The following is a 229,585-nucleotide window of genomic DNA, read 5'->3' on the forward strand; positions in this document are numbered from 1 at the left end:
GCCCCGGTCGTCATAGGGCGTCACGAGGATCCCCGAGATGCCCCGCAGGGCCGCATCCAGATCATGTGCCATCAGTAAATCTCCGGCTCGCCTGCCGCCTCGCCGTGCCCGCGTTCGAGGTAGTCGAGCATCGAGGTGGGCTTGGGAAAGCTCTCGGCCACCGGTAATTTCTTCACGTTGGTCATCGGTTCCCTTCCAAGAACTACTCACTCAAGTATCCAGATTCATATGTCCGCATGCGTGGCGCCTAAGTGGCGCTTCGGGCCATGCCGCTTGCGTTCTCGACGTACTCTGGATGGATTTCGGCGACCATCTCGCCCATTTTTGGCGTGCGCGACATATGCTCGCGCATTGCTGCGGCCGCGGCTTCGCCGTCACCGCCTTCGATGCAATCGACGATCTGATCATGTAATCGCACAACGCGACTCATCCCAAGGCTCGGCAGTGCTAGCAGACGGACGCGATCCAAATGACCGCTTTTGCGCTGCAGAATTTGCCAGACGTCGAGAATGCGTGCGTGGTCGAAGATCGTCCGATGAAACGCCTTGTCTGCCTTCTGGAACTCGGGCGCATCGTTACGGTCGCGCATGATGGAGAGATTCTCGTTAGCAGTGCGCAGCGCGCGAATGATCTCCGGTTGTGGTTTCTCTGCAAGAAGGCGTACGGCGTCAGATTCAATCGCGCGGCGCATGAAGTGGATCTGTCGCGAAAGGCTCATGTCAATCTTTGACACCAGAGTCGCGTGCTGGGGATAGACCGTGATCAGCCCCTCTTCCTCGAGTTTCTGCAGTGCATCGCGAACAGGGGTCTGGCTAAGGCCAAATTGCTGCTGCAGCGCGGCACGAGAGATTGGCGTCCCCGGGACCAGCTCGATCGACATGATTTGCTCGCGCAGATAGTCGGCGATCTGCGGCGCGATGTGGCGCGTCCTGTCGAGGCTCAGGCGTCCACCGGGGCGGGAATCCATGCGAAACTCGCTTTCATCGTAGTGCGGCACATTAATGCACTAGCCTGAGGTGCAGGAAAGTTCCAGTCCACATCGCCATTCTCAAGCGCAAGAGAGGTCCATCCTAGCAGGTGGCGAACGAGCGCTTGACTGGCTAATGCATTAGTGCGCAGGATGACCTTGAGACAGGCGCTTGCGCCACAGCTGCTATGGTGCCGGCCCCGTTGCAGCACAGGGAGGCGGCCGGTTCGGGAGGAGATTACGATGAAGCTTATGCGTCACAGCGCGATTGCTGCGCTGATTGTCGGGACGAGTAGCGTCGGCGGGATGGCGACCGCTCAGGAAGTCACCATCGTCTTGCCGGAGCAACCGGCGAACCTTGAGCCGTGCCGCTCAATCCGCTCCGACATCGGGCGGATCATCAACATGAACATCACCGAAACGCTTACCATAATCGAGCCTGAGACCGGTGGGGTCGCACCCCATCTGGCCACCGAGTGGGAGCAGATCGACGACACGACCTGGCGCTTCAAGCTGCGTGAGGGAGTCGAGTTTCAGGATGGCGCGCCGCTCAACGCGGAGGCGGTGGTCAACTCCATCAATCGCCTGATGAATCCGAACTTGACCTGCGACAGCCGGTCCAAGTTCGGTGACGTGACGCTGACGCCCGAGGTCGTGGATGAGTATACGTTTGACATCAAGTCCGATGTCGCGATTCCGATCATGCCGACCCTAGCCGGCACAATGCAGATCGTTTCTCCGAACATGCCGTTCGATCAGGAGGTGAACGACCCCGTAGGAACCGGCCCCTATACGCTGGCGGAGGCGGACAACGAGCACGTCCTACTGCAGCGCAACGACAATTACTGGGGCGAGACGCCTTCAGTGACCGAAGCGACGTATATGTGGCGCAATGAATCCGCCATTCGCGCCGCCATGGTCGAAACTGGAGAGGCCGACTTGACGCCGGTCATCGCCGTGCAAGACGCCACTGATCCAGAGGCTGATCTTCCATACCTCAACTCCGAAACCACGCGGATGCGCATCGATATGTCCATCCCGCCTCTTGACGACGAGCGGGTGCGCCGGGCACTGAACCTGGCTATCGATTGGGACGGCATGGGCGAAGCTCTGTTCGGTCCGGATGTCCTGCGGGCGACCCAGATGGTTGTGCCAGGCGTGCGCGGCCACAATTCCGAGATCGAGCCATACACCTATGATCCAGAGCGGGCGAAAGCACTGATTGACGAGGCAAGAACCGACGGCGTGCCGGTAGACGAGGAAATCACTCTGATCGGTCGCAACGGGTTCTTCCCGAACTCGTCTGAATCACTTGAAGCGATGCAAGCACTCTGGTCGGAAATCGGCCTGAACGTGACCATCGAGGAACTCGAAGCCTCGGATTGGGCGCGGTACCTGGACAAACCGTTCCCTGAAGGCCGGGGTCCCACGCTGTTCCAGCAGCAGCACGACAACAATACCGGCGACGCAGGTTTCACTGCGCCAGTGATGTACCACAGCGAAGGGCAGTACTCCACGGTCGCAAACGAGGAGCTGGACAAGATCCTCGACGAGGCAGTCTCGGCCACGGGCGACGAGCGGGGGGAGCTGTTCCAACAGGCTTTCTCCAAGGTTTACGAGGACATCATCGGTGACGTCACGATGTATCACATGACTGGTTACGCCAGCGTCGGACCTCGCCTCGACTGGAAGCCCGATCTCAAAACGAACAGTGAGATTCGCCTTTCGGACCTCAAGTTCAAATGACGCCAGTGACCCGGGCGCCTGCCGCGTCCGGGTCAAGGGCCGCCGTGGGGTTGGCCCTCGACCAGTAGGTGCGCCGGAATGTTCAAGTTCGTGTTTCGAAGATCGACGCAAAGCATAGGCGCTATAATCGCGCTTCTTGTTCTGGTTTTCTTTCTCGCAAGGCTGACCGGAGATCCGGCTTATCTCTATTTGCCGCTCGACAGCACTGACGCGCAGCGCCAGGCTTTCAATGCGCTTCACGGCTATGACGACCCTATCTACGTCCAGTTCTTCCGGTATCTCGGTGACCTTACTCAACTCGACTTCGGAATGGCGCTCAGTCGCAACCGTCCTGCGATGGAGGTTGCGCTTGAAGCCTTTCCTGAGACGCTGAAACTTGCTGCTATCGCCATGGCGCTGGCATTGGTTGCCGCCTTGGTGGTGGGCTCATTGGCTGCGGCGCGGCCGGGAGGGCTCTTCGACCGGCTGGCCACGACGAGCTCTCTTGCAGGAGCGAGTGCGCCTGACTTCTGGGTCGCGATCGTCGCCATCCTGATTTTCGCAGTCTCCCTTGGTGTGTTGCCGACGTCGGGAACGGGAACGGCGCTGCACTGGGTCATGCCAATCGGCGTCCTGATGTTGCGGCCATTTGGATTGCTGACTCAAGTCGTTCGAGGATCAATGGTGGGAGTGTTAAGTCAGCCCTACATCAAGACAGCTCGCGCCAAGGGCGTCGGCCGCCGGCGGATAATCTTCGTCCACGCCCTGCGCAACGCGCTGCTCCCGGTGATTACGGTTGCCGGGGATCTCACGGCGAGCCTCGTCAACGGCGCTGTTGTGGTCGAGACTATCTTCGGATGGCCCGGGATCGGCAAGCTCATGATAGATGCTATCGTTCAGCGCGACTTCGCTCTGATCCAGTCCACGATCCTGATCACAGCGATCGCAATCTTCCTGATGAACATTCTCATCGACCTGATCTATGCGGCAGTGGATCCGAGAATTAGGCACCAGCAGGCATGACAATCTTGAAAAAGAGCGTAGACGGCGCCACGCCTAAGGCGGAGCGGCAAGCCGGGCCCTTCCGGCTGGTCTTTCGGGATGGACTGGCCGCTTCCGCCGTAGCTTTTCTCGTTTTCGTGACGCTGTGCGCCGTCTTTGGGCCGATCCTGATTGGAGACTTGGCCACGACGCCGAATTTCCGGGCCCGAAACCAAGAGCCCTTCGACCTTTCTATGGGCGCAGCCTATTTCCTGGGGGCCGACACGCTTGGTCGCAGCCTGCTGGCGCGTCTCGTCGTGGGCGCGCGCAATACACTGGGAATCGCGGCAGCTGCCGTAATCGTTTCCCTCATGTTGGGCGGCATTCTCGGCTTGATCGCCGGCTACTCTCGCGGGCGGCTTAGCGGCCTGATCCTGCGCCTTGCCGATGTGATCATGAGCTTTCCCTCCCTGCTTCTCGCGCTGATTGTGCTCTACAGTCTAGGGCCGTCCATCACGACGTTGATCCTGGTTTTGGCCATCACTCGCATCCCGATCTACCTGCGAACCATGCGTGCCGAGGTCCTGGAGGTTCGCGAGAGGATGTTCGTCAGCGCGGCGACAGCGCTCGGAGCCAATCACAGACGCATCGTCTTTCGTCATATCGCACCCATGGTGATCCCGACCATGCTGACCATCGGCGCCATTGACTTCGCGACCGTGGTGCTGGCCGAATCCTCTCTGAGTTTCCTCGGCCTCGGAATTCAGTCACCGCAGTTCACGTGGGGGTCGATGGTGGCGACGGGCCGCGGTTACCTGGCCACGGCCTGGTGGGTGGCATTCTGGCCGGGCCTGATGATCTTGCTGACTACGCTGTCGCTCAACATTCTATCGACCTGGTGGCGCACCTATTCCGATCCCCATCAGCGGTGGCGTCTGGAGCTGACGCGTAGACTACAGCGGAGGATTCAACGATGAACACGCCCCAACCCCTCCTGACGGTCGAGAACCTGACGGTGGATTTCCACGCGGCCTCCGGTGCATTTCGTGCAGTTGACGACGTGACCTTTCACGTCGATTCCGGCGAGACGCTCGTCATTCTTGGAGAGAGCGGCTCTGGGAAGTCGGTTTCCGCCAGCGCGGTGATGGGACTGATAGATACTCCTCCGGGAGAGATAGTGTCTGGTCGTATTAGCTACCGCGGCACCGACGTGACGCGAATGAGCGAGGACAAGCGCCTGGCCTTCAATGGGTCGAAGGTCGCCATCATCTTCCAAGACCCGCTCTCGCATCTGAATCCAGTCTACACGGTAGGGTGGCAGCTGGCCGAGACCTACGAGGTGCATGGCAAGGCAAGGGGCGCCGAGGCGCGGAGGCTCAGCATCGAGGCGCTGCGCCGCGTAGGTATTCCAGATCCAGAGTCGCGGATCGACTGGTATCCGCATCAGTTCTCCGGCGGTCAACGCCAGCGGATAATGATCGGCATGGCTATCGCACTTGGCCCCGAACTCCTCATTGCGGATGAGCCAACGACCGCGCTCGATGTCAGCGTGCAAGCCCAGATCCTCGATCTCTTGAAGGAACTCCAGCGCGAAGAAGGGCTCGCGATCGTGATGATCACCCACGATCTGGAAGTCGCCGCAAACATGGCTGATCGGGTCATCGTGATGAACGCGGGCAAAATCGTAGAGCAAGGAATTGCGAAGGATGTATTCGCAGACCCGCAGCACGCCTATACGAAGCGGTTGATGAGCGCTCTTCCAGATGAGGCTGATTACCGGGACGGGAAGTCATCCGGAGAGTCCGAACCGATCCTCGAGGTCCGAGACCTGTCCAAGACATTCCTCCTGTCGCCAGGCTTGTTACGACCACCCAAGTCTCTACGAGCGGTGGACTCGGTAAATTTCGATCTGAAGGCGGGTGAGACACTGGGCATCGTGGGAGAGTCGGGATCGGGGAAGTCCACGATCGCCAAGATGCTCCTACGACTGACGGACGCGACTTCGGGAGAAGCCCTTTTCCACGGAAAGGACATCTTCCGGATGAATCCGAAGGAGCTCATGAAATTCCGCCGGCGCGTCCAGATGGTCTTTCAAGATCCTTTCAGCTCCATGAACCCAAGGATGAGCGTGTTTTCGATCATATCGGAGCCCTGGAGTATCCATTCGGACATCCTCGAGAAGTCTCGCTGGCGCGAGCGGGTAATAGAACTTCTCGGCCTGGTCGGTTTAAGGGCCGAGCATGCTGATCGATTCCCGCACCAATTCTCGGGCGGCCAAAGGCAACGGATCGCGATCGCGCGCGCGCTAGCGTGTGATCCCGAACTGATCATCTGCGACGAAGCTGTCTCGGCCCTGGACGTTTCCATCCAGATGCAGATCATCGACCTATTGGCCGACCTGCGCGACCGCCTGGGACTGGCCTATATCTTCATTACCCACGATCTGCCCATCGTGCGCGGTTTTGCAGATCGGATTCTCGTCATGCAATCCGGCCAGACGGTCGAGTTGCAGAGGACGGAAGAGATCTTCCGGCGTCCGCAGAGACCTTACACTCAGATGCTGATCAACGCATCACCGCGGCCCAAGTGGGAACAGTCAAACGCCGCGCACGCCTGAAATGAGCGCAATACCGGCAGCTCTTTTGCTCATGGCCCTCAACGCGGTGATGAGCGCTTTGGACACGGTTTTTGTCCGCCTCGTGGCAGACGAAGTTCATCCTCTGGAAATCGCATTTTTTCGAAATCTCTTCAGTCTGATCACTCTGTTCCTGATCCTGCCGCGTGGCGAGCGAACGCTGAACGGCAACGGGCTATGGCCACTGCATGGAATGCGCGCGGTCCTCAAGCTCGTGGCGATGGTAACCTATTTCCTCGCGATCACCATGCTGCCGCTCGCGCTGGTGACGGCTATTGCCTTCACGATGCCGCTGTTCGTGGTGCTCGGTTCGGTAGTTTTCCTGCACGAGAATCTCGGCCGGCACCGCCTCATCGCGCTGGGGGCGGGCTTTGTCGGAATGCTGGTCATCTTGCGGCCGCCCGGAATGGAGATTGGAACAGGCTTTGCCCTTGCCGTGTTCTCGGCCGTCGCGTTCGCCGGTGGTGCGCTTTTGATGAAGGTAAGTTCTGGCCGCGAGACGCCATTGCGGATTGTATGGTGTAACCTTCTGATTACGGTGCCGATTGCACTCTTGGTCACCATGCCGGTCTGGGTCTGGCCCAGCCCGCAGGCGCTGGCGCTGATGGCGTTACAGGGGATAGGCGGGCTTTTCGCGCAGCTATCCGTCGCGCGGGCGATGAAACTGGCGGACGCATCGATGGTGATCCCGGTGGACTTCCTGCGACTGCCAATCGCGGCCTTGCTGGGACTCGCGCTTTTCGGCGAACCCCTGAAACTTTGGGTACTCCTGGGCGGTACCGTGATCTTTGCGGGCGTGATCTACAGTGCGAGGGCAGAGAGCCGGTTGGCCCGGCTCTCCACCTGAAGTCAGCGGCGTGGAGGCGTCTCTGTCGTCAACTTCGCCACCAGCGCGTCAACCATCGCGTCTCCCATCGCCTGACGCGTCTGCTCTGTGCCACTTCCGATATGCGGTGTCAGAAGCACGCGATCGTCTTGTCGCAGCGCCTCCGGAACCTCAGGTTCTCCGGCGAAAACATCCAGTGCCGCACCGGCTATTGCGTTGCGCGCAAGAGCATCAATCAGCGCCGCCTCGTCCAGGATCGCGCCCCGAGAGATGTTCACGATCCAACCGTCGGGGCCAATTGCCTTGAGAAACTGCTTATCTGCCAAGCCGTACGTATCGGGGGTGAGCGGACAGGTCAGAACAATGACGCGACACTCCCGCGCAAGCGTCCGAGGGTTTTCGTGGTAGGGAAAATCGACAGCTTTCCGGCGGGGGCCGCTGTAGTGGACGTTCGCACCCACAGCCTGAAGACGCGCACCGAGTGCCTGGCCGATCTGGCCGAAACCCACGATGCCGACGTTCATCCCTTGCAACGAGACTTGGAGCGGGTAAGCGCCGTGCGGCCAATGGCCACCACGGACGAACTTGTCGGCGTTCCGTATATCACGCGTTACGACCAGGATCTGGCCGAGCGCAAGATTGGCGACCTCGCCGGCAAGGACATGGGAGGTGTTTGCAACTTCGATCCCGCGGGCGGTGGCGGCTGCCAGATCGACATTCTCCAGCCCCGCGGAATAGCTGGAGATAATTTCCAAGGCTGGAAGCCTGTCGAGCAGCTTCGCGTCGACCAGTGCTTTTCGCAGTGCCATGCCGCGCAGCCGCGGCCCCACATCATTGAAAAGGGCATCTGCCGCACTCTTCTCATAAGGGAGATCATGGACCTCGAACGCGGCCTCAAGCTCGGCATTCGTGCGATCAGACAACTCCGCGGCGCGAAGTATCGCTATCTTTCTCATGTCAGTGGCTCCTCGCCGTGCGCCGGTCACAGAACTCAGTCAACTCATACGTCGGGATTCGAGGACAATGTAGGCGGGTCCAACCACGCACGCTTCGCGCTGACGCCGCGGATGACCGTTCTTGATGGACCGGGTTCCGAGTTCCGCTTGATTTCAGCGTCAACATTGTCGTCATCCTAGAGCGCCCGATACATTGAAGCATTAGTGCACCGGAGGTGTAAAGACCCTAAAGGAGTCGATTGGTATCTCCGGTACATCCGGGGGCGGAGGCCCGTCGAATTTGTCGCCTGAACGTCCGCGACTGGATTGGCGCGGTGGGGGCGAAGACAGCCTATATCGAGCTTGGCTCACCTTGGGAGAACGGCAATTTCGAAAGCTCCAATGCCATGCAGCCCTTCCACCTGCCGCAGCTTCAGGACGATGTCCTCGGGGTTTTCTCGCGTCCCAGTCATTCTCTGGTCCATCCCATCGAGCGAACCACTTCGGAGGGGCATTCCACGCCCTGCTCGGCGCCGCCAAGTCGGCCAGGAGCCACTGCGACAGCGGCCCCGCCTACATGCCGACGAGGAAGAGCAGAAGCGCCTCCGGGTCGCTCGCAGCCGTCGCTTCCCGCAGGATCTGGCCTGTGCGGTTCATCAGACCGTCTTTATCGGTGCCGTTGGTCGGGTGCATGCTTCGAGCAGCGGCATCAGGCGGTATGCTTGTGCTGATGTCTGCTGTTCGCGGCGCGGCGGATTTCCCGGAGCAGGCTGTAGACCGTCGTCCGCGAGGTGCGACCGTTGCCAGAGGATGGCTGGCCTTCGATCTCGACCGTAGCGCGGCAGTCGGGTGATCGCACGTGGTATCGGTGGACGTTGCCCACTGCAGCAGGGTCGGCAATCAGCCGCACGGAGACGGCTTCGAAGCCCGGACCGGCCAGCGCCAGCGCGGCCACCACGTTGGAGTTTCTAGGGAACAGGCGTGCCGCTTCGCGTGCGCCGCCTGTATAGACGGTAAGCGGGCAGGTGAGTGCAGACAAGTCGCCGGCATCCTCGGCAGGGGTGCCGCGCCAGGCGGCCGGGGGCTTGATGCCCACATAAGCGATCTGAACTTCTCCCGACAGCGCCAGAGCCTCCAGCAAATCGAGACCTCCGATCGCGCCGCTGGGAATCAGGAGACGCGCGCCGCCGTGCTGCGCCGCAGTCTGCAGGCGAACGTAAAGACGAGCGTCGGCCAAGGCACCCACCGAGGCCACGACTAGGTTGATGCCGGCGGCGAGGATTGTCTCGCCATGCGCGGCGACAGCTCCGTGTCCGGCGCATTCGACGACCAAATCGGGGGCCGCGTCGATCAGAGCACGCGCCTCTGTCACGACGATGCACCCCTCTGGCGGATCGTCGAGCGGGCGCCGGACAAGAACGACGACCTCCTGCACCAGGTCGGGTCCAAGTAGGTCCAGCAGGGATGCGGCAATGTTGCCGTATCCGATCAGGCCCAAACGCATGGTCTCTTCTCCGTCTGGCGGTTCACGACGTCAGCTCTCGCCGGCTGTCACGCCCCGATACCAGGTCACGATCTGGCGCCGTGCCTCGGGCTCCATCTGTATGGCATTCGGCGGCGGCATCGCGTGGGTCCGGCCCGCCTGAAGATAGATCTGCTGGGCGTGGCGCGCCACATCCGCCTCGGTTTCCAGAACGATGCCCTTCGGGGGCCAGTTCAGGCCCTCCCACGAAGGTTCGCGCCCGTGACACATCGAGCAGTTGCCGATCACCGCATGATAGGCGTCTTCGAAGCTCTCGGCCGACGCGAACTTCTCCTCGTAGGGGGTCAGGCCGCGCGCCTTGCTTTCCTCGTAGGTGTCCATGCCGGGCTGGGTCGAAAGCCATGCGATGACAATCATGATCACCACGGTCACGGGCCAGGTCCAGTTCGGTCCGGCGCCGGTACGGTGCATGGTGTTGAAGTAGTGCCGGATCGTGACGCCGGTCAGGAAGATCAGGGCCCCGATGATCCAGGCGTGCTGCGTGGCGAAGGCCAGCGGGTAGTGGTTCGACAGCATCAGGAAGACCACCGGCAACGTCAGATAGTTGTTATGGGTCGAGCGGACCTTGGCAATCTTGCCGTATTTCGCGTCGGGGGTGCGCCCTGCCTTGAGGTCTTCGACGACGATGCGCTGGTTCGGCATGATCTGGAAGAACACGTTGCCCGTCATGATCGTCGCGGTGAAGGCGCCGAGGTGCAAAAGCGCGGCGCGGCCCGTGAAGATCTGGTGATAGCCCCAGGACATGGCCACAAGGATCACGAAGAGCAGCAGCATCAGCAGGGTCGGGTGATCGGCCAGCTTCGACTTGCACATGGCGTCATAGGCGATCCAGCCGATGGTGAGCGACGCGCCCGAGATCAGGATGCCCTGCCACAGCGCCAAATCGGCCTTGGTCGGGTCGATCAGGAAGAGCTCTCCGCCTAGCCAGTAGATGATCATCAGGAGCGCCGCGCCCGATAACCAGGTCGCGTAGCTCTGCCACTTATGCCATGTCAGGTGTTCCGGCATCTGCGCCGGAGCGACCAGGTATTTCACCGTGTGGTAGAAGCCGCCGCCGTGTACCTCCCATTCCTCGCCATGCGCGCCTTCGGCCATGTTCGGGTTGGGTTTCAGCATCAGGTCGAGCGCGATGAAGTAGAACGACGCGCCGATCCAGGCCATCGCCGTGATGACGTGCAGCCAGCGGACCGAAAAGGCGATCCAGTCCCATATGATTGCGAGATCGTACATGGTTCCCCCTCAGTCACTCGTTGCGGCGACAGTAGCGGAACGGCGTATTCCCTGCTATTTGCAAGAAAAGCCAAGCAGCATCAAAAAAACCTGAACAATGTCCTACTTCGACAACATCCGTACCTTTGTCCGAGTCTATGAACTGGGCAGCATGTCGGCGGCGGGGCGCGATCTGCGCATTTCCTCGGCGGTGACATCATCGCGTATTTCGCAGTTGGAGGAGCACCTCGGCGTGCGCCTGTTCCAGAGGACGACCCGCAGCCTGTCTCCGACCGAACACGGAAAGTCATTTTATCGCGGTGCGACGGGAATCCTGGAAGCGGTCGAGACCGCCGAAGGTCAGATCACCAATGTGACTGAACACCTCAAGGGCGCGCTGTACGTGGCGGCGCCTCTGGGTGTCGGACGGCGGTTGATCGCGCCGCAGATACCGGCTTTCCTGGCGGAGTACCCGGACGTCAGCGTCCGCCTGCGCCTGACGGACCGAAAGGTCGATCTGACGACCGAAGGGCTCGACCTGGCGTTTTTCCTGGGCCAGCCGGAAGACAGCAACCTGCGCATCCGGAAGATTGCCGATGTGCCGCGGGTACTGTGCGCTTCGCCCGATTACATTTCCCGGCGCGGAATGCCGGCAGACGGAGAAGCTTTGATCTCGGAGCGCCACGAATGCCTCAACCTGCGGTTTCCCGGCGTGTCCGAGTTCCAGTGGCGACTGGAGACACCCAGCGGGCCGCGACGGTTCGCGGTGTCTGGCCGCTACGAATCGGATGACGGCGATGTGCTGACCGACTGGGCGGTGGCGGGCCACGGCATCGTGCTGAAACCGGTCTTCGAAGTCGCCGAACACCTGAAGTCCGGCGCGCTGACTCCGGTTGCCACCCGGACTCCCCCCGAAGCGATCCAGATGGCCTGCCTGTTCACCCATCGGCGCAGGCAGGATCCGAAGACCCGGATCTTCATGGAGTTCATCATCGACCGGATCAGCGCGGTCTTTACGCCGGCGGACGGCAGGGGTTGACCGTTCAACTGCCGCGGTAGGTGGAATAGCCGAACGGGGACAGAAGTAGCGGCACATGATAGTGCGACTGTTCCGACATGCCGAAGCGGATCGGAATCACGTCCAGGAAACGCGGGCTTTCGGGCGGGATTCCGCTGGAATCCAGGTAGGCGCCTGTATGAAAGATCAGTTCATACTCGCCCGTTGCAAACTCGGTGGCAGGCAAGATCTGCTCATCCGTGCGCCCGTCGTCGTTCGTAGCGAGCGTCTTGAGGAGCGTGCGTCTGTCGCCTTCGACCCGGAACAGCTCGATCTTCAGGCCCTCGGCGGGGCATCCACGCGCCGTATCAAGCACGTGGGTCGTCAGGTATCCCGTCATGTCGCGATCTCCAGCAGGGTTTGCCCTTCATAATCCGCAGACGGCTGCCAAGACAAAGGCGGAGGAGCGCGAGGCTCCTTCTCGTTTTTCTTCATAATCGCCGGCGATTTTCTGGATTATCACCTCCGCAAACCGGAGGTGTATATTTTGGATCGCTATCCCAGAGACTTGGCGGGCTACGGCCCGCGCATCCCCAAGGCCAACTGGCCGAACGGTGCGAAGATCGCCGTTCAGATCGTCCTGAACTACGAGGAGGGCGGAGAGAACAACGTCCTCCACGGCGACGCGGCCTCCGAGGCGTTCCTGTCCGAGATCACCGGCGCCCACCCCTGGCCTGGGCAGCGGCACTGGAACATGGAAACGATCTACGAGTATGGGTCGCGAGCCGGATTCTGGCGCCTGCATTCCCTGCTCAAGGACGTGCCGATCACCGTTTTCGGGGTCGCTACTGCGCTGGCGCGTGCGCCCGAGCAGGCGAAGGCCATGAAGGATGCGGGCTGGGAAATTGCGAGCCATGGACTGAAATGGGTTGAGCACAAGGACATGCCTGCCGAGGAAGAGCGCGCGCAGATCCGGCAGGCGATCCGTCTCCATACCGAGGTCGTAGGCACGCCGCCGCGCGGCTGGTACACGGGCCGCTGCTCGATGAACACCATCGACCTCGCCGCCGAAGAGGGCGATTTTTCATATATAGCGGACAGTTATGCGGATGACCTGCCCTACTGGATGCGCGCCGGTGGCAAGGATCAGCTAATCGTACCCTACACCATGGACTGCAACGACATGCGCTTTGCGATCCAGGCGGGCTACGCCAGCGGCAACGATTTCGAAACGATGGTGCGCGATGCGTTCGACGTGCTTTACGCCGAAGGGCAGGCGGGCGCGCCCAAGATGCTGTCCATCGGCCTGCACTGCCGCCTGATCGGACGACCCAGCCGCGCGGCGGCCTTGAAGAGGGTCATGGAGTACATGTCCGCCCATGAGGATGTCTGGTTCGCCACGCGAGAACAGATCGCCGATCACTGGGCCGCCAAGCACCCGCCCGTAACGAGGCTACGACCCTCGCAGATGGATCGCGAGACCTTCGTCAAGGAATTCGGTGGCGTGTTCGAGCATAGCGCCTGGATCGCTGAAGGCGCGCATGCCTCGGAGCTGGGACCCTATTCCGACAGCGCCGCGGGCGTGCACAACGCCTTGGCGCGGGTGTTCCGGTCTGCCTCGGAAGAGCAGCGCCTTGATGTCGTTGCTGCGCACCCTGACTTGGCCGGCAAGCTGGCGGCCGCCGGTCGCCTGACCGCCGAATCGACTGCCGAGCAAGCGGGGGCGGGGCTGGACATGCTTTCCGACAAGGAACGCGCGATCTTCACGGACATGAACGACCGATACACGGCCAAGCATGGCTTCGCCTTCATCATTGCTGTGAAAGACAACACCAAGGCGAGCATCCTTCAAGCCTTCCAGCGGCGCATCGAAAACGACCGTGCCACGGAATTCGCAGAAGCTTGCCGCCAGGTCGAACGTATCGCCGAATTGCGCTTGATCGAGAAGCTGGGTCCATGATCAAGATCAGGGCCCAACTATTGACGGCTGAAGCCTTCGCGCCATTCGGTGACGTTTTGGAGGCACGTGGAGCACCCGACAAGCAGATCAATCAAGGTCTCTGCGGCCGCTTCCACGACCGTGCAGCGCTAGACTTCGACGGAGGCCGCGCCGGAATTAGTCTGTTCAAGGCAGAGCCGCGAAAACTTCCCCTGACGCTGGAGATGGTCGAGCGCCACCCGGACGGCAGCCAAGCCTTCCTGCCAATGAGCCAGGACCCTTTCCTGATCGTCGTCGCGCCAGGTGGTGGCGGCAAGCCCGGCAGGCCGACAGCCTTTGTGACTGCGCCCGGTCAGGGCGTGAACTACTTTCGCGGTGTCTGGCACGGTGTCCTTAGCCCGCTTTGCGCGCCGGGACTCTTCGCAGTCGTAGATCGGATAGGAGAGGGTCCGAACCTCGAGGAACACTGGTTCGATGAACCATACATGATCGAGCATTGAACAAGGCAGTCGGGACGGTTTCGCCACCCGCAGAAGTTATTCGCGCACAACGATCACGTCTGAGCGTCCGGCTTCTCCGGAGAGACCTCTCCAATTGTCTGAAGTTGCCCGTCCCAGGCGGCGCGCTCGGATTCTCGTCTGCCTATCGTCGTTAGACTTCCGTCAGTAGGGCGTTGCGACGACCGGTTGAGCCGCCCGGTATCTTTGCATCAAGCATTCCGAGCGCCTGGCAGATGCGGAGATCGATCCATCGTCGGCAGGTGGGTGACTCTTTCGAAAACGCGCTCGCGGAAAGCGTCATCGGCCTGTTCAAATGGTACAACGAGCGTGGGCTCCTGAGTTCGATAGGTTACGTTCCGTCGGCAGAGGCTGAGCGACGACATCTTGATCAGGTCCAACCCCGTGACAAGGATCGCCTGATCCGTTGCACGAAACAGTCTCCGGTAAAGCCGGGATCGTTCAAACTGTTGGAGCCCAGCCTCACTTCTTCCTTCGGCACTGGCCGACCCGATGAACGCGCCCTATCTCCTTGTTCCTTTCGGGCGAGTTCAATGGTGCCTTTTCGCGGTGCTGGACCGGCTCCTCGCGCGACCCTCGTCCGACCTTCGGCAACAAGCTGGTGGCGGCAGCCGTCCGCTGCGCCGTGCGCCGGTGCTTTGACCGCCGCCGTTAGCCTCAGGTGGTCGAGCCGCTCGGCTTCCGCCTTGCCCTGGCGCCGGTGGCCGTGGGGACGGTTGCGCTGGGTTTGGAAGCATAACGGGACTCGCGCGACCTCGGTGGCGGCAGAAGAATAGGTCGCCGGTGCAGGCAAACGCCCCGGCCGTCTCCGGCCGGAGCGCTGTAGCGTGGATCGGGCAGGGTGTCGGTCAGTGACCGCCTTCCGCCTGCATCGCCGTGTGGCGGAGGTCGTCCTCGCTGATCTCGCGGGCGCCGTTGAAAATCACGTTCAGCGCGACCGCGGTGATCGACGCCAGTAGAATGCCAGAGTCGATCAGAGGCTCGATCGCGTGCGGCAGCCACATCGAGAAGTCAGGCGCGATCAGCGGGATCATCCCCATTCCCAGCGAGATCGCGACGATGAGCCCGTTGTAGCGGTTCATCTTGAAGTCGACGCTCCCGAGGATGCGGATGCCGGTGGCCGCCACCATGCCGAACATGACCAGTCCAGCACCGCCCAGGATTGCGACCGGCAGGGCCTCTACCAGCGCACCCATCTTGGGCATCAGCCCCAGCACGATCATGATTGCGCCGCCCATCACGCAGACATAGCGAGAGCGGACGCCGGTTACTCCGACGAGGCCGACGTTCTGGCTGAACGAGGTGTAGGGGAAGGTATTGAACAGGCCGCCGATCAGGGTGCCCAAGCCATCGGTACGCAGGCCGGCAGACAGGGAGGGGCGCTCGATCCGCTTGCCGCAGATGTCGCCCAAAGCCAGGAACATGCCGGTAGATTCGATCATCACGACGATCATGACCAGGGTCATCGTCAGGATCATGATCGGATCGAAGATCGGCAGGCCGAAGCGGAACGGCGTAATCAGCTCGAACCAGTCCGCCTGCCCCACGTGGTCGAAGTGCATGAGGCCCAGCGTCGTGGCAAGAATTGCGCCGACGATGATGCCCAGCAGAACCGAGATGTTCGCCAGAAAGCCGCGGGCGTATTTCATCACCAGGATGATCGTGACCAGTACAACCGCCGAGATCGCCATGTTGAGCGGCGTCGCGTAGTTGACGTTGTCCACGGTGGCGGCCAGTTGCAGGCCTTCGGGCACGGCGGGAACGGTTCCGGCCGGCAGGGTGGCCAGCGACTTCAACCACTCGGCATGCGTGGGGTCCACGACCAAGGGCGCGGTCGGGCCGGCTGGCACGCCGAAGATCCAGTTGATCCCCACCCGCATCAGCGTGACGCCGATGACCAGGATGATCGTCCCGGTCACGACCGGCGGAAAGAAACGCAGCATCCGGCTGACCAGCGGCGCGATCAGCATGGCGATCACGCCGGCGCCGATGATGGAGCCAAAGATCATCCGGGCGCCATCGGTCCCCGGATTGCTTGCGGCGATCGAAACCATCGGTCCAACCGAGGCGAACGTCACGCCCATCATGACCGGCATGCGGATGCCGAACCATCTGGTCGCGCCCATCGACTGGATGATTGTGACCAGACCGCAAACGAACAAATCGGCCGAAATCAGGAAGGCAACCTGTTCCGGCGTCAGTTGAAGAACCCGACCCACGATCAGCGGCACCGCAATGGCGCCCGCGTACATCACCAGGACGTGTTGCAGGCCAAGGGTGAACAGCTTGCCCGCAGGCAGCTTCTCATCGACGGGATCGACCATCGTTACGTCAGACATTGTTTCCTCCTCCAAGGTTTGCCGCCTGCGACGGCGAGGCGCGGCACCTCCTTCGGCACCGCCCCGGATCAACTTCAGCTATAGGTGGCGACGTCGGCGCCTGCCAAGGCGGCGATGTTCAGCAGGCCCCGGGACGTCACGCCCGGGGTCACGATGTGGGCGCGGTTGCCCATGCCCATCAGGATCGGACCGACCTCAAGGCCCCCCGCCGCGCTTTTCAGCAGGTTGCGGGCGGCGCCGGCCGCATCGGTATCCGCGTAGATCAGTACGTTGGCCCGCCCTTCCAGCCGGTTGCCCGGCAAGAGCCGTTTGCGGAGATCCGGGTCGAGCGCCGCGTCGGTGTGCATCTCACCTTCATACTGAAAATCGCGCGGCGCACTGTCCAGGATCCCGAGAGCGCCACGCATGAGGCGCCCCGACCGGCTGTCCAGATTGCCGAATTGCGAGCCCGAGCACAGGGCGATCTTCGGCTCCAGTCCGAAGCGGCGGACATGCCGGGCGGCGGCGACAACTGTCCTGGCCAGCGTCTCGGGCGCCTGGTCGATGTTCACGTGTGTGTCCGCCACGAAGAGCGGACCGTCGTCGAGGATCACCAAGGATAGTGCGCCCGCCGGGGTCAGACTTGGCGTCGACAGCATCTGCGTGACGTAGTTCAGATGCCACTGGTACTGCCCGAAGGTGCCGCAAATCATGCTGTCCGCATCGCCGCGATGCACCATGGTCGCGGCGATTGCGGTGGTATTCGTGCGCATGATCGCCTTCGCCAGATCTGGCGTCACGCCATGGCGCCGCATGACCTTGTGGTAGGTCTGCCAGTACTCGCGGTAGCGCTCGTCATTCTCGGGATTCACGGTCTCGAAGTCTTGGCCGACGACGATCGACAGGCCGGCCCGGTCGATCCGCTGCGCGATGATGTTGGGGCGACCCACGAGTACGGCTCGGTCGGTGCTGTCCTCGCTCATTGCCTGCACGGCGCGCAGCACGCGGTCATCCTCTCCCTCGGCGAAGACGATGCGACGGCAGGACTCGCGAGCGGCTGCAAAGACGCCGCGCATGATCATCGAAGACTTGAAGACCTCGGCTTCAAGGGCCTGCCGGTAGTCCTCCAGGATCAAGACACGTCGGGCGACGCCGGACTCGATGGCCGCTCGCGCCACGGCTACCGCTACCGTGGGCAGCAAGCGCGGGTCGAAGGGCTTGGGGATCAGATAGTCCCGGCCGAAGGTCAGGCGTTCGCCCTCGTAGGCCACACCGACTTCGGCAGAGGTCGTCTGGCGGGCCAGCGACGCGATGGCATCGACGCACGCGAGCTTCATGGCGTCGTTGATCTCGGTCGCCTCGACGTCCAGGGCGCCGCGGAAGATGAACGGAAAGCAGAGCACGTTATTGACCTGATTGGGGTAATCGCTGCGCCCGGTGGCGATCATTGCGCCGGGCGACGCCTCGCGCGCTTCCTCGGGCATGATCTCCGGGACAGGATTGGCCAGGGCGAAGATGATCGGATTCCCGGCCATCTCGCGAACGTTGTCTGCGGGCAGCGCTCCGGGACCGGAGAGTCCGAGGAACATGTCCGCCCCCCTCATGGCCTGGTCGATGGTGATGCCTTCGGCAGCCGTGGCGAATACCATCTGCTCGGCGGCCAGATCCTCGCGCGCGGCATGCAGCACACCGGAACGGTCGAAGACGGTGATGTTTTCGAGCGGCACACCCATCTTGTGCAGCATGGCCAGGCAGGCCACTCCCGCCGCGCCCGCACCGAGGCCGACGATGCGAATGTCCTGCGGCCGCTTGCCGGCAATACGCAGCGCGTTTCGTGCCGCGGCTGCGACCACGATGGCGGTGCCGTGCTGGTCGTCGTGGAAGACCGGGATGCCCATCCGCCCGCGGCAGATGCGCTCGACCGTGAAGCAGTCGGGCGCCTTGATGTCCTCGAGGTTCACCGCGCCGAAGGTCGGTTCCAACCTGCAGACAAGGTCGGCCAGCGCCTCGGGGTCGGATTCGTCCACCTCGATGTCGAAGCAGTCGATCCCGGCGAACTTCTTGAACAGGACGGCCTTGCCCTCCATCACCGGCTTGGACGCCAGCGCGCCGATGTTGCCCAGCCCCAGCACCGCCGTCCCGTTCGAGATCACCGCGACGAGGTTGCGCTTGGCGGTGTAGCGGGTGGCCAGCGCCGGGTCCGCCGCGATCGCGGTGCAGGCCTCGGCCACGCCGGGCGAATAGGCGCGGGAAAGATCACGCGCTGTCTCCATGGGCTTGGTCGGGCGGACCTCCAGCTTTCCGGGGCGCGGAAACTCATGGTAGTTCAGCGCCGCACGCCGTTCGATGTCCTTCCTTGAAGCGTCGAGAGCCATGGTGTCCTCCTCCTCTCATGTCACGCGACCGGATCGGAGCGCGCGGCCATCCGCCGCGCCGTCTCGATCATGCGGGCCGAAAAGCCCCACTCGTTGTCGTACCATCCCAGAAGGCGCAGCTGCCGGGAGCCGATAGTCATGGTTTCGCGAAGTGCCAGCACCAGCGATTCCGGGCGGGCCCGGAAATCGGTTGAGACGCAGGGGTCATCGGTCAATCCGATCAACGGCGAGTCCTCGAAGGCTTCGCGGAGGAATTCGATGACGGGCTGCTGTAAATCCTCGCAGGTTTGGATCACTGCGTCGATTGCCGAAACCGACAGGCAGGGCACCCGCACGGCGGCCATGCTCAAGCGCCCCTGGAATTCCGGCAAGACGCCGATCACCTGCTCGGCGGCGCTTGTCGTGGTCGGGATCATCGATACGGCGGCGGCACGGCTGCGTTCCGGCGACAGGCCGGGCGCGTCCACCGTCGGCTGGCTACCGGTGTAGCAGTGGATCGTGGTGACATGCGCCTTCTCGATGCCAAGCCCGAGGTCGAGCTTCCGCAACAGCGGCGCGATGGCATTCGTGGTGCAGGACGCGTTCGACACGATGCGGGCGGCGCGCAGTTCCTGCTCGTTGACACCCCTCACGACGGTCGTCTCGGCGGCGGGGGAGGGACCCGAGACCAGCACCGCCCGTGCGCCCGCGTCCAGTCCGGCCTCGGCGATCGTTTGTGTGAGCGCCCGCCCGGTGCACTCCAGCACGACGTCGACGCCGGACAGGTCGAGGTCGCGCAGGTCGCGAAGATTGCTGAAGGCGATCCGGTGGTGGTTTAGTTCGATCCAACCCTTGCCGGCGTCCACCTTCGAGGGAAACGGACCGTAAACGCTGTCGTAGCGCAGCAGGTAGGCGCAGATGTCCAGTGAAGCGATATCGTTGATGCCGACGATCTCGAGACCGCTGCCGCCGTACATGATCTGTCGGAACAGGGTTCTTCCGATCCGGCCGAACCCATTGATGAAGACGCGGAACGTGCGGCTCATGAGTGGGTCCCGTACATCAGGAACAGCGCCGGCAGCCAGGCGGTCAGCACGCCGCTGACCAGCGTCGCCAGCGCGGCCTGTCTGCGAAAGGGTATCTGCATCGCCATCGTCAGGAAATACAGGAACCAAAGCGCCGCCCATGCCAGCCAGCACAGGCCCAGCCATGTCTCCATCGGGGTCGAGGCGGCACGCAAGGTCCGAACGGCTTCGGGCAGGATCGAGAACGCCACGAAGAGCGAGAACCATCCCAGGCCGCGCCCGTCCGAGCCGCTGACCCGGTTGAAGGCCACCCACAGGTAGGTCACGCTGAAAAGAAGCGTCATGGCGACGGCGCGCACATCGGCCACATCCTGCGCCTGCACCAGCGATACCGCGGCCACGGCGGCGGTGATCGCGGCGGTGGCGCCATTCATCAGCACGATCTCGCCATCGTCGATGCGACTGGCCATCCAAAGGCCGTTCAGCACCAGCACGGCACCGACAAACAGCAGTGAAAGGGGCAGCAGCATGGATTTGGCCTTTGAATGGAGCCATTGAGCGATTTCGATTGCAACGCGTGCGCCGCAACCGGCCAGATTAACGGGCTGTTCGGGCGGCCTCAGAAATCGACCTCGATACTGATGCCTTTTTCGACAGCAAGGTCGACCACCGCCGCGGCGACGGCGAGATCCTGAAGGCCGACACCCGTGCCGTCGAAGAGCGTGATCTCGTCATCCGAGGTCCTCCCCTCGTGCGAGCCGTTGATCACCCGACCCAACTGGATGATATCCTCGGGTCGCAAACTCAGATCCTGGATGGCGTGCTGTGCCTCGCCAATACTGATCGACTGGGCGACCTCGTCGGTGAAGACCGTGGCGCGTCCCAGCAAGGCGGTCTCGACCTCTTGCTTGCCCTTGGTGTCGGTGCCCATGCAGGCGATATGCGTGCCGGGGCTGACGTGGTCGGCCATCAGCGACGGCGCAAAGGCGGAGGTAATCGTGATGATGACATCGGCTTCGGCCATGCCAGGCAGGTCGACCGCCTCGAAGGGCAGGCCGGCCTCGGTGGCGACCTTCTCGATATTGGGCAGCATCTCCGGGTGATAGTTCCAGCCGATGACCTTTTCGAAGCGGCGCTGCTCCAGCGCGGCGCGTAGCTGGAACGTCGCCTGGTGCCCGGCGCCGATCATGCCGATGACCTTCGCGTCTTCGCGAGCCAAGTGCTTGATCGACACCGAGGACGCGGCAGCAGTGCGCAGCGCGGTCAGCAAGTTCCCACCCACCATGGCCTTGGCCCTGCCGGTGTCCGGATCGAACAGGAAGACGGTGGACTGGTGGTTGATCAGTTCGTGTTTTTCCAGGTTGTGCGGCCAGTAGCCGCCCGCCTTCAGGCCGAGCGTCAGGCCCGCACGGTCGAAGCCGCCCTTGAAGCCGTAAAGCGCATCCTCGTGGCCGATGGCCTCGCGCACGACCGGGAAGTTGCGGGCGTCATCCGACGCCATGGCGGCAAAGACCTTTTCCACGGCGTCGAAGGCAGCTTCACGGGTCATCAGGTTGGCAATCTCGCGCTCGGGCACGATCAACATGTCTCTCTCCCCTTGGTGTTTCGTGCGCCCGTGTGCCACTGCCGGGGGGGGCGGCATACACGACGGGCGACTTCCGGCTCCTCCTGAACCGACCCCCCTGTTCCAGAGCGTCAGTAGGCCTTGCCGCGGGCCGATACCGGCCACACGCATTCGACCTTGCCGTTCCGAACCCCTACGTACCAGTCATGCACGTTTGCGGTCGGATCGCAGTGGCCGGGCACGAGGCGCAGCTTTTCGTTGACCTTCAGAACGCCTTCCGGATCGCTGATCACGCCATGCTCGTCCGAGCACTTGATGTATTCGACATCGTCTCGGCCGTAGACGAAGGGCAGCCCGCTATCGACGGATTGCGCCTTCAGGCCCGCGTCGCAAATCGCCTTGTCGGCCTTTGCATGGGACATGACCGAGGTCAGGATGAAGAAGGCGTTTTCCCACTCGCCCGCGTCGATGCGGTTGCCGTCCTTGTCAAGGATCCGGCCGTAATCCGCGTCCATGAAGGCGTAGGAGCCGCACTGAAGCTCGTTGTAGAGACCCGAGTTTGACTCGAAGTAGTAGGATCCGGTGCCCCCGCCCGAGACCAGCTCGGTCTCGATGTCCTTGGCCTTCAGCGCCTCGACCGCGTCCTTGACCTGCGCAACGGCGGCGTCGATCTTGACCTGACGGTCCGTAAAGCTGTCCATGTGCTGCATCGCGCCCTGGTAGGCCTGGATGCCCTTGTAGGTCAGGTTTTCGGCGGCCTGCACGGCCTCGACGATCTCGACCACCGCCGGGGTCGTGGTGACACCGCAACGGCCGGCGCCGCAGTCGATCTCCACGAAGACGCCCAGCTCGGTGCCGTGTTTCTTGGCCGCTGCCGACAGATCGGCCACGTTGGCCACGTCATCGACGCAGACGATGATGTTTGCGCCGTGCTTCGGCAGCTGGGCCAGACGGTCGATCTTGGCCGGATCGCGGACCTGGTTCGACACCAGCACTTCCTTGATGCCACCGCGCACGAAGACCTCTGCCTCCGACACCTTCTGGCAGCAGACGCCGAGGGCGCCCCCCATCTCCATCTGCAGCTTCAGGACATCCACCGACTTGTGCATCTTGCCGTGGGCGCGGTGGCGCATGTTGTGCGCCTTGGCGTAGTCGCCCATTTTTTTGATGTTGCGCTCCAGCGCATCGAGGTCCAGCACCAGGCAAGGGGTCTGGATGTCGGCTTCATCCATGCCGGGCTTCGCCGGAATGTCGTAGCCCACTTCGTATGCATCGAGGTTGGTCATGTCTTTCATCGCTCGTTTCCTTTGTTCGGTAGGGTGGGGCTTCAACCGGCCATCCACGGCAGGCGGTCGAGGTCGACGTTGCCACCGGTGAGGACGATGCCCACGCGCTTGCCGCGGAAGGGGTCGGGGTTCTTCAGCACGCAGGCCATGGGCACAGCCGAAGACGGCTCCATCACCACGCGCAGGTGCTTCCAGACCAGCTTCATCGCATCGACGATTTCCTGCTCCGACGCCGTGTAGATCTCGCTGACGTGGTTCGACACGAAATGCCAGGTCAGGTCCTTCAGCGGCACCAGCAGCCCGTCGGCGATGGTTTTCGGCGCGTCATCGGCGATGACATGCCCGGCCTTGAAGCTGCGATAGGCGTCGTCGGCCTGCTCGGGTTCGGCGGCGATGACCTGGCACTCGGGTGCCAGCTTCGAGAGGGTCAGGCAGGTGCCCGAGATCATGCCGCCGCCGCCGATAGGCGCGACCACCATGTCCAGCCCGTCGGTCTGCTCGACGAACTCCTTCGAGCAGGTGCCTTGCCCCGCGATGACGCGCGGATCGTTGTAGGGGTGGACGAAGTCGCCCCCGGTGGCCTTCTGCACCTCGGCAAAGGTCGCCTCGCGGCTCGAGGTCGAGGGGTCGCATTCGGTGATCTGTCCGCCGTAGCGGCGCACGGTGTCCTTCTTCGCCTGCGGCGCGGTGCGCGGCATGACCACGTTGCAGGGGATGCCGCGACGCATGGCGGCGTAGCTCAGGCAGGACGCGTGGTTGCCGCTGGAATGCGTCGCCACGCCCTTCTCGGCTTGTTCGTCGTCGAGGCCGAAGACCGCATTGCAGGCGCCGCGGACCTTGAAAGCACCCGGTTCCTGAAAGTTCTCGCACTTGAAGAACAGTTCTGCCCCGGTCACCTCGTTCAGGTAGGCCGATGTCCGCACTTCGGTTCGCCGGATATGGGGCTTGATCCGCTCATGGGCGGCCAGCATGTCCTCGTAGGTCGGGATATACATGGCGTCGTCCTTCATCTCAGGCGGCCGCTTTGTCTGCGTTCAAGCGGTTCCCACGATAGCAGTCCTGAGCAGCGGCGACGCCGGACCCGAGGGTGATATCCAGTCCCAGATCGGCCATGACCATTTCCGCCGTGGCGATGCCCGACAGCGCCATGACGTCGGTCAGGCTGCCCAGGTGGCCGATGCGGAACACCTTTCCCGCGACTTCGCCCAGGCCGGTGCCGAAGGCCACGCCATAGGCGCTGGCGGCGTGGGAAACGATGTCCGTGGCGTTGAAGCCCTCGGGCGTGCGGATCGCGCTGACCGTGTCCGAGTAGACCTCGGGCGAGACGGCGCATAGCTCGAGCCCCCAGGCACCCACCGCGGCGCGTATGCCCTCGGCGATGCGGTGATGGCGGGCAAAGACATTCTCCAGCCCCTCGTCCAGCAGCATCCCGCACGCCTCGTTCAGACCGTTCAGCAGGCCGACGGCAGGCGTGTAGGGATAGGCGTTGTTGGCATAGCCCTTTGCCATGTCCTTCACGTCGAAGAAGGTGCGGGGCAGGGTCGCGGCCTCGGTCGCCATCATGGCCTTGTCGCTGAACGCAGTGATGGCCAGGCCCGGCGCCAGCATGAAACCCTTCTGCGAGCCGGCGACGGCAACGTCGACGCCCCATTCATCGAAACGGAAATCCATCGACGCGATGGAACTGACGCCATCCACGAACAGCATGGCGGGATGACCGGCGGCGTCTAGTGCGCGGCGGACGGCGGCGATGTCGGATTTCACGCCGGTTGCGGTCTCATTGTGCGTGGCTAGAACGACCTTGATCTCATGGTTCTCGTCGGCGGCCAGGATTTCCTCATACCGGTCTGCGGGCACGCCGTGGCCCCAGGGGGTCTCTATGATTTCTACCTTCAGGCCGTGGCGCTGGCACATGTCGATCCAGCGGTGGGAGAACATGCCGTTGCGGGCTGCAAGCACTTTGTCGCCCGCGGACAGGCAATTGGTCAGGGCGGCTTCCCAGCCGCCGGTGCCGGTCGACGGAAAGATGAAGACCTGCGCCGAGTTGCTCTTCAGCACCTTGCGCACCCCCTCGCGGGCCGGGTGCAGGATCTGTCCGAACAGCGGCGAGCGATGGTCGATCGTCGGCATGTCGCACGCCTTGCGCAGGCGCTCGGGAATGTTCGTTGGACCGGGAATGAAAACCGGATTCTGAAAGCTCATGGCGCGTCTCCTTCCGTCATTTGAACCACGATAGGAAGCCGGTCAGCTTCGGGCCATTTTTTTGGGCGGTCCTACTGCGCTGACCAGACAGGGAAATATTCTATTGTTTACAGTGGCTTGTATTTTTCATATGGTGAATGCATCTTTCATTTAATCCCGAAGGCATCTCATGGATTTTCAAGACAATGCCGGGCGGGGGACGCGAAAAGCGCGCGGCCGCCCCCGCGACTGGGACGACAAGACGGCCCAGAACACCATCAAGGCGCTGGACCGGGCGATGGAGGTTTTCGAGTTCCTCAGCGAACGGCAGGGGATGGCGCTGAGTGCCATTTCAGCCGAGATGGGCCAGTCGCCCTCGACGGTCTATCGTGTTCTCGTGACGCTCGAAAACCGGGGGTTGGTGGAGTTCGATGCCGGGGAACAGCTTTGGCACATCGGCCCCCGCGCCTTCATGATCGGAGCGCGCTTCCTGCGCCGCACGAGCTTGGTGGACCGCGCCCGCCCCGTCATGCGCGCGCTGATGGAGGCGACCGGCGAGACTGCCAACCTTGGTGTCGAGAAAGAGGGAATGGTGCTGTTCCTCAGCCAGGTGGAGACCCATGCCAACATTCGCGCCTTCTTTCCGCCCGGCACCCTTTCGGCGATGCACGCCTCGGGGATCGGCAAGGCCCTGCTGGCGCAGATGGACGACGCGCGTCTGGCACGTCGGCTTGGTGACGGGCTCGAGGCCTTCACGAAGAAATCCATAATTGACTATGGCGCCTTGCTGGCGGACCTGCGGGAGACCAGGACGCGCGGCTATTCCTATGACGACGAAGAGCGCAATATCGGGATGCGTTGCATCGCGGCGCCGGTCTTTGACATCAACGGCGAGGCCATCGCCGGGATCTCGGTATCGGGTCCCACCAGCCGCTTGACCGGAGACGGGTTGGAAAGGCTGAGCCGTCCCGTGATGGAAGCGGCCCGAACCCTGACCGAGGCGATCGGAGGATCGATCACTCCGCAGCGGACTTGAGCCTCCGGTCGCGGGGCAGGGCTTGAGCCCCGAGGCGCAGCGACATGTGTCGGTTGACGTCCTTGTATAGCAGGTAGCGGAAGCGGCCCGGCCCTCCCGCATAGCAGGCCTGCGGGCAGAAGGCGCGCAGCCACATGAAGTCGCCGGCCTCGACCTCGACCCAGTCGTTGTTCAGCCTGTAGACGGCCTTGCCCTCCAGCACGTAAAGGCCGTGTTCCATCACGTGCGTCTCCAGGAACGGGATGACCCCGCCCGGCTCGAAGGTGACGACGGTCACGTGCATGTCGTGACGCAGGTCGTCGGGGTCGACGAAGCGAGTGGTGGCCCATGCGCCATTGGTGTCCGGCATCGGAGTCGGCGGAATGTCGTTCTCGTTCAGGATCAGCACGTCGGGCTCTGCCAGCCCCGGCGCGGGATCGTAAGCCTTGCGCACCCAGTGAAAACGCAGCACCTCGTTGCCCCGGTTGTGCAAGGCCCAGTCGGCAGAGGGCGGCAGGTAGGCATACCCGCCGATTGCCAGCGTGTGCGTTTCTCCGTTCACGCTCAATGTCGCCTCGCCCTCGACGACAAAGAGCACGCCTTCGGCCTCGAGATCGGTCTCGGGGGTATCCGAGCCGCCACCCGGCTGCACCTCCATGATGTACTGGCTGAAGGTCTCGGCAAAGCCCGAGAGGGGCCGGGCGATCACCCACAGACGCGTGTCCGTCCAGCCAGGCAGGAAACTGGTGACGATGTCGCGCATCGTTCCCTTGGGGATCACCGCGTAGGCATCGGTGAAGATGGCCCGATCGGTCAGAAGCTGGTCCTGGCCGGGAAGGCCTCCGTGAGGGGCGTAGTATGTGGCGGACATGTCCGGCCTCCTGAAAATCGCGGGCGTCTGCCCAATATGCGTCACCGATATTGCCGCAGAAACCCGGAATGATCTCACATCTCTTTATCGGAAAGATTGAAAGTGCTCCGCTCTCGGGCCTGCGGAAGCACCGATCTGCGAAGCCTTCAGCCGGCTGTCCGGGTGCAGCCGTCGAGGCGATAACGATCCCCGAAACGGGGGACGGGCCGTGCTGCCGTATCTCAAGCCGGTTCGGGCGCTCGGACTTCTGCGCCGGGCATCTTGGCGCGCGTCTTGCGGGGCACTCCGGCGACGTAGACCTCTTCGACGGCGCGGTCGTCGCCCATGACCTGAAGGATGAACAGCTCTTCCGCCAGCGTGCTCGCCCGCTCGGCGCGCAGGGCCATGGCGTCGGTTGCGCGGGCATTCAACACGACGATGTCGGCTTCGGTCCCGGGATCCAGCGTTCCTATGCGGTCCTCCAGGCCAAGCACGGCGGCATTGCCGCGCGTTGCCCAATGGAAAGCCCGCATCGGATGCAGCGCCTGGCCCTGCAATTGCAGCACCTTGTAGCCCTCGTTCAGGGTCTGGAGCATGGAATAGCTGGTCCCGGCGCCCACATCCGTCGCGATGCCGCTGGTAATGCCGCGAGACCGCAGGCGAGCCTCGTCGAACAAACCGCTGCCCAGGAACAGGTTCGACGTGGGGCAGAAGACCGGACGCGCTCCGGTGGCGGCCAGCGCGTCGACCTCGCGCGGGTTCAGGTGGATGGCGTGACCCAGCAGTGTCTTCGGTCCCAGCAGGCCGTGACGCTCGTAGACGTCGAGGTAATCGCGCGCCTCGGGGTAGAGTTCGGCCGTGTAGGCGATCTCGGCGTGGTTCTCCGAGAGGTGGGTCTGGATGTGACAGTCAGGGTGCTCGGCCGCCAGCGCGCCGGCCATGTCCAACTGTTCCGGCGTCGAGGTGATGGCAAAGCGAGGTGTGATGACATAACCGTTCCGGCCTTGTCCGTGCCAGCGCGCGATCAGCGCCGTGCTGTCGTCGTACCCCGTTTGCGGTGTGTCGCGCAGCCCGTCGGGCGCGTTGCGGTCCATCATGACCTTGCCGCCCAGCATCCGCATGTTTCGCCGCGTGGCTTCGGCAAAGAGAGCGTCGGCGCTTGCCGCGTGGACCGAGCAGAACGCGACGGCGGTGGTGGTTCCGTTGTCGGTAAGCTGGTCGAGGAAGGCAGCGGCCATGCGCGCGCAATGGTCCGCGTCGGCGAACCGCGTTTCCTCGGGAAAGGTGTAATGGTTCAGCCAGTCCAGCAGTTGCGCCCCCCAGGAGGCGATGACCTGCACCTGCGGGAAATGGAGGTGCGTGTCGATGAACCCGGCCATCATCAGGTGCGGGCGGTGGTCCACCACCGCGGCTGCGGGCGCGCGAGCCGCGATCTCGGCGTAGGATCCGGCGGCGGCGATCACGCCGTCTTCGATCAAGAGGCCCGCGTCTTCGATGTAGGTATAGGCGTCGGTGTCGGTGGCGTCCGCCGGTTCGCGATGGAACGTCAGCAGGCGTCCGCGCAGTAGGGTCTCGGTCATGTGCGACCTCCGGTCTGTCTGGTGGAATGAGGCGGCGGAGCCGCCGCCCCGGCTTCGTCAGGCCCGCTGCGGAGGCACGTTGTCGAGAAGGTCAGGTTCGTCGGGCACGATTATCCGGTGCTCCAGGTCCTCCTTGGGCGCCACCAGGGGGTAGAGCCAGAGGAACCCGCCGATGATCATGTAGCCCACGGTGATCCCGTCGAACTGCGGCAGTTGCAGTGCTGCGGCATGAACGACCCCGACCGAGGACATCGCCGCTGCCGCCAGGGCAAAGCCGCCCGCCATGCGGAACCGCCCGTCGATCACGTCTGCCACGATGGCGCCCCAGATCAGGCCGGTCAGGACGGCACCCTGGCTCAGCGCTAGGTGGCCGTCATAGTGGGCGCCCTCCATCAGCAAGGCGGCGGTCAGGCTCTCGTCACCCAATGCCGGCAGACCCTCGACGCCCGTGGCGCGCAGAGAATTCATCAGCGACCCCCACTTGGTGATCAACAGGGACGATACATGCGGCAGGATTGCAAAGGTGACCGCCGCCATGTGCGCGGGTTTCACCGCCCAGGCGGTATTGGTGATCAGGCTCACCGCGACGAAGACGAGCACGGGCGCCGCCGCCGCGATCGGGATCAATCCGGCGAGGAAGGAGAGGAAGCCAAGGAAGGCCGCCGCTGCGATCACCACGGCCACGCCGACGATATAGCCCGCGCGCGCGTCCAGCCGCTTGTAAGCGGGATGGCCGATGTACACCGTGGTCGGAAACGGAGAGCCGAAGACAGCGCCGATCATGGTGCCGGCGCCGTCGGTCAACTGGCACAGACCCACCGGATATTGGTCGCCCGCGGCCTCGGCGCTCTCGACGTTGTTCATGGTCTCGATGAAATTGTAGATCTGCACCGGCACCAGGACGAGGAACAGTTCCGGGTTCGCGAAGAGATACGCGATGCCGGCAATCAGGTCTCCGAAATAGGGAACGGGCGGGTAGAAGCCCAGGCCCGAGGTATCAAATCGAGACTCGCCGAGGATGATCGCGATCACCGTGCCCGCCGCGATGGCGACCAGCCCGGCGGGCAGGTTGCCCGGCAGACGAAAGCGGCCGATCAGCCCCCAAAGGATGAACAGAAGCGCCGTGAACCCGATCACCGGGTTCTCGAAGATCTGCGACAGTGGCACCGCGCCGATGAACATCAGCGCGATCCCGCAGAGCGTCCCCAGCATCCCCGCGCGCGGGGTGGTCCGCTTCAGCCAAGGGCCGATGATGGCACCCAGGGCCGCGACGATGCCGCCCATGAAGCCCGCTCCGATGCCGACCTGCCATGCCAGCAGCGGGTCCTGTGTGGCCCAGTAGATCGGGCCGATCACGCCGAACAGGTAGACGAACATCACCGGGGTCGAGATGCCGTATGGCAGGGCGGTCACGTCCCGGCCCTGCCGGGTCGCGGTGACTTTCGCCATGATCGTGTAGACGACGACGCCCGCCAGGATGGCGATCGCGGCACCCGGCACGATGCGGCCGAATACGATCTCGGCAGGCATGCCGAACACGAACTGGCAGATCCCGGACAGGATCAGCAGGTTCACCAGGTTGTCAGTAAACAGTGCCCAGAAGGCGCTGGAATCGCCCCGTGAGAACAGCCGGTAGTTATAGCTCGTCCCGTCCATGACGGTCTCCTCCTCCGCTAAGACCAGACCGCCGTCCCGTTATCGGGCCGTGGCTCCCTCCTGGTCGTGGTGATGGCCCCTTGCGAGGGCATGTCCCGCTTGCGCGGCGCCGTTTGCGGCAGCGTCACGGGTCAGCTCCGCCATGATCTCGGCCACGACGAAGGCCGCGATGAGGCCGGGCCGTTTGTCGCGGCTGCCGCCTGCCCCGATAGGGCAGGTCAGTCGCTCGAAGCATGTCGCGTCGTGGTGCTTGCGCATCCAGTTGCGCAACTTGACACGCTTGGTGGCCGACCCGATCATGCCGACATAGGCCGCATCGCCCCTCTCGAGCGCGGCGGAGGTCAGCAGGAAGTCCAGGCCATGATCGTGGGTCAGCACGATGAAGGCGCTGCCCGGCGGGGCCGTCGCGATGTCCAGCTCGGGGATGGCCGAGACGCGGGTCTCCACCGCCACCGTGCACAGCGCCACTTCCGCGGCGCGCGGATCGACGACGATGCAGCGCACCGGCAAGTGTTGCAGCATTGTGGCGATGGCCCGCCCGACATGTCCTGCGCCCATGACGTAGACATGGGGTAGGGCGGCGGCCTCCATCTCGGCGCGCTCCAGCGCCGCGCGCTTGTCCGAACCGCGCATCCGCGTCAGGGAAAGCTCGACCCGGCCGCCGCAGCACTGCCCGATCTCGGGGCCGAGCGGGACATCGGTGTGCCGGGCCAATTCGCCGTCGTGCAACATCGCGCGGGCGGTCTCGATCGCGCGATGCTCCAGCTGCCCGCCGCCGATGGTGCCGTGAAGCGCCTCGGGCGCCACGAACATCTCTGTGCCCTCGTTGCGGGGCGACGAGCCGCGCACGCGGGCCAGCGCCACACGGATCACGCCGCCATGGCTGTCGAACAAGCCGGCAAGGGTCATCGTCTTTCGCCCCCCGCGCGCAACCGCGCCACCGCCATCAGCACCCGTTCGGGCGTGGCGGGCGCGTCGAGGCGCGGACACTCCCGGTAGCCCGCGACCGAGGCCACCGCCATCGACAGCGCCTCGAAGACCGAGATGCCCAGCATGAAGGGCGGCTCGCCCACCGCCTTCGACCGCTTGATCGTCAGCTCGCGGTTTTCGGACCAGTCGGCGAGGGTCACGTTGAAGATGCGCGGCCGGTCAGAGGCCAGCGGGATCTTGTAGGTCGAGGGCGCGTGGGTACGCAGCCGCCCGGCCTCGTCCCACCAGAGTTCCTCGGTGGTGAGCCAGCCCATGCCCTGAACGAAGGCGCCCTCGACCTGACCCTTGTCCAGCGCCGGGTTCAGCGAGCGACCGACGTCGTGCAGGATGTCCGTGCGCTCGACCCGGTACTCGCCCGTCAGCGTGTCGATCGTCACTTCCGAGCAGGCGGCGCCGTAAGCATAGTAGTAGAAGGGTCGTCCTTGGCCCTTTTGGCGGTCCCAGTGGATCTTGGGCGTCTTGTAGAACCCCGCCGCCGAAAGCTGGACCCGGGCGAGGTAGGCTTGTCGGATGAAGGCGTCGAAGCTCAGGACGTCGTCGCCCACATGCACCCGGTTCGATGCGAAGCGCACCGCCTCGGGCGCAACCTGCCAGCGCTCTGCCGCGAATTCCACCAGTCGCGCCTTGATCTGTTCGACCGCGTTCAGCGCCGCCATGCCATTCAGGTCGGTGCCGCTCGAGGCGGCGGTGGCCGAGGTATTCGGCACCTTCTCGGTCGTGGTCTTCGTGATCTTGATGCGTTCGAAATCGATCTGGAAGGCCTCTGCCACCACCTGCGCGACCTTGGTGTTCAGCCCCTGGCCCATCTCGGTCCCGCCGTGGTTCAGGTGGACCGAGCCGTCATTGTAGACATGCACCAAGGCGCCCGCCTGGTTGTACCAGGTCGCGGTGAAGGAGATGCCGAATTTCACCGGGGTGAGGGCGATACCCTTCTTCAGGACCGGAGAGCCCTCGTTGAAGGCGATGATCCCCGCGCGGCGCTGGCGGTAGGCGCAGCCATGCTCCAGTTCCGTCACCAGCCGGTCGAGGATGTTGTCCTCCACCTCCTGGTGATAGGGGGTCAGGTTGCGTCCTTCGGACCCGTAGAAATTCGCCTTGCGCACGTCCAGCGGGTCCTGACCGGTGGCATAGGCGATCTCCTCGATCATCCGCTCCGCGGCGATCACGCCCTGCGGGCCGCCAAAGCCGCGAAAGGCGGTGTTGGAGACGGTGTTGGTCTTCATCGGGCGGCTGGTCAGCCGGACATTCGGATAGAAGTAGGCGTTGTCCGCATGGAACAGCGCGCGGTCGGTGACCGGGCCGGAGAGATCCGCCGAGAATCCACAGCGCGCCGCAAACGTGCCGCCCACTGCTTGGATGCGCCCCGCGTCATCGAAGCCGACCTCGTAGTCGATCACGAAGTCATGCCGTTTGCCGGTCGCCGTCATGTCCTGGTCGCGATCGGGCCGGATCTTGACGGCACGGTTCCACTTCTTGGCGGCCATGGCGGCGACCGCGGCAAACAGGTTCATCTGGCTTTCCTTGCCGCCGAACCCGCCCCCCATGCGCCGCACGTTCACCACCACCGCGTTGGACGGCACGCCCAGGACATGCGCGACCATGTGCTGCGCCTCCGAAGGGTGCTGGGTCGAGCAGTGCACGACGACGTCGTCATCCTCGCCCGGGACAGCGAAGGCGATATGGCCCTCGAGATACATGTGATCCTGCCCGCCCACGTGCATCCGCCCGGTGATCCGGTGCGGGGCCGAGGCAAAGCCCGCGTCGACATCACCGCGCTCCAGTTTCAGGGGGGAGGCGACATGCGGATAGCCGGCTTCCTGCGCCGCGATCGGGTCCAGCGCGTGGGGCAGGACCTCGCAATCGACGCGCGCCAGTTCCGCCGCGCGGCGGGCGATGTCACGGGTTTCGGCCACCACGGCAAAGAGCGGCTGGCCGTGGAACTGAATCCGGTCGGTGGGAAAGACCGGCTCGTCGTTCTGGCCCGTGGGGCTGATGTCGTTGACACCCGGCACGTCCCTGGCGGTCAGCACGCCGACCACGCCGGGAAAGCTCAGAACATCGGTCAGGTCCAGCCCGTTCAGCCGGGCATGCGCCACGTCCGACACGCCGAGATAGGCGTGCAACGTACCCTCGGGCTGTGCGATGTCGTCGGTGTAATCGGCGCGGCCCGTGACGTGCTTGACGGCGCTGTCGTGGTTGCGGTCGGTATGGGCCGCGATCGTGATGGCCAGAGTGTCCTTCATGGTCGTGCCCTCCCCTCCGACGCAGTTTCAAGTTGGACGGGCGCGGCGGTGCCTGCGTCCTGTTCCAGAAAGAAGCGGCGCAGCAGGTTCTGGGCGGCCATGGTCCGATAGCCGGCCGATGCGCGCCAATCGCTGAACGGGGTGAAATCCTCCGCCAGTGCCTCGGCGGCGGCCTCGAAGCTTTCCGCCGTCCACGGCCGGCCTGTCAGTACCGCCTCTGCGGCGCGCGCGCGTTTCGGAGTCGCAGCCATGCCGCCGAAGGCGAGGCGTGCGAGGGTGATCCGCCCGTCCTCGACCCTGACCCGGATACCCGCCGCGACAGAGGAAATGTCTTCGTCCCGTCGCTTGGAGATCTTGTACGCCGCGTTCCGGTCGTCGGGGCCGGGCAGGGGGATGCGGATGCTTTCCACGAACTCGCCCGCCGCCCGATCCTGCTTGCCGTAGTCGACAAAGAAGTCCTGGAGAGGCAAAGTGCGTCGCTCCGTGCCGCGGCGCAAAACGATTTCTGCTCCGAGCGCGATCAGGACCGGGGGCGTGTCCCCGATGGGCGAGCCATTGGCGATGTTGCCACCGACTGTGCCCATGTTCCGAACCTGCCACCCCGCGATGCGGTGCCAGTACGAGGATAGATGTGGCAGGTGCTCGGACAGGATCGACTGGCACTCGGTGTAGCTGGCACCGGCGCCGAGGAGGAGGGCGTCATCCTGCCGCGTGACGGTCTTCAGCGCATCGAGGTGCCCGGTGAAGATCGCAGGCCCGATGTTGCGCAGGAATTTCGTGACCCAGAGCCCGACATCGGTGGCGCCGGCCACGATGGTCGCGTTCGGCCAGCTCAGCAGGCAATCGGCCAGATCGTCCACGTCCGCAGGCAGGATCGAAAGGTTGTCCCTTGGGCCGGAAACGACGCGGCGGCCATCGCGCAGCGCTGCCAGGCGGGCGGTCATAGCCTCGCGCTCTGCGGTCAGGTGGTCCGAAGCCGGCGTGCCGTAGCGGCTGACGGCCAGGGCGGCGCGGATAATGGGCGCATAGCCGGTGCAACGGCAGAGGTTGCCTTGCAGTGCGGTCTCCACCTGCGCCTCCGTCGGTTCGGGGGTCTCCATCCAAAGCGCATAGAGCGACATCACGAATCCCGGCGTGCAGAAACCGCACTGGCTGCCGTGATGCTCGATCATCGCCTCCTGAACCGGATGAAGCCGCCCTTCCGGTCTCGACAGGTGCTCGACCGTGACGACGTGGCAGCCGTCGACCGAGGCCAGGAACCGGATGCAGGCGTTGCTTGGTGCGTAGACGAGGCCCGTCGCGGACAGGCGTCCAACCAGCACGGTGCAGGCGCCGCAATCACCCTCGGCGCATCCCTCCTTGGTGCCGGTCAGGCGCCGGTCGAGTCGCAGGAAGTCGAGCAGCGTCCGGCTGGCCCCGACGTCGCAAACCGAGATTTCCCTGCCATTGAGGATGAAACGAATGTCGTCGCGATCTGTCATGCAGTCCTCCGCTTGCCCGGGCGGGTGGAACCGGGGCCAGACAGAGCATACGGATCGATACTGGATCGAAAAATCGTGTTAAACGGCAAATACTTTCAACCGTATGTTGAAGATCATCTGATCGAGTGCAAGGCTTCTGCGGTCGCAAAGCTGAGGATGCCACCTGATGTCCTACATCGAGAGCCTTCGAGTCTTTGTGCGCGTGCTGGAGCTGGGCAGCATCACATCCGGCGGCCGAGACCTGCGCCTGACTCCGGCGGTGGCCAGCAAGCGCGTGAAAGAGCTTGAGAAACGCTTGGGCGTGCGCCTCTTCAACCGCACCACGCGATCGATCACGCCGACAGAGGCGGGCCATGTGTTGTATGAAGAAGCGAAGACCGTTCTGCTGGCTCTTGAGAACGCCGAGGCGCGCGTGGCCAGCTTCTCGCAGGTGCCCCGGGGCGCGATCCGTGTGACAGCGCCGTTGGGGGTCGGGCGCCGGATCGTGGCGCCGATGGTGCCCTCCTTTTCCGAGAGTTACCCGGAGACCGAGGTCCGGATGCGGCTGTCGGACCGCAAGGTCGATCTGCTGGCGGACGGGCTCGACATCGCCTTCTTCGTCGGCGAACCGGGCGACTCCAATCTGAAGCTTCGCAAGGTCGCCGATTGCGCACGCGTGCTCTGCGCCGCTCCGGACTACCTTGACCGCCGTGGCACGCCGCGCGTCCCGGAGGACCTGCTGCATGGAGCGCACAATTGCTTGTTGCTGCGTTATCCTCGATCACCCGAGTATTTCTGGACTGTCCAGACGCCGATGGGCCCGCAAAAACTCGAAGTCAGGGGACGGTACGATGCCGATGACGGGGACGTTCTGACCGACTGGGCACTGGCAGGACATGGCGTCGTGAACAAGCCACGTTTCGACGTGCAGGATCATCTTGTTGCCGGACGGCTTGTCGAAGTGCTTCCCGAGACGCCACCGACGCCGACGATCTTCGGCTGTCTGTATCCCCACAAGAAGTTGCAGGATCCAAAGATCCGTCTCTTCGTTGAACATGTCGCGAGGCACAGCAAACCGCTCTTTGCCAGTTCGCGTGCGAAATGACAGGTGAGGTCTGCGATGGAAGTACGTCACCGTGCTTGGCGGAGGGGGAGATCACGGAGCAGCACGTGGGGCTCAAGGGCACCATGAACCAGCTTTTCCCCAAGGAGCTCGGCCAAGCCCGCGGGGGCACGGGCATCCTGGACAACGAACTGTAATATCGGCCGCCTGATCTGGAACCGGCTGCGCTACGTGAAGCACCCCGCCAGCGGCATTCGCGGTTCGCGGCTGAGCCCGAAGACGGGGTGGAATACCCACGATGTGCCCGACCTGCGCATCTTCGAGACGCCATTTGGCAGCGCATGAAGACTCGTTCGGCTCTGGAAGAAACAGAGCGCAAGCTGCAGCATCTCAATGACGCCATCGCGGAGGACTTTCCTCCACGCGAAGATCCATGCCCTGCAAGCAACTTCCCGAACTAGGAGCGCGACCGTCCAGTTCGATCAGTCGCGCGACGGTGCTTCCAGAGGCACGGCGATCCGACCTGCGATCGCGCCTTCCCCCGGATGGCGATGGCAGATCGTCTTCGTCATGGCGCCTTCCATCCATGGAACGTTCTCGGCGAAGGGCCGAGCGCAACGGTCATGGCTCGACGCGCCATGGCGGCGATCCGTCTGCGGAGGTCTGCCGCTTGTATCTGCTACTGCATTGAGTCTCGCGACCTTGGCGAGCGACTATGTAGCGGTCTTCCTACACGCCGCCGCTTTCAGCCTCGCGCAGGTGCTTGCCTGGCTGCCCTTCGTCGCTGCGGCGCGGCTGTGGGAAGATTACAGGCGGAATCATCGCGGCAGCATCCATAACACACGAGTTGTTGGCCGCCTGGAGCAGCGCCCGTCCGCCGTTTCAAGAACCAGGCCGAGCAGCGCGATGCACCGCAATCTCGCAACACCCAGCGGTGAGTTCAAATCAAGACCCGCGACAGCGCAGTGCTGCCACGATCTTCTCGCGCGAGGCAACGTCGCGTGTCGGGAAGGCCGCAAGATAGTCTTCTGCCGTGACATCAGGCTTGAGCCTGCGCGTCTCCCGGTGCCAGCGTGCCGCTTGATCGCGACGGCCGGCCAGTTCGTTCGCCACCAGCGCGATCAGGCGATCAGGTAGTGCGCTCCCGGCGCGGTTGCTGCCCGATCAGCCCAGTCGGCCGCGGCCTGATAGTCCTCTTGCTGCATCAGCATCTGCGCGCGAACTCCTTGTACCCCGTAGAGCAGGGGATCTAGCGGGCTCAGATGCAGCGAGGTTTCCAGAGCTGGATAGGTCGCGTCCGCGTTGCCCGTCAGCATCGCGGTGAAAGCCGCAGCATAAAATCCCTGAGCATAGTTCGGATTCAGAGTCTTCGCCCGCGTCAGCCAATCCGCCGCAACGTCGGGCTCGTTCGTCAGCCAATACGACCGGCCCATGGTGAAATTCGCAGACGGATCGAGCGGGTCGAGTTCCAGGCTGCGCTCCGCGTGCTGCCGCGTCGCGCGCGCCGCGGCCGCGGGATCGGGACCCAGGCGCAGGAAGGCGTTCAAAAAGCTCGTGAAGGACAGGCCGGCATGCGCACGCGCAAAACGCGGATCCGCCGCGACTGCCCGCTTGAAACATGCTTGTGCGACGGCGGTGTCGGTCGCGGTGAACCGGTAGATATGGCGAAGACCGAGATGGTAGTGGGCCCACGCATCCAATCCCTCTGGGCCGTTCAGATGGGCGATCCTCGCCTCGTTGTCAGGAATATGTGTCTCGAGTGCCGACACGATGTGGGCAACGATCCGCACCCTCAGGCCATCGATTTCGTCGAGGGGCGCGGTGAGGCGGTCGGCCCAGAGGACTTCGTGCGAATTGGCGTCGGTCAGCTCCAGCGTCACCGCTATTCTGGGAACCAGCCACCATGCACAGTGCGGATTACCGCTTGCCGCGCTCCGTCGTCCCCGACGGCCTGACGCGCCGAACGGATGCGGCTGGAATCACTCGCGTCGGAGACTGCCGTTCCCCCCCCAGACCGCCGCGACGATCTCGTCCTTCGTGACCATGCAGTCGCGGTGCCGGAGAAGATGAATCAGCAACGAAAGGACCTGCGGCTCGACCTGCACCGGTTCACCGCAATGGCTGAGCTGGAATAGCTCGGCGTCGAGTCGAAACTCTCCGAAAATCCACGTCGTGCGCGAGAACACAGGAAATTTCCGGTCCTCTGCACGATTTCTTCAGGAGTCCGTCAAGCGTTCCCGAAACTGAAGGCGCACGATCAGGGCGCAGCCGCTCGAACACGCGGCATCCCGCCCGAGGAACGGAGAAAGATGATGGAAGTGCGCGCCATCGAAACAAGGCGGTTCGACACGCCCGACGACGTTCTCGACATGAAGGAGCACGGCGGCATCTCCATCGTCAGGATGAGCGACGGAAGCACGGGAATGCTCGCCATCTTCGAACCCGGTTGGACGTGGGATGCGCACGAAAAGCCGCTTCCGGGCTCGCCGCCAGTCTAACTCTACATCTCGGAGGGGACATTGACGATGGAAGATGAAGGCCAGGAACCGCGACAGGTCGGTGTCGGGGAGGCCATTGTCGAACCCCTGAACTCGCCAATGCGGGTGAGCAACGAGGGCGATGAGCCGGTGGAGATCGTCGTTTTCCAGATCAGCCCACCTGAAGGCGAGTTCCTGGAACAGTTGCCGCGGGAACGGTCCCGAGGATCGAGTTGCAAATAGGAGCGCATTCGAGCGTCGGATGCGCTAGGCTTGAGCCAAGCGAAACGCCATGTCTTCGATTCACGAACGGCCCGGGTGATCCCGATCGCGCCAGCTTGAACGCAGCGATCCTGTCCGCGCTCCGTCCGCCCGAGTCTCTCAAAGTCGACTCTTGCTTACGATAACTGTGGATTCCCGGCGATATGGATCGGGCCGCGACGGAGCCGATCCCTTGTGAACAAAGGAGAGAAGCAATGGATGCGATTACAACACGAATGACGCAGGGCCGCGGGAGGGTGTTCGAGAGCATCCTGGAGACGGTCGGAGACACACCGGCGATCAGGATCAACACCCTCGCGCCGGAAGGCGTCGAGATCTACGTCAAGGCCGAGTTCTTCAACCCCGCCGGATCGGTCAAGGACCGGCTGGCGCTCAGCATCATCGAGGAGGCCGAGCGTGACGGACACCTGAGGCCGGGCCAGACCGTCGTCGAGGCGACCTCGGGCAATACCGGCATCGGGCTGGCCATGGTATGCGCGGCCAAGGGCTATCCGCTGGTTGTGACGATGGCCGACAGCTTCTCGGTGGAACGGCGCAAGCTGATGCGGATGATGGGCGCCAAGGTGGTGCTGACGCCGCGGGCAGAGAAGGGCTTCGGCATGTATCGCAAGGCCGTGGAACTGGCCGAGGCGAATGGCTGGTTTCTCGCCCGCCAGTTCGAGACCGAGGCGAACGCCCGCATCCACGAGAACACGACGGCCCGCGAGATCCTCGCCGATTTTCGGGATCGGCGGCTGGACTACTGGGTCACCGGATACGGCACGGGCGGCACGGTGACCGGCGTTGGCCGCGTGATGCGCCGAGAGCGGCCCGATACGAAGATCATCCTGTCCGAACCGGCCAATGCGCAGCTTCTGGGAAGCGGGCACGCACAATCTCGCAATGCCGATCACTCGCCCGCGGAAAGCCACCCTGCCTTCGAGCCGCACCCCATCCAGGGCTGGACGCCGGACTTCATTCCCCATGTCTTGCAGGAGGCCGTCGACGGCGGGCTCTATGACGAGCTGATCCCGGTCTCCGGCCCTGACGGCATCGCTTGGGCGCAGAAGCTCGCGCAGCGCGAGGGCATCCTGACTGGCGTCTCGGGTGGGGCGACATTCGCCGTGGCAATGAAGATCGCCGAACGGGCCGAGAAGGGCAGCGTCGTGCTTTGCATGCTGCCCGACACGGGCGAACGCTACATGTCCACGCCGCTCTTCGAGGCCATCCCGGAAGAGATGACCGACGACGAAGTGGCGCTGTCAAAGTCCACTCCCGGCTACCAGCTGGGCTGAGATGGAGAACCGGCCGGAATCCCTAGATCCCGCCGATTGGGAGCCGGTCCGCACGCTCGCCCGCCGCATCGTCGACCACGCCGTCGACTATACGAGGGACGTGCGTGACCGCCCCGTGTGGCAGGACATGCCGCTCGAGGTGCGAGCCTGCTTTCGAGGTCCCGCACCGCAAGAGGGGCAGCCGCTCGGGCATCGGGGGTCATGCCCGCTTGCGTGATCGCGACCGCCGGAACCGTCAATACCGGCGCCATCGACGATCTCGAGGCGATCGCGAATCTCTGTGCGTCGGAAGGACTTTGGCTGCACGTGGACGGCTGCATCGGCGCGCTTCTGGCCATCGCGCCCCAGAGCAGGACCCTGGTTCGCGGGATCGAGCGGGCAGATTCCATCGCGCTCGACCCGCACAAATGGTTGCACGCTCCGTTCGAGGTTGGATGCGCCCTCGTCCGGGACGCAAAGGCGCATCTCTGCACCTTCAAGGTCACGCCGGAGTATCTGGAGAATGCACCGCAGGGCATCGCGTCAGGAGCGTGGCTGCATGACTTCGGCCTTCAGACATCTCGCGGGTTCCGGGCACTCAAGGTCTGGATGGCCCTGAAGGAACACGGAGTAGCCAAGTTCGGTCGCCTGATCGAACAGGACCTGGCCCATGCCCGCTACCTCACCGAGCAGATCAACGCCGCGCCGCACCTGGAGCTGTGCCTTCCGACCTCCATCAACATAGTCTGTTTCCGTTGCAACCCCGGAGGGCTGTCGGAGCCGGAGCTGAAGAAGCTGAACATCGAGATCATGGTGCGCATGCAGGAAGCGGGTGTCGCTGCGGTATCTGACACGTCGATCCGTGGACGTCATTGCCTGCGCGCCGCAATCAACAATCATCGCACGAGGCGCGTCGATCTTGATATTCTTGTAGACCAAGTCGCGTCCTTGGGACTGGCGCTGAATGCCGGGATAGTTGGTGCTCGGAATTGACCCCGATCGATGCCCTGTGATCGTCTCATTGCCAGACCACCGCAAACATCTGCTTCACCTCGGTTGTCGCCCGATGCATGGCGTAGCGGCGTGTTCGGTGCTGCTCCTCCCGCAGCACCCGTCAGGCCTTGACCGCCATCGGATGACCGCGATCTTGCGAGCCAAGCAACCCCGCCGTGCGCCTCGAACCCTCAGTGCGGGAAGGCATCGCGCCAGCGCTGCGTGAATATTTCGCGTTTGTCGGCATCCATGGCGACCAGAAGTGGCGGGTGAAGACCGATTGGGCGCTCGAGCGCTTCGACCGTCCCCGAAACCTCGACCGGCGCGCCGCTTTCTTCGCCGAGCCGCACGATGAGGTCTTGCGCCTCGAGCTCTGCACGTCCGTCGGGAGATAGAAGATAGTCCAGGAACACGTGTGCCATGCCATTCGAGGGCGCGGCAGCCGGGATCATGGCGGCGCGCGCAAGGATCAGGGTGTAGTCCCCCGGCGCGACGACGCCGAGACGATCGTCGCCGCGCGCCCGCTGCAGGGCATAGGACCCGAGGACGTTGTAGGCCACGAGGTATTCCCCCGAGGCCACGGCGTCGATGATCTCGGCCGAGCAGCAGGTGGCGATGGCGCCGGTGCGGCCGAACGCTTCCATCAACCCGCCGAACGTCGTGGCCTCGAGCGAGTCGCTGAAGGCAAGAAGGAAGCCCAGCCCGGAATCCTCGATGTCGTAGGTCGCGATCCGACCCGCGAAGCGGCTGTCGCTGGGGCGCAGCAGATCTAGAAGATCGAAGCGCGACCGTGGCACCTCGTGCGGGGCCAGAAGGTCGCGGTTGTAGACCATCACGGCGGGCTCGCGGGTGATGCCCCAGAGCTGGTCGCGCCATTTCATCTGCGACGCCAGCGTTGCGGTCGCGGCCGAGGAATGGTTGGCTCCGCACCCCTCGTTGACGAGGGCAACCATGTGATGGACGGCCGAGCTGATGACGAGGTCGGCAGCGGCGTCGCCCTCGGCACAGTCCTTTGCGGTCACCCGGTAGAGGTCGTTCGAACCCCACTGCTCGTAGATGATACGCGTGTCAGGGCGCGTGGTGAGGAAGGCCTCGATCACGGGGCCGAACGCGGCAAGATCGGTCGTGCTGCGGATGGTGGCGGTGCGGGTAGCATTATCGGGGCCGAACGTGGCCGTCACTTCCGACGCCTCGGCCGCGGCGGGCAGCAAGGCTGCGATCAGGGCCAGGAAGCGCCTCATGTCGCGCGCCCCGGCAGTTCGAGCGATACCGTGTAGCGCGCGCCGTCGTGCTGCATGCGGAGCGCTCCGCCATGCCCCTCGGCGACTTCGCGAGCGATGGCAAGGCCGATGCCGCTGCCGCCGTTCCGACCGGCCCTGACGAACCGCGTGCCGCGCGCCGCCGTCACCTCGGCAGGAGCGCCTGCGCCACCGTCGCTGACCCAGAGGCCGGGTCTGTCGCCGCCCGTGACGCCGATGCGGACCGGCGGTTGGCCGTGGCGCAGGGCGTTGGACAGCAGGTTCTTCCCGGCCTCGGCAAGCGACATGGCATCCCCGCGCGTGACGACGGGGCTGTCGGGCAGGACCAGCTCGACCTCGGTTCCGATGCCGAGCGCAAGATCGTCGCAGGCCTCCACGACATCCACGGCGACGTCGCGCAGGTCGAGCGGCGTGGCTGGTTGGCTGTCGGCGCGGTGGACGATCATCGCCCGGCTGAGAAGCTGGTCGAGCAGCCGACCCAGCCCGGAGGCGCGATCATGGATGCGGGCCACGATCATTTCCCGCCGGCCCGGATCGACCTCGTCGGCCGCAAGCTGCGCCTGCGCCCGGATCGCCGCGACGGGGGTGCGAAGCTGATGCGCGGCGTCGGCGATCAGGTTGCCGGTCGCGACGCTCTGCCGTTCGAGCCGCGCCATGAACGCATTCAGCGACACGAGCATTCCCGCAACCTCGCGCGGCGCCGACAGGGACAGGGGCGTCAGGTCCGTTGGTTCGCGCGAGGCCAATGCGGCCCCGATGCGGGGCAGGGGTCGCAGGGCCTGGCTGACGGCGAGCCACGCGAACAGCGCCATGATCGCTCCTGCCGCGCCCAGCACCACCAGCGCGTTCTGCGCGATGTCATGGGCAAGCTCGCGCCGCGCGAGCAGGGTATGGCCGACGATCACGCGGACCGGCCCCGAGAAGCTGCGTTCGGCGAAGCGGCGGGTGAGGGCGACATAGCGCGCGGGTTCGGCGCCGAACTCGCCGTCGAAGAACACGCTTTCGTCGCGGCCGATGGCTTCGGGCAGAGGGGCGGTCGGGTCGCCGGTCAAGGTCGTTCCGTCGGGCGCCACGACGCGGTAGCGGACCCGATCGTCCCGGGCGAGCGAAAGAAGCTCGAAGGCCGAGACCGGCATATCGACCAATGCCGTTCCGTCCCGCACCGTGATCGCCGTCGCGATATCCGCCGCGGCGCCCAGAAGTAGGCGGTCATAGGCCTCGCGCGCCGCCTGACGACCATAGGCAAGTGCCGCGACAAGCACGAGCGCGCCGCCGAGCACCAGAACGGCCGTCACGGCGAGGGCGACGCGGGTCTTCAGCGACAACGTCGCGCGGACCGCCCCGGCGTCAGCCATCTTCCGCGACCAGACGATAGCCGAGGCCGCGATGGGTCTCGATCTTCACGCGCGATCCAGCGAGCTTCTTGCGCAGCCGGGCGACGTAAAGCTCGACCGTGTTCGTCCCGACCTCGGAGCGGTCGAACGAGAAGAGCCCGTCGAAAAGCCTCTCTTTCGAGAGGATCTGGTCGCGATGGGCCAGCATCAGCGACAGGAGCGTCATCTCGCGCCGGGTCATCTGGACCGGAGCGCCGTCGATGCGGACGGTCCTGCCGCTTTCGTCGAAGGCCAAAGCACCGATCGTCATCGCGTTGTCGGCCCGGCCCGTCTCGCGGCGCAGCAGCACGCGCAGCCGCGCCTCGAGCTCGCGCAGGTCGAAGGGTTTCACGAGGTAGTCGTCCGCCCCGCCGTCGAGCGCCTCGACCCGCGCGGTGACCTCGAACTCGGCGGTCAGCATGAGGACGGGGATCTGGTTGCCGCTTCGCCGCAACCCCTTTAGCAGATCGCGTCCGTCGCCATCAGGCAAGTTGATGTCGAGAACGATGGCGTCGTAGGCTTGGACCGCGAGCGCTTCTTCGGCATCGTCGAGCGTCCCGGCAAGGTCACAGGCGAACCCGGCACGCGACAGCGATGTCACGACGGCCTCGCCGACGTCCCGTGTATCCTCGACGATCAGAACGCGCATCGGCCACTCCTTCTCGGAAACGACCGTATTCCGATCAGCGGGTTCGTAAAAGCGCCCAACATGCGGGCATGACAGGTTGATGACAGGTTCAAAGGTTAACGTCGCCGGACGACCGGTGGCGCGGAGGGCTGCCGATCCGAAATCCGTGGAGGGATACATGAAAATCACGACGATCCGTGGCGGCGTTGCAGCCGCCGTTCTGCTGGCCTGCGCGCCCCTGGCGGCTTCGGCCCAGGAATTCACCCCTGAAAGCCCCGAGTGCATCGCACCTGCGAACCCGGGCGGCGGCTGGGACTTCACCTGCCGTCAGGTCGGCAAGTCGCTGCAGGACCTCGGCCTCATTCCGTCCACCATGCAGGTCGTGAACCTGTCGGGCGGCGGTGGCGGCGTGGCCTTCGCCGAAGTTGTCAACAAGCGCAACGAGGACGACGACCTGATCGTGGCCGCCTCGTCGGCCACCGCGACGCGGCTTGCCCAGAACGCGTTTCCCGGCAACACGATGGATCAGGTGCGTTGGATCGGCTCGGTCGGCGCGGATTACGGCGTGATCGCCGTGGCAGACGACAGCGAGATCCAGACGCTTCCCGAGCTGATGGACGCCATCAAGCAAGACCCGACCTCGATCTCGATCGGCGGTGGCTCGGCCGTGGGCGGATGGGATCACCTGAAGGTGCTGAACACCGCGCAGAAAGCCGGGATCGATGACGTGCGCAGCGTGAAGTACATCGCCTTCGCAGGCGGCGGCGAGGCGGTCACGCAGCTTCTGGCGGGTTCGCTGCAGGCGTTCACCGGGGATCTGTCCGAGGCTCGCGGCTTCGTCGAATCCGGTGACATCCGGGTCATCGCACTTCTGTCGCCCGAGCGGCTCGAAGGGGAGTTCTCGGGCTTCCCGACGGCGCGCGAGCAAGGAATCGATGCGGTCGGCGCCAACTGGCGCGGCTTCTACGGCCCGGGCAACATGAGCGACGAGGCCTACGACTACTGGGTCAGCCAGATCGACACGCTCTATGACAGCCCCGAATGGCAGGCGATAATGGAGACCAACGGTCTCGCGCCGCTGGACCTGCAGGGCGAGGAGTTCCAGCAGTTCGTGACGGACTCGGTCCAGAACATCGAGGACCTGTCCCGCGAGATCGGCATCGTTCAGTAACCAACGCCCCCGCGCCCCCGGATCCGTCCGGGGGCGTTCTTCATCGTGCTTATGGGAGGACCCCGCATGAGCGACCGGATCTTTGGCGGGATCGGGCTGATCCTCGCCGTCATCTTCACGTGGCAGGCATCGATCATCCAGGAAAGCTTCCTGACGGATGCCGTCGGCCCCAAGACCTTTCCCTACCTGATCGCCATCGTCATGGGCTTGGCGTCCCTCTACTTCCTGCTCAAGCCCGACCCCGAGCCCGACTGGCCCCGTGCCGGACGCCTTGCCGAGATCGGGTTCGCGGCCCTCGTGATGTTCGCCTATGCGCAGGCGCTGCCCGAGCTGGGGTTCCTGATCGCAACGGCCATCGTCGCCGGCTACCTGACGTGGCGCCTGGGCTCTCGTCCGGTCGAAAGCCTCGTCATCGGCGTCGGCACCTCAGTGGGCATCTACGTCATCTTCCGCCTCCTGCTGGGTCTCAGCCTCGCGCGCGGCCCCTTCGGCTTCTGAGGAGCAACCAATGGAACTGATGTCGAACCTGGCCGACGGTTTCGCCGTCGCGCTGACATGGCAGAACCTGGCGCTTGCGCTGATGGGCTGCTTTCTGGGCACGATCATGGGCGCGCTGCCCGGCCTCGGCCCGTCGAACGGCGTGGCGATCCTGATCCCGCTGGCCTTCACCATGGGGCTGGGGGCGACGCCCTCGCTGATCCTTCTGACGAGCGTCTATTACGGGGCAATGTACGGGGGGCGGATCAGCTCGATCCTGCTGAACATCCCCGGTGACGAGCCGGCCATGATGACATGTCTCGACGGGTATCCCATGGCGCAGCAGGGTCGCGCCGGCGAGGCGCTCGCCCTGTCCGGCATCGCGTCCTTCGTCGGCGCGTTCTTCGCGACCTGTGGCCTTGTCCTTCTGGCCCCCCAACTGGTGAAAGTGGCGCTTCTGTTCGGCCCGGCGGAATACTTCGCGCTCTTTGCGCTGGCCTTCGCGACCCTCGGGGGCATCTCGTCGACCAATCAGGCAAAGTCCGCGTTCGCCGCGGCACTGGGTCTCGGCCTCGCCATGATCGGTGTGGACACCCAGACCGGCGTGCCCCGCTTCACCTTCGGCGAAGTCCATCTTTATGACGGGATCGACTTCCTCGTCGCCATCGTGGGTCTCTTCGCCCTGTCCGAGGTCTTCATCTTCCTCGAGCATCGCGGCACCGACCAGGACATCTCGACCAAGCCGAAGATGGAGATCGGTCGCATCGTGCCGTCTTGGGCCCTGATCCGATACTGCATCCCGACCATGGGCCGCACGACCGTCCTTGGCTTCATCGCAGGTGTCTTGCCCGGAGCGGGGGCATCGCTGGGGTCTTTCATCTCGTACTCGATGGAGAAACGACTGGTCGACAAGGACGGCACCTTCGGCAAGGGCGATCCGCGCGGCGTCGCGGCCCCCGAGGCGGGCAACAACGCGGCAGCGGGCGGTGCGCTGGTGCCGATGCTGGCGCTCGGCGTTCCTGGATCGGGGACGACGGCCGTGCTTCTGGCGGTGCTGCTGTCGCTCAACATCACGCCGGGGCCGCTGTTGTTCACCCAGAACCCGGACGTGGTCTGGGGCCTGATCGCGGCGCTGTTCATCGGCAACTTCATGTTGCTGGCAATGAACATTCCGATGGTTGGTCTGTTTACCCGCGTCCTGCTGGTGCCGCCGCGAATCCTCATGCCGATCGTGGCGATGATCTCGTTCGTGGGGATCTACGGAATCTCGGGGTCCAGCTTCGACCTGATGGTGATGGTGGGCTTCGGCATCCTGGGCTGGGTCTTGCGCAAGCTCGATGTCCCCCTGGTGCCGGTGATCCTCGGCACGCTTCTGGGCAACGAGATGGAGGTCAACTTCCGCCGCGCGGTGAACATTGCGGACGGCGATTATTCAGTCCTCATCTCGTCACCGCTGACGATCCTGCTATGGACCATTGCGGCCATCGGCTTCGTTCTCCCGATCCTTGTGGGCGGCCTGGTGCGCCGACGCATGCGCATGGCGCGCGACGCTGAAGGTGGCGTGCGCGACTGAGGTCAATCTGACCTCATGGCCCGGAGAGCGATTTTCCGGGCCACTTCGGCAGCTACGAGTGGACCTTTGGAGGCGATGTTCGCGCGGACGTGGGCGCTGGCAGTCGGTACGAGTCGGCGATGGGCTGCCGCTGCGAGATGCATAGACGCCGGGACCGCGGTCACAGTCATCGTTCTAATTCATCGACACGTGAAGCGGCCATGCCTGGGCAATTCCGTTTGAACGGCATCGTTCCGCCCGCTCAGCCAAGGAAGACCTTGCTCTGCGGATATCCGATCCGAGGCTTCGAACGGGTCGCCAGGAAGAAGCCCAGAGTCAGCGGACCCACGCGCCCAATAAACATGACGGCAATGATGACGGCCCGTCCAAACTCATCGAGTTCCCCGGTTGCGCCACGTGAAAGGCCGACCGTGCCGAAGGCGGACGTGACCTCGAATGCGAGGTCGAGAAAGTTGCCGTCATGCGAAATCGTGATCAGGAAGATGGCCGTGAATACGGTGAGCATGCTGACCATCGCGAGCGCCAGGACCTTCATCACTTCGTCCGTCCCAAGCCTGCGTCCGAAGACATGAAGCTGCGCCCGACGTCGGAAGAATGCGGTCGTGGCCAGAAGCAACACGATGAAGGTGGTGACCTTGATGCCGCCGGCCGTGGAGGTGCTGCCTCCCCCGATCACCATTAGCGACATGAACATCATGGCGGTGCTGTCGTGGATGGCCGTGATGTCGACAGTGTTGAACCCGGCGGTGCGCGGCGTCACTCCCTGGAACCAACTGGCCCAGAGACGATCCGTGATGCTGTCGAGTCCGCCGAGCGTGCGGGGGTTGGTCCATTCCAATGCTGCGAAGCACAGCACCGACCAGACGATCAGCCCTGACGTGCCTACGATCATCAGCTTGGTGTGAAGCGAGAAGCTCCGCCAAGTGCGCTTGGTATAGAGTTCGGTGACGACGATGAAGCCAAGGCCCCCGAAGATGAAGAGAGCCGGCACTACGAGATTCACGATCGGGTCGCCGACCCATCTTGACAGACCGTCGGGAAAAAGAGTGAAGCCTGCATTGTTGAAGGCAGACACCGTATGAAACAGCGCCTGCCAAAGCCCCTCGGCCACGCCGAACTCGGGGACGAAGACGAAGGACAACAGAGCCACGCCGGCAAGTTCACTGGCCAGGACCACCTTCAGGATCCCGCGCACCAGCAGGAGTAGGTCGTAGATCGAGGTCTGGTTCAGGTCGTCGCGCAGGAAGATGCGTTGCGACATGCTTATCGGCAGGCCCAGCATGGAGAGGACCAGCACGGCGAACGTCATAAGCCCTAGCCCGCCCAGATGGATCAGCACCATCACGACACCCTGACCGAAGATGGTGAGTTGGCTACCGGGATCGAATACGACCAGGCCGGTCACGGTGACGGCCGAGGCAGCGGTGAAGACAGCATCCGACCATGTGATCGGCATCGTGGTGGCGAGCGGCAGCTTCAGCAGCACAGCCCCGGCCACGATCAGCGCCGCGTAGAGCGACGCGAGGATTGCCGGCGGCGGGACGTCGACGCGGATGCGCCCCCTGAGCCACTTGGGGCGCATGGCGCGGCTTAGAGACTGTCGCCGAAGCGACGCAGATTCTCACGCCGCCCCAGCAGAAGCAGCTTGTCGTCGGCGACAAGTTCCGTGCATCCCGTCTCGCAGGAGATGTAATCGCTGCCTCGCATCAAGCCCAGTGGACGCAGTCCGAACCTGTCGCTCAAGCCAACCGCATCCAAGGCCTTCCCGTTTAGACCTTCAGGCACCCTGAAGTCCACGACATGAAACCCGTTGCCGAGGCTTACATAGTCCCGCACCAAAGGGTTGTGCAGCATCTGCGCGATATGCCGGCCGATTTCCTGTTCGGGTTGTATCACGCGGTCAGCGCCAAGCTTGGTGAGGATACGATGGTGCGTTCGGCTCATCGCCTTTACCCACACCGTCGGCACGCCAATGAGCTTGACGTTCATCGTGCACAGGATGTTGGCTTCGAGCTCCTCGCCGATTGCGACCACCGCGACATCGTAGTTGCCCAACCCGGCCTCGCGGAGGGCATGCTCGTCGCGTCCATCTGCGATCATGGCTTCTGCGAGTGTCTCCGCGACGCGCGCGACGTTCCGTTCGACCGTGTCGATCCCCAGAACGTGATTGCCGAACCGCGAAAGTTCAGAGGCGACTGTCGTACCGAATGTCCCAAGGCCTATGACGGCAAAGCTGCGGTGCTTTTGTTTCGACATGACTGCCTCGACTGACCGGCGCGAGGTAGCCGGTTTACCGATCCGGGTCAACGATGTGTGCATATGCGGCACGTCGGTGGCGGTGTTCCGTTGCGTCGTCTGTTCGCCACCCACGGCCTCTTTAGAGCATGTTGCGCGCTTTCACCGGCATGTTCGGTGTGATCGCTGGATGGCCAGCAAGGTATCTGATCGAGCTGCGACTTCGGCGATGAACAAATGAACCCTCGTTGGCCAAGTCCAACGCCGACCTGTCCGAGCTTCTCCAAAAGCACGATCAGGACGCTGTGCTACGCAGCATTGCAAAAGCAGTCTCAAGCTGCCCATCAAGGCCGGACCAGCCCGAGATCCCGAACAAGCGTGTCAAGATATGGGAGCTGTTGCACGCATTGAGCTTTCCGAGGATGGCAGAGACGTGATGGTCGACGTTCCTTGTCGAGACAAAAGGCAGTCCGAGATCTGCCCGTTTGACAAGCCCGTCGCGAGCAGTTCCAGCGCCCGCATTTGCCGCCTAGCCAGCCCGACGGGTTTGCCCCATGTTGCCGCCTGCGGCCCTTCGGGGATCGATCGGATGCCGGCGCTCCGCAAGCTGTGGTGGACCCGGGCGGCGGTCGCTCTTGCGCCGAGGCCATCAAGGGTGTCGAGATCGGCCCGTCCGGCCGCGGCGTCGCCCTCCATGAGGGCAAGCGGTTGCTCGTAGGGCCCCCGGCGCGCAGCCCAGGCACGGGCGGAGTCAGTCCTGCGGCGCGCCGTCGATAGCCGGATGGGCTCCGCCATTCCGTCCGGGCAGATGCCAGCGATCCCAAGCAGATGCGCCCTGAGCCACATCTCCCCCGCCGTCCAAGCGTCGCCGGTGCGCTGGGCGATGGCGACGACGCGGCATTGCGATCGAGCTCATCGAGAACCGAAGGCTATCGCGAAGACCAGCGGTGCTGCTCGTCCACGTTCACGCGGATCCATGACGATGACCATCGCGCTCTACGCGAAGCTCGGCACGCGTGAAGACGTCATGCACTTTGATCCTTCTCTGGACTGACGGCTCATCCTGGCTTTGCCTTCGCTTTCATCGGTGTGAGACAACCCACCCGTAGGCGAGGCGAAGATAGCCACGAGGATCGTGAAAGCTAATCCTACCATTCCGAATGACTTTTGCAGTGGCGGGGTCGATCGGGGCTTGCACCAGACGCGCGGCACACCAAAATTCTTTCTCTCGCTTTGTTCTGCAAAGCACCGCCCGTAGCAAAGGGCGCCCATCCTTGCCGGGCCAGCAAGGGAATTCGTAACGAGCCTTTCCGTGTTCTATTGGCGCCAGATCGACGTCGCTGGTCTTTGGCGCTTTGAGCTGAAATGACCCGGACGCCGAAAGGGGGGTCATCATTGTGTGCCGATTGACACACCGGCATCTCGCGCGTCGCCAATCCTGACGAACGGGTCAGACGGAATCTTCCTTGCTCCGATGCTTTCTCCAAGTCCACTCTCCGTCTATCTCGACTTCGAGCGCGAAGCTCAGGAACGTACGGACCGCTACGACGGCCGCCAGGACGGCGACACTCTGGAGCGTCGGGTCGATGGCAACGGTGTTGATGATGTCGGCCGCGACAAGGAACTCCAGCCCCAACAGGATCGAGCGACCGAGGGAAGACCTGAAGTTGTGATACACGGCCTCCACCGGGCCCTTCTGCATTGTCCGGTAGAGGTAGATCATGGTCGCGGCGACGGCGCCGATGACGATCGTCGCGATCCCGACGATCTCGATGGCCCTGACGGTCCAATGCAGGCCGCTGTCAATCCATCCGGCGACGGGGTCTGATCCTTGGCCGCGCGCGCAGCTAAGTGCGAGAGGTCTTGGCCGACTTCTCCAGAAACGCAAAAAGTCCCGCACCGATAACCGGTGCGAGACAATCCCAACTTAAGCAGGGACCTCTTACGCGAGGCTGATCACATGACGTCGCCGACTTCCTGAATCTCGGCCTCGACATCGTCGCCGTCAAACCAGCCTTCGAAGAAGCCTTCTTCTTCGACGGTGATGACTTGGTTCGTGTCGAGGTCGGCGCTGTCGTAGACGCCTGCGCCGTATTCCTCTTCGCTCAGAAGGGAGTCGTCATCGGCATCCCATTGCGTGTAGTAGCTGCTGTCCCAGGCAGACCCGAACTCGGTGCGATCGATGTAGCCCGACGTATCGGTGTCGTAGTCGGAGAACGGCGTCGCGTAGTCCGTGCCGTACCACCGCTCTGTGCCGGCCGTGTACTCCTCTTCGGTGATCTGAACGTCATTGTCGGTATCCCAGCTTGCGAACATGCCGGTGGCGAATTCGCCTTCGTTGAGACCCGCCTCTTCGTCGCGGTCCCAAGCGTCGAAGGTTCCGCTATCGGAAAGACCGGCGGAAACTTCGGATTCGGTCAGTTCCAGGTTACCGTCGTTGTCCCAATCGGTGTACGTAAACGATTCCGTTTGGCCAAACGAGGCTGCGGGGATCACAAGCGCGGTGGTAAGGATGGCGGTGGGAATATTGAGAAATTTGCTGAACGTCATAGTGAACTCCTTTCGTGTTGCCAGCGTAGCCATAGCCACTTGAGGCTTGTAAGACGAACGGGCAGCATTCAGCTTGGTTCCAAAAATGGGACGGATCTCGCTGCAGCCATTGGTTCCGATGCACTCTCTCGGATCGGAAGCGGGTCGCCTTCTTACGCCAAGCCGGCGACAACCGACTTCGTACCTTCTCAGACAGGCGCGTTTCTCCGCTGCGGGTTATGCCTGCTGCGCAGCCGCAGGCAGGTAACCTGCCTTCCGGCAAAAGAATCGACCATGCCCTGACTGCGGCAGACTGGGACTTCGCTACTTCGCGACCGTCCGGTACGTCGGCCGTGCGTGTGCCTCGCAATGGTGCCGAAGGTCCACTTCCTGCCGCACACTCCCTTGGCACCTCGGCTACGGGCGGTGCTGCGTTAACTTGAGGTCGCGAGAAAGCGCCTCGAGGATCATCTTGGCGGCAAAGGCTGCACCCTCCTCGCTCAGGTGGGCGTCCGGAGCATACAGCGCTGGCGGTGACGGGTAGGCCCAAAATGCGGGAGAAAGGTCCAGGAAATCCGCCCCGGCAGACTCCGCAGCCGCCTGGGCGATTTCCGGGAAGGCGTCATAGGCTTCGGGGAATGACAGTCGACCTACGAACTGGTCCTTCGGGGGCAGGTACACGAGGGTAAGCTCTCCGTTCCACGTCGCAGCCGTCTTGGCCGCTCGGAGGATGATGTCGTCGTAGAGCGCGGGGATCCTCGGTTCGGCGGGGAAGAACACCCCGAGCGCGAGGGATATGCGTTGAAGCGCCATGAAGTTCCGGAACACGGAATTGTCGCCGAGCATTTCGTGCAGCGGCGCCTCGCGAATGCTCCACCACTGCTCCAGCTTTTCGCGTGCGCGATCCAGTTGGACCTGCTCGGGGAGGGGTGAAGTTCCGACGAACGACCCCTCAACCGCCGAGACGAGCCAGGGCAGGTCCAGCGCCCTGGTCAGATTGGCAGCATCATTCCCACCGAAGACAAGCATGACGGTCTGGGGCGGCCTGATGATCGGGCCGAAGCGTTCGAGGATCGCGAGTTCCAGAAGTGGTCCGGCACCGCGGGTCCCGGTGTTCACGATGTTCAGGCCTAGTCCCACCAACTTGGCTGCCAGATGCTCGCCGTCGTGAAGGCAGATGCCCTCGGCGAACGAGTCGCCCAGCAACATGGCCTCGATGGGTTCGTCGTAGATCGCGTCGTCGTTGCGGAAGCCGTAACGGTCGGCCCGGTAGCTCACGGCCTCGCCTGCCTTTCGACACAGTAGGACCTCGCTGTTCGGCAGATTGCCCAGCAAGACGTCGTCGGGCGTTCGCGCCCCGATTTCCTGATTGAGCGCTTTGAGAGTGGATGCCGGAGGCAGTCCAGAGGAGAACCGCTCGACCGCGGTGCCATTGTCCAAGACATTCGCATACAGCCCGGTGCTTCCCGGGAGTGACTTGAACGTCAGGTAGCCTTCCGCCAGAAACAGGCTGCCCAGCACGGCCGAGGCGTATACAGCAGTCAAGACGCGGGTGTCGCTCCGCAGCAGAAGCGCAGCAAGGAATGCCCCAAGCGCCAGAACGCCAGGACCGATGATGTAGCGGATGACGCGATAGATATCGGTCGCATAGGCGTCCGCGTTGAACAGTGCGTAGCCGACGGTAGCCAGGAAGTAAGCGGCGATAAGCACAAGAACGGCGCGTGAGACCATGGGTTTTCCTATCCGGTCGAATCGGAGAGCTGCCGCGGGACCGATTAGTCCAACTCGTATTTTTCGGTGTAATTTTCCTTCAGCGCGGCGTTCTGATCTTCCTTCACGAGCACGCAATCGCCGATGGCGAGCACTTCGATCTCAGTCCCCATGAAGCAGCGGAAGGCGTCCTCGGGGGTGCAGACGATCGGCTCGCCGCGCACGTTGAACGACGTGTTCACCAACACGGGACAGCCCGTCGCCGCCTCGAAGCGGGAAATGAGGGCGTGGTAAAGCGGGTTGGTTTCCGAGTGAACCGTCTGGACGCGGGCTGAGTAGTCGACATGCGTCACGGCAGGGATCGAGGACCGCGGCACGTTCAGCTTGTCGATCCCGAACAGGCGCTCGTCGGCATCCGACATCCTGCGCCGGTGCTCTGGACGCACATCGGCGACGATCAGCATGTAGGGGCTCGGCTCTTCGAGCTCGAACCACTCGTGCACCTTCTCTGCCAAGACCGAGGGAGCGAAGGGGCGGAAGCTCTCGCGGTATTTCACCTTCAGGTTCAGGAGTTTTTGCATTTTCTCGGATCGGGGATCAGCGAGGATCGAGCGTCCACCCAGAGCCCGCGGCCCGAATTCCATTCGGCCCTGGAACCAGCCGACCGCCTTCCCGTCGACCAGCGCCTTCGCCGTCCTGTTCAGCATGTCGTCGGTCGTCAGCCTTTCGAACTGCGCGCCGAGGCGGGAAAGCTGCCGGGCGATCTGGTCGTTGTCGAACGAAGGCCCAAGATAGGCGCCCTGCATCGCGTCGGTGTTCGCCTTCGGCAGTCGCCGGGGCTTGTTCATCTCGCAGTGCCAATAGGCCTGCGCCGCGCCGAGTGCACCTCCGGCGTCCCCCGCAGCGGGCTGCACCCACACGGATTTGAATCGCCCGTCGCGCAGGATTTTTCCGTTCGCCACGCAGTTCAGCGCCACGCCGCCTGCCAGGCACAGGTTGTCCAATGCATATTCCGCATGGGCAGCGCGGGTCATGCGCAGCACGCATTCCTCCGTTACCGCCTGGATCGAGGCGGCGATATCCATGTGAAACTGCGTGATCGGGTCTCTTTCTGGAAGGCGCACGGGCTCTCCGAAGAGCTTGCAGAACTTCCCGTTCACCATCCTTAGCCCGGTCGCGTAGCTGAAATACGACTGGTTCAGCCGGAACGATCCGTCCTCCTTCAGGTCGATGACGTTGTCGAGGATCGTCTGCGCGTATTTCGGCTCTCCGTACGGGGCGAGGCCCATCAGCTTGTATTCGCCCGAGTTCACGCGGAACCCGGTGTAGTAGGTGAAGGCCGAATAGAGAAGGCCAAGCGAATGCGGGAAGTGGATCTCCTTCAGTATCTCCAGCGTGTTTCCCTTCCCATGCGAAAGCGCCGTGGTCGTCCATTCGCCCGCGCCGTCGATCGTGAGAACCAGCGCCTCTTCAAAGGGCGAGGGAAAGAAGGCGCTTGCTGCGTGGCTGACGTGATGCTCGGAGAATTTCAGGCGCGCGGACGTGAAGCGTGGATCAAGTTCCTTCAAACGATCGACGAGGAAGCTCTTGAGAAACAGTTTCTCGCGCAGCCAGATCGGCATTGCCTTCTGGAAGGAAGGAAATCCGAATGGAGCGGTCGCAACATAAGTTTCTAGCAGTCGTTCGAACTTGAGGAATGGCTTGTCGTAGAACACGACCGTCTCCACGTCGGCAAGAACGATGCCCGCGTGCTGGAGCACGAATTCGATGGATCGTTCCGGATAGCCCGAGTCGTGCTTCTTGCGGGTGAAGCGCTCTTCCTGCGCGGCGGCCAAGACTGCTCCGTTGCGCAGGAGCGCTGCGGCGCTGTCATGGTAAAGCGCCGAAATGCCCAGAACATAGGTCATGGTGTTTTCGCTTCAGAACAAGGGGTAAAGGAATGGCGCCACGGCGGAGCCTTGCGCGAGAATGATGAGGCCGCCAAAGAGGCCGAGAACCAGAAGGATCGGGGCGAGCCAGAACTTCCGCCGCGCCCGCATGAACCGCCATAGCTCGAGTGCCGTCGACATGATCGTCTCCTTAGAATTGGTGCGTCATCGTTCCGGGCTGGGTATCCCGGGGAATCCAATAGCTGCTCGCCTCGCAGTCAATGCTGCGCGCAAGTGGGTCGCGCCGCATCGCGCGGAAGGCCAAGCCGATCGGGAAAAAGGTCACCAGGTAGATCAGCAGCATGACGATGGGCGAGATTATGGCATGCAACAGATTGCCGAAGCGGAACCAATACCGGTTCGCCGCCCGGAGCAGCGCAGGCCGGACCAGCGTGACGATAAGGAATACAGCGGTTGACGCTGCCGCAGGCCAGGCGAGAAACCAGTCGTTATGAACGCACCACGCTGTCAGGACCGCGGCCACCACAGTGAATACGAGTCCGAAGGATCGATCGGACCCCATTTCCACTTTTATGCTCGCTGAGATGTCAGACATGCTGGATCATCCTTTGTTCGGCTGCTTCACCAGCAGATTTTTTCGTGTGCCCTTGGCTCTCCGCTGTCGTTTGCGGAAGCAGGGGCCACGAGGCCCAGGTCTCGAGCACGAACCAGAGCCTCTCTCGACCGTCGAGCAGGTCCAGCATCGCGAGGAAAGCCGGAACGTCCCGCGTTTCCGAAACCCGGCAATAGTCGTCCAAATGATCCACCACGCTCTGCGGAATACAAAGGGGTCTGCCTTTTTCATGCAGCAGCACGCGCGCCACACCCGGAAGCGTCATCCGTGTTTGCCTTTCCGGTATGGCCAACTCGTGAACCCATAGATGAGTCGGGAAAAGCTCCGGCTCGAAGTCGGACCGGCCGAGTATCGGAGAAAGCCGCATCTTGCGTCGAAAGGCGCGCGCTGGGACGCCGCGAGAGGACAGGCTGGCCAACGCTTCGCGGCGGCCCGTTGCGGTTACTTCAATTATGGCCCAGCTCGGTGAGCTCATGGGGCACCTGTTGGTTGGCGGAAATCTCATTCCCCAGCCGACCGCAGGACGCTGAAGTGGTCAACTTGGCCGCTTGGGAACCCGTAAGGCTTTAGGATTAGGCGGCGCTGATCTCGTTCGGAGTGAACTCTGGCGGTCACTCGGCCGCGCTGCGTTAGGACCTCCCATGCCAGTGTCGAAACCCTGACGTCAGATCAGAGTAGCTGTGGCGGGTTGGAAATTGGGATCCTCCTCATCACGAGCCATCTGGCAGCGACTTGTGCTCGTCAGACGTTCCGCGGCGCAGCATGGAGCTGAGTCCCAGGCATGGCGGGCAGCGCTGGCCTGGGGGACGAGCATCGCGCTGGCGGAAGAGCGATTCATCATTTCTTATCCTCGATGCCGGTATGCCACGCCCTGGTGTTTCCTTAGAACGAGGACGACTGAACATGCCGAAAGACTTCGCGCTGACCTTCCACGACGATGATCACTTGCATCAAGAGCGTGAGCATCAGCAGGCACAAGACGCAGACCGTCTGGTCCAACTTGCCAAACTCGAGCCGCTGAGCGATGGCGGCCTTCGAACTTCAAAGCTTCTCTTGGAGGCGTTGTCCAAGGCCCCCCATCATCACGAAGCGAAAGTCCTGCTGGATCGGCTCTACCAGTTGTTCGTTCCGCGCTGGCATTTCCCTATGCTCGCGGACAGGGTCCGCAACCGGGCCTATGCCGCGGCCATCGCCGCGAAAGTCAGGCCGGGTGATGTCGTCCTCGACATTGGCTGCGGCGCGGGCCTGACGGCAATGTTGGCGGCCCGTGCCGGCGCGGAACACGTCTATACGTGCGAGCAACATCCCCTGATCGCTCAGGCTGCTGCCCGGGTCATCGAAGAGAACGGGCTCGCGGATCGTATCACGGTCATTCCGAAGCTGTCGCGTAACCTGATCGTCGGTGTGGATCTTCCAGAACCGGCGGATGTCGTGATCTCGGAAATCGTCGACACCATGCTGCTTGGGGAAGGAGCGCTCGCAACGCTTAAGCATGCGATGGAAACGCTGGCAAAGCCCGATGCGCGTGCGATACCTGAACGCGGTAGACTGATGGCCCGATTGGTGGAGAGCGACAAGCTTCTGAACCTCTGGCGCCCTCAGGAGGCAGAGGGTTTCGATCTGTCCGCCTTTCACCATTTCGCGACCGTAGCGCGGATCACGCCGAACGACTTTGCGGCCTGTGGACTGAGATCGCTGGGGCCGGCCAAGGACCTCTTCGGTTTTGACTTCACCAGCCCCGAGATTCTGGCTGGACGTACGACAGAGCAGCTCGACTGCTCCGACGCCGGCACCATGCACGCTGTGTTCGTTTACTTCGAGTTGGACCTAGCCCCGGGGATTCAAGTGACGAATGGCTTGCAGTCCGATGGCCACTGGGGACGAACGGCCTTCCTGCTGAACCAGCCGAGATCTGCAGAGCCAGGAGGCACTCTGACGATCACCGCGCATCATGATACATCCGAGCTGAGCGTGTCAGTGCACGCGGCCGTTGATTGCACGGATGACGCGCATCAGCGGGCCATATTGATGGAGCAGGTTTGGGTTCTCGGAACGCGTTGCGATGACACCTTTCTACCCTCTTCGACATCGCACTACGCCAAGCCCGGCAATGCTCCTGCCAAGGTCGTTGAATTTCAGATATGATGCGCATCGGACGAACGACTGATGCTGACGGCGGCCTTCGCCGCGCCAAGACGAACGGCCGCACTGGCCGTTCGGAGTTCTGAACCGTGCCCCGCGGTCCGACTCCGCAGCGCCTGCTTCCTGTGCGTGGCGGAGTTTCGCGTGACCGCGGCGATGGTCGCTGGATCGGAAGGCCGGGGCCGGGTGGAGACAGGAAAGAAGCGGTCACTCCGTGAAGCGCGCCGCAAGATCGCGGACCACTTCGCGGAAGGCTGCATCACTGTCCTTGCCCGCGGCCAGTGCATCTTCATGGACGCGCCTTTGTCGCTCTGCCGAGGTACCATCGGTCAGCATGCGGCGCAGGCGTTCGACCTCGGCAAGGCACCCGAGTGCCTCGGCGTCCTCGGCAATGAGCGCGATCCATTCCTCGACCAGCTGGTCCATGGACTTGATGGCTCCCGCGCCGAAATCCACCAGCCCACCCTCGGTGCCGTAGCGGCGCGCGCGCCAGCGGTTCTCGCCGATCAGGGCGTTGTCGTAGCTCCGCCAACTGTGCTTCCGGGCGTGCGATCGCCACAGGAAGCGCGAGGTCGCCTGAATTGCTGCGGCGAGCGTCAAGGTCCACTCGACATCCGGGTAGGCTTCGCAGATCCGGGTCTCGATCGTCGGGAACTTGTCCGAGGGGCGGAGGTCCCACCAGATCTTCGACGCGTCCTCGATCAGACCTGCGCCGATCAGCGTGTCGGCAAAGCGGCGGTAGGCCGACCAGCTGTCGAAGCGCGGCGGCAGCCCCGTGCGCGGCAGGGCGTCGAAGACGCCGATCCGGTACGAGGCGAGCCCGGTATCCTGCCCCTGCCAGAACGGAGACGAGCTCGAAAGAGCGAGGAGGTGCGGCAGGAACCACGAGAGCTGGTTCATCACGTCGATCCGCTGGTCCGGGTCTGGCAGGCCGACATGTACATGCATTCCGCAGATCAGCATCCGGTCGCCCACGGCTGCGAGTTCCTCGCGCAGCTGGTTGTAGCGTTCACGGTTGCGGTGGGTCTGATCGGACCAGCGCGCAGTCGGATGGCAGGCCGCGGATATCGGCGTCAGGCCGTGCGCGCGTGCCACATCCGCAATGACGGCCCTGAGGTGGCGAAGTTCACCGCCCGCTTCCGCGATCGACGTGCAGACGCGGGTGCCGACCTCGATCTGACAGCGCAGGAACTCGGGCGAGACCCGGTCGCCGAGCCGGTGCTTGCACTCCCGGATCATGGCTTCGGGAGCTTCCGCCAGATCGAAGCTCGTCGCATCCACGAGGAGATACTCCTCCTCGATGCCGAGGGAGAACGGCGTTCCGTCAGTCATGTCCAAGCGTTCCGAAGTAAAAGCGCAATGCTCCGCATGAGACGAGTGTCAGAACTGCGGACTGCAAACGCCTTTCGGTCGAGATTTTCTGACGTCAAAAGAACTTCCCACTATCCCCATCCCGAAGCGGCGGGATGCGCTGACCAAGCCTCACTTGCTACACGACAAGGCTATGTCGGGGCCGCCTCATCGTCCATGGCTTCCCGCGATCAGAAGGCCATGGAATTCATGCAATCATGCCGAAGCCGTTCCCGATAATCCTCAGTTTCTAACGCTGTGACGTGTTCCCCATCCTCATCGATGCCCGGCCCATCCGCGGTCGTCGGTGAATGCGCGGGCAGGTGAGATTCGGGCAGGCTCATACTCGCCGGGGTCTCCATCCAGCGGGGCGAGCGGCGTGCGGGAGGCCGCCAGAACGATGTTGGTGCGCCCGATGGAGTTCAGGTCGCCTTGCTCCGCTATCACGTATGGATAAAGGCCGCTGAGGATCGCATGGACGCCGCGGGCAAGCGGACCGTTGGGCGCGTCGATCAGGTTCACGTAGACCGGACCGCCGACGATCGACCGGAGGCGCTCGAAGGTTTCGCGCGTGACCAGATGCGCCGGAACCGTGTTGGATGAGAACGCGTCCATCACGACGGCGTCGAATTGGCGCTCCGTCTCGTTGAGGTAAACGCGTCCATCGGCATGCACGATGCCAAGGCGCCCTTCCGCATCCGGATCGTTCCCGGTCGCGATGGTGCCGGTTCGAGCGATCATCTCTCCGGCACGGGGCATGTGCTGCCGGACCACCCGGGTCACCAGCGGGTCGATCTCTACCGCGACTGCCTGCGCCGCGGGGCGCGACGCGAGAAGCTTCGTGGGCAGCGTGTAGCCGCCCCCGCCGACGAACAGGACCGACGGCGCCGGTCCCAGATCACGGTCCATGCGCGCCCAGAGCCACCGCGTGTAAGACAGTGCGAGGTCGGGGGACTCGACGTTGCGGTTGCCGATCCCTTCGGCAGCTTGTGTGATGCCATCCGAATAGAGGCTGACCCGGTCGCCTTCGCGCACGACATGGAGGCATGAAAGCCCGGATTCGTACTCGCATATCCGGCCCCCGGCGAGACCAGCCAGTGCGACGAACGCCGCGGCCCCGACGATGACGCCCGAGCGTGGCTCGTCCGCGCTTTCCCGCGTGCCGCCGCCGGGCGGGGTGCTCCGCACGAACGGCAGACAGAGAAGGGCGGTGGCACCGCACGCGGCGAAGGTTGCCGCCGATCCTGCGAGGGGGAGGGCGACGAAGCCGGCCAGGATCGCGCCCAGGATAGCACCCGTCGAGCCGGCCGCCAGGACCAGCCCCAGCGACGACCCCTCCCGGCCTGGCCTGGCTTCGATTGCGGCCTTGGCGAGGAACGGCGAGGGGAGGCTGACGAAGACCGAGGCAGGGAAGAACGTCAGGACGACGCTCATCAGCATTCCCCCTGTTCCCCGCACGCCCCACGCGTAGAGCAGGCCGAGCGCGCTCGGTGACAGCGCCATCAGAACCGCCGTTGCGACCAGCGCGACGCGGACGTTGCCCACGGCGACGCGGCGTTCGCGTTCGGCCACGAAGCCGCCCATAGCATTGCCGAGCGAGAAGCCGGCCAAGACGGTCGCGATGACGGCGGTCCACGTCAACAACGAGGTGCCGAAGAACGGAGCGAGGACCCGGCCGGCGGCGATCTCGTAGGTCAGCCCCACGGCAGACAGAACAAGTATCAGGCCGATCGTGATCGAGAACCGCATGGCAGCATCCTTGGCGACGGTGCCGAGCCCGCCCTCGCGGAAGGGTGCCGTATGCCGCTCCGGGAGGGAAGGCACTGTCGCGCGCAGATCAAAGGGCACCTCTCGTTCCGGGTGCCTCGGGACAGCAGCCTCAGGGAGGGACTCAGCCCCCGCGGGAAGCAGCGCCGTCAAGTGAACGGCGCCAGTCTGGGGCCGGCGAGCCTAGCTTCCCCATGTCCGGATTGGCCCGGAATCGATGTGCGTGAACGCCGATCCGTAGCGGCCGACGCCACCGACCTGAAGCCATTCGGCCATATCCGCAACCTGCTCCGGCGGAATGCCTTCGAAGCGGATGTCGGCTGCACGTCGCCTCATGTGGTAACTTTTCGAGGCGGCGCCCACTCCACGGTTCTGCAACAGGCGAGTCGTTTGTGGTGTGCGGAACCCCGAGAGCAGCGTGATCTCGCCCGAGTGCCCGTGGCGACGCGCGTTGTCCGAAAGCGCCGCCAGGCTCCAGTAGATCCTGCGGTCCATTTCCGGCGCCTCTCCGTCGCGCCAGTCCCGGAACACCCAGTCGAGCCGACGCAGAGCTCGCCGATTGGCGCGACCGTTTTTCATGAAGCGCACGGACACTCGCTCGTCGGTATGTGCGTTCCTGATTTTCAGATAGCTGTCCCCTCGCACGAAGACGTCGTCCAGCCGGGTCCCGGCGCGCGTGGGCGGGGGCAGTGCTTCGTATCTGCGCCCGCCACAGCCTGACAGGAGCGGCGCGGTCACGCTCGCGCCAAAGGCGCAGAGAAGCCCACGCCGGTTGAAGCGGCCCGCGTCCGGGTTTGCTGTGTTCATCGGTTACCTCATTACTGCTCGGCCCCGTTGACCGGGGTCTCGAAAGAGGTGCTGTCGAAGACGCCCTCTGCTGGCCCAGCATGCGGTCGCCCGACGCCTCCGGCAAGCTCGATCAGCGTCCGCGGCCAAGTGGTCCGTCGGCGCGGCTTCTCGATCACAGACGGGCAACCGAATTGGAACCGCATGTGCTTGGCCGATCAGCCTTGAATCTGAGCGGCAGCGCCACCCTTCGCGACGTTCGAATCGCTATGGCCGAACCACGCCGCGAATCACTTCACGAGATGCTGTCCGCGGAAACGACAATCATCCCGCCCTCCGGAACAACCGGTAGAGAACTCGGTATTAAAGCGAGACAACTTGGGGTTGATGTGCCGCTCAAGAACTACGCTGATTCCGTTCACAAATCTGCCGCCTGCAATCGCGTTAACGGTTGATTATTCATTTGTGTGGACAGAGAAAAAGTTTCCGTATTATGATTATTTTTACGTAGGGGAACCTGGGGAGGGGACTCGTGATCCAGCAACATATAGAACGGTGCCTTTGAGCCCGCTGTCAGGACGTTGGCCAGTACGGCAGCGCTACCTGTAATCTAAAAATTTTATTTCCTGAGAAGATGGCGCGTTCCGATCGATGCGCCAGGCCGGAGATTCTGCGGTCTCTAGATCGATATCACTTCGAAAATTCGCCTGAAGCCGACGACGCATCGTGGTTCGGAAACGAACGCGCATGCGCATAACAAAATATGAATATTTAATACTCCTGGAGGGGACCATGGCCGTTAAATTGAACCAGCACGATCTTCAATTCATCCTTGATCAGATCAAGATTGCCGAAGCACACGTCGCGGGAACGCCGCTCGAGCAGCTGATTGCGCAGCCTCACCTGCCATATGGTCTGCGTACCGTCGACGGCAGCTTCAACAATATCACCCCGGGCCGTGAGCTCTGGGGTGCGGCCGACCAGATCATGCCACGTGCGATGCAGCCCCATTACATGAACGAGGGGGACGACAGCTACCACGGGCCTTTCAACAACGACTACGGCGTTGTTGGGCAGCCGACGAACGGCATGGGTCAGAATGGCGGCCATACCGGCAACGTTGTCGATGCAGATCCGCGGATCATCTCGAACCTGGTTTCCGATCAGACGCTTAACAACCCCGCCGCAATTGCCGCGGCGCTTCAGTATGCGGAATACGAAGGCGATCTTTCGGCCGGCGTTACCGCGGTGCGCGCACTCTACGCCAATTACCTGAACGATCCTGCCGTGGCGGACTTGCAGGTGCTGGGTAGCCAGGTCAATGCGGCGAAGGCCGCCCTTGCCGGGGCAAAAGGTGTGCTGAGGCAAGCTCAGCAAAGCGGTGATCCGGTCGCGATCCAAACCGCTCAAGCGGCCGTGGTTGCGGCAGAGGGTGTGCTGGCTGCGACCGAAGCTACAGTTGCTCCGCTGCGGGATGCATTGCAGCCCGCTCTCGATGCCGCCAAGGAGGCGCTGGACGAGGAGCTGCTTACTTCGTTCGATATCGAGATGGACGGCAACACCATCATGCTGCCGAACGTGGCGCCGGACGAGGGACTCTCGGCACCGTTCAATGGCTGGATGACCTTCTTCGGCCAATTCTTCGACCACGGTCTCGACCTGATCCACAAGGGCGACAACGGCACGATCTACATGCCGCTTTCGCCGGACGATCCGCTGGTCACCCACGGACCTGACGGTATCCCGAACAGCGGCGACGAGGTCGACGTCAACATGCCGCTGGTGCTGACGCGGCTGGCGCCAAGCGCAGGGCCCGGCGCCGATGGTATCCTGGGAACTGCCGACGACACGGCCGAGGCCCGGAACAAGACCACGCCGTTCGTCGACCAGAACCAGACCTACACCTCGCACCCCTCGCACCAGGTGTTCCTGCGCCAGTACGAGATGGTCGACGGCAAGCCCATGGCAACCGGCCGGCTTCTCGATGGCGTGAATGGCGGCTTGGCGACTTGGGCGGATGTCAAGCAACAGGCCCGCGAAATGCTCGGCATCAACCTCGATGACCGGGATGTCTTCGGCGTGCCGCTGATGCTGACGGATCCCTATGGCGAGTTCATCCGGGACGAGAACGGCTACCCGCAGGTCGTCACCAATATCGGACCCGACCTCATTCCGAACACCGCTGACGACGTGACCATCAGCGGCACGGCCGAAAACCCGATCGTGCTTGCAGAGTTGAACGGCGGCCGCGGCCCCGTCCGCACGTCGCACGCCTTCCTCGACGACATCGCGCACAACGCGGTGCCGGTGCTGGTGGCGGGTGCTGCGGGACAGCCGGCAATCCTGATGCCGGACCCGAACTCGGGAACCGACCCGGTCGGCGACCCGATCCCGGTCGATCCGGATACCGGCGCGACCCTTTACGACAACGAATTGCTCGACCAGCACTTCATCGTCGGTGACGGGCGTGGCAACGAGAATATCGGCCTCACGGCGGTCCACCACGTCTTCCACTCCGAACACAACCGCCAGCTCGAAGCGAACAAGAAATATATCCTCGAGCTTGCCGGAAACGGCGATATCGACTTCCTGAACGAGTGGCTGCTGGAGCCGGTCGAGGCCGGTTTCGATGCGGCAACCCTGAACTGGGATGGCGAGCGGCTGTTCCAGACCGCGCGCTTCGCCACCGAGATGCAGTACCAGCACCTCGTCTTCGAAGAGTTCGGTCGCAAGGTTTCGCCGCTGATCGACGTCTTCGTCTTCAACAGCACGACCGACGTCGATCCGTCGATCTATGCCGAGTTCGCCCACACCGTCTATCGGTTCGGCCACTCGATGCTGACCGACCACCTGAAGCTCCTGCCCCTCAACGAGGAAGGCGTTCCGGTCGACGCGGAAGGCAACCCGGTTGCGATTGCCGACTGGGGTGTGGATGTCGGCCTGATCGAAGCCTTCCTGAACCCGGTCCTTTTCGACCACGACGGAACCATCACAGCCGATCAGGCGGCCGGCGCGATCTTCCGCGGCATGACCTACGTGCGCGGCAACGCGATCGACGAGTTCGTGACCGAGTCGCTGCGCAACAACCTCCTGGGCCTTCCTCTCGACCTGCCGGCGATCAACCTCGCCCGCGGCCGGGATGCCGGTGTGCCGTCACTCAACGACGCGCGCGAGCAGCTCTACGCCGCGAGCAACTCGACCTGGCTCAAGCCCTACGAGAGCTGGGCCGATTTTGGCGCCAACCTAAAGACGCCGGCCTCGGTCATCAACTTCATCGCGGCTTACGGCGCGCATGACAGCATTGCCGGCAAGGTCGACAACGGGGTGGGCGGTCTGCGTGACCGGACCCTTGCCGAGAAGCGCGACGCCGCGACCCTCCTGGTGCTCGGTGGCGCAGGCGAACCCGCGGACCGTCACGACTTCCTTCACAGCACGGGGGCGTGGACTGCCGCGAACAGCGGCCTCAACACGGTTGATCTGTGGATCGGTGGTCTCGCCGAGAAGATCATGCCGTTCGGCGGCATGCTTGGCGCGACCTTCAACGCCATCTTCGAATTGCAGCTCGAGAACCTGCAAGAGGGCGACCGCTTCTACTACCTGTCTCGGACCCAGGGCCTCAACCTGCTCAACGAGCTCGAGAACAACGCCTTCACGAAGCTGGTCATGGCCAACACCGACATGGCGTTGCCGGGTGCGGACGGAATTCTCGGCACCGAGGACGACGAGGTGAACTTCCACGTCGGCGTCGACTCTTTCGCCAAGCACGACGTCGTGCTCGAAGTCGACGTGACCAAGCAGATCGCGCTGGACCCGGAAGGGGACGACCCGGTGCTGAACGCAATCCGCGCCAAGGTTCAGCGGGACGACCCTTCGACCCCTGGCGCTGATACGAACTACCTGCGCTTCACCGGCGGCGAACACGCCGTGATGGGCGGCACCGAAGGCAATGACACGATCATCGGCGGCGATGGCGACGACGCCATCTGGGGCGATACCGGCGACGACCGGATCGAGGGCGGCCACGGTGTCGACCTGATCATCGGTGGTGCCGGTGACGACATCATCACCGACATGGGTGACACCGGCGACTTCATAAAGGGTGAAAGCGGCGACGACGTCATCGCCAACTCCAATGGCCTTGACATCATCATGGGCGGTGACGGCAAGGACGTCATCCTCGTCGGCGTCGATGCCACCGAGGTCTTTGCCGGCGAGGGCGACGACTTCATCCTCGGCGGGGCCGACCATGACTTCCTCATGGGCAACGAGGGCGACGACTGGATCGAAGGGGGCGACGGCTTCGACGTCATCTCCGGCGACAACTCGGAGTTGTTCTTCAACTCCACCATCATCGGCCACGACGTGATGTTCGCCGGCGCCAACGAGAATGATTTCGACGCCGAATCCGGTGACGACATCATGGTGCAGGGCGAAAGCGTCATGCGCAACGAGGGCATGTTCGGCTTTGACTGGGCGATCCACAAGGGCAGCGCGGTCGCGGCGGACTCGGACATGGCAATTCCGATCTTCACGACGGCCGAGGACAAGATCCTGCGGGACCGCTTCGACCAGGTCGAAGGGCTGTCCGGATGGCATCACAATGACGTCCTGCGCGGGGATGACCGCGGCAGCAACGAGGAAGTCGAGGCCGAGTTCAACCTCTCCAACCACGGGCTGAGCCAGGCCGGCGTCAACCGGATCGACGGGCTGCGCGAACTGCTTGGCATCAGCATCGAGGATGCCCCGACCGGCGCGGACGTCGATCTCGAAGAGGTCATCGCCTGGGCCGAGGGCAACATCCTGCTCGGCGGTGACGGCAATGACACCTTCGAAGGGCGCGGCGCCGACGACTTCATCCACGGCGATGCCTGGCTGAACGTGCGCATCCGCCTCGTGGGCGTCGGTGATGAAAACACGCCTGAGAACGAACTCGCGACCGTGGACACGCTCAAGCACGTGTTCACCCAAGCCGAGGCGGACGCCCTCGGGCTTCCCGGCGGCTCGGCCGGAAAGGCGCTGAGCGCGCTCTTGCTCAGTGGCGCGATCAAGCCGAACCAGATGCACATCGTCCGCGAGATCAAGTACGCGGAAGATGCCAGCGACGATACCGACACAGCGATCTTCTCGGGCAACCGTGACTGGTACGAGATCACCCATGTCGGCGACCGGACCTATGTCTCTCGGCGAGAGTCCGAGAACATCGATCCGCAGGTCGACGAGGGCACCGACACGCTGATCGGAATCGAACGCATCCAGTTCTCGGACGGGATCTACACGATCCGCGAGACCGGCAACGTCGACCCGACCGGGCGCCTGATGATCGAGGGCCTGCCGGCGCGTGAGGACGAGCCGCTGACCGTCAACCTGGACAACATCCGCGACCTCAACAATCCGGATGGCCGCATCGATCCGACGACCGTGACCATCCGCTGGCAGATCGAGAGGAACGACGGCTCCGGCGACTACATCGACATCCCCAACGTCAGCGGGCCGACCTTCACCCCGAGCGACGAGCATGACGGACTGCGCGTCCGGGTGCTGGGGACCTACTACGATGCCGGCGGCGTCTTCGAAACCGTCTCATCGCAGCCGACCGATCCGGTCGTCGGCGTCAACGACGAGCCGACCGGGCCGCTCCTGATCAGCGACATGTCCCCGACCGAGGGGCAGGAGCTGACCGCGACGGTCGCCTTCACCGATCCCGACGGGATGGCCGACGCCTTCGAAGAGGGTCTGCTCACCTACCAGTGGCAGCACTCGGCAGATGGCTTGAACGGCTGGACGGACGTGCCCGCGGCGGACGGCGGCAATGGCCGCAGCTTCGTACCGGGTTCGCAGCTTGTCGAACAGCACCTGCGCGTCGTGGTCGTCTACTTCGACGATCTGCTCAACGAGCATACGGTCATCTCCGACGTCACGGAGGTCGTCGGCAACTTCATCGAAAGCAATGCGCCGCTGATCGATGTGGACAACGGAGATGACGACGCCGGTACGACCGTCGGGGACGACATGATCATCGCCGGAAGTGGCGACAACGTGATCGATGCCGGAGAAGGCAACGACGTCATCAACGGAGGCGCAGGAAACGACCAGCTCATCGGCAATGTGGGCGACGACACGCTCGACGGCGGTGCCGGAGACGACATCGTCAACGGCGGTCTCGGCAACGACACGATCACCTACGCCAATGGACAAGGCGCCGATACGATCAACGGTCAGGAAGGAAATGACCGGCTCAAGATCGTCGAAGGCATGTTCGACGGCAACGACCAGGTCGAAGTCACGCTGGCTGGCGGCAACATCACCCGTGTCAACCAGACCACGACCGTCACGGGCGTGGAAGCGAACGAGCTCCATCTCGGAGGCGGCACTGACACGCTGACCTACGACACGAGCGAGGGTGTCTCGGTGAACCTGCTCACCGGCGCGGCTACGGGCTTCTCCGTTACCCGCGGCGTCGAGAACGTCACCGGCGGAACCGGCAACGACACGCTTCTGGGCAACAGCCTCGACAACGTGTTCGATGGTCGGGAAGGCGACGACGCACTGCACGGCGGCTTCGGCAACGACGCACTTCAGGGCGGCGAGGGCGATGACGATCTTCGCGGCGATGCCGGGAACGACATCCTTGAAGGCGGCGCAGGAGACGACCGTATCGACGGTGGAGCCGGGATCGATACAGCCTCGTATGCCTCGGCTGGGGCCGCGGTCACGGTCTCGCTGCTCGGACAGGCCGGTCGGGCCAGCTTCGAGGAGCAGGATACGCTCGGCGCGGGCATCGACCGGCTGATCGGTATCGAGAACCTCGAAGGCAGTGCCTTCGCCGATACCCTGACCGGTAACGCGGGTGCCAACGTCATCGACGGCGGCACGGGGGCGGACACCATGACCGGTGGTCTTGGCGACGATACCTACGTGATGGACACCGTCGCTGACGTCATCATCGAGGCAGCGGACGGCGGCAACGACACTGTCCAAACGTCAATCTCGATGAACATGGCCACGCAGTTCGCAGCGGGGATCGAGAACATCGTCCTTACCGGTACGGGCAATATCAGTGGACGTGGTCAGGGCCTCGACAACAGGCTGACAGGCAATGCCGGGAACAACACGCTCAACGGTGCAGCTGGCGTGGACACCCTGGTCCTGGACGGGGCAATCGCAGACTACACCTTCATCGAGCCAGGCGCAGGCCCCAACACCTTCGAAGTCTCCAGCGCTGCCGGCGGCACCGATCGCATCATCAACATCGAGCGCATCGAGGTCGGCGGCCAGAGCTACAACATCGTCCGGGGCAACAACGCAGGCAACACGCTTGCGGGAACGGCGAACGGCGACCTGATGCTGGGGCTTCTCGGTGACGACGTGCTGAACGGCGGAGGCGGCGACGATATCCTTGTCGGCGGCGCTGGCAACGACCAGATGAGCGGCGGTGAAGGCAACGACACCTACCTCGTCACGGAGGCCGGAGACCGCGTCAACGAGGTGGGTGGAAACGGTGTCGACACGATCCTTTCGGAAATCACGCTCGACCTGAACTCGAACCGTGGGCTCCATGTTGCGGGCGATGTCGAACACCTCACGCTGATCGGCACCGGCAATATCGACGGGACCGGCAACAACGGCGACAACATCGTCACCGGAAACTCGGGGCAGAACCACCTCGTGGGTGGTGCCGGCAACGACACCCTCTTCGGGAATGACGGCGATGACCGCCTGTCAGGGTATTCGGGCGACGACGTGCTCGACGGAGGTGCCGGCAACGACATCCTGAACGGCGGCGTCGGCATCGATACGGCGGTGTTTGCCGGGAAGGCCGGTGACTACGCCTTCGAGGCCAATGCAAGCGGCATTGCGACGATGACGCACCTCGAAAGCGGTGATGTCGACAAGCTCTTCAACATCGAGCGGCTTCGGTTCGGTGATGGTGAAGTGCTCGACATCGTCACGAACGGCGGGGGCGGCGTTGCACCATCCGGTCCCTCGCTCATCCTCGGGACCGCTGCTGGCGAAACGATCACCGGCAGCAACGGCAACGACGTCATCATCGGCGGCGCCGGCGACGACACGCTGCAGGGACATGACCTCGCCGACGGTGAGCTGCAACTCGACGACGATACGTTCATCTGGCGTCCCGGCGACGGCATGGACAACATCAACGGTGGTGGTGAAGGTGTCGACGGCGACCTCTTCCAGATCATCGGAAACGGAGAGGCGGAGACCTACCGCATCTACACCTACGACGAAGCGGTGGCGCGCATCGCCTACGCCGGCAGCGACGAGAACGAGATCGTCGTCACCCGCCAGGTGGCAGGCCAGCCAGAAACCGTCATCGCCGAACTGACGGAGATCGAGGAGATCGTCGTCAACGGCGGCGGCGTCAGCGGCGGCGGCCAGTTCGGTGGCGACACCGTCCAGATGTACGGCAGCTTCGACGTCGCCACGAGCCTGAGGCCCAACACGATCACGATCCTGGGCTCGAGCGGCAACGACACCGTCGACATCTCGTCGCTCCTGTCCGAGCACCGGATCGTCTTCAAGGGCGCCGGCGGCAACGACACCATCGTGGGAACCCTGCGTCCGCAGGATGTCGTCCAACTAAAGGCCGGCAAGACCATCGAGGACTACACCACGACCACCAACGAGGATGGGTCCACCACGATTTCCACCGAGGGTCATTCCGTGACCTTCCGCAGCCTGAGCGGCCTGCCCAGCTTCCAGCCCGAAACGAACGAAAGCACAGGGTCCGAGGGCACGGATGGCCAGCAAGCTCCGGCAGAGGACCAGGCGTCGGAGAATGATCAGGCGCAGGGCGGCTCTTCCTCCGGCGACGACACGGAGGAGGTCTCCTCGAACCACGACGACGATGAGGACGAGGACGAGGATGACGACTATGCATCCACCCCCTCATCCTCGACCGGTGTCGGCACGGCTCAGGCGGATGTCCTGACCGGAACCGAGGGCAACGACACGCTTGTCGGGCTCACCGGGAACGACGCAGCGCTCGGCGGCGGTGGCGACGACGCGATCTCCGGCGGCGATGGCAACGACTTCCTCACCGGCGACGCGGGCCGCGACGTCATCTTCGGCGGGTCCGGCAACGACGACATCCTCGGCGGCGATGGGGGCGACATGCTCTACGGCGACGGGGGCAATGACCGGCTCCTTGCTGGATCGGGCGACGATCTGATCAGTGGAGGAAAAGGCAGCGACGTCGTGTTCGGCGGGTCGGGCGACGACACCATCCTGGCCGAAGCAGGTGACGGCAACGACACCTACTACGGCGACGACATGGATGGTGGAAGCGGAAGCGACACTCTCGACATGGCGGCGATCACTGCCAACATCACGGCCGATCTCGGCACGGGTGCAGGCGGCCGTGGCAAGGTCGTGAGCAGCGAGACTGGCACCGACACCCTGCACGGGGTGGAGAACATCGTCACCGGTGCCGGCGACGACCACATCACGGCCTCTCGGGCTGTGAACGTGATGGATGGCGGAGACGGAGACGACATCTTCCGCTTCATGTCGGCAGAGGATGCCGACGGCGACACCATCGCCGGCTTCCAGCCTGGAGACCGGATCGACCTCAGCTGGATCGACGCGGATAGCGGAACCTCCGGCAACCAGAGCTTCACGCTGGTCTCTGGCGGGTTCACCGGGGCGGGGCAGTTGATGGTCTCTGAGGAAGTCAGGGAAGACGGCACCTACACCGTCCTTCGTGGCAGCACCGATGATGACGATGAGGCCGATTTCGAGATCGGCATCAAGGGCAGCCATCAACTCTCTGAAGCCCAGCTTGGCTTCTGAGTGAAACCGACGGCAGGCGGACCATTTACCGCCTGCCGTCGCACTTCCGATTTCACGGTTTCAGGTCAGGAGCATTAGAGATGGCCAATCAAGAGGCGAAAGCGGAAGCGAAGCGAAAGTCGGGTGAGAAACTCACCAAGGGCTTTCGGAGCGTCTTCTTTTTTCTTTTCGGAGTTTCAGGTATTATCAACGTCTTGGCGCTGACCGGTGCCTTTTACATGATGCAGATTTACGATCGCGCATTGTCCAGCGGCAGCATTCCGACATTGCTGGCGATTTCGGTTCTGGCGATCGGCCTCTATTTTTTCCAAGGTCTTTTCGACATCGTGCGATCGCAGATCCTGGTGCGTGTCGGCTCGAAGCTCGACCGGAAGGTCGCGCCTGCCGCGCACCAGGTGGCGATCGACATGCCGCGGTTCGGGTTTTCGACGGCCGAGGCACTTGCACGCGGACGCGACGTCGATACCGTTCGCGGCTTTCTTGGCAGCCAGGGGCCGATGGCCCTCTTCGATCTTCCCTGGGTCCCGCTGTTTCTGGTGTTCGTCTATGTATTGCATCCCGCGTTGGGACTGCTGACCCTAGGCGGCGCCATCGTCCTCACCTCGATGACGCTTGCGGCCGAGATCCTCACCCGCAATCTGAGCACGGCCACCCACGAGGCCTATATCCAGCGAAACTCGATCGCCGACTCCAATGCGCGCAATTCCGAATGTCTGCGGGCCATGGGGATTTCCGGACGGGCGCTGCGCCGTTTCGCTGCGGCGAACGAAGAGCATCTCGATCTGCAGACCCGGACCAACGACATCGTGGGAACTTTCGGCGCGATCTCTCGCGTGCTTCGGATGATCCTGCAATCGGCGGTCCTCGGGCTCGGCGCGTACCTGACCATCCAGGGAAGTCTGTCGGCCGGCGCGATCATCGCGGCATCCGTCGCGTCTGCCCGTGCGCTGGCACCGATCGACCTGGCCATCGGCAACTGGAAGAACGTGGTGGCTGCGCGTGTCGCCTTCGACCGGCTGAAGGGCACCGTCGCGATCCTTGACCAGGCCAAGGCGCATATGAACCTGCCGCGGCCCAAGACGTCACTGAAGGTCGAGAACATCACGGTCGCCGCACCGGGTTCGGGCCGCGTGCTGCTCAGCGATGTCAGCTTCGAAGTTCCGGCAGGCCAGGCGCTTGGCATCATCGGCCCGAGCGGCGGCGGCAAGACCACGTTGGTCCGTGCGCTGACGGGCATCTGGCCCGTGCTGCGCGGCAGCGTGCGCCTCGACGACGCCGAGCTGTCGCAATGGGACGAGGAGGAACTTGGGCGGTTCATGGGGTATCTGCCGCAGGAATACGTCCTGCTCGACGCCACGATCGCGCAGAACATCGCGCGCCTGGAGGAAGATGCGGATCCGGGTCGGATCATCCAGGCGGGTCGCGCCGCGGCGGTGCACGAGATGATCGTCCGCCTTCCGGACGGCTACCACACCGAACTCGGGTCGAGTGGCACGGCGCTTTCGGGCGGCCAGCGGCAGCGGCTGGGATTGGCGCGCGCGCTCTACGGGGAACCCTTCATGGTCATCCTCGACGAACCGAACTCGAACCTCGACGGCGAAGGTGAGGCGGCACTGACCGCCGCGATCGAAGGGGTGAAGGCGCGGGGCGGAATCGTCGTGGTGATCGCCCACAGACCCAGCGCCCTTGCAGCGGTGGACCTGGTGGCGGTCGTCCAAGGCGGCAAGCTCTCGGCCTTCGGACCGCGCGATCAGATCGTGGGCGGCCAGGCTCGGCCCGCGAAGCCGAAGGTGGCGCAGAGTGAGGCGCCCAAGGTTATGGCGACGGCGTCATGATTACCGTCAAAAGCACAAAGGGGCCTGTCGAGACCGGCGATCCGGCGGCGCCATACGTGCAGAAGCCGGTCGAGAGACGGGGCGGGATCGTCAAGGCAGGTGCGTGGCTGGTGGCCGTGGCCGTCTACTTGAAGGCGGCGCTATCGGGAAGAGCCGGCGAAAGCGAGCCGACGACCGAAAGTCCGCAGGAGGATCCCGTCGACGCGCCCAACCTGTCGGTCATCCCAGGCGGCAGGTCAGAGCCGAGCGGGCGCCGCGAAACGGCCGATGGCGACTCCGCCATCATGGCCTCTCAGGTGACGTTCGCGCTTGGTAGCCAGTCTGACACCATCGCGTTTCCAAGCGTAGTGCAGAAGCCCGTTTCGCCGGTCTTCAAGCCGGCGGCCTATGTGCGATCGGAAGCGAACGAGAACGCTTCTCCCGCCGGTGGCGCAGTCCCGTTCGGGCAAGGAGGTGTGCTGACGGCGAGGGTTACCGCTCAACCGAACCACACGCTGCCGAGCCGTTCCGAGAGAGACGATGACCCGGAGGCGAAGCCGGGCGATGAGGACGGAGAGGATCCGAAATCTCCCAATCGTGCGCCTCGCGTGATTGGACCGGTCAAGCTGAACGACATTGCGGGATGCGGCGTTCTGGCGATCGGCCTTGCGGAACTGCTCCGCGGCGCGACCGACCCCGATGGAGACGCCCTCCAGGTGAGCGATCTTTCAGCGTCGTCGGGAAGCCTCACGAAGCGCAGCGACGGTTCCTGGGAATTTGCACCGGACGGCGAGATGGGTCCCGTGACGATCTCGTATCGGATCAGCGACGGCAGCTTGACGGTCGATCAGACGCTCCATTTCGCCGTCACTCCGACACAGGACGTGGTCGGAACCGACGGCGCTGACATGCTCGTCGGAAGCATGTGCGCCGACAGGATCGACGCCGGTGCGGGCGACGATCTGGTGGACGCCCGTGCGGGGGACGACGTCATCCTCGGCGGGGCAGGGAATGATCACATCGTGGCCGGTGCCGGCGATGACTGGGTCCGCGGCGGCGCAGGTGATGACGTGATCTTTGGTGGCCTGGGCGACGACGTGCTCGAGGGCGACGCCGGGAACGATCGCCTGTTCGGCGAAGCCGGCGACGATCGACTTCATGGCGGGCTCGGCGACGACGAGCTTTTCGGCGGCGCCGGAGCGGATACCCTCTTCGGTGAAGAAGGGTCCGACAAACTGCACGGCGGTGCCGGCGACGACCACATTTCGGGCGGCGAAGGCAGCGACCTTATCCTGGGCGAGGACGGTGATGATGTCATTCTCGCAGGATCCGGCGATGATGTCGTCGATGCGGGCGAGGGAGACGACCTTGCCTCGGGCGGTGCCGGGAACGACACCCTCAGTGGAGCGGGTGGCGACGATCACCTGTCAGGCGGCGACGGAGACGACCGCCTGAACGGTGGCACCGGAAGTGATGTCCTTCTCGGGGAGGCGGGCGACGATGTCCTCTGCGGCGACCTGGGCGAAGACGTGGTCCTGGGCGGTGCGGGGGATGACACGATCATCGCGGCGGCCGACGAGGCCAACGACCACTACGACGGAGGAGAAGGGTGCGACACGCTCGATTACTCGGCCGTCGAGAGCGATATCGCGATCGACCTCGTCGCGGGATCCGCGACCGGAGTCGAGATCGGAGCGGATACGATCACGGGCTTCGAGCGGATCATGACCGGGGCCGGCGATGACCTGATCCTTTTCGGAGGAACCTCGGTTTCGATGTCGGGCGGGGAGGGGCGGAACACGTTCGAGTTCAAGGCGCCGGCGCTACAGCCCGAAGCCGGGAGCGCGTCGGTCCACCAGGTGAACTTCGAGATCGGCGACTTCAAGGTCGGGGATCAGCTTCGGCTCTCGAAGTGGGACATCTTCGAAGAGGTTCTCGATGAGCTCGAGGACGATTTCGAGCGCCTGTACGGCGATCGATACGACGAGGATGACGTGCCGATACGTCATCGCACCGAAATGTCGGAAGAGATGCGCGGGACGGTTATCGAAGCGGATCTGGACGGCGATGATTTTTACGAAGTGGCGATTTTTTTCCAAGGGCGCCATGCGCTCGTTTTCCACGAATCGGTTTAACGGTTAGAAATAGGGTGTGGATATGCGTGAACTGTACGTCGAGCCTGGCAAGGAAGCGCGATCTCTCGGGATCGGATCGCGCGTTGTAACAGGTGTCATCCTGGCGGGCCTGCTCGTCGCGGGCGCAGGCGGTTGGGCGGCAACAGCGAAGTTGACGGGCGCCATCATCGCCCAGGGCGTGGTCACCGTCGACGAGGAGCTCAAGGCGATCCAGCATCGCGATGGCGGGATCGTGCGCGAGATCTCGGTACGCGAGGGCGACTCCGTGAAGGAGGGGCAGGTCCTCATCCGCCTCGAGGATGCGCAGACGAAGGCCGAACTCTCGATCATCCGGTCGCAGCTCGTCGAGAACCAGATCCGGAGATCGAGGCTCCTGGCCGAGCGCGACGGCCTCGTGACGATCGAATTCCCCGATAACCTCGATGAGGCTCAGGTGGAAACCGCGAGCCTGGTTCTGGGTGAGACGCGCTTGTTCGAAGGCAACACGAAAAGCCGGGAAAGTCAGAAGCAGCAGCTCGAACTCAGCATCCGTCAGATCCACGACGAGATCCAGGGGTTGGAGGCACAGCGCGCCTCGAAGGACGAAGAGATCGTGTTGGTCGCCGGCGAGGTCACCAAGATGAAGACCTTGTCGGACAAGGGCCTGCTGGAAGAGTCGCGCCTGACCGCGGTCGATCGCGAGCGTGCACGGCTTGCCGGTGAGGCGGGCGAGGTCAGCGCAGAGCTTGCGCGGGCAGCGGCCCGCATCAGCGAGGTGCGCCTCAAGATCCTGGCCATCGACGAGGATGCGCGTACCGAGGCGCAGCGCGAACTGAGCCAGGTCGAGACGCGGCTGTCGGAGCTGAGGGATCGCGAGATGGCGGCGCAGGACCGCCTGTCAAGGATAGACATCCGCGCACCGATCACCGGAAGCGTCAACGAGGTGATGGTGCACACCATCGGGGGCGTCGTGACGCCGGCCGAGGTGCTGGTCACCATCGTGCCCGACGATGCGGATTTGACGGTCGAGGTGAAGCTCGCCCCGATGAGCATCGATCAGGTCGACGAGGGGCATCCGGCACGGATGCGGTTCACGTCCTTCAATCAGCGGATCACCCCGGAGCTTTTCGGGAAGGTGGTTCACGTCTCTCCTGCGACGACCATCGATCCCGCTACCGGCCAGAGCTATTTCGCAGCACAGATCGACGTGTCCGACGCCGAGCTCGCGAAGCTGCCGTCACGCCGTCTTCTGCCGGGGATGCCGGTCGAGGTCTATGTGCAGACTGAGGAACGGACGGCGCTGTCATATCTGGCAAAGCCGGTGACGGACCAGTTCAGCCGCGCGATGCGCGAGCGGTAAGATATTTCAAGTTAGCATTGGGAGGACCCGGAATGGATCACGTGATGACGATTGTAGCAGGGCACCTGGGCGTATTCTGGTGGAGCGCCCAGCAATGGTGGAGCAGTGCGCCGCTCGCGGAGCTTCGAGAACCTTCGGCTGCCATCATGCTGTGCCTGGCATTGCTGGCGGGGATTGTCGGCAGGGACCTGTTCATACTTCTCGGGGCGGCGATATGGGCGGCACTGGGCGTCCACCTGGCATCGCTTCAGGCGCCGGAGGTTCAGTCGTTCGTCGTTGCTGCGACGATTGCCGCTCAGATGTTGATCGTCATTGGGTCCTATCGTCATCACCGCAGGAAGCGGCGCGACCGCTCTGCGGTACGCGCTCTCGAGGTGCAGAAGCAAAATCTGCAGGAAAAGCTGGATCAGGAGATCCTGTGGCGGATAGCCGGGCGGGATCCGGTCAATGCGCCCCATAAGGAAAGCAACGTCGCCGTCTGACCAACCCGTTGGCGCGCAAGCCGGAAGCTGGCCAGCCCGCCAACGATCTGATCCCATCCTATCTGCGCAGGTGGAGACACCGCGTCAGGTTTCTCCGGAAGACGCGGCAGGGGGCGACTTGCGTTCGACCCGGTTCAGGCGGTCGAGGAAACTGGTGCCCCAGTCGAAGATGTCGGTGTCGCGGACGACCTGAAGCAGTGCGGCGTGGCGGGCCTGCCGCTCCTCGCGGGGCATCATGAAGGCGCGCTCGATCGCGTCTCCGACCTCTTCGGCATCGTGAGGATTCACGATCAGCGCCTCGGTCATCTGCTCGGCGGCCCCGGCCGAGCGCGACAGGATGAGCACGCCGGGGTCCTCGGGGTCCTGTGCTGCGACGAATTCCTTTGCGACAAGGTTCATGCCGTCGGCAAGCGGTGTCACCAGCGCGATGTCGGCCAGGCGGTACAGGGGGGCGAGCGTATCGCGCGGCACGCCTCGTTCGATCAGGCGGATCGGCGTCCAGTCCAGTTCGCCGTATCGGCCATTTATCTGACCGACCAGCGCCTCCAGCTCGCGCTTGATGGCTTGATAGGCCGGCACCGTCTCGCGAGAGGGTGGCGTGATCTGGATGAAGGTCGCCCGCGGGGATTCGGGGCTGCGGTTCTCAAGCCATGTGCCGAAGCCCCGGACGCGGTGGGGGATGCCCTTGGAGTAATCCAGCCGGTCGACCCCGAGGATGAGCTTCGCGTTGGCCCGGATATAAACCGGATTATGCGTGATCGGTTTCTGGGCGGTCTCCGTGAAGGTCTTGCCGTCGATGCCGATCGGGAACGACCGGACCTCGAACGCGCGATCGTCGAACTTCACGCGACCGTTGAACAGCATCTCGCCGGAGGGGCGGGCGCGATAGCTGTCGAGGCACCGAGCCACGTCGGCTTCGGTCTGCAGGCCCACCAGGTCGAAGGCCGCGAGCCAGTAGTAGAAGTCATCGCGCTCGGGCAGGGCCTCGATGTCGGGAAGGGTGGGAAAGGGGATGTGCAGGAACAGGCCGATGCGTGCGGTGACGCCGAGTTTCCGCAGCTCGAGCGCGAGCGGGAGGAAATGGTAGTCATGCACCCAGATGACATCTTCGGGCTCGACGATCTGCGCGAGCATCCGCGCAACTCGGGCGTTTACTCGGGCATACCCTTCGGCATATTGCCGATCGAGCGCGATGAGGTCGGTCCGGTGATGGCATAGCGGCCAGAGAACCGAATTGGCGTATCCGAGGTAGAACTCGTTGTATTCGGCTTCGGTCAGATCGAAGATCGCCTTGTCGTATCCCTTGCCGCCCTCGACGGGCTGGAAGCTCTCGGACGGCGTCTCGGCGAAATCATCTCCTGAACCGATCCAGAGACCGCCGCGTTCGGCCAGCAATTCATGGATCGCGACCACCAACCCGCCCGAAGGCGGGCCGCCGGTCGGAATGCGATTGGACAGAACGATCAAGCGACCCGTCATGACGACCTCTCTGAAGTTTCGAGCCAGTTTCGAAGCAGCGCGTGCACCTCGCCGACCCCGCTCAGACGATATTTCGCGGCTGTATCGCCTTCGCCGACCTTGATCGCGTAGCCACCATTGGCATCTGCCGCGCCGAACATGTCCTCGTCGGTGCGGTCGTCGCCGATGGCGACCGGGATCAGGTCTCGCCACTCTTCCAGCAGCCCCAGGACCGCGCGTTCCTTCGAGACGTTCTCGGGCATCAGCTCGACGGCCATCTTGGACGGACGCACCACGAAGCCCGGCATGACCTGCGACAGCGCGGAAAGGATCCCCTCGCAGTCCGATTGCCGATCCGGCGCCTGGCGGTAGTGAAGAACCAGCGAGACCGGCTTTTCCTCCAACAAGACGCCCTCGTAATGCTCGACCCAGGCTCGGAGCATGTCCCGGCTTGCGATGAAGGCGGTGGTTTCGCCCTCGGGCGCAGTCGTGTACGCGCCGTCGATCCGCGATTCCGCGCCATGTGATCCGACGATCACTCCTGGATAGTTCGGCATGATCCGCTCGAGCTCGACCAGGTTGCGACCGGAGACGATGGCGATCCTGCCATTCGTGTGGGCGTGCAGACCGATCAGGACATCCTCCATCCCCGGCTCGAGCCTCACGGCGTCCGGGCGCTCGGCGATCTCTACCAGCGTGCCGTCGAAATCCAGAAACAGCGCGGCGTTGTCCGGGTTCGGCATCTCTGGCGCTTCCGGCCCGCGTGTCATGTCGTTGTCGGGGATGGTCCCTCTCCTTTTCGTGGTCTGAGCGCTCATCTCTTGAGGTAAGGTGATGATCGGATGTGATGTTCCGGAGAAAACGAGCAACTTCGTTTGATCGGCGGAAATCGGGCGCGCCGGAGTGCCGCCCGCTGGTCCGGAATAACGGTTGGAACAAGCGTCGTCGCGCTCACGTTTGTTTTGAGAGAAAACGTATATTCGCCACGGGGTTCCTCTAGCATGTCGTCTGATACCCGAAAAATCTCCAGCAACCTCAAGGAGCTGGCGCAGCATCGGCTGGTCATCGAAGCGGTGTCACCCTTGATCGATGGCGGACGTTTCGCCGCGAAGGCGGTCGAGGGATGGCCCTTTCGCGTGGCGGCGGACATCTTCGGCGACGGACACGAGGTCTTCGCCGCGGCAGTGGTGATGCCGGACGGAACCGAACATCGGATGGCTCTGATCGAGAACGACAGATGGGGCGCCGAGATCGTCTTCGATACGAACGGGCCGTCGCATTTCGCCATCATCGCCTGGCGCGACCTCTGGGGAAGCTGGGCGCGCGACACGCGCAAGAAGATCGACGCGGGGCAGGATGTCTCGGTCGAGATGCAGGAGGCTGCCGACCTGCTGGGGCAGACGAAGGCACCGCGCGGGTCCGCTCCCGCGCTGAAGAAGCTCGTCACCGCCGCGAAGAAGGGGGACGCCGAGGCGCTGCTGACGCCCGAGGCCGCCGAACTGATGGGCCGCATCGGCCCCCGCGCCAACACTACGCGCTACGCGACCGACGTGCCCGTCTGGGTGGACCGCGAGCGGGCGGCGTTTTCAGCGTGGTACGAACTGTTTCCGCGCTCGACCGGGCCGGAGGACCAGCACGGGACGTTCCGCGACGTGATCGACCGGCTCGACTACGTGACGGATCTGGGGTTCGACGTTCTGTATTTCCCGCCGATCCACCCCATCGGCACGACCAATCGCAAGGGCAAGAACAACGCCCTGCGTGCCGAGCCGGAGGATGTCGGCTCGCCCTACGCCATCGGTTCGCCAGAGGGCGGCATGGTGGACGTTCACCCCGAGCTCGGCACGCTCGAGGATTTCGACGCGCTGGTCGAGGCCGCGGCAGGGAAGGGGCTCGAGATCGCGCTGGACATCGCGCTGAACGCCTCGCCCGACCACCCGTGGATCGAGGAGCATCCCGACTGGTTCGAGCGTCGCCCCGACGGAACCATAAAATTCGCCGAGAACCCGCCGAAGAAGTACGAGGACATCGTCAACTTCCGCTACTACAACGAGGACGGCACCCCTAACGCGCCGTTCTGGCAGGCGATCCGGGACCTCTTCCTGTTCTGGGCCGGCCACGGCGTCCTGTCGTTCCGCGTCGACAACCCGCACACCAAGCCGTTTCCCTTCTGGGAATGGATCATCGCCGAGGTTCGCACCAAGTACCCGGGCGCGATCTTCCTCAGCGAGGCGTTCACGCGCCCGAAGGTGATGAAGCGCCTCGCCAAGGTCGGCTTCAACCAGAGCTACACCTACTATACCTGGCGCAACACCAAGGCCGAGCTGACCGAGTACCTGACGGAACTGACGACGGAAGACTGCGCCCACTACATGCGGCCGAACTTCTTCACCAACACGCCCGACATCAATCCGTACTTCAACCATACTTCGGGCCGGCCGGGCTTCCGTACGCGGGCGATCATGGCCGCCTCTCTTTCCGGGAACTGGGGATTGTATTCGGGCTTCGAGCTTTGCGAGGCAGATTGGCTGCCGCCCAAGGACGAGTATCTCAATTCCGAAAAATACGAACTGAAGCACCGCGACTACGACGCGCCGGGTCACATCAAGGACGACATCCGCCTGATCAACCGCATCAGGCAGACCGAGCCCGCGATGCGCGACTTCCGCAACCTGAAGTTCTTCAACGCCTTCGACGACCGCGTGCTCTATTATGGGCGCTTCGACGAGATCACGGGCAGTTACCTGCTGTTCCACGTCCTGATCGACCCGCTGAACCCGGCCGAGTTCGAGTTCGAGGTCCCGATGTGGGAGTTCGGGCAGCCGGATGACGGTGCGATCGACGTGACCGACATGCTGCAGGGCAATTCGTTCGAATGGAGGGGAAAGGCGCACCGGCTGGCGCTCGACCCGCAGAAGCGGCCCTATGCGATCTGGAAGCTCATGCCGACGGGGACTGAATGACCAAGCTAGAACAGGGCCTGACGGCCGTTAAATCGACCAGCGACGCGGCGGACTGGTACAAGGACGCCGTAATCTATCAGCTGCACATCAAGGCGTACCAGGATTCGAACGGCGATGGCGTCGGCGATTTCCGCGGCCTGATGCAACGGCTCGACCATATCCAGGACCTTGGCGCCACCGCGATCTGGGTTCTGCCGTTCTACCCTTCGCCCCTTCGCGACGACGGCTACGACATCTCGGAATACAAGGCGATCAACCCCTCCTACGGCACGATGGAGGATTTCGAGAACCTGGTGGAAGAGGCGCATCGGCGCGGCCTCAAGGTCATCACCGAACTCGTCATCAACCACACCAGCGACCAGCACGAGTGGTTCCAGCGCGCCCGCAACGCGCCCAAGGGCAGCCCCGAGCGGGACTTCTACGTCTGGTCCGACGATCCGCAGAAATGGATGGACAAGACGCGGGTGATCTTCAACGACACCCATGACAGCAACTGGACGTGGGATCCGGTCGCCGGACAATTCTTCTGGCACCGCTTCTTCGATCACCAGCCCGACTTGAACTTCGACAATCCGGCCGTGATGGATGCCGTGCTCGATGCGATGCACTTCTGGCTCGACAAGGGCGTCGACGGTCTGCGGCTCGACGCGATTCCGTACCTGGTCGAGCGGGACGGCACCAACAACGAGAACCTGCCCGAGACCCACGACGTGCTGAAGGCGATCCGCGCCGATCTCGACAAGCACTACGAGGGCAAGATGCTGCTGGCCGAGGCGAACCAGTGGCCCGAGGACACCCGCCCCTATTTCGGCGAGGGTGACGAGTGCCACATGGGCTTCCACTTCCCGCTGATGCCGCGGATGTACATGGCCGTCGCGCAGGAAGACCGCTACCCGATCTCGGACATCATCCGGCAGACGCCCGAGATCCCCGAGGATTGCCAGTGGGCGATCTTCCTGCGCAACCATGACGAGCTGACGCTGGAAATGGTGACGGATCGTGAGCGCGACTACCTGTGGGACTTCTACGCGAGCGACAAGCGCGCGCGGATCAACATGGGCATCCGCCGCCGCCTTGCGCCGCTGTTGCAGAACGACCGGCGCAAGATCGAACTTCTGAACTCGCTCCTGATGTCGATGCCCGGCACGCCCATCGTCTATTACGGCGACGAGATCGGGATGGGCGACAACTACTACCTCGGCGACCGCGATGGCGTGCGCACGCCGATGCAGTGGACCGCCGACCGCAACGCGGGCTTCAGCCGCGCGCTGCCGCAGGAGCTTTACCTGCCGACGATCCAAGACCCCGTCTACGGCTACCAGGCGATCAACGTCGAGGCGCAGCAATCCTCGCCCACCTCGCAATTGAACTGGATCAGGCGGATGATCGCGGTGCGCCAGCGCCACGACGTCTTCGGTCGAGGCGAGATCGAGCTGCTCTACCCCGCCAACCGCAAGGTGCTGGCCTATCTGCGCCGCACCGAAACCGAGACGGTCCTTTGCGTCGCCAACCTGTCGCGCCAGGCGCAGGCGGCCGAGATCGACCTGCACGATTTCCAGGGCCGTGTCCCGATCGAGATGACCGGGCAATCCGCCTTTCCGCCCGTGGGCCAGCTGCCCTACCTGCTGACGCTGCCCGGCTACGGGTTCTATTGGTTCCTGCTGACCGATGCCGACGAGGCTCCGGGCTGGCACACGCCCCACGCGCAGACGCTGCCGGATTTCCTGACGCTGACGACGCGGGACGGAACGCTGACGGGCGCGCTGTCGGACCGTGCGGCAGGGGATTTCGTCTCGCAGACCCTGCGCAACTACCTTCCCCTCCAGCGCTGGTTCGCCGCCAAGGAGAACCGGATCGACGGGGTTTCCTTGCATCAACTGGCCGCGTTGAACGACGGGCAGCACATGCTCTCCGTGGCGGACGTGAAGGTGGGCGGCGGAACCCAGCGCTACTTCCTGCCCCTTTCGGCGGTCTGGGGCGAGGATGCCCTGACCATGTCGCCGCGCCTGCCCGCCACGCTGGCCAAGCTGCGCCGCGCCAACCGCGTGGGCGCGATCCTCGACGGCGCGGTGGACGAGAAGATGGCGATCACGCTGCTCGACACGTTGCGCGAAGGTCGGACGGTCGAGGCCGGTCAGGGCAGCATCGACTTCACGCGGAGCGACCGCCTCGATGAACTGGGCGAGGATCCGGGCGAACCGCGTCTCCTGTCCGCCGAGCAGTCCAACGCCTCGATCGCCTTCTCTGACAAGGTGATCCTGAAGCTCTACCGGCGCCTGCAGGAGGGTGTGCAGCCCGACATCGAAGTGGCCCGATTCCTTACCGAAGAGACCGAGTTCACCGCCAGCCCCGCGCTTCTCGGAACGATCGACTGGACTGCGCCCGATGGCGGCGTCACGACGCTCGCCGCGGCTTCCGAGTTCGTGCGCAATCAGGGCGATGCCTGGACCTACGTCACCGAGGCGCTCGACCGCGACCTCGAACGGCGCGAGATGGGCGGGCGCGAGACCGACCCCGCCGCGCAAGGGGATCAGCCCGTTCTGGGCGGCCCCCTCGATATCGGCAACGTGCTGGGCCGACGCACCGCAGAGCTGCACCAGGCCCTGGCCAGCGGGGCCGACGGCACGGCCTTCTCGCAGGAGCCGTTGACGGCCGAGGTCGTCACGTCGCTGGTCGACACCGTGCGGGGCGAGCTGACGGAGACGCTCGACCGTCTGCAGGATCGTCTCGGATCGTTGCCCGAGGCGAGCCGGCCGGTCGCCGAGGCGGTGCTGGAGCGGCGCGACGCGCTGCTCGGCCGGATCGAGGCCCTCCGCGGCATGGACCCCTCTGGCGGCATCGGGAGGATCCACGGCGATTACCACCTGGGCCAGGTGCTGGTGGTCGAGACCGATGTCATGATCATCGACTTCGAGGGCGAACCCGCCCGATCGCTCGCGGAACGCACGGCCAAGACCTCGCCACTGCGGGACGTGGCGGGTATGATGCGCAGCTTCGACTACGCGCTCTGGTCCACCCTGCGCCGCCGGATCGAGTTCGGCGCAGACCCCGAGCGCACGATGGCACATGTCGAAGGCTGGCGTCGCGCCACGCAAGGCATCTTCCTCGAGGCCTATCGCGAGACCGCGACGAAGACCCCGCTTCACCCCTCGGACCCGGCGTTCGAGCAGGCACTCCTGGACCTCTTCCTGATCCAGAAGGCCGGCTACGAAGTCGGCTACGAGATGGCGATGCGGCCCGACTGGGTGGACATCCCGCTCCGGGGGCTGCTCGCGCTGGCCGAGTCGGCCTCGGGAGAAACGTAGGTTAGCCCGCAGCTCTGAAGTCCCGATGGATGGCCGTGGGAACGTCTGTTTCCCGCAGTCGTTTGAAAAGAGAAACGACGAGGATCAGGCAATGGCTCAGACGACGACGGACCACGACGCAATCCGCAAATGGGCAGAAAAGAAGGGCGGCAAGCCCGCCGCAGTGGAAAGCACCCATTCGGGCGATGATGCAGGCATCATCCGCATCATGTTTCCCGACGCACCGAACTCGGAACACGACTCGCTGGTAGAGATCACCTGGGACGAGTTCTTCAAGGAGTTCGAGGACCGGAAACTCGCGCTCATCCATGAGGAGGACAGCATGTTCTCCAAGCTGGTTTCGCGGGATTCGGCCGACTAGCGAGAGTGCCCCCCGAGACGCCGCCAGGTAAATCAGCTGTCGGTTCGGACGGCAGTCCAGATCGTGTGGCGGCTGCCTCGCTTTGTGCGACCGGCGCGAACGGCGTGCACGTCCGTGTCGAAACCGCACCACGTCAGTCGCTTCGTGAAGGCTGGGTCGGGGGCGGCGGACCAGACGGCGAGAACTCCGCCCGGTGTCAGCGCGCGGCGCGCCGCGAGCAGATCTGCCTCGCCGTAGAGCGCATCGTTGTCGCCGCGGGTCAGGCCATCGGGGCCGTTGTCGACGTCGAGCAGGATCGCATCGAACGCGCCTGCCGCTTCGCTTATCGCGGTGCGGACATCGCCCGTCTTCACCTCGACGCGGGGGTCCTCGAGGCAGTCGCCGAAGACAGCGGCCATGTGCTCCTCGGCCCACTCGACCAGTTCGGGCACGATCTCGGACACGATCAGGCGGGCGCCCGGCGGCGCGACGGATTGAGCGGCGCGCAGCGTGAAGCCCATGCCGAGGCCCCCGATCAGCACGCGCGGCGCGGGTCTGCCGGCCAGAAGATCCAGGGCCAGCGTCGCGAGCGCTTCTTCGGACCCGCCAAGCCGGCTGTTCATCAGTTCGTTCCCGTCTTCAAGACGGATCGAGAACTCATCCCCCCGGCGCAGAAGCCTGAGCGTGTCCCCTTCCGGGGTGCTGGCCGTCGCCAGATGGATCCACGGCAGCATTCAGGCTTTGCCCAGCTCGTTCACCACCGCCAGAAGCTGCGCGACCTCCTGCTCCGTGTTGTAGTGGCACAGCGAGATGCGGATGCAGTCGGGTAGACCGAGGGGGTTCAGGACGTTGCCGCTGTAGTGGTCCGCCTTGCGGGTATGTGTGCGGATGCCCTGCTCGTTCAGGATCGTCACCACCTCCGGTGAGGCCATCCCGTCGACCACGATCGACACCAGCCCTTCGCGGGCGGGGTTGTCCTCGCCGGCCAGGATCGTGACGTGCTCCATATCGCCGAGGCCGGGCAGGTTGCCGGTCCCGTGGATCAGGGCGTCGGTAAGGTGGCTCTCGTAGTCGTGGATCGCGCGTCCGGCGGCCTCGATGCGGGCGCGGGGCGCCGTCTCGTCCGAGACGCGGCCGCCGAGCCAGTCGAAATAGGCGACCACGTCGGACATCGTCGCATAGGCGCCGGTGTCGCGGGTGCCGAACTCCCACCCGGTTGCCGGCGCGTCGATCAGCATGTCGTGGTGCATCGCGCTGAGCTTGTCCGACAGCCATGCGATCCCGAACCCGTGGCGCGAGAATGCCTTGTAGGGCGAGATCGCGTAGCCATCGACCCCGTAGGCATCGAGGTCGATCTGCCCGTGCGCCGCATGCTGGATACCGTCGACGATGATGACGCAGTTCGGCGCAACCGCGCGGATCGCCTTCGAGATCGCCGCCACGTCCATGCCCATGCCGGTCACGGGCGAGGCGTGCAGGATCGTCGCCACCGCCACATCGGGCGTCACCTGCGCCGCGTAGGCCTCTGCGCTCACCGTCCCCGTGGCGTCGTCGTGGCGAACGTTCACGTAGTCGAGGCCGGCGATCCCGGCCCAGCGGCGGGCGGCGCTTCGGCTTGCGGGATGCTCAATGGACGAGCCGATCACCTTGCTGCCCTTCGGGGCGTTGACGCAGGCGGTGCGGATCATGCGGAACAGCAATTCCGTGCCGCTCTCGCCGGCGATGAACTGGCCACCGGCCGCGTTCATGAGGACTGCCATGTCCGCCTTGGCCTTGTCGATCGTGGCGACGAGGGCGTGGGCGGCGGGGTTGTCCCGGCCCTGGTTGTCCGGGATCGCGGCGAACCTGGCCGAAGTCTCGACCACGGATTTCAGCGTCAGCGCGCCTCCGGCGTTCTCGAAGAACACCCGAGGTCCCTGGAAGGGACAGCTGTCCACATGGGCGAAGCGATCGCGGATCTCCGCGATGAGGTCGGGGTTGCCTTGGATCATGGTCTTTCGTCCTTCGTGGCGCGCAGTTCGTCGATCCTATACGGCGCCTCGAGCGGGGTGGACAGATCGTCTGCGGCTCAGGTCACGACCTCAGAAATCCGGCGCTGGCCGTAGAGGATCACGTCGCGCATCGCCTGCTCGGCCAAGGCGGGATCGCGCCCGGCGATCGCATCGACGATCCGCAGGTGGTCCGCAGACACGTCGTTCTGGACGGCGGGTTCGCAGGCGGGCGAACTCAGCCGGAACGTCGTCAACAGGGCCGCTTCGATGAGCGTCCCGACGGACAGCATGAAGACGTTGCCCGAGGCCTGGATGATCGCCCGGTGCAAGGCAAGATCGGCGAGGGCGAAGGACTTGTCGCCGTCGGCCAGACGCATCGCCTCGACATGGGCATAGAACGCCTCGATCTCGTCCGAGGCGGCACGGCGGGCAGCCATCGCGGCGGCCGCAGGCTCCATCGTCAGGCGCATCTCGTAGAGCTGGTCGAGGAACTCCATCCCCGACTGCGTATCCAGGTGCCAGACCAGAAGCTCGGCATCGAAGAGGTTCCAGTCCTGCCGGGGGCGGACGCGGGTGCCGATTCGCGTGCGCGCGACGATCATGCCCTTGGCGGTGAGCGTCTTCATTGCCTCGCGCAACACGGTGCGCGAGACGCCGAACTGGCCGATCAACTCTTCGTCGCGCGGCAGGATGGTGTCGGGCGGGTAGGTCCCGTCGACGATGGCGCGCCCGATGCCTTCGACGACCTGCCCGTGGCTGTTGCGCACGAGCGTCTCGTTCAATGCATCGCGAAGGAGACCGGACATGAGCCCTCCTGACCCTGCTAGGCGCTGACGCGCAGCCGCAAGAGCCCCTTCTGAAGCAGGATGAACATGAGAAGCAAGGCGCCGATCACGATCTTCGTCCACCAGCTCGACAGGCTGCCGTCGAAGACGATGTAGGTCTGGATCAGGCCCATGGTCAGCACGCCTATCAGCGTCCCGAACATGTAGCCGCTGCCCCCCGTCAGAAGGGTGCCGCCGATCACCACCGCGGCAATGGCGTTCAGCTCGACCCCCACCGTGGCAAGCGGATAGCCGGCCGAGGTGTAGACCGAGAAGACGATCCCCGACAGGCCGGCCATGAACCCGGAGAACGCATAGATCGCCACCGTCGTCCGGCCGACCGGCACCCCCATCAGCCGCGCCGTCGCCTCACCGCCGCCGAGCGCATAGACATTGGTGCCGAAGCGCGTCCGGTGCAGCATGATCATCCCTGCGGCGACCGAAGCCAGCATGATCAGTCCGAGCAGCGTCAGCCTCCCCTTGCCCGGCATCAGGTAGTAGGCGTCCTGCATCGTGTCGTAGAACGCGGCGTCGATCGGCACGGAATCGATCGACAGCATGTAGCCGGCCCCGCGCGCCAGGAACATCCCGGCAAGCGTCACGATGAACGGGGGCATCGCCAGCACGTGGATCATCCCGCCCATGGCCGCGCCGAAGACGGTCGTGACGGCCAGCAACAGGGCGAAGACGACCAGCGGATGCAGCGCCGTCTCACGCAGGATCACGGCGATGAACACGCCCGAGAACGCGATGACCGACCCCACGGACAGGTCGATGCCGCCCGAGATGATCACCACCGTCATCCCCACCGCGACGATGCCCAGATAGGCGTTGTCGGTCAGCAGATTGCCGATGACCCGCGTGGACAGCATCGCGGGAAACTGGATGTAGCAGATCAGGTAGGCCAGCAGGAAGATCGCGATCGTCGCGTAAAGCGGGAGGGCCCGGATGGTCATTTGCCTGCCTCCACCGGGGTGCCGGAGGGTTTCTCGTCCCTCTCGCGCCGAAGCCGGATGAACCCCAGTCGCGGCAAGAGCCGTGGCGACTGCAGGACGAGGATGATGATCACCAGGACCGCCTTGATCACCAGGTTGAACTCGGGCGGGAAGCCGGCGAGCAGGATGCCGGTGTTGATCGTCTGGATGATCATTGCACCCAGAAGCGAGGCGAGGATCGAGAAGCGCCCGCCCAGCAGCGAGTTGCCCCCGATCACGACGGCCAGGATTGCGTCGAGCTCCAGCCAGAGGCCGGCGTTGTTGGCGTCCGCCCCCCGGATGTCGGCGGTCGCGATGATGCCCGCCAGCGCGGCGCAGAAGCCCGAGCCCATGTAGACGGCAAGCAGCAGGACGCGGCTGTTGATCCCGGTCAGGGTGCTGGCGCGCAGGTTGATGCCGATGGACTCGATCAACAGACCGAGCGCCGTGCGCCGCACCAGAAGCCCGAAGAGAATCCCTGTCAGGATCCAGGCCAGCGTCGGAACCGGCACCCCGAATACAGCGCCCGATCCAAGGAAGGCGAAGGCTTCGTTGTCGAAGGTCAGGATCGTCCCGCCGGTGATCAGCTGCGCCACCCCACGCCCCGCGACCATCAGGATCAGCGTGGCGACGATCGGCTGGATGCCGAAGAACGCGACGAGGATGCCGTTCCACAGACCGCAGACGAGGCCGGCCGCTCCGGCAAGGCCGAGGGCGGCCCAGAGGCCGAAGCCCTGGTCGATGGACCAGGCCGCCGTGGCCCCGCAGATCGCCATGACGGCACCCACGGACAGGTCGATGCCCCGCGTGGCGATCACCAGCGTCATGCCGATCGCCAGCAAGGCCACGGGCGCGCCGCGCTTGACCACGTCGATCGGGATGCCGACGAGGCGGTCGTTGGCGTAGACGATCTGGTAGAAGTCGGGAAAATAGACGCTGACCAGCAGGATCACGGCGCCAAGCGTCAGAAGCTGCGGCGCGACCCGGCGGAGGACTCTTGCTCCGGTCATGCCACGGCCTCGGCGTCGGGCGCGGCGATGGCGCGAACGATCGTTTCGGTTGTCACGTCAGCTCCTGTCAGTTCCGAGACATGATGTCGGTCGCGCACCACGATGACCCGGTGCGACACGGCGATCAGCTCGTCCAGTTCGGACGAGATCACGAGGATGGACATGCCCTGCGCCACCACGTCCTCGATCAGGCGCAGGATCTCGGCATGGGCGCCCACGTCGATGCCGCGGGTCGGTTCGTCCAGGATCAGGAAGCGCGGGTTCGTCGCGAGCCAGCGGGCCAGGATGACCTTCTGCTGGTTGCCCCCGGACAAGAGGCCCACGGGCTTCTCGGCATCGGGTGTGCGGATATCCAGACGCTCGATATACTCGTCGGCCATGCGCATCTGCTCGGCCTGCGGGATCGGGCGCGCCCATCCGCGCCGCGCCTGAAGGGCCAGGATGATGTTCTCGCGGACGCTCAGTTCGGCGATGATACCGTCGGTCTTGCGGTCCTCGGGGGCGAAGGCGAACCCGGCCGCGATCGCGTTGCGCGGGTTACGCAGGTCCACCGCCCCGTTCGCGTCCTCGACGGTGCCGCTGTCGGCCGGAGTCGCCCCGAACAACACTTCGGCGCTTTCGGTGCGGCCCGAGCCCAGAAGCCCGGCCATGCCGATCACCTCGCCCTTGTGGACGGTCAGGTCGAAGGGCGCGATCTTGCCACGCCGCCCGATGCCCTTGAACCGGATCGCGTCGCCCGTCCCCTCGACCTCTGACGAGAGGCCGCGGTCGGGCTTTTCCTCGTCCAGTTCGTGACCCAGCATCAGCGTGATCAGTTCCATCCGGTCGACCTCAGCCGCGGGGCGGGTCGCGATGTGACAGCCATTGCGCAGGACGGTCAGCGTGTCCGAAATCTCGAACACCTGGTCGAGGAAATGCGAGATGAAGATGATCCCGAGCCCGCGCTTGCGCAGGTCGCCGATCACGTCGAACAGCATCCGCACCTCGCGCGAGTCGAGGCTGGCGGTCGGCTCGTCCAGGATCAGCACCCGGCCGGAAAGATGCACGGCCCGGGCGATGGCGACGATCTGCTGCACCGCAACCGAGTAGGTATCAAGCGAGCGGCGCACGTCGACATCGACGCCATACCCCGCCAGCATCTCTTCGGCCTGCGCCTGCATGGCGCGCGGGCTGATCATGCCGAACCTGCGGGGCTGGTGGCCCAGGGTCAGGTTCTCGGCCACGGTCAGGTTCGGCAGCAGGTTGACCTCCTGGTAGACCGTCCCGATCCCGATCTCCTGCGCCTCGAGGGTGCTTTGCGGAGAGATGGGCTCGCCCTCGAACAGGATGTCGCCCGAGTCGCGGCGGTAGGCACCGGTCAGGCACTTGATGAGCGTGGATTTGCCCGCGCCGTTCTCTCCCAGCAGCGAGTGAACCTCGCCGGCTTTCAGGTCGAAATCGACGGAATCGAGCGCTTTCGTGCCCGGGAATGTCTTGGTCAGGTTTCGGGTCGATAGAAGCATCGCGTGTCTCGCGGATCTCGCGCCGAGGGCACGGGTTCAGACCGCGGCGCCCGGCGCTGCGGTCGGAAATGGCGCCCGAGGCAAAGCCCGGGCGCCGCTTGTCGAAAAGTCAGTAGCCGAGGTCCTTGCGGGCCTCGTACTCAGCCTGCGGATCGTCCTCTTGCGTGTAGAGCTTCGACTCGGTCTGGATGAACTTCTCGGGCATGGTGCCGTCTGCAAGGTATGCCTCGAGCGCGTCGAAGGCCGGTCCGGCCATGTTCGGCGTCAGTTCGACCGTGGCGTTCGCCTCGCCCGCGGCAAGCGCCTGGAAGATGTCCGGCACGGCGTCGATCGACACCACCAGGATATCCTCGCCCGGCTTCAGGCCGGCCTCCTTGATCGCCTGGATTGCGCCGACGGCCATGTCGTCGTTGTGGGCATACAGCGCGCAGATGTCGGCCCCGCCGTTTTCGGCCTGAAGGAAGCTCTCCATCACTTCCTTGCCGCGCGTACGGGTGAAGTCGCCGGTCTGGCTGCGCACGATCTCGATGTTGTCGGCGCTGGCGATGCCTTCCTCGAAGCCCTGCTTGCGGTCGATGGCGGGCGACGAGCCGGTGGTGCCCTGAAGCTCGACCACGCGGCACTCTTCGCCTGCCACGGCCTCGACCAGCCATTCGCCCGCGACGCGGCCTTCATGGACAAGGTCGGACCCGACTGCGGTCAGATACAGCTCGGGCGAGCTGTCGACCATGCGGTCCAGAAGGACCACGGGAATCTCGGCTTCGGCGGCTTCTTCGAGCACCGAATCCCAGCCCGTCGCAACGACCGGCGCCACGAGGATGCCGTCGACGCCCTGGGCGATGAAGGACCGGATGGCGGCGATCTGGTTTTCCTGGCGCTGCTGCGCGTCCGAGAAGCGCAGGTCGATGCCGCGGCGCTCCGCTTCCTGCTGCGTCACGGTCGTTTCAGCGGCGCGCCAGCCGGATTCCGATCCGATCTGCGAAAAGCCGATGGTCTGGGCGCTTGCCGCGGTGGCGCCAAAGCAAAAGACGGCCGCGGTGGCCATCAGAGTTTTCGTAAGCATAGGTTCTCCTCCCAAGTCCCGGGGCCCGTCACGGGCCTGTGAGCAATAAATACTATAATATGGCTTTCGCCAATATAATTTTGCTGCCCCACCAGATGACGTTTGGTGGCAAGGTCCCGCGCGTTCCCTTCGGACGGCGCTGCAAGTGTCATGCTTCGCCGCCGATCCCGGTGCGCGGAACATCCGTCCACCGGGGCGGTTGGCCATGGGAATCCGGCCTTATTCGACGGAATTCGTTGATCATGGGCGGGCACAGGGACAGATCTGCCCCTTGAACCGATAGGAGACACCATGATGCTGAAGCCAATCATCGCCGCCGCCATCGCCACGTTGGGACTGACCGGAGCCTCCGCCGCGCAGGAGGCCGAAACGCTGCGGGTGGGCATGTCCGGGGGCTACTTCCCCTTCACCTTTGTCCAGCAGGACGAGCTGCAGGGCTTCGAAGTCGACGTTATGAACGCCGTGGGCGAGCAAACCGGCCTCGATATCGAGTTCGAGACGATGTCCTTCTCTGGCCTCGTCGGCGCGCTGGACGCCGGCCGGATCGACACGATCGCCAACCAGATCACCATCACCCCCGAACGCGAGGCGGCGTTCGTCTTCACGCAGCCCTACGTGATCGACGGCGCCCAGGTCGTCACCAAGGAAGGCAATGAAGAGATCGAGGGCGTCGAGGATCTGCGGGGCAAGAGCGTCGCGGTAAACCTCGGCTCGAATTTCGAGCAGCTTCTGCGCGACCTGCCCTACGCGGACGAGATCGACATCCGCACCTACGAGTCCAACATCGAACAGGACACGGCACTGGGTCGTGTCGATGCGTTCGTGATGGACCGCGTGTCGTCGGCGCAGGTGATCCAGGAAAGCCCGCTGCCGCTGGAGCTTGCCGGACAGCCGTTTTCCGAGATCCGCAACGCGCTGCCCTTCGCCGATACCGAAGAGGGCCGCGCCCTGCGCGACCGCGTCGACGAGGCGCTGACCGCGCTGAAGGAAGACGGCACGCTGGCCGAAATCTCGCAGAAGTGGTTCGACGCCGACATCACCGCGCCAGCCACCGAGTGAACTGACAGATGCGGGCACTCGACCTCGACTACATGCTGGGTCTTGTGCCCGTGATCCTCGGCTACGTCCCGCTCACGCTGTTCATGGCGGTGGCGGGGATGATCTGCGCCCTCGTCCTCGCCTCGCTCATGGCGGTGGAGCGGGTGATAAAGGTGCCGGGGCTCGACTGGCTGGTGATCCTGTTCATCAGCTTCTTCCGGGGCACGCCGCTTCTGGTGCAGCTGTTCCTGTTCTACTACGGCCTGCCGCAGGTCTTCGCGTTCCTGACCCAGATCGACGGCGTGACGGCCGCGATCATGGGGCTGACCCTGCATTTCTCGGCCTACATGGCGGAAGCGATCCGCGCCGCGATCACCGGCGTGGACCGGTCCCAATGGGAGGCTGCGCAGTCGATCGGCATGACCCAGGCCCAGATGATGCGCCGGATCGTCCTGCCGCAGGCCGCCCGGATCGCGGCGCCGACGCTGGTCAACTACTTCATCGACATGATCAAGGGCACGTCGCTCGCCTTCACGCTGGGCGTGACCGAGATGATGGGGGCCGCGCAGAAAGAGGCCGCCGGCAGCTTCCTTTATTTCGAGGCGTTCCTCGTCGTGGCGCTGATCTACTGGATCATGGTCGAACTTCTGAACCAGGGCCAGAAGGTGCTCGAGACCTACCTGAACAAGGCATATGCACGATGATCCGGATCCGCGGTCTGACCAAGCGTTTCGGCGACACGACGGTGCTGGACGCGATCGACCTCGACATCGAGGCCGGCGAGCGGGTCGTCGTGATCGGGCCGTCGGGGACCGGCAAATCCACGCTGCTGCGGTGCCTGAACTTCCTCGACCGCCCCGAGGCGGGCTCGATCGCGATCGGCGATGTCGAGGTCGACGCGGCGCGTGCGTCGAAGAAGGATATCCTGGCGCTGCGGCGGGCGACCTCGTTCGTCTTCCAGAACTACGCGCTCTTCGCCAACAAGACCGCGAAAGAGAACATCATGGAGGCGCTGGTCATCGTCCAGGGCCAGCCCCGCCAGCAGGCCGAGCAGCGCGCCCTCGATGTGCTTGCCGAGACTGGCCTGGCCGAGAAGGCCGACAGCTATCCCGCGGCACTTTCCGGCGGCCAGCAGCAGCGCGTCGGCATTGGCCGCGCCATGGCGATCGGCGCGGACCTGATGATGTTCGACGAGCCAACCTCGGCGCTCGATCCCGAATGGGTGGGCGAGGTGCTGGACCTGATGCGGCGGGTGGCCGAGCGGCGCCAGACCATGCTGATCGTCACGCACGAGATGCAGTTCGCCCGCGAGATTGCCGACCGCATTCTCTTCATGGAAGGCGGCCGCATCGTCGAGGATGGCCCGCCCGCGCAAATTCTCGACGCGCCCCGGGATGCACGCCTGAAGCAGTTCCTGCGCCGAGTCGCTTGAGAACTGCCTTGCCCGGCGGCAGGGAAAGCAACGCAATTTCGTAGGAAACGACCGCCGTGAGCGAGGTGCCCAGTCGTGCCGGTGAGGCGGTGCAAAATTGGCACAAGGCCGACCATTCAGCGGCAGCGAGTCTTGTCCGACTAAATTGATCGTGTTTACGGAGCGTACCGGTCAGCCGACGCCAGCCACCCCCCACATCGATAGAAAAGAAAGTTAGGGTATGACTCCATCCCGCGCTCGGCTTGTGTCCGGCACCGCCCTCGTTCTGACGTCATTGACGCACTTCACCCCCGCCCTGGCCCAGGTGAGCGATCTGGCCGCAGATTCCGAACTGGTCGAGCCGGCCGTCGGGACCGGTGGGTACGAACTGGGCACGATCGTCCTGACGGCGGAAGAGCAGATCAAGCAGGCGCTCGGCGTCTCGACCATCACCGAAGAGGACATCGAGGAACGCCCGGTCGTGAACGACCTGAGCGAGATCATCCGCAAGATGCCGGGCGTGAACCTGACGGGCACCTCGCCCTCGGGGCAGCGCGGCAACCAGCGCCAGATCGACATTCGCGGCATGGGGCCGGAGAACGTGCTGATCCTGGTCGACGGGCGTCCGGTCCTGTCGCGCACCTCGGTCAAGATGGGCCGCTCGGGCGAGCGGGACAGCCGCGGCGACACGAACTGGGTGCCGCCCGAGATGGTTGCGCGGATCGAGGTCATCCGCGGCCCGGCGGCCGCGCGCTACGGCTCGGGTGCTGCGGGCGGCGTGGTCAACATCATCACGAAACAGCCGGAGTCGGACCTGCTGCAACTCGGCGCCAGCTTCGACGTGCCGGAAAGCGACCTCGAAGGAATGACGCAGCGCTACAACGTGCTGTGGAACAAGCGCGTCACCGAGGACGTCGCCCTGCGCTTCACCGGCAACTACAACCGCAGCGGCGCGGACGAGCCCGAATTGAACGCGGCGGTCGCCGACTGCGCGCCGGACCGGTCCGGCGAGGTGGTCTGCACCTACGACGCCGGCAACGAGGGCGTGATCAACCGCGACGCCACGGTCCTGCTGTCGTGGGAGGCCAACGCAGCGAACACGTTCGGCCTCGAACTGGGCTACTCGCAGCAAGAGAACATCTTCGCCGGCGATACGCAGCTCGGCAGCGGACTGTCCGAGGATGACGACTCGCTCATCGGCCAGCTGGCCGAGGACGGGGAAACCACGAACGAGATGAAGCGCGGCACCTTCGCCCTGACCCACGCGGGCACCTATGGCTGGGGCGACACGAACAGCTACCTGCAATACGAGCGCACCCTGAACCGCCGACTGGGCGAAGGCGCCGCGGGTGGCGGCGAGGGCGCGATCAACTCGACCGAGTGGGACGAGGCGATCCTCGAGGCGGTAACGGGCCGCAGCGAGGCCTATATCGACCACAGCCCGTTCGGCCGCCCCACGGCGCTGACGCTGGGCGCGGAAATCCGGTGGGAGCATCTCGACCTGACGGACTACAACGCGTTCGCGACACTTCAATCGGACGACGGCAGCATCGACACCACGACGGCCGAGGGCACCACGGAGCAGACAACGCTCGGTCTCTACGTCGAAGAGAACATCCAGGCGACCGACCGTCTGACGGTGACGCCGGCCGCGCGGGTCGATTTCGCCGACACGTTCGGGACAACCGTCTCGGGCGGGGTCAACGCGGCCTACGAGCTCACGTCGAACTGGACGGTGAAGGGCGGCATCGCCAAGGCGTTCAAGGCGCCGAACCTCTACCAGCTTTCCGACAAGTACGTGTATGTCACGGGCGGGTTCGGGTGCCCCTATCCCTACTTCGCCGACGGCCCGTGCTACGTTCTGGGCAACTCTGACCTGGACGCCGAAACCTCGATCAACACCGAGATCGGGGTCGCCTACACGAATGATCGCGGCGTGAACGCGACGCTCACCTACTTCCACAACGACTACCGCGACAGGATCCAGTCCGGGACCGAGCAGATCGGCACCGTTCCCGTCCAGTTCCGCGGGGTCCAGGATGCGCGCCTCTACGAGTGGATGAACGTTCCGGAATCCGAGGTCGAGGGCCTGGAGGGCAGCTTCGCCATGCCTGTGGGCTATCGGGCCCGCCTCTCGGTGAACGCGACATACATGATCAACTCCAGCCAGACGATCGAGATCGAGGGCGGCACGAACAGCGACGGAGAGGTCTTTCCGGACGCCGTCATCGAAGTGCCCCTGTCGCTCGTGCCGGACTACACGATCAACGCCGCGTTCGAGTTCGAGGCGACCGAGCAGCTCACGATCATCCCGTCCCTGACCCACTACGGAAAGATCGAGGCGGCCGCATACAGCGCGTCCCGGGCAACGCCGGTGGAAGAGGACGACCTGGAGGATCGCGACCCCTACACGCTGGTCAATCTCGGAATGAACTACGCCTTCGACAACGGCACCAACCTGAAGGCCGGCATCACCAACGTCCTCGACAACCGGATCCTGCGGTCGGGCGAGGGGGCAAACACCTATAACGAACCCGGACGCGCCTTCTACTTCGGCCTGACCAAGACGTTCTGATCGACGACCTGGTTCGTCCCGTCCGGCATGTCCGGGCGGGGCTATTCACCTGACACGAGGAGGCGAGTGGTGGCGAGATTCCGAAATGCGCTGGGCGCCGTACGGCGTCACCCGTTGCGGCGCCGAGGGTTTGGCGCCGCTGCTGTCCGATCTGCAAGCGGAGACCGCGCATGAGGATCAAGGCGTTGCTCCTTTGGATGATGCTTCCCTTCGCGGCGGCGGCGCAGCCCGCGCCCGAGCCCCTGGGGCCGACGATCCTCGACACCGGGTCCGGGCTGTTCGAGACACAGTCCTTTACCCTCGAGGGGCCGGCCGACGGGGCCGCGTACCGGATCGGCGTCCTTACCCCACACCGTGCGCCGCCCGCCGAGGGGTTCCCGGTGCTCTACCTGCTGGACGGGCAGGCGGCGCTCGAGGTGCTGACGCCGGAGCTTCTGGCGATGCTCGGCCCGGAGAGCCTGCCCGTGATCGTCTCGGTCGGCTATGACACCGAGCGCCGCTTTGCCTCGGAAGAGCGGACGCGGGACTATACCCCACCTGACGCCGCGGGCGCGCCGGTCGTGGACCCCCGGGGACGCTCGGGAGGGGGCGGCCCTGCGTTCCTCGACCTTCTGGTGTCGCGGATCATGCCCCAGGCCGAAGCTCTCGCCCCGATCGACGCGAACGACCGCACCCTCTGGGGCCACTCCTATGCCGGGCTCTTCGTGCTTCAGGCCGCCGGCACACCCGACGCCCCCTTCGCCCGTTTCGTCGCCGCCAGCCCCTCCCTTTGGTGGGACGACGCGCGCTACTTCGACCGGCTCGTCGCGCGGATGGAGGGCCGGGACTGGCCGCATCGTCCGCTGGATTTCCACCGGGGCGAATTGGAGCGTGTGCGCGCCAGCAAGCCGGACGATCCCGAGGTGCAGCAACTGCTGCGCATGCGCGCCGCCCTGCCGGAGGACGCATTCCTCACCCTCGTAGCGGCCGCCCGGGCCGCCGGGGTTCCGGGCCAGACCACGATCTTCCCCGGGCTCAGCCATGGCGAGACCTTCAGCGCCTCGATCGCCCATCTGCTGAAAGAGGGACATGGACCGGCGGGAGAATGATGGAAATCCGTAACAGGGAATGCGGGCGGCTTGCCCCGCCTGCGACCCTTCCGAAATCGGGGCTCCGCCCGGCCCCCGCGCGCCGCGTCATGCGGCGCAGCCCAGCCACAGCACCGCTGCAGCCGACGGGTCACACTCAATGCAAGAGGCTGAAGAATGAAACTATCGAATAGACATGCCGTCCTCGGGCGCACCGCGCTTTCGGCGGCGGTGATCCTCGCCGGCACCATGGCCATGGCCGACCCGTTCGAGACGCTCGGGCAGTTCGACGGCCGCATCGGGGCGTCGGGCCCGGACCGGGGTCCGATCGCAGCGGGCACCGAGGCCCAGATCTCCGGTAGCGGATTCGCCTCCGACCAGCCCGTGACTCTGCGCCAGAGCGGCGAGAACCTGACGGACGAGCCGCTGACCACGGATGCCGAGGGCAACCTCAGCACCACGGTGGCGATTCCGGAAAGGGCCGAGCCGGGCCTTTATCCCGTGGTGGTCGAGATGGGCGGGGATGCTCCCCATGCGACGATCTTCGACCTGAAGGTCGTGAAGGTCCTGGGCGAAATCGGGGCCGATCAGTACGACGTCAACTCGGCGACGACCGTGCGCAACCCGTACCAGGTGGCCGTGACGGACGAGGCGATCTACGTCACCGGCGCCGTCGGGCGCCCGCCGGTGTCCGAAAGCGCGCTGGCCAAGCTCGACCCCGCCACGCTCGAGGTGCTGGCCGAGGTCTCCCCTCCCGATGCACCGGCGCGCGAGGATGGCAGCGATGGTGGCGTGTTCGCCGTCTACGGCGTCGGGGTCGCCGAAGAGGTGGGCCAGGTCTGGGTGACGAACACCCGCCAGAACACCGTCGCGGTCTACGCGACCGAGGATCTGAGCCTCATCAAGCAGTTCGAGCCGGGCGTCGTCGGCCACCCGCGCGACGCGGTGGCCCATGACGGCAAGGTCTATGTCAGCGCGACCTTCGAGCCGCTCGTGCACGTGTTCGACACCGAGACGCTGGAAGAGCTGGAGCCGATCGAACTCGCGTCCTCTCGCCGTGGCCAGGTCTTCACCGCGGCGAGTCTGTCGCTGGCGGCAGAGGCCGGAAAGCTCTTCGTCTCGTCCCTGCGGACCGACGAGGTCGCGGTGATCGACCTTGCCACCGACACCCAAAGCGGCGGGTTCACAGTCGAGAACTCGGTCGACACCATCGGGCTTGCCGCCAACTCGGCCGGCACGCGCCTGTATACCGTCGCGCAAGGCAACGACGCGGTGACGATCATCGACGCCCGAACCGGCGAAACGGTGAACCAGGTGAATGTCGGGGCGAACCCGCTGAACGCCGCGGTCGAGCCGACCTCGGGCAACGTGTTCATCGCCCTGCGCGAGGTCGATGCGGTCGCCGTGATCTCGCCCGAGGGCGAGGTGCTGGCGAACCTGCAGATCGGCAGCACGCCGAACCACCTGGCTGTGGACGGCTCTGGCGGCGTGTACGTGGTCAACAAGTCCGGCGGCGAAGACGATCCGACCGCCAACCAGGTGAGCCACATAACCCCCGTCAACTGACGCAACGGGCGACTGCGGGCCTTCTGCGGTCGCCACCACCAGCGATGGACGACCCCGCATGACACCTCTATCCCAGTCCTGGCCCGACGCGTTCTCCGCCCGCTACCGCGACCGCGGCTACTGGCGGGGCGAGACCTTCCCCGCGATGCTGCGGGACCGCGCCGCCGCCTATCCCGACCGCATCGCGATCACCGATGGCGGCCTGCGCTGGAGCTACGCCGAGCTAAACGACCGCGCCCGCCGCTTCGGCGCGGGTCTGCTGGCGCTGGGCTTGCGGCCGGGCGACCGCGTGCTCGTGCAGATGGGCAACATCCCTGCCTTCTTCCCGGCCGTGTTCGGCATCTTCGCGGCCGGGATGATCCCGGTCTACGCCCTTCCCGCGCATCGCCGGACCGAGGTCGCGCATCTTGCTGAGACCTCCGAGGCGGCCGCCATCGTCACCCAGGGTCGGATCGGCGGTTTCGATCACGCGGGGCTTGGGCTGTCTCTGGCCGTGGCGCATGTGATCGTCGCGGGCGACACCCCCGAAGGCGCCATCCCCATGGAGACCGTGGCCGGCGATCCGGCGACGCTGCCCGCGGATCCCGACCCGCAGTCGGTCGCGTTCCTGCAGATCTCGGGCGGCAGCACGGGCTTGCCGAAGCTGATCCCCCGCACCCATGACGACTACATCTACTCTCTGCGCGAAAGCGCCGCGATCTGCGGCCTCGACCGGGAGTCGGTCTTCATGGCGACCCTGCCGGTGGCGCATAACTTCACCATGAGCTCGCCCGGCACGTTCGGCGCGCTCTATGCCGGCGCGCGCGTGGTGCTGTGTCCGTCGCCCCGTCCGGACGTCGCCTTCCCCCTGATCCGGCGCGAAGGCGTGACGATCACCGGCCTTGTGCCGCCGCTGGCGCTTCTGTGGCTCGACGCTGCCGAACGGGAGGCGCCCGGCCTGTCATCCCTGCGGATCGTGCAGGTCGGCGGGGCGAAGTTCCTGCCCGAAAGCGCCCGTCGGGTGGAACCGCTGCTGGGCTGCCGCTTGCAGCAGGTCTTCGGCATGGCCGAGGGGTTGGTCAACTACACCCGCCTCGACGACCCGGACGTGGTCGTCACCGGGACCCAGGGCCGCCCGATCAGCCAGGATGATGAGATCCTGATCCTCGACGACGCGGGCAACCTTGTGCCGGACGGGATGCCCGGCAACCTGCTGACGCGCGGCCCCTACACGATCCGGGCGTACCACGCCGCCCCCTCCGCGAATGCCCGCAGCTTCACCGAGGACGGGTTCTACCGGACGGGCGACATCGTGATCCGCCGTCCCTCGGGCCACCTGGTCGTGCAGGGCCGGGCCAATGACCAGATCAACCGCTCGGGTGAGAAGATCTCGGCCGAAGATGTCGAGGATCTGCTGCTCGGCCATCCGGATGTCTTCGACGCGGTCGTCGTGTCGATCCCCGACTCGCGGCTGGGCGAGCGTGCCTGCGCCTTCATCCGGCCCAAGGGCGCCCCGCCGCGCCCGGCCGACATCCGCCGTTACATGCGCGGCCGCGAGGTCGCGGCCTTCAAGATCCCCGACGAGATCCGGTTCGTCCACGAATTCGCCACGACCGCCGTGGGCAAGATCAGCCGCCGACAGCTGCGCGACATGCTTCGTGACGAGGTGTTGGCGGAAGAGAAACGAAAGCGCGAGGCCATGCCCCGATGACTGGACAGCTGACACTCGAGATCATGCGCCGCGACATCGCCGAAGCGCTGCGGATGCCGCCCGAAGAGATTGCTGATGACAACCACCTGGGCGACCTGGGCCTCGACTCGGTCGCGCTCATGCAGCTTCTGATGCGGTGGGAGGAACTCCAGCCGTCGATCGAACCTGCGCACCTCTACGAGGCCGAGACGCTGGCCGAATGGTGGGCGATCGTGCAGGCCGGCCGCGCATGACCGCGCGCTGGCCGCTGACCGAGGCGCAGGCGGGGATCTGGTACGCGCAACAGCGTGATCCCGGCAGCCCCGTCCTCGTCACCGGGCAGGCCCTGCAAATCGAGGGGCCTCTGGATCCTGCGGCGATGGCTCGCGCCGTCATGGCCATTGGCCGCGAAGCGGAAAGCCTGTCCATGCGGGTGGCTGACGGTCCGGCTGAGCCCGAGCATTGGATCGACCCCGACGGGTCCCCGGCGCTCGTCATCCGGGACCGCACCAGTGCCGATTCTGCGACGGTGGTGGATGAAATCCAAGCCGAGGCGCAAATGCCCATGGACCTCGCTTGCGGGCCGGTGGCCGCGTTCACGCTCTGGCGGCTGGGCCCCACGCACCACATCCTGACCGAGCGCATCCACCACATCGCGGCCGACGGGCAGGCCATGGTGCAGGTCACGCGCCGGCTCGCCGCGCTCTACGATGCCGAGGTGACTGAGGGCGAGCCGGGCGAGGCGCTGGCCCCCTACGCGCGGATTCTGGAAGAGGAGGCCCGCTTCGCCGCCTCGCCCGCCCGCGCCCGCCAGCGGGACTATTGGCTCGGCACGCTCGCCGATCTGCCGCCCGTCGAGAGCATGAGCGCCGGTCCCGCCGGCGGCGACGGGCGCTGGTTCCACCGTGCCGAAGCGCCTCTGCCCGACGACCTTCGCGCAGGGCTCTTGCGGCTGGCCGAGCAGGCGGACGCGGACTGGACCGACGTGCTGACTGCGCTGACGGGAGCCTATGTGGCGCGTCATCTGCCGTCGGCTCCGCTGGCCGAAGCGCCTGAGGTCGTGCTCGGCATCCCGTTGCAGAACCGCATGGGCCGGGTCGCGCGGGTGCCGTCGACGCGGGTCAACGTCCTGCCGCTCCATCTTTCCGTCGACGAGGCCGCACCGCTTGCGGATTGGGTCGGCGGGGTTGCGCAGAAGCTCTCGGCCATGCGGCGCAACGCCGGCTATCGCGGCGAGGCGCTGCAGCGGGAATTGGGGCGGATCGGGGCGGGGCGGCGCTTGTGGGGGCCGTTGGTCAACATCCTGCCCTTCGATGCCTGCCCCGGCTTCCACGGCTGCCGCACGCGGCTTAAGATCCTCGGCGCGGGGTCGGTGGATGACATCACGTTCTGCTACCGGGGCGACCCCGGCGCGGGCCTCGTGATGCAGGTGGACACCAACACGGGGCTCTATTCGGCCGAGGCGACGGCGACCCATGCGCACCGACTTGGGCATTTCCTGAAATCGGCCATGGGCGCAGAGCGGTTGGCCGAAGTGTCGACCCTGACGCAAGCCGAGTTCCAGGCCCATGTCCACGGCCGGAACGCGACCGCGCACCCGGTGCCGGAGACGACCCTTACCGCCCTGATCGAGGCGGGGATGCGCGCGAACCCCGAGGCAGCCGCGCTGATCTTCGGCGACGTGACGCTGAGCCACGCGCGCCTCGACGCCGAGACCCTCGCGCTGGCGCGGCGATTGGCAGCGCTCGGGATCGGGCCGGGCGACACGGTGGCCGTGGCGCTGCCGCGCTCGGTCGATCTGATCGTCGCACTCGTGGGCATCCTGCGCGCGGGGGCGGCATATGTCCCCCTCGACCCGGAAGACCGCAGCGCCCGCCGCGACGGCATCCTGAGCCGCAGCAATCCCGTGGCCGTGCTCGCCGAACCGGGCTTTGCCGCCGGAGGCCTGCCGGTGATCCGCGCCCGCGCGGAGGGTGTCGAGGCCGATCGGGCGGCGGTATCCCCGGACGATCCCGCCTATGTCCTGTTCACCTCGGGTTCGACCGGGACGCCGAAAGGGGTCGTCGTCGAGCATCGGGCCATCGTGAATCGCCTTCTGTGGATGCGCGAGGCCTACGGCATCGGGGCGGGCGACCGCATCCTGCAGAAGACTCCCGCGATCTTCGACGTCTCGGTGTGGGAGTTCTTCCTGCCGATCCTGTCCGGTGCAACCTTGGTCGTTGCACCGCCCGGCGCGCATCGCGACCCGGGCGCGCTGGCCGGCCTGATCCGCAGGCACGCGATCACGGCGATGCACTTCGTGCCGTCGATGCTGGACGTGTTCCTTTCCGCGCCAGTCTCGGACGGGCTGTCGGTCCGGCACGTCTTCGCGAGCGGAGAGGCCCTGCCGACCCGCCTGGCACAGCAGTTTCACGCGCGGATCGAGGGGCGCCTGCACAACCTGTACGGTCCGACCGAGGCGGCGGTCGATGTGACTGCGCACGAGGCGGTCGCGGGCACGGGCGGTGCCAGCGTTCCGATCGGCCGGCCGGTCTGGAACACGCGGTGCTACCTGCTCGACACGGCCGGCCGGCCGGTGCCCGACGGGGTGCCGGGGCGCCTGTACCTTGCCGGGCGTCAGCTGGCCCGCGGGTACCTGGGACAGCCCGAGCTGACGGCCGAGCGGTTCGTCCCGGACCCGTTTCACCCGGGGGAACGGATGTACGACACCGGCGACCTGGCCATATCGGACGGGGCGGGCGGTCTGACCTTCGTCGGGCGCGGAGACGACCAGATCAAGGTGCGCGGCGCCCGCGTCGAACCGGCCGAGATCGAACGCGCGCTGGAGGAAACCGGGCTGGTCGGACGCTCTGCCGTCATCGTGCGCAAGGACCAGCAGGGCGGGGCGCAGCTGGTCGCCTACGTCGTGCCGCGCGGCGATGCCGATCCTGTCGCGATCCGCGCGGCGCTGGCGGAGAGGGTACCGCAGGCGATGGTCCCCGCCCATGTCGTCACGCTGGCGCAGCTGCCGCTTTCGCCGACGGGCAAGCTGGACCGCAAGGCGCTGCCGGCGCCCGCTGCCGCGAATGACGCCTCGGGGCGCAAACCGGCGTCAGAGATGGAACGCCTGCTTGCCCGGCTCTACGCCGAGATCCTGGCGCTCGATTCGCCGGCGCCGGTCGAGACGGATTTCTTCCTTGCGGGCGGGGATTCCCTGCGGGCCGTCCGGCTGACGCTCCGCCTCGAGGAAGAGCTGGGGGTCGATCCGGGCCTCGGGACGATTCTGGAAACGCCGGTGCTCGCCGATCTAGCCAAGGCTCTGTGCGCGCGCAGCACCCCCGACCACGGCCTGGATCCGGTGATCCGCCTGTCGCCCGACCGCGACGTGGCCGCGCCGCTACTCGCCGTGCACCCCGCCGGCGGCCTGGCATGGTGTTACCGCACGCTCGCCCGAGCCTTGCCCGACCGGCCGGTGATTGGGCTGCAATCGCCGCTGCTCGACCCTCAGGCGCCCGATCCCGACAGCCTTTCTGCGCTCGCCCGCGCCTATGTCGACCGGGTGGAGGACATCGCGCCGCAGGGCTTCTCCCTTCTCGGATGGTCTCTCGGGGGGATCATCGCCCATGCGATGACGGCCGAGGCCGAACGGCGCGGGCTGAGGGTCGAACGGCTGGTCCTGCTCGACGCCTACCCGTCGGACTGCTGGCGCGACGAGCCCGAGCCCGACGCGGGGCAGGCCCTGCGCGCGCTGCTCGCCATTGCGGGATATGACCCCGAGGCCCATGTGGAACTCGACACACCCGACGCGATCATGGGCTTCCTGCGGCGCGAGGGGCAGGCGCTGGGCCACCTGCCGGAGGCGGTCCAGCACGGCATCGTCCGATCGGTCCGCGCGACCAACGACCTGGTCCGGCACCACCGCGAAGACCATGTCCGCGCCCCCACCGTGCATGTCGCGGCCCTGTGCGACCAGGTGGGGTCATCGCGTCATGCCGGGTTGTGGGTGCCGTACACGCAGTTGCTTGCCCGGATCGCGGTGGACTGCCGCCATGCGGACCTCGTCTCGCCGAGGATCACGCCCGAGATCGTCCGCGCGATCAGCGCTCCGTGGTCAAGTCTCGTTCCCCGCGACGCAGGGGTCGCCGCCTTGGGCGCGGGCCCTTGCCGCTCTTGACTGGCGGGAGGACGGGATATGTCCCGAGGAGGACGTAGGATGCCGCGGCGGTTTGCCGCGGGGCCGTCAACCCGACGAGGAGCCCCTCATGAATGCCCGATCAACCTTTGCCGCAGCCGCGATGCTGGTCGCACTCCTGGGCCTCGTGGCGTCGATCCACGCGTACCTGACGCCCCGCACGGGCGTCGAGGATACCGCTGGGCCGATCCTGACGGCGCTGGGCCATGCGGGGATGGCAGTGGCAGCCTTGCTGGTTTTGGCGCTTTCACGGGGCCTGGGGCTGTGGGTCACGCTTTTCGTCATCGTCGCCATACTGACGGCCATCGCGGCCTTCCTGCTGCAGCAGCCGATGATCCTGCTCCCCGCGCTCCTGGCTCTCGTGGTCCTGCCGCTTGGTCTTCTTGTCGGAGGTGCCCGATGACCCGCCTGCTCACCGCCGCCCTGTTCCTGACGACCTCCGCTTTGCCGGCCGCTGCCCAGGACACCTGGGACACGTTCCACGGCCAGCTCTCGGCGCAGAAATACGCTCCCGCCGACGAGATCACCGTCGACAATGTCCGCCAGCTCGAGCGGCAATGGACGGTCCACACGGGCGACATGTCGGACGGCTCGGGTGAGCTACCGCCCACGGTGTGGTCGGCCACGCCGATCTACGCCAACGACACGCTGTATCTCGGGACGCCGTTCTACCGGATCTTCGCGCTCGACCCGGCGACGGGGGAACAGAAGTGGGTCTATGACAGCCAATCGCGCCTCGAGGCGCTGACCCAGCCGGCTCTGAAAAGCCGCGGGGTCGCCTATTGGGAGGACCCGAACGCGACCGGACCCTGCGCGAAACGGGTGTATATCGGCACCATGACGGCCACCATGCACGCCGTCGATGCCGACACGGGCGAGCCCTGCATGGATTTCGGCGTGGACGGTATCCTCGACGTGAACCAGTGGAACGTCGAGAATGCGCGCTGGCCGCTCTCGCTGTTGCAGCCGCCCACCGTGGTGGGCGACGTGCTGGTGACCGGCTGGGCGGGCAAGGACTGGGCCACGGCCGAAGCGCCGCCGGGCACCGTTTTCGGCATCGACGCCCGCACCGGGGAACTGCGCTGGCAGGTCAACTTCCTGCCCGAAGACGTTCGCAACGAGTCCGGTACCGCCAACGTCTGGACAGCGATGAGCGCCGATCCCGAGCTCGGCCTCGTCTACCTTCCCGTCTCGTCGCCCAGCCCGAACTACTGGGGCGGCAATCGGACGGAAGAGCTGCCGCTTGCGACTTCGGTCACCGCGGTAGACGTCGAGACCGGCGAGATCGCGTGGTCGCAGCAGCTCGTCCATCATGACATCTGGGACTACGACACCAACGCCGCGCCGACGCTGATGGACCTCGAGATGGACGGCGAGACGGTCCCGGCCCTCGTGCAGACGACGAAGCAGGGGTTCCTCTACGTGATGAACCGCGAGACGGGCGAGCCGATCTTCGAATGGGAGGAACGCCCCGTTCCCGCCTCGGATATCGAGGGCGAGCAGGCCTCGCCGACGCAGCCCTTCCCGGTGGCGCCGCCGCCAACCAACGACCCCGAGAACTGGCCCGGCGTCTGGTGGCTGGCTGACCTCGTGTCGCTCGGCGGATGCTCGCGCCAGGTGGAGGGCATGCGGTACGAGGGGCTCTATACCCCGCCTTCGGTCGAGGGGACGCTCGCCTATCCAGCCACCGCGGGCGGTATGCAGTGGGGCGGCGCGTCCGTCGATCCCGAAAGCGGTCTGCTTTACGTCAATGCCAGCCGTGTCGTGCAGGAGTACCGCCTGATCCCGCGCGAGGAATACGACAGCATGAGCGACGGCGGGTCGTTCGCCGAGTCCGGCTACTATGCGCAAGAGGGCGCGCCATACGCCATGTACCTGTCCAACGTCCAGAACTGGGCCGGAATGCCGTGCTGGAAGCCGCCCTTCGGCACCATGATCGCCTATGACATCGCCGCCGGCGAAAAGGTCTGGGAAGTGCCGTTCGGCGGCATCCAGCGCTACGGCTTCTACATGCCGAAAAGCTGGGGCACCCCGACCATCGGCGGCCCCGTGGTCACCGGCGGCGGCGTGATCTTCATCGGCGCGTCCATCGACTCGCGCGTGCGGGCGCTGGACGCCGAGACGGGCGAAGAGCTGTGGTGGGACAACGTGATGGCGCCCGCGGTCGCCAACCCGGCTGTCTACGAGCATGAAGGCCGGCAATGGGTGGTGTTCGCCGCCGGCGGCAACTCGATCCTGAAGCCCGAGGTGGGGGACGAGATCGCGGCCTACGCCCTGCCGGAATGAACGAAGGGGGGGAGCAACGCGCTCCCCCCTTCGTTCAGGTGTCGAGGTTCTCGACCGACAGAGCGTTCGAGCGGATGAAGTCGCGGCGGGGTTCGACCACGTCGCCCATGAGCTTGGTGAAGATGTCGTCGGCCTCGGCCACATCCTCGACCTTAACCTGCAGAAGCGTCCGCGCGTCGGGGTCGAGCGTGGTTTCCCACAGCTGGTCCGGGTTCATCTCGCCCAGGCCCTTGTAGCGCTGGAGGGTCAGGCCGCGCTCGCCCTCGTCAGTAATGGCGTCCAGCAGGTCGAGCGGACCGTGGATCACCTGCTCGCGCTCTTTCCGCACCAGGTAGGCGGGGTCGGTATAGATGTTGCGCAGGACCTCGGTCTCGGCACCCAGGCGGCGTGCCTCGCCCGAGCGCAGCACGGCACCGTCGAGCGTGCGCAGCTCTTCGACGCCGCGCAGGACGCGGGACAGGCGGATACCGTGGTCCTGGGTGATGCGGCCGCTCCAGCCGGTCTCGTATTCCAGCGCGATCTGATCGAGGCGCGATGCCACGCGGTCGGCCACGGCCTGCAGATCGGCATCCACCTCGCCGACGGCAAAGGCGCCGGCGATGGCGGCCTGCTCCAGCACCTTCTGGCTGTAGTGGGTCGGGAACTGCTTGAGGATACGCCGCACCTTGCGGGCCTCTTCGACCACCCGCAGCAGGTCGGCGCCGGCGATTTCGTCTCCGTTCGTCAGGCGCAGCACGGCACCCTCGGAGCCCTGCTGGATCAGGTAATCCTCGAGGCCCGGCTCGTCCTTGAGGTACACTTCGGACTTGCCGCGCATCACCTTGTAGAGCGGCGGCTGCGCGATGTAGAGATACCCGCCCTCGATGATCTCGGGCATCTGGCGGAAGAAGAACGTCAAGAGCAGCGTCCGGATATGCGCGCCGTCCACGTCCGCGTCCGTCATGATGATGATCTTGTGGTAGCGCAGCTTCGAGATGTCGAACTCGTCGCGCCCGATCCCCGTCCCGAAGGCGGTGATCAGGGTCCCGATCTCCTGGCTCGACAGCATCCGGTCGAAGCGCGCGCGCTCGACGTTCAGGATCTTGCCGCGCAAAGGCAGCACGGCCTGGTTGTAGCGCGAGCGGCCCTGCTTGGCCGAACCGCCGGCCGAGTCGCCCTCGACCAGGAAAACTTCGCGCTGCGCCGGGTCCTTCACCTGGCAATCGGCCAGCTTGCCCGGCAGGTTCGCCACGTCGAGCGACGACTTCTTGCGCGTCATCTCGCGCGCCTTGCGGGCGGCTTCGCGGGCCTGGGCGGCCTCGACGATCTTGGTGACGATCTGGCGCGCCTCTTGCGGGTTTTCCTCGAACCACTCGGCGAGCTTCTCGTTCATCAGGCTTTCGACGGCCGGGCGCACTTCGGAGCTGACCAGCTTGTCCTTGGTCTGGCTCGAGAATTTCGGGTCGGGCACCTTGACCGACAGCACGGCGGTCAGGCCTTCGCGGGCATCGTCGCCGGTGAAGTTGACCTTTTCCTTCCGGGCCACCCCTGACTGGCCGGCATAGATGTTGAGCGTCCGCGTCAGCGCGCCCCGGAAGCCCGCCATGTGCGTGCCGCCATCCCGCTGGGGGATGTTGTTGGTGAAGGGCAGCACCATCTCGTTGTAGCCGTCGTTCCACCACATCGCGACCTCGACGGTGATGCCGTCGCGCTCGCCCGTGAAGAAGATCGGCTCGGGGATCATGGCCGTCCGCGAGCGGTCGAGGTACTTGACGAACTCGCGCACGCCGCCCTCGTAGAACAGCTCGACGTCGATCGCTTCGGCCGGCCGCTCGTCGCGGATGATGATGCGGACGCCCGAGTTCAGGAAGGCAAGCTCGCGCAGGCGCGTCTCGATTGTCTTGAAGACGTAGTCGCGGTTGCTGAACGTGTCGGTCGAAGCAAGGAACCGCACCTCGGTGCCCTGTTCGCCGTTGGCGTCGCCCACGACTTCGAGGTGCTTCACCGTCTCGCCGCGTTCGAAGCGGGCGTGATGCACCTTGCCGTTGCGCCAGATCCGCAGTTCCAGCCAGTCGGACAGGGCGTTCACGACGGAAACGCCCACGCCGTGCAGACCGCCCGAAACCTTGTAGCTGTTCTGGTCGAACTTCCCGCCGGCGTGCAGCTGGGTCATGATGACCTCGGCCGCGCTGACGCCTTCTTCCTGGTGGATGTCGGTCGGGATACCGCGGCCGTTGTCGCGCACGCTGACGCTGTCATCGGCGTGCAGCGTCACCACGACGCGGTCCGCATGCCCGGCGAGGGCCTCGTCGATGCCGTTGTCCACGACCTCGTAAACCATGTGGTGCAGGCCCGACCCGTCATCGGTATCGCCGATATACATGCCCGGACGTTTGCGCACCGCTTCCAGGCCCTTGAGAACCTTGATGGAATCCGCGCCGTATTCTTCGGTTTGAAGCGTGCTCTCAGCCATGTCCGCCTGCGTCCTGTTATGCCCGCCGGTTCTACTTGGACTTGGGGGGAATGTCACGTCGATGCCCTAAAGATGGTGTCAACGGAAAGGGATTGCGACCCTCACGCCGATCGGCAGCAGACTGCGTGGATCATTCCGCGATCCGACTGATGCCGCCTTCTTCGGTGACCTCCAGGTGGCGCGCCCGGTCCGTCAACTCGGCGAACAGCTCCGCCCCGGTCCCCGTCATCCACGCCTGCGCGCCGAGCGCGTCGATCTCGTCATAGAGCGCCGCCCGCCGGGTGGCATCGAGATGGGCGGCGATCTCGTCCAGAAGCAGCAGCGGGGGGGTGCCGATCTCATCTCTCAGCGCCCGCGCATTGGCGAGGATCAGCGAGACCAGCAGCGCCTTCTGCTCGCCGGTCGAGCACCGCTCGGCCGGGACGCCCTTGTCCCGATAGACGGCCCGCAGATCCGCCCGGTGCGGCCCCACCAGCGTCCGTCCCGCCGCCATGTCGCGCGGACGGCCCTCTTCCAGCGCCTGAAGCGAGAACGCAGGCACCCCATCGGGGTCCGCGATCGCAAGGTCCGACACGGGAAAGGCCGTCTCGGCCCCCTCCTGTGCTTCGGCAATGCGGGCGACTGCATGAGCCCTGCCAGCGATGATGTCGGCGCCCGCATCCGCCATCTGCGCCTCGACCGCGCGATACCAGCCGGGATCGCGCACCTGGTCCTTGAGCATCCGGTTCCGCTCGCGCATCGCCTTCTCATAGGCAAGGCTCGCCTCGGCGTGGCCGGGAAGAAAGGACAGCGTCACCCGGTCGAGGAAGCGCCGCCGCCCGTCCGCCCCCTCGATCCACAGCCGGTCCATCGAGGGGACGAGCCAGAGCACCCGGCACATCTGCCCGAGCGCCGATTGCGGTGCCGCCTTGCCGTCGATCCGAACGGTGCGGCCGTGGTCGGGCTCGACCCGCGTGTCGATCTCGTGGAGCGCCTCGCCCTGCCGAAGCTCGGCCCCGACCCGCCAGCCCAGTGATTCGGGCAGACGCATCAACTCGTCGGCGGCGGCGCGGCGCAAACCGCGGCCCGGCGACAGCATCGACACCGCTTCGATCAGGTTGGTCTTGCCCGCCCCGTTGGGCCCGTAAATCGCGATCGGGCGTGAGTCGAGTTCCAGCACCGAGTGCCGGTGCGAGCGAAAATGCGAAAGTTCGAGCCGCGTCAGATACATGCGCGCCCCGCTCCTTCATTCTGCGAGAAATACTCCGGGGGTCCGGGGGCAGCGCCCCCGGTCCATAGCCCCGTCACACGCGCATCGGCATCACGACATAGACCGCGCTGTCATCCGATCCCTCGCGCATCAGCGTCGGATCGCCACTGGAGTTGAACAGGAACACCGCGTTCTCGCGATCCACCTGGCTCGCTATCTCCAGAAGGTACTTGGCGTTGAAACCAATCTCGAGCTTCTCGTCGGAGTAGGCGACGACCAGTTCCTCTTCCGCATTCCCTGCGTCGGGCGCGTTGACCGACAGGATCAGCCGATCCTCGTCCAGTTGCAGCTTAACCGCCCGCGATCGCTCGCTGGACACGGTGGCCACGCGGTCCACCGCCTTGGCGAAGTCGCTCGCGTCGACTTCCAGCCGCTTCTGGTTGTTGGTCGGGATGACGCGGGTGTAGTCGGGGAAGGTTCCGTCAATCACCTTCGAGGTCAGCGTGATCTCGGGCGTGGCGAAGCGGATCTTGGTCTCGCTGACCGACACCGCGATCTCCATGTCGTCGTCTTCCAGAAGCTTGCGCAGTTCGTTCACCGCCTTGCGGGGCACGATCACGCCGGGCATCGTCTCGGCCCCGTCGGGGAGGCCCGCGTCGATCCGCGCAAGGCGGTGGCCGTCGGTGGCGACGCAGCGCAGGACGCGGCCCGAGTTGGCCTCGGCGACGTGCATGTAGACGCCGTTCAGATAGTAGCGCGTCTCTTCGGTCGAGATCGCGAATTTCGACTTGTCGAACAGGCGGCGCAGAACCGGGGCGGGTGCCGCGAAATTGGCCGAGTATTCGGCGTTCGCCATGACCGGGAAGTCCTGCCGGGGCAGGGTGGCCAGCGCGAAGTGCGAGCGCCCGGCCTCGACCGAAAGACGACCGCTCGCGCCGTCGTCGGTGAGGTTCACCAGCGCGCCGTCGGGCAGCTTGCGCACGATCTCGTGGAAGGTGACGGCGTTCACCGTGGTCGCGCCGGCGCGTTCGACCTTGGCCGGAGCCTTGTCCACCACCTCGATATCAAGGTCGGTGGCGCGGAAGTGGACCTCGTCGCCCTCGGCCTCGATCAGCACGTTGGCCAGGATCGGGATGGTGTTCCGACGCTCGACCACCGACTGCGCCCGCGCGACCGCGCGAAGAAGCGCGCCACGCTCGATGCTGAACTTCATCTTTCTCTCCACCGAATACGTCGGGAGCGCCACGCTAGCCTCTCGGGCGCATGGCGCAACCGTATTTTCACGGGAAACGGCCGGATCGTGGCCGATCAGACATGGAATCGCAGGATCAGCGCGTCGTCAGCGCCCGGCGGAGCAATTCGACGTCTTCGGCGAGGGTCGCGTCCTGGGCCATCAGGTCCTCGACGCGGCGCACGCCGTACATGATCGTCGTGTGATCGCGCCCGTTGAACTTGCGCCCGATCTCGGGGAGCGAACGGTTCGTCAGTCCCTTCGACAGGTACATCGCGACCTGCCGCGGACGCGCATAGACCCGGTTGCGCTTGTGGCCCAGAAGGTCGGACATGCGGATCATGTAGTGATCCGCGACCGTGCGCTGGATCTCGTCGATCGTGACCTTGCGATCGGCCTCCTTCAGCAGGTCGTGCAGGAATTCGTGCGCCATCGGCACGTCGACCTCGCGCCCGAGGAAGGACGAGTGCGCGAAAAGCCGCGTCATCGCGCCCTCGAGCTCGCGGACGTTCTGGGTGATCCGCAGGGCGAGGAACTCCATCACGCCGTCGGCAATGTAGGCGCCGGGGAACTGCTTGGCGAAGAGGTCGAACTTGCGCTGCAGGATCCCGAGGCGCAGCTCGTAGCTGGTCGGGTGGATGTCGATGACGAGGCCCGAATTCAGGCGGCTGACGATCCGCTTCTCCAGCCCGTCGATGTCGCCTGGCGCGCTGTCGGCGGACAGGACGATCTGCTTCTTCTGGTCAACCAGCGCGTTGAAGGTGTGGAAGAATTCTTCCTGCGTGCTGTCCTTGCCGGCGATGAACTTGATGTCGTCCACCATCAGCACGTCGACCGAGCGAAAGAGCTCCTTGAAGCCGATCATGTCCTTTTCGCGCAGCGCCTGCACGAAGCGGTGCATGAAGACCTCGGCCGAGATGTAGAGCACCTTGGTCGAGGGGTCGCGGGCCTGAAGCTCCCACGCGATGGCGTGCATCAGGTGCGTCTTGCCGAGGCCGACGCCGCCGTAGAGGAACAGCGGGTTGAACGAGACTTCGCCCCCGTCGGCGACCCGGCGTGCGGCGGCATGAGCCAGCTCGTTGGGCTTGCCGACCACGAAGGTGTCGAAGGTCTGGTTCGTGTCGAGCCGGATCGAATCCGACGCCGTGACCGGGCGCACGCCCTTCGGCGCGGCCGCGACCTTGCGGGGCCGCCCGGGTGCCGCGGCGACGGGTGCGTGCGGTTGGGGCTGGTCGTCGTGCGTGGCCGGGTCATCGGCGGCCTTGCGGACCACGAAGCGCAGACGCGACACGTCCAGCCCATGGGCCCCGGCCTCGCCCAGGATCGCCTCGCGGAAGTAGCGGTCGACCCAGTTGCCCATGAAGTTCGACTGCACGGTGAACGTCATCACGCCGGATTCGAGCGCTTCGAAGCGCAGCGGTTCGATCCAGGTGACGTAGTTGTTGTGCCCGACCTTCTTCTTCAGTCCCTGCCTGATTTCGCCCCAGTTTTCGTTCGTCATCACATCCCACCACTGCCGATCGCTGCCCGCCTCCCCAAAGGCGGTCGTTTCATGCAATTCGGCCGAGGGACGCAGCCACGACCCCTCCGCCCCGCGAAGACGGGTTGGCGGCGTCGGAAACTGACGCGTGGCATACCGATTCCGGACGGGTGGCAGCCCGCCAGTGTTTCGGTTGTGACTACTCGGACAGGAAGGCGCCGCTGCGCCGGATTTGCACCGGCTTATACGCGTCTGGATGAGGGCGTCTCGCGTTCGTTCGCAACGATTTCGCGCCCTGTTCCGGCCTCCGTCATCCCCCAGCATTGAATCGCTTGAGGGACCATAGCGACCCCGCTTGCCCCGGCACAAGATGGACAAACTCGTTGACTCGGCTTTTCCCGAAAGGAATCGCCGGGCCCCGGATTCGAGGCGAGGGCCTCTTGCAGGCAAGGCCTTGAAAACAAGAAAGCGCGCCGGGTCAGGGCGCGCTTCCACGTTGTAACAGAGGGGGATTTGATCAGGCGAGGGCCTTCACGCGGCTCGCCAGGCGCGACATCTTCCGCGCCGCGGTGTTCTTGTGCATCACGCCCTTCGAGACGCCGCGCATCAGCTCGGGCTGGGCACTTTGCAGGGCCTCTTTCGCGACGGCCTGGTCGCCCGAGGCGATCGCCTCTTCGACGCGACGCAGGAAGGTGCGGATGCGCGAGCGGCGGGCCTTGTTGATTTCGTAGCGGCGCTCGTTCTGGCGGGCGCGCTTCTTGGACTGGGGCGTGTTTGCCATGTGTGTCTGTCTCTCTCGGGTCAGCGTATATCGGTTCGCGCGGGAAGACCCGAGAGCCCGGGTTCACCAACCGGGACGTCCGGCCTAGCGGGCCTCACACGCATGTATCGGGCGCCTGTACAGGATACGGGCCGCCACGTAAAGCCCCGCGGCCCTCTAGCGGTCGCGGAACTGGGCTTCGCGCTTTTCGAGGAAGGCGGCCATGCCCTCGGTCTGGTCCTCGGTCGCGAAGAGCGCCTGGAACAGGCGGCGCTCGTGCAGGACGCCCTCGGCCAGCGTCGTCTCGTAAGAGCGGTTCACCGCTTCCTTGACTGCCATGACCGCGATCTGGCTTTTCTCCGAGATCTTCTGGGCGGCGGACATTGCCTCGTCCATCAGCTTCTTGGCCGGGACCACGCGGCTGACGAGGCCCGAGCGCTCGGCCTCTTCCGCGTCCATGAACCGGCCGGTCAGATGCATCTCCATCGCCTTGGACTTGCCGACGAGGCGGGTCAGGCGCTGCGTCCCGCCGAGTCCGGCAACGATCCCAAGGTTGATCTCGGGCTGACCGAACTTGGCGCTGTCGGACGCGATGATGAAGTCGCACATCAGCGCCAACTCGCATCCTCCGCCAAGGGCGTAGCCCGAGACGGCGGCGATGATCGGCTTGCGGCACCGTTCGATAACGCCGACGTCGCGAACGAACATGTCGCCCATGAACACGTCGACGAAGCTGCGCTCGGCCATCTCCTTGATATCGACACCGGCGGCGAATGCCTTTTCCGAGCCGGTGACGATGATGGCGCGGACCTTCTCGTTGGCCTCGGCCTCTGAAACGGCCTGTGCCAGTTCGCCGAGGAGCTGCGCGTTCAGCGCGTTCATGGCGTCCGGGCGATTCAATCGGATCAGCGCGACGTGATCCTCGGTCTCGACGACAATGGTCTTGAAGGCCATGGCCCCGCTTTCGTTGTGAGCGTCAGGGACCGAGCCTTATCAACCCCCACCGTCCGTTCAAGCTATCTTTGACAGGTGGCGCAGTAGAAGCTCGACCGTCCCGACTGGACGATGCGGCGGATCGTGCCGGGGCAGCCGGGAGTGACGCAGGGGCGTCCCTCGCGATCATAGACGCGAAAATTGTGCTGGAAGTACCCGAGCGCCCCGTCCGCCTGGCGGTAGTCCCGCAAGGAGGATCCGCCCGCCTCGATGGCCCGCGCCAGGGTCTCGCGGATCGCGGGGACGAGGGCGCGAACCCGGGGCACGGCGATCCGTCCGGCCTTCCGCATGGGCGAGATTCCGGCCAGGTGCAGCGCCTCGCACACATATATGTTTCCCAGCCCTGCGACGATCTTCTGGTCCAGCAGCGCGGATTTCACCGGCGTGTTGCGCCCCCGGAAGGCCGTCACGAGGTGCGATTCGTCGAATCCGTTGCCCAAGGGCTCGGGGCCCAGCTTGGCCAGAAGCCAGTGCGAATCGATCGTGTCGCTGGGCGCGAGATCCATTGCGCCGAAGCGGCGGGGATCGTTGAAGGTGATGCGCGCGCCATCGTCGAGGTGAAGGACGACGTGGTCGTGCTTTTCCGGGGCTGCGTGCTCGTGGACGTAGCCGGCGGTCGGCGCGCCTTCGACCAGCATTCGCCCCGACATGCCCAGGTGGACGATCAGCGTCTCGCCCCGGTCGAGCGTCACCAGCAGGTATTTCGACCGCCGCCCCAGATGCCCGATCCGCGCGCCCTCGAGCCGCTCGGCCATCCGCTCGGGGAAGGGCCAGCGCAGGTCGGGGCGGCGGATCTCGGCGCGGGCGATCACGCGCCCTTCCATCGCCGGGGCCAGCCCGCGACGAACCGTCTCGACTTCGGGCAATTCGGGCATTCCGTCCCTCTCGTGATCGGGCCATTCATTGTAAGCGCGGGGCAGGGGCCTATAAGGTGTGTGAAACACGAAGGACCGCAAGAGCCCATGGCCGACAGCGACGACACCACTCATTTCGGATACGAGACCATCCGCGAGGCAGAGAAGGCCGGGCGTGTGCACGGCGTCTTCACCTCGGTCGCCTCGCGCTACGACGTGATGAACGACGTCATGAGCCTCGGCGTCCATCGCCTCTGGAAGGACGCGATGATGGACTGGCTGGCACCGCGAGCGGGTCAGCGGCTGCTCGACGTGGCGGGCGGGACGGGCGACGTGGCATTCCGCTTCCTTCGGCGTGCGCCTTCGGCCAAGGCCACGGTTCTCGACCTGACCGAGTCGATGCTGGATGCGGGGCGCGAGCGGGCCGAGGCTGAGAGTCTCGCGGGCCGGCTCGACTGGGTCGTCGGCGACGCGATGGCGCTGCCGTTCGAGGATCGCAGCTTCGACGTCTACACCATCTCGTTCGGCATCCGGAACGTCACGCGGATCCAGGACGCGCTGTCCGAGGCCTATCGCGTGCTGAAACCGGGCGGTCGCCTCATGGTGCTTGAGTTCAGCCAGATCCCGAACGACATGATGCAGCGGGCCTACGACCTCTATTCCTTCAAAGTGATCCCGCGGATGGGGCAGGCGATCGCGCGGGACCGGGCGTCGTACCAGTACCTGGTGGAATCGATCCGCCGTTTCCCAGACCAGGAGACGTTCGCCGGCATGATTCGCGACGCGGGCTTCGAGCAGGTGCGCTATCGCAACCTCTCGATGGGCATCGCGGCGCTGCACTCGGGATGGAAGATCTGAGCCGTTGAGAGGTCCGCACAACATCTGGCGACTGATCCGGACCGGTGCGACGCTGGAACGAACCGGAGCGATGACGGTCGTTCTGGATGCCTTCGGTGCGCCCAGGTCCCTGCGGATTGCCGCGCGGGCGCTCGGGTGGCCCTTCAAGTGGTTGGGCTACAAGGGCGACCCGAACCTGCCGCCTGCGACGCGGGCAATTACCGCGCTTGGCCCTGCCTACATCAAGTTCGGTCAGGTTCTGTCGACCCGGCCAGACGTGGTCGGAAGCGAGGTGGCCCTTCAGCTTCGGATGCTGCAGGACAAGCTGCCGCCCTTCCCGCGCGACGAGGCGCTGGCGATGATCCGGTCCGAACTGGGCCTCGACCCCGAGATCGTCTTCGAGGATTTTTCCGAGCCCGTCGCCGCCGCCTCGATCGCGCAGGTCCACCACGCCCGGATCCGCGAGACGGGGCAGGAGGTCGCGGTGAAGGTCCTGCGCCCGGGTATCGAACGCGCCTTTCGCAAGGACGTGGACGCCTTCTACCTCGCCGCGCGGATGGTTTCGCTGCTCGCGCCCGGGGCACGGCGCCTTCGGCCAATGGACGTGATCCGGCATTTCGATGGCGTCGTGCGGGGTGAGCTCGACCTGCGACTCGAGACCTCCGCCTCGGCCGAGTTCCTGGCCAACACCGAGAAGGACGAGGGTTTCCGCGTGCCGCACGTGCACTGGTTCCTGTCGTCCCGCCGGGTGATGACGCTGGAATGGGCCGACGGGATTTCCGCGCACGATATCGAGGCGATCGACGCCGCCGGGCACGACCGCAAGGCGCTGGCCGAACGGGTCTTGCGGCTGTTTCTCAGCCACGCCCTGCGCGACGGGTTCTTCCATGCGGACATGCACCAGGGGAATCTGAAAATCGCGCGGAACGGGGACATCATCGCGCTTGATTTCGGGATCATGGGTCGGCTCGACGCCTATACCCGCCGGGTGTATGCCGAGATTCTCTTCGGGTTCATCCGCAAGGACTATCACCGCGTCGCTGAAGTCCATTTCGAGGCCGGCTACGTGCCCCCCGATCAGGACGTCGACGAATTTGCCCGTGCGCTGCGCGCCGTCGGTGAACCGATCTTCGGGATGGACGCCACCCGCATTTCGATGGGGCGGCTTCTGCACTACCTCTTCGAGGTAACCGAACGCTTCGGCATGGAAACGCGGACCGAGCTCATCCTGCTGCAACGCACGATGGTCGTGGTCGAGGGGGTGTCCCGCTCGCTCTATCCGCAGATCAACATCTGGGAGGTCGCGCAGCCGATCGTCGAGGACTACATCCGCGACAATCTTGGGCCAAGGGCGCTTCTGCGCGACCTTGCCCGGACCGCCATCGTCCTTGCCCGCTTCGGGCCGAGACTGCCGCAACTGGCCGAGAAGATACTGGTGGAAAAGGAGTTCGAGGTCGAGGTGGAACCGCTCCCCTCGTTCTTCTCGCGCCCCCTCGCCGCAGCGTTGCTGTCCTCGGGATTCACCGCGCTACTGGTGCTGGGCATCCTCGCGATCTGACACGTCAGGCCGGATCGCGCACGGCCGCGACGTCAGAGGCGGTGATCTTCTTGCCCCCTTCCAGCACCAGCGTCACGCCGTCCGGGGCGCGCTGCACTTCCCTAACTTTCGCGTAGCCGGCAACCTGCTGGCTTGCGACGAGTTCGCCCTTCGAGAAGCTTTCGACCTCGAATGTATAGTAGCCGAACGGCGCCGCCCCTGCGGCGGTCAGCCCAGTCCATTCTTCGGGGGCGCCCGTTCCATCCACGGTGAATCGATCGATCTCGGCGCCGTTCTCGGCGCGTACGACCAATTGATGGGTCTCGCCCCTGGTGGCCGCCTCGGGTGCCAACTGCACGGTGGTGCCGTTGAACTTGAGCGGAGCGGTCGCCTTCACCTCGCGGCCGATCCACGACGTGTAGGCCGCGAAATCGCCGCCGGCCGAGGTCATCTGGGTCAAGAGATCGTTGGTCTTCACCTGCTGTTCGACGCTCGAGAACGTGGCAAGCTGAACCGCGAACTCTTCGGCTTTCATGGGATCCATAGGATCCTGATTGCTGATCTGGGTCGTCAGAAGCTTCAGGAACGTCTCGAAGTCCGAGTTGATCGCCTTGGCGGCCGCCGGCTCGATCGCGTTCGTGGGCTTCAGAGCTTGGTTAGTGGTGGACGAAATATCCATGAGTCCTCACATTCTGATGTCGAGTCCGCCATCCCCCGACGGGCGGAGGACGGGTCGGTCGATCTCGGGGCCGGCGTTCGAAAATACGCCGAACGCCTGCCTTGGTGTCTGTCTCTGGGCATCGGGAGGAGGTCGCTGATCGCGGTTGGCAAACTCGATGGTCGCTTCGCCCAGACCAGCTTCGCGCAGCGCGGCGGCGAGTTCCGAGGCGTGGCGGCGCAAAAGGTGGAGCGTATCCTCCCGCTCCACGTTCAGGACGACCGAGATGCCCTGCTCATGGTGCGACATGCTGATTCGGACCCGACCCAGTTCCTCGGGCGACAGGCGCAGTTCGATGGTGCCGTTCTGCGCCTTGACCGTGGCTTCGACGATCGAGTTGAGCACTGGCCGTGCCTCGGCCGTCGGGGCAAACAGCGCGGTCGGAGTCGAACGGGAGGGAGATGCTCCGGGTTCTATCTGAACCATGTTGACTGCATCGGCCTGCAGCCGCATCCCGCTGTCCTCCGCCGTCACCTCGGCCGCCGCTTTCGGTGTCGTTGGAAATGCGATGGTGGGCTCATTCTGTGCGATGTGCCTATCTATCCCGGCGGCCTTGGGCGCAACTCGCACATCCGTGATTTCGCCCTCCGGCGCAATTGCGGCGGCGTCGAACGCTTGTTCTGCGTCGGTCGTGGCCGGGATGTGGATCGCGGTTCCGCGGGAAAGCAAGGACGCACCTTCCCGCGGTATGGCGGGCAGCATCACATTGGCTTGGGCCAATGCAGAGGTCTGAGCGGGGGACGCGGGCGCGCTTGACGCTTCGCTTGCGGCCGCGCCAGTCAATGCTGCGGATGCGTGTTGCGGGTCCAGAGAGGCTTGCAAAGCTTGCGGTCCCGTTTCGGCCGGCACGAGTGCTTGCAGATTCGGCGGGCCCGATCGTGCTTTGGGAGCCTGACTTTCCGCCGCACCGTCCGCGGGGGCGGCGGTCGCAGCAGCTTTGCCCAAGACAAGCGGAAGAAACTCTTCTTCGATCGGCTCGGCACTGGCCGGCGCACCGTTCTCAGCGTCTTCGAGAGGCGTGCCCTCCGCAGGCAGGTCTCCCTCCGCAGACGTTTCACCGTCGGCAGATGCGTCCTCCTCGGCGGTCGCCTCTTCGGTGGCGGCACCGTCTTCTTCCGGCTGCGCCTCGACTTCTCCGCCGGTCTCTTTCGGAGTGCCTCCTTCCAGAGCGGCAAGCGCCCGTGAGAAGGCTGCACCGAGATCGGTGGCAGTCGTTTGTGGCGCCGTGTCCGGGCGGCCCGAGCGGCCGTTTTGGCCAAGCATGATGTGAATCGCGTCCATGGCCATAACTTGCGCCCGAAAACTTACCAATTCTTTACGGGAATCGCGGATCACAAGAACAACGGAGGAAATGAGATGCAGATCGATGCACCAGGCGCGGCGCTGCCGCGACAGGTCGAGATACGGCGCACGGCCGAACGGTTGGAGACCGCGTTCTTGACCGAAATGCTGAAAGGCGCGGGCATCGGCGCGCTCGAGGGTGCGTTCGGCGGTGGTGCCGGTGAGGACCAATTCGCCTCGCTCCTTCGCGAGCAATATGCCGAAAAGATGGTCCAGGCCGGTGGTCTTGGGTTGAGCGAACATATCATGCGCACGATGATGGAGAAGGCGAATGCAGCGGGTAGCGAAACGACTGATTGATCTGCTCGACGCCGAACGGAAAGCCGTTCTGGCCGGCGACCTGCCAGCGGCGGTCGCCCTGACCGAGCGCAAGGAGGCACTGGTCGCGAAGCTGGAGGGCGACAAGCCGGATGCAAACGCGGTCGAGGCGATCCGGAGCCGCGCGACGCGCAATGCCGCGCTTCTGGCCGCGGCGCTGAAGGGAGCGCAGGCGGCACGCGAAAAGGTCGCCGCGATCCTCGCCGCGAAACCGCTCAAGACCTACGGGTCCGACGGACGAAGCGTCACCTTGGGCCAGAGTGACGGCGGCTTCGAACGCCGGGCTTGAAGCAGGAATATTCCGCGCGATGCCATGCCGATTGCACTGCTCGGGTTAATGTAGGAACAATCGGGGGCCTATTCCGGAGGTCCTGTGCTCGATCCTGCCGCCCGACGCCTTATCGATCCGCCGCTCAACAGGATTGGGCGACGGATCGCGCGATACGGGGTCGGCGCAGATGCAGTAACCCTCGTCGGTTTGGGCATCGGGCTGTGCGCCGCAACCGCCGCGGCCGTCGGCGCGTTCGGCGCGGCGCTTGGACTTCTGCTGCTGTCGCGACTCGCTGACGGCCTCGACGGCGCTGTTGCGAGGGCCACGCGGAAAACGGATTTCGGCGGGTACCTGGATATCGCGGCCGACTTCTTCTTCTACGGTGCCTTTCCGCTGGGCTTTGCGATATATGCCCCCGCCGACAACGCGCTCGCCGCCGCTGTCCTGCTGACCAGCTTCTACGTCAACGGTACGAGCTTTCTCGGCTATGCGATCCTTGCCGAAAAGCACGGCCTGAAGACCGATGCGCGTGGTGAAAAGACGCTCTACTTCTCTAACGGCCTTCTGGAAGGCACCGAGACCATCCTGTTCTTCGTTCTTCTCTGCCTCTTGCCGGGCCTTTTCGCGCTGTTGGCCTACGTCTTCGGCGCGCTCTGCTTTGTCACCGCCGTCCTGCGCGTTGTCGCGGCGCGGCGACTGTTTCCGCATTGAGAGGACCATCATGCGTCTGCTTCCATTCCTAGCCGCTCTTTTGCCGACTGCGACGCTCGCCGCACCTGACCCGTCGAACTGGGGCACGGTACTCGAGGAAGCCCGGGGGCAGACGGTGTATTGGCACGCCTGGGGCGGGTCGACCGCGACGAACGACTTCATCACTTGGCTGGGCGACCGCGTCTCCGACGAATACGGCGTCACCCTCGAGCACGTGAAGTTGACCGATACGGCCGATGCCGTCACCCGCGTTCTGAGCGAGAAGCAGGCAGGGGCCAATACCGGAGGTGCGGTCGACCTCGTCTGGATCAACGGTGCCAACTTCGCGACCATGAAGGAGGCCGATTTGCTGTTCGGGCCCTACGCGACCGAGCTGCCGAATTATGATCTCGTCGCCGAAGAGGGCGTCGTCACCACCGATTTCGGCATGCCGGTCGAGGGGTTCGAAAGTCCTTGGGCCAAGGCGCAGTTCGTCTTCATGTATGACAGCGCTGATGCCGAGCCGTTGGATAGCATGGAGGCGCTGCAGCAGTGGGCCGCCGAGAATCCCGGCCGGTTCACGTTTCCGCAGCCCCCCGATTTCCTGGGCACGACCTTCCTCAAGCAGGCTCTCGTCAGCCTCGTCGACGACCCGTCCGTCCTGCAAGACCCGGTCGATGCGCACGATTTCGACGACGTGACCCAGCCGCTCTGGACCTATCTGGACGAGCTGACGCCGAACCTGTGGCGAGGCGGAGCGGCTTATCCGTCCAGCGGTCCGGCGCAGTTCCAGCTCATCACCGATGAAGAGATCGACATTGCCCCGTCGCTATCGCCCTCCGAGGCCTCGACCGCGATCACGAACTTTCAGCTGCCCGAAAGCGTACGCACATTCGTCCCCGACGACGGCACGATCGGGAATGTCAGCTTTGTCGCGATCCCATACAACTCGGATGCCAAGGCAGGGGCGATGGTCGTGGCGAACGAACTCCTCGCCCCGGAGGTCCAGCTTCACGCCCAGGATCCGGACGTGTTGGGCTATGGAACCGTGCTGGACATTGACAAGCTGACCACCACCCAGGCGCAAGCCTTTGCGGACCTCAACCTCGGCGTGGCGACGCTCGGACCGTCCGAGCTGGGCGAGGCCCTTCCTGAGCCCGATGCGACCTGGTCGAAGGCCATCGAGGCAGCCTGGATCGAGCGGTACGGCGCCGAGTGATCCCGAACGTGCGCGGCCGATGCTGAGGTTTCTGCCGGCCCTGACGCTCATGGCGATGCTGGGTCCGGTGGTGGCCGGGCTTCTGGGGGCGCTTCTGCCGGCCTCGGGGCACCTTCCGGCTGCGGGGTTCCACGGACCGTCCCTTCTCGCGGTTCGCCAGCTTCTGGACTGGCCGGGGCTGGCCGAGGCATCGCGGCTATCGGTCACGACCGGGGTACTGGCGACCGCCGGATCGCTGGGCATCGTGACGCTGATCGTGGCCGGCTGGTCCGGAACGCGGGCTTTCGCATGGCTTGAACGAGCGCTCTCGCCGCTGCTTTCGGTGCCTCACGCAGCGGCGGCTTTCGGGCTTGCGTTTCTCGTGGCGCCCTCGGGTTGGCTGATGCGTCTCGTTGCGCCCCTTGCAGGGTGGGAGCGGCCGCCCGACATGCTGATCGTCGGCGATTCCTTCGGGCTGACGATGACAGCCGGGCTGATCGCCAAGGAGGTGCCGTTCCTCCTTCTGATGACCCTCGCGGCGCTACCTCAAGCCCGAGGGACGCCCACGATGCTTGTCGCGCGCAGCCTGGGGTATGGGCGCATGACGGGCTGGCTCAAGACGGTGTTCCCCAGCGTCTACGCCCAGATCCGTCTCCCGGTCTATGTCGTGCTGGCCTATTCCATGTCCGTCGTGGACGTCGCCCTGATCCTCGGGCCGACCACGCCCGCGACGCTGTCGGTGCAGATCGTGCACTGGATGGGCACGCCGGAGCTTTCGGCGCGACTGACGGCGGCAGCCGGTGCGATCTGGCAGGCGATTCTCGTGGGGGTGATGCTGCTGCTGTGGCGCGCGGGCGAACATGTCCTTGCGAGGCAGGGGAGGCGATGGGCCGCAGGCGGGCGACGAACTCACGGCGACGGTGTCCTGAGGGCCATGGGTTTGCCGCTGGCGGTGGTGTCGGCCCTGTCGGTGCTTCTCGGCCTCGTGCTTCTTGCGCTCTGGTCCGTGGCCACGCGGTGGCGCTGGCCCGAGCTTGCGCCCTCTGGCCTGACGATGCGCACGTGGAGCCGTCACGCTTCCGGCATCTCCGACGCAGCCGGCGACACATTTCTGATCGCTGGCATCGTGACAGGGATGGCGCTGGTCCTGACCATCGGCTGCCTCGAGTCCGAGCACCGTTTTGGCCGGGAAATGACCCGGCGCGCGACCTTGCTGCTGTATCTCCCCCTGCTTGTCCCGCAGACCGCGTTCCTTCCGGGGCTCCAGACGTTTCTGCTGTCGATCGACGCGGATACCGGGCGGGTTCCCGTCATCGCGGCGCACCTCGTCTTCGTCTTGCCCTATGTTTTCCTGTCGCTGGGCGATCCGTGGCGGGCTTGGGACGTGCGGAACGCAACGGTTGCCGCAGGGCTCGGCGCATCACCCGACCGGGTGCTGCTGGCGGTGCGTCTGCCGATGCTTCTCGGCCCCCTGTTGACAGCGGTGGCCATCGGGGTGGCGGTGAGCGTTGGCCTGTATCTACCCACACTCCTGATCGGCGGGGGCCGTGTCTCCACTCTCACGACCGAGGCCGTCTCGCTATCTTCGGGCGGGGACCGCCGCGCCATCGGTGCCTTTGCCCTGGCGCAGACGGCTGCCGCGCTGCTGCCTTTCGCCCTCGCTATCGGGCTACCTGCGCTCGTCTACCGCAACCGGAGGGGGCTCCGTGGCTGAGGGGTTGAACATCGAGAGGGTCCGGATTGCCCTGAACGGGGAATCGCTCGTGTCGCTCGACGCCTTCATCCGTCCCGGTGAGGTGTTGACGGTCATGGGGCCGTCGGGGTCCGGCAAGTCCACCTTGCTTGCCTATCTCACCGGCACGTTGCCTCCGGCGTTTCAAGCCGAGGGACGTGTCCTTCTGAACGGACGCGACATCACCGACCTGCCGACCGAACGTCGGCGGATCGGTATCCTGTTTCAGGACGACCTGTTGTTCCCGCACCTGTCGGTCGCCGGCAATCTCGCCTTCGGCCTTCCCCGCAGTGGCTCTGCCGACCGGCGCGCCCGGATCGAAGATGCCCTGTCCGAAGTCGGCCTGTCCGGTTTTGGCCAGCGCGATCCCGCGACGCTTTCGGGCGGTCAGCGCGCACGGGTCGCGTTGATGCGGACTCTCTTGGCGGCGCCCGGGGCGTTGCTTCTGGACGAGCCGTTCTCGCGCCTCGATGCCGATCGCAGGGTGCGAACGCGCGACATGGTATTTGACGTCGCGCGCCAGCGGGCGTTGCCCGTTGTCCTCGTCACGCACGACGCCGGAGACGCCGAGGCTGCGGGCGGGACCTGCGTACGTATCGGTAATTAAGCGAAAACTTTTGCGTAAAACCCGAATGCCGCCCTGCGATGGCCAGGCCGGAATTAGGTTTCCGTTAGAAGTTTTGCCGCATGGTTCAGCTAGTCCAGGACGGAAAGTCACCGCGTCGAACTAGTTCGCGGGCCATGGTCAGAAGACCGATACATTCGCCCCCGATTGGGCATTCCGGGCGCTTGAAGCGTCCGTACACGCAAGGAATTCGCTATGACCAGCATTCTGACCAACACCGGCGCAATGGTCGCCCTGCAGACCCTCAAGGGCGTCAACAAGGACCTGGGTCAGGTCCAGGAGCAGATCTCGACCGGCAAGAAGGTCGGCACCGCCAAGGACAACGCGGCCGTCTGGGCGATCTCGAAGACCATGGAATCCGACGTGACCGGCTTCAAGAAGATCTCCGAAGGTCTTGCCGTCGCACAATCTACCGTTGCCGTGGCGCGCGATGCGTCCGAGACGGTCACCGACCTGCTGACGCAGATGAAGGACAAGATCGTCCAGGCTCAGGGCGACAGCGTCGACGACGACTCCCGCACCAAGCTGCAGGCCGATGTCGTTGCCCTTCGTGAACAGGTCGAATCCGTCGTGGGCGCTGCCCAGTTCAATGGTGTGAACCTCGTCAACGGCTCCACGGCCAGCCCGATGAACGTTCTTTCCTCGCTTGACCGCTCGATCGAAGGCGCCGTCAAGGCCAGCAACATCGGTGTGAAAACCGTCAACATGTCGACCGAAGAGGCGACTGATCTGAGTGCGTTCGCAGCCACTGGCAACGCGGTGATCGGTGACGGTACGGACGTTATCGCTGCGACCGAGATCACTGCCGCTGCGTTTCTGAACGAGGATGCGTCGGCCGCTGATGGTACGAAGGCGCTGACTCGCGCGGAGATGAGTGAAAATCCGACCGGTGCGGACACCGGCCTGATCGCTGGCGACGTCGTGAAACTCGTTCTGGGCGACAATGCTGACGGCAACGTGAAGGGTGTCGACTACATCGAGGCCGAGTACACGGTTGCTGCCGGTGACAACGGCAACGACGTATCCGCCGGAATTGCTGCAGCGATTCAGACCGCTCTCGACGACTCTCCGGCTCTCGCCATGGGCACTGGCGGAAACATCGCGGCTGACGAAGTTGTGGTTAGTGTCAACATGACGACCGGATCGCTGTCGATTGGCAACATCGATGACACCGACACTCTGGCCTACAGCCTCGACGCCACGCGCAACGAAGGTAAGCTGTCGCAGCTCGGGGACCTCGACGTGAGCACCAAGGCCGATGCTGAAACGGCTCTGGAGAATATCGAGGGAATGATCCAGACCTCGATCGATGCTGCCGCCGCGTTCGGCACCGTCCAGAACCAGCTGGAAACGCAGTCCGAGTTCGTCGGCAAGCTGACGGACAACCTGAAAGCGGGCATCGGCGCGATGGTCGATGCGGACATGGAGGCGGCCTCGGCCCGTCTGCAGGCCCTGCAGACCCAGCAGCAGCTTGGCATCCAGTCGCTGTCGATCGCGAACCAAGCCCCGCAATCGGTCCTGTCGCTCTTCCGGTAACACCGGCAATCGAGGGGCGCCGCGAGACGGCGCCCCTTTTCCCATTCGTCTCTGAAAGCGGCCTGACCGCACCCGTCTCGAAAAGGACAAGACGTGAACGCCTCATTGCTGGCCCAATCCGCCTATTCCTCGGCCTCCGATACAATTCGTACGCCGAAATCCGCCGAATACGACGTATTTGCCAAGGTAACTGCGGCTCTCCGGCGCGCTGCGACGATGCCCGACCGGGCGAAAGCTATCGACGACAACCGCAGGCTCTGGACCGCGCTGGCCACCGATGTAGCTGGCGACGGGAACAAGCTTCCGCAACAACTCCGCGCCCGCATATTCTACCTGTACGAATTCGTTTCGCAGCACAGCCAGAAGATGTTGCGGTCTAAAGATGACCTGTCGGCGCTTGTTGATATCAATACCGCTATAATGGCTGGTCTTCGTCAGAAAGCCGATCCACAATGACCGGTCTCGTCCTGAAGCTCGCCCCAGGCGAGCGCGTCCTCATCAATGGCGCCGTTGTCGAGAACGGCCCCCGTCGTGGGCGGTTCAACATAGTTACGCCCGGAGCGAACATTCTGCGCCTCCGCGACGCCATTCACCCTGACGAGGCAACCACGCCGGTCCGCCGGCTTTGCTATCTTGCCCAGCTTGCGCTTTCGGGTGACAGGGAGATGTCCTCTGTGGCTCCCGATCTACTCAGTGGAATTGCGGAACTGTCATGCGCATTTAGGGACGCGGCGAGTCATGAAATTTTGTCTGATACTCGCTCCGCAGTGACATCGAACCAGCCGTATCAGGCATTGAGAGCCCTTCGTTCACTACTCGCCACCGAAGCGCGCCTGCTCGGGCTATCCGAAGCTTAGAAGATGTGATGAACGGCTTGCCTTAGAAGCGACCATCAAAGTGAAACTGTTGCGATCGGGACGGATAACTTGTGGATCTGCGAGGCGGGTGTTTGTCTCTTGTTGGAGAACGCCCGCAGTGCGGAGTCGCGTTCGGCTCATGAAGTTTTTCATCCCGCTCATCCACGAGAGAAAGCAGATATGAGTGTGGGACTAGATAGGGTCAGGATCCATTGATTGCCCGCTCGCAGCGTAATTCAGCCTTCGCGAGGAGACTGACCAACGAGCAACCTTTTCTGGCTTTCAGGCGCGCAGATGGGGCGTCCCCGGCCCTTGTTGGCCAAGGGCGATGGTAAGCCGGCGGGTGTTGTGCGGAATGATTTTCGTCAATTGTACCGGGTTGAGGTGGCGCGATGTGCCGAGGGAATGTGGCCCGCCAAAGACCCTCTACAACCACTGGAAGCGGTGGAGCGACAAAGGGGATTTCGCCCGGATGGTGGAGTGGCTGGCCGCCGAGGCTGTCGTTCCGAGAACGGTGATGACCGACGCGTACCTGAAGGCGCACCGCACTGCGACCAGCTTGCGGTCGAAAAAGGGGGAGCCGGCGACCAGAGGGGCCGTCTGATCGGCCGGACGAAGGGCGGCATGAACATCCAATTGCATGGCGTCGCCGATGCCGAGGGGCACCCGATCCGCTTCCTCATGACTGCAGGCCAGGTCAGCGACCCTACCAGCGCTGCGGCCCTGCTGCACAGCTTGCCGAAGGCGGAATGGCTGCTGGCTGACCGGGGCTGCAACTGACTGATTCAGGGATGCGTGGAAAGACAAAGGGATAAAGCCATGCATCCCGGGCAGCAAGTCGCGTGGCAGGCCCGTGAAGCACGACAAGTGCCGCTACAAACGACGCAACCGGATCGAGTTCATGCTCGGGCGCCTAAAGGACTGGCGACGAGTTGCCAGCCGCTGCGACAGGTGCCCCAAGATCTTCCTCTCTGCCGTTGCCCTCGCCGCAACCGTCATGTTCTGGCTATGACGCGAGAACGAGTCCTGACCCTAGGGATGCCTCTCCGGGTGCATCCTCGATCCGGATCGTCGAAGATCATCTATCGAGCACTCCGGCTGGCCGCTCGGCGTTCATCCTGCTCCATGAGCGCATCGCATGCTGTGTCAGCGAAGAGCCTGGCTCACGCGTGCAACACTTCGCCGCTCCCCTATTACACACGCTCTTCGACGCGCCGGGAGAGGCACCGCGCGAGGGCTGCGAAACTTTCGTCGATCGAGCCGGACTCCATTTGCCCAATGAATGCGTCCAGCTTCGGCCATGCCTGGATTGCCGCATCCACTGTTCGATCGCTTCCCGGCGCGTAGAGACCGGCCTGGATCATCATCTCCGCCTTCTCGTAGGCTCCGATGAGGCGACGCGCTTCCTGGATAAGAGTATTTTCGTGCGGGCCTGCAGCGTCGGGGAGCGAGCGTGAGACTGACCTCACCAGATCGATGGCGGGGAATCGGCCGCGCTCCGCGATCGCCCGGTCGAGCACGATATGCCCGTCGAGAACGCCGCGAAGGGCATCGGCCACCGGACCTTCCATATCGCTACCGGCGACGAGAACCGTGAATACTGCGGTTATGTCGCCTTGGCCTTCCTCCCCCGGGCCGGAGCGTTCACAAAGTGACGCCAATTCCGTCGCCATGGAAGCGGGATAGCCGCCAAGGCATGGCGCCTCGCCGCGAACGGCTGCGACCTGACGGTGGGCTTCGGCATGACGGGTGATCGAGTCGGCCAGCAGAAGAACGTGCTTTCCTTCATCCCGGAAGGCTTCCGCCACGGTCAACGCTGCCGGCAAACAGCGGGCTCTGGATGAAGCGGGGGCGTCAGCTGTCGCGGCCACCACCACGGTGTGCGCCATTCCGTCAGGACCGAGAACTCGGCTGACGAAGTCGCGCACTTCGCGACCGCGTTCGCCAATCATGGCAAAGACAACCACGTCGGCCTCGATACGGCGCGCCAATGTGCCCAAGAGGGTCGATTTGCCAACGCCGGAACCGGCGAAAAGGCCAATTCGCTGACCTCGCACCAAGGGCAGAAGCGTGTTCATGGCCCGTAGCCCGGTCTGCACCCGGGCGCCAAGGCCGCGTCGATGCACCGCATCCGGGGCCGCGCAGGTCAGGCTCTGCGCTGTCAAACCCGGCAGAAGTGGGCGGCCGTCGAGGGGTCGCCCGCGCGGATCGACCACGCGGCCGATCCAGCCGGCATCGGGCGAGATCGACAGAGGGCCAAGCAGCGTCACCGGATCGCCCGGGCGCAGGCCGGTGATCGAGCCGTCGGGGATGGCCGACAACATCTTTCCATCCGCAGAGACGATCTCGCCCTCGCACGAACGGCCCGTAGAGCCGAGACGGACGCGGTCTCCGATCGCCGCGTGGCCGGACAAACCGGACATGCGCACGGCGCCGCCTTCGATCGCCTCGATCTGCCCGAGGAGGCGGTCGATCCGCACCGGCGCGATTGCCGCGGTGACGTTGTCGTATCCAGTCGGGGTCATGCGTTCGCTCCGTTGAGAACCACTCAACCTTTCATAAAGGAATCACCGTTAAGCCTTCGTTGAACACGAAACCACGGAGGATCCGATGGGCGTACTGGGCATCTCATCCATGGCGCACGATCTGGTGGCGCACTCTGCCGCCCGAACGTCTCACATCGCGAGGAACGTCGCGAACGCAGACACTCCAGGCTACCGGGCGCAGGACTTGCCTCGATTCGCCGCGGAAATGGACCGCGGGCTTGCCATGCGCACCACCCGCGCCGGGCATCTCCAGCCGAATGGAGCGTCCGGCGACATCCGCCCGATCGAACGCGAGGGCGAGGTTTCACCGAACGGAAACGATGTGTCGCTGGAAACCGAGATGATGGAGGCGGCTTCGGCGCGCCAGAGTCACGAGATGGCGGTCTCCGTCTATTCCAGCGTGCGCGCGATGATGTCGTCTGCTCTGGGCAGGGGAAGGTAAGCCATGAGCGACATTCTCGGATCCATGGGTGTCTCGTCCACCGGGATGCAGGCCCAGGCCCAACGTCTGCGCCATGCCTCGGAAAACCTCGCCAACGCCGATACGCCCGGCTACCGCCGCAAGACGATCGCGTTCAAGGAGCTCGCCGATGGCGGGGTCGAGGCCGGTCGCGTGAAACTCGACCGCAGTGAACTGCCACAGGTCTACGCACCCGGGCACCCAATGGCAGACGCGTCCGGGTTCTACGCCGGATCGAACGTGGATCTGGTCGTGGAACTTGCCGACGCACGCGAAGCGCAACGCTCGTATGAGGCCAACCTCAAGATATTCGATCAATCCCGGCAGATGGCACTCGGCCTGCTCGAACTACTCAAACGCTAACATTTCGGAGATCCAGAATGGATATCAACGCAGCATTCGCCGCGCAGCGCTACGTCGCGTCCCGACCGGCGACCACCCCGGAGCCGGCAGTCCAGGCGGCCACCCAAGCCGTTCAGACCTTCGCCGAGACCCTGCAGGCCGGCGAAGACACCGCCCGCGCCGCGATGACCGGCGCCGCCGATCCCCATGCGCTGGTGCAGGCGCTCGGCTCGGCCAAGTTCGCCGTCGAGACGGCGGTGACCGTGCGCGACAAGGTCGTCGAGGCCTACCAGGAAATCCTCAGAATGCCGGTCTGAGCCCATGCTCACCGAGGGGATGTTCTATGATGCGCTCCGCCAGGGGCTCTGGATCACTGTCGAGCTTTCGGCACCGATCCTGTCGGTGGCGCTGATCTCGGGCCTGGTTATCGGCCTCTTCCAGGCCCTTACCTCGGTGCAGGAGATGACGCTGACCTTCGTGCCCAAGCTCCTCGCCATCGGCGCGGTGTTCTGGGCGACGATGGGTTTCATGACCCGGACGCTCCTCGCCTATTTCGATACCACCATCGTGCCGCTCATCGCGGGGAGCTGACATGGACAACGCTGGCTACACCACCCTCACCCGAATGTCTGGCCTGACGCGCGAGATGCAGACGATCGCGAACAACATCGCGAACGCCTCGACCCATGGCTACCGCAAGGAGGGCGTCGTCTTTTCCGAGCATATCGCCGGACTGGACGATGCACCCTCGCTCAGCATGGCGGCGGGGCGGGTGCGGCATACGTCGAACCTCCAGGGCGGGGCCGAGTATACCGGCGGCAGCTTCGACTTCGCGATCCAGGGCGAGGGGTTCTTCCTCGTCGAAACCCCGGATGGCGAAGCGCTGACGCGGGCCGGAAACTTCCTGCCAAACGCCGCCGGAGAGTTGGTCACGCCCGACGGGATGCGCCTTCTGGATGCGGGCGGCGCGCCGATCTTCGTGCCGCCTGACGCGTCCGAGATCACCGTTGCCGCCGACGGGACCATGTCCGCGAACGGCCAGCCGCTGGCCCAGATCGGTCTCTGGGCGCCCGAAAATCCCGAGGACGTGACCCGCCGCGGCGGGCTGCTCTTCGGGCTCGAGAACCCGCCCGTCCCGATCGAGAATCCTACGATCCTTCAGCGCCATCTCGAGAAATCGAACGTCGATCCGATCGGCGAGATCAGTCGCATGGTCGAGGTGCAGCGCGCCTACGAGATGGGCCAGAGCTTTTTCGACAACGAGGACAAGCGCATCCGCAGCGTCCTCACCACCCTTGGACGATAGGAGACCGACATGCGTGCCCTGTCCATCGCCGCCACCGGCATGAGCGCTCAGCAGATGCGGGTCGAAGTAACCGCGCACAACCTCGCCAACATGAGCACCACGGGCTACAACGCCCGTCGCGCCGAGTTCGCGGACCTGCATTACGAGCAGGTCCAGCGCGCCGGTACCCTGTCCTCGACCACGGGAACCGAGCTTCCCACAGGTATTCAGCTTGGCCTCGGGGCCCGTGCCTCGGCCGTCACCATGGAGATTGCGCAGGGCACGCTGAAAGAGACCGGCGGCGATCTCGACCTTGCCATCGAAGGGCAGGGATATATCGGGGTGACGCTGCCTTCGGGTGCTGCGGGCTACACGCGCGACGGGGCGCTGAAGCGCAGCGCCGACGGGTTGATCGTGAACTCCGAGGGGTATCCCGTCGCCCCCGACATCACGATTCCCGACGACGCCACCTCGATCGCGATCAATGCCGATGGCGAGGTCTATGCCTATTTCACCGGCGAACCCGAGCCCGAGATTCTGGGCCAGCTGGACCTCGTCGGCTTCTCGAACGTGAAGGGTCTCGAGGCGATCGGCTCCAACCTGTTCACCGAAACCGCGGCCTCCGGACCGCCGATCGCCGGTGCGCCGGGCACGGATGGGCTGGGGACGTTCCGACAAGGCTATCTCGAGGACAGTTCCGTGGATCCGGTGCGCGAGATCACCAAGTTGATCGAGGCGCAGCGCGGATACGAGCTGAACTCCAAGGTCATCACCGCGGCCGACCAGATGCTGGGCGCGACGACGCAAATCCGATGATCCGTCTCGCCCTCATCCTCGCGCTGGTCGCTCCGCCCGCCCTGGCCGACATCGTCGTCGCCACCCGCACGATCCGTGCCAACTCCCTCATCGGGCCCGGCGACGTGTCGGCGACGCCTGGCGAGGCCGGCGGCTTCCTGTCCGATCCGGCCGAGGCCGTCGGCCGCGAAAGTCGCGTCACGCTCTACGCAGGGCGGCCCTTGCGCGCGGCTGATCTCGGTTCGCCCGCGCTGATCGAGCGCAACCAGATCGTGACCCTGAATTACTTGACCGAGGGCCTAAGCATTTCCGCCGATGCCCGCGCCCTTGATCGGGCCGGCGCGGGTGATCGCCTGCGGGTCATGAATCTTTCCTCGCGCACCACCGTGATCGGCGAAGTCGCCGCGGATGGCAGCGTCCATGTCGGCCCCGGAGACGTCCAGTGAAACAATTCGTCCTTCTCGCCTGTATCGGCGTCGCCGCCTGTGGTCACACGACCGGCATCGGCGTCGTGCCGGCCCTCACCCCGGTAGCCGAAAGCCCCGAGCTGGTGGCGATGCAGTCACCGCGCATGTCCCAGAACCAGATTCCATACAACCCGGTGTCCAGCGCGTCGCTCTGGTCGGGCGACCGCGCCTCGCTGCTCGGCACCCGCCGCGCCGAGACCCGTGGGGATATCGTCACGGTCATTATCGAGATCGACGACGAAGCAGAATTCTCGAACAGCTCCGACCGCTCGCGGACGGGGAGCGAGTCCCTGTCGGTGCCGAGCCTCGTCGGGATCCCCCAGCGGTTGAGCGGCACGTTGCCCGAGGGCGCAACCTTCAACGATGCGGTCGGGATGAATTCCAACAGCAAGTTCGAGGGCGATGGCAGCACCACCCGCAACGAGCGCCTGACCCTGCGCGTCGCGGCCACGGTGACCGACATCCTGCCGAATGGCAGCTTCGCGATCGAAGGGCGCCAGGAAGTGCGCCTGAACTACGAATTGCGCGAGCTGGTCGTGACGGGCTTCGTGCGCCCCGAGGACATCTCGCGCCGCAACGAGGTGCTCTACGACAAGATCGCCGCCGCCCGCATTTCTTATGGCGGGCGCGGGCAGATCACCGAAGTCCAGCAACCGCGCTATGGCCAGCAGGTCGTGGACGCCCTTCTTCCTTTCTGAGGTACTCCGATGACCAAGTTCCTTCCGCTTCTTCTGGCGCTCCTCGGTCTCGGCGGCGGTGCGGGCGCAGGATACGTCCTGCGCCCGTCTCCCGAGGTCGCGCAGGCGAGCATGCCCTGCGGTGATCCGGGGGCCGAGGCTGAGGGTGCCGACGCCGACAAGGAAGGCTGCGTCGCTTCATCCGGACCTGCCGAGGAACCTGTCGGAGAGGGGGTATTCGTCAGGTTCGACCAGAACTTCGTGATTCCGCTGATCGCCAATGGCGAGGTGGCCGCGATGGTGGTGATGAACCTGACGCTGGAAGTCGACCCAGGCATCGATGCGCGCGTGTTGGAGCGCGAGCCGCGCATCCGCGACCGCTTCCTGCGTGTGATGCTGGATCATGCCGGCGCCGGTGGGTTCGACGGGGTGTTCACCTCGAACGGCCGAATGGATCGCCTGAAGACCGCCCTGATCGAGACCGCAAACCGCGAGATCGGGCCGGGCCTGCGCGATGTCCTGATCCTCGATCTGAACAAGCAGGCGGTCTAGCGATCCGCCTTTGCCAGGCGCGCTGCCACGTCGGCGCGCCCAAATGCCCGCCGCGCCGCCCTGAGCGCGGCGTCGTGCTGTGCAAGCAGTGCCGCCAGCTGCCGGTTCAGACGCATGAGCTCGGCCTCGCTGGCGGCCTGCCACGCCAATTCGGCCCCCGATACCCGCGCCAGATCCAGTTCCCCCGATGCCACCCGAGCCTCGCGCGATTCCGTCAGGCGCGCGATGTCCCCGCGCAGACGCGTGACCTGCGACATGATCGTCTCGACCTTCGCGAGCTCCCGGTCGCGAACCATCCCAGCCAATTTTGCCAGGTCGTCCATCCGTCCGGTCATCGTGCGCGCGCCTTCTTCCGCATGCCCTCGGCAAAGCGGATCGCGACGGCCACCGCCGCATAGTGATCGGGCGCGATTTCGGCGCCGATCTCGGTGGTGGCGTGAAGGGCGCGCGCCGTGGGCGGATCGGAATGGATAGGTACGCCGGCTTTCGTCGCGATTTCGCGGATGCGCAGCGCGACCTCGTCCACACCCTTGGCCACGCAGACCGGCGCTCCGGGGTTCGCACGCGACCATTTCAGCGCGATGGCATAGTGGGTCGGGTTCACCACGATGACGCTCGCGTCCGGCACGTCCTGCATCATCTGGTTCATGGCGATCTCCATGCCCCGCTGACGACGCTGCTGCTTCGTGTGCGGGTCGCCTTCCGCGTCCTTGTGCTCGTCCTTCATCTCCTTGTGCGACATGCGGTTCTTGCGCATGTGTTCGGCGCGTTGCCACAGCAGGTCCACGATCCCGAGACTCGCGGAGACGCCAAGGACCACCCAGAAAAACCCGGCCGTGATCATGAAGCCACCAGCCGCAGCTTGAGGGGGCTCGAGCCGGGAAAGCGCCAGGATATCGGGCAGGCATTGAGCGATGTAGAAGAACAGCCCGATCGAGTAGATTGCCAGCTTCACGGTGCTCTTGAAGAATTCGAACAACCCCGAGCGTCCGAACTTCTGCTTGGCATTGGACAGGATCGAGATCCGGTTGCCCTTCGGCATCAGCTTCGAGCCCGTGACCGTAAAGGACTGCTGACCCAGGATCGACAGAAGGACAAAGCCGAAGGGAAGCACGGCCCAGGGCGCAACCGCGAGGAAGGTCTCGCCCACCATCGCCGCGCTGGACAGCGAGTGGCCCCGGTCGCCTCCGGCAAGGATGAAGGCGCCCGACAGCGCGCCTCCGGCGGATTGCAGAGACGCCCCTCCGACAGTGGTCGCCGTCAGGACGATCCCGGCATATCCGGCCGCCGTGTTCAGGTCGTTGGACTTCGGGATCTCGCCCTTCTTCCGGGCGTCGTCGAGCTTCTTCTGACTTGGCTCCTGGCTCTTTTCGCTGTCGTCGTCGCCCTGGCTCATGGCGCGTCCCCCGTCGGATTGGCGAGGAACGTGTCCATCGCGCTGATCCAGACCTCGAGCGCGAAAGGGAGCGACAGGGCCAGCATCAACAAGCCCCCCAAAGTGATCGCCGGAGCGCCCACGAATGCCACCATGAGCTGCGGCATGGCGCGGTTTATGACGCCGAGCGTAAGGTTGTAGAGGAGCGACGTGATCACGAACGGCATCGCCAGCCCGAAGCCAAGCCCGAAGGCGCGCGCCACTCGGGCCACGCCCCAACTCAGCAGATCGCCGGGACGCGGTAGTCGGCCGGGCGGCATCAAATCGTAGGAATAGATGAGGAACTGCGCGGTCTTCACGTGAAGCCCCATGATCACCGCAATGGCGAGGCCTGCCACGACCATGATGTGGCCGATTGCCGGTTGGGGATCTATGCCTGCACCGCCCATGATCTGCGAGATCGACACGGACTGAGCTGCCATCGCGCCAGCCAGTTGAAGCGCGATCACGAAGAGCCGCAGCACGGCGCCGAGGGAAAGGCCGATGATCGTCTCGCTCAGCAGAAGGCGGCCGGCAACCTCTTGCGCGGACAGTGCCGGCAGATCCTCGACGACCGAGGGTGCGACGATGACGGTAAAGCCGAACGCGATGCCCAGCTTGACCCGCGCGGGGATCGTTTGCTCGCCGAAGGCAGGCAGAAGCGCCATGGCCGCCCCGACCCGCAGGAAGACCGCGAAAGCCGCAAGTGCCGTGGGTCCTGCAAGCTCGGTCAGCGCGGTCAGCGCTTCGATCATGCCGGTACCGTTCCGACGAGGCTTGGGCGCGCTTCGGTCCCAAGCTCTTCGAAGCTGAGAACAGGGTTGGCCAATCCCTTGGCAGACAGAACCATGCGCAGGAACCGCCGCCGCCGCGCCGACGTCACGAGGGCCGGGAAGATGCCGCGCTCCGCCGCTTCTGCCAATGCGCCGGCTGTCCCGTCGGCGAGGCGGTTGAACATATCCGGCGGGAGGGCCACGTTGGCCTCACCGGGTTCGCCGGCCAGTTGGTGTTGCGCGAATGTCTGCTCCCATTCGGGGTCGAGCTGCAAGAGCGGGACGGTACCGTCAGCGCGCGTCAGTTCAGCAATGAGTTGAAAACTCAGCCGCTGGCGCACGATCTCGCAGATCCCCTCGGGGGTCGTGGCCTGCTGACGCCCTTGCGCGATCGCCTCGAGGATCAACGGCAGGTTTCGGATCGACACCCGCTCTTCCAGGAGAAGCCGCAGCACCTGCAGCAACAGCTCGGTCGGCACCTTGTCGGGCACCAACTCGTCGATCAGACGCCGGTTCGCGTCGGAACGTGCTGGATCCGTCAGGTTGGTGTATTCGTCCAGCAGGCGCCGCAGCGCCTTGAGTGTCATCAGCCGGTGGAAGTTCCGCTTTATGACCTCGAGCAGGTGCGTTGCCAGAACCTCGGCAGGGCTGACCGTGGTCAGGCCGGCCGTCGCGGCCTCGTCTTGCTCCCCCGCCTCGATCCACCGCGCGGGTGCGCCGTAGACCGGTTCAGCGACATCGGTGCCGGGCGGCAGCGCGGTGGAGGGGCTGTCTGCCGTGAGGGCGAGGATGTGGTTCGGCATCAGGCGGTCGCGGACACGTTCGACGCCGTGGATGCGAATGACGTAGGTCCCGCTCGGCAGACCTGGATCGTCGGTCAGGCGGATCTCGGGCAGGACCAGGCCGAAGGCGCGGGCCACATGCGTGCGCATGTTGCCGATCCGCGCGTCGAGGCCCGTCGCCGGGTCGAGCACCAGCGGTACCAGGTCGGGCGAAAACTCCAGGTGGATATCGTCGAGGTCGAGGGTGTCGCCCATGGATTTCTGTGGCGGCGGGGCCGCAGTCTGTTCCGCGGTCGCTTCGGACAGCGTCCGCTCGGCCCGCTTGTTCGCCTGCCATGCCAGCCAGCCGAGGCCGAGCGCCCCGGCCATGAACGGCATGAACGGCAGGCCCGGAACCAGCGCGAAGAGCCCGAGCAGCCCGGCGACGGTGGCGAGCGCGGCGGGGTAGCGGCCGAGCTGGTCGAACAAGGCGAGGTCCGTCGATCCGGTGTTCCCGCCACGCGCCAGCAAGAGCGCCGATGCAACCGAGATGATGACGGCCGGGATCTGGGTCACCAACCCGTCGCCCACGGTCAGGATCGCGTAGGTCTCGAACGCGCGGCCGATCTCCATGCCGTGGACGATCGTTCCGGCAGCGAGGCCGACGACGAGGTTCAGAAGCGTGATGAGCAGGCCCGCGATCGCGTCGCCTTTCACGAACTTCGAAGCGCCGTCGAGTGAGCCGAAGAATGTGGTTTCCTGCTGCTCGCGCTCCCGGCGGGCCTTCGCCTCGGCGTGATCGATCGCACCGGCGCTCATGTCGCTGTCGATGGCGAGCTGCTTGCCCGGCATGGCATCCAGCGCAAAGCGCGCGCCGACTTCCGCCATCCGCCCCGCACCCTTCGTGATCACGATGAAGTTCACGATCATCAGGACGCCGAACACGACGAGACCCAGGAACACGCTGCCGCCCATCACGAAATTCGCGAAACCCTCGATCACCTCGCCCGCGGCGCCCGTTCCCGTGTGGCCCTGACCGATGATCAACTTCGTCGAACTGACGTTCAGCGACAGCCGCAGCATCAAGGAAGCCAGGAGGATTGTCGGAAACGTCGAGAAATCGAGCGGCCGTTCGATGAACAGCGTCGTGGAGAACATGAGGATGGCGATCGCGAACGATGCGGCGAGTCCCACGTCCAGGACCCAGGCCGGCACCGGCAGGACCATCATGACGATCACCGCCATGAGCGCAAACGCGAGCAAGACGGTCGGCTGGAACAACGCGCGGACGGTCATTGGACGTTGCTCCGCATGGCTCGGCTGTCGCTCTGCGCTATCGGGTGTTCTGCAGGACGTGATGCGTGGATCGGTGATCGACTCGGCAAGTATGCCATCTGGAGGAATGCGGCTGATGCTTCGAGGTGAATCGTCGTTCCCTGCTTCCGGTGGCGCCCAGGCTCGAGGAGAGGCGACGGGAATCGGGGCGCCTCATGGAAGCCGCCGATGGCATCACCGAAAGCTACTGCAGCTGTACAGCGCTCGAATCCTGTGCCTCCGCCCGTCCTTTTGACGGGAGCGGTGTCGTTCCGACGATCGCTCCAGGAAATCTCTTCGTTCGAGAGGCTCCTGCCCGGAGCGCCGCAGGGAAATGCGGCGGTGTCTTCCGCGTCGGTGTGAAACGATGGAGCCGCCACGGCGCCGGCAGGAGCCAGAGCGGTGAGGCACAGAAACAACGCGAGACGGCCCATTCTAGGCGCGACCTCCTTTTCCCAAGCGGTTGGGCTCTGGATAGACGCCCTGGCCTTACCAAAAGGTTTAGACAAATCAGTTGTTGAGGAACGCTTCCAACTCGGCGCGCAGCGCGGCACTCTGCTCTACGATGGCACTGCCGCGGCTTCGAATTCCGCTTGGTGACACAGTAACCGGATCGCTCGTGGGCGCAGGGGCCTGCTCGGCACGCAGCAGGGCAACGCGTTCCCGCAGGATGCCGGCTTCAGGATCCACGAGGCCTGTCAGATGCGCCTCAGCTACGTTCGCGTCGCCTGCATCGAGAGCAAGTGAGGCACTCAGCAGCCGCTCGGCCGCCGTGGGCATGTCCGGCCCCCGGGATAGCGTGCGGAGCGCCAGCTTCGGGACATGGTTTTCCGCGATCCGGCGGGCGATGGCAATCCGCAGTTCCGCGTTCGGAACCGGGCGATCATCGAGGCTCACGATCTGCGTCAAGAACAGGGCGTCGTTCTCGATGGAAGACACGGTCGTGAACAGCTCCTCGTCGAGCCGCTTGGCCATGGCCGCGTCATCTTCGGCGAGAGTATCTATATCCGCGGCCGCGCGCAGATATAGTCCCGAGGTGATCTCGGCCCGGATGAGAGCACGCTGAAGCCTGTGACGGTCGCTACCGGTGATCTCGGGCAGAAAAGCGCGGGCTTGATCGAGGAGATCCGGTGGCACGGAAGCGCCGTCGTCCACCATGTTGTCGACCATCATCCGAAGCGCGGCAGCGGCTTCGGGCGTGCGGCGTGCAACGATCTCTTCAAGGTCGGCGGCGGGTACTGGTTCGTCGTCCGCTGCCATGGTGAGTGACGTGAGATCCGGCAGAGCCCCCGCAGTCTCGCGCCGACCGCTCGCAGCGGCCACGAGGCGAGCGCCTTCATCGTTGCCGAGCGCGATCAAGCCCTCGATCGCGCGGCGTTCCAAGTGAGTTCGCGCAGCCTCGGGCGACGCGGCCAGCGCATCGAGTACCGATCCAATGCGAAGAGGCGCAGCGGGCGGGTTCGAGATCAATGCGAAGAGGGCCAGTGAATCCCCGCACTCCGCGACCGAGGCAATCTCGGGCGCAGGCCCAGGTGCGTCGACCAGTTGAGCGATTTGCGACAAAAGACGGATGTCTCGTTCGTCGCCACTGACGACATCGAGAACTCCCTTCGCTTCGATCCCGAAACCCAGCGAAATGAGCCGCTTGGCCTCTGCCACGGTCCACTCAGCGTCAGCAGCTTCGGGAGGAAGTGTCCACCGCAATGTCGCCCATGTGTCGAGCGTCTCCTCAGCAAAGGCGGGGCAGGCGGCACGCGGGATGACCTCGTCGTATCCGCGGGTATCCCGCGTGATCTGACTTTCCACCTGCAACTGGCCCGGTCGGGGAACTTCGTCTTCGATTTCGATCTCTGGTTCGACGGGTGTATCGTCCGGAACGGCGGGTTCCGCGTCGGGTGGTAGCCCCAGGTCGGCTCTCAGCCCGGCACGCAGCGCGGCTGCGCGCTCCGCACGGATGGACGCGGGCAGGGGGTCGGCGTCCGGCTCCGTCTCGACCGGGAGACTGTTGGTGAGCAAGCCGGGCAAGAGCATGCGGCGATGCAAGGGCTCGGCGACAACCGCCGTTTCCCGCGGCGCGGGGCGGGGCGGCTCAAGCGGGGCTGCATCTTGCGAAACGTCCAGAACGAGGCTGTTGCCGTATCGAAACGTTTCCGGCGCGCAGGCGCATGCCAGTTCGACAACCAGTTCTCCGGGGCCAGCCTGCCGGAACGAGGTGATGCGCTCGGTTCCGATGCGCCGGTAGACATCCGCGAGATCGTAAGTTGCGATTTCATCGGCCAGAATGCGTACGGTGGTCCCATCCTGCTCCAGGCGCCATGTTGCCTCGGCATTGAAATCGATCGCGATGCGCGTGAATCCATCATGCTCTGCGGTGCGCACGGGGATCGTCTGAGCAGCCGCGGCACTGGCGGAGATCGTAAGCAGGACCAATGTTGGGCGTATCATGCCGATTTCGACGCTTTCAGCGCCTCTTCGAGGACGTCGAACGCGGGTCGCTGGTGATGAGGTACGCTCTGGCGACCGACCTCGATGCAGATCGCGGCGCTGTGCTGATGCAGGTTTGCGACGAGCACCTCACGGATGAGCTGGTAAAATTGCGCTTCTTCCTCGGCCACGGCTTTCAGCTTCGTGGCGAAGGGACCCACGAAACCATACGCCAGGAACACGCCGAGGAACGTGCCGACGAGAGCGCCACCGATCATCTTGCCCAGAATCTCCGGCGGCTGGTCGATCGCTGCCATCGTCTTGATGACGCCCAGCACTGCGGCAACGATACCCAGCGCCGGAAGACCGTCGGCCATCGTCTGAAGGGCATGACTGGAATGGAGGGTGCCGTGCAGATGCGCCTCCATTCGCTTGTCGAGTACTTCTTCCACCTGGTGTGGGTCGTCATAATTCATGCTCGCCGATCGCATGGTGTCGCAGATCAGTTCGACCGCCTCGTGATCGGCCCGGATCTTGGGGTATTTCCCGAAGATTGTGCTTTCGGCCGGGTTCTCGATATGCATCTCGACCGCGAGCGGGTCACCCTTGCCGAGACGGATCAACTCGAACAGGAGGCAAAGCAGATCGCGATAGTCTTCGGCATTCCACTTCGGGCCTTTGAAGACCTTCCCGAGATCCTTGATCGTTCGCTTCACCGTGCTGCCGTCGTTGGCAAGCATGAAGGCGCCGGTGGCCGCACCCATGATCATGGCCAATTCGAAGGGCATGGCCTTGAGGATGATACCGAGCTTGCCGCCGGCGGCGAGATAGCCGCCGAAAACCATTACGAAGACGACGACGACGCCGATGATCGCGATCATGTCAGGTCACTCCTTGGGAAGATCGGCATGGCGGCCGGCCAGCATCACGCTGATGGCATAGGCCGCGTCGGGGGGCATGCCGGCGAGAATCGCGGCGGAGGCGGGCGGAGGCATCAAGCCAAGAAATCCGGCGCCGAAGGCGGGCGGCATCTGCTGAAAGAGAGCGGCAGCCTGGGCGGGCTTCATCGCGGCGTAGATCTGCGCGAGGTGCGAGAGATCGTCTTCAGCTGCTGTGTCGGCCATCTGGAGAAGCTCGCGCAATTCGAGTTCGGCGGCCTCGATCCCGTCAAGCTGGGAGCGAAGGGCCGTCTTTCCCTCGGCGATCCGCTCGCCTTCAACTGCGAGCTTGGCGGCACGTTCGTCGAGCTCTGCCTGCCGCGCGTCGAGCTCGGCAAGAAGTTCCGCGATTCCGTCCTCGGGCGTGGTCGCAGTCGATGCCGCGGCGTGAGCACTTCGCGAGGCGACGAGCTCGGACACGGCCGCCGCCACCGGACCATCCCCGAGCCGGAGGAGTCCCGATGCCATCAGCAGCCCAGCGAGGATCGGCAATACGCCGATACCCATCGTGCGCGCCTTTCGCTTGCTGCGCCGAATCATCGGGGGGCCATCCGGTGAGAGAAGAAGGGTTGCATTGCCGCAGTGCTGCGCGTCGCCGAGAAGGGCACCGCCGAGGCGGGTGCGACATTGGCCGCCGCGACGGGCTCGGCGAATCTTGCCGTTTCCGGCGCTACGCCGCCCGGTTCCGTCGGTGCGTCGTCCACGTCGTGGAGCGCAGCCATCGCCAATTCAAGGCGCCGCGCGACGCTGTCGGCCCGCTCCGTGACCTCGCGCAGTGTGTCGCCCGAGCCATCGGCGGCCTTCTTGGCCGCGTCGAGCGCACGCTTGAGATCATCCACCTGTGCGGACAGCACGGCGACCGCCCCGCCGACCCCGCGTTTCAGATCGGTGAACCGCGTCAACCGCCGGGACAGGACGAAGCAGTAGAAGGCGACGCCGACAGCGCCTCCGATGAGAAAAATATCAGCGATCAGGTCCATTCTGGTCCCCCTTTCAGCTCAGTACGAATTCCATGACGAGGATGTCGCGCACCCGGTTTGACCCGACCACAAGCGCAACACGCCGCAACAGCTGTGCGCGCAGTTCTATGAGCGCTCCGGGAGCGCTCAGGGAATTGGGATCGACCGCACGCAGATACGCATTCATCACGTCCACGACACGCGGCATCAGTTGCTCTACGTCGGGGGATTGCTCCCTTGCGACTTCGAGTTCGGCGCGAAAGCGCAGGTGGCGCGAGGCGTTCGGCCCCGTCAGCGACACCACGATCGGGGCGACGGGAATGAACGCCACTTCGGCAAGGTCGCCTCCCGCTGCCGTTGCCGAGGCTGCATGAAGCGGATCACCCTTGCCGCCATGGCTGCCGTCGGTCCGGGCGTGCTCTTCGGCGACAGCTCCGCCGCCGAGAACCATCCCCGAGAATACCGCATAGAAACCGCCCGCGCCCAGGACGAGGGCGAGAACGAGTCCGATAAACAGTCCCTTCTTGCCCTTCTTCGATGCGCCGTCTTCGCTGTCGGTTTCCTCGGCCATGCCGTGCGTCCGTCCCATTTCTTATCGTGGGGTCGGCATAAACCGGCAGAGACTAACCGATTATTAAGGTCGGTCTGAAAATCAGAACGCAAGACATGGGGAGCATCCCCGCGAAACGACAGGAGGTCGGTCTTGCAAAACATTGGCTCGGCTTGGCAGGCCCTTACGATGCAACGGCGCATTATAGTCATTGCCGCAACCGTCACCATGTTCGCGCTCGTCCTGGGCGTGGCACGGATGGCGTCGACGCCCAGTCTTACGCTTCTCTATTCGGGGCTCGAGCCGCAGGCGGCGGGTGATGTGGTCCAGGCTCTCGAACAGACGGGCGTTGTCTACGATGTTCGGGGCGGCGCCATTTATGTCGAGGAGGGCCGCCGCGACGAGCTTCGCATGACCCTTGCCAGTGAAGGCCTGCCGGCCAATGCCGCACAGGGCTACGAGTTGTTGGACACGCTCTCGGGCTTCGGCACGACGAGCCAGATGTTCGACGCCGCCTATTGGCGCGCGAAGGAGGGAGAGCTGGCGCGCACGATCGTGGCGTCGCCGGCCATTCAATCCGCCCGCGTCCATATCGCCAGTGCGGGCGCGCGGCCCTTCCAGCGTGACATCCGCACGACCGCTTCGGTCACCGTGACACCCGCAGGCGGCGGCCTCGCGGCAAGTCATGCGCGGGCCCTGCGCTATCTCGTGGCCGCGGCGGTATCGGGTCTGTCTCCCGAGGATGTCTCGGTGATCGACGCCATGGGCGGCGTGATTCTCGCCGGTGAGGACCGGCCGCAGGGTGCCGTGGGCGCTGACCGGGCGGCCGAGCTCAAGCGCAATGTGGAACGGCTGCTCGAGGCCCGGGTCGGCTATGGCAATGCGGTGGTCGAGGTAAATGTCGAGACGGTCACCGAAAGCGAGCAGATCCTCGAGCGGCGAATCGATCCCGAAAGCCGTGTGGCGATCAGCTCGGATGTCACGCAGTCGAACTCGTCCAGCACGCAAGCGGCGGACGGCGACGTCACTGTCGCCTCGAATCTGCCCGACGGCGATGCGGAAGGCGGGCAGGGCGGCGGTTCCGACAATGCCACTGAAAGCCGCGAGACGACGAATTTCGAGGTCAGCCAAATCGAACGTCAGGTAACCCGCTCGCCCGGCGCCATCGCGCGTGTCACCACGGCCGTCATGGTCGACGGCCTCCGCGAGACGGCTGCGGATGGCACGCTCACGTGGACGCCGCGGCCCGACGAGGAAATGGAGGCCCTGCGCGAGCTGGTTTCGGCCGCCATCGGCTTCGACGCCGAACGTGGCGACTCACTGTCGGTCCGCTCGATGCAGTTCGAACCCCTCCCGGGCGATGGCACGGCGCCTCTCGATCCCGCGCTCATGGGCCCCATCAACGTGATGCGCCTGGCGCAGATCGGGATCCTCGGGCTCGTCGCCCTTGCGCTTGGCCTCTTCGTGGTCCGCCCGATCCTGTCCAAATCCGGCACGTCGCCGCAGCTCGCACCGCCGCTCGGTTCGGACGCCGATGACGCAGACGAACCGCTGAATGGAGAGATCTTCTTTGGCAACGGCTTCGGCGATGACGACGACTCGCCCTTCGGCGGCTTCGCCGGGGGCGGCGGGGATGACGAAGAGCGCTCGCCGGTCGACCGGCTGCGCGAACTGATCGAAGAGCGGCAGGAAGAATCGCTCGAAATCCTCAAGTCGTGGATGGAAGACGAAGGCGATAAGGCATGAGCGGCCGCCCCCTGACCCTCGAAAACTTCCACTTCGTCCCGGCCCCTGAGATCCCGGTCGAGGTCTATGACGGCGAACGGCTCGAAGCCGAGCGGCTCGAGTCCTTCGACAAGGGCTACACCAGCGGCTGGGCCGACGCCTCCGCGGCCGCAGAATCCGCCGCGCAAGAGCGCGGGCAAGTCCTCGATAACCGGCTGGACGAACTGGCGTTCACCTTCCACGAGGCGCGGGCCCACGTCATGCGCGAACTTGGGCCGTTGCTGGACGCGATCGTGCGGACGGCGGTCCCGCGCATCCTCCACGACACGCTGGGGGCACGTCTTAACGAATTGTTCACCGAGATGGCCGAGGACGTGGCCGAGGCGGAGATCCAGATCCTCACCGCGCCGGGTGAGGCCGAGGGCGTGACCACGGCGCTGAAGGACCGCGCGCGTTTCCCCGTCTCGGTGCGGGATGACGACACCCTGGCTCCCGGGACGCTCCAGGTACGCCTCGGGGCCGCGGCACGTGAACTGAACCTGAACGCTCTCGAAACATCTCTGACCGACGCGCTCGAGGCGCTCGATACACTCAACGAGGAGACCCTGGCCCATGGATGAAGACTTCGCCGAGATCGAAGAGGTGGTGGAGACCCCGCGCGCGGCCTCGAACAACCCGCTGCACCACGTGCCGGTCGAGATCACCGTTTCGGTCGGCAAGGCTCGGCCCAAGCTGTCGGACCTGCTCAAGATGGAGCAGGGCGCGATCCTGAGCCTCGACACCAAGGTCGAGGACCCGGTCTGCCTCTATATCGGCGACCGGCTCATCGCGCGCGGCGAGCTGGAAGAACTCGACGGTGAAGAGGGGGGCATGCTCGCCGTCCGCCTGACTGAAATTGCCGAAATGGAGAGCGGCCTCTGATGCGCGCCAGCCCCCTCTTTCTTGCTGCCACGCTTCTGCTGCTGGCCCTGCCAGTCGAGGCGCAGCAACTCTCCATCGACTTTGGCGCCGAGGGAGAGGGGACGCTGGCCGGCCGCTCGATCCAGCTTCTGCTGGTGGTCACCGTGCTCAGCCTCGTGCCGGGGCTTCTGGTGATGATCACCTGTTTCCCCTTCCTGGTGACGACCCTGTCGATCCTGCGGCAGGGCATCGGCCTTCAGCAGTCGCCGCCGAACATGCTGATCGTGACGCTGGCGCTGTTCCTGACCTATTTCGTGATGGAGCCGACCTTCACCGAGGCCTGGACCACCGGCATCACCCCCCTCGTGGATGGCGAGCTGGAGGTCGAAGAAGGCGTGATGCGCGCGCTCGCTCCCTTCCGCGAGTTCATGGCCGCGCGCGTCGATCCCGAAACCTACGCGGCCCTCGCCGATCTTCGCCCCGACACCACCGGAACCAACCTGGCGCCCGACTCGCCACTGTCGATGCTGGTGCCGTCGTTCCTTCTGTCCGAAATCGGGCGCGCCTTCGAAGTCGGCTTCCTGATCTTCCTGCCCTTCCTCATCATCGACCTGGTGGTCGCCGCGATCCTGATGTCGATGGGCATGATGATGGTTCCGCCGGCTGTCGTGGCGCTGCCGTTCAAGCTGGCGTTCTTCGCTGTTGCCGATGGCTGGACGCTGATCTCGGGCGCACTCGTCCGCGGCTATATCTGACCCACAGGCGGTCCCGGACGGTCGCCGTCAGCCGCCGCTCTCGTCGTTCGACCCAGCGCTCAGCGATGCAATGCAGGCCCAGACATCCGCCACATCCTCTTCCGAACGCAGCTTGAACGACATCTTCCCGCGCGCTCCGCGGTCGTCGAGAGACGTGCGAAGGATGCCGGTCGGATCCCGGACACAGCCGACGAAGTCCGCCTCGGTCCATTCGAGGCCGGCTTCGCCTTCCTCGACCAGCGCGCCCGAATACCGGTAGTCCTCGACCGTTCCGGCTTGGCGACCTTACAGACGGTAGAGGTTCGGAGACCCGTCCGGCCCGGCCGGCGAGGGTCTCGCCATCATCGTCTTGAACGACGTGGCAGGCCTGAAACTGGTTGAAGACCTGCTCGCCGGCAGCCGGATCGCCCTTCATCTGAGCATCTTGGGTGAAAGCCGGCGCTCCGGCCAGGGCGATCGTTTCGAGCGTGTGCGTGAAGGTTTTATCGACTTCGTCCCATTGTGATACCGCCTCGGAATTCCGGCCGGGGGCAGGAGAGGTCCGCACCATTGCCGATCAATGGGGCTCATGCGCCCGGTCCTGCCGCTACCTCCAGTGCTGCAACAGCGGGCTGGCCTCGCCCGTAGTCGGGTCCGTCTTCGGCAGGGCGACCTCGGCAATACGGGCGCGGCTGTCGCCGATCCCCTCCTCGGCGCGGCGGGTCTCGAAATCCTCCTGCCCCGGCGGATAGGCGCCGCAGATGCGGAAATCGTCGCTCGAGGCGTTCAGCTTGTGGCCGGTCCCAGCCGGCAGGATCAGGCAATCTCCGGCCCGCACCGTCACGACTTCCCCCTCCGGACCGCCCAGCGTCAGTTCCGCTTCTCCGCTGGCGACGCAGAGGGCCTCGTGGGCGTCCGGGTGGTAGTGGTGATAGTCGAAGACCGTCCACGTCCAGGTACCGCCCCAGCCATTGGCCTCGATGCGGGCGCGGATCGCCCCCGCGTCGAGGCCCGCCATGCCTCCGCGGAGGATCACCACCGGCAGGTCGGGGTTGTTCGGCACGTCCGTGCCGGGCTCCAGGATCAGTGTGGTCACATCGGTCATGCCAGGTGAACGCCTGATCAAGCCGCCGGGTCCGCCCTTGCCACTCCGCGTCGGGGACCCGATCTTTTGGGTCTGGACGATGCCGACCCGATCTGCGGCCGACCCATCCCACCGGATGTAGCGCAGAGCATGCACCACCTGGTTCCCTAGTTCCGCGGCGGGAAGGGCAGCCCAACCGTCCTTATGCACCAGATCTGCGGCCTTAGGTGGCAAACGCACCGAGCTCACAACGCTTGTAAGTGCTCTCTTCCGGCGATGAACCAGCTACGCCTGGGCCGCGAGTCAGAAAACAGAATCCGCAACGCCCTTCTCTACATCCGCGCCGAGTGCATCCGAGACGGCACCGAAAGGGTCGAGCATGTGGAGGCCTTGTTACGGCTCTGCCGCCATGATCCGGTGTACGTTCCGAAGAAGAGACCGGCGCTTCACCAGGGGCGAGTTGCGTGTAGCGATCCTGCGGTCGCTGCGCGACGGGCCGAAGACCGGCCCAGAGATCGCAGCCAACATGGCGGAGGCCGAGGGGATGCCGTACCGAGACCCCTGCAAGCGCGTGTATCAGTCGCTTCACAACTTGCGAGATGCGGAGGCTGTGACGCGGGAGAATGAGCTGCTGCCGGCTTCGTGGACACCGGGCTAAGTTTGCATAGCTCGGGGCTCAGGTAGCCCAGCTTCGAGTGGCGGGCCCCCCTATTGTAGAAGCGCTCGATGTAGTCGAACGCATCGGCTCGGGCTGCAGCGCGGGTGCGTCGCTCGAAGATCCCGAAGGGGCCGCGCAAGCGGCGCTGAGACGTGGTCTGGACGCCGTCGCTTCCATGCCGCAAGAGTCGGTCCCAACCGCCAGAGGACGGAGCGCCAAGCCTGACCCCGGATCCGATCCTCCTCGCGCTTCTCGCGGCGGCCTTCGTGGTTGGCCTGTCGAAAGGCGGGTTGGCCTCGGCCGGGGCCCTTGCCGTGCCGGCGCTCGCCTTCGCGATGAACCCGGTGCAGGCCGCCGCGATCCTGTTGCCCGTCTTCATCGGGACCGACTGGATCGCCGTCTGGCTCTACCGCCGGGCCTACTCGCCGCGAAACCTGGCGATCCTCGTGCCGGCCATCTTGATCGGGGTGCTTGTCGCCACCGTCATCACGCCCTGGACTCCCGAGCCCGTGCTGCTGATCCTCACGGGCCTCATCGGGCTGTGGTTCGTCCTCCGCCGCTGGTTCGGCCCGGTCGTCACGGCGCCGGCCGAGGCGGGGGTTCTGCCCGGCCTCGGCTGGGGAATCCTGACGGGCATCACGTCCTTCATCACCCATTCGGGGTCGCCGCCGGCGCAGGCCTACCTGATGCCGCAGCGACTGCCGAAGCTGGAATTTGCCGGCACGATGGCGATCGCATTTTCCGTGTGCAACCTTGCGAAGCTGCCCGGATACTGGGCCATCGGCGCGCTAGAAGGCCTCGATGTCGAGCTGACGCTCGGGCTTCTGGTCTCGGGCGGGATCGGCACGATGATCGGGCGGTGGCTGACGGCGCGGTTGCCCGACGCCGTCTACCTTCGCGCGATCGAGGGGCTGCTTCTGACCCTCTCGATCCTGCTCATCGCCAAGGCGCTTCTCTAGGCGCTCGACTTGTCGAGGCTGCGCAGCACCCCGTCGCGGGTCAGCTGCCCGATGATGGCCCCGTTCTCCTCGACACCCACCGGATCGGGGGTGCCGATCACGGTCTCCAGGCTGTCGCGCACCAGCGCGTCGGCTGGCACCCGGATCTGCGGCGCGCCGTTCGCCGGCTCCATCACGTCGCGCGCGCGCAGCACGCCCAGCGGATTCATGTGGCGGACGAAATCGGCGACGTAGTCGTTCCGGGGGTCGTTGAAGATGTCCTGCGGCGTTCCCGTCTGGACGATCCGCCCGCCCTCCATGATCGAGATGTGGTTCCCGAGCTTGAACGCCTCGTCGAGGTCGTGGCTGACGAACAGGATCGTCCGCTTCAGCCGCTGCTGCAGCTCCAGCAGCTCGTCCTGCAGCTTCGTGCGGATCAGCGGGTCGAGCGCCGAGAACGGCTCGTCCATCAGCAGGATCGGTGCGTCGGTGGCGAAGGCGCGGGCGAGGCCCACGCGCTGCTGCATACCACCCGACAGCTCTCCGACCTTGCGTTCGGCCCACTCCGACAGGCCCACGAGCTCGAGCTGGTGGTCCACCCGCTCGCGCATCTCGGCCTTCTTCATTCCGCTGAGTTCCAGCCCCAGCCCGACATTCTCGCGCACCGTCCGCCAGGGCAGCAGGCCGAATTGCTGAAAGACCATCGCCACGTGGTGCATCCGCACCCGCCGCAGCGTTGCCGCGTCGGCATGGGTCACGTCGATCATCTGCTGGCCGTCATTGACGTGGACGGCGCCGCGGGCCACCGGGTTCAGCCCGTTGACCGCGCGCAGAAGCGTCGACTTGCCGGACCCCGACAAGCCCATGAGGACGAGGATCTCGCCCTCCTGCACCTCGACCGAGCAGTCGTGCACGCCCAGCACCTGGCCGGTCTGTTGCTGGATCTCGCCCCGCTGCATTCCCTTGTCCATGAGGGGCAGGGCCTGCTGCGGCTTCTCTCCGAAGACGATGCAGACGTTGTCGATCTTGACCGCCGTGCTCATTTGCGCGCTCCCACGTTCAGGATCCGGTCGAGCATGATGGCCACGACCACGATGACGAACCCGCTCTCGAACCCGAGTGCTGCGTTGACCGAGTTCAGCGCTCGGACCACCGGCACGCCCAAGCCATCAGCGCCGACCAGCGCGGCGATGACGACCATCGACAGTGACAGCATGATGGTCTGGTTCAGACCGGCCATGATCTGCGGCAGGGCCGAGGGCATCTCGACCTTCCACAGAAGCTGGCTGTTGGTGGCCCCGAAGGCGCGCGCGGCTTCGGTCAGCGCCGGCGGGGTTGACGCGATGCCAAGGTAGGTCAGGCGGATCGGCGCGGGCAGCACGAAGATCACCGTGGCCATGAGGCCCGGCACCATGCCGATGCCGAAGAACACGATGGCCGGGATCAGGTAGACGAAGGTCGGCAGCGTCTGCATCAGGTCCAGCACCGGCCGGATCGCCGCGTAAAGCTTGGGGCGGTGCGCCGCTGCGATACCGATGGGTACGCCGATGCCCATGCACACGATGCAGGCCGACAGCACCAGCGTCAGGCTTTCGGTCGTCTCTTCCCAGTAGTCCTGGTTCAGGACGAACAGGAAGCCGAGCGCCACGAACAGGCTGACCTTCCACGACCGTTGCAGCGCCCATGTCACCGCCACGAAGAACGCGATGACCAGCAGTTCCGGCGGGCTCTGCAACACCCACAGGATGCCCTCGATCAGCTTTTCCCCTACGCTCGAGATGCCGTCGAGCACGACTTCGAAGTTGTTTGCGATCCAGTCGAACACGGCCTCGGCCGCGTCGCCCACTGGGATCTTGTTCTCGGTAAGCCAGTCCAACGGCGTTGCTCCTTGCTTCGAATCCCTGTTTGCCGGACGGTCGCTCCGCAGTCCCAGCGGAGGCCACAATGTCCGACCTGATGTTTTTCACCAACCCCATGTCGCGCGGCCGCATCGTCCGCATGATGCTCGAGGAGGTCGGCGCGGAATACGCCACGACCGTCCTCGAATACGGCCCCGAAATGCGGTCTTCCGAGTACCTCGCGATCAACCCGATGGCAAAGGTGCCTGCGATCGTCCATCGCGGCACGGTCGTGACCGAGGCCGCGGCGATCTGCGCCTACCTCGCCGATGTCTATCCCGACGCCGGTCTCGCGCCGCCGCCGACCGAGCGCGGCGCGTATTACCGCTGGCTCTTCTTCGGGGCGGGACCGGTCGAAGCGGCGGTGACGAACGCGACGTTCAACATCGACACCTCGGACCCGCAGATCCGCGGGAGGGTGGGGTATGGCGATCTTGCCTCTGTGCTCGACACGCTCGAAGGGGTCATGTCGGATCGCGAGTGGCTGCTGGGCGAGCGGTTCTCGGCAGTGGACGTGTATCTCGGCAGCCAGGTCGCGTGGGGCATGATGTTCGGCACGATCGAGAAGCGGCCGGCGTTCGAATCCTACGCCGCCCGCCTCCGGGAACGCCCCGCGATACAACGCGCCGCCGCGAAGGACGACGCGCTGATGCCTCCGCAGGGCGGCTGAGGTCACAGCTCGAGGTGCTCCTGCACCGCCGGCAGGCCTTCTTCGCCGTCGACGGTGGTCACGCCTTCAAGCCAGGGCTCGATGGTTTCGGGGTTTTCCTGAAGCCATTCGCGCGCGGCTTCGGCCGGGTCGGCACCGTCCTCGAGGATGGAGCCCATGATCTCGTTTTCCATCGGAAGCGAGAAGTCCATCTGCTGAAGCAGCTTGCCGGCGTTCGGGCACTCTTCGACATAGCCTTCGCGCGTCACGGTGTGCACGACGCCTTCACCGCCGAAGAAGTCCTCGCCACCGGTCAGGTATTCCAGCTCGAAGTTGGCGTTCATCGGGTGCGGCGCCCAGCCGAGGAACACGATGTCCTCCTGGTCGTCCACGGCGCGGCGCACCTGCGCGAGCATCCCCTGCTCGGAGCTTTCGCGGACGCTGAACTCGCCCATGCCGTACTCGTCCTCTTCGGTCAGGCCGATGAGGTAGATGTTGCCCTCGTTGCCGGGCTCGATCCCGTAGATCGTCCCGTCGAGCTCTTCCTCGAATTCGGCGAGGTCCTCGTAGGTCTGCAGGCCCTTTTCATAGGTGTAGGCCGGTACGGCGAGGTTGTACTTCGTACCCTGCAGGTTCTCGTTGACCTGCTCGATCTCGCCGGATTCGAGGTAGGGCGTGATGGCCTGCGTCTGCGACGGCATCCAGTTGCCGAGGAACGCGTCCACGTCGTCGCCTTCCAGCGAGGCGAACGTGACGGGCACCGACAGCACCTTCACCTCGACATCGTAGCCCAGCCCGGTGAAGACCTGGTTGGCGATCGCGGTCGTGGCGGTGATGTCCGTCCAGCCTACGTCCGAGAACGTGATGCTGTCGCACTGTGTTTCCTGGGCGTGGGCGGCGCCAGCCACCATGAGCGCCAGTGCAGAGGCGGTCGTGATCAGTTTCATCGTTGGTCTCCCTGTAGGTTCGGCTATTGATTGACGGGTCAATTAAATGCTAGTTGCCGAAGCATGGCAACAGTTGTTCCGAAAAAGGTGGCCGTGGCAGCGAAACCGCCACGGGAGCGGGCCGAAGTTCGGCGCCGTGCGGATTTGATAGCCGCAACCGTGGCCGAGATCGGCGAGGCCGGCTCGCTCGACGCGACGGTCGGACGAATCGCCAAGCGCGCCGGAATGAGCCCCGCGCTCGCCTTCCACTATTTCGGCGACAAGGAGACGCTGTTCCTCGCCGCCATGCGCCACGTCCTGACGGTGTTCGGCCGCGAGGTCAGCGCGGCGCTTGCCACGGCCGACGCCCCCGAGGCGCGCGCGCAGGCGATCATCCGCGTCAGCTTTTCGCAGCAGAACTTCCGCCACGAGGCGATCGCCGCATGGCTGAACTTCTATGTCATGGCGCAACGCTCGCGCGGCGCCCGGCGGCTGTTGTCGGTCTATCGCCGGCGGCTCGCGTCGAACCTGACTCACGCCCTGCGACCGATCCTTGGTCCCTCCGCACCGGCCGCAGCCGAGCGCATCGGCGGCCTGATCGACGGTCTTTACCTGCGCGCCGCGCTGGATGACGAGACGACGGCCGCGAACGCTGTCGCGCAGGTCATGACCACACTCCACCACGAACTGAAGGAGGCATCGTGAGCGACGCCCGCCCGAACATCCTCGTCATCATGGTCGACCAGCTGACCGGCACCCTGTTCCCCGACGGCCCGGCGGATTTCCTGCATGCCCCGAACCTCAAGCGATTGGCCGAGCGGTCGGCCCGGTTCCGGAACGCCTACTGCGCCAGCCCCCTCTGCGGGCCGTCGCGGGCCAGCTTCATGACCGGGCAGTTGCCGTCCTCGACCGGGGTCTACGACAATGCGGCCGAGCTTCCCGCGTCCATGCCGACCTACGCGCACCACCTGCGCCGCGCGGGCTACCAGACCTGCCTTTCGGGCAAGATGCACTTCGTCGGCCCCGACCAGCTTCACGGGTTCGAGGAACGCCTGACGACCGACATCTATCCGGCCGATTTCGGCTGGACCCCCGACTACCGCAAGCCGGGCGAGCGAATCGAGTGGTGGTATCACAACATGGGCTCGGTCACCGGCTCGGGCGTGGCCGAGATCACCAACCAGATGGAGTATGACGACGAGGTCCAGTACAACGCTGTCCGCAAGATCTACGACCTCTCGCGAGGCAAGGACGAACGGCCGTGGATGATGACCGTCAGCTTCACGCACCCTCACGATCCTTACGTCGCGCGCAAGAAATTCTGGGATCTCTACGAGGATTGCGAGCACCTGTCGCCGCACGTGCCGTCGATCCCCTATGACGAGCAGGACCCCCATTCGCAGCGCATCTGCGACGCCAACGACTGGCGCAATTTCGAGATCTCGGACGAGAACATCGCCCGCTCCCGCCGCGCCTATTTCGCCAACATCTCGTATCTGGACGAGAAGGTGGGAGAGCTTCTGGACGTGCTGGAAAGCACCCGGCAGGAGGCGACGATCGTCTTCACCAGCGACCACGGCGACATGCTGGGCGAGCGCGGACTGTGGTTCAAGATGAGCTTCCGCGAAGGCTCGGCCCGCGTGCCGATCATGGTCTCGGGCCCCGGCATCGAGGCTGGCCTCGTGACGGACCCCGTCTCGACCATCGATATCTGCCCGACCCTTTGCGACATCGCGGGGATCACCATGGGCGAGGTCGAGCCCTGGACCGCGGGCGAAAGCCTGTTGCCGGTCGCGGCGGGGCAGGGGCGTCAGCAGCCCGTCCGCATGGAGTATTGCGCCGAGGCCTCCTACGCGCCGCTCGTCGCGCTGCGCGAGGGCAAGTGGAAATACATCCGCTGCCCGCTCGACCCCGAACAGCTCTTCGACCTCGAAGCCGATCCGCACGAGATGACGAACCTCGCGCCCGATCCGTCCCATGACGAGGTCCTCATGAAGTTCCGGCAGGAGTCCGACGCCCGCTGGGACCTCGCGAGGTTCGACGACGAGATCCGCAAGAGTCAGGCCGCCCGCTGGGTCGTATACGAAGGCTTGCTTCAGGGGCAGCAGACCGCGTGGGATCACCAGCCGGTCCTGAACGCCGCGCAGCGATACATGCGCAACCACATGGACCTGAACGTGGTCGAAGAGAGCCAGCGATTCCCGCGCGGCGAGTGAATAAGGCGCGGGTTCCGCCCGAGGAACCGGCCCCCCGACCGAGGTGTAAAGAATGACCGATGTGAAACCGACCGCCAGCCACTACGTCGACGGCGCCTACCTGGACGACGCCGACGGCCAGCCCTTCGACGTGATCTACCCCGCGACGGGCGAGACGCTGGCCACCGTTCACGCCGCCACCAAAGCGGTGACCGACGCCGCGCTCGACGCGGCGACCCGCGCGCAGGCTGAATGGGCCGCCCTGTCGCCGCGCTCGCGTGGCCGCGTCCTGACCGACGCCGCCCGCATCATGCGCGAGCGCAACCGCGAACTCTCGATCATCGAGACGCACGACACCGGCAAGCCCCTGCAGGAGACGCTGGTCGCCGACGCGACCTCGGGTGCCGACGCACTCGAATATTTCGGCGGCATCGCCAACGGCCTGACGGGCGAGCACATCCAGCTGGGTGACGACTGGGCCTACACGATCCGCGAGCCGCTGGGCGTCTGCGTCGGCATCGGCGCGTGGAACTACCCGACGCAAATCGCCTGCTGGAAGGCCGCGCCCGCACTCGCCTGCGGCAACGCGATGGTCTTCAAGCCGTCCGAGAACACCCCCCTCGCGGCCCTCAAGGTCGCCGAGATCCTGACCGAGGCCGGCGCCCCTCCGGGCCTGTTCAACGTGGTGCAGGGCATGGGCGAGGTCGGCGGCCGCCTGATCACCGATCCGCGCGTGGCGAAGGTGTCGCTGACCGGCTCGGTCGGGACGGGGAAAAAGGTCTACTCAGCCGCCGCTGCCGAGATGAAGCACGTCACGATGGAGCTTGGCGGTAAATCCCCCATGCTCGTCTTCGACGACGCCGATATCGAGAACGCGGTGTCGGGCGCGATCCTCGGCAACTTCTATTCCTCGGGACAGGTATGCTCGAACGGCACCCGCGTCTTCGTGCATCGCAGCGTGAAAGAGCAGTTCCTCGACCGCCTCGCCAAGCGCCTTGCCACGGCCAAGCTTGGCGATCCGCTGGACGAAGAGACCAACTTCGGCCCCATCGTCAGCCAGCAGCAGCTCGACATCATCCTCGGCTACGTTGCCCGCGGGAAGGAAGACGGCGCGCGCCTCGTCACCGGGGGCGCGCGGCTGGACAAACCGGGCTTCTGGATGTCCCCCGCGATCTTCGCCGACGTGACCGACGACATGACCATCGCCCGCGAAGAGATCTTCGGCCCGGTCATGTCCGTCCTCGACTTCAACGACGAGGACGAGGCCATCCGCCGCGCCAACGACACCCCCTACGGCCTGTCCGCCGGCGTCTACACTCAGAACCTTGCTCGCGCGCACCGGGTCATCCGCAAGCTCCACGCCGGGTCGTGCTTCATCAATTCGTATAACGACGCCCCGGTCGAGGTGCCGTTCGGCGCCGTCAAGCAGTCCGGCGTGGGGCGCGAGAACGCCAAGGCCGCCATCGAGCACTACAGCCAGCTCAAGTCCGTCTACGTGCGGATGGGCGACACCGAGGCACCCTTCTGATGCAGGCCGATTACGTCATCGTCGGCTCCGGCAGCGCCGGCTGCGCCATGGCTTACCGCCTGTCCGAGGCGGGCAAGTCGGTCATCGTCATCGAGCATGGCGGCACCGACATGGGCCCCTTTATCCAGATGCCGGGCGCGCTGTCCTACCCGATGAACATGGCCCGCTACGACTGGGGCTATTCCAGCCAGCCCGAGCCGCACCTTGATGGCCGCCGCCTTGCCGCGCCGCGTGGCAAGGTGATCGGCGGGTCGTCCTCGATCAACGGGATGGTCTATGTGCGCGGCCACGCACGCGACTTCGATACCTGGCGCGACATGGGCGCCGACGGTTGGGGCTATGCCGATGTGGTGCCCTACTACGAACGGCTCGAGAACTGGCACGAGCGTGGCCACGGCGGCGACCCCGACTGGCGCGGCAAGGACGGCCCGCTGCACGTCACGCGTGGGCGCATGGACAACCCCTTGACCCGCACCTTCATCGATGCCGGGCGTCAGGCGGGCTATGAAGTCACCGGCGACTACAACGGCGAAAAGCAGGAGGGGTTCGGCCCCTTCGACATGACCGTCTATCGTGGCCGGCGCTGGTCCGCGGCCAACGCCTACCTGCGGCCTGCGCTGAAGCGCAAGAACTGCACCATGGTTAACGCCTTCGCCCGTAAGGTCGTGATCGAGAACGGCCGCGCCACCGGCGTCGAGGTCGAGCGTGGCGGCAATGTCGAGATGATCGGCGCGACGTCCGAGGTGATCCTCGCCGCTTCGGCCTTCAACTCGCCAAAGCTCTTGATGCTCTCGGGGATCGGCCCGGCCGAGCACCTGCGCGAGCACGATATCGAGGTGGTCGCCGACCGCCCCGGCGTCGGCCAGAACCTGCAGGACCACCTGGAGCTTTACCTGCAAGCCACGTCGAAACAGCCGGTCAGCCTGTTCCGCTACTGGAACCTGCTGGGCAAGGCCTATGTCGGCGCCCGCTGGCTCTTCACCAAGACCGGCCCCGGCGCGTCGAACCAGTTTGAAAGCGCGGCCTTCATCCGCTCGGCCGCAGGCGTGGACTATCCCGACGTCCAGATCCACTTCCTGCCGATCGCCGTGCGCTACGACGGCAAGGCGGCGGCAGAGGGGCACGGCTTCCAAGCCCATGTCGGCCCCATGCGCTCGAAGTCGCGCGGGGCGGTGACGCTTGCCTCTGCCGACCCCAAGGACGCCCCGAACATCCTGTTCAACTACATGAGCCATGAAGACGACTGGCGCGACTTCCGCACCTGCATCCGCCTCGTCCGCGAGGTCTTTGGGCAGGAGGCCTTCGCCCCCTACTACGGCCACGAGATCCAGCCGGGCGCCGACGCGCAATCCGACGAGGCGCTGAACGCCTTCATCAAGGAGCACGTCGAGTCGGCCTACCACCCCTGCGGCACGGCAAAGATGGGCCGTGCCGACGATCCCATGGCCGTGGTCGATCCCGAGACCCGCGTGATCGGCGTCGAGGGACTGCGCCTCGCCGACAGCTCGATCTTTCCGCAGGTCCCGAACGGCAATCTCAACGCCCCGTCGATCATGGTCGGTGAGAAGGCGGCCGATCACGTCCTCGGCAAGACGCCCCTGCCACCCTCCAACCGCGAGCCGTGGATGCATCCGAACTGGCAGACCGAGCAGCGGTAAGCGAAAGTGCACGCCACGCGCGACCAGCGGGGTCCGCTGGAAGACATTTTCGGGAACGGTCGCCCGCTGCAGCCGGACCGGTCGACCGCACTGCGGACGGGGTGGCGGCGGTCGGCGAACCTCAGCGCCCCCGCAGATCCCGGATGCGGATGGCGTCCAGGTTCACGGGACGCCCGTTCTCGTCGAAGGGGGACTTGAACGAGAACGCGAACGACGACGTACCATGATCGTGAAGATGTTCGAGCCGTCGTACCCCTTGGCGCCATGTGGGGGGCGCTTTTCCGTCGTGCCACCAGAGAACGAGCGGAGGCCAACTCGGCTTCCTGAACCACTCCCGGCCCCGTTTGAGAGCCTGTGCGTGAAGACCGCTATAGGTAAAGACGTAGAGGCTTTCGAGATCCTCCCAGAGGGACAGGGTTGCGGGTGACCACCCATCCCCCGCCTCGTCGTAGAACCGGGGATAGACCTCCTCTCCCCACGGCGAGGGTCCCGCATCCGAGGCATATCCCGATCGTGCGATCAGACCTTCCGTCCGATCCGCGAGCGCGAAGATCGGATCATTCAACTCGCGAAAGCCGTCATTTACCGGGCTGTCTGCCGGTCCGGCGAACTGTCCGAACGTATAGAGGGCGAGTGACATGTCGTGACGCGATCCCGAATGAGGCACCCTCAACCGATAGGGGATCGACGCTTCTCATGTCCATCTTGGACTCGGAACGTCCGATCGCTTCGCCATTGAAGCGGCCAGCACTACCCGCTGTGGCGCCGCAGTCCCGCGTCTAGTCCTTACTCGGCGATGCTGCAGCGACCGTGATCGGGCTTTCGCAAGATAAGCTTTCATCGCCCCCCTGGTCCTGCGGAGGCAGCGGCCAGGGGCGTTCCGCTAGCCGCGCCCCAGGTGACGAGGGCGTGCCCGTCAATCGCCGGTATGCGCGAGCCCTGACAGGGGCAGCCAGCCTTCCCATCCCGCCGCCCGGACCTTCTGCCAATCCCTGACGGCGTAGGGAAGGGGCCTGATCCCGCACTGCTCGGCCGGCAATTCGGTCAAGGCGCGCGAATGCGGTGCAGGCCAGGCGCGTATGGTGCGGACGTCGGTGGAGGCTGCAGCGGTAAAGCAGAAGTCGACCTTCGGCAGCGCGGCGATGTAGTGCCGGTGGACCCAGCCTGCATAGTGGCCGTCCTCGGCGGGGCACCACGATCCCTGGCACGCGCCGGTCACGACGATCCCGCAGGACCCGTAGGCAAGACGGGCGAGGATTGCCGCGTTCGTTCCCGGTCCCTCCCTGAGGTTCAGTCGGTCGTCGGAGGGGACGTTCACGACGCAGTGCTCGGAACCGGGCTCTACCGGGGCCGCGAGCAGGGGCGCGGCGGACAGGAAGGCAAGGGTGAGCGCGAAGAAGGGCAGCGCGAATCTAGGCACGGTAGACCTCGTGGATGGGCAGTGATGCATCACAGCCGATCTCTGGCTCCGGCCTTCGAAGCGGTCAAGTGGTGACGACAGGCTCGAACTTAGCGCGACGTCCGCTATGCGCGCGCCGACGATTCGAGCGCCGAGGTCTTCCCCGCTGCACGATCCGCGTTCACCGGTGTTTGGAACCTCGTGGAAAGTCGCTCATTCTCCTTCGAAGGAGCGAAGCGAGCGATGGAAACAGGCGTAAGCATCGATTGGGCGCAGGTGGTGGAGAGCCTCGTACGGGTCGTCGTCGCATTCGCTCTGGCAATTCCAGTTGGGTGGGAGCGGGAAAGCGGCACCTCGAGCGCCGGTCTGCGAACGTTTCCCGTGGTCGCGATGGCCGCTTGCGGGTACGCCTTGATCGTGAAGACAATGCCCGATGCCACGGCGGATTCTCAGGCGCGCCTGCTTCAGGGTCTGCTGGCCGGGATCGGCTTCATCGGCGGTGGCGCGATCGTGAAGAACGGCTCGAACGTCCGCGGGATCGTGACGGCCGCGAGCATCTGGAATACCGGCGCGATAGGAGCTTCGGTGGCATATGGACGCGAGGAAATCGCCATCGTTCTCAGCCTGCTGAATTTCCTGACGTTGCTGGTGCTGACCCCTCTCGAGAAACAACTCCACGACCCCGTGGAGGACGACGATGTCGAGCAGTAGCCGAGCCTTCCAAAACGGAGAGGACTGGAGATGACGATACGCCTCTTCGGTTTTGGACACGGGCAAGGAGGATTCCCATGATCCGCCGCCTCTGGACCGAATACATCCTTCCCGTCTTCCGCCGTCCGAACCGATACCAGGTCGCGGCCCTGTGTTGGCGTATCGAGGACGACGTGCTGCAGATGCTTCTGCTGACGTCGCGCCAGACCCGGCGCTGGGTGTTGCCGAAGGGCTGGCCCATGGCTGGCTTCGGCGCACTGGACACGGCGCGCGAGGAGGCCTGGGAAGAGGGCGGCGTCCGTCTCGAACAAGAGGGGCTCCACCTCGGCCGCTATTCTTATTCCAAGCGGATGCGCGGTGTGCCGGTTCGAACGGATGTCGATGTCTTCGCCGTCCGCGTGATCTCGGTCTCGGACAGCTTCCCGGAGGCCGCGGAACGCGAGCGCCGCTGGGTGACGCCCTCAGAGGCGGCGGAAATGGTGGACGAACACGACCTTGCTGCGCTACTGCGCGACGCCGCGCGATTGATCGCGCCGTCACACGACCACTGAAATGGACGATCCATTGGCCGCTCCTGACAATTCCTATCGCTGGAAGACGCTCGACTCCGATCTGAACCGGGTCTCCCGCGTCGAGTCCGCGACGATGTTCGTGTCGCGTCCGCTTGTCGGCGTGGGTGTGTCGATGGTGGTGATCTTGGTCGCTGCCCTCGCTGCCGGGATCGTCACGTCGGGAGGGTCGGTCTTCGTCATCGTGGCTGCGGCCTTCGGGGCTTACATGGCCCTAAATATCGGCGCCAACGACGTGGCCAACAACATGGGGCCGGCTGTCGGGGCGAACGCCCTGTCGATGGTCGGAGCCATCGCCATCGCGGCCATCTGCGAAACCGCAGGGGCGCTTCTGGCCGGGGGCGATGTCGTTTCGACGATCTCGAAAGGCATCGTCGCACCCGAGAGCTTCGCGGACCCCACGGGTTTCATGCTGTCGATGATGGCCGCGCTACTGGCGGCCGCGATCTGGGTGAACCTCGCCACGTGGATCGGGGCACCCGTATCGACCACTCATTCCGTGGTGGGCGGTGTTCTGGGTGCCGGCGTTGCGGCGGCCGGGTTCGACGCCGTGTCGTGGCCGACGATGGGTGCGATCGCGGCGAGCTGGGTGATCTCGCCGGTGCTGGGTGGGTTGATCGCCGCGGCGCTGCTTTCCCTGGTCAACTTCACCATCATTTATCGCGACGATCGGATCACGGCGGCTCGAACCTGGGTGCCGGTGCTCATCGGAGTCATGACGACAGCCTTCACCGCCTATCTGGCCGTGAAGGGTCTGAAGAAGGTGATCGACATCGAGCTGTTCGGAGTGATCGCCATCGCCGTGCCAATGGGCGTGCTGTCCGCGCTGGCTGCAAGGCCGCTAGTGCGTCGTCAGTCCCGCACGCTTCCGAACGAGGAAAAGTCCCTCAACGTGCTGTTCCGCCTGCCGCTGGTCGTTTCCGCCGCGCTCTTGTCCTTCGCGCACGGAGCAAACGACGTGGCCAATGCGGTGGGCCCCCTTGCGGCGATCGTCAGTGCCGAGGCAAGCGGTGCGGTCCAGGGGCAGGTCTCGATTCCGCTCTGGGTCATGCTGATCGGTGCCGCGGGCATCAGCTTCGGCCTGGTGCTGTTCGGCCCGAAGCTCATCCGCATGGTCGGCAACCAGATCACGAAGCTGAACCCGATGCGCGCGTATTGCGTGGCCCTCTCGGCGGCCGTCACCGTGATCGCTGCGTCGTGGTTGGGCCTGCCGGTCAGTTCCACGCATATCGCGATCGGCGGGATTTTTGGCGTGGGGTTCTACCGGGAGTGGGATGCAGAACAACGCGCACGGGCCCGGAACAAGACGCGCCAGCCCGCCGAGAAGCTCGCCCGAGAGGAGCGCCGTCGCCGCAAACTGGTGCGGAGATCGCATTTCATGACGATCGCTGCCGCGTGGGTCATCACCGTACCTGCCGCAGCGCTGCTTTCCGCTGCCGCTTCGACGTTGCTGTTCTGGGTGACGACCTAGGGGCGCTCCATCACTCGCAGGAAAAGGAACAGCCCGGGTGCGGACCTCGGACCGAGATGTCCGTCACAAATCGGTCCGGAAGCATTGTAGAATGAGTGGTAGCACCCGACGCCGCACCAACCCGGTGACGCGATGTCTCAAGGCATCTGGCGAGCGCATCACCGCGCCTGCGCCACACTGAAATACAGCTGACTTAAAGCGACGGGATAACAGGGGAATTGGTGCCCAGGAGAGGCACGGAGTTTCTCCCTTATCCCTTCTTGGTAAGCAAGTCAAAGACCAGGTTTGCAAGGGAATATCTGGCTTGTGACTCGACGTATGGTCGCAAAGGGTGCATGAGGTGGCCCACCAAATGGCCCACCAGATGCGAGCGAGATTTCGATCATGGCGATACACAAACTGACGGATTGGGAGGTCCGCAACGCTACGGGCGAACGGTCTGACGGGGGCCAGCTTTACCTGAAGGTCACCCCGGCAGGATCACGATCTTGGGTCTTCCGCTGGACCGTCGAGGGAAAGCGCTGTCGGCGCGGCTTGGGTGCATACCCCGGCGTAAGCTTGGCTCTGGCTCGTGCAACTGCCGCCGAGTGGCGTCAGCGGCTCGCTGAGGGAGGGGACATTCGAGAGAGGACGAAGCCTGCAAAGGCCGAGACTTTTGCTGAGGCTACTGCGAAGCTCTTCGAGCTGAAGCAAAGCGCCCTCAAGGGCGGTGGCGAGGCAGGGAGGTGGATGTCGACTCTGAACCATCACGCGCTCAGCCGCCCCTTCGCGGCAAAGGCTGTGGCAGAGATTGTGCTGGCCGATGTGGTGGAGATCGTCCGCCCGGTATGGGAGCGTGATGTCGGGCGGAAGCTTCTCAACAAGATCGGGCAAGTTATGGAGAACGCGCGAGGGAGGGATGCCCGAGTCCTCGCCGATGTTGAAAAGCTCGCCAAGGCACAACTTCCACAGGTTCGGCGCAGAAGCGTTAATCACCCTGCTCTGGCGTGGCGCGATATGCCTAGCCTCTGGGCAAGCGCGGGTGACGATGTGAAGGGCCTGAGTTTCCGATTTTACCTGCTCAACGTTCCCCGCGTCGCAAACGTCACGCGAGCGCGGTGGGGTGAGGTGGACTGGGAGGCGGGGGTCTGGGACATTCCCCCAGAAAACATGAAGTCGGAGGAGCCTTTCGCTGCGCCCCTGTCGCGGCAGTCTGTCGACATCTTGCGCGAGGCAAAGCGGCGCTGGGGTAGCTCTCCCGATGACTACATATTCCCCGACGAAGATGCATATAAGCATGGTCGGGTGTCCGAGAATGCGTGGGGAAACTGGCTCAAGGAGGGCGGCTGGCCTTCGACGTGCGGTAAGATCGCCGTCCCACACGGCTTCCGGGCGACATTTGGAACGTGGTGTGGCGACGAGGAAATCTGCAGTCGGGTCATGCAAAAGCGGTGCATCCAGCACAAGGTCGAGTCGCCGCAGGATGCCGCATACCTACGGTCGCAGCTCTTGCGTCCCCGTCGTGATATTATGCAGGCGTGGGCCGATCACGTTACTTCCAGCGAGGCGGAGCGGAAAGCTCGACGCGAGGAAGCGGAGCGGTCCAGGAAGCGTCTCGCCGTGCTCCATCCGTCCCGGCCGGGAGGCGATCTTGATTGGACCTATGCCGACGTCCTCAAGTGGTCCCGCCAGACCGAGCCTAGTTACGAACCCGACTTGCCTAGCCATCAGGAGTTGGAGCGGTGGGCGCGTGGAGACGGTATCGACTGACAGCCGTCCCAAGCGCAACCGCAGTGCCCTGCCGGTCGAACGCTTGCCTCAACCGGTACTGTCTTCGCTCTGGTGGCTGGCGCGGACACGGTGAAAGGCGTGCAGCGCAGGCTCGGCGGGCGAGGGCGACCGTCCTTTTACACTCACCAAAGGTGGTGGCCATCGAGGTCGAGCAGCATTGCTGGCGCCACACTCGACAGGCTCGGATAAGCCTGTAGTCGCGGTCGCCCAATGTCACAATTTCGTGATATCTGAGCATTTTTGCTGCATTAGGTCAAGCGTGTTGATGCTTAAAGAAACGGTCAGCTCCACGCTTCTATGCGCTCTAGACCGAGCAGTGTACTGATAAACATACAGAATAACCTATATCCTTGCGGAAATGCGGCATGCTTGGACGTCGCTATAAGTGTCAAGCGATTGTTCACATTCATACATTCTGCCGTTTGTCAACGGATCATTGCGGATTCTCCTGACTTGTGGCATAAACCATCACATAACAGGAGAGACTGGCATGCCGTTCGCGAGCGGCAGGTTGGTCCATCATCATCACAGAGCTGCGGTGCTCCGTCAGCTCTCTCCATCCCGCAAGGAGACCACCCGTGTCCCAAGTCCGCCTGTCGGCGGTCGCGGAGGCTATGAGCTGGTCAGAGACAGAGCTGCGCGTCGTCCGCCGCGTCCTGTCCTGCCCCGTAGCCACCCGCCGCCGCGCCTACGTCGCCGTCGAGCCAATCTTAACATGGCTCAAAACAATCATCCGCGTCTCTCCAGCCCAAGAGCTGGCCATCCGCACCGCTGCCGAGGAAATCTAAGTGACAACTGCAAACCTGACACCCGAACGCCAAATGCGCCTCCTACAGGCTCAGGCACGAGCCGACCGCAAGCTGACGAATTATCCTGATCGACTGCGGGACATTCTGCTTGGCGCCGTACTCGACACGCCATCTGGTCGAGCTTTCGTTCTGGGAACGGCTGAAATCCCCGGCGATGACGAACTGATTGACGAATTGTGGAGTACGTCAACCGGGGTCGATTTGCGCGCCATCCTTGAAGACCATCAGGCGTCCGCTCCCGCCAATGCCGCCGAGGCCGCGAAGGCTGAGATTCTGGCGATCCAGAACCCAGCGCAGAGGATGGCGGCAGCTCGTCGGGCAGGAATCGCGGGGCTATGAACCTCCCCGACCCATCCATCCCGATCCCGGACGCCCGGAGGGAAGAGTATTGTTCCCTGCGGGCGTTGGGCGCCGGGCGCACTGAAGCCTACGTCGCTGCAGCGCCGCTGGGCGGCAAGCCCGCCCGATCTAGCGCCAAGTCTTGTGCGTATCGTTGGGAACAGGACCCGGTTGTCTGCGCCCGGATCGAGTACCTAGCTGCTGACAGACGCTCAGACGCGCCACAGACGGCTATCCTGCTGGACCGGCCCGCCGCCATCCTGCCAGCCATGAGGCGGCTGAGCGAGGCGCTGAGCGCCGCTGCGACGCGTCTGGCGGCAGAGGGGGCATCCGAGAACGATCTAGCGGCCCTGCGGTCCACACTGAGCGCCCATTCAGCCCGCGCACTGGAAATCGAGCGCCTATGCGACGCGCCGGAACAAGAGGCCCCCGCTGCTGGCAAGCGCATCGACCCGAGCCGCATACCACGAGGTGGCCGACATGCCTGCCAGTGCCCCGCCAAGTGACGACCTGGACTCCCTCGCCCAAGTCCTGATCGACGGGCTTCTGGCGGTCGAGGCCGCACTTACGGCGCGCAAGGTCGGCCCGCAGCTCAAAACCCTACTGCGCAACGCCGACACAGCCAGCTTGACCGGAAAGCGCCTTGCCGGCGAGCTGCGACGGTCCCGCCGATCTACCCCCGCCGAGCCAACCGACGGATGCCGAACGGCTGAGGAATACGCGCCTTTGATGGCCCTTATCCTAGGCGAGGTCTGCCCCTTTTGTCGGGGCATCTGCGACCCTCCCCGGAATCTGCTCGGCGAGATCGTCGAGCGCCCTGCGCACGTCGATGTGCAAGAGCTTTGCCAGCGATATTGGGCGGAACGGTCGAATAAGCCCCATTAGCGAGATTGCGCGTTCCGAGCCGCGCAATAGCCGGATAGACAGCCCCCCGCTCCATCTTCCGGCACAATAGGGATGCTTGCCCTACGGCGCCCCGGCGTCCTGATCGTGGGCCATGGATAACGTGGCCCACGATACCCCGCCATTAACCCGTAATAAACCAGACGCCCAAAGAACCGTGGATCACGAACCAATGCACCTCGAATTGAGTCCGCTCGAAAGCGCAGAAACATACGAAGCCCTATGCCGCATCTGGCAGATAGACCGCAACCCCGAAACCGAAACAGAATGCCGCCGCGCTGCCGTGGCAGAGTTGACGGCGTTATATCCGCATGAGATTCCGTTTGTTGCGGAACTCGCAGACGCCGTTGATACTCTGCTGTGCAATTTCGAGATTGACGGAGTCCGATTGCATCAGGTCGCCGCGCTCGTCGGATGCACCACACGCGCGCGCCTCGCCTGTGCCTTGGCTGGATTAGTACGACGCTGCGACGGGTCCGGTGCGATAACTTTTTGGCATCCAGACGTCCCCGATAAAGATCGACGGACAGCACATGCCGCGTGCCTTTCCGAATTCCGTTGGACAGGCGAGGCATTTATCTGGGTCGAGTAAAGCCCGCGTAATCCCCTAGGAAAAAAGCTATGAAGAAGAACACAGCGCAGGCGGCGTTAGCCGCTCTGCGAGCGAGTAAGCTATCGGCTGGTGCCAAGCGCATCTATCAGGACTTGTCGGACAAGAAGATCGAATCTCTCTTCGATGTTCTGCCGATGGATTTTGAGGAGGTGTCCGAGCGTATCATGCGAATGCCGGGCAGTCCGAAGCGACTGGAGGTAATTTCCGGAATCCTGGGAATGCAGCGCCGAGGGGCAGATGAAGGCCAATTCATCCGGCTCTATGGGATCATCATCGCCAAGGACTCCGACTACGAGAAGGCGTGGCTGAAAGGTGCCCGCGACTTCGCAAGGGCAGTGATCGAAGCCGAAGGCGCTGGCGCCGTAGAAAGCCAGACGGACAAGAACGTCGAAGGCGTGCACTCTCATGCGGAGCTGATGGGCTATGGCTTGCAGAAGCTAAAGGATACGGGGCACCTTCCATCAATCTTTCGACACGGCACCGAATTAGCCCGCGTGGCACTCGTGAAGGAAGAGAACGCGGCAAGCGTGACGATACTGAGCCGGGATGCCTTCGCGGCGGTCCTGCCCCTCGTGGGCGTGGACTATCGCCGCCAGAGGACCGAAACGACGACGATTGGCATTGCCCCGCCCCAGAACGTCATTCGTGATCTATACCACCATCCAGAGCTACCGTTACCGTACTTGGCCGGTATCACGAGGATTCCGACATTCGCAAGCGACGGGACTCTTATCACGGCGTCCGGTTATTCCTCACTCACCTATAACTATTACGTTCCCTCAGTCGGTTTAGAAATCCCACCGGTCACGACAGGGATTTGGAAAAAGGATGACGAAGCGCGTAAACGCGATGTTTCCGAAGCGGCAAAGTTTCTCATCACAGAAGTATTCGGGGATTACCCCTTCGACGGGAAAAGCCGCCAAGATATTGAAGAGGCATTGGAGAAAGGCGAGCCAATGCCCGCTTCTCTTTGCAATGCGCTGGGCCTCCTGATCGAACCATTTGTACGCCCGATGATAAAAGGCCCTTGTCCGGCGGTACTGGTGTCGAAGCCGAGTCCCTCAACCGGGGCGACGTTTCTAATTGAGGCCATCCAGCTCATCATATCGGGGCAATCCAAAGCAAGGCCCCCTTTGTCTTCAAGCGAGGAGGAGCGGCGAAAGGTGCTCTTCACCGCCGTGAAGGGAGGAGAAAGTCTTTTGCTTTTCGATAACCAGAAAGCGACGGTGGACTCGCCTACGCTGGCATCGCTTTTGACGTCTACCACGTTCACGGATCGGGAGCTTGGCCGCAGTGAAGAGCGGGCGTTGCCGGTGCGGTCTACTGTCGTGTTCACCTCGAACAACGCTCTATTCTCCGAAGAGCTGCAACGGCGACTGTCCCTAATCCGACTAGACGCAAAGATGCCAAACCCGAAAGAGCGGTCGGATTGGAGACATGACCAATTCCATACATGGGTCGAGGATAACCGGGGAAAGCTAATCTGGTGCGTATTGACGATTGTGGCGAGCTGGGTCGCGCAGGGGCGCAAGGGTCCGGTGCACTGCCCGTCTGTGCCATCCTACTCGGACTGGCGCCGGGTGGTCGGCGGGATCATCGAGTCCATCGGCCCGAGCTTCACGACGTTTCAGGGCAACCGCCATGAAATCGAGATATATGCCGCTGCCAACGAGGAAGAGGGGATCGTCGAGTTGCTGAACCTGTGGCGCACGAGGAACCGGGACCTGTCCGCGAAGGACTTGGCAGTGCTGGCCGAGGACGCGGACGTCGAACTAGAGGGGATCAAGACGACGCGCGACGGCGCCTATTCGCCGCGTTCGTTGTCGGGGATGCTGTCGAGCATGAGAGGACGACACTTCGTTCTGGGCGAAGAGGTCTTCGTGTTGGAGGACGCGGGCGAGGTGGCGCATACCCTGCAATGGCGCCTGCGAAAGGTAGACCGGCCAGAAGCCCCGTCAGGAGCGCAGGCGGCGAGCACCGACAGGCCGGGGCGTCGGAAGCACGTTCCCCGCCAATCCCCTTCAGCACCCCTCTCTGATGGCGAGAACCGGCGTCAGCCGGGATCGGAAACGGCAGTGATCGGGCGTTCACGGCGTCTACGACGAGGGGCGAAGGCCGCATGAGCCGGAATCCTGGGCTTTTCGTGGGGCGTTCAAAGGGATTGAAGGGCGTTGGCGAAGCAACGCCCGTGGACTTTAGCCTTAAACATAGGGGTTCTGGGGCGTTGGGGTGTTGTAGAGCTATACCGGACTGTCTGGAGAATCCTTTTCTACTGAAAAGATTCAGTGAAGAGGGCGCCGGGGACCGATCCAACGCCCCAACGCCCCGATTGCGGTCTACAGGTACTCGCGGCACCTCTGCCCCGTGCCCCCCCGTCCGTCATCATCGCCGGGCATCATCGCCCCCACGGGAGAACCGGCTTGCCCTTCGACACGGGGGGCCGTTTGGCGCTCGTTCGGCGCGCGCCCGGCGAGTTTCGACGACCGCCGCGACCTCACGTCCCGAAATCCGTCCGCGTCATCATCACCGGCCCTCGTCGTCACACTACGGGACGGCGCATCCGCCCTGACCTGCTCCGGTCATGTAAATGATGGTGCAATGTTGTGGCAAAAACTTATTGGTTGACAGGAATCGACTGATGCGGCAATGTGGTGGCATAACATGGAGAGAAGCCGATGCGCATGACACACCACGCCTCAAGACGAAGCATTCAGCGCAATCTGCCGATGGATATCCTTCGGCTCATCCAGTCTTACGGACAGCCAATTCACTCGCGGGGCGCGCTATCCCTGATGCTGGATGAAGACACGATCGACTTGATTGCGGAGGATGATCTGCGCCGCCGCCAATCTCTGAGGCGCTATCGGGGGGCGTACATCGCCGAGTCCCGCCAAGGCGACATTATTACAGCGGCGAGGCGCACCCGTCGTCTCCGTCGCCGCTGATCAAACCCTTACGGAGTTTCCAGAACTTGGAACAAGATCACACTCTCGCCGCGTCCTTCCTTGGCCGCATTGCAGATACGCCTATCGCTGACCTACTCGACAGCAGCGTCATGACGCTCGCCAAGGACGGCAGCCTCCGGGTCGCATACGCGCCCTTCGATCACGTCGCTCGTGACGCGCGTATCGTGGTCGTGGGTATCACCCCGGGCCGAGTGCAGGCTGTCAACGCCTTCGAAGCAACCCGCCGCGCCCTTGCACGAGGCTGTTCGGTTCCTGATGCGCTTGCCGAGGCGAAGCTTGCCGGGAGCTTCAGCGGGCCGCTCAGGGCAAACCTCGTCGCTATGCTGGATGCAATCGGCGTCGCCGGGCACTTGGCTGTGTCGACCACGGCAGAAATATTCCGCCCCGGATCAAGGGAAGTGCATTTCACATCCGCTCTGCGATACCCGGTCTTCCTCAGCGGCAAGAACTATAATGGCACCCCCGATATGCTGGCCACCCCAATCCTGCGCCAGATGGTAGAGACGCATCTGGCCGAAGAGGTCCGGATGCTGCCAAAGGCTCTGTGGCTCCCCCTCGGTCCGCGCCCTGAAGCGGCCCTGCGCCACCTTGCGGGGCAGGGATTGCTCGACAAAAAGCGGATCTTGGGAGGCCTACCGCATCCCAGCGGTGCGAATGCCGAACGAGTCGCGGTTTTCCTGGGGCGAAAGGCACCCGAACGTGCGTCCCGCCAAACAAACGCCGCGAAACTTCTGGATGCGTTCCGATCTCTCGTAGGGCAAATCGCTGCGTTGGAAGGAGCAGCGGTATGAGCAAATCCTCATCCATCCCCCTACCCCATGACTGGCCGGAGGTCGAAGAGCAGGTCCGCGAGGCTATCATTGCAATGGCGTCGATCCTGGAAATGTTCGGTCCAGACGACGACCATGGCGCGACTGTCGTAGCATTTCTCGGACAGTCCGTTGACATCCACGGAAACAATGAAGCCAGCAGGGCGGAGATCGCCAGCGTCGATATTACCCGGCACGGACTGTATCGGTTTGCACGTCTTGCTTGGTGCTATGCCTACCAGGTCGATGAGTGGCAGGACTTCTCTGTCGAGGTCCTGCACGAGACAAGCTGCGGACTACTAACAGGCGGGTACGCTCTCACCGACCGCGAATCTGAGCCCACGGGGCTCAACCCGCTGAATGACCTTGCCCTCCGAAGGGTAATCGAGACGGCGAACGCACGCTGGTACTTAACGGAGGAAAACAGCGACCTGACGGTTCGACAACTCGGCCTGTTGACCAACATGGCGGACACGACCGTGCGCTCGTCTCTGAGCAAGGAGGGATTTAGGCTGGAACCGTCACACACCAAGGACGACGACAAGTCTGCCTACACGCTGCCGTACAAAGACGCCTTGCTATGGCTCAGTCGTCGGCGCGGATTCATTCCAAACGCAGCGGCTCCGTCACCTGACCGGTATCGCGCTGCGATTCACGAAACCCTTGCCGACAGGTCCGTACCGTTCCCAACTGTCCTGAGGCGGATGGCTGAGATGCCGGGTGCTCCCAATGCAGGGGAAATAAACGTAGCTCCGAAATGGTATGAGGGGCTGGTGGGAGGACGTGCAGTCGCACCTGATGTGGAGGCGCTCGTCACCGTGGCTGACGCGTACGATGCGCCGCGTGCCGTGTTTGCTGCGCGTGGAGTGGAGCACCTTCTGGAACTGGCAGGGGACGGAAACGGGTAACCATCCACCCTCAGAGGGTGTTCCGGACCGCTCCCGGTGCACCGATTACTGTCGGGCTATTCCGCCTGTTGGCGCTGCAGAGATGACACCGCACGTCATGACGGGCGCTTGTTTTGACGCTCGTCCGATTGCTCTTGTGGGCGGGTGCGCACGTACACGAGAATGCGCATCTGTTGGGGCCTCTGCCCCGTCCGTTTCCCTGCGGCATCATCACCGGCATCATCGCTCCCACGGGAGGACCGGCCTGCCCTTCGACACGAGGGCAGTTCTGACGGGCGCTCGTTTCTACCCTAGGCCCGTCTGGCGTGTGCGCGGCCAGTTTTGACAATCATGCGTTTCAGTGCGTGCACGCCTGCCCCCGTACTGGCGCGTGCCCGTCCATCGCCACGAGCTGCACCACACGTCAGCACCTCGACCGATCCCGGTAAGCGCCTGTCGAGCCTGTCGCGCCGATCCCGACGCCTGCCCCGCCCAATCCGATGCTGCGAGCTGCGCGCGCCCTGCCCGAACGCTGGTATCCTGCATTTCCCGATTGCCAGAATCCCAGAAAGTCCCCGTGACTCCGCCCGCCCAGTGTTATAAAACTTGAGATAGGTACCAGAATCACGAGCTAAGTAACCGGAGAAAAAGAAAATGATGAAAGGGAAAGTTAAGGCGTTCTCCTATTTGCGCACCTCTTCGGCGGCGAACTCTGGTTTTGGAAAAGACTCCGACGTCCGCCAGCGGGAAGCGATCAGTGCTCACGCTGCCCGAGAGGGTATCGAGATCGTCGGCGAGTTCTACGACGCCGCCGTATCGGGTGCGGATCTGATCGAAGAGCGCCCCGGCTTCGCCGCCCTGCTGGAACGGATCGACGCCAACGGCGTCCGCACGATCTTGATTGAAGACCCTAGCCGCTTCGCGCGATCCATGCAGGCGAGCATCCTGGGGGAAATGCTGTTGAAGGCGCGCGGCGTCACTGTCCTCTGCGCCAATGGCGAACCCCTGTTTGGTGGGGACGAAGAGGACGATATGCGCGAGGCCATGCGCCGTATCGCTATGGTGTTCTCAGAGCTGGAAAAGAAGCGCCTCACACGCAAGCTGAAAGGCGCACGGGACCGCAAGAGCGTCGAGCTGGGGCGCAGGGTCGAAGGACGCAAGCCCGTCCCTGCCGAGGTCGTGAGCGAAGCCAAGCGCCTGTACCGAGCGAACCCTAAGACCGGCAAGCGCCGTACCCTGCGGGCTATCTCAGGCGAGCTGGAAAGGCTGGGCCATGTCGCTCCGTCCGGCAAGCCCTACAATCACAACAGCGTCCGCCAGATGCTACAAGGCGCCGGGGTCTACAAGCCCGCGTGAGGAGCGAAAGAGGGGACCCTGGAGGGGGTAACCGCTCTCCGCCAAAGGAGCCACAGTGGCTGCGGGGACGTGGGCTACAAGGTTTCGCAGCCGTCATCATCGGTTTCTCAATTCCTCGCAACTGGAAGCTCTACGAAAAGCTGCCCATCGTATCACGTTCCATTTGTCGTACTTCGCGAGTGACGACGCGGTTGAATATTTTTCGAACCTCGATCTCTGACTTGGTCATCAAGTTTGGGAAGCGTCCGGGGAATATCCGTCGCAAAAGTGTGGTCATCTGCTCTTTGTCGTACGTGTCGAAGTTATGAAAGTAGGAGCTATCGAGGTAGTGGTACTTTACTTCATGATATGCTTTCACCAAGCGCTTGCATCTATCATAGTCGTCGCGGCTAAACTTACGGGTCACCGCCTTTTTTACCTGAGCATCAATGCGTGAAATCAATTGCAGGTCGTTGATCTGCGAGAAGTAAAAGATCCACCCCACGTTGCTGTCATTCAGGCGACACCCTGAGATTCGTAAGTTTATCCTCCATATGTCTCGATGGAGCGTTTCTTGCGAGGCACCCTGAATGATTTGCATTAAGTTACTTAGAAGCTTCTTCTCGGTGTCGCGTCTCACCGAGATTCTGGTGCCGTGAAAGGCGTAGCCGAGATACTCTATCCGCTGAGTGGCGGGGACTATGCTCGATTTTCCGCTGCCAATCGGGTGGACTGTGAGTTTCTTCTTCCGGCGCATTTCAGCGGTAATGGAGCTAGCTACCTCATTCGCCTCGTCTTGGGCAACGAGGCAGAGAATGTCGTCGACGTACCGGTTGTAGGATAGCCCGAGGCGAGACGAGTATTTGGTGTCTATGGAGCTTAAGTAGATGGACGCAAGAATATTCGATATGCTGAGGCCCTGTGGAACTCCTACGTCATTGACCTTTCGCTCGGCAATCGTCGCGCCTGTTGGCGTGCGAAGTGCAGCCTCAATGATCGAGATAGGTTCCCGAGAACGAACTTTGGCGCGGATGCTCTTGAGCAACACACGGTGGTCAATCATGTCGTAGAACGACTTGATGTCCAGCTTAATAAATGCGTCCGATGCAGTAGATTTTTTTATCGACGATATGACGCCGGAAATGACAGGGTGGGTGTGCTGCGGCTTTGCGCTGTGGAACGCTTCGGAAAGAAAATTTGATAAAGCACGCAACGCAATTCTGTCGCGTATGGTGGGAATAGAGACTTGGCGAGGTGGGCTAACCGGGTTCTTTAGGATTAATTTCTGCCGGTAGGGAGTGAAGCGATACTCTCCGGCTATTGCTCGTGAGGAGATTAGAGCGACTTCGCGGTCTTTCTCTTCATGAAATTGTTCATACGTGACCCCATCAACCCCCCTGGCAACGCTGGGTGCCAAATGGAGATCAATTACGTCGTTTAGGCTCTCTTCGCTGAAACTTCTGGCGAAAATCTCTCTAGACCAGGTCATGGCACTAGGTTCCATGCGAGTTCAATGGGGTTCTGGCCGATTATGCTGGCTAGAACGACAAGCGCGGGGAGGGCCGCGAAGGCTGCGAAAAATAACTTCGATATCGCCCAATACGATACATATTTCAACCTTGTATAGGCTGACAGCTTGATATTCCTGCCCTCTGAATCTTTAAGCTCTTGTTGGTACTTAAACGGATTTGAAAGAACAACTGCAATGTAGTCCTGGCTGGAATGGTTGGGGTAGTAGCCGAGGGTGTCAATGTACTTAGTGTTGAAACTTGTCGCATCCTCCGGGTTCGACTCCCGCAGCCGTTGAAGGTCTAGATAGCAGGATCTGTGCTGCGCTGCTGTCTCTCCGAAGCGGAACCCAAACACGAGGAGGCCAAGCGAGAGGGTGCAAACGGATGAGAAGGTCAGTATAGCGTTGACGTAGTCGGCGTTTCCGCTTTTCGAAAGCAGAGGTATTGATATGATGGCCAGTGAATAAAGTGCCAGTGTAATGTGAAAGTAGCTTTCGCGAAATCGGCTGCGTTTCTCAGCTTTCATATGGCACCGCTCAGTAATCCATATGCGGCTCTGTAGCTTCTCTATCTGGTTGTCTATCATTATTCTTTGTTGTGCATGCGGGCGCAAAAATTCACGGATTTGATCCTCTAGGAAGATAGATGCGGCCGTAACCGCATCCGGCTTTCGCCGGTTACTTACATAGACCAGCCAAGGCTAGTCGAGCTTTGGGCTCCCGCCCGCATGCAGAGGATAACGTAATCTATCGGAAAATTCATGCAACAGGCTTCTTCATGTTATCTCTGAGCGGATAATTTTCCAGCCGGAAGCGGGTGGGACCGTTCGCGAGCATGCATCGACAGAAGGCAAGAAGCTGATCTCTCGGATGGTGGCTAAATCGCAGATGGCAGGGCTGCGGCGATTGAGGGAGCGGCGGTCGAGCCCCCGATCAGTCACACTCAACTACGTGGACCGAGACTAGTGCTTCTGCAACTTGTCATTAGCCGGGTGCTCTTGCTCTAACCAGACGTTCCGCTGCCACAGTTGGAGGAAGCGCGCATCCTGCTGCAGCGAGGTGAGGCGCGCAGCGGTCACGAAGTAGGCGTCGCTCGCCGATGCCATCGGGCTTCGAGTTCCGCTCGTGAGGGCGAATCGGGTCTTCAGCTTGACTGGCCGACATCCTAGCGGGGCTAGAGCCGATACCCTGCACTGTCGCAGTGATCCTCAGTCGGCCCACTGAGTGGCCCACCGACTCAAAAAAAGTGAGTAAGATCAAGGAAAGTGGTGCCCAGGAGAGGACTCGAACCTCCACGTCCATACAGACACCAGCACCTGAAGCTGGCGCGTCTACCATTCCGCCACCTGGGCAGGTGTCGTGAGGCCGCGATCTAAAGAGAGTGCGCGGGGGTGTCAACGGGAATCGGGACCCTTTTTGGGGGTTTGATGCTTGTCTCGTCAGAGGCTCCGGCCTACACCCGAAGCCGACCTGAAATACGGGGGAGTCCGTCCCATGAAGCTTGTCACCATCTTCGGCGGAACCGGGTTCGTCGGACGCTACGTCGCACGCCGCATGGCCAAGCAGGGCTGGCGTGTGCGCTGCGCTTGCCGCCGTCCGAACGATTCGCCCTTCGTGCGGACCTACGGCGTCGTCGGCCAGGTCGAACCCGTCTTTTGCAACATCCGCGACGACGAGAGCGTGCGGGCCACGATCCGCGGCTCGGATGCGGTCGTGAACTGCGTGGGCGTGCTGTCCGAGGGCGGCAAGCAGACCTTCAAGGCGCTCCAGCAGGATGGCGCTGCCCGTATCGCGCGCATGGCGAAAGAGGCCGGGGTCGAAAGGCTCGTGCAGATTTCGGCCATCGGCGCGGACGAGAACGCGCCGTCGGACTATGCGCGGACCAAGGCGCTCGGCGAGAAAGCCGTGCTTGATGCCTTTCCCGAGGCTATGATCGTCCGCCCCTCGATCATCTTTGGTCACGAGGATGAATTTTTCAATCGCTTTGCCGGCATGGCGCGGATGGCCCCGCTTTTGCCGTTGGTCGGCGGCGGGACGAAGTTCCAGCCGGTCTATGTCGACGATGTGGCGGCCGCGATTGAAATGGGCGTCGTGGGCAAGGCCGCGCCCGGCATCTACGAGCTTGGCGGCCCCGACGTGTCGACCTTCCGCGAATGGATGCAAGAGATGCTGGCCATTGTGAAGCGTCGCGCGATGATCGTGAACACGCCGATGCCGATCGCCAGACTGATGGGGCGTGGCTTCGACGGGGTGAAGAAGCTGTCCTTTGGGCTGATCTCGCCGCCGCTCACGCTGGACCAGGTGCGCAACCTGGGCCAGGACAATATCGTGGGCGAGGGGGTCTTTACCTTCGCCGATCTCGGCGTTCAGCCGACCTCGACCGAGGCGATTCTGCCCGACTATCTGTGGCGCTTCCGCCCGTCCGGCCAATACGCCGGCTCGAACGAAAGCGCCGAGCATCTGCACGCCAACCAGGTGAAGGGCGGCGAAAACCGCGCCGGCTTCTCCTGACCCGCGGGACCCGATAGGGTCGCCGCATGCTCGACCTCGACGAATATCACGCAGCGCTTGCGGCCCTCGATTGGCAGGTGGAGCTTGGCGCGGACGAGGCGATCCTCGACGCGCCGGTCAACCGCTACGAGGCCGCTGCCGAGGCGCGCGCCGCAGCACCCGAGCCGCCCGCTCCACCACAGCCCGGCCCCCCGCCCATGGTCGAGCAGGACCACGTGGCGGATGCCGAGGCCGCCGCCCGTGCCGCAAGCTCGCTCGACGGACTGCGCGCCGCGATGGCCGCCTTCGAGGGCTGCGAACTGAAGCGAGGGTCGCGCAACCTCGTCTTCTGCGACGGCGACCCCGGCGCCCGCGTGATGATCGTCGGCGAGGCGCCGGGTCGCAACGAGGACCTGGAGGGCAAGCCCTTCGTCGGCCAGGCGGGACAGCTGCTGGACCGGATGTTCGGAGCCATCGGCCTGTCCCGGCACGAAGGCTCGCTCTACATCACCAACGTCCTGCCCTGGCGCCCGCCGCGCAACCGTGATCCCTCGGACGAGGAGATCGCGATGCTCCGACCCTTCCTGCACCGCCATATCGAGCTTGCCGCGCCCGACATCCTCGTCGTGATGGGCAACACCTCGGCCATGGCGCTCTTGAACCGGCGCGGCATCCTTCGGATGCGTGGCACCTGGGCCGAGGCGCTGGGCCGCCCCGTCCTGCCGATGACACACCCCGCCTACCTGCTGCGCAATGTGGCCGCCAAGCGCGAGGCCTGGGCGGACCTTCTGTCCCTCAAGGCGCGCCTCTGAAGAAGGAGAACCGCCAGATGAAGATCCTCGCCGTCTCGGACCTTCACCTCTCGGCCTCTGCCGCCGAGGCGCTGCTATCCGCCGCCGGTGGCGCCGACCTTGTCCTCGCGGCTGGTGACTTCGCCAACCAGCACGAGGCGCTCGCGCCCTACATGGCCCGCCTGGCACCTATCGCTGACAAGATGATCTGCGTGCCCGGCAACAACGAAAGCCTCGAGGCACTGCAGGACGCGACACGGGCCGAGATCCTCCACGGCACAACCACCACGCGCGGCGGTTTGATCATCGCCGGGCTGGGCGGCGGCGTACCGCCCCTGCCGCCCTTGCCCTGGCACAGCTGGGACCTGTCCGAGGACGAGGCCCGCGACATGCTCGCGCCGATCGAACATGCCGACATCCTGATGCTCCATTCCCCGCCTGCGGGCCTCGGCGACAATCACGACGCGCTCGGCCACCTGGGCTCGGTCGCGCTGAAGGAGGCCATGCTGCGCCTTGAACCCCGGCTCTGCGTGTTCGGCCATATCCACGATTGCTGGGGGCAAGCTGGCACGCTTGGCGCCACGGAATGGCGCAACCTTGGCCCCGATCCGGTCTGGTTCGACCTCTAGCCCGTGCTACCCTTCGCCCGAGCCACAACAGCGAGGCAGAGATGAGCGACTACACGCCCCCGAAGGTCTGGACCTGGGAAACCGAGTCCGGCGGCAAATGGGCCAGCCTGAACCGACCCGTCGCCGGACCGATCCATGACAAGGACCTGCCGAAGGGGGATCACCCCTACCAGCTCTATTCCATGGGGACGCCGAACGGGCAGAAGGTCACGATCCTCTTCGAAGAGCTTCTCGAAGCCGGCCATCCAGCCGACTACGACGCCTGGATGATCGACATCTCGGAAGGCGATCAGTTCGGGTCGGGCTTCGTGGCGGTCAACCCGAACTCTAAGATCCCCGCGCTGATGGACTACACCGGCGATACGCCCGTCCGCATCTTCGAGTCGGCCGCGATCCTGATGCACCTGGCCGAGCGTCACGATGCCTTCCTCGGGTCCAACCGGGCCGAGATGCTGTCCTGGCTGTTCTGGCTTCAGGGCTCGGCCCCCTATCTCGGCGGTGGGTTCGGGCATTTCTACGCCTACGCGCCCGAGCCGATGGAATATCCCATCAACCGCTTCGCGATGGAGGCGAAACGTCAGCTCGACGTGCTGAACCGCCACCTCGCCGATCGCCGCTTCCTCGCGGGCGAGGACTACACCATTGCCGACATTGCGACCTTTCCGTGGTATGGACGCATGGTCTTCGGCAAGGCCTACGAGGCCGGCGAATTCCTCGGGGTGCATGAATACGAGCACGTGATCCGTTGGGCCAACGAGATCGACGCCCGCCCCGCCGTCCAGCGCGGCCAGCGCGTGAACCGCAAGGGCGAGGGCCTTCTGCGCGAGCGCCACGCGGCGTCCGATTTCGACGCGCTGTGACCCCCTGTCCGGGGCGCATCCCCGGACGTCAACACACGAGGCCCCATGAGCCGGATCGACGACACCCGCGACTTCATCCCCGCCCGCATCGCGATCCTGACGGTCAGCGACACCCGCGGACCCGAGGACGATCGTTCGGGCGACACCCTCGTCGCCCGCATCGAGGAGGCCGGCCACACCCTCGCCGCCCGCGCCATTCTGATGGACGAGCGCGACGCCATCGCGGGCAAGCTGCGCGAGTGGTGCGACGGGGGCGAGGTGGACGTCGTGATCTCGACCGGCGGCACGGGACTCACGGGCCGCGACGTGACGGTCGAGGCGCATCGCGACGTCTACGAGAAGGAGATCGACGCCTTCGGCATCGTCTTCACCCATGTCTCCATGCAGAAGATCGGAACCTCGGCCGTGCAGAGCCGCGCCACCGGCGGGGTCAGGAACGGCACCTACCTCTTCGCGCTGCCGGGCTCGACCGGGGCTTGCAAGGACGCGTGGGACGAGATCCTGAAATGGCAGCTCGACTACCGCCACCGCCCCTGCAACTTCATCGAGATTCTACCCCGGCTCGACGAACACCACCGCCGCAAGTAGTTCCCGGCCGGCAATCTGCGGAAAATGAACGACGGAATGTCGTCGTGCTCCCGTAACAGTGACGGATGCGCGCTTTGTGCGGCCTTCGCGTCAGTCTATATGGTGCCGGACCCGGGAGCCGATCACGCATGCGATTTTTCACCCGCGCCCTCACGGGGCTCTTCCTGCTTTCCCTGACCGTGGGGCTTCTGGCCGTCGCGGGCGGAACCCTGCGCAATGCGCTCGAGGAGCGCGCGAACCGTGAGCCGGGCCAGCAGCCGGGGCAGGAGCAGGTCTATGCCGCCAATGTCGTGACGGTGAGGCTCGAAGCCGTCTCGCCGGAGCTGACGAGCTTCGGCGAGATTGGCGCCCGCCGCTCGCTCGCCATTCGCACCCCGGCGGCCGGCCGGGTCATCGAATTGGGCGAGGGGGTCGAAGAGGGCGGCCACGTCGCGCAGGGGCAGCTTCTCTTCACGATCGACCCGACCGACGCGCAGGTGGCCCTTTCGCTTGCCGAAGCCGATCTGGCCGATGCCGAGGCCGAGCTTCTGGATGCCGAGGCCGCCGCCGAGATCGCCGCCGACGATGTCGCGGCCGTGCGCCAGCAGGCCGATCTGCGCAATCGCGCCCTGGAGCGGCAGCGCGACCTGGTGGAGCGCGGCGTCTCGACCGACGCGGCCGTCGAAGAGGCCGAACTGAACGCCTCGTCGGCCGCGCAGCAGGTGCTGTCGGCCCGCACCTCGCAGCGGTCGGCCGAGGCGCGCGTGGCGCAAGCCCGCACCGCCCTGTCGCGGGCCGAGATCGCGGTGAGCGAGGCCGAGCGCACCCTCGAGGAAACGCGCATCACCGCCGACTTCGCCGGCACGATTTCGGACCTGGCCGTGACCGAGGGCGGACTGGTATCCAGCAACGAGCAGCTGGCCACGTTGATCGACCCCGACCGGCTCGAGATCGGGTTCCGCATCTCGACGCCGGATTACGTGCGCCTGATGAACGACGAAGGCACGCTGGCCACCGATCAGGCTACGGTCAGCCTCGAAGTCGGGGGTTACACGCTGACCTCTCCCGCCACGATCACCCGCGAGGCCGCCGCCGTGGCCGAGGGAGAGACCGGTCGCCGCCTCTTCGCGCAGCTCGAACAGCCGCGCGGCTTTCGTCCCGGCGATTTCGCCCGCATCCGGGTGACCGAGCCCGAACTGCAAGATGTCGCCCGCCTGCCCGCCGCCGCCGTCGACGCATCGGATACCGTGCTCGTCCTGAACGACGAGGACCGGCTGGAGTTGGCCCAGGTCGAGCGTCTCCGCGCCCAGGGCGACAGCGTCCTCGTCCGCGCCGAAGGGCTGGAGGGACGCGAGGTCGTGGCCGAACGCTCGCCGCTTCTGGGCGTCGGCATCAGGGTGCGCCCGCTGCGGCAGGCGCAAGACACGGAAGAGGCCGCGGTGGCAGACGAGATGATCGACCTGACCCCCGAACGCCGCGCCGCGCTGATCGCCATGGTCGAGGGCAACGCCCGAATGCCGATCGCGGCGAAGGAACGGGTGCTGGCGGCGCTGAACGAGCCGCAAGTGCCAGCGAGCATGATCGAGCGGCTCGAGAACGGCGGGGCGCGGGACGGATGATCAACGGGCTCCTGTCCTACTTCACCCGCCATCGCACGGCCGCGAACCTTCTTCTGGTCATCCTTCTGGCGCTTGGGCTGGCGGCCGTGCCCCGGATGCGCGCCCAGTATTTCCCAGACGTGATCTCGGACGAGATCGACGTCGACGTCACGTGGTCCGGCGCCGGCGCCGAGGCGGTGGACACGGCCATCGTCAGCGTGCTCGAACCCGTCCTCTTGGCAGTCGAGGGCGTCTCCGGGATCGAGGCACGTTCCACCGAAGGCCGCGCATCGATCGAGCTGGAGTTTGAACCGGGCTACGACATGGCGGTTGCCGCAACCGACGTCGAGTCGGCCGTCGACGGGATCTCGACCCTGCCCGAGTCGGCCGAAGACCCCGAAGTCTCGTGGGGCGGCTGGCGCGACCGGGTGACGGACGTGATCATCACCGGCCCGGTCGGCGTCGACCAGCTTGGCCGCATCGCGGACGATTTCGTCACGCAGCTTTTCGCGGCCGGCGTGACCCGCACCTCGACCCAGGGCATCGCCGCGCCCGAAACGGTGGTCGAGGTGCCGTCGATGGCCCTTGTCCAATACGACCTGACCCTGTCCGAGATCGCCGATGCCATCGGGTCCGCGGCGGATGCCTCGCCCGCGGGCGAGGTGGCAGGCACCGCCCGGATCCGCGCCGGGCAGGAAAGTCGCAGCGCCGCCGATATCGCCGACGTCGTCCTGCGCTCGAACGCGGCCGGGGCGCCCCTGACGGTGGGGGATGTGGCCCGCATCGTGGTCGAAGGCCCCGACCGAGAGCGCGCCTATTTCGTGGGCGCGGACCCCGCGGTCTCGATCCAGGTGCAGCGGTCCGAGGCGGGCGATGCGCTCGACATCCAGGCCCGCGTCGAAGAGGTCGTGGCCCAGGTCAGCCCCAGCCTGCCGCAGGGCGTGCAGATCGACCTGATCCGGGGCCGGGCGGAAGAGATCTCGGCGCGACTCGACCTTCTGGTGGATAACGGGGCGATGGGACTCGCCCTCGTCGTGGGGCTGCTGTTCCTGTTCCTGAACGCCCGCATCGCCTTCTGGGTGGCCGCGGGCATACCCGTTGCGATGACGGCCGCGCTTGCGCTGATGTATGCCGCCGGGCTGACGCTGAACATGATGTCGCTCTTCGCGCTGATCATCACGCTGGGGATCGTGGTGGACGATGCCATCGTCGTGGGCGAGCACGCCGATTTCCGCGCGCGCCGTCTGGGCGAAAGTCCCGTCACCGCCGCCGAGACCGCGGCGCAGCGGATGTTCGCGCCGGTCTTTTCGGCCACTGTCACGACGATCATCGCCTTCTTCGGGTTGACCGCCATCGGCGGCGTGTTCGGCACGCTGATCGCGGACATCCCGTTCACCGTGATCGTGGTGCTGATCGCGTCCCTGGTCGAATGCTTCCTTATCCTGCCGAACCACATGGCCCACGCGCTGGCCCATACCGGTGAGCGGCATTGGTACGACGCGCCATCGCGCGTGGTGAACCGCGGCTTCACCTGGGTGCGCGAGCGGCTCTTCCGCCCCGCGATGGGTCTGGTGACGCTGATGCGCTATCCCGTGATCGCCGCGGCGGTGCTTCTCTTGTCGCTGCAGATGGTCCTGTACGTCTCGGGCAAGGTGCAATGGAGGTTCTTCGACTCGCCCGAACAAGGCTCGGTCAGCGGCAACTTTGCGATGCAGGCCAGCGCCACACGTGACGACACGCTGGAGCAATTGTCGCTGATCCAAGGCTCGCTCGACGATGTGCGCGCGCAGTATGTCGAGGAATACGGCGCCGACCCGGTGGTCTATGCTCTGGCCGAGATCGGCGGGAATGCCGGCCGCGCCCTGTCGGGGACCGACAACCTCGACGCCGACCAGCTTGGCGCAATCTCGATCGAGCTGATCGACCCCGACCTGCGGTCCTATTCCTCGTTCGAATTCGTGGCCGTCCTTCAGGACGCCGTCGCGCGCCACCCGCAGCTGCAAGAGCTGTCCTTCCGCGGCTGGCGCTCCGGGCCTGGCGGCGACGCCATCGACGTGCGCCTCTCGGGGGCGGAAACGCAGGTTCTGAAAGACGCCGCCGAAGCCCTGAAGGCCGAGCTTGCGGGCTTCGGCGAGGTTTCGGCGCTGGAAGACAATCTTGCCTACGACACGCAGGAATTCGTCCTCGACCTGACGCCCCAGGGCGAGGCGCTCGGCTTTTCCATCGCCGAGATCGGGTCCGTCCTGCGCGACCGGCTCGAGGGGATCGAAGCCGCCACCTATCCCGACGGCATCCGTTCGGCAGCGATCCGGGTCGAGCTGCCGCAGGACGAGTTTACCGCCGACTACCTCGACCGCGTCGTGCTGCCCACACCCGATGGCGGTTGGGCCATGCTGCGCGACATCGTCACGGTCGAGGTGCGCGAGGGTTTTTCCACCATCCGCCGCGAGAACGGCGTGCGCGAGGTCTCGGTGACGGGCGATCTCGACAGCGACGACGCCGCCCGCGCCGCCGAGATCATGACCATCATGCAAGAGCGCATCCTGCCGACGGTCCAGGAGCAGTTCGGCGTCAACTGGGAGCTTTCGGGCCTCAGCGAGCAGGAGGACGAATTCCTGAACGACGCGCTCACCGGGTTCTCGTTCTGCCTTCTCGGCATCTACCTGACCCTGGCGTGGATCTTCGCCAGCTGGACCCGGCCGGTGGTCATCATGGCGACGATCCCCTTCGGCCTCGTCGGTGCGATCTGGGGGCACTACATCTGGGACGTTCCGCTTTCGATGTTTTCGGTCGTGGGCCTGATCGGCATGACCGGCATCATCATCAACGACTCGATCGTCCTCGTGACGACGACCGACGAATATGCCGGCACCCGCCCTTCCCGCAGGGCGATCATCGACGCCGCCTGCGACCGCCTGCGCCCGGTCCTGCTGACGACGCTGACCACCGTGCTCGGTCTCGCGCCGCTGCTCTACGAGCGGTCGAGCCAGGCGCAGTTCCTCAAGCCAACCGTCATAACGCTGGTCTACGGGCTGGGCTTCGGCATGGTGCTGGTGCTGGTCGTCGTTCCCGCCCTCCTCGCGATCCAGGGCGATGTCGGGCAGGCGGCGTCGTCGCTGCGCCGCGCGCTCTCGACCCGGGCAAAGGGTGCGCGACTGGGCATCGTGGGCGCGGGCCTCGCCATGGCCGCGGTCTTCGCCGCGACGATCGGGGCGTGGATGGTGACGGGGACGCTGCCCTTCGGCCTGTCGGGCGGTGCCGCGGTGGCCTTCGGCCTCTTCGCGCTCGGCAGCTTCGTCGTCGCGTTGGCGGTGGCGTCGCTGGGCGCGTTCGCCTTCCGCGCGCCACGGGCGTGACCTCTGCTTGAACGGGTGGTGATCCCGGCAGGATTCGAACCTGCAACCTGCCCCTTAGGAGGGGGCTGCTCTATCCAGTTGAGCCACGGGACCCCGCTCGATCCCTAACCGCCCGCGCCCCGTCCGTCCAGAGCGTCAGATCTGCAGGCCGCCACGTTCGAGCGCCTCGGCCACCTGCCCGAAATCGGTGCCATGCGCCACGATGACGCCCAGACGCCGCATGGTCGAGATCGCATTGCGGCTGGCGTCGTCCGGTCCCGACCCGGGTTCGCGCAGGATCACCGCGTCGATCCGGCCACCATGGCGGTGGCACGCCTCGAGGTATATTTCGGCATCGTGCTGCCCCGTGTCTCCGATCAGCACGAAGGGCAGGTCGGGATTGGCGGCCATGATCCGATCGATGGCACCGCCCTTGTGATTGCCGTGGCCGCGGCTGATGAACTGGTTCTCGCCGATGCCCAGGTCGCGCAGGAAGATCGGGCCCGGGACCAGCCCCGCCCGGTCGAATACCTTTCCCAGGAAAGCGTGCAGGTTCCACGGGCTGGACGAGACGTAGAACACCGGGTTGCGCCCGTGCCCGCTCAGGTGGTCGAGCAGCACGGTCGCGTCCGCAAAGACCCGCCGCGAGGTGGCCGATCCGGTGAAGGTCGTCCACAGGTTCTTCGCCAGGGAATAGGCGCCGGTCTGGATCAGGGTGTCGTCGATATCCGTCACGATCCCCAGCCGCGCATCGGCCGAGGGCACCAGCGCCTCGGCGACCACACGGCTGTCGGGCACATCTTTGATCTCCAGCGTGATGCGGTGCCATCCCGGCGCGAACTCGCCCGGAATCTTCAGCGTGATATAGCCTTCCTCGTCGCTGACGGCCGTCAGGCCGCTTTCGACCGCCACGACGGTCACATCGGCGACTTCGTGGGTGAGGAACAGAGACGCCATCTGCCTGAGGTTCTGCCAGCGGCTCTGCCCCGGATCAGGCGTCGTCCGCCGCAGCGAGGCAAGGACGCGCGCGCGCAGCACGATCCCGTCCGGAACCCCGTAGCCCCGATACGTATCCAGAACCGGATTCTCGGGCGTCTTGGCGGGGAAGGCGCGGTCGAAAGCTCGCTCTCCCCAGATCGCCGCCCGATGCAGCGCCGGTTTCAGTCGCACGTTTTGCCCCCCAAGGCTTAGCTGAGCCGCAGCCTAGCCCAGCGTGCCGCATCCGCAACACCCGGGTCGGGATCGCGCGTCAAAGGCTCCAGCACCTGTGACAGGGACGCATCGCCCGAGTTGCCGATCGCGTAGCAGACGTTGCGCACCATCCGGTCGCGCCCGATCCGCTTGATGGGCGAGCCCGAGAACATCTCGCGGAAGCCCGCGTCGTTTAACTGCGCCAGCTCGGCCAGTGCGGGCGCCCGCCGCCCGGGCTGCGGGGACAGGCGCATGTCCCGGGCCTCGACGGCGAACTTGTTCCAGGGGCAGACGGCGAGGCAGTCGTCGCAGCCATAGATCCGGTTGCCCAGCCCCGGCCGCAACGCCTCGTCCACCGGGCCCTTGTGCTCGATCGTCAGGTAGCTGACGCAACGCCGCGCATCGAGCTGGAAGGGCGCCGGAAACGCGTTCGTCGGGCAGATGTCGAGGCACTTCCGGCACGACCCGCAATGCTCGGCCTCGGGCGCGTCGGGCTCCAGCTCCAGCGTCGTGAAGATCGCCCCGAGGAACACCCAGTTCCCCAGGTCCCGTCCCAGCAGGTTCGTATGCTTGCCCTGCCAGCCCAGCCCGGCGGCGGCGGCCAGCGGCTTTTCCATCACCGGCGCCGTATCGACGAAGACTTTGATCTCCGGCGGAGGCGCAGACTCCGCCCCGAGCGCGGCAGGCGGATGCACAGCATCCGCCGAGAGCGGCACCCACTTGCCATCTGCCGACCGATACCCACCCTTCTCGACAGTCTCCATGAACCAGCGCCCGACCTTCTTCAGCCGCTTCTTCACCACGTCATGGTAGTCGCGCCCCTGCGCATAGACGCTGACCGCGCCCCGGTCGCGCAGCCCCACATCGTCCAGCGGATCGTGCCCGGGCGTATAGCTCTCGGCCAGCATCACGACGGAACGCGCCTCGGGCCACAGCGCGCGGGGATCGCGTCGCCAGGCCTGCTTCTCGGTCATCCAGTGCATCTGGCCCTGCCGACCCTCGCCCAGGAAGGTGTCGAGCCGCGCCCCGGCCTCGGCCACGGCGTCGGGCCGGCAGACGCCCATCTTGGCGAATCCGGCTTCCAACGCGTAGTCCTCGAGGGCGTCTTTCAGCGTCTTCATCTTGCCCAGATAGTCTGGACGGGGTCAAATCGCGAGGGGGCCCTGCGGCGTCCGTTCTCAGAAATCGAGGTCGGCATAATGCGGCGGGGGCATGAAGCCCGGCACCACGTCCGACAGGATTCCCCGGAATGCCGGGCGCGACTTGATCTTGGCGTACCACTCCTTGACCACATCGTGACGCGCCCAATCCACGTCGCTGGTGTAGTCGAGCGCGCTGAGATGCGAGGCGGCGGCGAAATCGGCCAGCGTCATCACGTCTCCCGCCAGCCACCGACGCTTCTCCAGCAGCCACGCCATGTAGTCGAGGTGAAACTTCACCGCCTTGGCCCCCGCCTTGACCTTGCTCGAGTCCGGGTAGCCCGCGCCCTGCACCTTCTTGTTGACCCGCTCGTAGAGCAGGTTCGACGTCACCTGATTGAAGAACGCGTCATCGAACCAGGCGCAGAGTCGGCGCACCTCGTAGGCCGCATCCGCGTCCTCGGGCATCAACGCGGGCTCGGGGTGCTTCGCCTCGAGCCATTCGCAGATCGCCTGGCTTTCCGGCATGTTCTTGCCGTTGGCGCGCAGGATCGGGACCTTGCCGGCCGGGTTGCGCCGCAGGAAGTCGGTGTCCTTCTCCCAGTAGCGCTCCTCGACCAGCTTCACCTCGATCTTCTTCTCGGCCAGCACCAGCCGCACCTTGCGGCAGAACGGGGAAAGCGGCGCATGATAGAGCGAGTACATCGGCGGCAAAATCCTTTACCTGATACCGTCCCTAACTGCCTTGTCCCGGCGCCGCCTTCAACCCGCAGCCCGATCGAAGCAGTCCGCCCGGCCGTCCCGCGCAATGGTGGCGGCGCCGTCCATGATCTGCGCGGCCCGCCGGCGCAGCGCATCCGTCGGATCCGCAGCCGAACGCTCCTTCGGGTTTGGCAGCACCGCCGCCAGCCGCGCCGCCTGCGTCGGCGTCAGCTCCGACGGCGACACCCCGAACGCCTCGCGGGCAGCGGCGTCGATGCCGAAGACGCCTTCGCCGAACTCGGCCACGTTCAGGTAAACCTCGACGATGCGGCGCTTGGACCAGAACGCCTCGACCAGCGGGGTCAGGCTGGCCTCGAGCGCCTTGCGCGGCCAGCTGCGCCCCTGCCAGAGATAGACGTTCTTCACGACCTGCTGCGAGATGGTCGAGGCCCCACGCGCCCCTCCCGCGTCGATGGCCGCACGGATCGCGGCGACGTCGAAGCCCCAATGCTGGCAGAACCGCGCGTCCTCGGCGGCGACGACCGATCGCGCCATCTCGGGTGCGATCTCGTCCAGCGACGTCCACTCATGATCGACGCCGCCCAGGCGCCGGCTTTCCGAGATCATGTACGGGGTCGTCGGCGGGTTCACCACGACATACAGGCCCACGGCTGCCAGTGCGAACGCCACCAGCCCCAGTGCCCCACGCCAGAGCCACCGCCGCACCCGCTGCCCGGTCGGGGCGCGCTTCTTCGCTTTATCACGTTTCGCCATGCCCCGATTTCCCGCGTCGGGGCAGGGCGGTCAAGCCTTCCCGACACGCCGCAGCACCCAGGTCCGCCGACCGTGCCCGTACGGCCCCGGGTTCAGCGCAGGGCGTCGCGCAGGGCAGTCCGCTCGTCCTCGATCGTGCCGGTGAACGGCGTCCGACCAGCGCGCCGGTACCAGTAATTGGCGTTGGCCTCGTCGCCCTCGATCCGGTGCAGATGCGCGTGCAGCCACGCGCCCGCGTCGGTCTCGTCGGCCTGCGCGAGTTCATGTGCGCCGTCCCAGTCGCCAGCATCCAACCGGTCCAGTGCGTCGATCAGCCATCGGCTCATGGTCTCGCTCCCTCTGATCCTTGATCTAGGACGAAGCGAGCGGCTGGCATCAGGTCGGGTCGGTCTCGGGTTTCTGGCCGAGCATCCCTTCGACCCCCGAGGTCAGCTCCTGGCGCAGGGCGTAGCGTTCTTCGGTCACGTCGCCCTCGAACGGGTCGCGGCCGGCTTTGGCGTACCATTCGCGGGCCATCTCCTCGTCGCCTTTCACCCGATGCAGGTGGGCGTGAAGCCACGCCGAGCTCGGCCCGTCGAATTCCAGCGCGATCCGATGCGCGCCCTCCCAATCGCCAGCTTCCAGCTTGTCGAGTGCCTGAATGAGAAGTTGAGCCATATTGCACCTCCTGACCCCCGACATAGGGGCGATTTGCGAAACGCAAATCGGGGCGGCGCCGATCGGCTCAACGAAAAAGGGCGCCCCGCAGGGCGCCCTTCCGGTCACTCGGCCGGGATAGCCGTGTCCTCGATCCCGACGACATGGTCCAGCTTGCCCAGCATCTCCTTCGGGCAGACCTGCACGAATTTCGGCAGCTCGACCTCCCAGTTCTGCAGCAGGCTCGCCGCGCGGCGCGAGCCGGTCTCGGCGTGGTGGCGTTCGACCATCCCCTTCAGAAGGTTGACCCAATGCTCGGTGGTGACCGGGCAGGCGACGAGGGTTTCCATGTTCATCAGCCCCTCGGCACGGCCTTCGGGGTCGTAGAGGAACGCCATGCCGCCGGTCATGCCGGCCCCGAAATTGGCGCCGATCTCGCCCAGGATCACCGCGATGCCGCCGGTCATGTACTCGCAGCCGTTCGATCCGCAGCCCTCGATCACCGTATGCGCGCCAGAGTTGCGCACCGCGAACCGCTCGCCCGCACGACCTGCGGCGAAAAGGTAGCCCTCGGTCGCGCCGTAAAGCACGGTGTTGCCGATGATGGTGTTCGCCGCCGCATCCAGCGGGCTGACCATCGGCGGGCGCACCACGATGATGCCCCCTGACAAGCCCTTGCCGACATAGTCGTTGGCATCGCCCGAAACCTCGAGCTTCAGCCCCGGCGCCGCGAAGGCCCCCAGCGACTGCCCGGCACTGCCCGTCAGCTTTACGGTCAGGTGGTCGGGCTGAAGCCGGTTCCGCATCCCGAACTTCTGCACGATGTGGCTCGACGTGCGGGTGCCCACGGTGCGGTGCGTGTTCTGCACCGCGTAGGACAGCTGCATCTTCTCGCCATCCTCCAGGAACCGCTGCGCGTCGCGCACGATCTCGGCATCCAGCGTATCGTCGGGCTCGTTGCGCGGCTGGTTGTGGTCGTAGCGGATGTCGCCATTCTCATCGACGGTCACCAGCAGCGGGTTGAGGTCCAGGTCGTCCAGGTGCGACGACCCGCGGCTGACCTGGCTGAGCAGATCGGCCCGGCCGATCACCTCGTGCAGGCTGCGCGCACCGATCTCGGCCAGGATCTCGCGAACCTCCTGCGCATAGAAGGTAATCAGGTTCACGACCTTCTCGGCGTTGCCGGTGAACTTCTCGCGGAGCGCATCGTCCTGCGTGCAGACGCCCACCGGGCAGGTGTTCGACTGGCACTGGCGGACCATGATGCAGCCCATGGCGATCAGCGCGGCGGTGCCAATCCCGAACTCCTCGGCACCCATCATCGCCGCCATGACGATGTCACGCCCGGTGCGCAGGCCGCCATCGGTGCGCAAGGTCACGCGGCTGCGCAGGTCGTTCATCGCCAGAACCTGATGCGCCTCGGTCAGGCCCATCTCCCACGGCAGGCCGGCATACTTGATCGAGGTCGCCGGAGACGCCCCCGTGCCGCCATTATGCCCCGAGATCAGGATGATGTCGGCCTTGGCCTTCGCCACGCCCGCCGCAATCGTGCCGACGCCGCTGGAGGCGACCAGCTTCACCGTCACCTTGGCCTTCGGGTTGATCTGCTTCAGGTCGTAGATCAGCTGCGCAAGGTCTTCGATCGAGTAGATGTCATGGTGCGGCGGCGGCGAGATCAGCGTCACGCCCGGCGTCGAATGCCGCAGCTTCGCGATCAGCTGCGTCACCTTCATGCCCGGAAGCTGTCCACCCTCGCCGGGCTTGGCGCCTTGCGCGACCTTGATCTCAAGCTCTTCGCAATGCAGCAGGTATTCCGCCGTCACGCCAAAGCGCCCGGATGCCACCTGCTTGATCTTGGCCGACCGGTTGTCGCCGTTCGAGTCGGGCGTGAAGTCCTCGGGCGACTCGCCGCCCTCACCCGAATCCGACTTCGCGCCGATCCGGTTCATCGCGATCGACAGCGTCCGGTGCGCCTCGGGCGACAGCGCCCCCAGCGACATCCCCGGCGTCACGAACCGCTTGCGGATCGAGGTGATGCTCTCGACCTCTTCCAGCGGAATCGGCTGCCCCAGCGCCTTGAAGTTCATCAGGTCGCGCAGGTGGATCGGCTTCGCGCCCTGCATCTTCGCCGAGTACTGCTTCCACATCTGGAAGCTGCCCTTGTTGCAGGCCATCTGCAGCATGTGCATCGAGGTCGCTTCCCAGGCATGCGTCTCGCCCGAGCGGCGCGCCTTGTAGAACCCGCCGATGGGCAGCACGTCCTTGCCGCCCCGGAACCCGCGGGCGTGGACCTCTTCGGCCTTCATCTGGATGCCGTTCACCCCGATGCCGCTGATCCGGCTCTGCATGCCGGGGAAGAACTCGGCGCACATGGCACGGCTCAGTCCGACCGCCTCGAAGTTCAGACCACCCCGGTACGACGAGACCACGCTGATGCCCATCTTCGACATGATCTTCAGAAGCCCCGCGTCGATCGCCCGGCGATACCGCGCCACGGCTTCTGTCAGCGAGCAATCCAGCAGCCCCCGCCCGATCCGGTCGGCCAGCGTGTCCTCGGCCAGATAGGCGTTCACCGTGGTGGCACCACAGCCGATCAGGACCGCGAAGTAATGCGGGTCGATGCATTCGGACGCGCGCACGTTGATCGAGGTGAAGGTCCGCAGCCCCTTGCGCGTCAGCCACGAATGCACCGCGCTCGTCGCCAGGATCATCGGCATCGCCACCCGATCCTCGCCCACGCCCTGGTCGGTCAGCACGATATGCCCGGCTCCGGAACGCACCGCATCCTCGGCCGCGTCACGGATACGGTCCAGCTCCTTGCGCAGCGTCCCGAAGCCATGGCCCGGCTCGAACGTGCAGTCGATCTCGACCATGGGCGCGTTGAACGCCTCGACCATCCGGTCGAACTGCGCGTTCCCGACGAAGGGTGAATCCAGCACCAGGATTTCCGTCTGGGCCGAGGACTCGTCCAGCACGTTCTTGAGGTTCCCGAACCGGGTCTTCAGGCTCATCACCCGGAACTCGCGCAACGAGTCGATCGGCGGGTTCGTCACCTGGCTGAAGTTCTGCCGGAAGAAATGCGACAGCGGCCGGTAGGTCTCGGACAGCACGGCCGAGGGCGTGTCGTCGCCCATCGACGCCAGCGTCTCCTTGCCGTCCTCGGCCATGGGGGCGAGGATCTGCTCGATCTCTTCCAGCGAATACCCGGCCGCGATCTGGCGGCGCTTCAGGTCAAGCCCGTCGAACAGCGGGCGCTCGTCCACCTTGGCCAGCTCTTCGTCCAACTCGTTGATCTTGCCGACCCACTCGCCGAACGGCTGCGAGGCCGCCAGCCGGTCCTTGATCTGCGCGTCGTGGTAGAGCTTGCCCTCTTCGATATCGACGGCCAGCATCTGTCCGGGGCCAAGCGCGCCCTTCTCGACGACGCTCGCCTCGTCGATCGGCACCATCCCGGCCTCGGACCCGGCGATCACCAGCCCGTCGCCCGTCACGACATAGCGCATCGGACGCAGCCCGTTCCGGTCGAGGCCGGCGCACACCCAGCGCCCGTCCGTCATCGCCAAGGCGGCAGGGCCGTCCCACGGCTCCATCACAGAGTTGCAGTAGGAATACATGTCCCGCCACGCCTCGGGCAGTTCCTCGGCCTGCTTGGACCAGGACTCAGGGACAAGCACCGTCTTCGCCATCGGCGCCGACCGGCCCGAGCGCACCAGGACCTCGAACACCGAATCCAGCGCCGCCGAGTCGGACGAGCCTTGCGGCACGATCGGCTTGATGTCCTCTGCCAGCTCTCCGAACGTGGCGCTCGCCATGCGGATCTCGTGGCTCTTCATCCAGTTGATGTTGCCCTTCAGCGTGTTGATCTCGCCGTTATGGGCCAACATGCGGAAGGGCTGGGCCAGCCACCATTGCGGGAAGGTGTTGGTCGAATAGCGCTGGTGGTAGATCGCGAAGGCGCTCTCGAACCGCTCGTCGAGCAGGTCGGGATAGAACTCGGCCACGTCCTGTGCCAGGAACATGCCCTTGTAGATGATCGACCGGCAGGACAGAGAGCAGATGTAAAGCTGCCCCACGCCCGCGGCGGCCGAGGCTTTCTCGATCCGACGACGAATGACGTAAAGCTCGCGCTCGAACGTCTCTTCGTCCACGCCCTTGCAGTTCGAGATCAGGATCTGCTCGATCTCGGGGCGCGTCGCGTTGGCCTTGGACCCGAGGCAGGCCGTGTCCACGGGGACGTGCCGCCACCCGTAGATGAAGTAGCCCATCCGCAGGATCTCGGTTTCGACGATGGTCCGGCAGGTCTCCTGCGCACCGAAATTGGTGCGCGGCAAGAAGACCTGTCCCACGGCAAGCTGCTGCCCCTCGTTCGGCGTGTGGCCGGTGCGGACGATCATGTCCTCGAAGAACTTGCGCGGGATCTGCACGTGGATACCCGCCCCGTCGCCGGTGCGCCCGTCCGCGTCCACGGCACCCCGGTGCCAGATCGACTTCAGCGCCGCGATGCCTTTCTCGACAACGCGCCGCTGGCGCGACCCGTCGATCGACACGACGAAGCCCACACCGCAGGAGGCATGTTCGTCCTCGGGAGTGTAAAGCGAATTCTCGGCCATGAAGGCCCGCTTGGCTTCCTCGCGGGCGACCCATTCGGCATCGTGCTTCGTCATGACAACATCTCCTCGACCGGGGAAGGGTGGGACCTGCGCCCCTCCTTCATCTTGCGTCAAATACTCCCGGGGGTCCGGGTGCGAGAGCCCCCGGCCGTCACCGGCGGGGGGCGGAATGTCCTGGAATGGAAAGGTCACGATCCGCGACCTTTCCCGTTTCCTACCGCGCGCTGCGCGCGCGCGATGTCCTACGATTCTCTTACAAGAGTCTCACGTTTCTCCGACGCGAGTCCGACAGTTTTCCGACGCCGCCGGGTGCGACTATTCGGCCGCCACGGCCGAGGCCCCGGCGAACTGCGCCATGATCGCCTGCGCCGCCTCGCGCCCGTCGCGGATCGCCCAGACCACAAGGCTCGCGCCGCGCTGGATGTCCCCGCAGGCATAGACGCCGGGAAGCGACGTCTCGTGCGTGCGGAAATCAGCCAGCACGGTACCCCAGCGGGTCACTTCCAGCCCGTCCACACCCCACAGCTTCGCCAGCTCTTCGGGCTCGAACCCCAGCGCCTTGATCACCAGGTCGGCCTCTTCGACATAGTCCGAGCCTTCGATGATCTCCGGCACCTGCCGCCCCGTCGCGTCGGGTTGGCCAAGCCGCATCCGGCTGACCATGACGCCCTCGACATCCTCGCCGGTGAACCCCTTGGGGGCCGACAGCCAGACGAATTCGACGCCTTCCTCTTCGGCGTTCTGCACCTCGCGCTGCGAGCCCGGCATGTTCGTCCGGTCCCGGCGATACAGGCATTTGACGCTGGTCGCGCCTTGCCGGATGGCGGTGCGCAGGCAGTCCATCGCCGTGTCGCCGCCGCCGATCACGACGACCTTCTTGCCCTCGGCATTCAGCTCGCCGCTGTCGAACTCGGGCACGTCGTCGCCGAAGGACTTGCGGTTCGAGGCCGTCAGGTAGTCGATCGCCCGCACGATGCCCCTGGCGCCGATGCCCGGCGCCTGAAGATCGCGCGACTTGTAGACGCCGGTGGCAATCAGCACCGCATCATGCGCGCCGCGCACCTCGTCCCACGAGATGTCGGTGCCCACGTTGCAATTCATCCGGAAAGTGACGCCACCCTCCTCGAGCCACTTGACCCGCCGCTCGATCACGTCCTTCTCCAGCTTGAAGCCGGGGATGCCGTAGACCATCAGCCCGCCGGCGCGGTCGTAGCGGTCGTAAACCGTGACCTGCACCCCTTCGAGCCGCAGCATATGCGCCGCCGCCAGCCCGCCGGGCCCCGCGCCGATGATGCCGACGCTCTCGCGCCGTTCGCCGCGGTTGGTGATCGGCTTCACCCAGCCCTGCTCCCAGGCGGTATCGGTGATGTATTTCTCGACCGCGCCGATGGTGACGGTGCCGTGGCCCGACTGCTCGATCACGCAGTTGCCCTCGCACAGGCGGTCCTGCGGGCAGATGCGGCCGCAGACCTCGGGGAAGGTGTTGTTTTCCTGCGCGAGGAAATACGCCTCTTCCAGGCGCCCTTCGGCCGTCAGGCGCAGCCAGTCGGGGATGTTGTGGTTCACCGGGCAATGCGATTGGCAATAGGGCACGCCGCACTGGCTGCACCGCCCGGCCTGCTCGCCCGCCTTCTCGTCCGAGAATTCGGCATAGATCTCGTCGAAATCCGCCTTGCGGTCGTCCGCGGTGCGCTTGTCTGGCATCGACCGCTGAATCGTCGTGAACTTGAGCATCTTCTCTTTGGCCAAGGCACATCCCTCCTGTGACGCTCTCTCCTATACCGATTTTTCCGTTCCGGAAAAGGGGAAATTACCAAGTAGGTCACCAAAGCTAACCTATTTTTTCGCTATCGAACTTCCGTCATTCGGGTCCGAAGGAGAATCACAGGAAAATGAGGCCTGTCCGGACCTACCTTCGGCATTTCCAGATCTTGGAGTGCGGCGTATACCCCGCGCGACACTTCACCGGAGCGCGCTCGAATGCCTCTCTTCTATCTCGTCCTCGTGGCCCTCGTGCAGGGCATCACCGAGTTCCTGCCCATCTCGTCCTCGGGCCACCTGGTCCTGCTTCCCGCGCTGACGGGACATGTCGATCAGGGCCTGCTGATCGACGTTGCCGCCCATGTCGGCACCCTTGGCGCCGTAATCCTGTTCTTCTGGGCGGACGTCCGCGTCGCCGTCGCCGGATTGCCGTCGCTGGTTCGCGGGCGGGTCGATGAGCCTGGCGCATGGCTCGCGCTCTGCCTTGCCGTCGCCACGGTCCCCGTCATCATCGCCGGCCTGATCCTGAGCGTTCTGGACCTTTCGGACGCCTTGCGCTCGGTCGCGGTTATCGGGTGGACCACGATCATCTTCGGCCTGGTCTTGTGGTACTTCGACCAGCGCGCGCCCGAGCAGCACACGGCCTCGGACTGGACGCTCAAGGATGCCGTCATCATGGGCCTGTGGCAGGTGATCGCGCTGGTCCCCGGCACGTCGCGGTCAGGCATCACCATCACCGGCGGGCGGGCCCTGGGGTACACCCGCAAGGATGCGGCCAAGCTGTCGATGCTCATGTCCATCCCGACGATCCTGGCGAGCGGCATGCTCCTGTCGCTCGACCTGATCGGGACGACCGACGCAGGCGTGATCCGCGATGCCGCCATCGTCGCCTTCCTGTCGCTCCTGGCGGCGCTTCTCGCGCTGAAGCTGATGTTCCGCCTGCTCGAGAGCGTCAGCTTCACGCCCTACGTCATCTACCGCATGATCCTGGGCACGGGCCTGCTGATCTGGGCCTATACTTGACAAAGGCGGGGGGCTACACCGGCGCCGCGTAGAAGGAGGCTCCCCATGTCCCGCACCGTATATGTCAACGGCGACTACCTGCCCGAGGAAGACGCGAAGATCAGCGTCTTCGACCGGGGCTTCCTTTTCGCCGACGGCGTCTACGAGGTCACGAGCGTCCTCGGCGGCAAGCTGATCGACTTCGAGGGGCACGCCGTCCGCCTTGAACGCAGCCTGGCCGAGCTGGACATGGGCATGCCCATGACCCGCGACGCGCTGCTCGAGATCCACCGCCGCCTGGTTGCCGAGAACCGGATCGAGGATGGCATGGTCTATCTGCAGGTCACGCGGGGCGCTGCGGATCGCGACTTCGCCTATCCACCCGAGGGCACGGCTCAGACAGTGGTGCTGTTCACCCAGTCCAAGCCAGGTCTGGCCGACAGTCCGGCGGCCAGAACGGGGATCAGGGTCGCCACAGTGCCCGATCTCCGCTGGGACCGCCGGGACATCAAGACGGTGCAGCTTCTCTACCCGTCGATGGGCAAGATGGCGGCCAAGGCGAAAGGGTGCGACGATGCCTGGATGGTCGAGGACGGTGCGATAACCGAGGGCACGTCGAACAACGCCTACATCGTCAAGGACGGCGTGATCGTGACGCGGCAATTGGGTCCCGAGATCCTCCACGGCATCACCCGCGCCGCCGTCCTTCGCTTCGCCCGAGAGGCGCAGATGAAGGTGGAAGAGCGCGCCTTCACCATCGAGGAGGCACAGGCCGCCGACGAGGCGTTCGTCACCTCCGCCACCACTTTCGTCACGCCGGTGGTCGAGATCGACGGCGTCGCCGTGGGGAAAGGCGCTCCGGGCCCGGTGGCGCAGCGTCTGCGGGAGATCTACCTCGAGGAAAGCCGCAAGGCCGGCATCTGAGTTACCGGGCGCCTAGCTTCCTTTGATCTTCTCGTGCCAGAGGGCCGCGTCGGCGGGGTTCAGCTTCACTGTCACGCGCGTCACGGCGTCGTCTTGCAGGTGGATATGCAGCCCGTCCGCCGAGATAGCCGTCGCAGCCTTGTCGAGGCGCCGCGCGAGGGCGCCGCGTTGGCAGATCACGCCGCAGCCCCAATCCGTCTCGACCAGGGCCGCCCGGCCGTCTTCGCCCACGATCGAGTTGTGGACCCGGTCACCGGGAAAGGCGGCCTGCCAGGCGTTGCGGGCACCATCGGCCCCGCGCAGCGAACCCTCGCGCCAGCGGCGGAACGCCGTGATGCCGCCGAACGCGGCGGCGGCGGCGAGGAGTGTGGCAGCAGGGTCCATGGAATGCCTTGTCTGAAGGATGCGCGCTGACATGGCGCCCCGCTGCGCCGCTTTCAAGAGCCGCGCCTATTGACCGAGCGCCTCGATCACTGCGGCGGCCTCGGGGCTGTCCCAGTGCGCGCCGCCGGTCAGGCGGGCGACCTCGCGACCCTCAGGGTCGATCAGCACCGTGACCGGCAGGCCAAGGACGGCCATCTGGCGCGCCTCGCTCTGGTTCGGGTCCAGCAGGATCGGCAGCGCTTCTATACCCGTCTCGGCGAAGAACCGTTCGATCCCGTCGATCGAGTTCCGCCCGGTCGCGACTGTCACCACCTCGGCCGCGCCGCTCTGCTGGATCGCGTCGAGCGCCGGCATCTCTTCGCGGCAGGGGGCGCACCACGTCGCCCAGAAGTTCAGGAGGACCGGCTTGCCCGCGTAGTCCGACAGCGCGACGGTTTCGCCATCAGGCGTCTCGAAGGTCAGGGCCGGCACGGCTTCGGGTGCCTCGTGGACCACCAGCTTGCGCATGTCGCCCGCAAGTTCGACCCCCGACAGGTCGCCGGCATTTGCAGCAGCGCCAAGCGCCAGATAAAGAGCGGCAACGAGTAGTCTCACCTGCATCCTCCGCGAAAGGTCGTCCATGTCCGATTCCGACAGCTCCTCGAACGCCATGTGGGGCGGCCGCTTCGCCGGCGGTCCCGACCAGATCATGGAGGCGATCAACGCCTCGATCGGCTTCGACCAGCGGTTGGCGGCCCAGGACGTCGCGGGCTCCCGCGCCCATGCGGCGATGTTGGCCGCGCAGGGCATCATCACCGATAAAGATGCCGAGGCCATCCGTGAAGGCCTGCTCACCGTCTTGTCAGAGATCGAGGGCGGCACGTTCAAGTTTTCCGCGGCGCTGGAAGACATCCACATGAACGTCGAGGCGCGCCTGATCGAGCTAATCGGCGACGCGGGCCGGCGCCTGCACACGGGCCGCTCGCGCAACGACCAGGTCGCGACCGATTTCCGCCTTTGGGTCCGCGACCAGTGCGACGCCGCCATCGCTGGCATCGCGGCGCTGCAAAAGGCGCTGCTGGGGCAGGCCGAGCAGGGGGCGGACTGGGTTATGCCCGGCTTCACCCACCTGCAGACCGCGCAGCCGGTGACCTGGGGCCACCACATGCTGGCGTATGTCGAGATGCTGTCCCGCGATCTGTCGCGGTTCAAAGACGCGCGCAAGCGCATGAACGAGTCGCCGTTGGGTGCGGCCGCGCTGGCCGGGACCAGCTTTCCCATCGACCGCGACGCCACCGCCGAGGCCTTGGGTTTCGACCGTCCCTGCGCCAACTCGCTGGATGCAGTGTCCGACCGGGACTTCGCGCTCGACTTCCTGTCGGCCGCCTCGATCTGCGCGATGCACCTCAGCCGCCTCAGCGAAGAGCTGGTGATCTGGTCCTCGGCCCAGTTCCGCTTCGTGGCGATGTCCGACCGCTTCTCGACCGGCTCGTCGATCATGCCGCAGAAGAAGAACCCCGACGCGGCCGAGCTGATCCGCGCCAAGATCGGCCGGATCTTCGGGGCGCAATCGGCCCTCCTGATGGTGATGAAGGGCCTGCCGCTCGCCTATTCGAAGGACATGCAGGAGGACAAGGAGCAGGTCTTCGACGCCGCCGATACGCTGATGCTGTCGCTCGCCGCGATGACCGGGATGATTGGCGACATGGCGGCAAATCCCGATGCCCTGCGCGCCGCCGCCGGGCACGGCTTCTCGACCGCCACCGACCTTGCCGACTGGCTGGTGCGCGAGGCGGGCCTGCCGTTTCGCGACGCCCACCACGTCACCGGCACGCTCGTCGCGAAGGCCGAGGCCAAGGCCTGCGACCTGCCGGACCTGAGCCTTGCCGAAATGCAGGAGGTCCACGGCGACATCACCGAAGCCGTGTTCGACGTTTTGGGCGTGGACAATTCTGTGGCCTCACGCACATCCTTCGGCGGAACCGCGCCCGACAACGTGCGCACTCAGATCGCCTCGTGGAAGGAACGCCTCGCATGATCCGCCTTGTCCCGGCACTTCTCCTGTTGCTTGCGGCCTGCGGGGAAAGCGGCCTCCCCGAGCCCCGCAACGACGAGGTCCGGGTGACGGGTGGAGGGATCGGCGTCGACATCTCGGGCACCGCCCAGATCGGCGTTTCAGGCTCCTACGATTGAGACGCTAGACGATCGGCAGTTCCGTGGTCTCGCGGACCCGCCGCAGGGAAAAGCTGGACTGCATCTTCGCCACGCCGGGCAGCTTGGCGAGGTGCCCGCGATGGAGGCTTGCGAAATCCTCGCTGTCTGCGGCAACGACCTTCAGCAGGTAGTCCGCGCTGCCTGCCGTCATGTGGCATTCCAGGATCTCGGGGATTCGGCCGACCGCGATCTCGAAGGCGTCGAACGCCTCTTCGGTCTGGCCGGCCAGCGTGATCTCGACGAACACCGTTACCCGACGGCCGACCGCCTCGCGGTCGAGCAGGGCGGCGTAGCCGGCGATCACTCCCTCCCGCTCCAGCCGGGCGACGCGGCGGTGGCAGGCCGAGGGACTGAGGGATACCTCTGCCGACAGCTCGGCATTCGAAAGCCGCCCCCGCTTCTGCAAGGCCCGGAGAAGGCGCCGATCCATCGCGTCCAACTCGGTCATCGTGCAAGAATATCCTGCATATGGCTTCATATGTCGAAGGTATCTCCTGATTTCTCTGCGATAGCGGGAAAAATAGCAAACGGTTTGCGCGAGGTTGGCGCTAGGCTTGCGCAAAATTTGCAAGGAGCGCGCAATGAAGATCGGATGCCCTACCGAGATCAAGCCACAGGAATTCCGCGTGGGCCTGACCCCCGTCGCAGCGGCCGAGGCGGTCACCCATGGGCACGAGGTCCTGGTCCAGGCCGGCGCCGGTGACGGCGCGGGATACATGGATGCGGACTACGAGGCCGCCGGCGCCCGGATCGCCCATACGGCCGAGGAGGTCTTCGAGAAGGCCGAGATGATCGTGAAGGTCAAAGAGCCGCAGGCAGGCGAGCGCAAGATGCTGTCCGAGGGGCAGCTTCTGTTCACCTACCTCCACCTCGCGCCCGATCGGGCGCAGACCGACGACCTGCTGGCCTCGGGCGCCACATGCATCGCCTACGAGACGGTCACCGACGCCCGCGGCGGCCTGCCGCTGCTGGCCCCGATGTCCGAGGTCGCCGGCCGCCTTGCGCCGCAGATGGGCGCCTACACGCTGCAGAAGGCCAATGGCGGCCGGGGCGTCCTGATGGGCGGCGTGCCGGGCGTGGCGCCGGCGCGGGTCGTCGTGATCGGCGGCGGCGTGGTCGGGACCCAGGCGGCGCGGATCGCGGCCGGGATGGGCGCCGACGTGACGGTCCTCGACATGTCGCTGCCGCGGCTTCGCTACCTCGACGATACGTTCGCGGGCCTCTTCAAGACCGGCTACGCCTCGCGCACCGTGACCGCCGAGCTGGTGGCGCGGGCCGAGATGGTGATCGGTGCGGTGCTGATTCCCGGGGCCGAGGCGCCGAAGCTCGTCACGCGCGAGCAGCTGTCGTCGATGCTGCCGGGTGCCGTCATGGTGGACGTCGCCATCGACCAGGGCGGCTGCTTCGAGACGTCGAAGCCCACGACCCACCAGGACCCCAGCTTCGAGGTCGACGGCATCATGCACTACTGTGTCGCCAACATGCCGGGCGCCGTGCCGCGCACATCGACCCAGGCGCTGTCGAACGCGACGATGCCGTTCATGCTGTCTCTGGCCGACCAGGGCTGGCAGGACGCGTGCCGCGCCGATCCGCATCTTGCCGCCGGCCTGAACTGCCATGCCGGCAAGCTGACCAACCGCGCTGTCGCTCGCGCCCAGAATCGCCAGGCGGTGGACCCCGTCGAGGTGCTGTGAGGGAAGGGCCGGGGCCTTCCAGCCCCGGCTCAGCCACATGTCCAAAGAAAAAGGCCGCCCGATGAGGGCGGCCTTTTTAAATTCCGAGGTGTGAAGACCTCAGCCCTGGCGGGCTTTGAACCGACGCTGCGTCTTGTTGATGACGTAGACCCGGCCCTTGCGGCGCACAACGCGGCAATCGCGGTGGCGGGTCTTCAGCGAACGAAGCGAATTGCGGACCTTCATCGCTTTCTCCCATCTGTCGCGGCGCGGGGCTCGCGCCTTCGTTTCGGTTCTGCCCCGGATATGGATCCGGGACGGTGAATTCGGTGGCGTGGTGGGCGATACTGGGATCGAACCAGTGACCCCTTCGATGTCAACGAAGTGCTCTACCGCTGAGCTAATCGCCCTTCCGCCAAATCCCGACCCCTGGGGCCACAGGTGCCGAAACACCCATGTGCGGAAGCCGGTTCCGCATCGGTGCGCGGTCTATAAAAGGTAGTGCCGGGCTGTTCAAGAGCTTTCCTCACCCCATCTTCCCGTGCGAGGAGGCGAACATGAACAGCGAAGTTCTCGATGAGCGCGCGTATGACCTGCATCTGCCCGAGCGGCGGAGCACGGCGCTTGTCTTCGCCTCGCCGCATTCCGGCTGCCACTACCCGGACGCGTTCGTGCGCCAGTCGATTCTTCCGACGCAACACCTTCGCTCGTCCGAGGATGCCCATGTAGACAAGCTGTTCCGCGTCGTGACCGATCATGGGGCGCCCCTTCTGGCCGCACGCATGCCGCGCGCCTGGCTCGACGTGAATCGCTCCGCGGACGAGCTTGACCCCGCCCTGATCGAGGGCCAGCGGCGCGGGCCGCACAACCCGCGCGTGGCCTCCGGCCTCGGCGTCGTGCCCCGCGTGGTTTCCGGCGGGCGGGCCATTTATTCCGGAAAATTGCCTCAATCCGAGGCGCGCGCCCGTCTCCGGGATGTCTGGTATCCCTACCACGGCGCGTTGCGTCGCCTGGTCGATGACAGCGTGTCGGTCTTCGGGCGGTCGATCCTCGTCGATTGCCATTCCATGCCGCACGAGGCGCTCGACTATATCTCCGTTGGGCGGAAGCGGCCCGACATCGTTCTGGGCGACCGGTTCGGCGCCGCGGCATCGGGCGAGATCAGCGACCTCGTCGAGGCCGAGTTCACCCGGGCTGGCTTCACCGTGTCGCGCAACGCCCCCTTCGCGGGGGCATTCATCGCGCAGCATTACGGCCGCCCCCGGGCCGATCGTCATGTCATCCAGGTCGAGATCGACCGTGCCACCTACATGGACGAGGCGACGCTGGAGCCGCATTCGGGATATGACGAGGTCAAGGCGCGGATCGCCGACGTGGTCGCGCGGCTCTGTGCCTATGGCCAGCGCGGAGGCGCTTCGGTCGCCGCAGAGTGATCCCGCACGCGCTCTGCCAGAAACCGCGCGAGGCGATCGCGCAGCGCCGGGATCGCGTCGGATCGTAGCAGGAACTCCGTCACCGACATCAGGACAAGCGCCTTCCCTTCATCGCCAAGGCGCATGTGCGCCTCGGTCAGACCGGGCCAATCGGCGCCGAAGAAGACCCGGTCACCGTAGCGCGCCCGGTGGACGATCCGGTCTGGGGACAGCACCAGCCCCGTCTCTTCCCGCGTCTCGCGAATCGCGCAGGCCTCGGGCGTCTCGCCGCCGTCGCGCCCGCCGCCGGGCAGGTCCCACATGCCGGGCCACGGGATGCCGGGGTCGTCGTCGCGCTTCAGGGCCACCACCCGGTCCGCTGACAGGATTGCGACCTTCGCGCCGTGGAATTCTTCTGTCACCGGATCGCCGCCTCGCGTAAATGAGAACCATGCCCTCGATGTGCCGCGATTGCCTGACGACCTTCGAGGCGGGCGCACGCTGTCCCGCCTGCCGGTCTCCGCGCATCCGCAGCCACCCCGAGCTCTTCGACCTGTCCATCGCCCACATGGATTGCGACGCCTTCTATGCAAGCGTCGAGAAGCGCGACAACCCGGACCTGCGCGACAAGCCGGTGATCGTGGGGGGCGGAACGCGCGGCGTGGTCACGACGGCCTGCTACATCGCCCGGATCAAGGGCGTGCGCTCGGCCATGCCCATGTTCCAGGCGCTGAAGCTCTGTCCCGAGGCGACGGTGGTGAAGCCGCGATTCGAGGTCTATTCCGCGGTGTCGCGCCAGATCCGAGCGATGATGGAAGAGTTGACGCCCGCGGTCGAACCCCTGTCGCTGGATGAGGCGTTCCTCGATCTGACCGGCACCACGCGCCTTCACGGCGCGCCGCCGGCCGTGATGCTGGCGCGGCTGGTCAAGCGGATGCAGGACGAGCTTGGGATTACCGGCTCCGTCGGGCTGTCGCACAACAAGTTTCTGGCCAAGGTCGCCTCGGACCTCGAAAAGCCGCGCGGGTTCTCGGTGATCGGCGCGGCCGAGACGCTGGATTTCCTGGCCGACAAGCCTGTCTCCTTGATCTGGGGGGTGGGCGAGGTGACGAAGGGCAGCCTCGATAAGGCCGGCATCCGCACGTTCACCGATCTGCGCCGATGGGAGAAACGCGATCTCGAGGCGCGATTCGGCGGGATGGGCGGGCGGTTGTGGCACCTCGCGCGGGGCGAGGATGTGCGCCGCGTGAAGGCGAACGAGCCTGTGAAGGGCGTGTCGAACGAGACGACGTTCAACGTGGATACGGCCGATCCCGACATCCTCGATGGGCATATCTGGCGCATGGCGGACAAGGTGTCCGGGCGGCTGAAGGCCAAGGGCATCGCTGGGCGCATCGTGACGCTGAAGCTGAAGCGCGCCGATCACCGCATCCTCACCCGGCGCATCAGCCTGTCGGACCCGACCCAGATCGCCGACCGCATCTACCGCACCGCGCGCGCCTTGTTCGACCCGGTAGCGGGCGAGGGGCCCTTCCGGTTGCTGGGCGTGGGGGTCAGCGATCTGGCGCAGGCATCGGGCGTCGAGGGGGGTGATTTGTTCGACCCCCAGGCGCTGACGCGGGCAGGGGCCGAGCGAGCCACTGACGCAATCCGCGCCCGGTTCGGTGCCGATGCGATCGTGAAGGGGCGGGCGCTGCGCTAGCGGGGCTCGTGTTCGGACTTGAATAGTCGCTGCAGGTGGCGTGCTGGCCGCCGTTCGTGACGCTGTCGGAGAGTCAGTAGATCAAGCAAAGCGCCTCGTCGAACCGCGCCCGGAAGCCCGAAGGCTTCCGGGCGCGAGGGATCAGAACTGATCGACGTCCAGCGCCATGACGGGGGCCGCGCCGCTTTCGATCCGCGCGCGGTGCATGCCCGTCGCGGGAAGCTGGCGCGCCATGTAGTAGCGCCCGGTGGCGATCTTGGTGTCGTAGAAGGCGGCGTTGCCGGTGCCGTTCGCCTTGGCGGCATGGGCGGCCTTGGCCATCTGCGCCCACATGTAACCCAGGCAGACATGGCCGAAGAGGTGCATGAAGTCGTAGGAGCCCGCCAGCGCCTCGTTCGGGTTCTTCATGCCGTTCTGCATGAAGTAGGTCGCCGCGCCCTGCAGGTCCTTCGACGCCGCCTTCAGCGGGTCGAGGAACCCTTCTTTCAACGCCGTGTCGCCCTCGTTCTCCTTGATGAAGGTCTTGATCAGCTCGAAGAAGCCCATGACGGTCTTGCCGCCGTTCAGCCCCAGCTTGCGTCCCACGAGGTCGAGCGACTGGATGCCGTTCGTGCCCTCGTAGATCATGGTGATCCGCGCATCGCGCACGAACTGCTCGAGGCCCCATTCGGTCGTGAAGCCCGACCCGCCGAGGGTCTGCTGGGCCAGTACCGTCGTCTCGAACCCCTTGTCGGTCAGGAAGCCCTTGATCACCGGGGTCAGCAGCGACACCAGCGCCTCGGCCTCCGCGTCGTCCGAGCGGTGCGACCGGTCGAGCAGCTGCGCGCCCCACAGGGCAAACGCACGGGCGCCCTCGGTGAAGGCCTTCTGGTCCATCAGGTTCCGGCGCACGTCGGGGTGGACGATGATCGGATCGGCCACACCTTCGGGGTTCTTGGCTCCCGTCACGTCACGGCCCTGCACGCGGTCCTTGGCGAAGGCCAGCGCGTTCTGGTAGGCGACCACGCCCTGGCTGTAGCCCTGCACGCCGACGCCCAGCCGCGCCTCGTTCATCATGGTGAACATCGCGCGCATGCCCTTGTGCATCTCGCCGATGAGGAAGCCGGTCGCGCCGTCGTAGTTCATCACGCAGGTCGCGTTGCCGTGGATGCCCATCTTGGACTCGAGCCCGCCGCAGCTGACCGCGTTCCTCTCACCCAGCGAGCCATCCTCGTTCACCATGAACTTCGGCACGATGAACAGAGAGATGCCCTTCACCCCGTCCGGGCCGCCGGGGATCTTGGCCAGCACCAGGTGGATGATGTTGTCAGTCATGTCGTGCTCGCCGGCCGAGATCCAGATCTTCTGGCCGGAGATCCTGTAGGTGCCGTCATCCTGCGGCTCGGCCTTGGTGCGGATCAGGCCGAGGTCCGTGCCGCATTGCGGCTCGGTCAGGTTCATGGTGCCGGACCAGGTGCCTTCGACCATCTTGGGCAGGTAGGTCTGCTTCTGCTCGGTGGTGCCGTGCGTATGGATGGCGTTGTAGGCGCCGTGGGACAGGCCCTGGTACATGTTGAACGCCATGTTGGCCGCGACGAAGATCTCGCCCACGCAGGAGTTCAGCAGGTTCGGCATCCCCTGGCCGCCATATTCCGGGTCGCAGTCCAGACCGATCCAGCCCCCCTCGCAGACCTTGTCATAGGCTGCCTTGAAGCCCTCGGGCGTGCGGACCACACCGTTTTCCAGCTTGCAGCCCTGCTCGTCGCCGACCTTGTTCAGCGGGTGCAGCACCCCCGAGGCCAGCTTGCCGGCCTCTTCCAGGACGGCCTTGGTGAAGTCGGGATCGAGCTCGTCGAGGCCGGGCACGCCGGAGGTCGAGATCTGCAGCACGTCGTGCAGGATGAACTGCATGTCGTCGACAGGCGCGGTGTAGGTGGTCATCGGTTGGTCCTCCCGGAGATGATCAGGCTGCCGAGCTTTCGGGATCGGCCAGGGATTGTTCGACGAGGCCGATCTCGCGTTCGAGATCCGCGATCGCTGTCGACAGCGCTTGGCGTTCGGCCTTCAGCTCATCAAGCCGCCGGCCGGCGATCTCGCGCGTCTTCTCGAGCTGGATGCGGCGCCGAGGGCCGGGGCCGTAGAGATCCAGAAGCTGGCGGATTTCCTCGAGGCTGAAGCCGAAGCGCTTGCCGCGCAGGATCAGCTTCAGCCGGGCGCGGTCGCGGCGGGTGAACAGGCGTTTCTGACCTTCGCGGACCGGCGACAGAAGCTCTTTCGATTCGTAGAACCGCAGGGTGCGCGGCGTCACGTCGAAGGCATCGCACATTTCGCGGATGGTCATGAATCTGTCCGTCATTCTCGGCCTCTGGTTCGAATACGAGGCCACAGATGCGAGGGTCGAACGGCCGATTCAAGCTGACGGCGGGGTGCCGCGAGGGAAACGTCGCGTCAGTTGTCCCCGGTGCGTGCCCCGAGGGAACGTGCGACCTCTTCGCGGGTCTCGCGCAGCTCGTCCACGGCCGACCGGAGCTGGTCGAGCTGCGTCTGAAGCTCGACGATCTGGCGGTCGGCGAGCTCGACCCAGGCCTGCATCTGCGCCTCGGTTCCCATCTGGTCGTAGATCAGCAGCCATTGCCGGATGTCCTCGAGGCTGAAGCCCCAACGCCGCCCGCGCAGGATCAGGGTCATCCGCGCCACCTCGCGCGGGGTGTAGTACCGCGCGCGCCCCTCGCGGATCGGGGTGAGCAGTTCGATATACTCGTAGTAGCGCAGGGTTCGCGGGGTCACGTCGAACTTCGCGCACATCTCCTTGAAGGAGAGGAGTTTTTCGCTTTCCGTCATCGAGACTCCTTTCGCGCGCCACACTCGCGGAAATGCTCCCGCTGCCTAGTGTGCGATCTCGGCCGCGAGGCTGCGACCGCTTTCCGCCGCGCGATCCTCGTTCCGCGCGATGGCCGGGGTCCTGCGGTGGTAGATCTCCGTATCCAGACAGTCGAGCATGAAATGCGCCAAATCCGCGTGACGTGTGCGGATCATGCCCTCTGGGATGACATCGGGTGTCACCGTGTAGTCACCGGTCAGGTCGCCCTCCATCAGCCATCCGGGCCGCACCGCGGTCCATTGCACGGCCGATCGGCGCAGGAGCCGCTCCATCTCGCCCATCTGGTTGAAGATCGGTGCAAGCGCAGCCCGGGCGGCGACGCGAAACGGCAGCGGGCCACGGTCGAGCGTCTCGACAAAGCTGGCCGAGATCACCACGAGGCGGTCGATCCCGGTGGCCTCCATCGCGGCGAGGTAGCGGCGCGTGCTTTCGATATAGAGCGGCGGCGGACCAAGCGCCGTGCGGGCGGTGAGGGGCAGGCCGATGCAGGACAGGATCGCGTCGCAACCCTCGACGGCCGCGCTCAGGTCGTCCTCCATCACGTTGGCCGTCGCCTTCTCGACGCCGGGGGGCACCTCGGCGCCCTCGGGCCACTTGAGTTCAAGCGCGCGGACGGCGTGCCCGCGCGCGACGGCCTGCTGCACGGCCTGCCGGCCGGTTGTCCCATTGGCGCCGAAGATGGCGATTTTTCTGCTATCGGTCATGCACCTCGAACGAGCCGGCGGGGCCATGCGTTCCCGCGCAAGCAGGGCCTTGTTCCCTTCGCGGCGGTCGGTCACAACCACGGGCAATCGAAGGAACGTCCCATGGCCATCCCCCCCGAGCAGATCGCACGCCAGTTCATCGAGGCGATCCCCCATTCCCGCGAGCTGGGCATGACGATCGAAGAGATCGGCGGCGGCGCCTGCCTGATCTCGATGCCATACGACGAAAAGCTGATCGGCGACCCGCGCACCGGCGTGATCCATGGCGGCGCGATCTCGGCGCTGATGGATACGTGCTCGGGCGCCGCGGTGATGAGCCACCCCACAGGCCCCTCGGCGACGGCGACGCTGGACCTGCGCATCGACTACATGCGCGCGGCGACTCCGCGGCAGACGATCCGCGCGCGGGCAGAGGTTTATCACCTGACCCGCTCCGTCGCCTTCGTCCGCGCCCGCGCCTATGACGACCAGGAAGACCCGCCCGTCGCGACGGCCGCCGGTGCATTCACCCTCAGCGTGAGGGATCGCGGATGAGCCGGCCCCGTCCCGAGCCCGTGCAGGTCATCAAGCAACGCCGCGACAGTGCGCTCGAGGCGCTCGTAGGCGGCATCCCCTACAGCCGCTACCTTGGAATCCGTTTCGAGCGCCGTGGCGACGAACTGACCGCGATCCTGCCCTTCGACGAAAAACTGATCGGTGATCCCATACTGCCGGCGCTGCATGGTGGGGTCACGGCGGCGTTTCTCGAAACGACGGCCGTCTTGTCCCTCGCCTGGACCCGCCTCTGGGACGAGATCGAAAGCGGTCGCCTGAGCACGGACGATCTGACGCCCGACACCATGCCGCGCATGCCCAAGACGGTAGATTTCACCGTCGATTACCTTCGTTCTGGACTGCCGCGCGATGCCTACGCCCGCGCCCGCGTGGTGCGGTCGGGTCGGCGATTTGCCTCCGTTCAGGTCGAGGGGTGGCAGGACAATCGCGACCGGCTCTACGCCTCGGCCACGGGTCACTTCGTGATGCCCCAGCCCCCCGAGAGCAATGGCTGAGCCGCGCCCCGTGACCCACCGCCGCGTGCTGGCGGTGGCGGGGCCGATCGTCCTGTCGAACGCAACGGTGCCGATCCTCGGCGCGGTTGATACCGGCGTCGTCGGCCAGATGGGCGAGGCCGCCCCGATCGGTGCGGTCGGCATCGGCGCGGTGATCCTGACGGCGCTCTACTGGTTGTTCGGCTTCCTGCGCATGGGAACGACGGGCTTCGCCAGCCAGGCGCTGGGCCGTGACGACCTTGACGAGGGCGCCGCGATCCTGACCCGCGGCCTTGCCATCGGGGCGGCCGGCGGTCTTGCCATCATCGCGCTGCAATGGCCCCTGTTCGCGGGCGCATTCCTGATCTCGCCCGCCAGCGACGAGGTCGAGACGCTGGCCCGGCAATACATGAGCATCCGGGTCTGGTCCGCCCCGGCGCTGATCTCGCTCTACGCGATCACCGGTTGGCTGATCGCGGCCGAGCGCACGCGGGGCGTCTTCATGATCCAAGTGCTGATGAACGGCCTGAACATCGCGCTGGACCTGTGGTTCGTACTGGGCCTCGGCTGGGGCGTGGGCGGGGTCGCTACGGCGACCTTCATCGCGGAATGGTCGGGGCTGGCGCTGGGCCTCTGGCTCTGCCGCGACGCCTTCGCGCGCCCCGCCTGGCGCGACATGTCCCGCGTGCTGGACCCGACGAAGATGAAGCGGTTCGCGCAGGTGAACGGCGACATCCTGGTCCGATCGCTGCTGTTGCAGATGATCTTCGTGTCCTTCTTGCTGGCCGGAGCGCGGTTCGGCGACGTGAAGCTCGCGGCGAACCAGATCCTCCTGCAGTTCCTCGAGATCACGGCCTTCGCCATGGACGGCTTCGCCTTCGCGGCCGAGGCGATCGTCGGATCGGCCTTGGGACGCGGCCGCCGAGACCTGTTCCGGCGCGGCGCGGCGCTCGCCTCGCTCTGGGGGGCGGTGACGGGGCTGGTGCTGGCGGTCGTCTTCCTGACCGCGGGCGGGTGGGTCATCGACGTGATGACGACGGCGCCGCTCGTGCGCGAAGAGGCGCGGTCATTCCTGCCCTACATGGTCGCGGCACCGATCTTCGGCTGCGCGGCCTGGATGCTCGACGGCATCTTCATCGGCGCGACCCGGACGGGCGACATGCGCAACATGATGGGGCTGAGCTTTGTCATCTACGTCGTGGCGGCGCTGCTTCTGGTGCCGAGCTTCGGCAATCACGGGCTGTGGTTGGCATTCCTGATCAGCTTCGTTGCGCGGGGCGTGACGCTCGGCTGGAAGTATCCCGCTCTCGAGCGGTCGGTGGCCGCCTAGGTCCACCGGTCGCGGTCTAGCCCGACCGCCTGCGCCGCGATCAGCCCGTCCTGCAGCAGCAGGTCGTCCAGCTCTCGCGTGATTTGCGCTGCCAGCGTCACGCCGCCATAGACCATCGCGGTGTAAAGCTGTACCGCGCTCGCGCCGGCCCGGATCTTGGCATAGGCCTCTTCGGCCGAGGACACGCCGCCGACGCCGATTAGGGGCAGCTTCGTCAGGGTCGAGAGCTTCGCCAGCACCCGCGTGCTTCTTTCGAACAGGGGCTTGCCTGATAGGCCGCCCTGCTGATCGCGGAAGGGCGAGCGCAGCCCTTCGCGCGACAGTGTCGTGTTGGTGGCGACGATCCCCGCGATGCCCGTCTCGTCCGCGACTCCCGCGATGTCCGCAAGCGCCTGATCGTCGAGGTCGGGCGCGATCTTCAGGAAGATGGGCAGTCCCCGCTCGTTCGCCTGCATGACACCCGTCAGCAGCGCGCGAAGCGCCTCGGCGCCCTGCAGGTCGCGCAGCTTTTCGGTGTTGGGCGACGAGACGTTGACGGTCGCGAAGTCGATATGTGGCGCGGCCTGGGACAACACCGTGGCGAAGTCCGCCGCCCGGTCGGCAGAGTCCTTGTTCGCCCCCAGGTTTAGCCCCCGCGGGACGGCGCTTTTGGCCGCGGCAAGCCTGCGGGCGATGATCTCGACCCCGGCATTGTTGAAGCCGAAGCGGTTGATCGCCGCCTCGTCCTCGGTCAGCCGAAAGAGCCGTGGCTTCGGATTGCCGCCCTGCGGGCGCGGCGTGGCTGCGCCAAGCTCCAGGAATCCGAACCCTGCGCGGGACAGTGGACCCACGGCCTCGGCGTTCTTGTCGAAGCCCGCGGCGAGGCCCACAGGATTGGGCAGCACGACCCCCGCGAGCTTCGTTCGCAGGCGCCCTGTCGTGACGGGACCGGGCAGGGGAACGAACCCCAGGCGCAGACCCTTCAGCGCCAGCCCGTGGGCCAGTTCGGGGTCCAGCCGCCTGAGCGCGGCGAGGCCGAGGCGCTCGGACAGGCTCATTCGTCGCCGAGCCCCATGGTGTCCACGCCCTCCCGCGGGATCTCGTGGTGCCAGACGACGTCGTCCAGCGACAGCGGACGGTAGAGATGCGGGTAGTCCTTGCCGTTCGCCGCGGCCTCCCATTTCAGGTCCCGGTCGTGCAGGCCCTCCGTCTCGACGGCGGCCAGGATCAGCCCGTGCTCGCCCTGGAAGTGCTTGGCCAGGGTGCCGCCCAGCTGGTCCTTGGTCGAGAAGTGGATGAACCCGTCGCGCTGGTCGTCCAAAGAGCCCGCCGTTTCGCCGGCCCGTTCCAGTTCGGCCCACTCGGCGGCCCGGAAAACCTTGTATATCCGCATCGTCGGTCCCTCCTCGGCGTCTTCGCTGGCCATATAGCTTCGCCACGTCCAGAGAAAACGCGTCATCGCGCTGTCACGCAATCCGGTTTTGACAGCCACGGGACAGCGGCGCACTGTTGCGACGCGTCAATCAAGGAGATCCGCATGACCATGCGCCTTTTCACGGCTACCGCCGTCGCCGCGCTGTGCGCCGGCACCGCGCAGGCCGACTATTCCCTGACCATCCTGCACACGAACGACTTCCACGACCGGTTCGAGCCGATCTCGGCCTTCGATTCGACCTGCGCGCCCGAGGACAACGAAGCCGGCGAGTGCTTCGGCGGAATCGCCCGCATGGTGACGGCGGTCAACGAGTCCCGCGAGAATGCGGGAAACGACGTGCTTCTGCTCGACGCCGGCGATCAGTTCCAGGGCTCGCTGTTCTTCACCGAATATGCCGGCGAGCTGTCTGCCGAGTTCATGAACCAGCTCGAGTATGACGCCATGGCCGTCGGCAACCACGAGTTCGACAAGGGCCCCGGCGGCCTGGCCGAGTTCGTCGAGATGGCCGATTTCCCGATCCTGTCCGCCAATATCGACGTCAGCCAGAACAACGAGCTTGCCGGCGACGTCCAGAAATCGGTCGTGCTCGAGCGCGGCGACCAGCGGATCGGCGTCGTGTCGGTGCTCGCCGAGGACACGCCCGAGACCTCCTCGCCCGGAGATTCGGTCATCTTCTCGTCCGCGGTGGACGGTGCGCAGGCCGAAATCGACCGTATGACCGAAGAGGGGGTGAACAAGATCATCCTTCTGACCCATGTCGGTCTGCCCGAAGACAAGCGCCTTGCCGAGGCGCTGACGGGTGTCGACCTCATCATCGGCGGCCACAGCCACACGCTGCTGGGCGACATGGAAGGCGCTGCGGGTCCGTACCCGAGCGAGGTGAACGACGTTCCGATCTTCACGGCCTATGCCTACGGCAAGTACCTGGGCGAGATCGATGTGACCTTCGACGACGAAGGCAACGTGACCGAAATCGGCGGCCAGCCCCGTCTGCTCGACGCGAGCGTCGCCGAGGACGAAGCGGCCAAGGCGCGCGTTACCGAACTGGCCGCGCCGCTCGAGGAACTGCGCCAGCAGGTCGTGGCGGAAAGCGCCGCCCCGATCGAGGGCTCGCGCGACATCTGCCGTGCGCAAGAGTGCGAGATGGGCAACCTCGTCGCCGATGCCATGCTCGACCGCGTGGCCGACCAGGGCATCCAGGTCGCCATCACCAACAGCGGTGGTCTGCGTGCCTCGATCGACGAGGGCGAGGTCACCATGGGCGAGGTGCGGACCGTGCTGCCGTTCCAGAACACGCTGTCGACCTTCGAGGTCACGGGCGAAACGCTGGTCGAAGCTCTCGAGAACGGCCTGAGCGAGTATGCCGACGTCGCGGGCCGCTTCCCGCAGGTGGCGGGCATGTCGTTCACCTTCGATCCGTCGGCCGAAGCCGGCAGCCGCGTCTCGGACGTGATGGTGGATGGCGAGCCGATCGACCCGCAGGCGACCTACGGCACAGTCTCGAACAACTACGTCCGCAACGGTGGCGACGGCTACGCGATGTTCGTTGATGCCGAGAACGCCTATGATTTCGGACCTGACCTTGCCGATGTGCTGGCGGACTACCTGGCGGAGCAGGGTCCGTACGAGCCCTATACCGACGGCCGCATCACCAAGGCCGGCCAGTAAGGCCCTTGGCGCCCGTCCGGGACGATCCCGGGCGGGCGCTTACTCCATTCCCCGCCTGCAGCGCCGCAGCGCCGCGATGTAGTGGTCGGGGTAAGGGTCGTCGACGCCCAGGACCTGGCCCGAGACATCTACCCGGTTCCGCCCCCGCGGCACGAAGGTGAACTGGGCCTCTGCCTTGTCGCTGACGCGCCGCGCCAGCACGCCGATCCGCGCAGGGGTTCCGGTGATGGATGCAATCTTGAAGACGGTAGCCTCTGCCATGATGTGGTAGGGGGTCAGGTGCCACGCTCCGAGCGTGCCGAGGCAGGTGCCGTTCGCCTCGGACTTCCAGAGATCGGTAAGCAGGTCTTCGTAGGTCTGTCTTGCGGCCGATAGCGGGGGCGTCACTACGCCCGGGGCAGGCGCGAGCCGGTCCACCGGCGCCGCGTATTGCCCCACCGGACCCGCATCGCGACACTCCGCGCCGATACAAAGCCCGCCGGCCCAGGCAGACGAGGCGGCCACAAGGGCGAGGATCGTGACGGCGAGGCGCAACATGGCGGGACCTTGGACAGGGACGGGCGCCCTCACCCTGCACCGGTGATCCTTAACCGAGTGTTGACCTCAGCAGGGAGACAGGCTGGCCGAGATGCCCTCGCCATCCGCGACCGAGCCGTCGATCTGCGCGCTGGCGCCCGACGGTCTGACGGTGAAGGTCGCCGGTGTCCCGTCCGAGCGAAGGGCCTGCACCCCGATCCGGTCCGGCGTGCCGGAATAGTTCACCACGTCGTAGGTTTCGCCTGCCGCGGTGATGCGGTCGCTCGACAGGCGCCAGTCGCAGGCGCCCCCGCCAGAGGCCCAGGCCCCGGCAAGCTGGTTGGCGAAGGCGTCCTCGGCGCTCGTGTCCTCGATGATCTCCGGGCCGACGCCCATCTCGTCCGAGGGGTCGTCCAGAGCCTGCCGCAGCTCGGCGGTGCTGGGGCCGAGATAGTCGACCTCGCCTTGCGGATTCTGGTCCAGCGATTGCGAGGTGATCCCGTCATCGGGCTGTGGCGGAGCGATGTCCTGCGCAAAGGTCCGGTCGATGCAGCGCGTCAGTCTGACCGCGATGCCGCTTCCCGCGACTTCGAGCGCCTCGCCCTGTGGCACCAGGTTCAGCGGCACACGCGCGCCCGATGACTGGCTGACAAGGTCGACCCGAATCGCGCCGCCGCCGCCGCCGATTCCCAGAAGGTTGAACCGGGTGAGGCCGGCGCGCACGCCGTTCGGCCCGAACGACCATGTGTCGGCAGGGTCGGCGCAGCTCTTGTCCGGTTCGGCCCATTCGCCCTGCACGTCTGAATAGATGCTGCGGGCCTGCGCCAGGACGTCCTGAGCGGTGGCGGTTGTTGCGACAAGGCAGAAGGCGAGAGCGAGACGAAGCATCGGGGAAGCCTTGGTTTGGGTCACGAGGGCATATAGGCCGCGCCGCGACAGATCACGAGCCCCCGGATCACGCTGCCGCGACCGGTGGATCCTCGCTCAGCCGGCGGCGACAAGCTCGTCGACCAGGACGGCGGTCTGTGGCGTGGTGGCGCGGGGGCTGCCGGTGGGGACGAAGGCGGTCTTCTCGTCGGCCGAGCGTGTGCTGGTCAGCATCCGCAGGACGGCGAACACCACGATCAGGATGTGCGACGTCAGCGTCACCACGAACAGCGCGCGCGGCGCGTATTGCATCATGCCCCAGCCGGCCGAGAGCGGCCCGATGATCGAGCCCAGGCCGAACACCAGCAACAGCCCGCCCGAGACGCGGATCGAGGCGCCCTCGCCCGCGTGGTCGTTGGCGTGGGCGACGATCACCGGGTACATCGCGAAGATCGCGCCTCCCAGGAAAGCCGCGAGAACCAGGTTCGCCCCGACGCTGGACGGTTGGATGAAGTAGAACGCGAGGTCTGCGCAGAGCGCCACGAGTGCGACTCCGATCAGGACGATGCGGCGGTCCATCCGGTCCGACAGGATGCCGACGGGGATCTGCGCGATGGCCCCGGTCAGGATCGGGACCGAGGTGAAGATCGCGATCGCCGTCAGGTTCAGCCCGATGCGGTCGGCAAAGACCGGCGCCATGGCCCCGAAGGACGCGTTCGAGACGCCGACGAAGAACACCGCGAACACGGCCACGGGAGAGTTCCTCCACAGCCCCGGCAGGTCCAGCCGCACCTGCACCAGGTCGTCCGGGTTGGACGAGGTCGAGACCGCTGTGGGGACCAGCGACAGCGCGTAGAAGATGCCCGCTGCGGCGAAGAGGACGAATCCGGACGGGTCTCCGACGATCAGCATCAGCTGCCCGGCGGTCGAGGCCGTCAGGTTCACCATCGTGTAGACGCCGAAGACGCGCCCGCGCATGTTGGCGGGGGATTTGTCGGTCAGCCAGCTTTCCACGATCATCGCGGCACCCGCGAAGCAGAAGCCGCAGATCCCGCGCAGCACGATCCAGGCCGTCGGCGTGACGAAGATCGCGCTTGCCAGAACGGTGATCGCTGCCAGTGCGGCCAGCGCCGAGAAGGCGCGGATGTGGCCGACGCGGCTCACCAAGCCGGACGTGAACATGCAGCCCAGCACGTAGCCGATCGCCCAGCCAGTGCCGAGAAGACCCAGCGACAGCGCCGTGAATCCCTCGATCCCGCCGCGGATCGGCAGGATCAGGCCGTTGATCCCGCCCGCGAACAGCAGGCAGGCGGACCCCAGAAGAAGGGCGCTGACGGGAATGAGCTGTCGGAGCATGTCGGTGGGCCGCGGATTGTGGATGCAGGGGGCTTAGGCGGGCCGGGACTGGCGATCAAGGTGGTCGCTCAACACATCGGCATTATCCCGCGCCGCGCTTTCAGTCGGCGAACGGGTCCTGCGGATAGGTGACGTGGGTCAGGTAGAGGCCTTCGGGCGGAGCGACAGGTCCGCAGGCGGCGCGGTCGCGGGCCTCGAGCGCGCGGGTGACGTCATCGGGGCTCCAGGCGCCGCGGCCGACGCGCTCGAGCGTGCCGACGAAGCTGCGGACCTGGTTGTGCAGGAAGGACCGGGCTGCGACGTGAAAGAGGTATTCAGTGCCGCCGGGGACGGGGCGCGACTCGACCTCCAGCCGGTCGAGCGTCTTGACCGGCGAATCCGCCTGGCACTGGACCGACCGGAACGTTGTGAAGTCATGCTGTCCCAGAAGCCGGTCGGCCCCCGCCTGCATCGCCACCGGGTCTAGCGTCTGGCGCACCCACCACGCCTTCCCGCGGTCATGGACCAGCGGCGCCCGGCGGGAGGTCACCCGATACAGGTAGCGCCGCCCGCGGGCGGTGAACCGGGCGTGCCAGTCATCGGCGACCTCGGCACAGGCGGTGATGGCGACAGGCGCCGGCTTGAGGTGGTGGTTCAGCGCCTCGGACAGGCGGAACGGATCCCAGTTTTGCGACAGGTCGGCATGGGCGACCTGCCCGGTCGCGTGAACGCCGGCATCGGTGCGTCCCGCCGCGGCGATGGAGGGCACGTCCCGCTCCAATCGCGCGAGGGCGGCCTCGACCGCGCCCTGTACCGACGGCTGGTCCTTCTGGCGCTGCCAGCCGGCGAAGGGTGCGCCGTCATATTCGATGCGGAAGGCGTAGCGGGGCATGGGTCGCGCGCCTACGCCGTTCGCAGCGGTGCGACAAGCCGCGTGCGCCGCCAGAACCGACCCTGGAGCATCACCGCCGCGACCGTCAGCCCCGCGGCCATGCCCAGCCACACGCCGACCCCGCCCAGGCCTGCAGGAAAGCCGAGCAACCAGGCCAGCGGCATCCCGATGGCCCAGTAGGAGATCGCGGCATAGGCCATCGGCACGCGCGTGTCCTGAAGCCCGCGCAGGAAGCCCATGGCCATGACCTGCGCCGCGTCGGCAAGCTGAAACAGCGCAGCGGCGGCAAGAAGCCCTCGGCCCAGGACCAGCACGGCCTCGCGCGCGGGCTCGTCGCGGCCGAGGAACAGGTCGATCAGCGGGTCGGGCAGGAACACCAGCATCGCAAGCGTGGGCAGCGCCACGCAGCCCGACAGGATCATCGCGGCCATCGCGCCTTTGCGCAGGCCGGCGGGATCGTCGCGCCCGACCGCGTTGCCTGCGCGGATCGTCGCCGCCTGGCTGAGGCCCAGATGCGCCATGAAGATGACCGAGATGATCTGCATCGCGATCCCATGCGCCGCCAGCGGCACGGTGCCGAGCCAGCCCATCAGGACCGTCGCGCCGGCGAACAGCCCCGCCTCGGCCAGGGTCGCCGTGCCGATCGGCCAGCCGAGCCGGAAGACCCGGGCAAGCGCCTGCGGGTCGGGCTTCCAGACGTTGCGGAACAACTCGTGCTCGGGCGTGGCGAGCGCCGCGTGAACCGCGAGCGCGAGGAAGGCGACGGTGGTCGAGATCACCGACCCGATCGCGGCGCCGGTCACGCCAAGCTCGGGGAAGCCGAAGGCGCCGAAGATCAGCGCGTAGTTGATGACCGCGTTCAGGAGGAACGCCGCGACCATGGCCCAGAACTGCGCGCGCGTGCGGCCGAGGCCCGACAGGTAGGCGCGGATCACCATCAGCCCGAGCGCCGGGAAGATCGAGAAGCCCTGGATCGCGAGGTACCTTGCGGCAATCGCGGCCGTGCCGGGGTCCTGCCCGAGGGCGCCGAACAGCGGGCCCGCGAAAAGGAACACCGGCAGGACCGCCACGCCGAACCCGAACGACAGCCAGAAGGCCATTCGGGTGACGCGGCGGATCTCGGTGCTCTGACCGCGGGCTTCGGCCTCGGCGATGATCGGTGTCACCGACCAGCCGAACCCGGCTCCGAACAGAAGCGCGATGCTGAACAGGGTCGATCCCAGCACCTGCCCGGCCAGCGCCTCGACGTCGTAACGCCCGAGCATCGCGGTGTCGGTCAGCTGGATCGCCATCTGCGCCATGAGGCTGCCGATCAGCGGAAGCCCGAGCGCGACGATCCGGGTGATATGCAGGGTCCAGGTCATGCGCAGCCCTTATTCGGGGCGCGCGCATCCGGCAATGGCAGGGAATGGCACCTTGTGAGATTGTGGTCTCTCTGGCAAGACAGGCCCGATATGGCCCGGACCCTTCACATACGGCGAATTACCGACCCGGCGCGGCCCTGAGCCCGCCGGGACCGAGGCGCCGAGACCTTCGCGCCGCCATGATGCACCCCCTGACCTGACATATACGGGACCGTTCCCCCATGTGCGCCGACACGCCCGAAATCCCCGACTACAAAGTTACCTTGAACCTGCCGCAGACGGACTTCCCGATGCGCGCCGGCCTGCCCAAGCGCGAGCCCGAGTGGCTCAAGCGCTGGGAAGAGATCGGGGTGTATGACCGTCTTCGCGAGAAGCAGGGCCGCACGCCCTTCACGCTGCATGACGGCCCGCCCTATGCCAACGGCAACCTTCATATCGGCCACGCGCTGAACAAGACGATCAAGGACATGGTCGTCCGGTCCCACCAGATGATGGGCTTCGACAGCCGCTACATCCCCGGCTGGGACTGCCACGGCCTGCCGATCGAGTGGAAGATCGAAGAGCAGTACCGCGCCAAGGGCCAGGACAAGGATGCCGTGGACGTGGTCGAGTTCCGGCGCGAGTGCCGCGACTTTGCCGCCGGCTGGGTCGATGTCCAGCGCGAGGAGTTCAAGCGGCTCGGGATCACCGGCAACTGGGCCCAGCCCTACCTGACGATGGATTTCCACGCCGAGCGGGTGATTGCTGCCGAATTCCAGAAGTTCCTGATGAACGGCGTGCTCTACCAGGGGTCGAAGCCGGTCATGTGGTCTCCGGTCGAGAAGACCGCGCTGGCCGAGGCCGAGGTGGAATATCACGAGCGCCAGACCGACGCGATCTGGGTGATGTTCCCGGTGGTCCGGGCCGGGCGCAGCGGCGAGATCATCCCCTCGGAAGAGGAGATGGCCGAGGACGACCGCGAATCCGAGGCCGAGACCATGCTGAAGCGCGAGGCGCAGCTTGAGGCGGCGAAGGTGGTGATCTGGACCACGACGCCCTGGACCATCCCGTCGAACCGGGCGATCTGCTTCAACCCGGATGTCTCCTACGCGATTTACGAGGTGACGGGCACGCCGGACGAGTGCTGGGCCAGTGTCGGCGACACCTACCTGCTGGCCGACAACCTGGCCGCCGATGTCCTTGGGGCCGCGCGGCTTGAGGACGGCCAGTGGAAGCGCGTGCGCGGCCTGCGCAACAGCGAACTCGAGGCGCTGATCTGCGCCCATCCGCTGCGCGGGGCCGAGGGTGCGGCAGGCGAATGGGATTACGACGTGCCGATGCTGCCCGGCGCCCATGTCACCGACGACGCGGGCACTGGCTTCGTGCACACCGCCCCCAGCCACGGCGACGACGACTTCCAGATCGGCCTGCAGCACGGCCTGTCGATGACCTACAACCACGGCGATGACAGCGCCTATCGCGAGGACATGCCGTTCTTCGCGGGGCTTCAGGTCATCGACCCCAAGGGCAAGCCGGGCGGGGCCAACAAGGCGGTGATCGAGAAACTGGTCGAGACCGGCGCGCTGCTGGCGCGGCGGCGGGTCACGATCTCGGACGCGCATTCCTGGCGCTCGAAGGCGCCGGTGATCCGGCTGAACCGCCCGCAATGGTTCGCCGCCATCGACCGCGCGGTGGGCGATGGGCAGGACACCTACGGCAAGACGATCCGCGAACGTGCATTGCGGTCCATCGACGAGCTGGTGACCTGGACGCCCAAGCGCGGGCGCAACCGCCTGCATTCCATGATCGAGCAGCGCCCCGACTGGGTGCTGTCCCGGCAGCGCGCCTGGGGCGTGCCGCTGACCTGCTTCGTGAAGGCGGGGTCCAAGCCGACCGACGCCGACTTCCTGCTGCGCGATGAAGCCGTGAACACCCGCATCCTCGACGCCTTCGAGGCCGAGGGCGCGGATGCGTGGTACATGGATGGCGCCAAGGCGCGGTTCCTGGGCACCGACTACGATCACGATGAGTGGGAGCAGGTGTTCGACATCCTCGACGTATGGTTCGACAGCGGCTCGACCCACGCCTTCGTCCTGCGCGACCGCGAGGACGGGACCGACGACGGCATCGCCGACGTCTACCTCGAAGGGACCGACCAGCATCGTGGGTGGTTCCACTCGTCGCTGTTGCAGGCCTGCGGGACGCTGGGGCGCGCGCCCTACCGCAACGTGGTGACGCACGGATTCACGCTCGACGCCAAGGGCAACAAGATGTCCAAGTCGGTGGGCAATACGGTCGCGCCGCAAAAGGTCGTGGACCAGTATGGCGCCGACATCCTGCGCCTGTGGGTGGCGCAGTCCGACTATACCGGCGACCTGCGCATCGGGGACGAGATCCTCAAGGGCGCCGCAGACAGCTATCGCCGGTTGCGCAACACCCTGCGCTTCATGCTGGGCAACCTGCCCACCGAGGTGCCGGAGGTCGCGGTCGAGGACATGCCCGACCTCGAACGCTGGGTGCTGCACCGCATGGCGGAACTGGACGACGTCGTCCGCGCTCGCTATCGCGCCTTCGACTTCCAGGAGGTGTTCCAGGCGGTCTTCACCTTCGCCACCGTGGACCTGTCGTCGTTCTACTTCGACATCCGCAAGGACGCGCTGTATTGCGACGCGCCGGACTCGACCCGTCGCCGGGCGGCCGAGAAGGTGCTGGACCTGCTGTTCCACCGCATCGTGACGTGGCTGGCGCCGATCCTCGTGTTCACGATGGAAGAGGTGTGGCTCGAGCGGTTTCCGGGCGAGGACAGCTCGGTCCACCTGCAGGACATGCCCGACACCCCCGACGACTGGCGCGACGAGGCGCTCGCCGCGGCCTGGTCCCAGGTGCGACAGGCGCGGCGCGTCGTGACCGCCGCGCTCGAGGTGCAGCGGCGGGACAAGACGATCGGTGCCTCTCTCGAGGCCGCGCCGATCGTGCATGTCACCAGCGACGAACTGGCTGGCGCGCTGGGGCAGGTGGCCTTCGACGACGTCTGCATCACCAGCGACATCCAGGTGACCACCGATGCCCCCCCGCCCGAGGCGTTCCGCCTGCCCGAGGTGGACGGCGTGTCGGTCGTCTTCTCCAAGGCCAATGGCGAGAAATGCCAGCGCTGCTGGAAGGTGCTGCCCGACGTCGGCACGCATGCGCATCCGGCAGTCTGCGGGCGCTGCGACGCCGCACTCGACTAGGCGATTGCGCGCGATCCGGGTCGCCGGGTCGCGCAGGGGTCTCCATCATGGGTCGAAACAGCCCACGGAGACCCCGATGAACTTCCAGATCGCGGCGCTGCCCTTCGCGCCCTTCGCCTCGCTGTTCACGCATCCCGAGGCAGAGCTTCCCCGCCATCGCGCCCGCAGGGTGACGGCGGATGCGGCGCCGGGCTATCCCTGCCGGGTCAGCCTGACGGATGCCGAGATCGGCGAGACGCTGATCCTCGTGAACTACACCCACCTCGGGGGCGCGACCCCGTACGCGGCAAACCACGCGATCTATGTTCGTGAACGGGCGACTCGCGCATGGCCGAAGCCGGGCGAGGTGCCCGAGATGCTCCGCAGCCGCCTGCTCAGCATCCGCGGCTTCGACGCCGGGGGCTTCCTGCGGGTGGCGGAGGTGAAGGAGGGCGCGGCGCTCGCGCCGGTGCTGGAGGACATGCTGTCCGATTCCGGCATCGCCCATGCCGACATCCATTTCGCCGGGCCCGGCTGCTTCGCCGCGCGGGCGATGCGGGTGCATTGACCTCGACACGTGGTAAGGCTCTCGAAACTACGGGAGAGAAAGGTATGACGAGGGTTCGCGGGCTGAACCACGTGACCCTCGCGGTCGCGGATGTCGATCGCGCGGTCGCCTTCTATCGCGACCTCCTGGGATTCCGCCTGCGCGCATTGTGGCCCGAAGGCGCGTATCTCGAGGCCGGGCCGCTCTGGCTCTGCCTGTCGCACGACCCTGCGGCGGCCGGCCAGACCCGCGCAGACTATACCCATATCGCCTTCGACGTCGCCGCCGAGGCCTTCGACGAACTTGCGAGCCAGGTCGCACAGGCGGCGCCGATCTGGCGCGAGAACAGGTCGGAAGGGAAGTCGCTGTATGTGCTCGACCCCGACGGGCACAAGATCGAGCTGCATGACGGATCGCTCGAAAGCCGGCTGGCCGCGTACCGGCGCGATCCGTGCAAGGGCGTCACGGTCTTCGACTAGGCTCTCAGCCGTCTTCGCCGTAGATCGCCTGCTGCACGATGCCGACAAGCACGAGGTAGATCGAGGTCACGATCAGTCCGAGCTGGATCGGGGGCCACGGGTGGAAATCCTGCCACGCCGCCACCAGGGCCAGTCCCGTCCAGACCAGCGCTATGGGCAGGGACAGCGCGCGCCACCTCTTCGTGCGGACCGGGTGGATGAACTTGAGCGGTAGGAACATCGCGATGGCCAGAAGGATCGTCACGGTCAGGATGGTCCACCACCGCGGCTCGACGGCGAAGAACACCAGCACAGCCATGTTCCAGCAGCCCGGAAAGCCCGAGAACGAGTAGTCCTTCGTCTTCATCCGGGAATCCGCGAAATAGACGACGCTGGTATAGGTGATGACGATGATCGCGATCCAGCCGGTCCAGCCCGGCAGAAGCCCGCTGGCGAACAGCGCGTAGGCCGGGATGAACACGTAGGTCAGGTAGTCGATGATGAGGTCCATCAGGACCCCGTCATACTCGCGCGCGTTCGTCCCCACGTCGTATCGCCGGGCCAGCGGTCCATCGATGCCGTCCACCGCGAAGGCGACGACCAGCCACAGCCACATGAGGTCCCAGCGGGCATCCGTGGCGGCCAGCATGGCAAGAATGGCGAATACGGCGCCCGTGGCGGTCAGGAAGTGGACGGCGAGGGCCTTGGTACGAACGGTCATGGCAAAATGATGACAGCCGCCGGGCGGGGGTGCAATGGTGCGCTCACGTTTCCTCGACACGGTGGCCGAAGCGTTGCAGCCGCTGCTCGAGTCGTTGCTCGAGCGAGGATCGTGCGAGCTTCAGCGACTGGACCAGAAGCCGGGCCTTCATCGTCGCGGGCGTCAGGTCGACGATCGCGCTGATCCGAGTCTGCCGGTCCGACAGGGAGACGAGCTCCAGCTTGACGCGCGCCGTCAGGCCATCCCCCTCGCCGCGCAGGGCGAGCTGTTCGTCCGCCTCGAACCCCACGACGCGAATGTCCGAATGCCGGAGCTTCCCGCGGAACGGAAAGCTGGTGCGCCACGAGGCTTCGGCCGGGTTCGTGCGATCGTCGAGCCGCTCGATCTCGGCGCCGCGATCGCGCGCCGATGTCTCGATACGGTCGAAATCGGTCAGGTGCCTGAAGATCTTGTCGGCCGGTGCGGCGACATCGGTGCGGGCGCTGAGTTTCAAATCGTGGATCCTGCCAGGTGTCGGTCTAGGGTCGGATCAATCGAGCCGGTCCGCAAGCCAGTTCCGCAGCAGGAAATGCGCGATCGAGCCCGGTCGTGCCGGTTTGACATCATGTTCCCCCGCAATCGCCTGCGCGAGTTCCTCGCGGCTGAGCCACTGGGCGCTCTCGATCTCGACCGGGTCGACGGAGATCTCCTGCGTGGTTGCATGGCCGCGGCAGCCGATCATCAGCGAGGCGGGGAAAGGCCAGGGCTGACTTGCGAGGTAGTCCACGCCGCCGATGCGGATGCCGGTTTCCTCCCACGTCTCGCGGCGCACGGCGGCCTCGATCGTCTCGCCCGGCTCGACGAAACCGGCGAGGAGCGAGTGCATCCCCTCGGGCCATCCCGGCGACCGGCCCAGAAGAACCGAATTGCCGTGGGTGACCAGCATGATGACGACCGGATCGGTGCGCGGGAAGTGCCGGCGCCCGCAAGCGGTGCACAAGCGTTGCCAGCCGGCGGAATGCGGGTGGCTCTCGTGGCCGCAATAGGCGCAGAAGCCGTGGCTTCGGTGCCACTCGAGCAAGGCGCGCCCGGTCGCCGCCAGCTCGGCCGCCCGCGCCGAAAGCTGCGTCATCGCCCCCCGCAATTCGACGAAGGACGCGTCGGGCAGGTCCGGATGAGCCTGGGTGGAGGGGTCGGCGAAGGCGCCGAGCGTGTCGGGGATCTCCTGCGGCGACCAGGCGGAAAGGTCCGTGGCGAAGGTGGGCACCTCGCCGTCGAGCCCGAGGAAGAGCCGCAGCCCCCCCTGCGCGAGCACGGAATGGTCGAGCGGTACCCGCGCGAGGGAGTATCCACCCGATTCCGCATCATGCACCACCGCCGGCTTTCCCCGCCACAGAAGGAGCGTCCGCGCCTTCGGTGATGCGGCCTGTCGGCGCTCTCGCTCTTCGGTGCGATCGAAGACCGCCCGGTCGAGGGCCGAGCCGCCAAATGTCACAAGTTCCGCATCACGCATTCGATCTGTTTCCAACACTGCAACAACAGAGAGCGATTTCTTTGCGATAAGCGATAGACAAAGGTCTCTTTCCTTTACAACCTGTGGATGTCGCCCGTTTATCGCAAAGAGTGAATATGAACGCTCAAGCTTCTTTCCATGCGGAAGTCTAGATGGCCCAGCTCAAGCTGATTGCCACGTCTGATCTTCATGGCGAGCTTCGCGACTTCGACTATGTCCGGGGTAGGAACGACCCGAGCCGCGGTCTCAGCCGTGCGGCAGGCTTCATCGACGAGCTGCGCGCCGAGGCCGATGCCAGCGTCCTGCTCGATGCCGGCGACTTCCTCTTCGGGCGGCCCTACGCTGACTTGCCCGATGGCGGCGCCACCGCGGTCATCGAGGCGATGAATGCGGTCGGCTACGATGTGCTGACGATCGGAAACCACGAGTTCGACATGGGCGCCGAGGTTCTGGAACGGGCGCTGGACACTGCACGGATGCCGGTGATTTCCGCGTCGATCTTGCGCAAGTCGAACGGCGCGCACTGGCGCCCGACCCGCACGATCATCGAACGCGACATGCCCGACGGCCCGATCCGCATCGGCGTGACCGGCGTCCTGCCCCATTCGGCCTTTCCCGTGCCGATCATGCTCGAACGCGCGGGACTTGTCCTGCGGGATGCCGAGGCGGCGTTGCGCGAAGCAGTCGCGGATCTTCGCGCGGACGGTGCCGACATCGTCGTCGTGCTGTGCCATGAGGGCGTCTCGCGGCGGAACGGCGGCACGGTGGTCGAGCCGCTGGCCCTGATCGGGGGCATCGACGCGATTGTCCTGGGGCACCTGCACGACGTCTTCCCCGGGCCGAACGGCCTGGTGTCCGACACGATAAACCCCTCGCGCGGGTCGATCTGCGGCGTGCCGACCGTGATGCCCGGCTTCCGCGCCCAACATCTGGGATGCATCGACCTGTCCGTGAAGCGGGTCGAGGGGCAGTGGCGCGTGACCGGCGCGGATGTCGATGTTCACTCGGTGCAGTCCTCCGCGACCAAACGGCACCAGCCGAACGCGCTTTCGGTGCTCAGGGCCAGCCAAGGGGCGCATGCGAACGCGCTGCGCCTGTCGCGCGAGGTCATCGGCACCTGCGTGCATCCCTTGCATACCTTCTTCTCGTATCTCGGCACGTGCCGGGCCACCAACGTGTCGGCCGAGGCCAAGCGCACCGTCGTCCATGCCGCAATGGTCGAGGCCGGATGCGACGATGCGCCCGTGGTCGGGCTTGCGGCGCCGATCCTGAGCGGCGGATATGGAGGGCCGTGGGACTACGTCGATATCGTGCCGGGGCCCGTCACGCGGGGCGACGTGCAGCGGCTCGCGCCCTATGCCGACCAGATCGTGGGTGTCCGCGCATGTGGAGCTGATCTGCGCCTCTGGCTGGAACGGAGCGTCAGCGTGTTCAGCCGGATCATCCCCGGCGAGCATTCCATGCGCCTCGTCGATTCCCGGTTCCCTCCGACCTGTTTCGACATTCCGGCCGGGGCCACGTTCGAGGTCGATCTTTCCCGGCCGGCCCTGTTCGACGCCCGCGGGATCCGCGTGGAGGAGGGTCCGGGGCGAATCCGAGACCTCAGGATCGGTGGGCGCTTGCTGGAGGACAGCGCGCCCGTCGTCCTGGCCACGACCCATCATCGGCGCAGCGGCGGTGGACAGTTTCCGATTCCCGATGGGCCGTGGATCGAAACCGGTCTGAGGATCGACCGTGCCATCGAGGCGCTGCTGGCGACCGAGCCGGATCTCGAAGCGGTCAGGACGTTCCGCTTCACGCCCCTCGCG

Annotated in this window: 201 protein-coding genes, 3 tRNA genes and 1 pseudogene (1 of these 205 cut by a window edge); 103 read left to right on the plus strand and 102 right to left on the minus strand. The window is 65.1% G+C overall.

The features are described 5' to 3' along the window. Window positions 1-247: 247 nt before the first annotated feature. Window positions 248-967 carry a GntR family transcriptional regulator gene (locus PAM7066_RS09560; RefSeq protein WP_085853950.1) on the minus strand — a complete coding sequence of 240 codons (720 nt, stop codon included), beginning with the start codon at window positions 965-967 and terminating at the stop codon, window positions 248-250. A 243-nt stretch (window positions 968-1,210) separates the two neighbouring features. Between PAM7066_RS09560 and PAM7066_RS09565 the strand changes: the two genes are divergently transcribed. The 5 genes from PAM7066_RS09565 (at window position 1,211) to PAM7066_RS09585 (ending at window position 7,155) form a co-directional block, all read left to right on the plus strand. After that, complete coding sequence (locus PAM7066_RS09565; protein WP_085853951.1) at window positions 1,211-2,713, plus strand: ABC transporter substrate-binding protein; 1,503 nt, start codon at window positions 1,211-1,213, stop codon at window positions 2,711-2,713. A 78-nt stretch (window positions 2,714-2,791) separates the two neighbouring features. Beyond that, complete coding sequence (locus PAM7066_RS09570) at window positions 2,792-3,715, plus strand: ABC transporter permease (protein WP_085853952.1); 924 nt, start codon at window positions 2,792-2,794, stop codon at window positions 3,713-3,715. Then, on the plus strand, window positions 3,712-4,650 hold the full coding sequence (locus PAM7066_RS09575; RefSeq protein WP_085853953.1) for an ABC transporter permease: 939 nt from the start codon (window positions 3,712-3,714) through the stop codon (window positions 4,648-4,650). Before PAM7066_RS09570 ends, PAM7066_RS09575 begins: the two co-directional genes overlap by 4 nt. Beyond that, the gene (locus tag PAM7066_RS09580; protein ID WP_085853954.1) at window positions 4,647-6,290 is read left to right on the plus strand and encodes an ABC transporter ATP-binding protein; all 1,644 of its coding nucleotides are present in this window, start codon (window positions 4,647-4,649) and stop codon (window positions 6,288-6,290) included. The genes PAM7066_RS09575 and PAM7066_RS09580 overlap by 4 nt, the downstream gene beginning before the upstream one ends. A gap of 31 nt (window positions 6,291-6,321) precedes the next feature. Further along, on the plus strand, window positions 6,322-7,155 hold the full coding sequence (locus PAM7066_RS09585; protein ID WP_085853955.1) for a DMT family transporter: 834 nt from the start codon (window positions 6,322-6,324) through the stop codon (window positions 7,153-7,155). Between the two features lie 2 nt (window positions 7,156-7,157). Here the strand turns inward: PAM7066_RS09585 and PAM7066_RS09590 are convergent, their stop codons facing one another. The 3 genes from PAM7066_RS09590 to PAM7066_RS09600 all read right to left on the minus strand — a co-directional run bounded on the left by PAM7066_RS09590 (window position 7,158) and on the right by PAM7066_RS09600 (window position 10,842). Next, window positions 7,158-8,090: a 2-hydroxyacid dehydrogenase gene (locus PAM7066_RS09590; RefSeq protein ID WP_085853956.1), complete on the minus strand. Its 933-nt coding sequence runs from the start codon at window positions 8,088-8,090 to the stop codon at window positions 7,158-7,160. Window positions 8,091-8,778: 688 nt separating this feature from the next. Continuing rightward, complete coding sequence (locus PAM7066_RS09595; RefSeq protein ID WP_085853957.1) at window positions 8,779-9,573, minus strand: aspartate dehydrogenase; 795 nt, start codon at window positions 9,571-9,573, stop codon at window positions 8,779-8,781. Window positions 9,574-9,603: 30 nt separating this feature from the next. Beyond that, a complete protein-coding gene (locus PAM7066_RS09600) occupies window positions 9,604-10,842 on the minus strand; it encodes a urate hydroxylase PuuD (protein ID WP_085853958.1) in 1,239 nt (412 codons plus the stop codon). Between the two features lie 97 nt (window positions 10,843-10,939). Here PAM7066_RS09600 and PAM7066_RS09605 point away from each other — a divergent pair, with 97 nt between their 5' ends. Then, complete coding sequence (locus PAM7066_RS09605; protein WP_085853959.1) at window positions 10,940-11,860, plus strand: LysR family transcriptional regulator; 921 nt, start codon at window positions 10,940-10,942, stop codon at window positions 11,858-11,860. A 4-nt stretch (window positions 11,861-11,864) separates the two neighbouring features. Here the strand turns inward: PAM7066_RS09605 and uraH are convergent, their stop codons facing one another. After that, window positions 11,865-12,218: a hydroxyisourate hydrolase gene (gene uraH / locus PAM7066_RS09610; RefSeq protein WP_085853960.1), complete on the minus strand. Its 354-nt coding sequence runs from the start codon at window positions 12,216-12,218 to the stop codon at window positions 11,865-11,867. A gap of 147 nt (window positions 12,219-12,365) precedes the next feature. Between uraH and puuE the strand changes: the two genes are divergently transcribed. Together puuE and PAM7066_RS09620 are read left to right on the plus strand one after the other, a co-directional pair. Then, on the plus strand, window positions 12,366-13,778 hold the full coding sequence (gene puuE / locus PAM7066_RS09615) for an allantoinase PuuE (RefSeq protein ID WP_085853961.1): 1,413 nt from the start codon (window positions 12,366-12,368) through the stop codon (window positions 13,776-13,778). Beyond that, window positions 13,775-14,257, plus strand: a complete 483-nt coding sequence (locus tag PAM7066_RS09620) for an ureidoglycolate lyase (protein WP_085853962.1) — start codon at window positions 13,775-13,777, stop codon at window positions 14,255-14,257. The genes puuE and PAM7066_RS09620 overlap by 4 nt, the downstream gene beginning before the upstream one ends. Before the next feature lie 866 nt (window positions 14,258-15,123). Here the strand turns inward: PAM7066_RS09620 and PAM7066_RS09625 are convergent. The 8 genes from PAM7066_RS09625 to bhcA all read right to left on the minus strand — a co-directional run bounded on the left by PAM7066_RS09625 (window position 15,124) and on the right by bhcA (window position 25,024). Beyond that, window positions 15,124-16,614, minus strand: a complete 1,491-nt coding sequence (locus PAM7066_RS09625; protein WP_085853963.1) for a nucleobase:cation symporter-2 family protein — start codon at window positions 16,612-16,614, stop codon at window positions 15,124-15,126. Window positions 16,615-16,688: 74 nt separating this feature from the next. Then, window positions 16,689-18,968 carry an NADP-dependent malic enzyme gene (locus PAM7066_RS09630; protein WP_085853964.1) on the minus strand — a complete coding sequence of 760 codons (2,280 nt, stop codon included), beginning with the start codon at window positions 18,966-18,968 and terminating at the stop codon, window positions 16,689-16,691. Window positions 18,969-18,988: 20 nt separating this feature from the next. After that, window positions 18,989-19,993, minus strand: a complete 1,005-nt coding sequence (locus tag PAM7066_RS09635; protein WP_085853965.1) for a type I glyceraldehyde-3-phosphate dehydrogenase — start codon at window positions 19,991-19,993, stop codon at window positions 18,989-18,991. After that, entirely contained in the window at window positions 19,990-20,502 is a 513-nt protein-coding gene (locus tag PAM7066_RS09640; protein WP_085853966.1) for an AmiS/UreI family transporter, read from the minus strand. Before PAM7066_RS09640 ends, PAM7066_RS09635 begins: the two co-directional genes overlap by 4 nt. Window positions 20,503-20,591: 89 nt before the next feature. After that, on the minus strand, window positions 20,592-21,557 hold the full coding sequence (bhcD, locus tag PAM7066_RS09645) for an iminosuccinate reductase BhcD (RefSeq protein WP_085853967.1): 966 nt from the start codon (window positions 21,555-21,557) through the stop codon (window positions 20,592-20,594). A gap of 110 nt (window positions 21,558-21,667) precedes the next feature. Further along, window positions 21,668-22,831 carry a 3-hydroxy-D-aspartate aldolase BhcC gene (gene bhcC / locus PAM7066_RS09650; protein WP_085853968.1) on the minus strand — a complete coding sequence of 388 codons (1,164 nt, stop codon included), beginning with the start codon at window positions 22,829-22,831 and terminating at the stop codon, window positions 21,668-21,670. Between the two features lie 32 nt (window positions 22,832-22,863). Then, window positions 22,864-23,832, minus strand: a complete 969-nt coding sequence (gene bhcB / locus PAM7066_RS09655; RefSeq protein ID WP_085853969.1) for a beta-hydroxyaspartate dehydratase BhcB — start codon at window positions 23,830-23,832, stop codon at window positions 22,864-22,866. 1 nt (window position 23,833) lies between these two features. Next, window positions 23,834-25,024, minus strand: coding sequence for an L-aspartate--glyoxylate aminotransferase BhcA (gene bhcA, locus PAM7066_RS09660; protein WP_085853970.1), 1,191 nt, complete (start codon window positions 25,022-25,024; stop codon window positions 23,834-23,836). 169 nt (window positions 25,025-25,193) lie between these two features. On the opposite strand from bhcA, the gene bhcR reads away from it, so the two are divergent. Next, the gene (bhcR, locus tag PAM7066_RS09665; RefSeq protein ID WP_085853971.1) at window positions 25,194-26,039 is read left to right on the plus strand and encodes an HTH-type transcriptional regulator BhcR; all 846 of its coding nucleotides are present in this window, start codon (window positions 25,194-25,196) and stop codon (window positions 26,037-26,039) included. On the opposite strand, the gene PAM7066_RS09670 is transcribed toward bhcR, so the two are convergent. From PAM7066_RS09670 to xdhA, 6 genes are all read right to left on the minus strand, one after another. Further along, complete coding sequence (locus tag PAM7066_RS09670) at window positions 26,020-26,889, minus strand: bifunctional allantoicase/(S)-ureidoglycine aminohydrolase (protein WP_085853972.1); 870 nt, start codon at window positions 26,887-26,889, stop codon at window positions 26,020-26,022. The genes bhcR and PAM7066_RS09670 overlap by 20 nt on opposite strands. A 221-nt stretch (window positions 26,890-27,110) precedes the next feature. Further along, window positions 27,111-28,448: a guanine deaminase gene (gene guaD, locus PAM7066_RS09675; protein WP_085853973.1), complete on the minus strand. Its 1,338-nt coding sequence runs from the start codon at window positions 28,446-28,448 to the stop codon at window positions 27,111-27,113. Between the two features lie 57 nt (window positions 28,449-28,505). Then, entirely contained in the window at window positions 28,506-30,104 is a 1,599-nt protein-coding gene (locus PAM7066_RS09680) for a xanthine/uracil/vitamin C permease (RefSeq protein WP_085853974.1), read from the minus strand. A gap of 39 nt (window positions 30,105-30,143) precedes the next feature. Beyond that, entirely contained in the window at window positions 30,144-31,013 is an 870-nt protein-coding gene (gene xdhC, locus PAM7066_RS09685) for a xanthine dehydrogenase accessory protein XdhC (RefSeq protein WP_085853975.1), read from the minus strand. Beyond that, window positions 31,010-33,337, minus strand: a complete 2,328-nt coding sequence (xdhB, locus tag PAM7066_RS09690) for a xanthine dehydrogenase molybdopterin binding subunit (protein WP_085853976.1) — start codon at window positions 33,335-33,337, stop codon at window positions 31,010-31,012. Before xdhB ends, xdhC begins: the two co-directional genes overlap by 4 nt. Next, window positions 33,334-34,818, minus strand: coding sequence for a xanthine dehydrogenase small subunit (xdhA, locus tag PAM7066_RS09695; RefSeq protein ID WP_085853977.1), 1,485 nt, complete (start codon window positions 34,816-34,818; stop codon window positions 33,334-33,336). Before xdhA ends, xdhB begins: the two co-directional genes overlap by 4 nt. Window positions 34,819-34,984: 166 nt before the next feature. On the opposite strand from xdhA, the gene PAM7066_RS09700 reads away from it, so the two are divergent. Then, window positions 34,985-35,902: a LysR family transcriptional regulator gene (locus tag PAM7066_RS09700; RefSeq protein ID WP_085853978.1), complete on the plus strand. Its 918-nt coding sequence runs from the start codon at window positions 34,985-34,987 to the stop codon at window positions 35,900-35,902. 1,079 nt (window positions 35,903-36,981) lie between these two features. Here the strand turns inward: PAM7066_RS09700 and PAM7066_RS18600 are convergent. Together PAM7066_RS18600 and PAM7066_RS19175 are read right to left on the minus strand one after the other, a co-directional pair. Then, window positions 36,982-37,740, minus strand: a complete 759-nt coding sequence (locus tag PAM7066_RS18600) for a tetratricopeptide repeat protein (RefSeq protein ID WP_090928898.1) — start codon at window positions 37,738-37,740, stop codon at window positions 36,982-36,984. A gap of 99 nt (window positions 37,741-37,839) precedes the next feature. Next, on the minus strand, window positions 37,840-38,046 hold the full coding sequence (locus tag PAM7066_RS19175; RefSeq protein ID WP_090928901.1) for a winged helix-turn-helix domain-containing protein: 207 nt from the start codon (window positions 38,044-38,046) through the stop codon (window positions 37,840-37,842). A 126-nt stretch (window positions 38,047-38,172) separates the two neighbouring features. Between PAM7066_RS19175 and PAM7066_RS19325 the strand changes: the two genes are divergently transcribed. The 4 genes from PAM7066_RS19325 (at window position 38,173) to PAM7066_RS09720 (ending at window position 40,865) form a co-directional block, all read left to right on the plus strand. Further along, on the plus strand, window positions 38,173-38,358 hold the full coding sequence (locus PAM7066_RS19325; protein ID WP_245749646.1) for a cupin domain-containing protein: 186 nt from the start codon (window positions 38,173-38,175) through the stop codon (window positions 38,356-38,358). A 6-nt stretch (window positions 38,359-38,364) separates the two neighbouring features. After that, window positions 38,365-38,580, plus strand: coding sequence for a cupin domain-containing protein (locus PAM7066_RS19330; protein WP_276326076.1), 216 nt, complete (start codon window positions 38,365-38,367; stop codon window positions 38,578-38,580). A gap of 233 nt (window positions 38,581-38,813) precedes the next feature. Beyond that, entirely contained in the window at window positions 38,814-39,893 is a 1,080-nt protein-coding gene (locus PAM7066_RS09715; RefSeq protein WP_085853979.1) for a PLP-dependent cysteine synthase family protein, read from the plus strand. A 117-nt stretch (window positions 39,894-40,010) separates the two neighbouring features. Then, the gene (locus tag PAM7066_RS09720) at window positions 40,011-40,865 is read left to right on the plus strand and encodes a pyridoxal phosphate-dependent decarboxylase family protein (RefSeq protein WP_370738088.1); all 855 of its coding nucleotides are present in this window, start codon (window positions 40,011-40,013) and stop codon (window positions 40,863-40,865) included. 191 nt (window positions 40,866-41,056) lie between these two features. On the opposite strand, the gene PAM7066_RS09725 is transcribed toward PAM7066_RS09720, so the two are convergent. Genes PAM7066_RS09725 through PAM7066_RS09735 form a run of 3 tightly spaced genes read right to left on the minus strand, consistent with a single transcriptional unit; the run spans window position 41,057 to window position 44,146 of the window. Further along, a complete protein-coding gene (locus PAM7066_RS09725; RefSeq protein ID WP_085853981.1) occupies window positions 41,057-42,106 on the minus strand; it encodes an ABC transporter substrate-binding protein in 1,050 nt (349 codons plus the stop codon). After that, window positions 42,103-43,479: a sensor histidine kinase gene (locus PAM7066_RS09730; RefSeq protein ID WP_085853982.1), complete on the minus strand. Its 1,377-nt coding sequence runs from the start codon at window positions 43,477-43,479 to the stop codon at window positions 42,103-42,105. The genes PAM7066_RS09725 and PAM7066_RS09730 overlap by 4 nt, the downstream gene beginning before the upstream one ends. Beyond that, the gene (locus PAM7066_RS09735) at window positions 43,472-44,146 is read right to left on the minus strand and encodes a response regulator (protein WP_085853983.1); all 675 of its coding nucleotides are present in this window, start codon (window positions 44,144-44,146) and stop codon (window positions 43,472-43,474) included. The genes PAM7066_RS09730 and PAM7066_RS09735 overlap by 8 nt, the downstream gene beginning before the upstream one ends. A gap of 157 nt (window positions 44,147-44,303) precedes the next feature. Between PAM7066_RS09735 and PAM7066_RS09740 the strand changes: the two genes are divergently transcribed. From PAM7066_RS09740 to PAM7066_RS09750, 3 genes are all read left to right on the plus strand, one after another. Continuing rightward, on the plus strand, window positions 44,304-45,296 hold the full coding sequence (locus PAM7066_RS09740; protein ID WP_085853984.1) for a Bug family tripartite tricarboxylate transporter substrate binding protein: 993 nt from the start codon (window positions 44,304-44,306) through the stop codon (window positions 45,294-45,296). Window positions 45,297-45,362: 66 nt separating this feature from the next. Next, the gene (locus PAM7066_RS09745; protein WP_085853985.1) at window positions 45,363-45,794 is read left to right on the plus strand and encodes a tripartite tricarboxylate transporter TctB family protein; all 432 of its coding nucleotides are present in this window, start codon (window positions 45,363-45,365) and stop codon (window positions 45,792-45,794) included. 10 nt (window positions 45,795-45,804) lie between these two features. Then, window positions 45,805-47,346: a tripartite tricarboxylate transporter permease gene (locus tag PAM7066_RS09750; RefSeq protein ID WP_085853986.1), complete on the plus strand. Its 1,542-nt coding sequence runs from the start codon at window positions 45,805-45,807 to the stop codon at window positions 47,344-47,346. Window positions 47,347-47,587: 241 nt separating this feature from the next. On the opposite strand, the gene PAM7066_RS09755 is transcribed toward PAM7066_RS09750, so the two are convergent. From PAM7066_RS09755 to PAM7066_RS18615, 9 genes are all read right to left on the minus strand, one after another. Continuing rightward, entirely contained in the window at window positions 47,588-48,928 is a 1,341-nt protein-coding gene (locus tag PAM7066_RS09755; protein ID WP_085853987.1) for a TrkH family potassium uptake protein, read from the minus strand. Between the two features lie 8 nt (window positions 48,929-48,936). Next, entirely contained in the window at window positions 48,937-49,602 is a 666-nt protein-coding gene (locus tag PAM7066_RS09760; protein WP_085853988.1) for a potassium channel family protein, read from the minus strand. A gap of 1,429 nt (window positions 49,603-51,031) precedes the next feature. Further along, complete coding sequence (locus PAM7066_RS19550) at window positions 51,032-51,481, minus strand: DUF1622 domain-containing protein (RefSeq protein ID WP_276326074.1); 450 nt, start codon at window positions 51,479-51,481, stop codon at window positions 51,032-51,034. 56 nt (window positions 51,482-51,537) lie between these two features. After that, on the minus strand, window positions 51,538-52,131 hold the full coding sequence (locus tag PAM7066_RS09775; protein ID WP_085853990.1) for an EF-hand domain-containing protein: 594 nt from the start codon (window positions 52,129-52,131) through the stop codon (window positions 51,538-51,540). A gap of 396 nt (window positions 52,132-52,527) precedes the next feature. Then, entirely contained in the window at window positions 52,528-53,841 is a 1,314-nt protein-coding gene (locus tag PAM7066_RS09780) for a GDSL-type esterase/lipase family protein (protein WP_085853991.1), read from the minus strand. Window positions 53,842-53,885: 44 nt separating this feature from the next. Beyond that, window positions 53,886-55,727, minus strand: coding sequence for a carbamoyltransferase family protein (locus PAM7066_RS09785; RefSeq protein ID WP_085853992.1), 1,842 nt, complete (start codon window positions 55,725-55,727; stop codon window positions 53,886-53,888). Between the two features lie 12 nt (window positions 55,728-55,739). Next, a complete protein-coding gene (locus PAM7066_RS18940) occupies window positions 55,740-55,889 on the minus strand; it encodes a DUF5989 family protein (protein ID WP_090928904.1) in 150 nt (49 codons plus the stop codon). 10 nt (window positions 55,890-55,899) lie between these two features. Further along, the gene (locus PAM7066_RS09790; RefSeq protein WP_085853993.1) at window positions 55,900-56,304 is read right to left on the minus strand and encodes an SxtJ family membrane protein; all 405 of its coding nucleotides are present in this window, start codon (window positions 56,302-56,304) and stop codon (window positions 55,900-55,902) included. Continuing rightward, on the minus strand, window positions 56,297-56,797 hold the full coding sequence (locus tag PAM7066_RS18615; protein ID WP_139214983.1) for a hypothetical protein: 501 nt from the start codon (window positions 56,795-56,797) through the stop codon (window positions 56,297-56,299). The genes PAM7066_RS09790 and PAM7066_RS18615 overlap by 8 nt, the downstream gene beginning before the upstream one ends. Before the next feature lie 428 nt (window positions 56,798-57,225). Here PAM7066_RS18615 and PAM7066_RS09800 point away from each other — a divergent pair, with 428 nt between their 5' ends. After that, window positions 57,226-58,467, plus strand: a complete 1,242-nt coding sequence (locus tag PAM7066_RS09800) for a class I SAM-dependent methyltransferase (RefSeq protein ID WP_085853995.1) — start codon at window positions 57,226-57,228, stop codon at window positions 58,465-58,467. A 204-nt stretch (window positions 58,468-58,671) separates the two neighbouring features. On the opposite strand, the gene PAM7066_RS09805 is transcribed toward PAM7066_RS09800, so the two are convergent. From PAM7066_RS09805 to PAM7066_RS09815, 3 genes are all read right to left on the minus strand, one after another. After that, a complete protein-coding gene (locus PAM7066_RS09805; RefSeq protein WP_085853996.1) occupies window positions 58,672-59,796 on the minus strand; it encodes a carboxylate-amine ligase in 1,125 nt (374 codons plus the stop codon). A 294-nt stretch (window positions 59,797-60,090) separates the two neighbouring features. After that, window positions 60,091-61,638 carry a fused MFS/spermidine synthase gene (locus tag PAM7066_RS09810; protein ID WP_245749648.1) on the minus strand — a complete coding sequence of 516 codons (1,548 nt, stop codon included), beginning with the start codon at window positions 61,636-61,638 and terminating at the stop codon, window positions 60,091-60,093. A 126-nt stretch (window positions 61,639-61,764) separates the two neighbouring features. Beyond that, window positions 61,765-62,388, minus strand: coding sequence for a YcbK family protein (locus tag PAM7066_RS09815; RefSeq protein ID WP_085853998.1), 624 nt, complete (start codon window positions 62,386-62,388; stop codon window positions 61,765-61,767). 771 nt (window positions 62,389-63,159) lie between these two features. Between PAM7066_RS09815 and PAM7066_RS09820 the strand changes: the two genes are divergently transcribed. From PAM7066_RS09820 to PAM7066_RS09840, 5 genes are all read left to right on the plus strand, one after another. Further along, window positions 63,160-72,177, plus strand: a complete 9,018-nt coding sequence (locus PAM7066_RS09820) for a peroxidase family protein (protein WP_217639950.1) — start codon at window positions 63,160-63,162, stop codon at window positions 72,175-72,177. Window positions 72,178-72,257: 80 nt separating this feature from the next. Next, window positions 72,258-74,012, plus strand: coding sequence for a type I secretion system permease/ATPase (locus PAM7066_RS09825; RefSeq protein WP_085853999.1), 1,755 nt, complete (start codon window positions 72,258-72,260; stop codon window positions 74,010-74,012). Beyond that, window positions 74,009-76,126, plus strand: coding sequence for a cadherin-like domain-containing protein (locus PAM7066_RS09830; RefSeq protein WP_085854000.1), 2,118 nt, complete (start codon window positions 74,009-74,011; stop codon window positions 76,124-76,126). Before PAM7066_RS09825 ends, PAM7066_RS09830 begins: the two co-directional genes overlap by 4 nt. 22 nt (window positions 76,127-76,148) lie before the next feature. Then, complete coding sequence (locus tag PAM7066_RS09835) at window positions 76,149-77,465, plus strand: HlyD family type I secretion periplasmic adaptor subunit (protein WP_085854001.1); 1,317 nt, start codon at window positions 76,149-76,151, stop codon at window positions 77,463-77,465. A gap of 32 nt (window positions 77,466-77,497) precedes the next feature. Then, on the plus strand, window positions 77,498-77,947 hold the full coding sequence (locus PAM7066_RS09840; protein WP_085854002.1) for a hypothetical protein: 450 nt from the start codon (window positions 77,498-77,500) through the stop codon (window positions 77,945-77,947). A gap of 84 nt (window positions 77,948-78,031) precedes the next feature. Here PAM7066_RS09840 and PAM7066_RS09845 read toward each other — a convergent pair whose 3' ends face one another. Continuing rightward, entirely contained in the window at window positions 78,032-79,426 is a 1,395-nt protein-coding gene (locus tag PAM7066_RS09845; RefSeq protein ID WP_085854003.1) for an alpha,alpha-trehalose-phosphate synthase (UDP-forming), read from the minus strand. Further along, window positions 79,423-80,460, minus strand: coding sequence for a trehalose-phosphatase (gene otsB / locus PAM7066_RS09850; RefSeq protein ID WP_085854204.1), 1,038 nt, complete (start codon window positions 80,458-80,460; stop codon window positions 79,423-79,425). The genes PAM7066_RS09845 and otsB overlap by 4 nt, the downstream gene beginning before the upstream one ends. On the opposite strand from otsB, the gene PAM7066_RS09855 reads away from it, so the two are divergent. The 3 genes from PAM7066_RS09855 (at window position 80,407) to PAM7066_RS09865 (ending at window position 86,034) form a co-directional block, all read left to right on the plus strand. Beyond that, window positions 80,407-82,368 carry an alpha-1,4-glucan--maltose-1-phosphate maltosyltransferase gene (locus PAM7066_RS09855; protein WP_085854004.1) on the plus strand — a complete coding sequence of 654 codons (1,962 nt, stop codon included), beginning with the start codon at window positions 80,407-80,409 and terminating at the stop codon, window positions 82,366-82,368. The genes otsB and PAM7066_RS09855 overlap by 54 nt on opposite strands. Continuing rightward, window positions 82,365-85,673, plus strand: coding sequence for a maltose alpha-D-glucosyltransferase (treS, locus tag PAM7066_RS09860; RefSeq protein ID WP_085854005.1), 3,309 nt, complete (start codon window positions 82,365-82,367; stop codon window positions 85,671-85,673). Before PAM7066_RS09855 ends, treS begins: the two co-directional genes overlap by 4 nt. Before the next feature lie 91 nt (window positions 85,674-85,764). Next, on the plus strand, window positions 85,765-86,034 hold the full coding sequence (locus PAM7066_RS09865) for a hypothetical protein (protein WP_085854006.1): 270 nt from the start codon (window positions 85,765-85,767) through the stop codon (window positions 86,032-86,034). Window positions 86,035-86,066: 32 nt separating this feature from the next. Here the strand turns inward: PAM7066_RS09865 and PAM7066_RS09870 are convergent, their stop codons facing one another. From PAM7066_RS09870 to ytfQ, 7 genes are all read right to left on the minus strand, one after another. Further along, the gene (locus PAM7066_RS09870) at window positions 86,067-86,747 is read right to left on the minus strand and encodes a spermidine synthase (RefSeq protein WP_085854007.1); all 681 of its coding nucleotides are present in this window, start codon (window positions 86,745-86,747) and stop codon (window positions 86,067-86,069) included. After that, window positions 86,748-88,004 (minus strand): aminotransferase class V-fold PLP-dependent enzyme, encoded by a 1,257-nt coding sequence (locus PAM7066_RS09875; protein WP_085854008.1) that lies wholly within the window; start codon window positions 88,002-88,004, stop codon window positions 86,748-86,750. A gap of 77 nt (window positions 88,005-88,081) precedes the next feature. Then, entirely contained in the window at window positions 88,082-88,810 is a 729-nt protein-coding gene (locus PAM7066_RS09880) for a FadR/GntR family transcriptional regulator (RefSeq protein ID WP_085854009.1), read from the minus strand. 17 nt (window positions 88,811-88,827) lie between these two features. Next, window positions 88,828-89,784, minus strand: a complete 957-nt coding sequence (yjfF, locus tag PAM7066_RS09885) for a galactofuranose ABC transporter, permease protein YjfF (protein WP_085854010.1) — start codon at window positions 89,782-89,784, stop codon at window positions 88,828-88,830. Further along, window positions 89,781-90,812 (minus strand): ABC transporter permease, encoded by a 1,032-nt coding sequence (locus PAM7066_RS09890; protein WP_085854011.1) that lies wholly within the window; start codon window positions 90,810-90,812, stop codon window positions 89,781-89,783. Before PAM7066_RS09890 ends, yjfF begins: the two co-directional genes overlap by 4 nt. Next, window positions 90,809-92,314 carry a sugar ABC transporter ATP-binding protein gene (locus PAM7066_RS09895; protein WP_085854012.1) on the minus strand — a complete coding sequence of 502 codons (1,506 nt, stop codon included), beginning with the start codon at window positions 92,312-92,314 and terminating at the stop codon, window positions 90,809-90,811. Before PAM7066_RS09895 ends, PAM7066_RS09890 begins: the two co-directional genes overlap by 4 nt. Window positions 92,315-92,423: 109 nt before the next feature. Next, window positions 92,424-93,377, minus strand: a complete 954-nt coding sequence (gene ytfQ / locus PAM7066_RS09900) for a galactofuranose ABC transporter, galactofuranose-binding protein YtfQ (RefSeq protein WP_085854013.1) — start codon at window positions 93,375-93,377, stop codon at window positions 92,424-92,426. Window positions 93,378-93,671: 294 nt separating this feature from the next. Here ytfQ and PAM7066_RS09905 point away from each other — a divergent pair, with 294 nt between their 5' ends. The 11 genes from PAM7066_RS09905 to PAM7066_RS09955 all read left to right on the plus strand — a co-directional run bounded on the left by PAM7066_RS09905 (window position 93,672) and on the right by PAM7066_RS09955 (window position 109,160). Continuing rightward, window positions 93,672-94,436, plus strand: a complete 765-nt coding sequence (locus PAM7066_RS09905; protein WP_085854205.1) for an amino acid ABC transporter substrate-binding protein — start codon at window positions 93,672-93,674, stop codon at window positions 94,434-94,436. Between the two features lie 8 nt (window positions 94,437-94,444). Continuing rightward, complete coding sequence (locus PAM7066_RS09910) at window positions 94,445-95,119, plus strand: amino acid ABC transporter permease (RefSeq protein ID WP_085854014.1); 675 nt, start codon at window positions 94,445-94,447, stop codon at window positions 95,117-95,119. After that, entirely contained in the window at window positions 95,116-95,847 is a 732-nt protein-coding gene (locus PAM7066_RS09915; protein ID WP_085854015.1) for an amino acid ABC transporter ATP-binding protein, read from the plus strand. Before PAM7066_RS09910 ends, PAM7066_RS09915 begins: the two co-directional genes overlap by 4 nt. Before the next feature lie 304 nt (window positions 95,848-96,151). Further along, window positions 96,152-98,401: a FepA family TonB-dependent siderophore receptor gene (locus tag PAM7066_RS09920; protein ID WP_175484616.1), complete on the plus strand. Its 2,250-nt coding sequence runs from the start codon at window positions 96,152-96,154 to the stop codon at window positions 98,399-98,401. Window positions 98,402-98,571: 170 nt separating this feature from the next. Then, window positions 98,572-99,489 (plus strand): alpha/beta hydrolase, encoded by a 918-nt coding sequence (locus tag PAM7066_RS09925; protein WP_085854017.1) that lies wholly within the window; start codon window positions 98,572-98,574, stop codon window positions 99,487-99,489. A 156-nt stretch (window positions 99,490-99,645) separates the two neighbouring features. After that, complete coding sequence (locus PAM7066_RS09930) at window positions 99,646-101,034, plus strand: YncE family protein (protein WP_085854018.1); 1,389 nt, start codon at window positions 99,646-99,648, stop codon at window positions 101,032-101,034. A 58-nt stretch (window positions 101,035-101,092) separates the two neighbouring features. Then, window positions 101,093-102,724: a (2,3-dihydroxybenzoyl)adenylate synthase gene (locus tag PAM7066_RS09935; RefSeq protein WP_085854019.1), complete on the plus strand. Its 1,632-nt coding sequence runs from the start codon at window positions 101,093-101,095 to the stop codon at window positions 102,722-102,724. After that, window positions 102,721-102,957, plus strand: coding sequence for a phosphopantetheine-binding protein (locus tag PAM7066_RS09940; protein ID WP_085854020.1), 237 nt, complete (start codon window positions 102,721-102,723; stop codon window positions 102,955-102,957). The genes PAM7066_RS09935 and PAM7066_RS09940 overlap by 4 nt, the downstream gene beginning before the upstream one ends. Beyond that, entirely contained in the window at window positions 102,954-106,856 is a 3,903-nt protein-coding gene (locus tag PAM7066_RS09945) for a non-ribosomal peptide synthetase (protein ID WP_085854206.1), read from the plus strand. Before PAM7066_RS09940 ends, PAM7066_RS09945 begins: the two co-directional genes overlap by 4 nt. 88 nt (window positions 106,857-106,944) lie before the next feature. Then, a complete protein-coding gene (locus tag PAM7066_RS09950) occupies window positions 106,945-107,277 on the plus strand; it encodes a hypothetical protein (RefSeq protein WP_085854021.1) in 333 nt (110 codons plus the stop codon). Next, window positions 107,274-109,160, plus strand: a complete 1,887-nt coding sequence (locus PAM7066_RS09955; RefSeq protein ID WP_085854022.1) for a pyrroloquinoline quinone-dependent dehydrogenase — start codon at window positions 107,274-107,276, stop codon at window positions 109,158-109,160. The genes PAM7066_RS09950 and PAM7066_RS09955 overlap by 4 nt, the downstream gene beginning before the upstream one ends. A 34-nt stretch (window positions 109,161-109,194) precedes the next feature. Here the strand turns inward: PAM7066_RS09955 and gyrB are convergent, their stop codons facing one another. The 7 genes from gyrB to mutM form a co-directional block, all read right to left on the minus strand. Beyond that, window positions 109,195-111,612 carry a DNA topoisomerase (ATP-hydrolyzing) subunit B gene (gene gyrB / locus PAM7066_RS09960; RefSeq protein ID WP_085854023.1) on the minus strand — a complete coding sequence of 806 codons (2,418 nt, stop codon included), beginning with the start codon at window positions 111,610-111,612 and terminating at the stop codon, window positions 109,195-109,197. 130 nt (window positions 111,613-111,742) lie between these two features. Then, the gene (gene recF / locus PAM7066_RS09965) at window positions 111,743-112,822 is read right to left on the minus strand and encodes a DNA replication/repair protein RecF (protein ID WP_085854024.1); all 1,080 of its coding nucleotides are present in this window, start codon (window positions 112,820-112,822) and stop codon (window positions 111,743-111,745) included. A 73-nt stretch (window positions 112,823-112,895) separates the two neighbouring features. Further along, window positions 112,896-114,014: a DNA polymerase III subunit beta gene (dnaN, locus tag PAM7066_RS09970; RefSeq protein WP_085854025.1), complete on the minus strand. Its 1,119-nt coding sequence runs from the start codon at window positions 114,012-114,014 to the stop codon at window positions 112,896-112,898. Between the two features lie 115 nt (window positions 114,015-114,129). Next, window positions 114,130-115,533, minus strand: coding sequence for a chromosomal replication initiator protein DnaA (gene dnaA, locus PAM7066_RS09975; protein ID WP_217639951.1), 1,404 nt, complete (start codon window positions 115,531-115,533; stop codon window positions 114,130-114,132). Between the two features lie 496 nt (window positions 115,534-116,029). Continuing rightward, window positions 116,030-116,293 (minus strand): 30S ribosomal protein S20, encoded by a 264-nt coding sequence (gene rpsT / locus PAM7066_RS09980; protein WP_085854027.1) that lies wholly within the window; start codon window positions 116,291-116,293, stop codon window positions 116,030-116,032. A 156-nt stretch (window positions 116,294-116,449) separates the two neighbouring features. Then, a complete protein-coding gene (locus tag PAM7066_RS09985) occupies window positions 116,450-117,226 on the minus strand; it encodes an enoyl-CoA hydratase (RefSeq protein ID WP_085854028.1) in 777 nt (258 codons plus the stop codon). Between the two features lie 62 nt (window positions 117,227-117,288). Next, on the minus strand, window positions 117,289-118,140 hold the full coding sequence (gene mutM / locus PAM7066_RS09990; protein ID WP_085854029.1) for a bifunctional DNA-formamidopyrimidine glycosylase/DNA-(apurinic or apyrimidinic site) lyase: 852 nt from the start codon (window positions 118,138-118,140) through the stop codon (window positions 117,289-117,291). 87 nt (window positions 118,141-118,227) lie between these two features. Here mutM and ubiE point away from each other — a divergent pair, with 87 nt between their 5' ends. Beyond that, window positions 118,228-118,977, plus strand: coding sequence for a bifunctional demethylmenaquinone methyltransferase/2-methoxy-6-polyprenyl-1,4-benzoquinol methylase UbiE (gene ubiE / locus PAM7066_RS09995; protein ID WP_085854030.1), 750 nt, complete (start codon window positions 118,228-118,230; stop codon window positions 118,975-118,977). A gap of 4 nt (window positions 118,978-118,981) precedes the next feature. After that, on the plus strand, window positions 118,982-120,514 hold the full coding sequence (gene ubiB, locus PAM7066_RS10000) for a 2-polyprenylphenol 6-hydroxylase (RefSeq protein ID WP_085854031.1): 1,533 nt from the start codon (window positions 118,982-118,984) through the stop codon (window positions 120,512-120,514). 4 nt (window positions 120,515-120,518) lie between these two features. On the opposite strand, the gene PAM7066_RS10005 is transcribed toward ubiB, so the two are convergent. Beyond that, on the minus strand, window positions 120,519-121,172 hold the full coding sequence (locus tag PAM7066_RS10005; RefSeq protein WP_085854032.1) for a flagellar hook capping FlgD N-terminal domain-containing protein: 654 nt from the start codon (window positions 121,170-121,172) through the stop codon (window positions 120,519-120,521). Between the two features lie 6 nt (window positions 121,173-121,178). After that, on the minus strand, window positions 121,179-122,498 hold the full coding sequence (locus PAM7066_RS19575; protein ID WP_085854033.1) for a flagellar hook-length control protein FliK: 1,320 nt from the start codon (window positions 122,496-122,498) through the stop codon (window positions 121,179-121,181). A gap of 159 nt (window positions 122,499-122,657) precedes the next feature. Between PAM7066_RS19575 and PAM7066_RS10015 the strand changes: the two genes are divergently transcribed. The 10 genes and pseudogenes from PAM7066_RS10015 (at window position 122,658) to PAM7066_RS10060 (ending at window position 130,791) form a co-directional block, all read left to right on the plus strand. After that, window positions 122,658-122,852: a rod-binding protein gene (locus PAM7066_RS10015; RefSeq protein ID WP_245749661.1), complete on the plus strand. Its 195-nt coding sequence runs from the start codon at window positions 122,658-122,660 to the stop codon at window positions 122,850-122,852. After that, a complete protein-coding gene (locus tag PAM7066_RS10020; protein ID WP_085854035.1) occupies window positions 122,824-123,159 on the plus strand; it encodes a hypothetical protein in 336 nt (111 codons plus the stop codon). Before PAM7066_RS10015 ends, PAM7066_RS10020 begins: the two co-directional genes overlap by 29 nt. An 84-nt stretch (window positions 123,160-123,243) precedes the next feature. Further along, the gene (locus PAM7066_RS10025) at window positions 123,244-123,852 is read left to right on the plus strand and encodes a CDP-alcohol phosphatidyltransferase family protein (protein ID WP_085854036.1); all 609 of its coding nucleotides are present in this window, start codon (window positions 123,244-123,246) and stop codon (window positions 123,850-123,852) included. 10 nt (window positions 123,853-123,862) lie between these two features. Continuing rightward, window positions 123,863-125,050 carry an ABC transporter substrate-binding protein gene (locus PAM7066_RS10030; RefSeq protein WP_085854037.1) on the plus strand — a complete coding sequence of 396 codons (1,188 nt, stop codon included), beginning with the start codon at window positions 123,863-123,865 and terminating at the stop codon, window positions 125,048-125,050. Window positions 125,051-125,069: 19 nt separating this feature from the next. Then, a complete protein-coding gene (locus tag PAM7066_RS10035; protein WP_085854038.1) occupies window positions 125,070-126,743 on the plus strand; it encodes an ABC transporter permease in 1,674 nt (557 codons plus the stop codon). Next, window positions 126,736-127,368 (plus strand): ATP-binding cassette domain-containing protein, encoded by a 633-nt coding sequence (locus PAM7066_RS10040; RefSeq protein ID WP_085854039.1) that lies wholly within the window; start codon window positions 126,736-126,738, stop codon window positions 127,366-127,368. The genes PAM7066_RS10035 and PAM7066_RS10040 overlap by 8 nt, the downstream gene beginning before the upstream one ends. Window positions 127,369-127,581: 213 nt before the next feature. Next, complete coding sequence (locus tag PAM7066_RS10045; protein ID WP_085854040.1) at window positions 127,582-128,922, plus strand: flagellin N-terminal helical domain-containing protein; 1,341 nt, start codon at window positions 127,582-127,584, stop codon at window positions 128,920-128,922. Between the two features lie 93 nt (window positions 128,923-129,015). Continuing rightward, entirely contained in the window at window positions 129,016-129,378 is a 363-nt protein-coding gene (gene flaF, locus PAM7066_RS10050; RefSeq protein ID WP_085854041.1) for a flagellar biosynthesis regulator FlaF, read from the plus strand. Next, window positions 129,375-129,779: a flagellar biosynthesis repressor FlbT gene (gene flbT / locus PAM7066_RS10055; protein ID WP_085854042.1), complete on the plus strand. Its 405-nt coding sequence runs from the start codon at window positions 129,375-129,377 to the stop codon at window positions 129,777-129,779. The genes flaF and flbT overlap by 4 nt, the downstream gene beginning before the upstream one ends. A 294-nt stretch (window positions 129,780-130,073) precedes the next feature. Continuing rightward, window positions 130,074-130,791, plus strand: a pseudogene (locus tag PAM7066_RS10060) (IS5 family transposase). Between the two features lie 181 nt (window positions 130,792-130,972). On the opposite strand, the gene PAM7066_RS10065 reads toward PAM7066_RS10060, so the two are convergent. Continuing rightward, complete coding sequence (locus PAM7066_RS10065) at window positions 130,973-132,304, minus strand: FliI/YscN family ATPase (RefSeq protein ID WP_085854043.1); 1,332 nt, start codon at window positions 132,302-132,304, stop codon at window positions 130,973-130,975. Window positions 132,305-132,389: 85 nt separating this feature from the next. Here PAM7066_RS10065 and flgB point away from each other — a divergent pair, with 85 nt between their 5' ends. Genes flgB through PAM7066_RS10110 form a run of 9 tightly spaced genes read left to right on the plus strand, consistent with a single transcriptional unit; the run spans window position 132,390 to window position 136,903 of the window. After that, on the plus strand, window positions 132,390-132,767 hold the full coding sequence (gene flgB, locus PAM7066_RS10070) for a hypothetical protein (RefSeq protein ID WP_085854044.1): 378 nt from the start codon (window positions 132,390-132,392) through the stop codon (window positions 132,765-132,767). Window positions 132,768-132,770: 3 nt separating this feature from the next. Further along, the gene (flgC, locus tag PAM7066_RS10075) at window positions 132,771-133,148 is read left to right on the plus strand and encodes a flagellar basal body rod protein FlgC (RefSeq protein ID WP_085854045.1); all 378 of its coding nucleotides are present in this window, start codon (window positions 132,771-132,773) and stop codon (window positions 133,146-133,148) included. Between the two features lie 17 nt (window positions 133,149-133,165). Then, complete coding sequence (gene fliE / locus PAM7066_RS10080; RefSeq protein WP_085854046.1) at window positions 133,166-133,444, plus strand: flagellar hook-basal body complex protein FliE; 279 nt, start codon at window positions 133,166-133,168, stop codon at window positions 133,442-133,444. 4 nt (window positions 133,445-133,448) lie between these two features. After that, window positions 133,449-133,718 carry a flagellar biosynthetic protein FliQ gene (locus PAM7066_RS10085; RefSeq protein ID WP_085854047.1) on the plus strand — a complete coding sequence of 90 codons (270 nt, stop codon included), beginning with the start codon at window positions 133,449-133,451 and terminating at the stop codon, window positions 133,716-133,718. 1 nt (window position 133,719) lies between these two features. Further along, on the plus strand, window positions 133,720-134,433 hold the full coding sequence (locus tag PAM7066_RS10090; RefSeq protein ID WP_085854048.1) for a flagellar hook-basal body complex protein: 714 nt from the start codon (window positions 133,720-133,722) through the stop codon (window positions 134,431-134,433). Window positions 134,434-134,442: 9 nt separating this feature from the next. After that, a complete protein-coding gene (flgG, locus tag PAM7066_RS10095) occupies window positions 134,443-135,228 on the plus strand; it encodes a flagellar basal-body rod protein FlgG (protein ID WP_085854049.1) in 786 nt (261 codons plus the stop codon). Beyond that, the gene (gene flgA, locus PAM7066_RS10100; protein WP_085854207.1) at window positions 135,228-135,653 is read left to right on the plus strand and encodes a flagellar basal body P-ring formation chaperone FlgA; all 426 of its coding nucleotides are present in this window, start codon (window positions 135,228-135,230) and stop codon (window positions 135,651-135,653) included. The genes flgG and flgA overlap by 1 nt, the downstream gene beginning before the upstream one ends. Beyond that, window positions 135,650-136,372: a flagellar basal body L-ring protein FlgH gene (gene flgH / locus PAM7066_RS10105; protein ID WP_085854050.1), complete on the plus strand. Its 723-nt coding sequence runs from the start codon at window positions 135,650-135,652 to the stop codon at window positions 136,370-136,372. Before flgA ends, flgH begins: the two co-directional genes overlap by 4 nt. A gap of 9 nt (window positions 136,373-136,381) precedes the next feature. Further along, window positions 136,382-136,903, plus strand: coding sequence for a flagellar basal body-associated FliL family protein (locus PAM7066_RS10110; protein ID WP_085854051.1), 522 nt, complete (start codon window positions 136,382-136,384; stop codon window positions 136,901-136,903). On the opposite strand, the gene PAM7066_RS10115 is transcribed toward PAM7066_RS10110, so the two are convergent. The 9 genes from PAM7066_RS10115 to PAM7066_RS10155 all read right to left on the minus strand — a co-directional run bounded on the left by PAM7066_RS10115 (window position 136,900) and on the right by PAM7066_RS10155 (window position 146,057). Beyond that, window positions 136,900-137,226: a hypothetical protein gene (locus PAM7066_RS10115; RefSeq protein ID WP_139214985.1), complete on the minus strand. Its 327-nt coding sequence runs from the start codon at window positions 137,224-137,226 to the stop codon at window positions 136,900-136,902. The two genes, PAM7066_RS10110 and PAM7066_RS10115, sit on opposite strands and share 4 nt — an antisense overlap. 8 nt (window positions 137,227-137,234) lie before the next feature. Further along, window positions 137,235-138,299, minus strand: coding sequence for an EscU/YscU/HrcU family type III secretion system export apparatus switch protein (locus PAM7066_RS10120; protein WP_085854053.1), 1,065 nt, complete (start codon window positions 138,297-138,299; stop codon window positions 137,235-137,237). After that, entirely contained in the window at window positions 138,296-139,072 is a 777-nt protein-coding gene (locus PAM7066_RS10125; protein ID WP_085854054.1) for a flagellar biosynthetic protein FliR, read from the minus strand. Before PAM7066_RS10125 ends, PAM7066_RS10120 begins: the two co-directional genes overlap by 4 nt. After that, window positions 139,069-141,147, minus strand: a complete 2,079-nt coding sequence (gene flhA, locus PAM7066_RS10130; protein WP_085854055.1) for a flagellar biosynthesis protein FlhA — start codon at window positions 141,145-141,147, stop codon at window positions 139,069-139,071. Before flhA ends, PAM7066_RS10125 begins: the two co-directional genes overlap by 4 nt. A gap of 528 nt (window positions 141,148-141,675) precedes the next feature. After that, window positions 141,676-143,544, minus strand: coding sequence for a hypothetical protein (locus PAM7066_RS10135; RefSeq protein ID WP_139838413.1), 1,869 nt, complete (start codon window positions 143,542-143,544; stop codon window positions 141,676-141,678). 62 nt (window positions 143,545-143,606) lie between these two features. Next, window positions 143,607-144,470: a flagellar motor stator protein MotA gene (motA, locus tag PAM7066_RS10140; RefSeq protein ID WP_085854057.1), complete on the minus strand. Its 864-nt coding sequence runs from the start codon at window positions 144,468-144,470 to the stop codon at window positions 143,607-143,609. Window positions 144,471-144,476: 6 nt separating this feature from the next. Continuing rightward, a complete protein-coding gene (locus PAM7066_RS10145) occupies window positions 144,477-145,067 on the minus strand; it encodes a MotE family protein (protein WP_085854058.1) in 591 nt (196 codons plus the stop codon). Continuing rightward, window positions 145,064-145,507 (minus strand): hypothetical protein, encoded by a 444-nt coding sequence (locus PAM7066_RS10150; protein ID WP_090928913.1) that lies wholly within the window; start codon window positions 145,505-145,507, stop codon window positions 145,064-145,066. Before PAM7066_RS10150 ends, PAM7066_RS10145 begins: the two co-directional genes overlap by 4 nt. A gap of 13 nt (window positions 145,508-145,520) precedes the next feature. Beyond that, window positions 145,521-146,057: a flagellar basal body-associated FliL family protein gene (locus PAM7066_RS10155; protein WP_085854059.1), complete on the minus strand. Its 537-nt coding sequence runs from the start codon at window positions 146,055-146,057 to the stop codon at window positions 145,521-145,523. 132 nt (window positions 146,058-146,189) lie between these two features. On the opposite strand from PAM7066_RS10155, the gene fliF reads away from it, so the two are divergent. The 5 genes from fliF (at window position 146,190) to PAM7066_RS19340 (ending at window position 149,921) form a co-directional block, all read left to right on the plus strand. After that, window positions 146,190-147,782, plus strand: a complete 1,593-nt coding sequence (fliF, locus tag PAM7066_RS10160) for a flagellar basal-body MS-ring/collar protein FliF (RefSeq protein WP_090928916.1) — start codon at window positions 146,190-146,192, stop codon at window positions 147,780-147,782. Then, on the plus strand, window positions 147,779-148,381 hold the full coding sequence (locus PAM7066_RS10165; RefSeq protein ID WP_085854061.1) for a FliH/SctL family protein: 603 nt from the start codon (window positions 147,779-147,781) through the stop codon (window positions 148,379-148,381). Before fliF ends, PAM7066_RS10165 begins: the two co-directional genes overlap by 4 nt. Next, complete coding sequence (locus tag PAM7066_RS10170) at window positions 148,374-148,682, plus strand: FliM/FliN family flagellar motor switch protein (RefSeq protein ID WP_085854062.1); 309 nt, start codon at window positions 148,374-148,376, stop codon at window positions 148,680-148,682. The genes PAM7066_RS10165 and PAM7066_RS10170 overlap by 8 nt, the downstream gene beginning before the upstream one ends. Next, window positions 148,682-149,416 (plus strand): flagellar type III secretion system pore protein FliP, encoded by a 735-nt coding sequence (fliP, locus tag PAM7066_RS10175; RefSeq protein WP_085854063.1) that lies wholly within the window; start codon window positions 148,682-148,684, stop codon window positions 149,414-149,416. The genes PAM7066_RS10170 and fliP overlap by 1 nt, the downstream gene beginning before the upstream one ends. A 349-nt stretch (window positions 149,417-149,765) precedes the next feature. Then, window positions 149,766-149,921: a hypothetical protein gene (locus PAM7066_RS19340; RefSeq protein WP_245749650.1), complete on the plus strand. Its 156-nt coding sequence runs from the start codon at window positions 149,766-149,768 to the stop codon at window positions 149,919-149,921. A gap of 81 nt (window positions 149,922-150,002) precedes the next feature. Here the strand turns inward: PAM7066_RS19340 and PAM7066_RS10185 are convergent, their stop codons facing one another. Beyond that, window positions 150,003-150,500: a cupin domain-containing protein gene (locus PAM7066_RS10185; protein ID WP_085854064.1), complete on the minus strand. Its 498-nt coding sequence runs from the start codon at window positions 150,498-150,500 to the stop codon at window positions 150,003-150,005. Window positions 150,501-151,373: 873 nt separating this feature from the next. Between PAM7066_RS10185 and PAM7066_RS10200 the strand changes: the two genes are divergently transcribed. Next, on the plus strand, window positions 151,374-152,096 hold the full coding sequence (locus PAM7066_RS10200) for a sulfite exporter TauE/SafE family protein (RefSeq protein ID WP_276327461.1): 723 nt from the start codon (window positions 151,374-151,376) through the stop codon (window positions 152,094-152,096). Here the strand turns inward: PAM7066_RS10200 and choV are convergent. Then, entirely contained in the window at window positions 152,093-153,118 is a 1,026-nt protein-coding gene (gene choV / locus PAM7066_RS10205) for a choline ABC transporter ATP-binding protein (protein ID WP_085854066.1), read from the minus strand. The two genes, PAM7066_RS10200 and choV, sit on opposite strands and share 4 nt — an antisense overlap. Beyond that, window positions 153,115-153,951, minus strand: coding sequence for a choline ABC transporter permease subunit (choW, locus tag PAM7066_RS10210; protein WP_085854067.1), 837 nt, complete (start codon window positions 153,949-153,951; stop codon window positions 153,115-153,117). Before choW ends, choV begins: the two co-directional genes overlap by 4 nt. A 68-nt stretch (window positions 153,952-154,019) precedes the next feature. Here choW and PAM7066_RS10215 point away from each other — a divergent pair, with 68 nt between their 5' ends. After that, a complete protein-coding gene (locus tag PAM7066_RS10215) occupies window positions 154,020-154,643 on the plus strand; it encodes a glutathione S-transferase family protein (RefSeq protein ID WP_085854068.1) in 624 nt (207 codons plus the stop codon). Window positions 154,644-154,645: 2 nt separating this feature from the next. On the opposite strand, the gene choX is transcribed toward PAM7066_RS10215, so the two are convergent. Next, complete coding sequence (gene choX / locus PAM7066_RS10220) at window positions 154,646-155,569, minus strand: choline ABC transporter substrate-binding protein (protein ID WP_085854069.1); 924 nt, start codon at window positions 155,567-155,569, stop codon at window positions 154,646-154,648. A 63-nt stretch (window positions 155,570-155,632) separates the two neighbouring features. Between choX and betI the strand changes: the two genes are divergently transcribed. Genes betI through betA form a run of 4 tightly spaced genes read left to right on the plus strand, consistent with a single transcriptional unit; the run spans window position 155,633 to window position 160,929 of the window. Then, complete coding sequence (betI, locus tag PAM7066_RS10225) at window positions 155,633-156,253, plus strand: transcriptional regulator BetI (protein WP_085854070.1); 621 nt, start codon at window positions 155,633-155,635, stop codon at window positions 156,251-156,253. Further along, on the plus strand, window positions 156,250-157,764 hold the full coding sequence (gene betC / locus PAM7066_RS10230; protein ID WP_276326075.1) for a choline-sulfatase: 1,515 nt from the start codon (window positions 156,250-156,252) through the stop codon (window positions 157,762-157,764). Before betI ends, betC begins: the two co-directional genes overlap by 4 nt. A 52-nt stretch (window positions 157,765-157,816) precedes the next feature. Continuing rightward, window positions 157,817-159,271 (plus strand): betaine-aldehyde dehydrogenase, encoded by a 1,455-nt coding sequence (betB, locus tag PAM7066_RS10235; protein ID WP_085854071.1) that lies wholly within the window; start codon window positions 157,817-157,819, stop codon window positions 159,269-159,271. Then, window positions 159,271-160,929, plus strand: coding sequence for a choline dehydrogenase (gene betA / locus PAM7066_RS10240; RefSeq protein ID WP_085854072.1), 1,659 nt, complete (start codon window positions 159,271-159,273; stop codon window positions 160,927-160,929). The genes betB and betA overlap by 1 nt, the downstream gene beginning before the upstream one ends. Before the next feature lie 121 nt (window positions 160,930-161,050). Here betA and PAM7066_RS10245 read toward each other — a convergent pair whose 3' ends face one another. Then, window positions 161,051-161,569: a DUF3291 domain-containing protein gene (locus tag PAM7066_RS10245; RefSeq protein WP_085854073.1), complete on the minus strand. Its 519-nt coding sequence runs from the start codon at window positions 161,567-161,569 to the stop codon at window positions 161,051-161,053. 276 nt (window positions 161,570-161,845) lie between these two features. Beyond that, entirely contained in the window at window positions 161,846-162,349 is a 504-nt protein-coding gene (locus PAM7066_RS10250; protein WP_175484618.1) for an SH3 domain-containing protein, read from the minus strand. A gap of 222 nt (window positions 162,350-162,571) precedes the next feature. Here PAM7066_RS10250 and PAM7066_RS10255 point away from each other — a divergent pair, with 222 nt between their 5' ends. From PAM7066_RS10255 to PAM7066_RS10315, 12 genes are all read left to right on the plus strand, one after another. Continuing rightward, complete coding sequence (locus PAM7066_RS10255) at window positions 162,572-163,039, plus strand: MgtC/SapB family protein (protein WP_085854075.1); 468 nt, start codon at window positions 162,572-162,574, stop codon at window positions 163,037-163,039. Window positions 163,040-163,116: 77 nt separating this feature from the next. After that, window positions 163,117-163,590, plus strand: a complete 474-nt coding sequence (locus PAM7066_RS10260) for an NUDIX hydrolase (protein ID WP_085854076.1) — start codon at window positions 163,117-163,119, stop codon at window positions 163,588-163,590. A 1-nt stretch (window position 163,591) separates the two neighbouring features. Further along, on the plus strand, window positions 163,592-165,079 hold the full coding sequence (locus PAM7066_RS10265; RefSeq protein WP_085854077.1) for an inorganic phosphate transporter: 1,488 nt from the start codon (window positions 163,592-163,594) through the stop codon (window positions 165,077-165,079). Between the two features lie 384 nt (window positions 165,080-165,463). Further along, on the plus strand, window positions 165,464-166,828 hold the full coding sequence (locus PAM7066_RS10270) for a tyrosine-type recombinase/integrase (protein WP_085854078.1): 1,365 nt from the start codon (window positions 165,464-165,466) through the stop codon (window positions 166,826-166,828). A gap of 599 nt (window positions 166,829-167,427) precedes the next feature. Continuing rightward, window positions 167,428-167,637, plus strand: coding sequence for a hypothetical protein (locus PAM7066_RS10275; RefSeq protein WP_085854079.1), 210 nt, complete (start codon window positions 167,428-167,430; stop codon window positions 167,635-167,637). Next, a complete protein-coding gene (locus tag PAM7066_RS10280; protein ID WP_139214989.1) occupies window positions 167,638-167,997 on the plus strand; it encodes a hypothetical protein in 360 nt (119 codons plus the stop codon). A gap of 997 nt (window positions 167,998-168,994) precedes the next feature. Beyond that, window positions 168,995-169,492, plus strand: coding sequence for a hypothetical protein (locus PAM7066_RS18640; protein ID WP_139214990.1), 498 nt, complete (start codon window positions 168,995-168,997; stop codon window positions 169,490-169,492). Between the two features lie 29 nt (window positions 169,493-169,521). After that, the gene (locus tag PAM7066_RS10295; protein WP_085854083.1) at window positions 169,522-171,636 is read left to right on the plus strand and encodes a hypothetical protein; all 2,115 of its coding nucleotides are present in this window, start codon (window positions 169,522-169,524) and stop codon (window positions 171,634-171,636) included. A 558-nt stretch (window positions 171,637-172,194) separates the two neighbouring features. Continuing rightward, entirely contained in the window at window positions 172,195-172,458 is a 264-nt protein-coding gene (locus PAM7066_RS10300) for a hypothetical protein (protein ID WP_139214991.1), read from the plus strand. A 26-nt stretch (window positions 172,459-172,484) separates the two neighbouring features. Then, window positions 172,485-173,270 (plus strand): hypothetical protein, encoded by a 786-nt coding sequence (locus PAM7066_RS10305; RefSeq protein WP_085854085.1) that lies wholly within the window; start codon window positions 172,485-172,487, stop codon window positions 173,268-173,270. Beyond that, the gene (locus PAM7066_RS10310) at window positions 173,267-174,196 is read left to right on the plus strand and encodes a hypothetical protein (protein WP_085854086.1); all 930 of its coding nucleotides are present in this window, start codon (window positions 173,267-173,269) and stop codon (window positions 174,194-174,196) included. Before PAM7066_RS10305 ends, PAM7066_RS10310 begins: the two co-directional genes overlap by 4 nt. Window positions 174,197-174,829: 633 nt before the next feature. Next, complete coding sequence (locus PAM7066_RS10315; RefSeq protein ID WP_217639952.1) at window positions 174,830-175,531, plus strand: recombinase family protein; 702 nt, start codon at window positions 174,830-174,832, stop codon at window positions 175,529-175,531. 130 nt (window positions 175,532-175,661) lie between these two features. Here the strand turns inward: PAM7066_RS10315 and PAM7066_RS10320 are convergent, their stop codons facing one another. From PAM7066_RS10320 to PAM7066_RS10330, 3 genes are all read right to left on the minus strand, one after another. Continuing rightward, window positions 175,662-176,999, minus strand: a complete 1,338-nt coding sequence (locus PAM7066_RS10320) for a reverse transcriptase domain-containing protein (RefSeq protein ID WP_217639953.1) — start codon at window positions 176,997-176,999, stop codon at window positions 175,662-175,664. Then, window positions 176,996-177,607 (minus strand): SLATT domain-containing protein, encoded by a 612-nt coding sequence (locus tag PAM7066_RS10325; protein WP_085854088.1) that lies wholly within the window; start codon window positions 177,605-177,607, stop codon window positions 176,996-176,998. Before PAM7066_RS10325 ends, PAM7066_RS10320 begins: the two co-directional genes overlap by 4 nt. 679 nt (window positions 177,608-178,286) lie before the next feature. Beyond that, window positions 178,287-178,372 (minus strand) — tRNA-Leu (locus PAM7066_RS10330). Between the two features lie 142 nt (window positions 178,373-178,514). On the opposite strand from PAM7066_RS10330, the gene PAM7066_RS10335 reads away from it, so the two are divergent. From PAM7066_RS10335 to PAM7066_RS10365, 7 genes are all read left to right on the plus strand, one after another. Then, window positions 178,515-179,531, plus strand: a complete 1,017-nt coding sequence (locus tag PAM7066_RS10335; protein ID WP_085854089.1) for a complex I NDUFA9 subunit family protein — start codon at window positions 178,515-178,517, stop codon at window positions 179,529-179,531. Window positions 179,532-179,557: 26 nt separating this feature from the next. Then, window positions 179,558-180,322, plus strand: coding sequence for a uracil-DNA glycosylase (locus PAM7066_RS10340; protein ID WP_085854090.1), 765 nt, complete (start codon window positions 179,558-179,560; stop codon window positions 180,320-180,322). A 17-nt stretch (window positions 180,323-180,339) separates the two neighbouring features. Continuing rightward, on the plus strand, window positions 180,340-180,930 hold the full coding sequence (locus PAM7066_RS10345; RefSeq protein ID WP_085854091.1) for a metallophosphoesterase family protein: 591 nt from the start codon (window positions 180,340-180,342) through the stop codon (window positions 180,928-180,930). A gap of 41 nt (window positions 180,931-180,971) precedes the next feature. Beyond that, entirely contained in the window at window positions 180,972-181,790 is an 819-nt protein-coding gene (gene yghU, locus PAM7066_RS10350; protein ID WP_085854092.1) for a glutathione-dependent disulfide-bond oxidoreductase, read from the plus strand. A 45-nt stretch (window positions 181,791-181,835) separates the two neighbouring features. Further along, window positions 181,836-182,378 carry a molybdenum cofactor biosynthesis protein B gene (gene moaB / locus PAM7066_RS10355; protein ID WP_085854093.1) on the plus strand — a complete coding sequence of 181 codons (543 nt, stop codon included), beginning with the start codon at window positions 181,836-181,838 and terminating at the stop codon, window positions 182,376-182,378. A 128-nt stretch (window positions 182,379-182,506) separates the two neighbouring features. Then, complete coding sequence (locus PAM7066_RS10360; protein ID WP_085854094.1) at window positions 182,507-183,976, plus strand: efflux RND transporter periplasmic adaptor subunit; 1,470 nt, start codon at window positions 182,507-182,509, stop codon at window positions 183,974-183,976. Then, window positions 183,973-187,311 carry an efflux RND transporter permease subunit gene (locus PAM7066_RS10365; RefSeq protein ID WP_085854095.1) on the plus strand — a complete coding sequence of 1,113 codons (3,339 nt, stop codon included), beginning with the start codon at window positions 183,973-183,975 and terminating at the stop codon, window positions 187,309-187,311. The genes PAM7066_RS10360 and PAM7066_RS10365 overlap by 4 nt, the downstream gene beginning before the upstream one ends. A 16-nt stretch (window positions 187,312-187,327) precedes the next feature. Here the strand turns inward: PAM7066_RS10365 and PAM7066_RS10370 are convergent. The 9 genes from PAM7066_RS10370 to PAM7066_RS10410 form a co-directional block, all read right to left on the minus strand. Further along, a tRNA-Arg gene (locus PAM7066_RS10370) sits at window positions 187,328-187,404 on the minus strand. Between the two features lie 42 nt (window positions 187,405-187,446). Then, complete coding sequence (locus PAM7066_RS10375; protein ID WP_085854096.1) at window positions 187,447-188,460, minus strand: phosphatase domain-containing protein; 1,014 nt, start codon at window positions 188,458-188,460, stop codon at window positions 187,447-187,449. 17 nt (window positions 188,461-188,477) lie between these two features. Beyond that, window positions 188,478-189,602 (minus strand): tRNA epoxyqueuosine(34) reductase QueG, encoded by a 1,125-nt coding sequence (queG, locus tag PAM7066_RS10380; protein WP_085854097.1) that lies wholly within the window; start codon window positions 189,600-189,602, stop codon window positions 188,478-188,480. 57 nt (window positions 189,603-189,659) lie between these two features. Continuing rightward, window positions 189,660-190,325, minus strand: coding sequence for an FtsZ-binding protein FzlA (fzlA, locus tag PAM7066_RS10385; RefSeq protein ID WP_085854098.1), 666 nt, complete (start codon window positions 190,323-190,325; stop codon window positions 189,660-189,662). Between the two features lie 57 nt (window positions 190,326-190,382). Beyond that, the gene (gene mtgA / locus PAM7066_RS10390) at window positions 190,383-191,096 is read right to left on the minus strand and encodes a monofunctional biosynthetic peptidoglycan transglycosylase (RefSeq protein ID WP_085854099.1); all 714 of its coding nucleotides are present in this window, start codon (window positions 191,094-191,096) and stop codon (window positions 190,383-190,385) included. 92 nt (window positions 191,097-191,188) lie between these two features. After that, complete coding sequence (locus PAM7066_RS10395) at window positions 191,189-191,422, minus strand: hypothetical protein (RefSeq protein ID WP_085854100.1); 234 nt, start codon at window positions 191,420-191,422, stop codon at window positions 191,189-191,191. Window positions 191,423-191,471: 49 nt separating this feature from the next. After that, complete coding sequence (locus tag PAM7066_RS10400) at window positions 191,472-191,753, minus strand: hypothetical protein (RefSeq protein ID WP_085854101.1); 282 nt, start codon at window positions 191,751-191,753, stop codon at window positions 191,472-191,474. Window positions 191,754-191,857: 104 nt separating this feature from the next. Beyond that, entirely contained in the window at window positions 191,858-196,396 is a 4,539-nt protein-coding gene (gene gltB, locus PAM7066_RS10405; RefSeq protein WP_085854102.1) for a glutamate synthase large subunit, read from the minus strand. A gap of 261 nt (window positions 196,397-196,657) precedes the next feature. Beyond that, complete coding sequence (locus PAM7066_RS10410) at window positions 196,658-198,091, minus strand: NAD(P)-dependent oxidoreductase (protein ID WP_085854103.1); 1,434 nt, start codon at window positions 198,089-198,091, stop codon at window positions 196,658-196,660. 231 nt (window positions 198,092-198,322) lie between these two features. Between PAM7066_RS10410 and PAM7066_RS10415 the strand changes: the two genes are divergently transcribed. Together PAM7066_RS10415 and PAM7066_RS10420 are read left to right on the plus strand one after the other, a co-directional pair. Continuing rightward, the gene (locus PAM7066_RS10415) at window positions 198,323-199,126 is read left to right on the plus strand and encodes an undecaprenyl-diphosphate phosphatase (RefSeq protein ID WP_085854104.1); all 804 of its coding nucleotides are present in this window, start codon (window positions 198,323-198,325) and stop codon (window positions 199,124-199,126) included. Between the two features lie 45 nt (window positions 199,127-199,171). Next, window positions 199,172-200,029 carry a D-amino-acid transaminase gene (locus PAM7066_RS10420; RefSeq protein ID WP_085854105.1) on the plus strand — a complete coding sequence of 286 codons (858 nt, stop codon included), beginning with the start codon at window positions 199,172-199,174 and terminating at the stop codon, window positions 200,027-200,029. Between the two features lie 12 nt (window positions 200,030-200,041). Here the strand turns inward: PAM7066_RS10420 and PAM7066_RS10425 are convergent, their stop codons facing one another. Further along, window positions 200,042-200,413, minus strand: coding sequence for a hypothetical protein (locus tag PAM7066_RS10425; protein ID WP_085854106.1), 372 nt, complete (start codon window positions 200,411-200,413; stop codon window positions 200,042-200,044). A 66-nt stretch (window positions 200,414-200,479) separates the two neighbouring features. Then, window positions 200,480-201,013: a TlpA family protein disulfide reductase gene (locus PAM7066_RS10430; protein ID WP_245749662.1), complete on the minus strand. Its 534-nt coding sequence runs from the start codon at window positions 201,011-201,013 to the stop codon at window positions 200,480-200,482. A 19-nt stretch (window positions 201,014-201,032) separates the two neighbouring features. On the opposite strand from PAM7066_RS10430, the gene argH reads away from it, so the two are divergent. Continuing rightward, window positions 201,033-202,430: an argininosuccinate lyase gene (argH, locus tag PAM7066_RS10435; RefSeq protein WP_085854108.1), complete on the plus strand. Its 1,398-nt coding sequence runs from the start codon at window positions 201,033-201,035 to the stop codon at window positions 202,428-202,430. Continuing rightward, window positions 202,427-202,585 (plus strand): hypothetical protein, encoded by a 159-nt coding sequence (locus PAM7066_RS18955; RefSeq protein ID WP_175484619.1) that lies wholly within the window; start codon window positions 202,427-202,429, stop codon window positions 202,583-202,585. Before argH ends, PAM7066_RS18955 begins: the two co-directional genes overlap by 4 nt. A 4-nt stretch (window positions 202,586-202,589) precedes the next feature. Here the strand turns inward: PAM7066_RS18955 and PAM7066_RS10440 are convergent, their stop codons facing one another. Beyond that, window positions 202,590-203,054 carry an Lrp/AsnC family transcriptional regulator gene (locus PAM7066_RS10440; protein ID WP_085854109.1) on the minus strand — a complete coding sequence of 155 codons (465 nt, stop codon included), beginning with the start codon at window positions 203,052-203,054 and terminating at the stop codon, window positions 202,590-202,592. A 133-nt stretch (window positions 203,055-203,187) separates the two neighbouring features. Here PAM7066_RS10440 and ald point away from each other — a divergent pair, with 133 nt between their 5' ends. Next, window positions 203,188-204,300, plus strand: a complete 1,113-nt coding sequence (gene ald, locus PAM7066_RS10445; RefSeq protein WP_085854110.1) for an alanine dehydrogenase — start codon at window positions 203,188-203,190, stop codon at window positions 204,298-204,300. Window positions 204,301-204,399: 99 nt separating this feature from the next. Here ald and ykgO read toward each other — a convergent pair whose 3' ends face one another. Beyond that, a complete protein-coding gene (ykgO, locus tag PAM7066_RS10450) occupies window positions 204,400-204,525 on the minus strand; it encodes a type B 50S ribosomal protein L36 (RefSeq protein ID WP_085854111.1) in 126 nt (41 codons plus the stop codon). A gap of 89 nt (window positions 204,526-204,614) precedes the next feature. After that, window positions 204,615-204,689: transfer RNA gene (locus tag PAM7066_RS10455), tRNA-Val, on the minus strand. 147 nt (window positions 204,690-204,836) lie between these two features. Between PAM7066_RS10455 and PAM7066_RS10460 the strand changes: the two genes are divergently transcribed. Then, the gene (locus PAM7066_RS10460) at window positions 204,837-205,712 is read left to right on the plus strand and encodes an N-formylglutamate amidohydrolase (protein ID WP_085854112.1); all 876 of its coding nucleotides are present in this window, start codon (window positions 204,837-204,839) and stop codon (window positions 205,710-205,712) included. Here the strand turns inward: PAM7066_RS10460 and PAM7066_RS10465 are convergent. Then, complete coding sequence (locus tag PAM7066_RS10465; protein ID WP_085854113.1) at window positions 205,673-206,113, minus strand: NUDIX domain-containing protein; 441 nt, start codon at window positions 206,111-206,113, stop codon at window positions 205,673-205,675. The genes PAM7066_RS10460 and PAM7066_RS10465 overlap by 40 nt on opposite strands. A gap of 29 nt (window positions 206,114-206,142) precedes the next feature. Here PAM7066_RS10465 and PAM7066_RS10470 point away from each other — a divergent pair, with 29 nt between their 5' ends. Further along, a complete protein-coding gene (locus PAM7066_RS10470) occupies window positions 206,143-207,393 on the plus strand; it encodes a DNA polymerase IV (protein WP_085854114.1) in 1,251 nt (416 codons plus the stop codon). Between the two features lie 141 nt (window positions 207,394-207,534). Here the strand turns inward: PAM7066_RS10470 and PAM7066_RS10475 are convergent, their stop codons facing one another. The 4 genes from PAM7066_RS10475 to PAM7066_RS10490 all read right to left on the minus strand — a co-directional run bounded on the left by PAM7066_RS10475 (window position 207,535) and on the right by PAM7066_RS10490 (window position 210,957). Beyond that, entirely contained in the window at window positions 207,535-209,313 is a 1,779-nt protein-coding gene (locus PAM7066_RS10475; protein ID WP_085854115.1) for an acyl-CoA dehydrogenase C-terminal domain-containing protein, read from the minus strand. Between the two features lie 22 nt (window positions 209,314-209,335). Continuing rightward, window positions 209,336-209,728 carry a MerR family transcriptional regulator gene (locus PAM7066_RS10480; RefSeq protein WP_085854116.1) on the minus strand — a complete coding sequence of 131 codons (393 nt, stop codon included), beginning with the start codon at window positions 209,726-209,728 and terminating at the stop codon, window positions 209,336-209,338. Between the two features lie 92 nt (window positions 209,729-209,820). Next, window positions 209,821-210,213, minus strand: coding sequence for a MerR family transcriptional regulator (locus tag PAM7066_RS10485; protein WP_085854117.1), 393 nt, complete (start codon window positions 210,211-210,213; stop codon window positions 209,821-209,823). Between the two features lie 45 nt (window positions 210,214-210,258). After that, window positions 210,259-210,957 carry an NAD(P)-dependent oxidoreductase gene (locus PAM7066_RS10490; protein WP_245749653.1) on the minus strand — a complete coding sequence of 233 codons (699 nt, stop codon included), beginning with the start codon at window positions 210,955-210,957 and terminating at the stop codon, window positions 210,259-210,261. A gap of 102 nt (window positions 210,958-211,059) precedes the next feature. Between PAM7066_RS10490 and PAM7066_RS10495 the strand changes: the two genes are divergently transcribed. From PAM7066_RS10495 to PAM7066_RS10505, 3 genes are read left to right on the plus strand one after another with little or no spacing between them, the layout of a single operon-like run. Then, the gene (locus PAM7066_RS10495) at window positions 211,060-211,491 is read left to right on the plus strand and encodes a PaaI family thioesterase (protein WP_085854118.1); all 432 of its coding nucleotides are present in this window, start codon (window positions 211,060-211,062) and stop codon (window positions 211,489-211,491) included. Beyond that, a complete protein-coding gene (locus PAM7066_RS10500) occupies window positions 211,488-212,006 on the plus strand; it encodes a PaaI family thioesterase (protein WP_085854119.1) in 519 nt (172 codons plus the stop codon). The genes PAM7066_RS10495 and PAM7066_RS10500 overlap by 4 nt, the downstream gene beginning before the upstream one ends. Next, window positions 211,999-213,315 (plus strand): MATE family efflux transporter, encoded by a 1,317-nt coding sequence (locus tag PAM7066_RS10505; RefSeq protein WP_085854120.1) that lies wholly within the window; start codon window positions 211,999-212,001, stop codon window positions 213,313-213,315. Before PAM7066_RS10500 ends, PAM7066_RS10505 begins: the two co-directional genes overlap by 8 nt. Here the strand turns inward: PAM7066_RS10505 and PAM7066_RS10510 are convergent. Both PAM7066_RS10510 and PAM7066_RS10515 read right to left on the minus strand, forming a co-directional pair. Beyond that, a complete protein-coding gene (locus PAM7066_RS10510; protein WP_085854121.1) occupies window positions 213,312-214,352 on the minus strand; it encodes a quinone-dependent dihydroorotate dehydrogenase in 1,041 nt (346 codons plus the stop codon). The two genes, PAM7066_RS10505 and PAM7066_RS10510, sit on opposite strands and share 4 nt — an antisense overlap. Next, window positions 214,349-214,786, minus strand: coding sequence for a DUF952 domain-containing protein (locus PAM7066_RS10515; protein ID WP_306456068.1), 438 nt, complete (start codon window positions 214,784-214,786; stop codon window positions 214,349-214,351). Before PAM7066_RS10515 ends, PAM7066_RS10510 begins: the two co-directional genes overlap by 4 nt. Before the next feature lie 45 nt (window positions 214,787-214,831). On the opposite strand from PAM7066_RS10515, the gene PAM7066_RS10520 reads away from it, so the two are divergent. After that, window positions 214,832-216,397, plus strand: a complete 1,566-nt coding sequence (locus PAM7066_RS10520) for a bifunctional metallophosphatase/5'-nucleotidase (protein WP_085854122.1) — start codon at window positions 214,832-214,834, stop codon at window positions 216,395-216,397. Between the two features lie 39 nt (window positions 216,398-216,436). Here the strand turns inward: PAM7066_RS10520 and PAM7066_RS10525 are convergent, their stop codons facing one another. The 5 genes from PAM7066_RS10525 to PAM7066_RS10545 all read right to left on the minus strand — a co-directional run bounded on the left by PAM7066_RS10525 (window position 216,437) and on the right by PAM7066_RS10545 (window position 221,371). Next, a complete protein-coding gene (locus PAM7066_RS10525; RefSeq protein ID WP_085854123.1) occupies window positions 216,437-216,934 on the minus strand; it encodes a hypothetical protein in 498 nt (165 codons plus the stop codon). 66 nt (window positions 216,935-217,000) lie between these two features. After that, on the minus strand, window positions 217,001-217,801 hold the full coding sequence (locus PAM7066_RS10530) for a hypothetical protein (protein WP_085854124.1): 801 nt from the start codon (window positions 217,799-217,801) through the stop codon (window positions 217,001-217,003). Window positions 217,802-217,897: 96 nt separating this feature from the next. Then, the gene (locus tag PAM7066_RS10535; protein WP_085854125.1) at window positions 217,898-219,136 is read right to left on the minus strand and encodes an MFS transporter; all 1,239 of its coding nucleotides are present in this window, start codon (window positions 219,134-219,136) and stop codon (window positions 217,898-217,900) included. A gap of 100 nt (window positions 219,137-219,236) precedes the next feature. Continuing rightward, entirely contained in the window at window positions 219,237-220,007 is a 771-nt protein-coding gene (gene truA, locus PAM7066_RS10540; protein ID WP_085854126.1) for a tRNA pseudouridine(38-40) synthase TruA, read from the minus strand. A gap of 11 nt (window positions 220,008-220,018) precedes the next feature. Next, a complete protein-coding gene (locus PAM7066_RS10545) occupies window positions 220,019-221,371 on the minus strand; it encodes an MATE family efflux transporter (RefSeq protein ID WP_085854127.1) in 1,353 nt (450 codons plus the stop codon). 221 nt (window positions 221,372-221,592) lie between these two features. Between PAM7066_RS10545 and ileS the strand changes: the two genes are divergently transcribed. From ileS to PAM7066_RS10560, 3 genes are all read left to right on the plus strand, one after another. Further along, the gene (ileS, locus tag PAM7066_RS10550) at window positions 221,593-224,580 is read left to right on the plus strand and encodes an isoleucine--tRNA ligase (RefSeq protein ID WP_085854128.1); all 2,988 of its coding nucleotides are present in this window, start codon (window positions 221,593-221,595) and stop codon (window positions 224,578-224,580) included. Window positions 224,581-224,656: 76 nt separating this feature from the next. Then, window positions 224,657-225,127 carry a DUF1203 domain-containing protein gene (locus PAM7066_RS10555; RefSeq protein ID WP_085854129.1) on the plus strand — a complete coding sequence of 157 codons (471 nt, stop codon included), beginning with the start codon at window positions 224,657-224,659 and terminating at the stop codon, window positions 225,125-225,127. A gap of 44 nt (window positions 225,128-225,171) precedes the next feature. Beyond that, window positions 225,172-225,585: a VOC family protein gene (locus PAM7066_RS10560; RefSeq protein WP_085854130.1), complete on the plus strand. Its 414-nt coding sequence runs from the start codon at window positions 225,172-225,174 to the stop codon at window positions 225,583-225,585. Between the two features lie 4 nt (window positions 225,586-225,589). Here PAM7066_RS10560 and PAM7066_RS10565 read toward each other — a convergent pair whose 3' ends face one another. The 3 genes from PAM7066_RS10565 to nudC are packed head-to-tail and all read right to left on the minus strand — an operon-like array spanning window position 225,590 to window position 227,777. Next, complete coding sequence (locus tag PAM7066_RS10565; RefSeq protein ID WP_085854131.1) at window positions 225,590-226,285, minus strand: CDP-alcohol phosphatidyltransferase family protein; 696 nt, start codon at window positions 226,283-226,285, stop codon at window positions 225,590-225,592. Between the two features lie 43 nt (window positions 226,286-226,328). Beyond that, entirely contained in the window at window positions 226,329-226,778 is a 450-nt protein-coding gene (locus tag PAM7066_RS10570) for an SRPBCC family protein (RefSeq protein WP_085854132.1), read from the minus strand. Window positions 226,779-226,814: 36 nt separating this feature from the next. Beyond that, window positions 226,815-227,777 (minus strand): NAD(+) diphosphatase, encoded by a 963-nt coding sequence (gene nudC / locus PAM7066_RS10575; RefSeq protein ID WP_085854133.1) that lies wholly within the window; start codon window positions 227,775-227,777, stop codon window positions 226,815-226,817. Window positions 227,778-227,929: 152 nt separating this feature from the next. Between nudC and PAM7066_RS10580 the strand changes: the two genes are divergently transcribed. Beyond that, a protein-coding gene (locus PAM7066_RS10580; RefSeq protein WP_085854134.1) for a metallophosphoesterase crosses the window boundary here: on the plus strand, window positions 227,930-229,585 show its 5' portion. The gene runs 138 nt beyond the window's last position; the window shows 1,656 of its 1,794 coding nt (coding positions 1-1,656); its start codon is at window positions 227,930-227,932; its stop codon lies beyond the right edge, outside the window.

It is taken from the genome of Palleronia marisminoris (assembly GCF_900172315.1).
Classification (GTDB): domain Bacteria; phylum Pseudomonadota; class Alphaproteobacteria; order Rhodobacterales; family Rhodobacteraceae; genus Palleronia; species Palleronia marisminoris.

Bases quoted from the DNA above. Each gene is read 5' to 3' on its own strand.
- PAM7066_RS09560 (WP_085853950.1), bottom strand. From the start codon at position 967: ATGGATTCCCGCCCCGGTGGACGCCTGAGCCTCGACAGGACGCGCCAC.
- PAM7066_RS09565 (WP_085853951.1), top strand. From the start codon at position 1,211: ATGAAGCTTATGCGTCACAGCGCGATTGCTGCGCTGATTGTCGGGACG.
- PAM7066_RS09570 (WP_085853952.1), top strand. From the start codon at position 2,792: ATGTTCAAGTTCGTGTTTCGAAGATCGACGCAAAGCATAGGCGCTATA.
- PAM7066_RS09575 (WP_085853953.1), top strand. From the start codon at position 3,712: ATGACAATCTTGAAAAAGAGCGTAGACGGCGCCACGCCTAAGGCGGAG.
- PAM7066_RS09580 (WP_085853954.1), top strand. From the start codon at position 4,647: ATGAACACGCCCCAACCCCTCCTGACGGTCGAGAACCTGACGGTGGAT.
- PAM7066_RS09585 (WP_085853955.1), top strand. From the start codon at position 6,322: ATGGCCCTCAACGCGGTGATGAGCGCTTTGGACACGGTTTTTGTCCGC.
- PAM7066_RS09590 (WP_085853956.1), bottom strand. From the start codon at position 8,090: ATGAGAAAGATAGCGATACTTCGCGCCGCGGAGTTGTCTGATCGCACG.
- PAM7066_RS09595 (WP_085853957.1), bottom strand. From the start codon at position 9,573: ATGCGTTTGGGCCTGATCGGATACGGCAACATTGCCGCATCCCTGCTG.
- PAM7066_RS09600 (WP_085853958.1), bottom strand. From the start codon at position 10,842: ATGTACGATCTCGCAATCATATGGGACTGGATCGCCTTTTCGGTCCGC.
- PAM7066_RS09605 (WP_085853959.1), top strand. From the start codon at position 10,940: ATGTCCTACTTCGACAACATCCGTACCTTTGTCCGAGTCTATGAACTG.
- uraH (WP_085853960.1), bottom strand. From the start codon at position 12,218: ATGACGGGATACCTGACGACCCACGTGCTTGATACGGCGCGTGGATGC.
- PAM7066_RS09620 (WP_085853962.1), top strand. From the start codon at position 13,775: ATGATCAAGATCAGGGCCCAACTATTGACGGCTGAAGCCTTCGCGCCA.
- PAM7066_RS09625 (WP_085853963.1), bottom strand. From the start codon at position 16,614: ATGTCTGACGTAACGATGGTCGATCCCGTCGATGAGAAGCTGCCTGCG.
- PAM7066_RS09630 (WP_085853964.1), bottom strand. From the start codon at position 18,968: ATGGCTCTCGACGCTTCAAGGAAGGACATCGAACGGCGTGCGGCGCTG.
- PAM7066_RS09635 (WP_085853965.1), bottom strand. From the start codon at position 19,993: ATGAGCCGCACGTTCCGCGTCTTCATCAATGGGTTCGGCCGGATCGGA.
- PAM7066_RS09640 (WP_085853966.1), bottom strand. From the start codon at position 20,502: ATGCTGCTGCCCCTTTCACTGCTGTTTGTCGGTGCCGTGCTGGTGCTG.
- bhcD (WP_085853967.1), bottom strand. From the start codon at position 21,557: ATGTTGATCGTGCCCGAGCGCGAGATTGCCAACCTGATGACCCGTGAA.
- bhcC (WP_085853968.1), bottom strand. From the start codon at position 22,831: ATGAAAGACATGACCAACCTCGATGCATACGAAGTGGGCTACGACATT.
- bhcB (WP_085853969.1), bottom strand. From the start codon at position 23,832: ATGAAGGACGACGCCATGTATATCCCGACCTACGAGGACATGCTGGCC.
- bhcA (WP_085853970.1), bottom strand. From the start codon at position 25,024: ATGAGCTTTCAGAATCCGGTTTTCATTCCCGGTCCAACGAACATTCCC.
- bhcR (WP_085853971.1), top strand. From the start codon at position 25,194: ATGGATTTTCAAGACAATGCCGGGCGGGGGACGCGAAAAGCGCGCGGC.
- PAM7066_RS09670 (WP_085853972.1), bottom strand. From the start codon at position 26,889: ATGTCCGCCACATACTACGCCCCTCACGGAGGCCTTCCCGGCCAGGAC.
- guaD (WP_085853973.1), bottom strand. From the start codon at position 28,448: ATGACCGAGACCCTACTGCGCGGACGCCTGCTGACGTTCCATCGCGAA.
- PAM7066_RS09680 (WP_085853974.1), bottom strand. From the start codon at position 30,104: ATGGACGGGACGAGCTATAACTACCGGCTGTTCTCACGGGGCGATTCC.
- xdhC (WP_085853975.1), bottom strand. From the start codon at position 31,013: ATGACCCTTGCCGGCTTGTTCGACAGCCATGGCGGCGTGATCCGTGTG.
- xdhB (WP_085853976.1), bottom strand. From the start codon at position 33,337: ATGAAGGACACTCTGGCCATCACGATCGCGGCCCATACCGACCGCAAC.
- xdhA (WP_085853977.1), bottom strand. From the start codon at position 34,818: ATGACAGATCGCGACGACATTCGTTTCATCCTCAATGGCAGGGAAATC.
- PAM7066_RS09700 (WP_085853978.1), top strand. From the start codon at position 34,985: ATGTCCTACATCGAGAGCCTTCGAGTCTTTGTGCGCGTGCTGGAGCTG.
- PAM7066_RS19325 (WP_245749646.1), top strand. From the start codon at position 38,173: ATGGAAGTGCGCGCCATCGAAACAAGGCGGTTCGACACGCCCGACGAC.
- PAM7066_RS09715 (WP_085853979.1), top strand. From the start codon at position 38,814: ATGGATGCGATTACAACACGAATGACGCAGGGCCGCGGGAGGGTGTTC.
- PAM7066_RS09725 (WP_085853981.1), bottom strand. From the start codon at position 42,106: ATGAGGCGCTTCCTGGCCCTGATCGCAGCCTTGCTGCCCGCCGCGGCC.
- PAM7066_RS09730 (WP_085853982.1), bottom strand. From the start codon at position 43,479: ATGGCTGACGCCGGGGCGGTCCGCGCGACGTTGTCGCTGAAGACCCGC.
- PAM7066_RS09735 (WP_085853983.1), bottom strand. From the start codon at position 44,146: ATGCGCGTTCTGATCGTCGAGGATACACGGGACGTCGGCGAGGCCGTC.
- PAM7066_RS09740 (WP_085853984.1), top strand. From the start codon at position 44,304: ATGAAAATCACGACGATCCGTGGCGGCGTTGCAGCCGCCGTTCTGCTG.
- PAM7066_RS09745 (WP_085853985.1), top strand. From the start codon at position 45,363: ATGAGCGACCGGATCTTTGGCGGGATCGGGCTGATCCTCGCCGTCATC.
- PAM7066_RS09750 (WP_085853986.1), top strand. From the start codon at position 45,805: ATGGAACTGATGTCGAACCTGGCCGACGGTTTCGCCGTCGCGCTGACA.
- PAM7066_RS09755 (WP_085853987.1), bottom strand. From the start codon at position 48,928: ATGCGCCCCAAGTGGCTCAGGGGGCGCATCCGCGTCGACGTCCCGCCG.
- PAM7066_RS09760 (WP_085853988.1), bottom strand. From the start codon at position 49,602: ATGTCGAAACAAAAGCACCGCAGCTTTGCCGTCATAGGCCTTGGGACA.
- PAM7066_RS09775 (WP_085853990.1), bottom strand. From the start codon at position 52,131: ATGACGTTCAGCAAATTTCTCAATATTCCCACCGCCATCCTTACCACC.
- PAM7066_RS09780 (WP_085853991.1), bottom strand. From the start codon at position 53,841: ATGGTCTCACGCGCCGTTCTTGTGCTTATCGCCGCTTACTTCCTGGCT.
- PAM7066_RS09785 (WP_085853992.1), bottom strand. From the start codon at position 55,727: ATGACCTATGTTCTGGGCATTTCGGCGCTTTACCATGACAGCGCCGCA.
- PAM7066_RS18940 (WP_090928904.1), bottom strand. From the start codon at position 55,889: ATGTCGACGGCACTCGAGCTATGGCGGTTCATGCGGGCGCGGCGGAAG.
- PAM7066_RS09790 (WP_085853993.1), bottom strand. From the start codon at position 56,304: ATGTCTGACATCTCAGCGAGCATAAAAGTGGAAATGGGGTCCGATCGA.
- PAM7066_RS18615 (WP_139214983.1), bottom strand. From the start codon at position 56,797: ATGAGCTCACCGAGCTGGGCCATAATTGAAGTAACCGCAACGGGCCGC.
- PAM7066_RS09800 (WP_085853995.1), top strand. From the start codon at position 57,226: ATGCCGAAAGACTTCGCGCTGACCTTCCACGACGATGATCACTTGCAT.
- PAM7066_RS09805 (WP_085853996.1), bottom strand. From the start codon at position 59,796: ATGACTGACGGAACGCCGTTCTCCCTCGGCATCGAGGAGGAGTATCTC.
- PAM7066_RS09815 (WP_085853998.1), bottom strand. From the start codon at position 62,388: ATGAACACAGCAAACCCGGACGCGGGCCGCTTCAACCGGCGTGGGCTT.
- PAM7066_RS09820 (WP_217639950.1), top strand. From the start codon at position 63,160: ATGGCCGTTAAATTGAACCAGCACGATCTTCAATTCATCCTTGATCAG.
- PAM7066_RS09825 (WP_085853999.1), top strand. From the start codon at position 72,258: ATGGCCAATCAAGAGGCGAAAGCGGAAGCGAAGCGAAAGTCGGGTGAG.
- PAM7066_RS09830 (WP_085854000.1), top strand. From the start codon at position 74,009: ATGATTACCGTCAAAAGCACAAAGGGGCCTGTCGAGACCGGCGATCCG.
- PAM7066_RS09835 (WP_085854001.1), top strand. From the start codon at position 76,149: ATGCGTGAACTGTACGTCGAGCCTGGCAAGGAAGCGCGATCTCTCGGG.
- PAM7066_RS09840 (WP_085854002.1), top strand. From the start codon at position 77,498: ATGGATCACGTGATGACGATTGTAGCAGGGCACCTGGGCGTATTCTGG.
- PAM7066_RS09845 (WP_085854003.1), bottom strand. From the start codon at position 79,426: ATGACGGGTCGCTTGATCGTTCTGTCCAATCGCATTCCGACCGGCGGC.
- PAM7066_RS09855 (WP_085854004.1), top strand. From the start codon at position 80,407: ATGTCGTCTGATACCCGAAAAATCTCCAGCAACCTCAAGGAGCTGGCG.
- otsB (WP_085854204.1), bottom strand. From the start codon at position 80,460: ATGCTGCGCCAGCTCCTTGAGGTTGCTGGAGATTTTTCGGGTATCAGA.
- treS (WP_085854005.1), top strand. From the start codon at position 82,365: ATGACCAAGCTAGAACAGGGCCTGACGGCCGTTAAATCGACCAGCGAC.
- PAM7066_RS09865 (WP_085854006.1), top strand. From the start codon at position 85,765: ATGGCTCAGACGACGACGGACCACGACGCAATCCGCAAATGGGCAGAA.
- PAM7066_RS09870 (WP_085854007.1), bottom strand. From the start codon at position 86,747: ATGCTGCCGTGGATCCATCTGGCGACGGCCAGCACCCCGGAAGGGGAC.
- PAM7066_RS09875 (WP_085854008.1), bottom strand. From the start codon at position 88,004: ATGATCCAAGGCAACCCCGACCTCATCGCGGAGATCCGCGATCGCTTC.
- PAM7066_RS09880 (WP_085854009.1), bottom strand. From the start codon at position 88,810: ATGTCCGGTCTCCTTCGCGATGCATTGAACGAGACGCTCGTGCGCAAC.
- yjfF (WP_085854010.1), bottom strand. From the start codon at position 89,784: ATGACCATCCGGGCCCTCCCGCTTTACGCGACGATCGCGATCTTCCTG.
- PAM7066_RS09890 (WP_085854011.1), bottom strand. From the start codon at position 90,812: ATGACCGGAGCAAGAGTCCTCCGCCGGGTCGCGCCGCAGCTTCTGACG.
- PAM7066_RS09895 (WP_085854012.1), bottom strand. From the start codon at position 92,314: ATGCTTCTATCGACCCGAAACCTGACCAAGACATTCCCGGGCACGAAA.
- ytfQ (WP_085854013.1), bottom strand. From the start codon at position 93,377: ATGCTTACGAAAACTCTGATGGCCACCGCGGCCGTCTTTTGCTTTGGC.
- PAM7066_RS09905 (WP_085854205.1), top strand. From the start codon at position 93,672: ATGCTGAAGCCAATCATCGCCGCCGCCATCGCCACGTTGGGACTGACC.
- PAM7066_RS09910 (WP_085854014.1), top strand. From the start codon at position 94,445: ATGCGGGCACTCGACCTCGACTACATGCTGGGTCTTGTGCCCGTGATC.
- PAM7066_RS09915 (WP_085854015.1), top strand. From the start codon at position 95,116: ATGATCCGGATCCGCGGTCTGACCAAGCGTTTCGGCGACACGACGGTG.
- PAM7066_RS09925 (WP_085854017.1), top strand. From the start codon at position 98,572: ATGAGGATCAAGGCGTTGCTCCTTTGGATGATGCTTCCCTTCGCGGCG.
- PAM7066_RS09930 (WP_085854018.1), top strand. From the start codon at position 99,646: ATGAAACTATCGAATAGACATGCCGTCCTCGGGCGCACCGCGCTTTCG.
- PAM7066_RS09935 (WP_085854019.1), top strand. From the start codon at position 101,093: ATGACACCTCTATCCCAGTCCTGGCCCGACGCGTTCTCCGCCCGCTAC.
- PAM7066_RS09940 (WP_085854020.1), top strand. From the start codon at position 102,721: ATGACTGGACAGCTGACACTCGAGATCATGCGCCGCGACATCGCCGAA.
- PAM7066_RS09945 (WP_085854206.1), top strand. From the start codon at position 102,954: ATGACCGCGCGCTGGCCGCTGACCGAGGCGCAGGCGGGGATCTGGTAC.
- PAM7066_RS09950 (WP_085854021.1), top strand. From the start codon at position 106,945: ATGAATGCCCGATCAACCTTTGCCGCAGCCGCGATGCTGGTCGCACTC.
- PAM7066_RS09955 (WP_085854022.1), top strand. From the start codon at position 107,274: ATGACCCGCCTGCTCACCGCCGCCCTGTTCCTGACGACCTCCGCTTTG.
- gyrB (WP_085854023.1), bottom strand. From the start codon at position 111,612: ATGGCTGAGAGCACGCTTCAAACCGAAGAATACGGCGCGGATTCCATC.
- recF (WP_085854024.1), bottom strand. From the start codon at position 112,822: ATGTATCTGACGCGGCTCGAACTTTCGCATTTTCGCTCGCACCGGCAC.
- dnaN (WP_085854025.1), bottom strand. From the start codon at position 114,014: ATGAAGTTCAGCATCGAGCGTGGCGCGCTTCTTCGCGCGGTCGCGCGG.
- dnaA (WP_217639951.1), bottom strand. From the start codon at position 115,533: ATGACGAACGAAAACTGGGGCGAAATCAGGCAGGGACTGAAGAAGAAG.
- rpsT (WP_085854027.1), bottom strand. From the start codon at position 116,293: ATGGCAAACACGCCCCAGTCCAAGAAGCGCGCCCGCCAGAACGAGCGC.
- PAM7066_RS09985 (WP_085854028.1), bottom strand. From the start codon at position 117,226: ATGGCCTTCAAGACCATTGTCGTCGAGACCGAGGATCACGTCGCGCTG.
- mutM (WP_085854029.1), bottom strand. From the start codon at position 118,140: ATGCCCGAATTGCCCGAAGTCGAGACGGTTCGTCGCGGGCTGGCCCCG.
- ubiE (WP_085854030.1), top strand. From the start codon at position 118,228: ATGGCCGACAGCGACGACACCACTCATTTCGGATACGAGACCATCCGC.
- PAM7066_RS10005 (WP_085854032.1), bottom strand. From the start codon at position 121,172: ATGGATATTTCGTCCACCACTAACCAAGCTCTGAAGCCCACGAACGCG.
- PAM7066_RS19575 (WP_085854033.1), bottom strand. From the start codon at position 122,498: ATGGCCATGGACGCGATTCACATCATGCTTGGCCAAAACGGCCGCTCG.
- PAM7066_RS10015 (WP_245749661.1), top strand. From the start codon at position 122,658: ATGCTGAAAGGCGCGGGCATCGGCGCGCTCGAGGGTGCGTTCGGCGGT.
- PAM7066_RS10020 (WP_085854035.1), top strand. From the start codon at position 122,824: ATGCAGCGGGTAGCGAAACGACTGATTGATCTGCTCGACGCCGAACGG.
- PAM7066_RS10030 (WP_085854037.1), top strand. From the start codon at position 123,863: ATGCGTCTGCTTCCATTCCTAGCCGCTCTTTTGCCGACTGCGACGCTC.
- PAM7066_RS10035 (WP_085854038.1), top strand. From the start codon at position 125,070: ATGCTGAGGTTTCTGCCGGCCCTGACGCTCATGGCGATGCTGGGTCCG.
- PAM7066_RS10045 (WP_085854040.1), top strand. From the start codon at position 127,582: ATGACCAGCATTCTGACCAACACCGGCGCAATGGTCGCCCTGCAGACC.
- flbT (WP_085854042.1), top strand. From the start codon at position 129,375: ATGACCGGTCTCGTCCTGAAGCTCGCCCCAGGCGAGCGCGTCCTCATC.
- PAM7066_RS10065 (WP_085854043.1), bottom strand. From the start codon at position 132,304: ATGACCCCGACTGGATACGACAACGTCACCGCGGCAATCGCGCCGGTG.
- flgB (WP_085854044.1), top strand. From the start codon at position 132,390: ATGGGCGTACTGGGCATCTCATCCATGGCGCACGATCTGGTGGCGCAC.
- flgC (WP_085854045.1), top strand. From the start codon at position 132,771: ATGAGCGACATTCTCGGATCCATGGGTGTCTCGTCCACCGGGATGCAG.
- fliE (WP_085854046.1), top strand. From the start codon at position 133,166: ATGGATATCAACGCAGCATTCGCCGCGCAGCGCTACGTCGCGTCCCGA.
- PAM7066_RS10085 (WP_085854047.1), top strand. From the start codon at position 133,449: ATGCTCACCGAGGGGATGTTCTATGATGCGCTCCGCCAGGGGCTCTGG.
- PAM7066_RS10090 (WP_085854048.1), top strand. From the start codon at position 133,720: ATGGACAACGCTGGCTACACCACCCTCACCCGAATGTCTGGCCTGACG.
- flgG (WP_085854049.1), top strand. From the start codon at position 134,443: ATGCGTGCCCTGTCCATCGCCGCCACCGGCATGAGCGCTCAGCAGATG.
- PAM7066_RS10110 (WP_085854051.1), top strand. From the start codon at position 136,382: ATGACCAAGTTCCTTCCGCTTCTTCTGGCGCTCCTCGGTCTCGGCGGC.
- PAM7066_RS10115 (WP_139214985.1), bottom strand. From the start codon at position 137,226: ATGGACGACCTGGCAAAATTGGCTGGGATGGTTCGCGACCGGGAGCTC.
- PAM7066_RS10120 (WP_085854053.1), bottom strand. From the start codon at position 138,299: ATGAGCCAGGGCGACGACGACAGCGAAAAGAGCCAGGAGCCAAGTCAG.
- PAM7066_RS10125 (WP_085854054.1), bottom strand. From the start codon at position 139,072: ATGATCGAAGCGCTGACCGCGCTGACCGAGCTTGCAGGACCCACGGCA.
- flhA (WP_085854055.1), bottom strand. From the start codon at position 141,147: ATGACCGTCCGCGCGTTGTTCCAGCCGACCGTCTTGCTCGCGTTTGCG.
- motA (WP_085854057.1), bottom strand. From the start codon at position 144,470: ATGATCGCGATCATCGGCGTCGTCGTCGTCTTCGTAATGGTTTTCGGC.
- PAM7066_RS10145 (WP_085854058.1), bottom strand. From the start codon at position 145,067: ATGATTCGGCGCAGCAAGCGAAAGGCGCGCACGATGGGTATCGGCGTA.
- PAM7066_RS10150 (WP_090928913.1), bottom strand. From the start codon at position 145,507: ATGGACCTGATCGCTGATATTTTTCTCATCGGAGGCGCTGTCGGCGTC.
- PAM7066_RS10155 (WP_085854059.1), bottom strand. From the start codon at position 146,057: ATGGCCGAGGAAACCGACAGCGAAGACGGCGCATCGAAGAAGGGCAAG.
- PAM7066_RS10165 (WP_085854061.1), top strand. From the start codon at position 147,779: ATGAGCGGCCGCCCCCTGACCCTCGAAAACTTCCACTTCGTCCCGGCC.
- PAM7066_RS10170 (WP_085854062.1), top strand. From the start codon at position 148,374: ATGGATGAAGACTTCGCCGAGATCGAAGAGGTGGTGGAGACCCCGCGC.
- fliP (WP_085854063.1), top strand. From the start codon at position 148,682: ATGCGCGCCAGCCCCCTCTTTCTTGCTGCCACGCTTCTGCTGCTGGCC.
- PAM7066_RS10185 (WP_085854064.1), bottom strand. From the start codon at position 150,500: ATGACCGATGTGACCACACTGATCCTGGAGCCCGGCACGGACGTGCCG.
- choV (WP_085854066.1), bottom strand. From the start codon at position 153,118: ATGAGCACGGCGGTCAAGATCGACAACGTCTGCATCGTCTTCGGAGAG.
- PAM7066_RS10215 (WP_085854068.1), top strand. From the start codon at position 154,020: ATGTCCGACCTGATGTTTTTCACCAACCCCATGTCGCGCGGCCGCATC.
- choX (WP_085854069.1), bottom strand. From the start codon at position 155,569: ATGAAACTGATCACGACCGCCTCTGCACTGGCGCTCATGGTGGCTGGC.
- betI (WP_085854070.1), top strand. From the start codon at position 155,633: ATGGCAACAGTTGTTCCGAAAAAGGTGGCCGTGGCAGCGAAACCGCCA.
- betB (WP_085854071.1), top strand. From the start codon at position 157,817: ATGACCGATGTGAAACCGACCGCCAGCCACTACGTCGACGGCGCCTAC.
- betA (WP_085854072.1), top strand. From the start codon at position 159,271: ATGCAGGCCGATTACGTCATCGTCGGCTCCGGCAGCGCCGGCTGCGCC.
- PAM7066_RS10245 (WP_085854073.1), bottom strand. From the start codon at position 161,569: ATGTCACTCGCCCTCTATACGTTCGGACAGTTCGCCGGACCGGCAGAC.
- PAM7066_RS10255 (WP_085854075.1), top strand. From the start codon at position 162,572: ATGGAAACAGGCGTAAGCATCGATTGGGCGCAGGTGGTGGAGAGCCTC.
- PAM7066_RS10260 (WP_085854076.1), top strand. From the start codon at position 163,117: ATGATCCGCCGCCTCTGGACCGAATACATCCTTCCCGTCTTCCGCCGT.
- PAM7066_RS10265 (WP_085854077.1), top strand. From the start codon at position 163,592: ATGGACGATCCATTGGCCGCTCCTGACAATTCCTATCGCTGGAAGACG.
- PAM7066_RS10270 (WP_085854078.1), top strand. From the start codon at position 165,464: ATGGCGATACACAAACTGACGGATTGGGAGGTCCGCAACGCTACGGGC.
- PAM7066_RS18640 (WP_139214990.1), top strand. From the start codon at position 168,995: ATGGATAACGTGGCCCACGATACCCCGCCATTAACCCGTAATAAACCA.
- PAM7066_RS10295 (WP_085854083.1), top strand. From the start codon at position 169,522: ATGAAGAAGAACACAGCGCAGGCGGCGTTAGCCGCTCTGCGAGCGAGT.
- PAM7066_RS10300 (WP_139214991.1), top strand. From the start codon at position 172,195: ATGACACACCACGCCTCAAGACGAAGCATTCAGCGCAATCTGCCGATG.
- PAM7066_RS10310 (WP_085854086.1), top strand. From the start codon at position 173,267: ATGAGCAAATCCTCATCCATCCCCCTACCCCATGACTGGCCGGAGGTC.
- PAM7066_RS10315 (WP_217639952.1), top strand. From the start codon at position 174,830: ATGATGAAAGGGAAAGTTAAGGCGTTCTCCTATTTGCGCACCTCTTCG.
- PAM7066_RS10320 (WP_217639953.1), bottom strand. From the start codon at position 176,999: ATGACCTGGTCTAGAGAGATTTTCGCCAGAAGTTTCAGCGAAGAGAGC.
- PAM7066_RS10325 (WP_085854088.1), bottom strand. From the start codon at position 177,607: ATGATAGACAACCAGATAGAGAAGCTACAGAGCCGCATATGGATTACT.
- PAM7066_RS10335 (WP_085854089.1), top strand. From the start codon at position 178,515: ATGAAGCTTGTCACCATCTTCGGCGGAACCGGGTTCGTCGGACGCTAC.
- PAM7066_RS10340 (WP_085854090.1), top strand. From the start codon at position 179,558: ATGCTCGACCTCGACGAATATCACGCAGCGCTTGCGGCCCTCGATTGG.
- PAM7066_RS10345 (WP_085854091.1), top strand. From the start codon at position 180,340: ATGAAGATCCTCGCCGTCTCGGACCTTCACCTCTCGGCCTCTGCCGCC.
- yghU (WP_085854092.1), top strand. From the start codon at position 180,972: ATGAGCGACTACACGCCCCCGAAGGTCTGGACCTGGGAAACCGAGTCC.
- moaB (WP_085854093.1), top strand. From the start codon at position 181,836: ATGAGCCGGATCGACGACACCCGCGACTTCATCCCCGCCCGCATCGCG.
- PAM7066_RS10360 (WP_085854094.1), top strand. From the start codon at position 182,507: ATGCGATTTTTCACCCGCGCCCTCACGGGGCTCTTCCTGCTTTCCCTG.
- PAM7066_RS10365 (WP_085854095.1), top strand. From the start codon at position 183,973: ATGATCAACGGGCTCCTGTCCTACTTCACCCGCCATCGCACGGCCGCG.
- queG (WP_085854097.1), bottom strand. From the start codon at position 189,602: ATGAAGACGCTGAAAGACGCCCTCGAGGACTACGCGTTGGAAGCCGGA.
- fzlA (WP_085854098.1), bottom strand. From the start codon at position 190,325: ATGTACTCGCTCTATCATGCGCCGCTTTCCCCGTTCTGCCGCAAGGTG.
- mtgA (WP_085854099.1), bottom strand. From the start codon at position 191,096: ATGGCGAAACGTGATAAAGCGAAGAAGCGCGCCCCGACCGGGCAGCGG.
- PAM7066_RS10395 (WP_085854100.1), bottom strand. From the start codon at position 191,422: ATGAGCCGATGGCTGATCGACGCACTGGACCGGTTGGATGCTGGCGAC.
- PAM7066_RS10400 (WP_085854101.1), bottom strand. From the start codon at position 191,753: ATGGCTCAACTTCTCATTCAGGCACTCGACAAGCTGGAAGCTGGCGAT.
- gltB (WP_085854102.1), bottom strand. From the start codon at position 196,396: ATGACGAAGCACGATGCCGAATGGGTCGCCCGCGAGGAAGCCAAGCGG.
- PAM7066_RS10415 (WP_085854104.1), top strand. From the start codon at position 198,323: ATGCCTCTCTTCTATCTCGTCCTCGTGGCCCTCGTGCAGGGCATCACC.
- PAM7066_RS10420 (WP_085854105.1), top strand. From the start codon at position 199,172: ATGTCCCGCACCGTATATGTCAACGGCGACTACCTGCCCGAGGAAGAC.
- PAM7066_RS10425 (WP_085854106.1), bottom strand. From the start codon at position 200,413: ATGGACCCTGCTGCCACACTCCTCGCCGCCGCCGCCGCGTTCGGCGGC.
- PAM7066_RS10430 (WP_245749662.1), bottom strand. From the start codon at position 201,013: ATGCAGGTGAGACTACTCGTTGCCGCTCTTTATCTGGCGCTTGGCGCT.
- argH (WP_085854108.1), top strand. From the start codon at position 201,033: ATGTCCGATTCCGACAGCTCCTCGAACGCCATGTGGGGCGGCCGCTTC.
- PAM7066_RS18955 (WP_175484619.1), top strand. From the start codon at position 202,427: ATGATCCGCCTTGTCCCGGCACTTCTCCTGTTGCTTGCGGCCTGCGGG.
- PAM7066_RS10440 (WP_085854109.1), bottom strand. From the start codon at position 203,054: ATGACCGAGTTGGACGCGATGGATCGGCGCCTTCTCCGGGCCTTGCAG.
- ald (WP_085854110.1), top strand. From the start codon at position 203,188: ATGAAGATCGGATGCCCTACCGAGATCAAGCCACAGGAATTCCGCGTG.
- ykgO (WP_085854111.1), bottom strand. From the start codon at position 204,525: ATGAAGGTCCGCAATTCGCTTCGTTCGCTGAAGACCCGCCACCGCGAT.
- PAM7066_RS10460 (WP_085854112.1), top strand. From the start codon at position 204,837: ATGAACAGCGAAGTTCTCGATGAGCGCGCGTATGACCTGCATCTGCCC.
- PAM7066_RS10470 (WP_085854114.1), top strand. From the start codon at position 206,143: ATGCCCTCGATGTGCCGCGATTGCCTGACGACCTTCGAGGCGGGCGCA.
- PAM7066_RS10475 (WP_085854115.1), bottom strand. From the start codon at position 209,313: ATGACCACCTACACCGCGCCTGTCGACGACATGCAGTTCATCCTGCAC.
- PAM7066_RS10480 (WP_085854116.1), bottom strand. From the start codon at position 209,728: ATGACGGACAGATTCATGACCATCCGCGAAATGTGCGATGCCTTCGAC.
- PAM7066_RS10485 (WP_085854117.1), bottom strand. From the start codon at position 210,213: ATGACGGAAAGCGAAAAACTCCTCTCCTTCAAGGAGATGTGCGCGAAG.
- PAM7066_RS10490 (WP_245749653.1), bottom strand. From the start codon at position 210,957: ATGACCGATAGCAGAAAAATCGCCATCTTCGGCGCCAATGGGACAACC.
- PAM7066_RS10495 (WP_085854118.1), top strand. From the start codon at position 211,060: ATGGCCATCCCCCCCGAGCAGATCGCACGCCAGTTCATCGAGGCGATC.
- PAM7066_RS10500 (WP_085854119.1), top strand. From the start codon at position 211,488: ATGAGCCGGCCCCGTCCCGAGCCCGTGCAGGTCATCAAGCAACGCCGC.
- PAM7066_RS10505 (WP_085854120.1), top strand. From the start codon at position 211,999: ATGGCTGAGCCGCGCCCCGTGACCCACCGCCGCGTGCTGGCGGTGGCG.
- PAM7066_RS10510 (WP_085854121.1), bottom strand. From the start codon at position 214,352: ATGAGCCTGTCCGAGCGCCTCGGCCTCGCCGCGCTCAGGCGGCTGGAC.
- PAM7066_RS10520 (WP_085854122.1), top strand. From the start codon at position 214,832: ATGACCATGCGCCTTTTCACGGCTACCGCCGTCGCCGCGCTGTGCGCC.
- PAM7066_RS10525 (WP_085854123.1), bottom strand. From the start codon at position 216,934: ATGTTGCGCCTCGCCGTCACGATCCTCGCCCTTGTGGCCGCCTCGTCT.
- PAM7066_RS10530 (WP_085854124.1), bottom strand. From the start codon at position 217,801: ATGCTTCGTCTCGCTCTCGCCTTCTGCCTTGTCGCAACAACCGCCACC.
- PAM7066_RS10535 (WP_085854125.1), bottom strand. From the start codon at position 219,136: ATGCTCCGACAGCTCATTCCCGTCAGCGCCCTTCTTCTGGGGTCCGCC.
- truA (WP_085854126.1), bottom strand. From the start codon at position 220,007: ATGCCCCGCTACGCCTTCCGCATCGAATATGACGGCGCACCCTTCGCC.
- PAM7066_RS10545 (WP_085854127.1), bottom strand. From the start codon at position 221,371: ATGACCTGGACCCTGCATATCACCCGGATCGTCGCGCTCGGGCTTCCG.
- ileS (WP_085854128.1), top strand. From the start codon at position 221,593: ATGTGCGCCGACACGCCCGAAATCCCCGACTACAAAGTTACCTTGAAC.
- PAM7066_RS10555 (WP_085854129.1), top strand. From the start codon at position 224,657: ATGAACTTCCAGATCGCGGCGCTGCCCTTCGCGCCCTTCGCCTCGCTG.
- PAM7066_RS10560 (WP_085854130.1), top strand. From the start codon at position 225,172: ATGACGAGGGTTCGCGGGCTGAACCACGTGACCCTCGCGGTCGCGGAT.
- PAM7066_RS10565 (WP_085854131.1), bottom strand. From the start codon at position 226,285: ATGACCGTTCGTACCAAGGCCCTCGCCGTCCACTTCCTGACCGCCACG.
- nudC (WP_085854133.1), bottom strand. From the start codon at position 227,777: ATGCGTGATGCGGAACTTGTGACATTTGGCGGCTCGGCCCTCGACCGG.